The following is a 177162-nucleotide window of genomic DNA, read 5'->3' as shown; positions in this document are numbered from 1 at the left end:
CGAATCTTTTAATGCAAAAATAAAAGCATTTAGAAGCCAATTTAGAGGTGTAAGAAATATTGATTTCTTCTTGTTCAGATTATCTAATCTTTTTGCTTAATCCCCAACTTTTGAACCTGATCCAAAATTTTTCTCAAAAAATTAAACATACAAAAAAAGCCTTGAATTTCTTCAAGGCTTTAAATTTCTGGGTGGATGACCGGGTTCGAACCGGCGACCCTCGGTACCACAAACCGATGCTCTAACCAGCTGAGCTACAACCACCATTTCTGCTTAGCGAGTGCAAATATAGAGCAAAACTTTACTTCTACAAAGAAAAAAATGAAAAATTTTCATCTTTTTTACATCAAATTCCCTAAACTATTGACGGCCAAACACCTTTCAACAGTAAAACCTTCGGCAAAATCTACACCAACTAATCTTCCTAAGTCTTGTGCACGATAATTTAAACTTTCAAGAAAATTTTTACTCGTTATCGGGGTAGCAGGTTCTTTAGAATTCACATCATAAAACTGCGATCCATACGCTAAAATCGATTCTATTTTCTTTTCAGTAAATCCTGTGATGTCCACAACAAAGTCTGGCTCGATATTTTTCCACTGAATATAATGGTATACAACCTTAGGGCGCCATGCTGTTTGTTGCTCTCCATTAAGAGTTGTTTCTATCTTCATCAAACCAGATAAGAAACAAGCATCAGAAACTAATTTACTGCCTTTTCCGTGATCAATATGGCGATCATCGATTGCATTACACAAAACAATCTCAGGTTTGTACTTACGGATCATTTTTATAACCTCTAATTGATGCGCTTCGTCATTTACAAAAAAACCATCACGCATCGCTAAATTTTCACGTACAGAAACTCCTAATATGTTTGCCGCAGCTGCAGCTTCCTGATCTCTTAATTCGGCAGAACCACGCGTCCCTAACTCTCCTCGGGTCAAATCGACAATGCCAACTTTCTTCCCTAGAGAAACTTCTTTTAAAATTGTCCCTGCACAACCTAATTCTACATCATCTGGATGTGCTCCAAAAGCTAATATATCTAATTTCATGTTTTTATTTCAAATTTAATTTGAGCCTTAGTTTTTAATCCTTACTAATTACTACACCCCTATTCTCTTTCTTCTTTAATCTTGCTTCTATTCTCTTGCTTCTATATTTAAAACCCTTTTCATCGTCATTGACTTATTCACACTTTCCTCCCACTCGTTTTCAGGAATACTTTCTTTTGTGATTCCGCATCCCATATACAAAACGGCTTCAGAATTACGTATTTGCATACTTCGTAAATTTACAAATAAATCAGAGCTTATCGAGTCAGATGCGAAACTGCTATTTAATTCGCCTAAAAAACCAGTATAAAAAGTTCTATCGTAATTTTCATTTTCCAGAATAAATGCTCTGGATTTCTTTTTAGGATAACCACAAACTGCAGGTGTTGGATGCAATAAATCTATCACTTCATCTAAACTAGAATCAGTATTTAAAGCCCCCGAAATATCGGTTTTTATATGCCAGATACTTCCAGCATTAGCACTATAAGGTTCAGTAACTTCTACCGAAGAAGCTACGTCCTGCAATCTTTTTACAATAAAGTCGGTAACATATTGTTGCTCATCTTTCTCTTTCTGATGCCAGATAACATCAGATGCCAAAGCAGCCTTTTGAGTTCCCGCCAAAGCAGTTGTTTCAAAAATATTCCCATTTGCTTTAAGCAATTGCTCAGGCGTTGCTCCCATCCAGAAACCAACTTCGGGATGATAAAAACAATACGCTAATGTTGTTAGATATAAATTTGCTAAATTTTGAAAAGTCTCAATAAAATCAAAATCATTCAAAGGAACAATTTCACTACGAGATAAAACTACTTTTTTAAACTCATCATTCACAATGGCCTGAACACCATTAACAACTAATGTTTCAAATTGTTTTTTAGCTTCAGCATCAAAACCAGAATCAGCAATATCAACTAAATTTATCGATTTTCGCTCTAACTGAGTTGTACAAATTTCAGATTCCTTTTCGGGAATAAGGACAATTTGTTTTTTATCAAAAGAAGCAAATACAAAACCCTTTTCTTTATAATCAACAACCTTATGCAACGTATTATTTTGTTGTAGTAAAGCTATGACTGTATCCGATTTTGGTTTCTTATAAAGTACAAAGGGCAAAAGCTGCTCTTTGTGTTTTTTAATTTTAGAAAAAAATTCATTCATGATTTCCAGATTACTTTTTTTGTCTGTCCAAAACCATGTTCGTCAATTTGCATAAAGAAACCAGATTCCCTTCTTCATCAGTAATTTTGATTTCCCAAAGATGCAAACTTCTTCCTTTATGAATAATTCGTGCTGTTCCGTAAACATAACCTTCACGAATACTTTTTAAATGATTTGCCGAAATTTCTATTCCGCGTACTTCTTGTAATTCAGGATTTATAAAAAAAAATGATGCTGCACTACCCACACTTTCTGCAAGTGCTACCGATGCACCTCCGTGTAATAATCCCATTGGTTGGTGAACTGCTGGATTTACTGGCATTCTGGCTACTAAAAAATCTGCTCCAGCATCAATATATTCAATTTGTAGAGTTTGCATTAACGTGTTTTGAGAAAACTGATTGCAACGCTCCAATATTTGTTCTTTACTAAAATTCATTTGTTTGGCTTTAAAATGTAAAATTAAATAAAAGATGAGTCACAAAACAGAAAATGCAATTCTAAATTGAAAATCATATGTTAATCGAATTAGTTTTTTGCTATTTTTACATAAATTCTATTCAAATGCGTACTTTTTTTTTACTATTTACTATCGGAATACTTTTAGCAACAAGCTCATGTCGAAGTGATTTTGAAACCGTTGCCAGTACTGGAGATTTAGTTTTCTCAAAAGACACCGTTTATCTAGATACTGTTTTTACGAATATTGGTTCGAGTACATACCAACTCAAAGTATTTAATCAAGGTAAAAAAGACATTACAATCCCGTCTATCAAACTAGGAAAAGGATTAAGCTCTAAATACAGAATGACTGTTGATGGAATGCATGGAACCGAAGGTAAAGTCTTTAGCGATGTAACGCTTTTGGCCAAAGACAGTATGTATATTTTTATAGAAACAACTGCAGCAATTACCGATGCAAACCCAACCGATTTTTTATACACCGACCAAATCCAGTTTGATAGTGGTGCAAATCTTCAAAACGTAGAATTGGTAACACTTATTCAGGATGCTACTTTTTTATATCCAAAAAAACTCTCTGACGGAACTATCGAAACATTACCAATTGATGGCAAGGAAGTAGCAGGTTTTTATCTGGAAGAAAACGAATTACAATTTACAAACCAAAAACCGTATGTAATATATGGCTATGCAGCCGTTCCCGAAGGAAAAACCGCTACGTTTGATGCTGGCTCAAGAGTTTATTTTCATTCAAATTCAGGGCTTTTAGTTAGCAAAAAAGCAAGTATTAATGTAAATGGAGCTCTTTCATCAACAGAAAAATTAGAGAAAGAAGTAATTTTTGAAGGAGATCGTTTAGAACCATTATACTCCGATGTTCCAGGACAATGGGGAACAATCTGGCTTGCTGACGGAAGTACAAATAACATCATCAATCATCTTACGATTAAAAATGCAACCACTGGTTTACTAATAGAAAATAGCGACCAAACAACTGTTAGCATTAAAAACACACAAATTTACAACTCTGTAAATCATGGTATTCTGGCACAAAACGCAAAAATAAAAGGCGAAAACATTGTAATAAATCGTGCAGGATTATCGAGTCTAGCTTGTTTATATGGCGGAAATTATGAATTTACACATTGTACATTCAATAACAATTGGCAAAGTTCTCAACAAGCTGCGGTTTCCCTTAGCAATACTCTCGCAGGCGCAACTCCCGAAACCAAAGATTTAACACAGGCAACTTTCAACAATTGTATTGTTTACGGATCAAATACAAACGAATTATCTTTAAACAAAAAAGCAAATTCAGCCTTTGTATATCAGTTTAATAATTGCCTAATCAAGTTTAGTAGCACAAGCACTAATCCCGATTTTCAGTTTAACACCGATACCCAACATTATAATGCAATTATATTAAATCAGGATCCTAAGTTTTATAATGCTTCAGAAAACAAATTTAATATCGACACCAATTCTGGCGCTTTCGCAAAAGGAAATCAGGCGTATAACATTCCGATTGATATTATAGGAAACACAAGGACTTCACCTCCCGATTTAGGCGCTTATCAAAGCATGCCATTTCCTAAATAATCTTTATTAAGAGATACTAAGATACAACGTTTTTCCTTTTACTTAAAACTTAATGCCAGGTCACAAAACTTCTCCTATTATAGACAATCCAACCACAAACTTGTCTTTCTGACGAAGGAAGAATCCTCGCGAGAAACTCGGCATAGTTTGATTATAGCTCACAGTTTCAACTGTGTGATGCAGATCATAATAATCCATTGCGCTCCAACGGTTGAAACCGTTGGCAATATCTATAATATATTATTTAAACATGTAATTCATTGCCGAGCTATTAATTTAATTTATATCTCTGCTCACTATCGTTTAAATTTCTCCTTCCTCGAAAAGACAATATTGAGGAAAACACGAGTAAGAAAAATGCTGCATAAATTAAACATCTCTTAACACAAGGTATCGCCAAAAGATGTAGATTTGTTTCATTGTAAAACTAACCAACTTAAAATCAATTTTTTGAAAAGTTTCACAAGCCCTATTTTTTAACTTTAAACTATTAAATTAATTATGAAGAAAATCTACTCTTCCATTTTATTACTGCTTTTTAGTTTTGTGACTTTTGCTCAAATTCCTTCGGGATATTACAACACTGCAACAGGTACAGGTTACGCCCTTAAAACACAATTGTACAATATCATAAAAGATCATACAGACAATGGTTATGCTGGTTTGTACGTCACTTATCAAGCATCTGACATTGATAATTTTTATGAAAATGATGGAACAGTTCTAGACATGTATTCTGAAAATCCGTCAGGAACAGATCCTTATAATTATAGCATAGGAACTACACAACGATGTGGTAGTTATGTCGTAGAAGGAGATTGTTATAACCGCGAACATATAATCCCACAATCAGTATTTAGTGAAAAATCACCTATGGTTTCTGATGCTCATTTTATCACACCAACCGATGGAAAAGTAAATGGCATAAGATCAAATTACCCTCATGGAGTTGTAAACACGCCAACTTACATTTCTAAAAACGGAGGGAAACTTGGAGCAAATTCAACTTCCGGATATTCGGGAACTGTTTTTGAGCCAATCAACGAATTTAAAGGAGATATTGCCCGAATGTATTTTTATTTTGCAACGCGTTATGAAAATACCGTTGCAGGCTACAACTACCCTATGTTTGAGGGAACAAGTAATAAAGTATTTACAGCTGCATTCTTAAATATTCTTTTGGCATGGAACGCGCAAGATCCAGTAAGCGCAAGAGAAATTGCAAGAAATAATGCTATTTACGCACGTCAGAACAATAGAAATCCTTATATCGATCATCCCGAATATGTAAATCAGGTTTGGAGCCCATCTAGCGATACACAAGCACCAACTGCGCCAACAAGTTTGGCAAGTACCTCAAAAACGTCCAGCACTATTTCTGTAAGTTGGACAGCATCTACAGATAATGTAGGAGTTACAGGTTATAATGTATATGCTAATGGAGTTTTAAAAACTACAGTTGCAGGTTTAACCGCTACTATAACTGGCTTAACAGCTTCTACCAGCTACAACCTTACTGTAAAAGCTAATGATGCTGCAGGAAATATTTCGGCTACAAGCAATACAATTACCGAGACAACAGATGCCGGTGGCGGAACTGGCGGCGGAACAACAACCGATTTATTATTCTCAGAATATATAGAAGGTTCTGGAAATAACAAAGCTTTAGAAATTCTGAATGCAACAGGTAGCCCAATTAGCTTATCTGGATACACTATAAAAAGACAAACAAACGGAGGCGGAACATGGAGTTCTGGTCTTGCCTTAAGCGGAACTTTAAATAGCGGAACCAAATTTACTATTGTAAATAGTTCTATTGCTTCTACATGTTATCCTAAAGCTTCAGCCAATATTTCGACAACAGCTTCAGAGATTACTTTTAATGGAAATGACCCTATGGGTTTATTTAAAAATGGAGTACTTATCGACATCATCGGAACTTTTAATGGTGGAGCAGCTGACTTTGCAGCTAATATAACTTTAAGAAGAAAATCGACTGTAACTTCTCCAAGCACAACATTTAATTTAAGTTCACAATGGGATTCATTTGCTGTAGATTCTTGTGAAAATTTAGGAAATAGTACACTGAAAGTAACAAACCCTGAATTAATGCCAGATTCAGATGAAATTCACTTATATCCAAACCCTTCAGATGGTAACTTTTTTATTAATTTCGATAATTCAAATACTCCTTATACGATAGAAATAATTTCGGTATCTGGACAAAAAGTATTCGAAAAAGCAAACACAACTCAGCAATCTATAGCTGTAAGTAATCTACCTAAAGGATTGTATATAGTTAAAGCTACAAAAGAGGAAAAAACTTTCATTAAAAAGATAATAATCAATTAATTAAAAATTAGATCTCTAATAATTAAAAAGCAGCAAATTGTCGCTTTTTTTTTTGATCTTAATTAACTAAATTTGCAGCTAAATACAACAAACTACACAACACAATGATTCATTTCTTTGAAAACCAAAGCAAAACTGTTTTTGCAGTACAAACGCAAAACGAAATTTCGGCTCAAGACATTTCAAAATTAAACTGGCTTTTTGCCAACTCCAATAAAATAGAAAAATCCGTACTGACGGATTTTTTTGTTGGTCCTCGTGCCACTATGATTACCCCTTGGAGTACAAATGCTGTAGAGATTACTCAGAATATGGGTATTCCTGGCATCATCAGAATTGAAGAATTTTATCCGGCAACAGCTGATTTTTCAGATTTTGACCCGATGCTTTCGCAAAAATATACTGAACTGAATCAAGAAATCTTTACTATCAACGTGCAACCAGAAGCAATTTTGGACATTGATGATATTGCTGCTTACAACAAAACCGAAGGGTTGGCTTTGAGCCAGGAAGAAGTAGATTATCTAGACAATCTAGCTGTAAAACTAGGACGTAAATTAACCGACTCTGAGATTTTTGCTTTCTCACAAGCAAATTCAGAACACTGTCGTCACAAAATTTTCAACGGAACTTTTGTAATTGACGGAGAAGAAAAAGAAACGTCTTTATTTAAATTAATCAAGAAAACATCTCAGGAAAACCCTAACGATATCGTTTCGGCTTACAAAGATAATGTGGCTTTTGTAAAAGGACCACGCGTACAACAGTTTTCTCCAAAAACAGCAGACAAACCAGACTTTTACGAAATAAAAGAATTTGATTCGGTTATTTCATTAAAAGCCGAAACACACAATTTCCCAACAACTGTAGAGCCTTTTAACGGTGCTGCAACAGGATCAGGAGGAGAAATTCGTGACCGTCTTGCAGGAGGACAAGGTTCTTTACCACTTGCAGGAACAGCCGTTTACATGACTTCATATTCTCGTTTAAAATCTGAATCTGCACAGGATGACAGAACATGGGAAAACGCAATGGACGAAAGAAAATGGTTATACCAAACTCCAATGGATATCTTGATCAAAGCTTCTAACGGAGCATCAGATTTCGGAAATAAATTTGGTCAGCCACTTATTACAGGTTCAGTTTTAACTTTTGAACATTCAGAAAACGACCGCAAAATTGGTTACGATAAAGTAATCATGCAAGCGGGTGGAATCGGTTACGGAAAATTAGATCAAGCCATTAAAAAGAAACCACAAGAAGGAGATAAAATCGTTATTCTTGGTGGAGAAAATTATAGAATCGGAATGGGTGGAGCTGCGGTTTCATCTGCAGATACAGGAGCTTTTGGTTCAGGAATTGAATTAAATGCTATCCAACGTTCTAATCCAGAAATGCAAAAACGTGCTGCCAATGCCATTCGTGGTTTGGTAGAAAGCGATAACAACCCAATTGTATCTATCCATGATCACGGAGCTGGAGGACACTTAAACTGTCTTTCTGAACTAGTAGAAGAAACTGGAGGTTTAATAGATTTAGATAAATTACCTGTTGGTGATCCAACCCTTTCTGCTAAAGAAATTATCGGAAACGAATCTCAGGAAAGAATGGGATTAGTAATTGGTCAAAAAGATATTGATATCTTACAAAGAATCGCCGACAGAGAGCGTTCGCCAATGTACCAAGTTGGAGATGTAACGGGAGATCACCGTTTTACCTTTGAATCTAAATCGACTGGAGCTAAACCTATGGATTATGCACTAGAAGATTTCTTTGGAAGTTCTCCAAAAACGATTATGAATGACAAAACTATCGATAGAAAATATGCTGATGTTTCTTATACAGCAAATGACTTCGAAAGTTATTTACAAGATGTTTTACGTTTAGAAGCAGTTGCATCTAAAGACTGGCTAACAAATAAGGTTGACCGTTGTGTAGGTGGAAAAGTTGCAAAGCAACAATGTGCAGGACCATTACAATTACCATTGAATAATGTTGGTGTAATGGCTTTAGATTATTTAGGTAAAGAAGGAATTGCAACTTCTATTGGGCATGCTCCTATCGCTGCTTTAATTGATCCTGTAGCAGGAAGCAGAAATGCTATTGCCGAATCATTATCAAACATTGTTTGGGCTCCGATTAAAGACGGTTTAAAAGGAATTTCACTTTCTGCAAACTGGATGTGGGCTTGTAAAAACGAAGGCGAAGATGCTCGTTTATACGCTGCTGTAGAAGGTTGTTCTGAATTTGCAATTGAGCTAGGAATCAATATCCCAACAGGAAAAGATTCACTATCAATGAAACAAAAATATCCAAATGATGAAGTAATCGCACCGGGAACGGTTATTATTTCGGCTGGTGGAAATTGTACAGACATTAAAAAAGTAGTAGAGCCTGTTTTACAGAAAAATGGAGATTCTATTTATTATATCAATTTATCTCAGGATGCGTACAAATTAGGAGGTTCTTCTTTTGCACAAATCAGAAATACTATCGGAAACGAAACTTCTACTATTAAAGACGCTTCTTTCTTTAAAAATGCATTTAATACGATTCAGGAATTAATTGGCGAAGACCAAATTCTTGCTGGACACGATATCGGAAGTGGTGGTTTAATCACAACTTTATTAGAATTATGTTTTGCTGATATAAACCTTGGAGCTAAAATTGATTTTAGTGCTTTCGCAGAAAAAGATTTGTTGAAAATTCTTTTCGCTGAAAACATCGGAATCGTTTTCCAGGCAAAATCTGATGCTGCTGTTGAAGCTAAACTAAGCGCCAACAATATCGAATTCTTCAAAATTGGTTCAGTTCAAAACAAACCAAGTTTGGAATTTGGAATTTATAATTTGGATATTACGAAGTACAGAGATATCTGGTTTGAAACTTCTTATTTATTAGATCAAAAACAATCTAAAAACGGAAGAGCGCAAGCCCGTTTCGAGAATTATAAAAATCAAGTTTTAAACTATACTTTCCCAGCACATTTTACAGGAAAAAAACCAGTAATCGATGCTTCGAAACCAAGACCAAAAGCAGCTATTATTCGTGAAAAAGGAAGTAATTCTGAGCGCGAAATGGCAAATGCAATGTACTTGGCCGGATTTGATGTAAAAGATGTTCACATGACCGATTTAATCTCTGGTCGTGAAACACTTGAAGATATTCAGTTTATTGGTGCTGTTGGAGGATTCTCTAACTCGGATGTTTTAGGTTCTGCCAAAGGTTGGGCTGGAGCATTCTTATACAATGAAAAAGCAAAAACAGCTTTGGATAAATTCTTCAAAAGAGAAGATACATTATCTGTAGGAATCTGTAATGGTTGCCAATTATTTATGGAACTAGAGGTAATTAATCCAGAACATGAAGTACACGGTAAATTATTGCATAACGAAAGTAACAAACACGAAAGTATCTTTACTTCTGTAAAAGTACAAGAAAACAACTCGGTGATGTTATCATCTCTAGCAGGAAGTACTCTTGGAGTTTGGGTTTCTCATGGAGAAGGAAAATTCAATTTACCACTAGCAGAAGAAAATTACAATATCGTATCTAAATATGCTTACGAAGGATATCCTGCAAACCCAAATGGTTCTGATTATAACACTGCAATGATGTGTGATAAAACAGGAAGACATTTAGTAATGATGCCACACATTGAGCGTTCTACTTTCCAATGGAACTGGGCGCACTATCCAAAAGACAGAAACGACGAAGTTTCTCCTTGGCATGAAGCGTTTGTAAATGCTAGAAAATGGATTGAAAAAATCTAATTTTTATACTCATACTAAAAAAACTCATTCGTAACTGAATGAGTTTTTTTTATTAAGTAAGACTACTCTCATACACAAAATTGAGCACTAAAAACACAACGAGTTAATTCTCAATACATCCCATTTTTGGTATAAAAAAGATAAAATTAGTGCGCTGGTTTTGTCTTTTTTTTTGACCTGATTTTATTAGTTTTGCCCTCCCGCATAAAAAATAGACTTATTTATTGTGCCCCAAAAACAAATAAAATTAATCCCTAAATACCATATTAATGAAAGTTAAAAACCTACTTTTTATCACACTTTTTCTTTGTTTAACAAACGTATATTCTCAAATTAAAACTGAAAAAATTACAGCTAAAAATCAAGAACGTTTCATTACTACTACAATCTCTTATCCTGTAAACGGAATTTATTTATATGATGGAAAAACTGAACCAATAGTTCAGTTAAATGCAAATGGAACCGGAATTTATCAATATGAAGATCTTACCAAGAAAAACATTACTTGGGGATTTGAATGTTCTGAAATTGGAATCCCTATATTTAAAGAAGGATTTGATAGTGCTTCATATTCTCTTTGGTACAAAACAAATGATAAAGAAGACAGCGAATGGATTTACGCGCAATTCTCTATTCATTTTAAGAAAAAGAAAATGTATATTTCTGGAGAGAGAGTAAAAGAATATGCTGAAGAAGTAAAGAAATAAAAAATTCTGAATCATTAAAAAAAACAAGAAAGATTAAGCGATTTTAGATTGTAGATTTACGATTGTAGGTTTATGATTTATGATTTGGTGTTGGTAAAAAAGATTGTCATTTTTTGGAGGCTTCATATAACCGCAATCAAAAATCGTTACCCGAACCTGATCCTGAAATTTTGGAACAAAATAGGCGAAGCAATCTAAAATCCGTAATCTTTTTTTCTTAATTTAATTGCATTATTCTAAAAACAAGAAGCAATCCGGAAAAAACTCTAGTCATAACTAACACAAAGGCGGTACTTTAAATCTGATACCTAAATTTAGTTTTTCAAACAAATAATATCATTATCCTATTGTTAATTAGCAATATAAATAAAATAAAATATATCGCATAAAGAAATCGATTTCGTAATTTATATTAATTAGAATTAAAGTTTTCATATTTAATTTATTAAAAATAAAAATTAACGATAAATTTTATTAATTTGCGGTAAAATTCAATCTAAACGCCATGGTTACAATTACGAGACTTTTTGATTTTCCTTATTATCAGAAAGAAAAATATAATAAAAAAGATGCTTTAGTAACCAAACGTAATGGTGTTTGGGAAAAAACCTCTACTGAAGAATATATTGCAAAAGCCAATGCCGTTTCTCGCGCGTTATTACGTATGGGAGTTCAAAAAAATGATAAAATTGCTTTAATCACTTCTACAAATAGAACGGAATGGCATATCATGGACATTGGAGTTTTACAAACTGGAGCGCAAACCGTTCCTATTTACCCTACTATATCTGAGGAAGATTACGAATATGTTTTAAACCATAGTGGTAGTAGTTATTGTTTTGTATCTGATAAAGAAGTATTAGACAAAGTATTAGCTATTAAACAAAATGTACCTACATTAAAAGATGTATTTACTTTTGATGAAATCGCTGGAGCCAAAAACTGGACTATTGTATTAGGCGAAGGTGCAGATGAAAGCAATCAGAATGAAGTTGAAGCAAGAAAAGACAGTATCGATACTGAAGATCTTGCTACGATAATATATACATCTGGAACAACTGGACGTCCTAAAGGTGTTATGCTTTCGCATAAAAACATCGTTTCGAATGTTCTGGACAGTGCTCCAAGAATCCCGTTTGACCCAGGAAATAGTGTAGCATTAAGCTTCCTTCCTATTTGTCATATTTTTGAAAGAATGATATTGTACATTTATCAATATTATGGTATTTCGGTATACTTTGGAGAATCAATTGATAAATTAAGCGATAACTTAAAAGAAGTTAGACCAAATGTAATTACGGCTGTTCCTAGACTTCTAGAAAAAGTATATGATAAAATTTATGCTAAAGGAGCTGAATTAACGGGAATCAAAAAGAAATTATTTTTCTGGGCTATCGATTTAGGTTTAAGATATGAGCCTTACGGAGCAAATGGTTTTTGGTATGAATTTCAATTAAAAATAGCACGTAAATTAATTTTCAGTAAATGGAAAGAAGGTTTAGGTGGTAATATAGATTTAATGGTTTCTGGAAGTGCCGCTTTACAAACAAGATTAACTCGCGTTTTTGCAGCAGCAGGAATACCTGTTATGGAAGGTTACGGTTTATCTGAAACTTCTCCTGTAATATCTGTAAACGATACTAGAAACAGAGGTTTTAAAATTGGAACTGTTGGAAAAGTAATTCGTAATGTAGAAGTTAAAATTGCCGAAGATGGAGAAATCCTTTGTAAAGGACCAAACGTTATGATGGGATACTACAAAGATAAAGAAAAAACTGCCGAAGCACTACAAAATGGATATTTCCATACAGGAGATATTGGTGAAATTGACAGCGAAGGTTTCCTTAAAATCACTGATCGTAAGAAAGAAATGTTCAAAACTTCGGGAGGAAAATATATTGCTCCTCAAATGATTGAGAACATGATGAAACAATCTCGTTTTATCGAACAAATAATGGTTATTGGTGAAGGCGAAAAAATGCCAGCTGCTTTCATCCAACCAAACTTTGAATTTGTAAAAGAATGGGCTAAAATTCACAAAATAGTTTTAGGAGATTCTAATAACGATATCATTACAAATGTTCAAGTAATTAAACGTATTGATGAAGAAGTTGAAGCTGTAAATGAAAAATTTGGTCATTGGGAAAAAATCAAACGTTTTGAGCTTACTCCAGATGTTTGGTCTATCGATGGCGGACAATTAACTCCAACTTTAAAACTAAAACGTAAAATAATCAAAGAAATTTACGCGCCACTTTATAAGAAAATCTACGGCGAATAAAATATATTACCTAAAGAAGTAACGTGGATTACGCTGATTTACTAAAGTAAAGACGCTGATAAAAACGGATTTTTAAAACTTGTAAAAAGAAAAAATCCGTTTTTATCAGCGTTTTCGCGTTAGCGAATCCGTATCATCCGCGTTCTATTTTTTAGACAATGCTAGCAATTTCAATAAATTTATCTATTTTTAAGATTCCGAATAATCCTAAAGATAAAATCATGAGAATAAAATTTATTATTTGTTTTTTAAGCATTATATTATTTTCTAGTTGTAAAGAAGAAACCAAAGTTGATCCTGTTAAAGCAAATTATTTAGATTTTTCTAAACGTGATGACCAACTTACCGGTGGAATTAAGATGATTCCGATTACTACTCCCAAAGGAAAATTTAAAGTATGGACAAAAACTGTTGGTAACAATCCTACGATAAAGGTTTTATTATTACATGGTGGCCCAGGACTTACACATGAATTATACGAATGTTTTGATGGTTATTTCCCTAACGAAAGTATCGAATATATATATTATGACCAATTGGGTTCTTATTATAGCGACCAGCCTACCGATAGTACTTTATGGACAAATGAGCGTTTTGTAGAAGAGGTAGAACAAGTACGCATTGCTTTAGGTTTAGACAATTCTAACTTTTATATTTTGGGTCAATCTTGGGGCGGAATTCTTGCTATGGAATATGCGCTAAAGTATCAAAAAAACTTAAAAGGTCTTATTATCTCTAACATGATGGCAAGTGTTCCTGAATATAATAAATATGCCAAAGATGTTCTGGCTCCGCAAATGGATCCAAAAGTATTAAAAGAGTTACAGGATATTGAAGCAAAGAATGATTTTGAAAATCCTAAATACAGCGAACTGCTTTTTAAAAATTATTACACACAACATATTTTAAGAATGCCTCTAGAGGAATGGCCAGAATCTATAAACAGATGTTTCAAACACATAAACCCAAGCGTATATGTGTATATGCAAGGTCCGAGTGAATTTGGGATAACTGGAAATGCTACATTAAAAAACTGGGATATAAAATCAAGATTAAAAACGATTACAGTTCCTACTTTATCTATTGGCTCCAAATTCGATACTATGGATCCGGAGCATATGAAATGGATTGCTAGCGAAGTACAAAACGGACGCTTTTTATTTTGCCCTAACGGAAGTCATCTTTCTCAATATGATGACCCTAAACATTACTTTCCTGGTGTAATCCAGTTCCTTAAAGATGTGGATAACGGGAGTTTTAAAAGATCATAAAATCAGTACAATTTTACAGACTCTTTTCAACTAAATTTTTACTACTCTATATAATTAATTCTCATATATACTATTGAATGCAAGAAGTGACAGATTTAAAAAATTCTAAGCCACATTATGAAATACTTGACGGTTTAAGAGGTGTTGCAGCTATTTTGGTTGTTATATTTCATGTTTTCGAAGTCCATTCTCATGGTGATTCTACAAAACTAATTATTAATCATGCCTATTTAGCCGTTGATTTTTTCTTTTTGCTATCTGGTTTTGTACTCGGATATGCATATGACGACCGTTGGGGCACAATGACATTAAAAGATTTCTATAAACGTCGTGTGCTTCGTTTGCAACCAATGATTATAGCAGGAATGCTAATTGGAGGATTATTATTTTATTTTCAGGATTCACCCGGTATGGGCTGGGGAGGAATACACGATGTCCCTTTATGGAAAATGCTATTAGTTATGTTAATTGGCTTTACAGTGATACCAGTAGGCAAAGGATTGGATATAAGGGGATGGAGCGAAATGCACCCATTAAATGGTCCTGCATGGTCTTTATTCTTTGAGTATATTGCTAATATTGTGTATGCTCTTGTGTTGCGCAAAACATCTAAAATTGTCTTAACAATTCTAACTATAATAGCTGCAGGAATAACAATTCAATACGCTTTAACCAATCCTGCGGGAAATATTATAGGAGGCTGGACAATTGATGATCCTACACAATTAAGAATTGGGTTTACCCGTTTAACATTTCCATTTTTAGCTGGATTGCTATTAGCCAGAATCGGAAAATTACGTTACACTAAAAATGCTTTCCTATCTGCGAGCTTATTATTAGTAGTATTTTTATCTGTACCGCATTTAGGAGGAGATAATAATATCTGGAATCGTCTATTTGAATGCTTTTGCATAATAATACTCTTTCCTTTTGTTATATGGCTCGGAGCAGGAGGAAAAGTAAAAGGAAAGAAAACATCCAAAGTTTGTAAGTTTTTAGGAGATATATCTTATCCTATTTACATAACCCATTACCCTATTGCTTATACATATATGGCTTGGGTAACAAATAACAAACTTTCATTAGCACAATCATGGCCTTATATTTTCCTAACTGTTATCACTTCTATAGTAGTTGCATATCTTACAATGAAGTTTTATGATTTACCAATTAGGAATTGGCTACGAAAAAAAGTTTTATAATGTTCTGATAACGATATATCGCAAATATTCAACTAATTAATTTCTTAAAAGATGCTGATAACGGGAGTTTTAAAAAAGGATAATCTATTTTAATTTTATTAGTATTCAATTAAAAGTTTTTTAGTATGTTTGTTTTGAGTTTAAGAAATACCTTGCTTTTCTTGTATAAAGAAAATGATGATGTTTCGTCATCGATGTAAGATTATTTAACATTCAGCACTACTTCTATCTTATGGATGAGAAAGGGTACTATACGTACAGTTTCGGTTCCACCTCCTCGAGATTAACTGTACGTATAGTACCCTTTCTCGGGAGTTGATAGACATAGTCCTTAGAAAATACGAAGGTTTTAAACTTTAAGCCCTATTGCTACAATAGGGCTTTTTAATGTAAAATAGCGATTGTAATATGTCTGAACAGCTTAGTAAACAACAAATTTATGATAGAATAAAAGCTACCTCAAAGGATAGCTACATATTAGAAGAAATGCAACGTTTAGGATTTTGGCAATCAGGATCTGAACCTACTCTATCTGAAATTCTAATTAATCAGGAAGCAAAGATTGAGAAGGAATTAAATGATCTTTTAGCACAAGACAGAAAGTTTAGCAATAAAGAAGCTATGGTTCTTGAAATGCGTAAAGCACGTATGAAAATTGCTAAAGAAAAAAGAGCAGAAACCAAATTAAACCAAGAGAAGAAAAGACTGGATAAAGCTGAAAATTGGAAATTATTGCAACAGCAACAAATTTTATATTTAGGTGAATCCGTATCTAGAGGTTTAAATGCTAAAGAAACCGATTCTACACTTTTAGAAAAATATAGTCTGCCTATTTATGAAGATGCATTGGCATTGGCAAAAAGCATGCAGATAGATTTAAAAGCATTACAATATCTTGCTTATAACAGAAAAGTTTCTAAAATTAATCATTATCATACATTTGAACTTGAAAAAAAATCAGGTGGTAAGCGCAAGATATCTGCTCCAAAACCAAAGCTAAAAGAAGTTCAAACCTGGATTTTAGAAAACATACTCCACAAAATACCTTATACTATAGAGGCACATGGTTTTATAAAAGAACGCTCTATTGTTACCAATGCAGAACCACACATTAACAAAGACATTGTTGTTAATGTAGATTTAAAAGATTTTTTCCCTACTGTAACTTATAAACGAGTAAAAGGATTGTTCCATAAAATGGGCTACTCTGAAGAACTCGCTACAATTTTAGGTTTATTATGCACCTACTCCGAGATTAATGAAACTACACTAGACGGAGTTACTTATTATGTACAATCTGGCGAACGCAAATTACCTCAGGGTTCTCCTGCAAGTCCAGCAATAAGTAATATGATTGTTTATAAAATGGATAAAAAAATTAATGGGTTAGCCAAAAAATTAAATTTTAGCTATACCCGTTATGCAGACGATATGAGTTTTTCGACTACTGAAGAAAACAGTCAAAATGTTTCCCGATTATTATATTATACTAAAAAAATTATTGAATCTGAAGGTTTTATAATTCATCCCGATAAAGTGCACGTAATGCGAAAAGGGATGCAACAAAAGGTTACTGGAGTTGTTGTAAATAAAAAACTAAATATAGATAGAATTCAATTACGAAAATTTCGTGCCTTACTACATAATATTGAAAAAAATGGATGGAAAGACCAACAATGGGGAAAAGCTATTCATCTGATTAACGCCATAGAAGGTTATATTAATTATGTGTACATGGTGAATCCTGAAAAAGGAACGGCATTTAAACAAAATTTAAAAACCATTATAAAGAAACACGGTCAACCCAATATAGCAAAAACAAGTATTCCTGAAAAAGTAACCCCAATAGCTGCTCCTGTTCTTGATGAAATAGAAGAAACAGTAACGGATCAAAAGCCAGAAAACTGGTGGAATATTTTTTAATTAATACCCTTTTCAATTATGAAATTAATTAAGCAGATTAAACTTTTCTATAAAGAAGGGAATTCAGATAAAGTATACGAAATAGACTTGTGTAGTATTGATGATACTAATTATGTAGTCAATTTTAGATATGGAAGAAGAGGTAGCGTTTTAAAAGATGGGACTAAAACTCCCGAATATGTTTCGGCCGATAAAGCACAAATCATTTTTGATAAACTTGAAAATGAGAAAAAAGTTAAAGGATACGCTTCAGAAATAGAAAAATTAATAGATCTTCCTTCGTTAGAAAGTGTAGAACCTGATTCTATAAGCGGAGTTATTCTTCAACGTTTAGAAGATGCTGTAATGGGAAAACAAACTTTTAGTACAACTTGGAAAACCAGTCGCGTAATTTGGAAAGCGGGTTTATTAGATACTAAAGAAGCGATTCCTTATATCATTAAATTAGCCTCAAAAGGGGATGATTTACAAACCTATTCGGCTATTTGGGCTTTAATAAAGCTTAAATCAGATACTGCAGAAGAAGTTTTTAAATCCTATGCTTTACAAAACAAACAAAAAGAATATATAAGAAACCTGGCTCATGAGGGATTACTAGGAATCTTAAAAGAGGAGGAATTACAAAAACATATCTCAACAATTCTAGAGGCGATACCTCAAGAAGCAAGATATCATATTGATAAAAAAGATTTCGATTCGTTAATAATTTTCCTAAAAGAGGAACTAGAGAATAATTCTATCAATTATCTAACAGCTTTATACTTAGTTGCAAAATTTGATAGCAAATTACATGAAATTGTTGTTTTCTTACTAGAAGCAGTTTCATTTAGACCTCCTTATTTTAAGCACATTAGAGCTATTTATAAACTAGCTCATATAAGAAACGATGCAGATGCAATTGCTGTTCTTGCTTATCGTTTTGAGAATGAAAATCCTATGTTCACAAGAACAGTTTCTCTAGAAAGTGAATATGACAACTCTCAATTTATTAGTGCTATAAATGAAAGAGTAAACATTGGGAAAGAACTTCGAGGGAAAAACAGTAAAATTGCATTCTCTAATTTTACCAAATTCTATTTTCAGAAAAATAGTCTTCGATTTTTAAAAGAAATGGATTCAGAAATGGATTCAAAAAAATACCTCAAGTTTGCAGTATCCATTTTATTAAAATATTCTGAGGATGATTATAGCAAAGCCGAAAAATCGCCTATAAACATCTATGGACAATACAATTATAATGATCAGAAATATTATTACACAGTAGTAGATTACCCTGAGTGTTCTAACTTGGCATTGTTGTCTACAATCTTATTTGGGAATGATGAAAAGCGAATTTTAACTTCAAAGATGAAATTCATTTTAAATCAGGAAGTATTCTCAAGCAAAAACTATTATTACGATTCAAATCAAGTAACTAAAGTAAGTAGTAAAGTAACTACTGAAAATAAAAATACTGCTGCAGACCAAAGTTCTAGCTCAGTATTAGATGTTGCCAAAAAAGCATTTTCAACTTTTTTTGGAAAGAAAGAAGTAGAGAAAAAAACTCAAAGTCTTATCGTTCCTGAAGAACAAAAAACTATTGTAGAAAGTTCTACAAGCCGTTTAGAATTATTTCCGGAACATTGGGATGCTTTTCCTGAAGCTTATATTCAGCTTATAATGGAAGGGCAAATGAATATTATTCATGAGTTTGCTTATCATAATTTAAAGGCAAGAAATGACTATAATACTTTAATCAATCGTTTTAACGAAACAAGTATTTTAAATTTATTAAATAGAGATTTTACTATACCAAACAATTTAGGATTTGAAACAATTGTTCTAAAAAATGATGTTCTTTCTACTCAGGTTAGTTTTATTGCTGATGTGCTGAACTCTAAAACCGAATCTGCAAGAAATTGGTCTAAAAACCATATTTCATCAAACACGGCACTATTTATTAATGATATTGAATGTGTTGTAAAACTAATTTTTAATGAAGTTTCTGATTTAAAAACATGGATAACTAGCACTTTAGAGAACTTTACATTTACGGAAGATAAAGCCAAAGTAATTACTGGAAAAGTAATCGTTGAACTACTTACGTTTGAAGAATCTGAAGCTAACAATACCCTAGCAACACTAGCCATCGATAGGCTTAAAAAAATTGCTACACCTCAACTCGAACAATTGAGTTGGGATATTGTAGCTCGCTTAATTTCATCGGATTTAAAAACTAATAATTTACTTGCCAGCAATATTTTAATTCTAAAATCCAAAAAAGTAGATTCTAAGGAAATTCCATTTTCATTAATTGCTCTCTTTTTAGAAGATGAAAGTGCTGAAATTAGAAAAAATGGTATTCAGTTATTAAACAACTATCAGGAAGATTACTTATTAGCAAATAGTGACTCTTTGTTAGATTTATTTCATAATGAATACTCAGATGTTATTGAGTCAGTTCTAGAGCGTATTACACAATTAGGAAAATCAAATTCAGGTATAATCGGGGTTGCTCTTCCTAATGCGGTTTATGCAATGATTCGAAAAGAAAAGTTTGAAGGTGCTCATTTAATCTTCAAAAAATTCATTCTTGAAGAAACAACCAATCATTGGGATACAGCATTACAACCACGAGATGTTATAAAATTGATTCATGCTAATTATAGAGAAAGTCAATTAACTGGTTATGAAATTTTGAAGAAATATTCCCGTAAAGATGATTTTACAATCCGCCAGATTATCTCTTTAGGAAACCATGAAATCTTAGCTATAAGACAATGGTGTTGGAATTATTTTGTGGATAAAAAAGAACGAATTCGAGCCGAAAGAAATAATGCTTTAGTAATACTAGATACAACTTGGGATGATACCAGAGCATTTGCATTTAATTTTTTCAAAACTGAATTTGATGAAACTGATTGGGATTTAGAATGTCTGATAAGTATTGTCGATTCTGTATTGCCAGCTGTTGAACAATTTGGAAAAGAAATAATTACCCGATATTTTAATCCAGATGATGGTGTAACTTATCTAACCAAATTAAGCCAGCATCCTAGCGTAAATATTCAGTTTTTTGTAACAAATTATCTAAACACGTATGCCACAGATAATCTTCCAAAGTTAAAAGAACTCGATTTCTATTTCCGTTCCGTATTAACCCGAGTACATAAAGCCAGAATTGCTAAACAGCGTATTTTTCAGTTTTTACATCAGGAAGGGAAAAAAAGCGAAGAAGCTGCAGTTTTTGTAACAGAAATTATCGACGAAGTTTCGGCTACAGTTGCCATACAAGATAAAGCAAATTGTATCTCTATTTTGACCGATTTAAAAACGCTTTACCCGCAATTGCATACCCATTTAATCCTTAAAAACTAAGTTATGTTATTTGATTATAAATATAGCGGAAGCACCATTGTAAATAACACCTCTACTAGTACTGGCATGAGTTTTTCGCCAGATACTTTGCGAGAACCTACTTTTTTTGTTGGAAAACTAAACCAAAAAATAGCTTTTAGAGAAGCTATTTCTGCGTTGCATGACGTAGTCATTTCTGATTTACGCTTTTTTCCAAAGGATAAAGAAGAATACAAATTATGGGCAGCAGAGCAAGAAAAGATATGGTTAAGTGAGTATATGGCCGATTTTCAGATTGAAAATGTCCGTGCCCGTATTCAGGAATTAAAAGAAGAATTGAGTGTTGTTCAAAAAGAGAAAAGAACAATTCTAGGGCCTTTTAACAAAGCTAAAACTGCCTATTTTGATTATTTATATAAAAATGATAAAGATGCCTGGTACGTATTAGATCCAGTAATCACGGTACATCCTGATGAAGTTTTTTTTGAATGTTTTAGTAAAGATGAATCATCTTATGGAAAATTAAGCTGTAATTATAATATATTCACAGAGATTAGTGACTTTAAATGTGGTACAACAAATATTGATTATTCAGAAGGATTATATAATGAATTCCAAAAAATAAGAAATTATAAAGAAACCGAGTTTAAGATTGACCCTTCTGGTTTTGAAGCTAAAACAACAAATGAACAAGTCTATAAAGAGGTAAAAATAGATTTGCCTGATTCATGGGTTAGAGGATTTTTACAAGTAAGTTCAGCAATGACTTTACCTGCAACTGTACTCGATTTACATCCTATGGATATTTTTAGCTTGTGCCAATATTTACGACGCTTCAAAGAAAAGAAAGGACCTAGAGCTTTACGATTTGTACTAGAACCAGACAAACCTATTAAAGCTATATTTGAACCTACCCATGACGAAATTATATTTCATCGCTCTATTTATCAAGGAAACGAATCTAAAACAATCCGTATATGGGGAAGACGTCGATTACTAATTTTAGAAAGACTAATTCCTGTAGCCCGAAACTTTAAAGTAGTTTTATTAGGATCTGGTTTGCCTTCTTTTTTTATTGCCGACTTAGGCGATATGTCTTATACTTTAGGATTATCTGGTTGGACAAAAAATGATTGGAGTACCGCAGGTAACTTTGATTTAATGGCACCAAGAAGCAATGTAGATTTATTTACACAAGAAAAAGTCTTCAATGCATTAAAAGAAAACTGGCTTGATACGTCTGATAATTTAGCTAAAAAACTAAATCTTGATCCGTCTGTAGTTTCGGCATCATTAACCGCGTATACTCAGGCTGGACGGGTAATTTATGATTTAAACTTAGGAGTATATCGCGTGAGGGAATTGACTCAAGAACCTCTAAATATGAAGTCATTACGTTTTGCAAGTCCACAAGAAGAGATTGCCAATAATTACATAACCGAAAATAGAGTAAAAATAACTTCGGCTGCAAGTGCTGATCAATTACAAATTAAAGGAAAAGTAAGCGATAAAAACTTTACTTACAGTACTCTTGCAGTATTAGACAAAGATAACCGTCTTATCGAGGGTTATTGCGAATGCTCTTTTTACAAATCAAATCAATTACGAAAAGGACCTTGTGAACATATTCTAGCAACCCGAATGGCATTACAAACTAAAAAAGCTATATAATGTAAAAACCACGAATGTAATGTTCGTGGTTTTCTGTTTTAGATACAATAGATATAAATCTATCTAGTCTTTTTCTTTGCTTTAAGTTTATACTTCATTATATCTTTTAGCATCAATTTATTATTTTTATTAAAATGTACTAATTCTGAAGCAACATCTGGATTTTTATCAATTCTATCTGCAACAATCTCATAGGCTATATTTTTTATCATTCCTTGATTTTCCTCGTGTTTTGTAAATTCATGTTTTAACAAATGAAGAAATACAGGCGCATTTTCTGGAATAACTGTGTTTTTATAAACATCATTTATTGCAATTGATAAGTCTTCAGCCGAATCAATGTTTACAAAATAATTATTTAGACATTTTCCGGCATCTTTATTCGTCTTCCAGCCCTCCAAAAGGATTTCCTGAGCTTCTGTTACATCACCAATCTTATTTTTATAAACCAGCGAAGCTTTTACATATTGAAAATTCGTTTTGTAATTTTCTATTACTCTATTAAAATATTTATCGGCTTCTTTTTTGTCTTTTAAAATCAGATACAAATCACCGACTTTCTCATCGTCGTTTAATTCTTTATAGATTTCTATTGCTTCTTTGTAGGCATGACCTTTTTCATAACATGCCGATGCTTTTTGTTTGTTCTTGCAATACTTTAAATAGATTCCCGCAGCTTCACTATACAACTCCCCTTTTTCGAGAACTTCGGCTGCTTTTGGATAATTCTTTAATAATTTTAGATAAATGTGAGCCGCTTTCTGATACTCTCCTTTCTCAATAAATTCCTCAGCCAGTTTTTCATATTTACTTTGCAAAGTGCTGAATCGTTGAGAATCGACCATAAAAGATCCACCTGAAGCTGAACCTGAACCGCTTCCACTGGATGTTCCTTTTGACAAAAGTGCAATAATCAAAACGATTATAATTATGACAACTACACAGACAAAAAAAGTCTGAGCACTAAAACTCGATTTTCCAGAGCTGCAACTGCGAATACTAGATAGAAAGAACAAAAGAAAAATCAATCTAAAGATCATAGTTAAACCGTGACTTTGATTTGAGCTACCACTCTTTCTATCAAAAAAATCTCCAATTTTAGCAAAACCAGTCTGAAAAACATTTCCACCGGAACCAAACGAAAACTTCCCGTAATTATCGCCTCTCGAAGTTCCTAATGTATCAAGCGGAATCGCATATTGTAAAGCTAATTTTGGGTTCTTATCCAGAAAAGCCATAAACTTATCCATTTCTTTTTGGTTTCCTTTCATTACTTTTTGCATATCAAAAGGCATTTTCCCAATTATTTCTTCTTCTGAAGGTGGATTTTCAATAGTCTCTAAAATCTTTTCCTGATCTATCTCGATACGCATCGAAGTTATGAATTGCGGAATCGAAACCGTTTTTGACGGTTCTGTTATTTCGATTTCTTTTTGCATTGGCAACTGAAGTAAATTTGCCCAGTTTACTTCTTCTTTTAATTCGACCAAACCAATTTCAGGATGTAAAAAATGGTATTCTTCTGAAAACAAATTAGACCATTCATCTTCTGTTAATTCAGGTGTGATTAAAGTGTTTTCTGGAATAAATAACTTGTTTGCTGCCAATTGGTAAAAGTTATTTTTTCCAATCTCAGTAATTTTTATATTACTCTGATTAAAAACTAATAAGCAACCCAGTAATTCATTTGCGCGTATACTTGGAACCGGAAAAACAGCAATAGAATCAAGCGATAACCCGATATTTTGAATTTCGTGAAGCCATACTTCCGCTGAGGCACTTTTAATAAAAATGCCCCCTTTCGGAAAGGTGTTTTTTGTATTTATTCTTAATTTAAGCTCCATGAAGTGTGATATTCAAAATAAAAGGTTGAAAATATATTTCCAAAAACTGGTCAATTGCTATATTCTTTTGTTTAAATTCATTTGAAATAAAATATGGATTTCCTGTACATTCGTCCATCGAAACAATAGCAGTCTGTGTATTTAAAATAAAAGGAATATAAAACTTCTCGAGTCGCGTAGCGCTGCTATCAAAAATCAAAATTCCATCTTGATTGGTAATTTTACTACCATCCTTAGACTGAAAATATTGGGTTTCTATATAGCAAATTGCTCCATTACTTTCAATTTCTATTTTCAATTTTTCTGCAGTATCTCTCGTTACATTATTCAAAATAACACCAAAATCTCCATCGATAATATCTTTAGCTTCTTTTAACGTTTTATCACTATTCGTTTTAATTATCTGTACAACAGTCAAAGGGGATGTTCCTTTGTTTTTTAAAATAAGATTAACTTTTTCTTCAAATTTTATAGATAAATTTTCTAACTCTCTATATGAAAATCTATGCTCTTTTTTGAACTGCAAATCCTCAATACTATACCCATTAATTATCAAGCAATTACCATAAACTACAACACTTTCTACTTTTTTAATTACACTATATTTAACTCTACTATTTTTATAATTATTAATGAAAGAAGAATTTTCTTCAAGATTATTCCTAAAAGCTTGTCTTAGTTTTTCATCTCTCAATGCTGCTGAACGAAAATCGTTAGCAATCTGGTAAAAAACTGGCAAAAGGTCTATAACACCTCCTGCTAAATAAAAATCCTGATTATATTCAAATACTTTGAGAGATGTATCATTAATTTTTTTATCAAAATCTTTATAACTTTTTAATTCTTTAGTATTAAGATTTATGGTGCTAGCATAATGCATTAAATCATAATAATGATACCAAAGTATTTTCTCTCCTTCACTATTTGTTTTCATCGCAAAATTGCCATTCTTAAACGGAAGGTTAGAAGCTATTTTCACAAATCCCTTATCAAATCTATCATTAGAAAACATAAATAAATTACCATTTATGTACATATAAAACTCATTGTTATGAGTAAATATATTTTGGTAAGATCGCTCAACAGGATAAAGCAACGGCATACTTCCATCTACTATTTCTCTAACTCTTTGCTTTTTGTTTGTATTATCTTTTTGCCATAACTCCTCCAACGGCATAATAATATGCTGCAACAGTTTCTTGCCTTTATTCTGATTTTTAAAAACATTAATATCCTGTATACCTATTGCAAAAACATATTTTATATCATCAAAATACGTACTCATAGCATTTTGCATCGGAGCAAGCTTTAAACTTTCTTCTGATGAAAAAAGAAATACTTCCTGGTTTTTACTATTAATTTTATTTTCTGCAAAAAAAGAATCTAATCCTGCTGAACAGCTTAATTTACTACTAAGTTCAGTTAGAGAATTAATGACTTCGCTAACATTTTCAACTGAAACTTCCTTGTAATCTTCTCCAACTACATAAACCTGACATTCAATATCAGTTTTAGTATGTCTGGCAATTGCGATAGCCGAAGCAAAAGCTAAAACTTTAGGATTTCCCCAGTTTTTTAAGGTATTATCTATTAATAAAATACGTCTGAATTTATCTGCTTCAGGCGGCACTTCTCGCTGAATATACAACGCTTCATTGTTAGCAATTCTTGACATAAAAACATCATCATCATACGCAAATTCAGAAATTACGAGTTTATCAAAATCTCCTTTATTGGTTAAATCAGAAATTCCTCCCAACGGTTGCTCACTCGGATGATTATGATGTAGCGGAATATTTAATCCTGACCAAAGTCGTTTAATAAGGCTTCCTACATGAAATGTTTTGTCTTCCTCAATAAGTTGGTCTACATAATCAGTTACGTTATCAGATAGATTTTTTTCTTCTAAAATTCCCTCATTCAACGCATCATTTAAATCGTCATGAGGAATATTTTCCATCGCATCTAATATAGATTGAACTGTTGGAAACTTAACTTTTAACAAAGCCAATGCCCTGAAATCTTTTCTAAAATTAGCCTCGTTGAATGGGATCTTTTCAGCTGTTTTTAATAAATAATGTTTATGATTATTATATTCTTCTAGAAGATTTTTTGCTTTTTCTGATGAAACTCTGTTATGGCATTCATGAAAAATAGTCTGAAATAACCTCATCCTTTTTTCGCCAACTTTATATTCATTTGGTAAACTAGACAGTATTTTTAAAAAATCTATACTGGCACCCATTCTAAAGGATTGAGACTGCGGAAAAGCAGTTACTATATTCTTACTTTTTACCAAATTATGAATCATCTCAATTGCTTGCTCATTTTCTGGATTTGTAGCTACAATGGCCAACAGTAAAGTGCCAAATGGTGGAATACTATCATCTGAAAGGTATTCTAAAATTTCAAAAACAAATTTCTCGTAACCAATAGTTTGTCCATTAGGGATTGTTATTGTTTCAAAGACACTATCTTCAGATAATATTTCATTCTCCCATTCCCAGAAATAGTCTTCGTATGATTGAAAGTAGTTTAGAAATTCCATTTTTAATTTATGAAAAAGTTAAGCGAAATGAACTTATTGAAAGTTGTTTTATCGTTTTTTTTGGAATAATAGAATAGCTATTATCGGTATTCCAGAATATTATATTTTCTTCTGACGGATTTAATTTTTCCTGAAGTATTTTGACCAAAGCAAACCATTCAAAATTATACCCAGTTGGAATTAAAAAATTATTATCGATCCAATACGTAGTGCCTTTTATAGGCAATAAAGGACTCCCTATAATTAAGGCGCTTTTATCTATAACTACCCATTGCAAAGGTTCTAATCTATATTTTGGAGCCGACTCTATATACAGCTTCAACTCCTCGTAATCTACAAGCAAAGCAATAGCCTCTTTTATATCTACAGAATGTTTTAAAACTATTTTGAGCTTTTGGTCTACGCCAAAAAAATTATGATTGAACTTAGGCAAAGAAACTGGTAATGCTCGCAAAATTGGAGTCCACAATAATCCTGAAGGCAATTTTCTTGTAGGCAAAAGCTTTCCTTTTTCAAACAACAAATTGTCCTTTAATTCATATATCGTTTTATATGGAATTTGCTGGATTTCGGTTGCATCTATTTGCTCCAAAGAAAAGTCTTTAATCCAGATAGTATCTGTTCCAAAAGCCACTTTTAGATTATCCCAATGCCTAATTGATCCCAAAAAATCTTTGTGTTCTTTTTTAATTTCTAAAAAATACATATTAAATAGTTTGAAGTATTTTTTGCCACAACGATTCTATATGATCCTGAATATATTTTTTCTTTTCTGTATCTTTAATCCAATCGCAACGCGTTTGAATATATCGTAGTTTATCTTTAATTACATTTTGCTCTTCAAAAGAAAGATTCTCATCTTGCCACTTTTCAGTCAAGTAATTAACTTCTTTCATCACACTTTCGGCATCTGGAGTTTTATTATACAAAGCTTGGGGATGTGACGAATCTGAATTATCTTTTTCGATAATCTGATTGATTATTCCTTCTAGAATTTCAATCTGTTCTTCGTTATCCCAAATGTATTTTAAAACCCATAAATCAGATAAAACTGCCTCACTTCTACCACACATTAAAGCACTTGCGGCAATAAGATTCTGAAGTTTCACCGCACGTCTGTCTGATACTTTTATACCTGTATTTCTAAGGCTATGAATAATATCTACGTATTCATTTCTAATTGGGGTTAAATCTACCTTGCGGCAAAGTTGCTGCAACTCTCTAATTTCGTCGGCTGAAATTGTTGGTACTTCTCTAGTAGCATCACCTTCTAATTTCCATCCTGCCAATAATACTTCGTGCAATAAATCTGGGGCAACGTAATCACATTTTATACGAATTAAAAAACGGTCTAATAACGCATTTAATGACTCATCTTCTGGCAAAACATTACTTGCACCCACAAACATAAGGGCTGGAAGCTTTTTAGTTTCTTTACCACGACGAAATATCTTTTCATTCAACGCCATTAATAAACTATTCAGAATTGCCGAGTTTGCATTAAAAATCTCATCGAGAAATACCATCGAAGCCTCTGGCATCATACCTTCGGTATTTGTAATCAATTCTCCCTCTTTAAGTTTACGAATATCAAAAGGTCCAAAAATTTCATTCGGTTCTGTAAAACGAGTCAAAAGATATTCGAAGTTTTTCCCGCCTTCAATCCCGTTAGACAATGCCCTGATGATAGCACTTTTTGCCGTTCCCGGAGGTCCTAACAAAAAGGCATTTTCTCTTGCCAATAATCCAATTCCTAACAAATCTATAATTTCATTCTTTCCAACAAAAGTGTCTTTAATATGCTTTAAAACAATATTTAATTTATCGGTAGTTTTCATTTACTTACTTCTATTTTTATTTTATTCGTATAATTTTATAATTGTGCCCAAAAGATTTTTCTATAATCTCCAAACCCTATTTCTAATTGTTTTTTTATAAAGTCAGATTCGGTAAATTTTATTGCTTTTCGTTGTGCAATTCGGTCAATATAAAGCTGATGTAAACAGTCATTAGTATCAAGAATCTCAAAATCTATTTTTTGTATATCAACTTCAAATCCTATAGCCGAATAATGAAATCGAAATAAATGTTTTTCAAGAATAGGAATAACCAAATCCTCTGGATCAATCCTTTGCATTTCCATGATAATCTGGGGCAAAAAACGCAAACAAATATCTGCTGAAAGTATTGCTGATGCATCTAGTTTCCCGTTATAATCAGGTAAAAGCACTACCAAATCATTACTATTATGTTCTCTATATAATAATAGTTGCGCTGCTAAATATACCGTTTTGGCTGCCCATAAAGCTGCTGCAGAATTAAACCTTGGAGCAATACCCGGATAATCTAAAATTTCCCTCTCATATTCGGTTTCCAAAAATGAAATAACATCTATCTCTTCTTCTTTGGAAATGGTAATTACTTTATCATACAAAATAACCTGTTCAATTGTTCTGAGATGATAAATCGTATCTAAAAAAGGTGTTTTCGTAGTATTCATTCTATTAAGTTAGTTTCTTTCTTTTTAAACTAATTATGACGTAAAATCTTAAGTCGGTAAATATATAATTAAATCCTCTCACTTATAAAAACAAAAGTAAAAACCACGAATATTACATTCGTGGTTTTTGTTTTTTAATCTATTAATAATTGGGTAACTGCAGCCGAATTAATCGCCCAATTTGTATCGTAAACCTCATCGGCATCTCGTGTTTCTACAATTTCCAAACCTTGCGCTTCGGCTTTAAGAACTAACAAACTTCCTATGTTCAATTTACTGTTCAGCTTAGATAATAGTGCTTTCACACCTTTATAATCTAATCCTTGTACTACCTGACCTCCAAAAGTCATCTCTAACCAAATGATTTCTCTTTTGGCTACATCCAAAACTCCAAAAACTAAACCTTTCGCAACATTTTGTGTCACTCGTACCTGATGATCTACACAAGATGGATCATAAGCTACTCCAGTTCTCTCGGATATTTTCATCGGGTGTTTACTATTCATCCAACCCACAATTAAATTTGGAGTAATACTTCCGTTACTATATGCATTACAAGTAAAGGTTACATATTTAGCTTTGGCTTTAGCCAATTCATCGATATTAATGTTGATATATTCTGCCGTACCTATTTTATTCGGAATACTTCTTATATCTCCACTATGCTTACAACCTGTAGTTTCTAATCGGCTAAAAGAACAAATATCGGCACTATCTGCATAAGCAATATGACAGCTTAAATCCATATCCAGATGTTGCGCTGGTAAATCTTGACCCCATTGCATAAACAATCGTACTTCGTTACCTTCAATCGGGAAACGTGTCCCCATTAAAGCAACTGGTAAATCCTGAACGTTTTCACTTCTATCACCTATCGAAACAGGTATATTAAACAATTGTGGATCTATATACATTGTCTTATTCTCATTTGCTACAGCAGCAAATCTCTTCTTCATTGCCAAGATACAAACATCCTCTATTTGTTTTTTCATCGCATTTAATTGTTCATCGGTATACAATGACAACAAGCGATTTGGCTCAATTCTTTTAGTAGTTCCACCCAATGGTTTCACACTTCTTTGAATCATTTTATCAAAATAATTTTGAGCATACATATTCAAAGTAAAAACCAAACGTGCTGGTACTTTATCTATAATTTCATTAAAATGTGCAATCGTTTCATCGGCTCCAAACCAAAGCATATTCGAAAATAACGAACGAGCAAATAATCCTGGTCGTTGTTTTAGCAAAGCAAAAGTTTTATCTGCATCTAATTTCAATCGAAAATGATTCAGATTCCCTTGCCAAACTTCATAAGTCTGGTTATAGAAAGTATCCAATAAAACAGATAATTTCTCAAACCCTTTTCTTTTGCTATATTCTGGTAAACGCAATGCTCGTATAAAACGAACCCACATTCCTCTTTTTGGATGCATGATTTCGCAAGCAGCATCGGCACTCATTTCAAGATTATTCAACCAATTGGCAACCATCAAACATTCTTTTCTGGAATATTTAAGTTTTAAATTCTCTTTGGCAGTTAGCTTAGACTGGGCACTATTATCCAAAAAATGAACCAAATGTTGGTTGTTTTTCTCCACTCTTTGTACAATAGTTTTTGGATCAATAATTTGCAATAAATTAGTTTTCTTGTACCATAAATATCTCAAAATATCTGTCGGCGTTTTAAAATATTGTGTTGCTTTTTCGGCTTGGTTTTGTTCAATTAATGCGTCTATAACAAGCATCAAAGTTTCTTTCATTGCAATAGCAACTTCTGGCAATGGTAAATACGTAATCGAAGTTTTTAAGCTTTCAACCTGAGTAGCGTCCAAAGCTGTTTTTGATGTTAATAACGAAGTAAAGAAATCATTCAGTTCTTTTTCCGACCATAATTCTAAAACTTTTAATTTACTCCCTTGCCCGTAATTTTCAATTTTTCCAAATTCAAATGGAGTTCCACAAAATGGACAACCATTATATCTCTCTAAAGGAAAAGTACCATTAGGAATAATATGTCCGCATTGCAAAGTGATTCCGTTACTAGATTTAAAAAGATTAGCAAACAAAGTCGCAACATGATCCATAACTGATTCTCCGGTAGGAATATTCCATTCTTTAACCAAAGGAGTCCAATTTTTATTGGTTCCTAAAATATCTTTTAAAATATCTAAAACTTCAATTTTATAATTCGGATTTACATTATTTAAAGCATGTAATAACGATTCAGAAAAAGTGAATCCGAGTTTTGAAACATTAGCTACTAAAGCCAATGTAGTTCCTGATATTTTTTTAACATCATTCGCAATTAATTCTGTTGGAATAAAAATTACGTTTTGACGTAAACTGATTTTTAATAATTCTTGTGTTTTCATTTTTTTAATTTTTAAAAATTTAGATAATTGTGTTTCTAGTTCTACCTAAAAGATTTTTGAAGTAAGAAACACTTGACCTTAAATTCGAGGATAATGGATTAACTATACAAAGCCTTAATTTGGTGGGGATTCCCCAGAAGTAAGTTAATCTTGACCCTCAGTTTTATTAATGATAATTTTAAAACTTGTTCGGATTCGAGCCGAAATCGGCTGTCTTCTGAAGTAAGTTTTTATTAACCATAATTGTGGAGCAGGTGGGATTCGAACCCACGACACGGGCGTTAACAATGCGAGAAGTAAGTTATAATTGACCTTTTAAGGATAATTTCAAAACTACCTGCTCTACCGCTGAGCTACTGCCCCATATTTTTATAAATGTATTAATCGATAATTGCCAAAGTATATCTTAAATGGTTATTGAAGTAACTTTAGACTTGACCTGATTAATGTATTTGTTTTATTTAAAAGAACGTGTTTTTATTTGTTGAGCAAATATTCAAATTGTAGTACGCAATTATTCTGCGTAGCTAAAATATTTTTTTCAAATATGTATTAATTTCTTATTCCTGATAAGATATTTTATCTCATAAATCTGATTTTTATTTGCGGAAGCATCTTTTTATTTATTGAAAAACTAGTAAAATTCCTCATTCAATTACTTTATTACATTTCTTATTAAAAATTCACACTTACTTAAAAATCAAGTATTTATACCTGATTATTTTTTAATTAAATTAACTATTTTTATTCGCTTTAAAAAAAAACTTCTGTAAATAAATGGTATACCCAAAAAAACAGAAAGCTGAATTATTAAAGTAAGTCTATTTAATAACCTTTTAAAACTAGAAAATTATGAAAATGAAACTAATCTTATTTTATGAGTTCATGGGAATGATTAATGACAAAAGTCCCCCCTATTCTGTTCTTAAATATAATAGAATATAAAAAAGTGATTAACCCCCAAATCAAACTATATGAAAAATTTATACAAAATTGCTCTATTTTGTGTATGCGGAATTACCTACTCGCAAACGCAAAAAGACATAGAAGTAATTCGAGCGAACTCGAATGTAACTGAATTAGAATCGTTAAGTCAAAAATTTAGATCTGAAGCTGAGCAAAAAAAACAAAGAATCTTAAGCACAGCAAGAACCAATGGTTGGAGCACCTCTTTTACCAACAAAGACGGAACTACCAGCGAATTGATAGATATTAGTCCGGATGGAAAATCTCCAATTTATTATACTCCCGACAACGTAAATGCTGCCAAATCTACCCGAGCAAACTTTTTGAACACGGGAGGTGGTTTAGGACTCAATCTTAACGGACAAACCATGACTGCTTATGTTTGGGATGGTGGAGCTACGCTTCCTACGCACAATGAGTTTGGAGGAAGAGTTACTATTGCCGATGGCGTTACAGTTATTGGCGCAGGCAACAATAGCCAACATGCAAATCACGTTACAGGTACTATTGTCGCTGCTGGATCTGTCGCTGCTGCAAAAGGAATGGCAAATCAGGCAAATGCAAGAACCAATGAATGGAATAGTGATTTACCCGAAGCAACTACAGCTTCAACAAACGGAATGTTATTATCCAATCATTCTTATGGATGGGGCACAAGAAACCCATCAACAGGAGCCGTTTTAATAGCTCCATGGCAATTTGGATCTTACCAAACTGTTGCAAGGGATTGGGATAATGTAATGTTTAATGCTCCATATTACTTACAGGTAAAATCTGCCGGTAATGATGGGACTGATAATACTGCAAATCCAAGCCCTTTGGGAGGTGCAGGTTATGATAAACTTACAGGGTTTTCGACCGCTAAAAATAATCTGGTAATTGCTAATGCAAATGATGCCGTTATAAGCACAACAGGAGTATTAACGAGTGTAACTATTAATACCTCAAGCAGTCAAGGTCCTACAGATGATTTAAGAATAAAGCCTGACATAACAGGAAACGGAACTTCCGTATATTCTACAGCTACACTTACTGCGACACCTACACCATTAACAAACAGTAGTTATGGTAATGCTACGGGAACTTCTATGGCGGCTCCAAACGTTACAGGAACTTTACTCTTGTTGCAGCAACATTACAAAAACATTACAAACAATTTTATGCGTGCAGCAACATTAAAAGGTTTGGCGCTACATACGGCTGATGATGCCGGAACTACAGGTCCTGATGCTATTTTTGGTTGGGGTTTACTAAACGCAAAGTTTGCTGCCGAGACAATTACCAAAAACGGAACTAACTCTATTATTCAGGAGCATACTTTACCTTCAGGATCTAGTTATAGTTTTAAAGTAGTTTCTGATGGTATAAATCCTCTTGTAGCTTCTATATCATGGACAGATCCTGCGGGTATAGCCTACTCAGGTAGCACGCCAAATATTGCTACAGCAAGATTAGTTAATGACTTAGATATACGAGTTACTAATGGATCTGGTACTTTTTTTCCTTACAGACTTACATCGGCTACAACAAATGGATTAGGTGATAATACCAAAGATCCTTTTGAGCGCATTAGTATTAATGGAGCGGCTGGTATTTATACTGTTACTATTACGCATAAAGGAACATTGGTAAACGCGCTGCAAAAATATTCGGTAATCGTAACCGGAATTGCATTGCCTACTACCGATTTATACATAAAAGACAGACCTTACGACACTGGTGTACAACCAAACCCTGATTTAGGCCCTATGTGGATAAGCGATGATATCTGGGTAAGACAAAACATCGATGCCGGACTTGTACATCAAAATCCAGAATTTAAATTGTCTTCTCCAAACGGAGTTTATATAAGAGTCTATAATAGAAGTACAAATACAAGTGCTTCTGCAAAAGTAAGATTGTATTTTGCCAAAGCTTCTTCAGGATTAACGTGGCCTACTAATTTTGTGAACTTTAATATTGGCCCTATTAAATATGGAGATGAAATAGGAGAAGTAAGTATTCCGTCTATTCCTGCCGGAGGTAATACTATTGTAATGATTCCTTGGTATCCGCCAAATCCAGCAATATATCCTACTGACCAACATCATTTTTGTCTGGCTGCAAGAATAGAATCTCCAAATGATCCTATGGTTGGTGAATTAACAGGCGTAGGTATAGGTGTGAATACCAAAAGTAACAATAATATAGCTTGGAAAAATTTAAGTGTTTACAACTTAAATACAACCGATATTGTTCCTCCAACAACCGTATTTGTTAGAGGTATAAGATCTAAAACTGTAAATCTGAGATTTGTAGATAAAGGCTATAATGAGCAATTAAAAAATAATTTCTTTGATTTAGGCGGAGTAATAGAAGCTACTCTAGATGATAAACTATTTGAAAGAGCTCAGGCAAATGGATCTTTAAAAGGTGTTGAGATTATTGGCAAAAATAAAATTCTGATAAGATCCAGAGAATCAGCAATTGCAAATTTACCTATTGATTTAGAAGAAACATTTGCAATATCATTCGATTTTAGAGTCGCAACTGTCTTGCCTGCCGATGAACAAATCACAGTTGATTTTATTCAGGAAGATGCTCTAAAAGGGGAACTTGAAGGAGGAGAACGTTTTGCACTTGTAAGAGAAGGCAAACCAAACACTAAAGCAAATACCGCTCTTGCAACTGAAACTGCCGAATCCCGACTAATTACAATTTATCCTAATCCTACTAACGGAATATTTAAAATAAGTATTACTAGTGAGGAACAAGGAACTTTAAGAATAACTAACATTCATAACGTTACTGTTTTTCAAGAAAAAACTAGCAAGAAAAAAGAATTTAGTGTGAATATAGCCAATCAGATTCCTGGAATATATGTTGTTCAGTTTATATCGAATAACGGAACAGTTACTACCAAGAAAATAATTAAAAATTAATTTCATATTAATTCATAATCCTAGATTAACTCAATTAAACGGAAAAACCACGAATGTACTATTCGTGGTTTTTCTTATTTAATGCATAGTATAGAGTCTTTTTAATTACGTAAACACCAATGCAGAATTTTGGCGATATTCTTTGCATCATCAACACCTCGGTGATGTGTTCCTTCTAACGGAATATTTAATAACTGCAAAGCACCATTCATTCCGGTTGGCTTTTGTAAACCGAATTTCTCCGCAAAATGAACCTTTACATTAATATGCTCCTCTCCCATAGGATATGAAATACCAAAGGATTTACATTGTTTCATAAGCATATTTAAATCGTACTGACCGTAACTTGCCCAAGTATATAAATCGGGTTGATATTCGTTTGCTAATTTTTCAATAGCTTCTTCAAAGCTTACTCCATTTTTATCTAGTAAATCCTGAGTAATAGTGGTTAATTCTGTACAAAACGGACTCACGCTGGAGCGTTGTGGTTTTATTAAAATACCTTGATTTTTAGTAATAGTTCCCGTTTGAGAATCCAAGACTGCTAATCCAATTTCAATAATTTCATTTTGCTGTCCTTTCGGGACATCGCCTTGCCAACACGTGGCTTCTAAATCTATGATAATAATTTTATCTGTAGTTTTCATTTTTCTGTTTTTTTAATTGTTGCGTATAATTTTTCTAACACATAGAAACATAGCTTTGGTTTGCCCACAAAATAGACGTTTCACTTATTTTAAATAAACATAGTTACTATGCGAAAGAAATGTATTTATCTTTGACTCTCTTCTTTTAGAATAAAAATCTATGTTTCTATGTGTTATGAAAAAATTATCTGCTTTTTATCTTAATTAGATTTCTCTTTCATTTAAAAGAGTCTTTATTTCACGAAGATTTCCTTCAATTGACCAATGACGTTTCCGCTGCCAGAAATGGTAATTTCTCCAATCTTATCAGCGATTTTTTCAACATATTCCATTTCTTTCAATTTCCACAACATCTCGTTTTCCTCCATCAACTTTGCTGTGTTTAACAAACTTCTTGTTGCGGCAGTTTCTTCTCTTCGCATAATGCTATTAGCTTGCGCTTTTTTCTCGGCAACCAAAACCTGATTCATGATTTCTTTCATATCTCCTGGTAAGATTACATCTCGTATTCCAGCATCAGAAATTACCAATCCTAACTCATTTATTTTAGTCGTTACTTCGCCCAAAATAGCATCAGCAATTGTATCTTTTTTAGCTAACAATTCGTCTAAGGTTAAACCACCTACAAATGCTCTCAAAGCAAGTTGCATGGCAACATACAATTGTTTTTCAAAGTCTTTGTTATCGACCAAAGCTTTCATGATATCAACAACCTGGTATCTTACAAAGAAATTAATTCTCAATCCTGCTTTGTCTTTCGTTAATAATTCCTGTCCAGAAATTTCTACATGTTGTTGTCTTGCGTCAACCGTTTTTACTTCGATAGTAATTGCATTATTCCAAAAATAATGAGTTCCTGCTCTTAATTCAGTTGTAAAAGTTCCGTTTACAAACAACAATGCTTTATCATTGCTGGCAACAATAAATTTTCTTGCGTACAACCTCAATTTAGCGTTCTCCAATAAATTCATTGGAATATTTTCGGTGATATAAATTTTAGATAAATCTACTTTAGTAAATTCATTTTTTACAACACCTTTCCAGAAAGCATATCTACCAGCGGTTAAAACTTCTTTAAAGTTACCGTTTACAAATTGCAATACAATTTCATTATCGGCAACCTCAACTATTTCTAACATTGAAGCTAATGCTTCATTTTGCAACAATATATTCAACTCGTATGGCGCTTGAAACATCAATCCCATATCATAAATCATAACATTTTTATTACCCAAAATCCAGTGAGAACCATCTGCTAATACCTTAACCAATTTTCTGTTCTCGAATACCAATCCTACTTGGTATGCATTAATTTTAATTCTATTTATCATTTTTATTTTTGTTTAAAGTTTTTTTGGTTTCATGTTTTCTAACCGGTAAAAAACTTAGTTATATTTTCTATTTTCTTGCTTCTAAAATCTTGCTTCTATATTCTAATCTCAGCTATCTTACTTCTATTCTCTTGCATCTATTTTCTCTAATCTTTAAATAAAAAAACTTCATTGTCTCTCTCCTCCGAGAAAAACGGACGAATAGTTTGTAGTTTGTTTACTCCAATTGTTTTGCGATTCTGTTTTGTGAAAGTGATTCAAAATTCTAAAAAAATCACTCAAACAATCAAACCGAAAAGAAAACGAGTATTTCAAAATACATTTCTGTTCGCACTGGTTTTATCGTGAGTGTAAAATTTTGGACTTTACAATCCTAGTTTCACAGACAAAGACAAATCAGTTTTCTTTGGCTATGCATCTTTTTAAGAGTGATGCGCTCTAAACACAGATAAAAGTCTGTTGACTTACCAATCGTCCAACCGAATCTGAATTCGGCGCAGGATTCGAACCTGCAGCTTTCTATTGTTCTAACCAACTGAACTATCACATTTCTGTGAGTAGGAATCGAACCCACGACTTATAGAGTGAGATAGTTTTTTGGAAAACCATCAAAACCTCCAAATCAAGTTGCATAGAAAAACATAATACGCTTCCGCGAAAAGTTCTCTACAATGGTGCTATACAGAAACACGCAACAAGACTCGTTTGATATTTTTTAAAACCATCAACAATTATGTCTATGGTTTTCTTTATTTATTTTATTTAAAAGAACGTGTTTTATTTCTTGAGCAAATATTCAAATCATACTACGCATTTATTCTGCGTAGTATAAAATTCTTATTTTATCCATTCAATTATAGTCGATAAATAGACTTCTCTTACTTCCTCAAATCGTGTTATATTAGGAATATGATTTACTTCTAACAAATATTTAGAACCATCTTTTGCAACGATATAATCATTCCCAATCATATCCATTTGCAAAGTATTTTTAATATGCAAAGTATCTGCAAGCAAATCCGGATCTACAGTCATAAAACCAGCATGATCAGGATGAATAGATTTTAACCAAGTATCACCTTCTAATTTAATTTGCCAATACGTATCACCTATCATCATTATACGAACAGCTTCTCCATCATAATAAGGTTCAATAGTTGCTGTGAACTCACTTATCCATTCTCCTGTAAAACGATGTTTGTTTTCGCCACAATGCCAATTTCCCCATTTAGCAATAGTATCTTCTGTTACATTTATAGAAGCTCCTGCACTTATAAATCCTCGAGGTGCGCTAAATCTTGAAAGAGATAAAGCTTTAACCAAACAAGGAATTTTAAATCGACAGTCGAGCATGGCAGCAGCATTAGGATAACAAGCACCTTTCCAGATAGCTAAACCGGAAATAAAATCAAAATCATTATCATAAATACCATAATAGACTACTTTATCTACTGGCAACATTCCTATACCATTTGCCTTTTCCATATAAAGGACTTCCTCTTTTACTATAATTTTTGGTATAGACTGATGCCAGATAATATGTCCTGAGTAACTTGCTTTTATAGTATCATATTCTTCTTGTTCAATACCTACTAAAGCAATTCTATTGTAATCTTGTTTCATGATTTTAATAATTTAATGTTGTTTCTAATTTATTTTTTTACCTGCCACGAAGACTCAAAGACACTAAGTCTATTCTATTTTCTCTTGGCGACTTCGCGTCTTTGTGTGAAACTCATTTCTTATTTCTAGTTTTTATATTCTTTGTCAATCTCTCGCAAAGTCGCAAAGCCGCAAAGTTTTAAACTCTTTGAACCTTTGAACCTTTGAACCTCTGCTCCTTTGAGAACCTTTGTCCCTTCGTGACAAAACTCTTTAAGCTTCTTCTAATTTTAATCGTTTAATTCCAAAGTCAGATTTTCTTAATTTGCACATTCTGTCATCTGAAATATGATGAAAGACAATACCTTCGATATCATTCTCTGATAAGAATTCTCTTAAATCATCAAATGCTAAACTTGAAAAGTCAAATACTTCACTACCATGTTTTATTAAAGTATGTCTCTCTAAATTTTCAGGGTTACCTTGAACTTTGGGTCCACATAATTCGTAAGTTCCATCTGTTTTAGTTTCCAAATTATCAAAACCTTCAAAGAAAAATTTATCTTCAGATTTTGAGCGATTGCATTTTAACCAATGCGGGTGATGTCCAGAAATTAAATCTGCATCTTGACAAGGAATGGCATCTACAGGAATTGCTCTACCTTTTTTTGCATCAAATCTTTTAAACAATTCTCCATTTATAATGGCGACCGCTGTACCGTCAAATTTTCTGGTTGCAATGGCATCACCATTTATAACCCATTTATTTTCTGCATTAATTTTATCAATTACCCGTCCTAAATCATTTGGGTCTTTTGTAAATAGTGTACTTATCTTTTTCATCTTATATTATTTTAATTTGCCCTAAAGGCATTTAGTTTATTCTATTTTTTACTTTGTGTCTTTACGAGAAACTCATTTCTTATTTCTACTTTTTTATATCCTTTTTCAATCACTTGCAAAATCGCAAAGTTTTAAACCAAGGGGCTAGGAACTTTAGTTTTACATAAAACAATCTCAAATTTGTCATTTCGAAGGAGAAATCTTCGCATGAAACTCCATTATCTTTGTCGAGCTACTCGTGGAGATTTCTCCTTCGTCGAAATGACAAAAATGCGCAGACCATCTTTAAACTTGAGCTTTTATAAAAATCTCACACCTTTGGTTTTAAACCCTTTGTACCTCTATACCTTTGCACCTTTGCACCTCTGAACCTCTGAACCTTTGAGAACCTTTGAACCTTTGTAACTTAGAACCTTAGCAACTTCAAAAAAGCGGCTCATACGGGAGTCGAACCCGTTTCTCCCGAGAGACAGTCGGGAAGGTTAGCCAGTAACCCCAATGAGCCAGTTCCTTCTAGAGAACACTTGTGATTTTGGAAGGACTCGAACCTTCATTCAAGGTTAATTAACCTCCCTTCTACCAATTGAAATACAAAATCATTTAATTTTTGGGCATAAAAAAAGCACCCGATTAAAGGTGCTTCATAAGATTCAATAAGATATACCTATCCTATTGCCAGTATCTATGCACCTGTATTGTAATAAATCCAAGATCGAATCTCGGGTTTAGCAGTTCTACGTTATATGTGTGATGTTTGAAATCCATTTTGTGTATTTTATTATATATTGAAATCATTGTTATTATTAGAAATCCGTTTTCCAAATTTTCTTCGGCAAAGATAAAGTCTAAAAAATCAATTATCCAAATCATTTTTTAATTTATTTTACTGATAATCAAATAGTTAAACATTAAAATAATCCATAAAAATCCCTGTCCGCTTACTTAAGCAGATCCTTAATTGTATCAAATGACTGTCTCTCATTAGATTACTTCTCAAGATTATATTTCGCTATTAGGTTTAATCATTAAACATTTGATGCTTTATTTTTTTATTTTTTTTTAGTTAACGTTTATTTTTTATCCTTTTATGTCACTCTAGGTCATTCAAATTTTCATATTGGGCATCCTGATTCCGAATTTTCGATACAGGAGAAATGCCTATAAAACAAAAAAAGCGCCCCAATTAGGACGCTTTTATATTTTTATGTTGAATTTGAAACTACAATTTACACTTCAATTCTATAAAATACATACCACACCCATAGCCTTTAGCAGGGTAAAATCCCTCTAAACGGTCGCTATTTTGTTTTAAAGACAGGTTGATATGTAGATTCTTTATTTTCATTTCGAGGGCAAATGTAGGTCTTTTATTAATATAATTAAATAAATCTATATAATTAGTCCTGAAATATTTATCATTCACCTAACAATTTTAACCAAAATTTTCACTTAAAAACACCTTTTATGCTCTATTAATTTTATATTTTTGAGAGAATACAAATACAAGAATCTATAAATACAAGTCAATAAAATAGCATGAAAAAACACCTAAAATACATAGATGGAAATTCCGATAAGTTTTGGCAAATAGAAGTTACAGGATTTGAATTTGCAGTAACTTATGGTAAAAACGGAACTTCCGGAACATCCCAAACAAAAAGTTTTGCTACTGATGAAGAATGCCTGAGAGTTGCAAATAAATTATTAGATGAAAAAATAAAAAAAGGATATTCAGAAAATGGCGACGTTACTGTCGCTCCAAAACCAAAAACGGCTAAAAGTTCCAATTCTGATGCTATTTTAGAAGAATATGACACTATTATAAAATCTAAAAACATTGATCTATTATTGCCTTTTCTTCAGGAGAAATCAAAAGGTTATATCGAAGCGATAAAAAAGCACATCAAGAAAAGTAAGCGTTATTGGATGACTTATACTGATTTATCTAATGATCCTGAATTCCTTAAGAAAAATAAAACCAATAACAATTGGGGTTCTAATTGGGGAACTCGTGGAGATCAGAAACAAAAAGAGATTATCACGCTAAGTGCTATTGCTTTATTTGACAAAGCTGATATAAATTCCTGGGATGAAGCTTTAAATTTACTAGACGAAACAGACGAAAAGAAACAGGTTCTGGATGTTTTATTATGGGCAAAACCCAACTGGCTGGAAACTTTTATTCTAGACAAGATAAAAAGACAAGACTGGGTTAATTTTAATTATCATACGCTGCGCAAACTAGAAGATCACGATTTATTGCCATTTAATCCTGAATTATACGCTTTAACTCTGGCGGCAACTAATGAATGGCGTGCAAAGATGAAGACTCGAGAATTCATTGATAATTCATTAAATGATAAAATAACTTATCAAAGGGATATTCCGGAATTGTTTAATTATGAAACGACTCTTCATAATAGTTTCTTTAGAGATAATGATTCTCAAAGTTATGATGAATTCCAGACATGGGCAGTTATTTACAAATCTTTATTAGATGATAAAAAGATGGATCGCGCTTTCTTTATCGAAAATGCCATCCTGATTCAAACTAAAGAATGGAATAATAACCTAAAATCTTTTTTCAGAAAAAGGATAGAAGAATTTAATGTTACTGCAGATGAACTTATTATTTATCAAGAAAATATTTTCTCTTTTTTACATAATGCCTATCCGCCGATAACAAGTTACGGAATCGAGCTTGTTAAGAAAATGTACGAACATCCAAAATTTAAAACCAAATCTTTTTTTGAATGGTTAGAGCCTTTAATGATGCGAAGCGATTGCAAAGCTGCCATTAAAAGTGTGTTACCTATTTTAGAAAAAATAAATAAATCGAATCCTAAGCTTAACAAAACTATTACGCCAATTATTGCCGATGTTTTTGTAATCGCTGATTTGGCTTTGCAAGAACGAGCGAGCAAGATTATTGTAAAAATTGCTACCGAAAAAGATACTATTCTTAAAGAAAAATTATCTTCTTACGTGACATTAATGCAAGGTAATATTAAATCAGGATTGAGTAAATTTCTAGACGATGATGCCTTAATTATTGACGACGCAGATCAGGAAGAATATAAATTTGAACCAAAAAAAGAAACTTTACTTATCGAGGAAGTTCAGCTGCCTAATGATTGGAATGATATTCTATTTCAGTTTGGAAATTTCATCGGTTCTGAAGAAATTATCGACACCGAAATTTTATTGAACGTATATATCATGCAAAGGGATTTATTCCCATCTGATTATTCGGCACAATTGCAACCTTACTTTAAACAGCTACAAAAAAGCTATTTTGAAAGTGTGCACAAGGATTTTATAAAGTCCTTTTTGATGGAGAAAATTTTAAACATCGAAACTAAATTCAATGGTAAGCATAAACATTATTCCAAAATAAATACGCTGTTATTAATGCAATCGTTGCTGAATAAAGTACAACGAAAAATTGATGAAAATTCGGCTTTGCCACTACTCTCTTTCCCAACTCATAAACCATATTGGGTTGCTCCAAATGTTTTATTAGAAAGAGTTATTGCATACCAAAACACCAATGAAGAAATAGATTTACTGGATTTAAGTATTGCAATCTCTAGAATGCCCAGAGAAAATATCGAAAGTGCCATTCCGTTATTAGATAAAATAGAAGGAGAACTTAAAGAGTTGTTATCTTTTTGTTTGGGAGTAAATGAAAAAATAAATTTAAGTTCTGAATCTTTATTTTCAAAAGCATTGGCTGCAATGGGTAAAACTACCAAAGAAACGGGATTTTTATCTCTTTGGGCAGTTGCGGCAAGAACTCATTATCCTAATGATACTTTTACCGAATTTGAAAACACGTATTTAAAAGAAGTACCATTTGTGGTTTCTCCATTTATACCAAAAGTGGCGTTTAAAGAAAAATGGAATGAATGGGTTGATTACAAAACCAAAGAAAAAGTAAGAACCCCATCTTGGTACGAACTACGATTTGACTTACCTAATTACTCAAAAATTCCAAATTATTTATTGTACAGTTTAGATATATATCAGCGTCCAAATAGTTGGGATTATTTACTCAATTCGGCAGGAAACACGTATTATTGGCATAGCCTAACGCCACAAAACGCATATGCACTCGCTATAACATTATTGCATAATTGTGCCACTGGCGATGGATCGAAACCAGACTTAAAAGGTTTTCTGGATATTATAAATCGTCCTGAATTTCAGCTTTCAGATACTACATTACTTTTATATGCTTGTAGTTTCTTTCAGGAAAAGAAAGACATCCGATTAATGGCTTCTGAGGTTTTGATTAATCTGGTTGATAAACAAACTATAGATATCGAATTATTTGCTCAAAAACTAGCTTTCTTAGCATCTGGAAAATATGGCGTGTTCTTACGATTGGTAGATGGTTTAATTGCCATAAAAGATGTTTCGCCATTGCATAATAGTGCATTACTGAAGTTGTTTAATTCCTTTTTTGATAATCTGGATCTAAACGATAAATTGCCTACAAGCTTCAAGAAAATAGTTGAAAACTATCTGGATGTTTTAACCAAAACAAACCAAAAACCATCGCCAAAAGCAATTATTTTCTTTGAACAATGGAAAGATAATGCTTCGCTTAAATCATTGATTAAGCAAATTTTAAAATAAAGAAAAATGACAGATTTAGAATATAATTATAAAGGAATTTCGACGTATAGTAAAACCAAAGGAATCAATAATTTGGTTTTGGCACATCAAACCGAAATTGAAGAGGTAAATAATATACCATGCTTTTTTTGGGGAAGCTTGACAGATCCTTATGTTACCGCAAAATGCTGGAGTACGATTGCCAAAGTCGTTCGCTCTAGTTTTGGTCCAGTTCCGCCAAGTCTTCGTGATCCTATTGTATCGGCAGGAGCAGAACGATTGCGTTTTGAAGGTTTCTCGTCCTGCAATGGAGTTTATGTAAGACTAGATATGAAACCCGAAGCTATAGATGGAGAGTTTATTGCCAACGGAACTACCAATGTCGACTTTAATGATCCGATGCTGAATGCGCTGAACGCCATCCAAAAAAACGAAAAAGTCACTCTTGCCGTTGGTCAGCAGGAAGTACAGGTTATTACTACCAAAGCAAAAGTTACCGAAAAGAAAGTAACCTTACCTATGCGATGGATAAAAGGCTTAACGAGTGTACAGCTTTATCTTGCCGATATGGATGTAAAATATGAATTGAATAAAATCCAGACCATTCAGTTATTCCAAAGTTTACCAAAAGGAAGTGTAAAAGGAGATTTTTTTATTACCAAAAGAGCAGGGAAATTTATGTTCTCGACTCTCGCTACAAATGATAGTGTACGAATTGGCGGAGTGCAACGACTACGCTTATTAGAAGGTATTCTGGCTATTGTAGATAAAATTTATATCTATGAATCCTCAGATAAACAAACTTGTGCGATAGTTTCAGAATTTGGAAAAATGCAGTTATTAATGGCATTCTCTCCTGATTCTTACCGCGGATTTTCGGGTGAAGGAAATGTATTAGAAACCATGACCGAAAACTTACCTATAGAATGGGTTTATGGTTTAAATAGTTTACTAAAATCGAATGAAACTTTTGACCCAACTATGCTTTCTATCGAAAATGATATCGATTTTGGTACTATGGACAATCTTACTTCTAATTTATCGTCGATGGGATTATTGGGTTATGATTTAAGCGAAAAAGCGCATTTTTACCGACGTCTTCCTTTTAAAACCGAGCGTATTTTATCTTTAAATCCAAGGCTAAAAAATGCCAAAAAATTAATTGATAATGAGGATATCGAAATTGTAGAACGCAGAGCCGATTATATCGAAGCCAAAGTAAAAGGTTCGGGCGTAATACACAAAGTAATTATCGAAGGAGCTAACCAAAGATGTACCTGCGATTGGTTTACTGCCTACCAAGGAAAAAGAGGAATTTGCAAACACATTTTGGGTGTAAAAATGACTATTTCTTAAGAAATTAGATTTTACTTTTATAAAAAAATCGCCCTTATAAAACTACTGTTTGGACACAAATATTAGTAAACAATTTTGAACACGAATTTCACGAATTTGCACAAATCTTAATAGATTGATTTAGTTTTTGAAATTCGTGTTTGTTTTGTACTTGTGTCCATACGATAGCTGATGCGGGCGATTTTTTATTTTTTAGCTTCTGTCTTAGTTTGCTTTTACTACACTAATTTTTTCTAGTGTTACTTTAGCATCTCCGCCTCCACTCTTTTTTATAATAACTTCAAAATCTTTATCAGAATCTAATAAATTGTCTGAAATATAATAGGCGAAATTAAGTTTTATCCCGCTTTCTGCTGTCGCATGATTCTTATTCATTCCGTGATCATGAGCAACTCCAAAGAAAGTCATTGTCCCAACATATATATCCGGCTTTCCGGCATAACGAAGATAAACGGTGTAATAATCTTTAGGTTCTTTGTAAACTACTACATCCAGATTTAATAGTATCTTAGAATTAATACTTTTAAAAGCTTTATTTGTGCTTTTTGCTAATGTACTGGTTACTTTCTGAGTAAAACCAGTTGCTCCAAGTACCTTCCCTACTTTCTGTTCCCAAATAACTTCTTCTTTAGCATCCTGAAATGCAATTTTATTTTTTCCTTTTGTCTCATTGGCGGCTAGAACTGGAGTTTTAGATCCGTAAAGCAAATTATCATATTTATAATCCAGATTAAAAACGATATCGTAAACTTCCTTCATCGTATAGGTAATGCGATCTCCATTGGGAGCTATAAACTCATAAGGCCAAGAATTAGCTTCTAACTGTTCTAATGTCGGGCGTTGACCATATTCTGAAACATCCCAAGATTCCCAAACGCGATCAACCATACTATGATGTAGCCAAAAAACTGGATCAAACCCTGCTGATTCTACATTTGCCATTAAACCTGAAGTATTTGTCTGGAATATTTCATTATAATAGGTTTCACTATTAGGTATTGCATATACCCCTCCTATAAGATTGTGCATATAGCCATGCGGAGCACGTTCCATATTTTTACTAAATCCACCCGTTCCGCTAAAAGAAGGATTCTTTTGTAATTCCGCAAGTGCCAATTGAATATCCTTAAGCTGATTAGGAAGTATTGGTTTACCACTGTTAAGAATAGTATACCTTGCTTTTGCATACAAAGAAGTCGATGGATCTCTTACTTCTTCCGCCAGAATGTTATCTACCGTTTGTGTACTTCCGTAATTCCAATATGGGAGCGCAAAATCAGCTTTTCCGGATAATTCGCGAACAATTTTTTCTAAATACCAAATGTACATTCTATGCCATAACAGAAAATTTAAAGCAGCACTTTCAGATCCATTATGTGTGCAATCTGCCCATGCCCATAATTTATTTTCAATAGTTTGATACTCTGGGCAAAGTTTGTTTTTTCCATTAATTGTATCTGGAACATTATGTATCGCTCCCTGATAATACCAGGAAATACCTTTCTCACAACCCATTTCCCTCATTTTTTTGAAGGCTACATTCATTGCTTCAAGATTTGCTTTTCCATTGGGCGTATTAACATTCCAACGCGTATATTTCGCATTGGCTTTGCTCTGACCATAGGATAAACCTGTAATCAGGATAATTAAAAATAAGTTAGTAATTTTTTTCATTTTATTAGATTTAGGGTTAATTATTCAATTGTTTATTTACATTAAAGTACTTCGACTTCAAAAGTTAAAATCTTAGAATAGGCAGGATTTGCTTTGTCATAAATTTTAAATTTCACAGTCCCATTTCCTATTTTGTTCACTGGAATTACATGAATAGCAATAAATCCTTGCTGATCTGGGTTTAGCTTACTAAAAACCGATCCTTTTGGTATTCCTATCTGGCAAGCTCCATGCTGACACATCGAGCAATCCCATTCTTTAGGAAATGTATTAGAGACGGTTTCCCAAACAAGGAAAATGGGTTTATTAGAAATATTTTCGACTTTAATTTTTGAAACATCTAATCGTTTATTTTTCAATAAACTTTCCTTATTTATTGCATTACCAACCACAGAAAAAGTGGGTTTGTTTTGCGCAAACGTGAAGGAAAAAGAAAGAAGAATAAGATAGCAGCATATTTTTTTCATAACTAGCTTTTTTAAATTTTAATAGAAAACTGGAACAGTAGCCTTGTAATATTCCTTTTTAGAAATCGGATCTATAAAATGATACATAATAGATTCCTTCTCCCCTACGTTTTCCAATGAAATGAGTAATTCAAGACATTCACCCGGCTGAAGCTGCACTTTATATCCATCAGAAAACACCTTTACATTAGTCTCATTTCCATATGCTAACTGAATTTTTGTATTGGATGGAAACACTATTTCATGAAGGTATAATCCAGCATTAACCAAACGAAGGAGTACTGGTTCTTTTTTATTTATAACCAATTGTAATCCTTTATTTTTAAGAACTGTTTCACCATTAATAAAAAAGTAATTGGGCTTATAAATGGGAAGAATTATTGGCTTATTTGTATAATCGTATTCTGTTCCCATAATAGCATCAGTATGCCATTTTGTATCTATTTCGTAACTGCACCAGAGTACTTCGCTCGATGGTTTAACCGCTGCGACATCATTTTCTTTTGAACGTATAACTACAACTCCAAACATTCCTGCCTGAAGATTAAAAGGGTAATTCTCGGGACTATAATAAAGATAGGTTCCTGCTTTTTTAGCCTGAAAAGAATAAAAACCATGTTCCATATGATGAACTGGTTCTTTTATCTTCATTATTTCCTTTTCCTTATTCCGTTGCAAGAATTCAATTTCCTTACAATACAAAGAGACAGGGTTTCCTTGAGAAATATTCCAAAAATCAATATTTACACTATCCCCTACCTTCACATCAATATAAGATCCTGGTAAAGTAACTTGCCCAGAAAGCGAGTTAGCAAAGCCAAAGGTTCTTATTTTTAAATTGCTATTAATAGTCAATTTCCCCGTTGTTCTCCCAATAATTAATCTTTCATCTTGAGAAAACAAAAATGTACTAACGAACAAAAAAGAAAATACTAATATGATTTTATTGCGTCTTTCCATTTCTAAACTCAAATTAGTACCTAACATCAATTATTTGATATTATAATCAAATTTAGAGCTATTTGAAAGTAAAAAACAGCGTATAAACACCTGATTTTGTAGTTAAAATCAAGTTAATTCAAACTAAGTTTAGGAAAGAAAAAGAAGGATTTAGATTCTTTATTATAAAACAAAATCGCCCTGATGTTGGGCGATTTTTGTTTTTATTTGTAAAGTTCTTCTCGAATATAGATTAAAGTTTTTATTACTTTTTCTTCATCTGGTTTTTCAGGTAAAGTTGATGTTCTATAATGATTTTCGATAGAAATAATTAAATTATCTGTCATTTCTGGTAAAATCACCATGTTCCTTTTTACTTTTTAAAAATATATCAAACCTAGAAGTAAATTCTGCTATTATGGCTATTTCTTCTTTATCTAATATGATGTCGCTAATTCCGAAATCAATATCATCAATAGAAAATCCAATATCATCATGTTGGAATGAATTGCTTTTTTCAAGTAATTTTTTCTTAATGCCCGCAATGCTATCGGTCAAATCCCGTGTAGTTTGTTTTTTAATTTCATTAATAATTAAAGGTTTGAAGAGTGTTGATATAGTGGGATAAAATTTATTATCCACCGTCATACTAAAATCCAGGTCCTGGAGTTCAAATTTCTTATTACCCGTCATAACTGGTTTACCTGTTAAATAAACCCATCCTGACACTGGTAACAGGTTACCTGCCAGTTTAGCTTTTAGCTTAACTCCTACAACAATTTCGTCTCCATTTGGATAAAAGGTCATTTCAATTAACTTTAGTTTGGCTTTCTGTTTAAGAATAATATCTGGTTTTAAAACCACATCATTATCTTTTAAATATTGATTAGCAGCATGTTCAATATCATTATATTTAATAACTAATGGAAGAAAAGCCTTAACTTCACTTATTGCTTCAGTCTGTTCTTCTAATAAAGGAAGTGAACTTGTCGTGTTGACAATATTATCATTAAAACTAATGTTTCCTTTTATTCCAACATATAAAGCTAAAGTATCTTTATAAACTTTTAGACCAGACAGCGCTACTTTTGAAGGATTTATATTCAATTGATATTGTTTACCATTTGCGAGTGCTGGTAGGCTAACTCCATAGTATTTCCATCTTTCTTTAACAATGTCTTTAAACATATCACATTTAACTTGTTGACTTACAAGATTACTTACATCTTTTTCAATTTCTTTTAAATATTTATCTGTCAATCCAGTCAAGGAGATATAAACATTATCCATAATCTCAATCTGCGGATTTGATATCCAGGAATGTGTTACATTTAATCCAATCTTGGGGCACCAATCTGGTGTAATGGAAAAACTTGTATTGACGAAAAATTGAATTTCTCCGTCAAAATTCTTTTTATTTAAAGTTAAAGTCTTAGGTACACTCCCTTGTAGACCTACGTTTCCTTTGAACGAAATAGGAATAGATATCCTTAAGGTATTATCATCAACATACGATAGTGTTATTTTTTCTTCTTCCTTCAGTTTCAAATCAACATCATATTTATAACCTATTGCTACTGCTGGGCCTTTTGTTTCTATCCACTCATTTGGATGATACAATGGATTATTTGTCTCTATCCATTCGTTTGGATTATACAATGGATCTTTGGTTTTAAACCATTCATTTGGGTGATAAAAAGGGTTTTTCGTTTTTCCAAAGGGTATTTTAATCCATTTTTTTGGATTGTATAGAGGATCTTTTGTCTTAAACCATTCATTTGGATGATATAAAGGATTTTTAGTTTTTATTAACTTATTCGGATTATAAAGCGGATCTTCTATTTTTATCCAGGATCTATATTGAAATGTGCCTTCATCAGAATTGCTGTATCCGTTTTTTAATGCATCGTTTAATTTGCTCTCCAAACTGGATAAATCAACCTTTAAAGCAAGTGCAAAACTACTTTCATAGCTAGGTAATTCTACATCTTCAGATAAACGCTCAGGTTTTTTTGTTATCTCGTCATAACTTTTGCAACTTGAAAATGTAATTGCAATTACAAGTATTGGATAAATAAATGTTGTTTTCATAAAATTGATTTTAATGATTATAAATTGGTAAAGATTATTTACCAGTACTTAATTTTCTTCGATTCCTTTATCCAAACTTATTTTCTTAACTTTAGATAAATTGTATGTTATCCCGAAAAAACTACCGAATTTGAACTGGCTTTGTGTAGGTATAGTTCCAGAATCTCCCAAGTTATAGGAACTACCAACTTGATAATCATCTGCAATTCGATCTACTTTTCCCATAGAAACACCTGCTGAAAAAATAATACGTTCCTGTTTTCCTAATATAGCTCCAACACCTAAAAGCACTTGCAGCTTTTCATCTTGAGTTATTACCGCACCAAAATTAAGAGTTGGGACAATCCAGGAATTCATGCGGATATACGTATTTATAGTAGAGCCAAAAGCCATATCATAATCTCCACTATTCTTTAAAGTGATGATTTTATTACCCGCAGTTGCAGGATCGTCTCTTTTATCATACTCTTCATCATAAAGTGACGTAAAAAATATTCCGGCACTGACATCTATTTTTAGACCACCTTTAATCCAGATATTGTATGGTGTTGATGCGAAACTAAGATCTTCGCTTTTCGTTTCTTTATCAAAACGGCGTAGTTTAAATTCTAAAGCATCAATGTTTTTACCTTGAAGATCGATGGGAAAAGTGTAAATATCTAAATTGATGCTGTATAATTTCTGTATAACTGATTCGATATTTTTTTCAGATTTCTTTTTGGTTTCAAGTAAGTTTTTTTGTGTATCTGAGTAACTAGGAGTATCATCTTCAATATTTTGCAAATTCTTTAATAAACTGTAACTCTTGCTTAATTGTATTTTTGAAGTATTTAGGAATTCTTTCCTTTTGATATTGTAATCATCTTCAACAAGCTTACTTTTTTGTATTAAAATTTCATAAAATCTTTCTAATTCAAAGTTTAAACTATCGATACTTTGATTCAAATTTTCATTTTCTTTGATAATTCTTTTTATAGAATCATTCAGAAAAATGCCTCCTGTAATTTCGCTCTTTGCCCCTTTTTTTGTTTTGTCAATGAGGCTATCTAGTGTTTTTTTTTCATTAAAAAAAGAAACCTCTTTCGTGTCAATTTTATAAGAGTGCTTTAAAGGATTCCAATTTATTAATCTAATAGAGACTACATCTCTAGATCTTACAGAAAGCCATTTACTGTTATCTAAAGCGGTAAATAATGAATCTGTATAAATTGTAATACTTTTTTTGTGTGGCTTACCTAAATCGACTTCTATAATTTTGGTAGTGACCTGACCATAGCCTATTATTCCGAAGAATAAAAAGCAAAGGATAAATAATGTTGTTTTCATGATTCGGAGTGTTTTTAGTTATGTTTCAAATATATTTAGATAACAGTATACCAATCAATTACCCTTTAGGGTGATATTTTTATTTTATTACTTTCTTATGTTTTTTTTGTAAGTTTATTAGATATTTACATTTGTCTTTCCATGTTAATTTCAAATATCACCCGAATGGGTAATTGCGCTCAATGGGCTTATATCCCAACTTTGTAAAAGAAAATGTAACGCCATGAAAATAAGAGTAGCCATAGTAGAAGATGATAAAAATTACAATCAGGCATTGAAGAATATCATCGATTTTCAGGAAGACATGGAGTGTGTAGCTCAATTTTTTAATGGTAAAAATGCTTTGCAAAAATTAGAAGCCTCAGAGCCAGACGTGGTTTTAATGGACATACAATTGCAGGATTTATCAGGTATCGATATTGTTTTTAAACTAACAGAATTAATGCCAGGTACCACTTTCGTAATGTGTACAAGTTTTGAAAATGACGAAAAAATATTTTCAGCCTTGCGTGCAGGTGCAAGTGGTTATCTTGTAAAAGGAGACCCGTTGGATAAAATTATCCAAGCAATTCTCGAAGCCCATAAAGGAGGTGCCCCAATGAGTTTTACCATTGCAAAGCGTGTTTTACAACATTTTCAGGAATCGAAAGTACAAGTACAAAGTTTAGCATTACTTACCGCAACCGAAAAAGAAGTCCTTGAATTGCTAGCACAAGGATTACTCTATAAAGAAATTGCTGATAAAAAAAATGTCACAATTGATACCATCAAAAAGCACATTGGTAATATGTATAGAAAGTTACAAGTAAGTAATAAAATTGAAGCAATTAATAAATTTAACAACAAAAACTAAGAAATCATGGAATTAGAAGAATTACAAAGAAAAGGAATTGAAGATTTTATCTTTAAAAAAAAGATTAACCATCAAGAAGAAAAACTTTTTATCATGAGGTATCAAGTTTTAACTAGAAGCATTAGTGGATTAACTGAAAGTTTTCTAATTGATGCAAAAAGGTTAAAAGAATTACTTTTAATAAATTACAGCAAAAGCTACTGTAAATTTTATTACATACAAAAAAATGGTTCTTTGAACTTAGGTTTGTCTTTTTCAGATAATGAAGAAGAGCTTATTCAAGAAAATGACGATATTTTATATGCCTTAGATAACGAGCTCTTTATTAAAACAGATTTCAAAAGTTTTAACAGTATGATTATTGATTTTAAAGAAGGCATAGGAGATAAATTAGTAAGTCAAACAGGTACTGAAAGCAATATGATTTCATATGATTTTGAAATTGTTGATTCTTACATAAAGAGTTTGGAATTGCACTTCACTTTTAATCATTTAAAATTTAATATGTTTCAATATCGTTCTACCGATTTAAATGGTACAAGCTTACCCAATTTTGAAAATAAAAACGATAGAATTTCTTTCTGTGTCCATGCTCTAGTCAATGATTCAGAAAACAACAAAATATTTGCTGAAAGTTCTGGTTATGACTTAGGTAATCTAAGACCTTAAATGAATAATATTTATGAAATAGTATTATTAATCACACTATTAAAATCAATGGTTTTGGTTAGAAAATTTAATCTTTCTAGCCAAAACTATTTATTTATTTATCTCCTTGTTACTTTTCTTGTAGAATTATTTTCAGAGGTAATTATTTTATTAGAAAAAAAATGGAGTTTTCAATATACTTTATATTGTATATTCTGCATACTGTTTTTTTGGTTTTATTATTCCAGACAATTCAATAGAAATTTAAAAAAGAAAGTCAATTTACTGTCTGTTATTCTTATGATTTCTATTTTGATATTCCCTAACTTTTTGGGAGAAAGTTTAAATTCAAAATTAATTAGTGTTTTACCCTTTTTTTATATTTTGTACAGTATGTTATGGTTTTACCAAAAAATAGCTTTTCCATCCAAAGACAAAATTACAGACGACCCTAATTTTTGGATTTCATCTGCCTTACTTTTCTGGAGTTGTTTCTTTATTTTTAGAGAAATTCCAAGAGATTTTTTTAATAAGACAGATAAAGATTTTTTAAATTTATTATGGCAATTCTTATATTTTATTAGTAGTATTATGTATATCTTATTTTTTAAGGGCTTAATGAAATATGAAGCAATAGCAAAAGATCTAAATAAATGAACGAACTACCACACGAAATAAAACTTACCTACATTATTGCCATTATCATAATGCTATTATTTGTGTGTTTTATAATTATGATGGTGTTCATTTACAATAAAAAACAATTGATTCAGCAGCAAGAAGATCAAATAAAAGAAAGTGAATTCAAAAATCAATTATTGCAGAAAGAATTAGAACGTCAAAAAGCGATTCAGTTAGAAAGAGAACGTATTTCGCAAGATATGCATGATGATTTAGGTGCCGGAATTTCGGCTATAAAACTTCAAGCTGAGTTTTTAAAGTATAAAATGCCTGAGGAAAGTTATTCTGAAGATTTAGAAGCAATCATAAATACTTCTGAAGATATGAATTTGGCCATGCGAGAAATCCTTTGGAGTTTGAATTCTCAAAATGATACTATCGACAATTTTATAGAATACACCAGTATATATGTCAAACGCTTTTTGGATAAAACCTCAATTTCTTTACAATTGGATTTGAACATTCTTGAAAAAGAAACTGACTTATCGGTAAAAGCAAGACGAAACCTTTTTTTAGTGATTAAAGAAGCTGTTCATAATGTTTATAAACACAGTCAGGCAAATAACATCCACATTCAATTTGAGCAAACCGATACTTCTTTTAAAATTACCGTCATTGATGATGGTATTGGATTATCAGAAACTATCCTAAAAGGAAATGGTTTGACCAATATGTCTTTGCGAATGGAAGCTATAAATGGAACTTTTCAGATCGTTCCTGTACAAAAAGGTGTTTCTTTGTTGTTTGTTTATCCATTACAAGATTCTAATTTCCCACTTTCTAGCTGAGAAAACCTTAAATACTAAAAACTCTATAGCATTTCTAGTAGTCTTTTCAACAACTTTAACTCTTGAAATTCTTTTAAATTGTGTAATAGTTACTTCTAAAAAGGTAGAGAATCTAATCCTTAATTATATTAGTTTCTTTATACCTAAAAAAAAGGTGTGCAGGGACTCGAACCCGCAACCACTTGCTTGCAGGGCAAGAGCTCTTCCAATTGAGCTAACACCTTTGTATGATTTGCCATGAAGACATTATCTCGGAGCGTCAGAAGCAAAAAATTTTAAATCTTTAAACCTTTTTTCTCTGTATCTCTCAACCTCTAAGTAAGCCTTTGAATCTAAAAAAGTAAAGGTGTGCGAGGACTCGAACCTGCATCCATCTGTTTAGCAAACAGACGCTCTTCCAATTGAGCTAACACCTTTGTGGGACAGTCGGGACTCGAACCCAAAACTACTACAGTGGCAGCAATTGTTTTTCCAGTTAAACTACCATCCCATATTTTACCATTGAGAAACTTTGTAATTTTTCAATAAGACCCCAAATATACTTTTTCCTTTGATACCTTGAACCATTGGATCAAAAATTCTGCTTGCGCCATCAACAGAATCTAATGGCGGAATATACCCTTCTTCAAATTGTTTTTTTCGCAGACTTTCTTTGGCTCCTGTCGAAATCCACCCAACATCAACACTTGTCATCAAAATCGAATCGGCAGCAAATTCTTTGGCAGAAGTTAGCGTCATCATATTCAGCGCTGCCTTTGTCATATTGGTATGCGGATGAAAAATAGTTTTGTTGGTATAACTAAAAATCCCTTCTGATGATGTCACGTTTACAATAAAACGTTCCTTAAAATCTGAATTTAAAAATAATGGTTTTAATTCTTTTATTAAAAGGTAAGGAGCAATCTGATTAATCAAATTGACCTCAACCAATTCATACATACTAATTTCTTCCAAAGTCGAATTCCAACTTGTTTTTTCGCGATTGTCAACAGGTTGTCCAAAGCGTGTGAGTGTTATTTCGGTTTTTTCTTCCAAACCATACTCTAAAGCTTTTATCTCTTTGCCAATCGCAGTTTGATTTGAAATTAAATTTAGATTTGATTTAAACTCCCCAAGCAGTTTGCCTTCTTTTTTAATTAAAGGCAAATAATATTCATCTGGGTATTTTATCGTTTGTGCTGCGTTGTTTATCAAAATATCTAAACTTTTAAATTTAGATTTATAAAAATATACAAACTCATTTATAGCATTGAGGTTTCTTAGATCTAAACCATAGATAATCAGATTTTCTTTCCATTGTTCGAAATCATTTTCCTGACTAAATTGTTCTAACGCCAAAGCAGGAAAACGTGTTGTAAGCACCACATTGGCATTGTTACGCAATAATCTTAAAGCCGTTGCAAATCCAACTTTTACCCGACCACCTGTTAAAATTGCATTTCGACCTTTTAAATCTATATTCTGAAAACGCTTTTCATAATTTTCTTCTGCACATTCTGGACAAAGTCTTGTGTAAAAACTATGTGCTAATTTATACGATTGGTTACAACAGTAACAATTTTTAGGCAGGTTTAATGCTTTAAACTGCTGCTCGTTTGGTTTTTCTTTTTCCGAAAATAATGTTTCTCCATTTAAAGCTTTTGATACCAATTCTGCATTTAAACTTGTTAGAAGATCTTCTTGTTTTTTAGAACTATAACTCGTGCTACGGATATTCTTTTTTGCATTTTTATGAATTTTCGTAATCAAACCAGCAAACAAATCGTTATCAGGATTTTCAAACGGAGCTTCTTTCAAAGTCTTTAAAACCTTAATACAGGCTTTCCATTCTTCATTACTAAAAGCATAATCTCTATTTTCTTCCATTTTATTTGCTATCTATTATAGTTTCATGAATATTTAATTGGGCCAAAACATATTTTATCAAATTAAAATTGGCTAAACTATTATCTAAAATCCATGCATCAGAAGTTATGGCAATTAAATCACTTTCTGCAATTACTCTATCCGGATTATTGACCAATGACGCAGAGCCTCAAAGTTTCTGTGTATTTTTTGACTTTACAACTCTTAATCTTTTTATTTTAAAGGATTGTTTTTTAACCACCATTTAGCCTTTTCTATAACTTTTTGTTCAATATTACTAATATTAACTCCTCTATACCAATAATCTGCATCATATTTCATATCAAGCCAAATTTCACTAAGAACACTAAAATTAAGTTCTTCGTCTGGGTGTGTTTTTCGACCATCTCCATCACAGAATATTGCAGCAAGAAATAAATTTGTTTTCACATCTTCTCCTTTTACAACTTTATTGAAATGATATCGTGCATAGCATATCTCAGCTTCATCATTATACTTTTCTTTTAAATTCAGTTCTAAAAAAGTACGCTTTAGGTAAGGCATAATTTCATCAGGATTGATGGGTTTATAAAAAGTAGCTAAGGTATAAAGAGGTTCATTCTCACATCCCAAATTAATAAATTGTATTGCCCAATCTTCAATTAAATCAAAGTCAAAAGCAAAAGCAAAATCGTCACATAGATTCATTGACAATATATAATCTGTAAGTATCTTGAAATCGTTATTTTCTTGCTCCATATTAGGTTTTTACTGTAAATCTATATAAAACTTTTTACAATTTTAAATCCCAAAAAAGGTCTTTGCATTCCTAGTAGTTTCTTCTGCAACTATAATCCCCGAAATTCCTTTAAACTGTGCAACTGTTGCTGCAACAAAAGGCAGAAAAGCAGGTTCGCAACGGCGTTCGTGGTATTTTTTCAAAAGAGAAACAGGCGTATTTTTTGGCAGCATAAATGGCGCATCGGTTTCTATCATCATTCTATCCAGCGGAACGTATTGTATCACTTCTTTTAAATGATTAAAACGTTTACTGTCTGATATTGCTCCTGTAAAACCAAGATACAATCCGTTATCGAGATAGATTTTGGCTTCTTGCAAACTCCCTGTAAAGCAGTGTACCACTGCTTTTGGTAATTGTGGTAAATACTCATTTGTAATACTCATAAATCGAGCAAAAGCCGCTCTTTCATGTAAAAACAAAGGTTTCTGAACTTCGATTGCCAATTCTAATTGGGCTTTATAGCATAATTCCTGTACATTTCTTGGCGAAAAATCACGGTCAAAATCGAGTCCGCACTCGCCTACCGAAACTACATGTTTCTGCTTTAATAAATTTCTTAGCCTTGAAATGCTTTGCGCATCAAAACTCTTCGCATCATGCGGGTGAATTCCTGCTGTTGTGTATAATATTCCTGGATATTCTTTTGCTATTTCAGCCGAAGCTTCACTATTTTTTACGCTTGTGCCTGTAAGTATCATTAGCGATACATCGGCATCTAATGCATTTTGTACGACATCGTCTATGTCGTTATGGAATTGTTTATTGGTTAAATTAATTCCGATATCTATATATGTATTCATTTTTTTTAAGTTGTAAAGGCACAAAGGCTCAGAAGTACAAAGGTTTTCTCTCTTTGTGTCTTTATATTTTTTTTCTTTTTTATTTTTTTGTCGCGAAGGGGCTAAGTTTTTTTATTCCTTAGTCTGTTTTAATCTCGCAAAGACGCGAAGTCGCAAAGTTTTTAACCTTTGAACCTTAAAAAAAACCAACTGTTTTCCCATACTAAACTACCGCGACTTATTAGCTGCGCAGGAAGGATTTGAACCTCCGTCTGTTGATTGTTTTTTTATTATTTTGTACAAAGTTTATTTGTTTCGTTTTGTATCTCATGTTACGTTAGACGCACTGCTGTGCGTCTCTACACAGCTACACAGGAAGAACTTGAACCTTTTGGATTATCATTTATCGACAGAGCGAAACCTCTGAACCTTTGCATCTTTGAACCTTTGCACCTTTAGAAATCCCCATAATATACCTGGAAGCATGGTAATTTCAGGTCGTTTCTCCAGGTATCTACTACTTGGTTTCTATCATCGAGAGCAAACTCTACAAAGTATTTATCTTTTATAAAATCATTATAGATTTCTGTTTTTATAATAGAATCTTTTCGGTTGTCTTGACTTTTTCGCATGATTAAATCATCAAATTCTATGGCATGTTTTTCAAGGAAACGCAAAGTCGGTTCTTTGTATCTATCTTCTCTTCCTGAAACCAAAAGTATTTTATAACCCAATTTCTTATAATTCCTTAACACGTTTGCAACTGGTTCATTTAATAAATCCTGATCACACTTACTTGCATCAAAAGGATTTCTCCCGTTCATCAATGCCAATGTTCCATCTAGATCACAGATAATTGCTTTTGGTAATTCTGGATTTTGGATTGCGTATTCGGGTGAGTCTTTAAAAAATTGTCGATGCATTTTTTTAATTACTTTTTCACCAACTGGTTTTTCTCTTAAAGCATCTCTCTCAATACAAACTGCAACATCTGTATTTACTTCGAGAACCTCAACAATTACCTTTTCGCTAAATTTTGCATTGTATTCCTGAACCAATTGTGTAACTCGTCTCAAATTGGTCTCTGATAAATTAGTATCATCTACCACAACACTTTTTCCTTCTTCCAAGCATTTTACGATTAATAAATCACGAACTTTTTTTACAAACTTTTCGTTATTTTGGCTCGTTGTTCCGTTATCGAACATTGCTCGTAAATCGTCTCTATTGATTCTTTTATATGTTTCTGGATTTTCTGAGATTATCTTTTTTGCCAAAGTCGATTTTCCACTTCCTGGCAATCCTTTCATTAAAATTACTTTTCTCATTTTATTTTTCTCCTTTATTAAATGGTTTTTCGAATGTTGGCTTAATCATTCTCCAAATTATTTCTGAATAATCTCTGTTTTTAAACATTGCAAATAATACTCCCTGATGTTTACATGTCTGGAAATACAAGGCTGTTTCCTTTACCGTTTCGAATACTTTAAAATCCTTTTTACATTGATTTTCGATTACTGCATATTGATTCTCTAAATCGGCTTTAGTTTCTTTCACCCAATCAAAGAATTCATCAGGAACTCGTTCTAAAACTTCTTCTATAGATTGGTTAGTTTTTAAATATTCCCAAATGTTCAAATTAGAAACTTGTGTAAGGATTCGGTGCAAACGAAGGTATTCTTCAAATTTAATTTTTAATCTAAAGTTATTCGAATATTTGATAATAAAACCTTCTTTGTTAGCGATATCCATTTCTTTTAAAGTCTGAATATTTTTGATTCCGTTATATCTTTCAACTATAGGAAATCCAATATCCACCAGCGGAAATTCATCTCCCGATTGTGTATCGATAATTGCCAGTAAAACCAATTCTTCGGTAGCGCCATAATCTAAAACAATTCGGTTTTCGGGATAAATAATCTCGAATAAATAGGTTTTGCTTTTATCCAATAATGTCCACGAATCTTTATATTTCCCATGCAACATTTCGTTTGCTTTATCGGATTGATCGCTTGCAAATGAACCTCTGCTTGCTATAAACGGAATCTCATCTATCCAATATAAAATCCCCATCGAACCATCTGCTTTATCATACACTTCAAAAGTTGTATTAGGGATTTCTTGATTTTCCATTTCTCCTAAATTAAAAAACTTAGGAAATGGTCTTGCAACAACTTCAAAGTTTTCATCTAGAATCAATCCTCTACAACTTAATGTAATCTCATTCCATATTCTTTCAAATTGAGCACTTTGAGTATAATTATAAATATATAAATCATAATCAGGGTGTTTATTCACTCTAATATAATTTTTGGATATCATCTCTTTTAAAAGTACTGTATTCATTTCTTCTTTTATTTAAACAAAGATTCAAAAGTTAGTGCGCAGTTATTTTGCGCAATAAAAAAATCTTATTTTGAGTAATATAAATTGTTCCTAAACATTGATTTATATTTTAAGTTGATGAGTGCAATTTATGAAAGCATTAATTAACATCTAAAAACATAAAGTTTTTCTAAGATGAGTTGTCTTTTTTATTATTTGTTTTTTCACTTACCTTTCTGTAACAACAAAAGCAACCTATTTACAGGTTGCTTTTGTTGTTAAACTATGTTTGTAGCTAATTGTAATGAGTACTAAATCAGGGGAAGTTTGCTAGTGCGTAACAAGATGGATCAATTTATTTATAAGAACTCTCTAAAAGTGTGTTCAAAAATCAAGATTCAAATTTATTACAAAATGATTATTACTTTTTTTTAAATAATTAGCATTTACTAGTTTAAGAAATTCAACTAAAAAACTTGCATCATCATCGCTTTTTACTTCTATATCATAAATTTCAGGCGGCTTTTTACTATAAATATCAAAAGTATCAATAGATAAATTATTATGTTCTAATAATAAAATAAAGTCATCAACATTTATATGTTTTCGATTTTTAATATTAGATAACACTTTATCCCAATCAACAACTGTTTTGTTTTCTTTTGGACAAATTAGTTCATTATCTCCATATTCAGAATAAAATTCATACACATTTGTGAATTCATATTCTTTTGTTTTTTTATTAATTTTTAATGGTCCTCGACCTGAAATTAAATTTAATCTTTCATCATTATAAGGATTTGAATATCCTCTTTCCTGAAAAAAAATAAATATTAAATCATTAAAATCAACTCTTCTTAATATCTCAAAGTCTTCACCTAAAATTTTTTCTATTAAATCGTCCATAGTTATTTTACTTCGATATTTTTATATGTTGAAAATATTTTACTCGTTCCAGCTTTAGTATGTTCAACACCATTTTGAATGTCTACAAACTTACAATTACTATCATAGTGAGAAGTTAAGAGATATTCGTCAGTGCGTACATACGACAATATTTTCATTCATAAGAACAAATTGAAGAGCTCCTTTACTAAAACTAAACTTCGAACTGTAACTATAAATTACCATACAACATTTGTATTAGTACTTATCCCTAATGGAAAATAAAGGTCAAGAAATTTTTCATTTAAAAAAATTCCGAGTTTATTGCTATAAGTCATAGATTTTTCAAAATTAATTTTACTAAGTAAAGAACCTCCTTTTTCTAAATTATTTATATTAACACATTCGATAATTTGTTTTTTATAAGAATCTTCAATATCAAATATAAAATCATCCAAAAATTGCTTTTTCTCTTGATCGCTGATTGCTTTTAATTTAAAAATTGATGAATCATTTTGAGTGAATCTAGAATAAACATGGTCAAAATTTTCAACTACATTATTTCTATAAACACTGTTAATTTGTTTAAGTTCCTCATTTTTATAATATGGAATTGCGTTATTATTTTTAAATAAATAACTTAGTATCAAATCATTTGGCCTATCATATAGATAAATCATATCTTCATTCTTGTTGAGTATTGCTTTCGTTAAAATATACCAAAATTCGTCTATTTTATTCATAATTATTAAAATTGAAATTAAGGATTAACCAATGTTAGATGCAGAATTAGTTTAATTTTCTTACTATATAACTGTTTCACTCCTACTTGCCTATCTAAATCTACTGTAGAATGTAGTGCTTTATTTTTTTTAGTTAATGTAAATTCTTCAAATTGTCAATCTGATGCTCTTGGAAATAAAGAACTTTGAAGACCTGCTTCAGATTAAAATAATATTAAACTGCTTTTTAATGTTTATGCCATCCTAAATGGAAAGATTTAAAAATAGAGCTATCTTAGAATTGCTTATTGTAGTGGCTACGAAGTCAGCAGACATTCGCATGATACATACTACAAATTTATTTATTCATTAGAACTCTTCGATGAAGTGATACCATCTAGTTTTTGTAAACTAAAAATTTTTATACTTAGTTCATTTATATCATTTATTGACAAGTCAACAAGTTCTTCAAACTTTTCTTTTGTGTACTTTTTTGAATAATAATCTCTATTATTATAAGACAAATTATTAACATCGCTAAAAACCTTTGGAATAATTATAAAATTAGAAGTGTTTTCATGTGTAATCATATCCCATTTTAAATTACCCTCAAAAGAGTTTATGACCAATTTTATTTTACTATAAATAGAGTCATTTTTCTCAATTTTTTTAAATCTAAATCTTAAAAAAGGAGAATATGAATATCTATTTTCTATTGAATACATATTAATTCTAGAAGTTTCAATTTCATATCCTATTGAATTTAAAGATATATATAACATTCTATTCGTTTCGCTATTTTTCATCTAATTTTTCTGTAGACTATTTGTTATGTTTTCAACTTTTAATCCATTAGGATTCATCTTTTTTAGCATATCCATATATACACCTTTTTTTATAGGAGAACCACTAAACATAGAAGACATTCGCAGCACATACAACAAATTTATTCATTAGAACTCTTCGAAGAGGTAGGATTTTTTTTCTAAAAACCCATTTAAAAGAAGTTCTTCAAATTTAAAATCTTCTAATTCATCTGTAAAATCTATAAGAGTATAAATATTCCCTTCATTTTTATCTATAATAAGAGGTAAATTACCCGCCAATGCGAAAGAATTGTTACCATTTACTAAATATTCATATGAGTCATATATAAAAAACATAAAGTCATAAAAATCATAAAAATAATTATCATTTATTTTTAATTTTAAGCCTACTTCTTTTTCCATTTCTAATAAAACAGTATTTATTCTATTATATGCAGTTCCTTTATCAATCATATTTTTTAATTTATTGGCAAAAATTTTAAACTCTTATAGATATTAATATTTGCTGCTTTCTCTGTTTGTCCATCTAAGTATCTTATTGTTCCTTTTTGGTTAACAACATTAAAAACGTGCCTACCATCTTTACCTTCTCCATATATAATACCACTCTTAACAATAGGCAATTGTTCTATTTTTACAATTGTAGTATTTACAAACTTTTCCTCATAGACTTCTTCTAGAACTGTTATTGGTACAGGATCTCCAGTATATACTCTATCAAGAGCATTAGGCATAGCAGAGCTCAGTTCTCTTTACGGCACTGATTAATCAGCACTATCGTTGCGTCAACATATCTAAGCTATCTGGTTCTCTTTCTTATATCCATTCGCTATCTTTTAATTTCTATCCTATTTTCATAAGAATTTAACATTGTTATAAAATCTTTTTCATTTAATAAAATAATCTCATCCCAACCAAAACAAAAACCAAAAATAAATTCATTTTCAGCATTTAGAAATTTTGAACCAAAATGGTATGTTGATTGTGAATAATCGTATATAGCCATTATCTTTTGGCTGTCAACCACTTCACTTATTTCCACTAATTCAATTTCAATATTTTTTAAGTCATAATCTCCTAATATTACAAGTTTTTCTATTGAAGACAATGGATACACTTTTATATCGTAATCAACTACGATTTGAAAAAATGAACCATCAACTAATTTTAATAATAATGTATCAGAAGGATTATATGAGGAATTGTTTTCATTAATAGAAATCTTGCAAATTTTTATTACTGTTTTATTTTTTAAAAGATCTAAATTAGAACTTTTCATAAATTTTTGATTATTTAATTAATAGAATTGGTTGATTGAGAAATTTGTTATCTAAGCCATCTAGATTAGATTAAGCTAATCAACTTAAAAACTTCGTCTTCTTGTTCTTTATAAAGTAATTGAACATCTTCAATATATTCCCATTTTATATTTCGCATATAGCTAATTAAATCTCGTATATTCAAATAATTATATGCTCCAATCAGAACTGAAGCTTCAAAACCTTTAGTACCACCATACCAATAGTTTGGAAGAATTTTATCTTCAATGGATTTAATGATAAAAAAACTATCTTTCTTATATTCAAATAGGCTCAATTCATTAATTATTCTACTTTCGTCTTCTGAACAAGACAATAAAATAATAACATTAGTTACTTTACTCATTTTTTTTGCTTATTAATTATCCTATTGTCAAAACCATCTTCATTACCGATACCACCATTATCTATTTGTTCAAAATTAGGTGTTTCTTGTAATTATCACAACCTAAATTTTCGAGTTTATCTCCATTGTATCTACCATCCTCGTTTTGGGTTAAAATGTATCTGATTCAAATTTTGTGACCTTGATGAGATTCGAACTCATATTCCCTCTCGGGCATTGCGGCTCTAAATACGCTTCCCTACTTTCCCTAACGATTTCGGTGCTTCTGTAAATTCTACCCATTAGTCCGCGCGGGTCTAACCGGAATATCCGCAAACTCTACAGCTAGTAATTTTTCTGTAGGCTTTTCCTTTTAAGCTACAAGGCCTTTCTTTTTTTGATGATACAAAGGTTTATAGTTGGTGCGCAATTATTTTGCGTACTAACAAAGATTTCTATTTTTATGTAAATTAGCCCTATGAATCTAAAAGAAAAATATACTGAGCTGCTTATAAATATTGGTTTTGAAGAAAAACAGATTCAGCGTAATTGGTTGGATTTAGAAAAGACATATTCCAATAAATCCAGATATTACCATAATCTTACTCATATTGCTGATATGGTTAAATGTTATGATACTTACTTGCAGAAATTAGAATTCCCTAATGAAGTTTTGTTCGCTATCTTTTATCATGATTATATCTATAAAAGCTCTAAAAAAGATAATGAACTCAAAAGTGCCGAATACGCGTTGTCTATTTTACCTGAAAATATATCATTTGATAAACAATTAGTTTTTGATGCTATTTGTGCGACTCAACAACATCAGCACAATATAATTGAGGATATTAATTGGCTAATAGATTTTGATTTAAAAATTCTAGCCCGAGATTGGGATGAATATCAAATATACTTTGAGCAAATAAGAAAGGAATATAGTATTTATCCTGATTTTCTATATAAACCCGGACGTGCAAAAGCGTTGAAACATTTTCTGGAGAATGAATTTATCTACCAGACAGAGGAATTCAGAAATTTATATGAGGAGAAAGCGAGAATTAATATTGAAAAAGAAATTGCATTATTATCGTAATGCGTGAGGGATGGGAGCGGCATCCTTTTTGGGGCTTTTCGCCCAAAAAAGATACAGCGTACAGCCCGACCCGCCTTTTTCGGCGGGACACGCCCATATTAGGCTAAAACTGTTGATTAGATAATAACTTCTGTTTATCTTCCTGTATAATTAGGACAGCCAAAGCATTTTACACTTAAGTTAAATTGGTACGTTAGTAAAACTTCATAAACGCCTCCTGTTCTACCCATACTTGATGTATTTAAATCGTAGGAAAGCCCTAATTTTAGGTTTTGATATTGCAATCCTGTAAAAAGGTTTATTGAGGTAAGTAACTCTCTGTTTATTCCGTTTTTTGATGGATTGGTAACTGCTGTTGCTCCAAAAAATATTTTTTCGAACTGGATTGATGTTCCTAAATCAAATCGATTGTAGTGTCCTTGTTGCATATAATTTGAGGTTATAAGCAATTTGGTTTCATACGGTAAGAATAACACATCGACATAATCTGCCAGAAGGAATTCGTAACCTGAACTTAGTGAGAAAAAGGTATCCAAAGGCACATTTCCGTTTGCTGCAAAGGAAATATTAGGTCTGTTAAGGTGTTTCATCGATAAACCAATCCAAAGGCTTTCGGTATTAAAAACCATTCCTGCCGAGAAATCGAAAAAACTGACTTTGTCATTTTTTAACATCGGATCTATCGAACTTGAATTTATAACTCCTGTTCTTATATTAATTTGATCTTCGAGCAATAAGTTTTGAAATGCAAATGACTTTAATCCGAAACCAGCTTCGATGGCTGGTCTAAAATACCAAGTATCATTTAGCTTTACTCTATAAGCATAATTGGCATTTATTTGCGTGTAATTATACTTGGTTAGATTCTCTCTTTGGTTTAAAACACTTATACCATAACCGCTATTAATATTTTCGTTCCAAGTATTTACAAACGCATAATCGGTATCTATTTTTAAATCCAGATCTGGCCATTGTTCGCGGTGAACGATTCCTGCATATGTTGTTTCCATAAATCCAGAAAAACCTGGATTTAATGTTTCTGGAATTAAAAAGTATTGTGTAAAAATTGGGTCTTGTGCTCTCGTTTCTGAAAAAAAGCAACAGGTAATAATTATTGTAATATATAGTTTTAATCTCATTGTAATCTGTTGCTTTTATTTAAGTAATGTGAATGCTCCTTTTTCGGTTACGGTATGATTGTAAAAGGTTTTTGCAGTGATTTTAAAATAATAGTTTCCGTTTTCGGCTGGATGATTTTTAATTTGTCCGTTCCATCCACTAATATTTTTTCCTGTTTCGGAATATACAATTCCTCCCCAGGTATCATAAACATCGAGTGTGATGTTTTCAAGACCTAAAAATACGGGTGCAAACGTGTCGTTATAACCGTCATTATTTGGTGTAAAAGCATTTGGCATTACTAAACTATATCCTTTTTCGACTACTATTGTAGATGTGTAACTATATTGGCAACCAAACGGATATGTTACAGTTTGTTTTATGGTATAGGTTCCTTCTCTGGTATAGATATGTTTTGGATTTTCTTCGTTTGAAAAATTTCCATCACCAAAATCCCAAGATATGTTTGTAAAATCGCCTGTTGCTAAGTTTGTAAATAAAATTGGATCGTAAATAGAATATAAATCATAAACATCTTTAGCAAATGAACCTGTAGAATAATTGGCTATTCCTAAAACTGGTTTATTAACATTATATGGGAAATTTGCTGTACAACCAAAACTATCGGTGACACTAAATATAATTAAACCATTATTTTCGGTATTCATAATCTCATTATTAGGTCCAGAAACAACTCCATCGGACCAGCTTAAAGTATAAGGTGGAATCCCTCCTTTTACGTGTCCTACATAAGTTTGATGTACATATTTAGTATTACAATCAAAATCTGTTAGGACTTCTATTGTTGGCGTAAGTTGGTCGAATCGGGTAATTTTCCATTCTTCAGATTTTTTACAACCATTAGCATCTGTAACAGTAACTGCATAAGTACCTGGTGGAAGTTTTGTCAGGTCTTCCGTTTTTGCTCCATTAGACCAAGTGTAGGTAAATGGTGGTAGTCCTCCTGTTACAACTAAGTTGATTTCTCCCGTGTTTGCATCAACACAATCTAATGGGTTCGAAACATCGGCTCTTATTTCTAACAACAATGGCTCTATTATAATAAAGGTTTCTTTTATTACACAGGCTTTACCATCAGTAATTGTTACGCTATATTTTCCTGGGCCTATGTTATTACGTTCAATTCCTGCTGTAGAGTTATCATCCCAAACTAAAGAAACTGGTGCTTTTCCTCCTACAAGGTTTAGTCGGATATGACCATCATTTGCACCAAAACAAGAAACGTTCTTTACATCTGGGTTTATAGTAAATACTGGTGCATTATCTATAACTATAGGAAACACTTTTGGACAACCTAATGCATCTGTAATTGTAATGATATAGGTTCCTGCTGACAAGTTATTTTGTACTAAACCTGTTCCTAAATTGCTCCATTTTATGATATATGGATCTCCTGTTGTAAACGGAACTCCTCCTGTAATACTATTAATGGTAATAGATGCATTAGCATAATTATAACATGCAATTTCAGTTTTACTATAATTTAAACGTATTTCGTCGTTCTGAAGTAATACTACTTGCAATTTATCGATACAATTAGAATTATCTGTAACGGTCAAATCATAAGTACCTGCTGCAAGATTTTTTAAATTCTGAAGATTACTTCTAAATCCGTTTGGTCCTGTCCAGCTATATCGGTAATTAAAAACTCCTGGAGATGTTTCGGTAAATCGACCTCCTGTTGTACTTACATTAATTTCACCTGTATAATATCCGTAACATAAAATATCAACTTGACTCTCCAATTTTACCTTTAATAATGGCGGTTCGATGATTTCATAACTTCCTGTAAGTATATTACAATTATTAACTTCAGTTATTGTAACTCCATAAACTCCAGGTCCTAGATTATTAGGGCTTCCTGTAGTTGCTGTGTAAGGATTTCCGTCTTTTGTCCATACATATGTATATGGCTGTGTTCCTCCTGATGTTGATAGATAAATACTTCCGTTATTAGATCCGAAACAAGTTATATCGTTTTTACTTCCTGAAAATTGAAATAATCCTGGCTCACTAACATAATACGTCTTTGTAAATGGGCAATTGCCATTATCAATAACTCTTAAAGTATACCCTCCGGGTTTTAAATTAGCAATATCTTTATCGGTACTTGCAAATCCATTAGGACCTGTCCATGAAAAAGTATAAGGGGTTGCTGTTACAAAAGGAATTCCTCCTGTTACATTTATTGTAATAGAAGCATCATTTGCTCCAAAACAAGTACTGTTTTTTGTTGTTTCGATTACCTTTATTAATGGATCTACTGTTACTGTAATCGTAAAATTAGGTCCAGGACACACCTTTGATATTGGCGATACAGTGTAGGTTACTGTAGCAGGATTGGCGGTATTATTTATTAAATACTGACTAATATTTGTTCTTGGAGAAAATTCTGCACTTGCACCTGTTACTGCTCCTGCAGGAGAAACTACTGGCGTTGACCATACATAAGTTGTTCCTGCTGGCACATTATCTATTCCGTTAGTAACTGGCGTAACCTGAAAATTATTACCGCTACATATTTTTACTGTTTTATCTTTTATAACTGGTGAAAGAACCAGATCTACAGAAAAAGGGGCTGTTTTTGTTGTAGTTCCACAACTATTACTAACACTAAAAGTAGCTACATAGTTACCACTAACTGTATAATTTATTGGTCCTGGATTGAGTAATGTAGATGTGGAAGGTGTTCCTCCTGGAAAGCTCCATAGATACGTAATTTCCGAACTTGGTGAGCAAGTTTCTTCTACTGTTCCTACTGGGTTAATTGTTGCAGAATTACAAAAATCTGAAATTGGTTTTAGGGTTGTAACTGGCGGCTTTTTTACTGGAATTGCTTTTATAATCTCTCGCACTATTCCGCAAGAATTTCTAGTTGTTAACCTTACGTAATAAGTTCCCGGCATTGTAAAGTTAAAAACAGGATCCTTTGATGAGGAATAAGTTCCATTCGCAAAATTCCATTGTCCTCTTCCTAATCCTGGTACTGATTCTTTACCACAATATCCTTCGTAATAATTAGTAACATCCCAATAATAACTTTCGGTTCCGCAGCTAAAACTTGTGTCTGTGGTATTCGTCATCTGAATATTGGTTGAAGCACACGCATTACCAAAAGTAAAGTCTGGCTGCAATACAGGCTCAACACATATTGTTCTTGTTGTCTCCATGCCAACTCCGCAAGGCGTTGTTGCATTCAGCTTGATTGTGTAGGTTCCTGGTGTTGAATATACATGATAAGGATTAACTTCTCTAGAAGTAGTTCCGTCTCCAAAATCCCATGTGTAAACATTAACTGTGCTACAATTATTGGTATATCCCGCATAAGTATAATTGCTAAAACTAACAGCTGAATTAACACATGCTATGCTTTGTACGCTAAAATTTGGTTGGGGTACGTCTAATATTTTTATTGGCCCTGCCTTAAGATCTGTGGTTCCACAAGATGTCATTATTGTTAAGCTAACTGTGCTTCCGTTTGTATCACAATTTGCTCTTGTATATTTATGTGGTATAGGAAAATTTCGAGAAGCCTCTGGATTTGCTGCATTATAATATGGAGAACTTTCTAATTGTCCTTGCGAATAAGTATCGTTTGTTCCGTCGCCATAGTTAACATAATATTGAGTATCTGAAGGATTGAGTCCCCATGAACCAATTGCAAATGGCATTGGATCAACAGGAATACATAAATTGATTGTATTACCCGGAGCTATAAGTGCTCCGATTGGGTTATTGGAATTTTTAACTACGTAGGTAATAGAATTGCTACAACTATTATTACCTATTGCAGTTATTACCATATTAAAAGAACCTAATTTCTGGTACTCATGTGTTTTAGGAAAAACAACGTTAGTTTCGGAGTTACCATCACCCCAATCTACGTTATAAGATGTAATACATCCTATAGAAGCCGAATTATTTGCAACGCTAATACTATATTTAGGATTTGAGTTATTGTCTCCACATCGTTCAAAAGGTTTTAGTGAACCTGGTGCATTTGCATTCCCAAATTTTAAATCTGGTTTTTGCTTTACCGAAATAACTTTTGTTACTGTATTAGAGTCTCCATTAGCATCTGTAACGGTTAAGCTTACGCTAAAGTTCTGAAATGCACAACCAACTGCATTAAATAAGTGACTTGGATTACTAATGGTAGAAGTGCTTCCGTCTCCAAAATCCCATTTATAGGTATAAGGAGCATTACCGCTTACAACTGGATTAAATGTTACTGGAGTTCCTGAACAAGTTCCGTCATTGGTAAAATTAAAATCGACATTGGGTGGTAAAACTAGACTTTTGTAATCTTTATTGGTGGAAAAATTACTTTTATCGGTTGTACTAAAACCATAAACTGAACTTGTGATTATAAAAAAAAAATGTAGGTGTAATAAGTAAAGTTTCCCCATATGGTGTAAATCAAATTTTTAAGGTCGCAAAAGTAGGTGCGTTTTTCTTGGAATCAAAATTAACACTAGTAATAATCTCTTCTTTTTTTAATTTTTAAAATGAAAAATATTCAAAATATTAGCATTATTTCTTATAATTCTGAACATCAATAGGATTTCTTTTTTTAAAGTATAATTTCATTTTATTATAAAAACTATCTTTTTTGTACGCAAACCACTTGCGCAGTAAAATCATTAAGCTTATTTTTATCACAAAAGTTGATTTGCGTGAGGGATAGAGGCGATATCCTTTTGTGAAGTGGAACGGAACAAAAGATAAAGCCGAAAGCCCGACCCGCTTTTTCAGCGGGACACGCCCAAATAATTATTGACCAAATTAATCTCACAAAGAAGCAAGGACACAAAGTTTTATATTTAAAGCCACAGATTAAAATGATCAAAAAAAATCTGCTTAAATCTGTAAAATCTGCGTGAAACAAAAAAAACTTTGCGCCTTCGCGACAAAAAAACACATAGTATGTCACAAAACAAAAATGCGTTAATTCGCTATAAAACAATCGATAAGTGTCTGCAGAATCAATACAGAACCTGGACTCTTGATGATTTAATCGAAGCGTGTTCGGATGCTTTATTTGAATATGAAGGCCGCGAAAACCGTATAAGTAAGCGTACGATACAAATGGATATTCAGCTTATGCGAAGTGAGAAATTAGGATACAATGCTCCTATTGTCGTTTATGATAAGAAGTTTTATAAGTATGATGAGGAAGATTTCTCGATTACTGATATTCCGCTAACGGAAACGGATATGAATGTTTTGACTGAAACGGTATCGATGCTAAAACAGTTTAAGGATTTTTCTTTGTTTAGCGATGTCTCGGATATTTTGCAGCGTTTGGAAGATAAAATCTATTCGGAGAAATCGCATACTAATTCGGTTATTTATCTGGATAAAAACGAGAACTTGAAAGGTTTGCATTATCTGGACGAAATTTATCAGGCTATTGTCAAGAAGATTGTTCTGGTTATTACTTATAAATCTTTTAAATCGAAAGAGGAACAAAAATTCAATTTCCATCCTTTTATTTTAAAGGAGTTTAATAATCGTTGGTTTTTAATTGGGAAGAAAAAAGATTCTCAGCCTATTACCAATTTGGCTCTTGACAGAATCACCAATATCGATTTTGATTTTAACCTACCTTATATAGAGGAAAATTTTGATGCCGAAGAATTTTATAAAGATGTGGTTGGGGTTACTGTAAACCAAGGTATGAATGCAAGAAAAATAGAACTTTGGATTGATAAAGAAAATGCGCCTTATGTTTTGACAAAGCCTTTTCATGCTTCGCAAAAACTAGAAAAAGAAAATGAAGACGGAAGTATTATTATTACGCTAAAACTTAAAACTAATTATGAATTTGAGCGTTTGCTTTTAGGTTTTGGTGACGGATTGGAAGTTATTAGCCCCAATGGATTGCGATTGAGAATAAAAGATAAACTTAGGAAAGCTTTACTTAAATATGAGGATTGATTATTCTTGTTTTTAAATCGAAGAATTATCTTTCAATAGCAATAATCTAAATTCCTAATTTACTGGCCTGATGTGGTTTTTAGAATATTGGAATAATAAAAATTTCAAAAAAAACATTATATTTCATTCAAAAAAGAACTTAACAGACTCTATTTCAGAGCAAATTTTTAATTAACAAAAAAATATTTTTAGAAATACTATGCGTGCATAATATTTTTTTATTATATTTGAAATCGATATAGTTGCCAACAAGACGAATTCGATTTTAATTAATGTATAAGATATTATCTAAGTATTTCACATTAAAATTAAATAATCAAATACAATCTACCAAATGAAAGAAAAAACTATAGATTATATTTTACGAGCAACATGGCAAGCTGTATCAAGGATGTACAATGAGGAGGCTGCAAAATATGATGCGACAATGGCAACTGGTTTTGCGTTATTGAGTATCGATAAAGAGGAAGGCACTCCATCGACGGCATTGGGTCCCAGAATGGGAATGGAAGCTACTAGCTTAACCAGAACGCTTAAATCTATGGAAGACAAAGGATTGATTGTTCGCAAGAAAAATCCAACCGATGGACGAGGGGTTTTGATTTATCTAACTGATTTTGGAAAAGAAAAAAGAGACTTATCTAAAAATACTGTCTTGAAGTTTAATGAAACAGTTAGAAATCACGTTTCTGAAGAAAAATTAAAACATTTTATTGAGGTGGCAGAAATCATAAATGAATTAATACAAGATAAAAATATATTTAATCAAACAGAAAAAATAGAAAATGAAACGCACAATTAAAAAAGTTGCCGTAATTGGATCCGGAATTATGGGTTCAGGAATAGCTTGTCATTTTGCTAACATTGGTGTGGAAGTTTTACTCCTAGACATCATTCCCCGTGAGTTAACAGAGGCCGAAACTAAAAAAGGCTTAACTCTGGAAAGCAAAGTAGTAAGAAATAGAGTTGTAAACGAACATCTTGCTAACTCATTAAAATCTAAACCCTCTCCTATTTACAGTCAGAAATTCGCAAACAGAATTACGACTGGAAATACGACTGATGATATGGCAAAAATTGCCAATGTTGATTGGATTATAGAAGTTGTTGTAGAACGTCTTGATATTAAAAAACTAGTTTTTGAACAAATCGAGAAATTCCGTAAACCAGGAACTTTAGTAACATCTAACACATCTGGTATTCCGATTCATTTTATGAGCGAAGGAAGAAGCGAAGATTTCCAACAACACTTCTGCGGAACTCACTTTTTTAACCCTGCGCGTTACTTAAAATTATTTGAAATTATTCCTGGTCCAAAAACCTCAACTGAAGTATTGGATTTCTTAAACGAATACGGATCTAAATTTTTAGGAAAAACTTCGGTTGTTGCTAAAGATACTCCAGCATTTATAGGAAACAGAATTGGTATTTACGGTATCCAAAGTTTATTCCACTTAGTTAAAGAAATGGGATTAACTATCGAAGAAGTTGATAAATTGACTGGTCCAGTAATTGGTCGTCCAAAATCGGCTACTTTCCGTACTGTCGATGTAGTTGGTTTGGATACTTTGGTGCACGTTGCCAACGGTATTTATGAAAACTGCCCAACAGATGAGCAACACGAATTGTTTAAACTTCCTGATTTCATCACAAAAATGATGGAGAATAATTGGTTAGGAAGCAAAACAGGACAAGGTTTCTACAAAAAAGAAGGTAGAGATATCCTTACTCTTGACTTAGATACTCTGGAATATCGTGCTGCTAAAAAAGCAAATTTTGCTACGCTTGAGCTAACTAAAACTATCGATAAACCTATCAACCGTTTTAAAGTTCTTGTAAAAGGAAAAGACAAAGCTGGAGAATTTTACCGTAAGAGTTTCGCTGGAATGTTTGCTTATGTATCAAACAGAATTCCTGAAATCTCAGACGAATTATATAAAATTGACGATGCTATGAAAGCTGGTTTCGGATGGGAAAATGGTCCTTTCGAAATTTGGGATGCTATTGGTGTCGAAAACGGAATCGAAATCATGAAAGCAGAAGGTTTAGCTCCTGCTGCATGGGTAAACGATATGTTGGCATCAGGAAGCAAAAGCTTCTACTCTGTAAAAGAAGGTGCTACTTATTTTTACAATATTCCAACAAAATCACAAACTAAAGTTCCTGGACAAGATTCATTTATTATCCTGAACAACATTCGCGAAAGCAAAAAAGTTTGGAGCAATAGTGGAGCAATTATCCAAGATCTTGGAGATGGAATTTTAAACTTAGAATTCCAATCTAAAATGAATACTATTGGTGGCGATGTACTTCAGGCTATCAATAAAGCAATCGACTTATCTGAAAAAGAATATCAAGGTTTAGTTATTGGTAACCAAGCAGCGAATTTCTCTGTTGGAGCTAATATCGGAATGATCTTCATGATGGCTGTTGAGCAAGAATATGATGAGTTAAACATGGCTATCAAAATGTTCCAGGACACTATGATGCGTGTTCGTTACTCAGGAATTCCTGTTGTTGTAGCACCTCACGGAATGACTTTTGGTGGTGGATGCGAAATGAGCTTACATGCTGATAAAGTTGTAGCTGCTGCAGAAACGTATATGGGATTGGTTGAGTTTGGTGTTGGTGTACTTCCTGGTGGTGGTGGATCTAAAGAAATGGCTTTAAGAGCTTCTGATTTATTCCGTAAAAACGATGTGGAATTAAATGTTCTTCAAGAATATTTCTTAACTATTGCTATGGCAAAAGTATCGACTTCTGGTTATGAAGCTTTTGACACTGGACTTTTACAACATGGTAAAGATATTATTGTAGTAAACAAAGACCGTCAGATTGCTGAAGCTAAAAAACATGCGTTGTTAATGGCTGAAGCTGGTTATACACAACCTCTCAGAAGAACTGATGTTAAGGTTCTTGGTAAACAAGCATTAGGAATGTTCTTAGTAGGAACAGATCAAATGGAAGCTGGTAAATACATCTCTGAGCACGATAAGAAAATTGCTAACAAACTTGCTTACGTAATGGCTGGTGGTGATTTATCTGAAGCTACTTTAGTATCTGAGCAATATTTATTAGATATCGAACGTGAAGCTTTCTTATCTCTTTGTACTGAGAGAAAAACATTAGAAAGAATTCAATATATGTTAACTAAAGGAAAACCACTTCGTAATTAGAGAATAGATACAAGAAACAAGAAGCAAGATTTCAAAACAGAGTTTTGTCTTTTTTCTTGCCTCTAGCCTCTTTCTTCTATACTCTTAAAAAAACAAAAACAAATGAAAACAGCATATATAGTAAAAGCATACCGTACTGCGGTAGGAAAAGCACCAAAAGGAGTTTTTAGATTTAAAAGACCTGATGAATTAGCAGCAGAAACCATTCAGTATATGATGGCTGAACTACCTGATTTTGACAAAAAACGTATTGATGATGTTATGGTAGGAAATGCCATGCCAGAAGCTGAACAAGGTTTGAACGTTGGTCGTTTAATCTCTCTTATGGGATTAAAAGTAGAAGATGTTCCTGGTGTAACTGTAAACCGTTACTGTGCATCTGGACTTGAAACTATCGGAATGGCAACTGCTAAAATCCAATCGGGAATGGCAGATTGTATCATCGCTGGTGGTGCCGAAAGTATGAGTTTTATTCCGATGGGAGGTTACAAACCAACTCCGGATTATAAACTTGCTGCCGAAGGTCATGAAGATTATTACTGGGGAATGGGTTTAACTGCTGAAGCGGTTGCCAACCAATACAAAATCTCTAGAGAAGACCAAGATGAGTTTGCTTATAACTCTCACATTAAAGCATTGAAAGCGCAAGCTGAAGGTAAATTTGACAAACAAATCGTTCCGATTACTGTTGAGCAAACTTTTATCAATGAAAATGGTAAAAAAGAAACTAAATCATACGTTGTAAATAAAGATGAAGGTCCACGTGCTGGAACGTCTAAAGAAGCTTTAGCTGGTTTAAGACCTGTTTTTGCTGCTGACGGAAGTGTAACTGCAGGTAACTCTTCTCAAATGAGTGATGGTGCTGCTTTTGTTTTAATCATGAGCGAGGATATGGTTAAAGAATTAAACCTTGAGCCAATTGCAAGATTAGTAAACTTTGCTTCATCTGGTGTTGAGCCAAGAATTATGGGTATCGGACCTGTAAAAGCAATTCCGAAAGCCTTAAAACAAGCAGGATTACAATTAAAAGATATTGATTTAGTAGAGCTAAACGAGGCTTTCGCTTCTCAATCATTAGCAGTTGTTCGCGAATTAGGTTTAAACCCTGATATCGTAAACGTAAACGGTGGTGCAATTGCTTTAGGTCACCCTCTGGGTTGTACTGGTGCAAAACTTTCTGTTCAATTATTCGACGAAATGAAACGCAGAGGTAGTAAATACGGAATCGTTTCTATGTGTGTAGGAACTGGACAAGGTAGCGCTGGGATTTACGAGGTTCTTTAAGAAGAGAATAGAGCAAAGAAGCAAGAGGAAAGAAGTTTTTTTGAGAAGTAAGAAGTAAGAGTGAAGATTCTTTAAAGTAATAAAAAACCTACTTTTTAAATTCATAGTTTCTTATCTTGGCTCAAAAAACATGAGACATAATTTTAAGAATTTGAAAATTTGGATTTTAGCAATGAATATTACAAATGATATTTATAAACTAACATTAACTTTTCCAAAATTCGAGATCTATAGCTTGACAAGTCAGATGAATAGATGCTCCGTTTCAATGCCATCTAATATTGCAGAAGGCTCAAACAGAGGAAATAAACATTTTCAACATTATTTGAATATTAGTTTAGGATCTTCATTTGAATTACAAACACAATTATTGATAGCATGTCAAAACGACTATTTATCAAAAGAAAAAACTGAAGAAATAGAAAACAAAATAATTGAATTTCAAAAGATGACCACAGGTTTCATCAATAAGTTAGACAACAATCTTTCTTCTTGACTCTTGCATCTTAATTTTAAAAAAAATATATATATAGCCATGTCAGACAAAACAAGAGGAGGTCAATTCCTAGTAAAAGAAACAAAGTGCGAAGACATCTTTACACCAGAAGATTTTTCGGAAGAGCAATTAATGATGCGTGACTCTGTAAAAGAGTTTGTAGACAAAGAAATTTGGCCTAACAAAAATCGTTTCGAGAAAAAAGATTACGCATTTACAGAAGAAAGTATGCGTAAAGCTGGTGAACTTGGACTTTTAGGAGTTGCAGTTCCAGAAGAATACGGTGGATTAGGAATGGGATTTGTATCGACTATGTTAGTATGTGATTACATTTCGGGAGCTACAGGTTCATTCTCGACTGCTTTTGGTGCTCATACAGGTATCGGAACTATGCCTATTACTTTATATGGTACTGAAGAACAAAAGAAAAAATACGTTCCTAAATTAGCGTCAGGCGAATGGTTTGGAGCTTATTGCTTAACTGAGCCAGGAGCTGGATCTGATGCAAACTCAGGAAAAACTAAAGCAGTTTTATCTGAAGATGGAAAATACTACTCTATTACAGGACAAAAAATGTGGATTTCGAATGCAGGTTTCTGTAGCGTTTTCATCGTTTTTGCTCGTATTGGTGATGATAAAAATATTACAGGTTTCATCGTAGAAAATGATCCATCTAATGGAATTTCTATGAATGAAGAAGAGCATAAATTAGGAATCCGTGCTTCATCTACTCGTCAGGTTTTCTTCAACGATACTAAAGTTCCTGTTGAAAACATGCTATCTGAAAGAGGAAATGGTTTCAAGATTGCAATGAACGCATTAAACGTTGGTCGTATTAAACTTGCTGCTGCTTGTCTTGATGCTCAAAGAAGAGTAACTACTGGAGCTGTAAAATATGCTAACGAAAGAATCCAATTTAACACTGCGATTTCAAGTTTTGGTGCTATACGTTATAAATTAGCTGAAATGGCAACTAGTGCTTACGCTGGAGAAAGTGCTTCTTACCGTGCAGCAAAAGATATCGAAGATAGAATTATTGCTCGTGAAGCAGAAGGTTCTACACATCAAGAAGCTGAATTAAAAGGTGTTGAAGAATACGCTATTGAGTGTTCTATCCTTAAAGTTGCAGTTTCTGAAGATGTTCAGAATTGTGCTGACGAGGGAATTCAGATTTTTGGTGGAATGGGATTCTCTGAAGACACTCCAATGGAAAGTGCTTGGAGAGATGCTCGTATCGCTCGTATTTACGAAGGAACAAACGAAATCAACAGAATGCTTTCTGTAGGTATGTTAATCAAAAAAGCGATGAAAGGTCATGTTGATTTATTAGGACCTGCTATGAAGGTATCTGAAGAATTAATGGGTATTCCATCTTTTGACACTCCTGATTTCTCTGAATTATTTGCTGAAGAAAAAGGAATCGTTGCAAACCTGAAAAAAGTTTTCTTAATGGTTGCAGGAAGTGCTGTACAAAAATATGGCCCAGACTTAGATGCTCACCAACAATTATTAATGGCTGCATCTGATATCTTAATCGAAATCTATATGGCAGAAAGTACTATTCTTAGAACTGAGAAATTAGCCAAAAAAGAAGGAGAAGCTAAAGTACAAGAGCAAATCGCTATGGCAAAATTATACTTGTATAAAGCTGTAGATATTGTAACTCAAAAAGGAAAAGAAGGTATTATTTCTTTTGCTGAAGGAGATGAGCAACGTATGATGTTAATGGGATTACGTCGTTTTACAAAATACACTAATATGCCAAATGTAGTAGCACTTAGAGAAACGATTACTTCAAAATTAGTTGCAGAAAACGAATACTGCTTCTAAAATCAAAATAGTTTTTAGTCAATTTTAATTTGTTTAAACCGCACCTGTCCCGAAAACAGTGCGGTTTTTTTTATCATCACAAACAGTAGAAGCTCACAGTAGTGTCTACGTAAAAAAAGAGACGCACTGCTGTACGTCTCTACATTATCAACCTAATAACTCCTTAATTATTTTTTGCTACAGATTACAGGATTAAAATGATTAAAAAAATCAAGTACAGATTTTTCACAACTAACGATTAACCATTCACAATTAACTATTTGGTTTCATAATCAAATCATGGTCTCCTTCTGAACTTAGATTTAAAAAGCGTTCATATTCCCTCAAAACATCGGAGATGATTCCATCTTTACTCAAATATTGAATATCATATCCTTTACGATGATCTCCAAAATAAGTAATTGGCTGAAAAATGATTTCTAAATCCATATCCGGAGTATTTTTTTCTTTTAGTAATGTTTCAGAAACAGTTTGCCCCTGAGCCATAACACCATATTTAAAGTTTCGCAATTCATCATATTCTATTTCTAACTCAATAGCTTGTTGGGGCGAAGAAAAATAATTTATATGTGCTTCAATATTGTTTTTAGCCAATTCAATTACTAATTCTTCAAAAGCTTTTTTTACAGTTTCATTCAAAAACTTATGAATATCCTTCTTTTTAGAGACTGTCACAATCTTTTCTAGATGTTCCTTCCAGTTAGTATTGTTCCAATTTAAACTTCCATGTGAGTATTTTTTGGCGCTGTATTCACTATCTACAACTAATGCTTTCCACAAATTATAACATAATAGCAACATAATAATTCCGAAGGGTAAAGCGGTAATTAATGTCATTGTCTGAAGAGAAGCCAAACCACCAGAATGCAATAAACTCAAGGACAGTAGTGATAATAAAACGCCCCAAAAGATACTTTGCCATTTTGGTGAACTTACAGCTCCTTTTGATGCTATACCATTCATTATAAAAATCCCCGAATCTGCAGACGTGATAAAAAACACGCAAATAATCAGAATTGATAAAATATTCAAAAAGGTAGTGAACGGGAAATAAGTAAAGAAACTAAACAAAAGCGTGTCTGGATTTTTAGCAAATTCACTTAAAGCGCCATGTGCAATATGCTCATCGATCCATACGGCACTGCTCCCGAAAACAGTCATCCACAGAAAATTAAAAAAGGCCGGAATAAATAATACTGCCAAAATAAACTCTCGTATAGTTCTTCCTTTAGAGATTTTGGCAATAAACAATCCTACATAAGGTGCCCAGGAAATCCACCATGCCCAATACAAAATTGTCCACTTAGAAAACCATTCCTGACTTCCTTTCTCGTAAGCATAAGTATTAAAAGTTAACGATATAAAATGACTGATATAATGTCCTAAACCTTCAGTAAACGTACTTAGAATATAAATAGTTGGCCCGAAAACAAGTATAAACAACATTAATAAAACAGCCATAAGAATATTTAGTTCACTAAGTTTTTTAACGCCTTTCCCTAAACCTGAAATAGCCGAAGAAACAGCAATTATCATCACAACCAAAACAATAATGATTTGATAATTAAAACTAGATTCTGGAATTATATGAAGACTTACTAATCCAGCACTTAACTGCACTACACCGAAACCTAGAGTTGTCGCAATCCCGAAAAAAGTACTGCACAGACCAAAAACATCAACAATATTTCCAAACTTTCCGTGAATTCTACTTTTTAAAATCGGATAAAATCCACTACGGATTGCAAGAGGTAAATTGTGTCTATAAGCAAAATAAGCTAATGAGAGTCCTACTACACCATATATAGACCATGCGTGAAAACCCCAATGGAAAAAAGTATATAATTGTGCTTCTTTCGCTCTTAAATTTTCCGCCAAATTAGCATTGGCTGGCGTTGCGTAATGTGCCATAGTTTCACCTACTCCAAAATACATCAACCCAATTCCCATTCCGGCGGCAAAAAGCATTGCTATCCAGGAAAAGAAAGAATATTCAGGCTCAGAATCATCTGCTCCTAATTTGATTTTACCAAATTTACTAATGGCTAATGTCACTAAAAACAAAACAAAAATGGTTACCAACAATACATAAAGCCAACTTAGATTTTTAAATATTATGTCTTTTACAAAATTAAGTGCCTGCTCCGCATCTTTTGAAAAGAAAATGCAAAACAATGAAATTGCAATAATTATGGTTAAACTTGGTAATGCAACTGATTTTGTAAAATTGGTTTTAAAGACACTTGAGCTTGTAGATTTATTCATGGTAATTTTTTTTTTCACTGTTATTATCTAAAGTAAATCCAAATTTTAAATTCGGATTGAGGAAGTTTTTATAAGTATAACTTTGATAATTTGTATACAGAAGAATTGTAAATTTAAGGAAAAAGAAATAATTTCTCCCTTAAAACACTATAAAACTTCCTTTGCAAAGCAAAAACTGTAACAAATAAGCCTAATACTGTGTATCTATTTGATTAATATTTTGTTTGAAATGTTCTATATTTAGCATTCAAAAACCTATTAAAAACTAAAAATTCTTAAAAAATGAAAAGATTAAAACCGATTATTTTCTTTTTCTTGTGCTGTTTTACCACAAACTCTTTTGCACAATCAGGAAAAAAAATTGACGTTATTGCTTATTATACAGGTGATAACAAACTTATTGATCAATATGATGTAAGCAAACTTACTCACATAATCTTTAGTTTCTGTCACCTAAAAGACGGAAAACTAAGCGTAGATACTCCCAAAGATTCTCTTTCAATAAAACACTTAGTTGGATTAAAAAAAACTCATCCTAAACTTAAAATCATGCTTTCATTAGGAGGTTGGGCAGGATGCGAGCCTTGTTCTGAAGTTTTCTCGACTGCACAAGGGAGAAATGTTTTTGCTAAATCGGTAAAAGAAATAAATGATTATTTTAAAACTGATGGTTTAGATTTAGACTGGGAATATCCAGCGATTGAAGGTCTTCCTGGACATTTATATCAGGCTGCAGACAAACCAAACTTTACTGAACTTGTAAAAGCATTACGTACAAGTTTAGGTAAAAAACATGAACTTAGTTTTGCTGCCGGAGGTTTCCAAAAATTCTTAGATGAATCTATAGAGTGGAAAATTGTTATGCCATTAGTAGATCGCGTAAACATAATGAGTTATGATTTAGTAAACGGATATGCAACTGTAACTGGTCATCATGCTCCTTTATATGGCGGAACTCCAGACGCTCAATCTACAGATAGAGCCGTGTCTTATTTATTAAAACTAGGAATTCCAGCTAATAAATTAGTAATTGGTGGTGCTTTTTATACTAGAATATGGAAAGATGTTGCTAATGTAAATAATGGTTTATACCAACCGGGAGTACATATCGAAGGCGTACCTTTTAGAAACTATGCAACTACTTTTACAGAAGCTAATGGATGGAAATATTTCTGGGACAATAAAGCAAAAGCAGGTTATTGGTATAATGAAAAGGAACAAAAATTTGCAACTGGAGATGATATTCCTTCAATAAAAGAAAAAACAGAATATGCTGTATCTAAGAAATTAGGCGGAATCATGTTTTGGGAATTACCTTTAGATACTTTCAAAGACGGAATGGTTGATGCCATTTATGAAGTAAAAACTAAAAAGTAAGAATACTATAAAATAAAAATGCGTTAACAATTTCATGAATTGTTAACGCACTTTTTTTGGACTAAAATTACCCTTTTTAGTTCACTTTAGATTTTTCAATTTCTCCAATGAAAGGAATAGAATCCAAAATTTGGCTACGAATCGCAGTTTGTAAATAAACCTCTAATTGTATAAATTTAGCTGCATTAATAGCTCCTATTGCCTTTTTGGCCTTAGTATATGTTTTATCATATAATTTTTCATACCCAAGATTACTTTTTAATGTTCCTTTTGCTAATTCATCCGCTTTTGCATCAGTAAGAGTAGCATAATTTGTAGCATAATCATCAACTACCTTAATTATATTTTGCCCCAAAACTTTACGTTCTACTTCATAATCATCATATATTTTTTGAAAGGCTGCAGTTTGTTCATCCGACAAATTCATATATTGCTTTACAAGATCTGATTTTGATTTTCCGTAAATACTCTGAATAACATCTACATCTTCTTTTGCCAAAGACTGAGCAAAAGAATTTGCTGAAACTACCAATAACAATGCGATAAGGAACTTTTTCATAATTTAAGATTTAAAATTTATAATAATTATTTGATTTATTGCGAATTAGCTTTATTACATCACAAGGTTTTAGGTTCAAAAAAATATTGAATGCAAAAATAAAAGCATGATTAATTTATTTTTTCACGAAACGCATCATTGCAATATCACCTGAAATAAAATTCAACGTTTTACCATCATCGGTAACATCGTAAGAAGTTATTTTTTGCAAAGTGGTCATAAAAACCTGCTCTCCTTGATTATCCTGACACATCATTTTGGTAGTAGCTAATCCATCTCTAAAATTAATACTATAACCATCTACATTTAATTTTCCTGTAAAAGAGTTGCAGCTATTATTTCCAGATACTCTATTTTCTTTTGTATCAAAAGTTATCGTTGGTTTTTTATTAGGATACAAACCATCAAAGGCAATTCTAGGTCCTGTTACGTAATTTAACTCCCAAGTACCATTAAGTTTTGATGTAGAATCTGTTGTTGTAGTTTTATTTTGAGCAGAATTACATGAAAATAAAACAATCCCAAATGCAGCGAACATTGCTATTTTTTTTATCATAATTTAAAGTTTTAAGTTTTATAAACAATTATCAATGAATAAGTTTAGCATTATTTACTATTAAATACACATACACGAATTTAAGCAATATTTCATCTCCTTTTGTAAATTTAAACTTATTTTTCATTTAATACAGAAACGTATTTTAACTTTCAGATCATTTTCATTCAATAATTTTAAACTAACTTTACTTTAGATTTAAACAAAAACACATAATTATGAAAAAAATAATTCTATCTCTTGTAGTAATTGCTGCAGTTATTATTGGATGTAAAACCAAAAATAATACTGATGATTCTAAGAAATTAACCATCGCACTAGAACCTAAAAGTAACAGTTCGGTATCTGGTACAGCAACTTTCGTAGAGAAAAAAGGAGAAGTAACTTTCGTAGCAAAAATCAGTGGTTTAAAACCAGGAGTTCATGCAATACACATTCATGAAAAATCAGATTGTTCGGCTGCCGATGGAACTTCTGCTGGAGGACACTGGAACCCAACATTTAAAAAACATGGAAAATGGGGTGTTGGAGAATATCACAAAGGAGATATCGGAAACTTTACTGCAGATGATAAAGGAAACGGTACAATTACACTAACAACAAACGAATGGTGTATTGGTTGTGGAGATCCAAGTAAAGATATTTTAGGAAAAGGATTAATTGTACACCAAGATCCAGACGATTTTACAACTCAACCTACAGGAAATGCAGGGGCGAGAGTAGCTTGCTCAGCAATTATAAAATAATTATATAGATTTTAAAAAACCATTTTATTCACAAAGTTAAATGGTTTTTTTATTTTAATCAATCACCAAATCATAAAAAAAAGATAGCTTTGTAGCTTCAAATTAAAGTAATGATTAACCCTTCGGCAACAGGTTGGATAGATAAATTTTTTAGTGAACAAAAGTTCCCAGAACAAGTAGTAACTGAAACTAGCAATTCCTTTTATCAAAAAGTCAGAGCGACAGGATTTATTTATGGACACATAATAACAATAGAAACTCCTGTTCCTATTAAAATAAAAGGCTGGTTTAAAACCGAAATTTCCAAAGTAGCTTTATTAAATACTTTATACGGGATTTATTCTCTTACCAAAAACGACAATAATTCGGAACGTTTTATTAAAGAAGCATTAGCTTTCTATAATCAGATGAATCCTGAAGGTTTTAACCTCTTCAAGATATTACTCCCAAAAAGTAGTGATTCTCTAACATTAGAGAATATAATCGATGAACGAGTTCAGACTAATGATAGTATTATTAGCAAAAACTTCTCTCATTTAGTTACAAATGCGCTCCTATTCATAGATGTTTTAGCATTTCGCCAATATTTAATTCATGGATCAATTCCAGAAAAATATCTCAAGAAAATAGAAGAAACTGTAATGAGTATTGTAGCATTGGCTTTAAAAACCAAAACCAATAAATCTCAATACGATGATTTATTGATTAAACTTTTTGAGGCATCAATACGCTACAGCAAATTTTCGAAGGTTACGGTTGGAACTTTAGAAACATTACAATTACATCATTTTTCCAACGAATTAGAAAGATATTATTTAATAGATATGGCCGGAATGGCTCTGTGGAGCGATGGCGTTGTAGAAAATGAAGAAGCTTATTTTTTACATACATTAGCCCATATTTTAAATGTATCTGATGATTTTGTTTCCGAAAGTATCAAAAGTACCGATGCTTTTATCAACGAGCATAAAAAAGAAATTCCATATTTTAATTACTCCAATCCTGTCAAACATTTTTATGATCAAATGACTATGGGAGTTATTACACTTATAAAGCGTAATAAAAACAGGTTAATTAAGGAAATTATCCAAAGTAAAGAATTAATGCTTCTTCTGGCCTATTCTACCCGTAGAGATTTAGATGCTAGTGAAAAGAAGAAAGTAAAAAAACAATTATTGGATATTTGTAAAACGATTCCATCACTAACAATATTCTTACTCCCGGGCGGAAGTTTGTTATTACCAATATTAATTAAGTTCATCCCTACTCTATTGCCATCGGCATTTAATGAGAACTTAGATGAAAACGAATAAAAAAAATCGCCCTTTTGAGGCGATTTTTTTATTTTATAGATTACTCAGTTGATAAACTTCATCAAGCTCATCATTTGAACTAATATTCACATTTAGATCTGTTACAAATCCTGAGTTTAAACCGTAAACCCAACCGTGTAACATTAAGTCTTGTCCATTTTTCCAAGCTCCTTGTACAATCGAAGTTTTTGCTAAATTATAAACTTGCTCTTTAGCATTTACCTCAACAAAGGCATTAAAACGCTCCGTTTCATTTTCAATTGAGTTTAAGTATTTGTCATGTAAACGGTACTCATCTTTAATATGACGAATCCAGTTATCAATAATCCCTACAGATTGGTTACCCATTGCAGCTTTTACACCACCACAACCATAATGTCCACAAACAATTACGTGCTTAACTTTTAAAACATTTACTGCATAATCTAAAACACTTAACATGTTCATATCTGAGTGAACAACCATGTTAGCAATGTTTCTGTGTACAAAAACTTCTCCTGGTTTTGCACCAATAATTTCGTTTGCTGGAACACGACTATCAGAACAACCTATCCACAATAATGGTGGAGTTTGCCCTTTCGCTAAATCTGCGAAAAAATTAGGATCTTTAGCTAACGAATCTTCAACCCACTTTTTATTATTATCTAATATTTGTTTATAAAACTCTTTCATTTTTTTTTTAATTTTTGTTGCTGAGTAATTAAGCATTTAGAGGACTCCAAAAAGCCTCTCGTAAAGTTACTTATTTTTAATCCTCAATAAACACTTCACTACAGCTTTATTTAACCAACTTATTTAAAACTTCTCTTTTTCTGTTCTTTTAACCATAGCTCTTTTTGCAACATCATAATAATGTTCTATAGATACATGGTTCGGTAAATCTGGAGTATTTTCTAGCTCGTAAGCTTTCTTAAATCCTTTAAGTTTTACCTTAATGTTTTGATCAACTGCTCTGGTTTCTTTAAACTCTTTTATCAGATCTAGAATATCATGTGCAATATACACCGTGTCATGTGCATTGATAATTACTTTTGAATTTTCTGGAACAGAGTTTAAAGTAAGCTTGATAGCCGCTTTATTCAAGAAAGAAACTTCCTGAGCAAGATCGATATGGATTACATCTCCATCTTCATATTCTTCTTTTTTGAAACTGTAAGCTCTTTTTAAGTTTCCTCTTAAAACGAAAATTACACTAATTACAATTCCAATTGCAACACCTTTAAGTAAATCTGTCGCTACAACAAATACTAAAGTTGCAACAAATGGTACGAATTGATATTTTCCTTTTTCCCAGAAATGAATAAAAGTTGCAGGCTTAGCTAGTTTATAACCTACTAATATTAATATAGTAGCCAAAGTAGCCAATGGAATTTTATTTAATATTACCGGAATTGCCAATACACTTATCAATAATAAAACACCATGGATAATTGCAGACATTTTTGATTTTGCTCCAGCATTATTATTTGCCGAAGATCTTACAACAACTGATGTCATTGGTAAACCTCCTAAAAGAGAACTTACAATGTTTCCAATTCCTTGTGCTTTAAGCTCAACATTGGTATTTGTATATCTTTTTTGTGCATCCATTCTGTCTGCAGCTTCGATACACAATAATGTCTCGATAGAAGCTACAATTGCAATTGTTAAACCTACAACCCAAACCTGAGGATTTGTTATTCCTGCAAAATTAGGAGTTACAATAATTGCTTTAAATTCATCAAATGAAGTTGGGATTGGCAATGACACTAAGTGTTCGCTACCAATAGCCAATGAACTTCCTGTAGAAACAAAAATTTCATTTATAATTATTCCCGAAATTACAGCTATAAGCGCACCAGGAATTAATTTAAGTTTTTTCAAGAAAGGAACTTTATCCCAAGCAATTAATATAACAAAAGAGATTAGAGTAATAATAACTGCACCCATATGAATATGGTTGAAGATTTCAAACAAAGATGAAATTGAGTTATTTCCATCACTTTGAACAAACGCCTGATCTCCCTCAAAATCAGCATCATATCCAAATGCATGCGGCAATTGTTTCAGAATAATAATAATTCCGATACCTGCTAGCATACCTTCGATAACATTGGTAGGAAAGTAATTAGATATACTTCCTGCTTTTAAGAAACCTAACCCCAACTGGATCAATCCAGCAATAAAAACTGCGGTTAAGAAGACATCAAAAGCTCCTAAATCGGTAATTGCTGTAAGGATAATTGCTGTTAAACCAGCTGCTGGTCCAGATACACTAATGTGTGACTGACTCAAATATCCTACAACTATTCCTCCAATAATTCCTGAAATAATTCCAGAAAACAATGGTGCTCCTGAAGCCATTGCAATACCTAAACACAACGGGAGAGCCACCAAAAAAACTACTAACCCTGAAGCAAAATCTGACTTAAGGTTAGCAAAAAGATTTACTTTTCTTTTCATAATACAATAGTAAAAAGTTCATAAAAGGCCTACTGCATTACTTAAAACACAGCAAACGTTTAAAAAATTAACCGGATGTACTATACGAAGTTAGGTGGAGGGGCAAAAATGCTAGCAGAAATCTTATCATGTTTAGATAATTTTTCTGACAATATAGGATTTGACTTATCAAACATTGGTAAAACAAACTCACCTTGAAATACAGGATGATATACATAAACTTTAATTTCTTTATGCGAATGCTCTTCTTCTGATAAGCTATAAAATGCAGACACATCGCTCTTTTTCTCGATCATCGTCACTATAGGTGGCGTCGATAAGAAAGCGATAAATACAATTAATAATATGTATGCAATTTTTTTCATTAGTGCAAAAATAGAGCTAAACTGATAAAATCAAAACTGTAAGTCCAAAATTTTAAACAAATTTAACATTAACCAAAAAAAAACCAGACTAGCTATTTAATGCTACTCTGGTTTTTATAGTTATACTATTTTTCTAAATCCTCTTCTAACCACGCTTTCATCATCCAAATCGTTTTTTCTTGTTCTGAGATAAAATCACTCATCATAGAGTTTGTTCCTTCATCACTGATTTCATCCGATTGTTTTAAAATTTCTCTTTCAATCTTCAGTAAATCAGTTAATGAACTTACAATTAAATGAACCGCTTTCTCATCATTCGAGATATTTTTTCCAACTACAATTTTATTATTTTTAATATAATCTTCGAAAGTGTGTAGTGGTGTACCTCCTATTGTGAGAACTCTTTCGGCGATTAAATCTATTTTTAATTGAGCGTCTGTATATAATTCTTCAAATTTTACATGCAAATCAAAAAAACGTTTTCCACGAATGTTCCAGTGAATTCCTCGCAAGTTTTGGTAATAAACCTGAAAATTTGATAGTAAGACATTCAATTCTTTTACAATTAATTCTGACTCTTTTACTGGTAATCCTAAAATATTAGTTTTCATACTTATTAATTTTTAATTCTATTAATTGTAAATTTAAAATAAGTTTTTCGAAAAAGCCATAAAAAAAAATTATATTTTATTATTTTTGTATCAGAAAATACTATTAAAAAAATGACGATAACTCAACTCCAATATGTTCTTGCTGTAGCTGAACACAAAAACTTTACCCTTGCTGCCGAAAAATGTTTTGTAACGCAGCCTACTCTTAGTATGCAAATACAAAAGATAGAAGAAGAACTTAGCATCTTGATATTCGACAGAAGCAAGAAACCAATACAACTAACAGAAATTGGTCAGAAAATTGTAAATCAGGCAAAGAACATTGTAAACGAAGCAGATAGAATAAAAGACATTGTAGAACAACAAAAAGGTTTTATTGGTGGCGAATTCAAACTAGGAATCATCCCAACGGTTATGCCTACTCTTTTGCCTATGTTCTTAAATAACTTCATCAAGAAATACCCAAAGGTTAAACTATTAATCGAGGAGCTTAATACAGATGAAATTATTACCAAATTAAAAAACGGACATCTTGATGCTGCAATTGCCGTGACACCATTAGAAGACGAAAAAATAAAAGAAATCGTTTTATACTTTGAGCCTTTTGTAGCTTATATACCAGAACAACATTCTATTTTCCAGAAAGAAGAAATCGAAGTATCAGATTTAAACATTAATGAAATTTTGCTTTTGCAAGATGGACATTGTTTTAGAGATGGTATTTTAAACCTTTGTAAAAATGGTAGTGATATAGAGAATAATGCTTTCCAGATACAAAGCGGAAGTTTTGAAACACTTATAAAATTAGCCGACGAAGGCTTGGGCACAACTTTGTTGCCTTATTTACATACATTAGATTTAAAAGAAACAGACAAATTAAAGCTTCGTCACTTTAAGGAACCTAAACCTGCCAGAGAGGTAAGCTTAATTTACCCAAAAAGCGAATTAAAAATTCAAATCATCGATGCCTTACGAAACACAATTGCTGGTGTTGTAAAAGGAGCTATTGTTTTTCAAAACGTTCAGATAATAAGTCCAATTCAAAAGAAATAAAAAAAGGAACCAATTGGTTCCTTTTTTGTTTATCTATACTTTAGCTATTAGTAGACATTCTTTTAATTCGGGTTTTCCGATTGTAAAATTCAATAACCACTCTTGCAATTGTTCCATTTCGTATGGTAATAGTGTTTTGATAGCTTTCTCTAATTCTTTTAAGAAAAGTACCGGGTCGAAACTTACTCTTTCGAGTATTGATTTCGTGTAATCAAACATCATTTTAGACATAATAATTTAAGATTATGGGGTTATCTCATTATTTTTTAACTCGACGTAAAAATAAGCATTTTACATACAACTACTCAGCTTTTAACTTATTTTTTTGTTTTATTTAGCACGAAAACGTTTTTTTAAATACAGATATAGCAATTTAAAATTAATCTAAATAGCGTGATTTACATCACTTTACGCGCTCTAAACATCTCTCTTTTTCCTGGAGGTCCAGCAAGTTTTTCAACAGTAAATCCTACCTCAATCATACTCCTTTTAACGACTCCTCTAGCGGCATAAGTTACAAGAACTCCATTAGGTTTTAAAGAATCATACATTCTTTTGAATATTTCGGTACTCCAAAGCTCTGGTTGCACCCGATATCCAAAAGCATCAAAATAAATCAAATCAAAAGTTTCGACATCATCAATTTCCTGAAAGAACTGTTTTCTCTTAGTTAATGTAAACGCATCACTAAGTTCGATTATTTCATCCCAATTGCTTTCATGCATTTTTTTGAATATCTCTTTATAATTATCTGCTCCCAATTCGGCAACATAATTCATCATAAGCACTTCATTTGCAGCAACAGGATAAGCTTCTACTCCAACATAATTTATGCTCTGTTTTTTTTCATTGGATTGTAAAAAAGTAATAAAAGCATTCAGCCCAGTTCCAAAACCAATTTCTAATATCGAAATAGGTTTATCCTCAAATAAAGAAAACCCATTTTGTATAAATACATGTTTAGCTTCCTGGATTGCTCCATGTTTAGAATGATAACACTCATCCCATTCTTCCAAATGAATTGTAGTTGAACCATCTAGGGTTTGAATTATTTCTCTTTTCACAATTTATAAATCAGATTAATGCTGTTTTTGTCTTATTTAGAAGTCAAATTTAATCAAAACAAATGCGTAAAGCCTTAAAAAACCATAGTTTTTTCATAAATTCTATATAAAAAGAAGCTCTTTATTTAACTTTTTTATAAAATAAATAAATCACAGCAAAACCCTATAATTAATATCTTTTTAGCATCCAAATTATATATTTTTACTTAATTTTGCAATTGTTAAAATTTATTTCACATCTATTCAGGGTTTTAGATTACAGTCTTAAAACAATGAATTTTAGTTCATAAAAACCATACTTTATCATGAGTACAACTCAAACAAACAAAATTGAAATCATCAAAGCAACTTCGTCAAAAATAAACGATGTAGACTTTGATAACTTAAGCTTTGGTGCTGTATTTACAGACCATTTATTCGAATGTGATTTTAAAAATGGAGAATGGCAAACATCGGTCATTAAGCCTTACGCTCCAATTTTAATGGATCCATCTTCAAAAGTCTTCCATTACGGACAAGCTATTTTTGAAGGAATGAAAGCTTACAAAGATGATAAAGACGCTATTTGGCTTTTTAGACCTGAAGAAAACCACAAACGTTTTAATGCTTCTGCAGTAAGAATGGCAATGCCAGAAATACCTGAAGCTATTTTTCTAGATGGATTAAATGAATTATTAAAATTAGACGCAGAATGGGTTAAAAGAGGAAACGGAAGCAGTATGTATATCCGTCCTTTTATGATTGCAACTGGCGCTGGAGTTGTTGCAAATCCTTCTGATGAATATAAATTCATGATTTTACTTTCACCTGCAAAATCATACTATGCTGGAGAAGTAAAAGTTATTATTGCTGAGCACTATAGTAGAGCTGCAAATGGTGGAATCGGAGCTGCAAAAGCTGCTGGTAACTACGGAGCACAGTTTTACCCAACAAATTTGGCAAATAAAGACGGATTCCAACAAGTAATCTGGACTGATGATGCAACACATACCAAACTTGAAGAAGCAGGTACAATGAACGTATTTTTCAGAATAAACGATACTTTATTAACTGCACCAACAAGTGAAAGAATCCTAGACGGAATTACTCGTAAAAGTTTATTAGCAATTGCAGAAAAAGAAGGCTTAAAAATTGAAGTTCGTTCTGTATTAGCTTCTGAATTAGTTGAAGCTGCTAAAGACGGATCATTAAAAGAAATTTTTGGTGCTGGAACTGCTGCAGTAATAAGCGTTATTAAAGGATTCTCATACAAAGATGAATATTTCGAATTACCTAAAGCAAATGATTCTTATGCTTCTCTTTTAAAAGAAAAATTAACTGGTATACAAAACAAACTAGCTGAAGATACTTTTGGCTGGACTGTTCAAGTAAAATAATTCCTTACATTATATAATTAAAGGCGATTTTCTTAACGAAAATCGCCTTTTTTATATCTTTTTTTGTTAAACACCTGTAAACTGAGACTGAGACTAAAAACTATTTTAAAATCTTAGAGAAATCTGGTTTAAAATAATTTGGACCTTTCATTACTTTTCCATCTTCACGATAAATCGGTTGTCCATCTTCACCAAGTTTACTCATATTACTTTGCTGGATTTCATCAAAAACTGCTTCAATTTTATCCTGCAAACCGTGCTCGATAATTGTCCCGCACAAAATATACATCATATCTCCCAGCGCATCAGCAATCTCTACTAAATCATTATTTTTTACTGCCTCAAGATATTCTTCATTTTCCTCTTTCATCAAGTTGTAACGAAGTATATTTTTTATTTCTCCCAAATCGGCAATTGGCGATTCGCTATGTCCAATTTTAAAAGCAGTATGAAATTCTTTCACTGCATCAATTTGTTTTTGCATAATTATATTTGATTAAATGATATACCAAATTAACAACTATTCTTAAACTATTGTCTAAATTTGCCACAAAAAATTTAAACATATGTTTAGTCAGGGTCAATTAATATTTGCATTGTGTTTTTTTATCGCTTTTGTTATCGCAATGATATTTGCCTACAGAAAAGATGTGGGACTTCACAAAATATTCTACAAAGGAAATTATAAGGTTTTATTAGTTTTTATAGCTTTTATAGTCATTTTATTTCTGATAAAAATATTCTTCAAACGATAATTTATTTCATAAAAAATGCCCGCTAAACTAGCGGGCATTTTCATTATTAGTATCTATTACTTATTAGTTTTCTAAAGGTAGGAAACCAAAGTTTTTAGAATAATCCAGCATTTGTTCTGCAAATGTTTTAGGTTGTTTTACTTCTATCAAAATAATTTTTCCTTTAGCATCTACTTTTGGCTCAAGAATAGGATTTACAAATCCGCTGTAAGGCGCAGATGGAAATTGCTTGTTACGCTCTAAAACCTCAGCATGTAATTTCTGATCTACTTTTACACCATAATTTTCTACCAAAGCTTTTCCAGCATTGTAATCTCCTTCAGATTTTATACGTTGTACTTCACGTAATAACTGTCCGAATAAATCATGTAATTTATCATAATCAGTAATATTAAAATACGTTTTACCGTTACGAGTAATTTTCTCGATTACATTATCTTTCTTTCCTTTTTCAAAAACCCAAGCACTCACCCACTGACGGTTTCTCATGTGCGCTTCTTCGATATTAGCTCCTAAGTCTAAACGAACCAATTGTGTCATTAATCCGTTACGGATATAACTATCGTATGATTCCATTCCCACTTTTTTCCAATCATCAACCAATCCAAGTTCTTGTAATTTAGGATTGTATAAATAGTATAAACCAACTAAATCAGCTCTACCTTCTTCAAGAGTCGAAGCATAACTTTTTAAAGTTTCTTTTGGAGTACCAACACCTTCATTAATTTGTCCTGAAGCGTGACCTACAACTTCATGTAAAGCAGTATGTAATTTATCTCCTATTTCACCATATTGTTTTGCCAAAGCAATTTCTTCTTCGTCATTAGCAAATTCTTTTAACTTACCACTTCCTGACGATTTAGAATATGCATCGATAATATTACCTAATGAAACCGATTTAGAACCGTGTTCTGCACGAATCCAGTCAGCATTAGGAAGATTCACTCCAATTGGTGTACTTGGTGAAGCATCTCCAGACTCTCCTGCTACGATAACAGTTTTGTATGAAACCCCAACAACATTTTTCTTTTTGTGTTCTGGCATTAACGGAGAATTATCTTCAAACCATTGTGCGCTTTTTGATACTACTTCCATTTTAGCCGACATATCAAAATCTTTAATTTGCACAACACCTTCATAAGAACCTCTGTATCCTAATGGATCATTATATACTTCGATAAAACCACTTATGTAGTCAATATTTCCTTCGGTAGCATGCAACCAGGCAATATTATAATCATCCCAGGTTTTTAAACTTCCTGTTCTATAATACTCAATCAATAATCCTATTGCATCACCTTGTTTTTTATTTTCGGCAACCGTTTTGGCTTTTTCTAACCAAAAGATAATTTTGTCAATTGCAGCTCCATACATTCCACCGCTTTTCCAAACTTTTTCTTCTAATTGTCCTTTGGCATTTTTAACCAACTTAGAATTTAAACCATAAGAAACAGGTTTCTTAGGATCTGGGCTTGTTTGTTTTTTATAAAAATCTTCTGCTTCTTGTAATGTAATCCCTTTGTCATAAAAATTAATTGCAGAACCCGCTAACAATCCTTTAGACTCATCAAGATTTACTTTTTTACTATCTTCATTATTAAATAAAATAGCTGTAACCTCTGGAGATAATTTAGTTTTTGTAGCTTTTAACAAACCTGCAAAATATTCTTTTGAGAAATCAGGTTTAATTTTTTCATTAGAATAATGATGATGAATACCATTAGAGAACCAAACACGTTTAAGGTAAATTTCGAAATTTTTCCAATCTGTGCTTTTTTTATCTCCTTTATAACTTACATAAATCTGCTCAAGAGCTTTTCTGATTTTTAAATTATTCTTGTAGTTCTGGTCCCACATTATATCACGACCAGCAGTTCCTGCCTGTGTAAGATAATATACTAATTCTTGTTCTTTGAGCGTTAAATTCTCCCAACCAGGTATTTGATAGCGCAATACTTTAATGTCGGCAAATTGCTCTACTGTAAAATCAAAAGTTTTCTCATTATTTGTTTTCGATACAGTTGTGTTAGCAACCTGAGCGTTGCAAAGAACTGAAACTCCAACAGTCATAAAAAATCCTGCAGCTTTGAGTAATTTCATTATTAATGATATTTAGTTTATAAAAAAATTATTATCTACCAAAGATACGTTTTCTTTAAAAAAAACATAAAAAACAACGTTAATATTACCTCAGGGCTATTTTTAAAAGCCAAATTTCTTTATCTTGCTCTTACCATTTTTCTTGCAAAACTTTTTTTATAAAACTACACGAAAAGTGGAAAAATTAACAAAAAAGGCCTAGTTTTGACTTTTTATTATCTCCTGTCGGATATTAATAAAATTTATAACTTTACATCAGAAAACAACCGAGATACTATGAGAATTTTAAAATATATATTCCTTTTATTACTATTAAGTTTTGTCTCATTAACTGTATTTGTTGCCACTCAAAAAGGTGATTTTACGGTAGAGAGAAGCAAGGTTATAAAGACACAACGTGTTTCTTTGTTCAACTTTGTAAACGATTATAGAAACTGGGAAGATTTTAGTTCTTGGGTTACTGAAGACCCTAGTATTCATGTTGTTTTCCCTGCAAAAACATCTGGTTTAAACGCTTCTTTTTCCTGGACAGGAAATGATGGCAATGGAGATGTGAGAACTACTGCTGTAACTGATGCACAAAATATTACTCAAAAAATGAATTTTGATGGAACTCTGACGGATGTTTCATGGGTTTTTAAAGATACTCTTGGAGGAACAAAAGTTACCTGGAAATCTAAAGGAACAATGAGTTTTCTTTTCAAAATATATTCGGCGCTTAATGGCGGAGCCGACAAAGTTATCGGTACTATGTACGAGAAAAGTTTGGCTAACTTAGATAAGATATTAGTTTATGAAACTAACACATTTGACGTAAAAGTAGATGGTGTAGTAAAAAAATTAGAGACATTTTATATCAACCAATCGTTTACTAGCGAAATAGGGAAAATTGCCAAAAATGTTCGAGTTGTTGTCCCTCAGTTAACTTCTTTTTGTGAAGCCAACGGCATAGAGACCAACGGAAAGCCTTTTGTAATATACCATACTTATGACACCACAAGCGGATTAGCAAAAATATCTATTTGTGTACCTATCAAAAAAGAAATCTTTACAAGCTCAGGAAGTGACATCTTAACTGGTAAACTAGAACCATTTGAAGCTGTAAAAACAACTTTAAAAGGAGACTACTCACATACTAAACAAGCGATAGAAAAATCGACAGCTTATATTAATAGCCAAAAAATATTCCCTGATCTTACTTGGTCACATCTTGAAATTTATACGATAAGTAAAGCTGAAATTGCAAATCCATCTAAATGGGTAACAGAGCTTTATTATCCTATAAAACCAAAGGTAGTTCCTGTAGAGAGAACTGTTATTAGTACTCCGAAAGCAGAAGTAACTCCAACACATACTCCTGTACATACCCCTCCTCCTGCAAAAGAAGAGGAATCAGAATTTTAAAAAATCTGAAATGCAGATTAAACCTTTTCGGATAATGCTATTCTAACTTATATAAAAAGTAAAGTTGACAGACGAAAAGGTATTTATACAAGAGTTATTAAACCCGAAGACGCAAAATATTGCGTTTCAAAAACTTGTATCTACTTACCAAAAACCGTTGTACAATCATATTCGGAACATTGTTTTGAATCATGATGATGCACACGATGTTTTGCAAAATACTTTTGTGAAAGTATTTCGATATCTCAATAAATTTAAAGGAGATAGCAAACTATTTTCATGGGTATATCGCATTGCAACCAATGAAGCTTTGACTTTTTTAAGTCAGAAAGCAAAACTAAGCGGAATAACCTCTGAAGCTTTACAAAATAAAACCATTGAGAATCTTGAAGCCGATGCTTTTTTTGACGGAAACGAAATTCAGTTGAAACTACAAAAAGCTATTGTTACGCTCCCGGAGAAACAACAGCTGGTTTTTAAAATGAAATATTTTGAAGAATTAAAATATGAAGAAATAGCCGAGATATTAGGCACTTCTGTTGGTGCATTAAAAGCATCGTATCATCATGCCGTAAAAAAAATCGAAGCTCATGTTACATCCAATTAAACCTTTTACAACTAATAAAGTCTTACATACATCATGAAAGCATTTAAATTAGATAACGAACCGAAAATTGAAACTGGATTTAAAACTCCAGAAGATTATTTTGAAAATTTCTCCGCAAGTTTACAGGAGAAGTTGCTACAAAATGAGCCTAAAACAATTTCTTTATTTGCAAGAAATAGAAAAACATTCATGGCTGTTGCTGCCGTACTTGTAATTGCATTAACGGTTCCTATAGTATATAAGTACACAACAAAATCTAAGGAACTTGACGAAGCTACTCTAGAAACGTACTTATCTTATCAATCAAATTTAAATCAGTACGATTTAATTCATGAGTTAGATACAAACGACATTAACAATTTAGATAAAAATATTGCTTTAGGTGATGATGCTATAGAAGATGTTCTGGCTTCGAATCCTAATATCGAACATCTTATTTTAGAATAAAAGAACAATTACATAAAAATGATGCAGATGAAAATCAAAAACATACTTCCGATATTACTATTCCTGATTACATTCCCTTTTTACGCTCAAAGCGAGAAAATGGACGAAAAAAGGGAGAAAATAAAAGCATATAAAGTTTCTTTCCTAACAACCGAATTAGAGTTAACTTCAGCTGAATCAGAAAAATTCTGGCCTATATATAACACTTATGATGATAAGCAATATGAATTAAGACATCAGAAGATGAAATCATATACCAGAAAATTAAGCGAAGAAACGTTAAAGAATATGTCTGAAAAGGAAGCTGCAGCTCTTCTTTCTCAAATGGAAAGTACCGATGAAGAATTATATCTTTTGCGCAAAAAATATATTGCAAGTTTAAAGAAAATACTTCCTGCAAAAAAAATCATAATCCTTCGAAAATCCGAAGATGATTTTAATCGCAAACTATTACACCAATATCGAGACAAAGCAGGTAAAAACTAAATCCTGTTTAAAAATAACAACAGCCGAGAGCCCTTATAATAATTACTTTATTATCTAGGGCTCTTTTATTTTTTAAAGCGAATTTGAACCATTTTATTATGACCAGCAGCAATTGCAGTTGTTGAATTCACGAAACGAATCGTAAAAAAGCTTGAATCTGTCGATAATTGTTTCCATGTAGCGCCACCATCTGCCGAATAATGCAATCCTAAAGTCCCAACTACAACTATTTCTTTCCCTCCGCTTTTAGGTACATATTGCACACAAGATGCATAACCAAAACCTGAATTCTGAGCTATTAAATTCCAGGTTTTCCCACCATCTGTAGTAATTGCTTTATTATCTGAATTTTGTTCTGGAAATTCGTAATCACCACCAGCAATAATTCCGTTTTTAGAATCATAAAAGTCAGCCGTAAAAATTCCAGTCATTGTTTTTCCTTGTACAATAGGCGTTTCATAAACTTTCCATGTTTTCCCTTTATCAGATGAATGAAAAACCCTTGCCCTTTTCCCGCCAGAAACCAACCAGGCATCTTTACCTTTTATAACAATATTAGTATTGCTTGCTGCAAATGCTGCCTCTCCTTTTCCCATTGTTGGCAATTGATCCGAAAGTAATTTTACCCACGTATTACCTCCATCACGAGTTATTAATATCGAAAAACTATCTTCGGTAGGATCACCTACCGCAATTCCCTCGCTATCATTCCAGAATTGCATACTATCATAAAATACTTTATCATTAATTTCTTTATAAACCAATTTTGTTTTTTTGGTTGCTTTAGAAACTTGATAAAGCAAAGCTGGATTTGCTACACTTAATAAATAAATATTTTTTGAAGTTTCAGCAATACTTCTAAACTCTAACTTTAAGGTATCCTTATAAATATGCTCTACATATTTTTCTTTATCCTTTAAATCGTAATATCCAAATCGCGAATTATCAGCTCCAAACCATATCTTATTTTTATCAATTACTAGCGCTCTAATACTTATTTTATCTTTAAACAGTGTATCGACTTCTATAGACTGAAAACCTTTACCGTTTATTTTGTAATCTACTGTTTGACAATACATAGCGAAACTAAAAAAACTTAAAAAGAGTGCTAATTTTTTCATGGTATTTTAAATTATTTTATGCTAAAATACAATTATTTACATAAAATCAAAACGCAATATATTTTTTATGGCACAGTAATTGGATAATTCAAAATAACAATCTTAATACGATACGTCATGAGAACGAAAATACTTTTAATAAGTCTACTAACTTTAGGGTTTGCTACAATGCAAGCTCAAGCTGGAGCTACAGTATATGCTAAAAATTCTGATATTAGTGATAATTTAGATTTAAGAGCCGTAGCTTCTATTTTTGGGGAATCTGCAAATCTTCAGGATTTTGAAAGAAGATTAAATGAACCAAAATATCAAATATCAAATCTAGATTTAAACGATGATAATCAAGTTGATTATTTACGTGTAATCGAAAGCGTAGAAAACAGAACTCACGTAGTTATCATACAAGCTGTACTAGATCGTGATGTTTACCAAGATGTTGCAACAATTGATTTAGAGAGAGATTCTTTTAACAAAGTTCACATACAAGTTGTTGGAAACGATTTTATTTACGGTCCAAATTACATCTATGAGCCAGTTTATACTATTGCTCCTGTAATATATACATCATTTTGGGTAACTAACTATCGTCCTTATTATTCAAGCTGGACATGGAACTACTATCCAACTTATTATACTGCATGGAGACCTTACCCAGTTTATAGATATAGAAACAATGTTAATATTTGCATTAATGTAAACAATCATTACAACTATGTAAGTTCTAGAAGAAGTAATACAGCTGTTGTAATATATAACTCTAATCGTTCTTACGGATATGAAAGACGTAATCCTAACAATGGTTTTGCACAACGTAATAGTAATGTAAGCAACAGATACGAGCTAGATCAAAGACGTGTTGCTAGTAGAGAAACAAACAGAAGAGGAAACACCTATTCTAATACTAACAGAACTACTGATAGAACTGCAACACCTAATAGAGATTATTCTCAAAACAGAACAAGTACATCTAGAGACAACAGTACTACAGCAAGACCAAGTCGTGATTATTCTCAAAACAGAACAAACTCAACAGGAACAACTGTAGATAGAACAAATACTACTAGAGATTACAATAGAGCTAATTCTACTCAAAGAACAGAAACTACAAGAGATTATTCTCAAAACAGAACGAGTTCTAACGCAGTAACGCCAACCCCTAGAACACAAACTACGAGAGATTATACTCAAAACAGACCAAGTTCTACTACGGTAACGCCTACGCAAAGAACAGAAACGGCAAGAGATTATACTCAAAATAGAGGAAGTGCTACAAGAGATTACTCCTCTCAAAGAACGGAATCATCAAGAGGGAATTCTGAAAGCAGAACTAGTTCAGCTAGGCAATCAAGTCCTCAAAGTTCTGGAAACGAAAGATCAAGTTCCGTTTCCAGAGGTGATTCAAGCCCAAGACAAAGTGGCTCTTCTGAAAGAAGTAGCAATCGAAGAGGCTAATTTTAATACACTTATCAGACGAAAATAAAAACACGATTTAACGATCGTGTTTTTTTTATCTTTATTCTTCATAATTTGATGTTAATTTGTTTTAAAACAGTAAATTTGACGCGACTTTTATAAAATTAAAAAATTAAATGAGCGCATCACACAAGAACTTACATAGTAAGTTAACGTTAGGAGGTTTGTTAATCACATTAGGTATTATTTATGGTGATATAGGAACCTCTCCTTTATATGTAATGAAAGCCATTCTTGGCAAACATATAATCGAAGCTGATATTGTTTTGGGTGGTATTTCATGTGTATTCTGGACATTAACGCTCCAAACAACCATCAAATATGTGCTTATTACACTCAGTGCCGATAATCATGGCGAAGGAGGAATCTTTGCTTTATACGCACTGGTTAAAAAAACAAAGATTAAATGGTTGATTGTTCCCGCCATTATAGGGGGAAGTGCCTTACTCGCAGATGGTATTATTACACCGCCAATATCCGTTTCTTCGGCAATTGAAGGTATTAAAACCTATTATCCTAGTATAAATACTGTTCCTATTGTTATTGCAATCTTATTTGTTTTATTTGCGATTCAGCAATTCGGGACAAAATTAGTAGGTAAGTTTTTTGCTCCAATGATGCTTATCTGGTTTACCATGTTAGGTACTTTGGGTGTCATACAAATTGCACATCATCCAGAAGTTTTTAAAGCGATAAACCCTTACTACGCTTATCACTTATTATCAATCCATCCTGATGGCTTCTTCGTTTTAGGCTTTGTATTTTTATGTACAACCGGAGCCGAAGCTTTATACTCGGACATGGGACACTGCGGAAGAAAAAACATTCGCATAAGCTGGATATTTGTTAAGTCAACATTAGTATTAAACTATTTTGGACAAGCAGCTTATCTTATTCATCATGAAGGACGTACTTTACAAGAATTAGGAGGTAACGGAAATCCTTTTTATTTAATCATGGCAAGTTGGTTCCAACCAATTGGTATTGTTATCGCAACACTTGCAGCAGTAATTGCATCGCAAGCACTTATTAGTGGTTCATTTACATTGATAAATGAAGCCATGCGATTAAATTTCTGGCCAAAAGTAAAAATAAAATATCCTACTGAATTAAAAGGTCAACTATACATCCCATCTATAAACTGGTTATTATTTTTTGGTTGTGTAGGTATCGTATTGCACTTTGAAGAATCAGGAAAAATGGAACATGCTTATGGTCTTGCAATTATTTTATGCATGATTATGACCACTATTTTACTTAATTTCTACTTGATTATGAAACGAGTAAAATTATATTTCATGGTTCCATTAATCACTATATATCTAGCAATCGAGATTAGTTTTTTAATTGCCAACGTAACTAAGTTTGCCGAAGGTGGTTATGTAACATTAATTATTGCTGCAGTTCTTATCTCTATTATGACGATTTGGTTCCTGGCTAAGAAAATTAATAAAAACTACACCAAGGTTATCAAGATTGAAGATTATAAAAAAGTGTTGATGGAATTGAGCGAAGATTTATCTATTCCTAAATATGCAACGCATTTAGTTTATATGACCAATGCTAGCCGTGTAGATGAATTGGAGGAAAAAGTAATTTATTCCATTTTGCAAAAGCGTCCGAAAAGAGCCGATATATATTGGTTTGTACACGTAAACATTTTAACTGAGCCTTATAAAACTCAATATAAAGTAACCGAAATTGCAAAAGACGATATTTATAGAGTCGATTTTAATTTAGGATTTAGAGAACCTACCAAGATCAACTTAATGTTTAGAGAAGTTATTCGTGATATGGTAAAAAAAGGAGAAGTTGATATTACAAGCCGATACGAATCATTGAATAAAAATAATATTATTGGAGATTTCAAATTTGTGTTATCTGAGAAATTCCTTTCTAACGATAATGACTTGAGATGGCATGAAAATATTATCATGAACTCTTATTTCTTTATAAAGAAACTAAGTTTATCCGAAGAACGCGCTTTTGGTTTAGACAGCAGTTCTGTAAAAATAGAAAAATTCCCAATGGTGCTTCATGCTCCAGAAAACATAGGTTTAACAAGAGTTCATTAAGCCTTGATAAACATTTACAAAACACTCTTTTAATTCTTAAAAGAGTGTTTTTTTTTGGTTGGAAAATATAAAAAGAACATTCAAAATTAAAAATTTAACTTTCAACCAATTAATAGTACCTTTGCAGCTCAATTATTTAAAATGAGATTACACAGAAATTTAGTTTATACGACCATCGATTCTTTAAACGCCATATTCAATGAAGGTGAATATGCTGATAAAGTGGTTGCAAGAGCATTAAAAAAAGACAAACGTTGGGGAAGTTCTGACAGGAAATTTGTCGCAGAAACGATATACGAAATAGTTCGTTGGAAAAGATTATACAGTGAAATTGCTGAAGTTAAAGAACCGTTTGACAGAGATAACCTTTGGAGAATGTTCTCAGTATGGGCAGTTTTAAGAGGTTACCCAATCCCTGATTGGCGCCAGCTGGAAGGAGTTCCTGAAAGAAAAATAAAAGGTCGTTTTGACGAGCTTTCTAAAACTAGAGCTATTAAAGAATCTATTCCTGATTGGATGGATGAATTAGGAGTTAAAGAATTAGGCGAAAAACTTTGGGCTACAGAAATTGCTGCTCAAAACCAACCGGCTAAAGTTATACTTAGAGTAAATACGCTAAAAACTACCAAAGAACAGTTAAGAGCAATCTTAATGGATTTGAATATCGAAACCGAATTCTTAAAAAATCAGCCAGATGCTTTGGTCTTAAAAGAAAGAGCAAATGTATTCTTAACAGATGCATTTAAGCAAGGTTTCTTTGAGGTTCAAGATGCTAACTCGCAACTTGTAGCTGCATTTCTTGATGTAAAACCAGGAATGCGTGTAGTTGATACTTGTGCTGGTGCTGGAGGAAAAACATTGCATATTGCTTCTTTGATGGAAAACAAAGGACAATTAATTGCAATGGATTTATACGAAAGTAAACTAAAGCAATTAAAATTAAGAGCGAAACGTAATGGTGCTTTTAATATCGAATACCGTATTATCGACACTACTAAGGTAATTAAGAAATTACACGAAAAAGCCGATAGAGTTTTAATCGATGCTCCATGTAGTGGTTTAGGTGTTTTAAAAAGAAACCCTGATGCTAAATGGAAATTAAAGCCTGAATTTATCGATAACATTCGTAAAGTTCAAGCCGAAGTTTTAGAGAACTATTCTAAGATTGTAAAACCAGGAGGAAAACTAGTTTACGCTACGTGTTCTATATTACCTTCTGAAAATCAAGAGCAAGTAGAGAAATTCTTAAAAACAGAAATTGGAAAACAGTTTACTTTTGTAAAAGACCAAAAAATATTGGCTTCTGAGTCTGGATTTGATGGTTTTTATATGGCATTATTAGAGCGTAAAGATGCTCCAGTAGTAGCTTCATAAAACTACATTATACTTATATATTAAAAAAGGTTTAACATTGAATTCAATGTTAAACCTTTTTTTTATTCTGGTTTAAGAGAATCCAAAATATTACTTCCTCTAATAAGCATTTTAGGTTCAGTATTCTCTTTGATTTTTGTTAGAATACTAATAATATCTAAATCTGTGCCTTTCAAATTTTCAATTGTATCAGAACTAACAACATCTGTTTTAAATATATATTTTTCGTCAATTTTATAAGTTCCTACATCTTTAAGAATAACTACCCCGTTTAATACAAACAAAAACTTTTTACTTTTACTTTTCGTGAATTTATTTTTAATATCATTCAGAGTCATCAAATTAACCTCTTTTGGATTTTTTGAAGTAATCATTATTCTCCCTATATAATTAACTGCTTCAATCGTGATTGTATCTTTTATCACATTAATATCTTTAATTTCGTTTACATCAAAATTTGCAATGGCGTTTTTGTGTACAAAATTTCCATCTAAAAAAAAGGCAGGTTCATTCGTTTGTGAATACATCCCTATAAACATAAATAGTGAGAACAAAACAAATAGTGCTTTCATAATTATAATAGGTCGAGAATTAATTATTTAAATATACTATTATTTCTCTTACCCCAACCAACCATCACGATCTAAACTGCGATATTGAATTGCTTCGGCAATATGAGAAGAAACAATATCTGGAGCCGCCTCTAAATCGGCTATAGTTCTGGCTACTTTCAAAATTCTATCGTAAGCCCTAGCTGAAAGATTAAGTCGTTCCATTGCGGTTTTTAATAATAACTTTGATTGTTCGTCAAGTGCACAAAACTCTCTGATTTGTTTCGTATTCATTTGCGCATTATAATTTATATTCTCGAATGTTTCAAATCTTTTAGCTTGAATTTCGCGTCCAGCCGTAACACGTTCGCGAATATGCACACTACTTTCGGCTTTATTATCATCAGCTAATTTTTCAAAAGGAACTGGCGTAACTTCTATATGAATATCTATTCTGTCTAATAAAGGCCCTGAAATCTTGCTTAAATAACGTTGCATCTCGTGTGGAGATGATTTTTGTGGTGCATCAGGATCATTAAAGAATCCGCTTGGACTCGGGTTCATACTCGCCACAAGCATAAAAGAAGATGGATAGGTTACGGTAAACTTGGCTCGCGAAATTGTTACTTCTCTATCTTCCAGAGGTTGACGCATTACTTCGAGTACATCTCTTTTAAACTCAGGTAATTCATCTAGAAATAAAACCCCATTATGTGCCATCGAAATTTCTCCTGGTTGCGGATAACTGCCTCCTCCTACTAATGCTACATTCGAAATGGTGTGATGCGGACTTCTAAAAGGCCTTTGATTCATTAACCCAACTTCTTTTAATTTTCCTGCAACACTATGAATTTTGGTCGTTTCTAATGCTTCTTTTAATGTCATTGGTGGCAGAATACTTGGTAATCGTTTGGCTAGCATTGTTTTTCCTGCTCCTGGAGGTCCAACCAAAATTATATTGTGTCCGCCCGCAGCAGCAATTTCCATACAACGCTTTATACTCTCCTGCCCTCTTACATCTGAGAAATCAAATTCAGGGAAATCTAACGTTTTATAAAACTCAGCCCTAGTATCTATAACAGTCGTTTCTAAAGTTCCTTTTCCTTCCAGAAAATCAATTACTTCCTGTACATTCTCAACTCCATATACATCTAAACCTGCTACAATTGCAGCTTCTTTTACATTTTGCTTTGGCAGAAAAAATCCTTTATATCCTTCTTCCTTTGCTTTTATAGCAATAGGCAAAGCGCCACGAATGGGTTGTAAGCTTCCGTCAAGCGAAAGTTCTCCCATAATAATATACTTATCTAGTTCGGGTGCTTTTATTTGATCTGAAGCCACTAAAATACCAATTGCCAAAGTTAGGTCGTAAGCCGAACCTTCTTTACGCAAATCGGCTGGCGCCATATTTATAGTTATTTTTTTTCCAGGCATTTTATACCCGTTATTTTTTAGTGCTGCTGCAATCCTGAAACAACTTTCTTTGATGGCACTATCAGGTAAACCTACCAAATGATACCCAATTCCTGTATCCATATTTACCTCAACAGTAATAGTTGTAGCTTCTACACCAAAAACTGCACTTCCGTATACTTTAACTAACATAATCCCTTTTATTTATGAAAGTAAAAGTATTTAATTATAAATTGAAAAAGTAGTATTTTGTAGTAAAAAATTTACTTTTTATTTAATCGCATAAATAGATGAATTAATTCAAAATAATTTGAACTTTTTGAAAAAGCTACTTAGATTTTAATTCTATGAATTCTAATTCTACCATATCATCTCAATACAATTAATCCTATTTTCTAATGCATCATAAAGGTTTTCTTGAATTACCATTAACTCTTGGTAACCTGCATTACTATTATAATCTACCGTACGGCTACTAGCTTTAAGTAATTTCCTCAAAGCTTTTCTTTCCATCGCATTAAAATCATAAGCAGCTTTTAAATCTGCGATGCTTAAATCTTCCATTTTTACTATATTCATCTTGATTTTTTATTTATGGTTACGTAAATGTAAAATGAAATTATTCTTGTAGCATTCAACTTATTTTTTTTAACAGTATAATTTGTTGAATAATCCGTTCATAAAAAACTTTAACTTGTGAAAATTAAACCCATCAAAAATTATAATAGCGACTTCTTTGTAACATAAACAACTTTAGTATGACTACTATAAAAAGACAAAAGATGAATCGGTTATATAAAATACTTTTACTAATACTTGTTTCCATAAATATATGTTCTGCTCAAACAATTGAAAAAGCTTCTGATAATACTCCAAAAGTTATTGAATGTCCGCTTTTAAAACAAGATTTTGTAATTTTCAGGACTCAACTACAAAAATCATATCCTTCATTATATCGCTTTAACAGCAAAAAAAATATAGATCGATTATTTGATAATTATTTTTTATCTATAAATAAAAATACCACTCAAATTGATTTTTTAGCAGAGATAAAACTCGTATTGAGTTATTTGCAAGACGGTCACTTTTATGCAGGAGCATCGCCAGAGTTAAAACAATATTTTGATGAAAATGCGAAAGTCTTTCCGCTACAAATCAGGTTTATAAACGATAATGCTTATGTTGTTTGTAGCAAAAAAGGAAGTCTATTACCCGAAACTGAAATTCTAAGCATAAACGGTATTCAAATAAACGAAATCAAGGAAAAACTTTTCCAATATATTGTTTCTGATGGTAAAATCGAAACCAAAAAATATGTGATACTAAATAATAATTTCTGGTTTTATTATCGATTAGTTTATGGCGAACAATCTGATTTTAAAATTGAATATAAGTCTAAGGATAACAAAATTAAAACGATTAATCTCAGTTCTGAACTATATAAAAATACCGAATGCAAAAATCAGAAACCTGATCCAGATAAATATTTATCGATCGATTATAAAAAAGATGGTATTGCTCTTCTCACCATCAAAACTTTTAATGGAGAAATATTCGACCAAACAAAAGAAAATTATATTCCGTTTTTAGAGCAAACATTCAAAGAAATAAAAGATAAGAAAATAGATAAACTAATAATCGATTTAAGAGGAAACGGTGGAGGAAGAGATACTTATGGTTCATTATTATATTCTTACCTTACAAATACTCCATTTGAATATTATACTTCTCTAGAAAGTACTTCGCAAAAATTAACCAAAAACGACCTAAGTAGTTATAAACCGAAAGAAAACCCATCTGAAGATTACTTTAGAGGTAGAAATAATTTGGCCACCCAAAAACCAAGTCTGAATAATTTCGCAGGTAAAGTTTATGTTTTAATTGATGGAATGAGTTTTTCGACAACTGCTGAGTTCTGTGCTATTGCAAAAAGTAACAATAGGGCCTTATTTATCGGGGAAGAAACTGGCGGTGGATATTTCGGAAATACTTCTGGTAATGCTGTGGAATTGGTTTTGCCAAACACTCAAATTTATGTTTCGATACCTACAACCAAATATATTTTATCAGTCAAAAAAGACAAATATAGTAACCGAGGCATTTTACCCGATTATAAAATAACTCCAACTATTAGTGAGTACATTCAGGACAAAGATGTTCAGCTAGAATTTGCATTAAAACTTGCAAACCAAAAAACAAAAAAATAATTCAATCTAATTCCAAAACAAAAAAAAATGTCGAAGAAAATCCTTGTTCTTTTACTGCTCTCCATTCTTTCTGTAAGTTCAACTTTTGCTCAGAAAGTCAAAAAATTAAAAAAGAATACTCCTGAATTGAAAAGTGAATTATATTACGAAATTAAAAAAGCCGATAGCACTTTATTTGCTGCCTTTAATAGATGCGATACTGTAGCTTACAAAAAGTTTTTTCTAGATGATTTAGAATTTTACCATGACCTTGGAGGCTTAACAACTTCTTTTAAAAGCGAATTAGCCTCATTTAAGGAAATGTGTGCTAGAGGAAGTAATATTTAGAAGAGAACTTGTAGAAAGTAGCTTAGAAGTTTATCCAATTAAAAATTATGGTGCAGTCGAAATAGCCGTTCATAATTTTTATCATACAAATAAAGGTGAAAAAGAAAAACCAAGCGGAACTTATAAATTTATTCATGTTTGGCAGCAAAAAGATGGAGAATGGAGAATCTCGAGGATCATTAGTTACGGACATGATAGCATGAAAAATGACTAGACCTAAATAGTTAACACGGTCCTATCGCTGATTTTAATAACTTTGTTATCATTACACAACTTAAAAAAACACCGAGATGCAAACTGATAGTTTATTAAAACAAATAGATTTCATTAAAGAGATTGATAAGGTAAAATACATTCAGCGCAAAACTAAATTATTCAACAGCGACAGAAATGAAAATGATGCTGAGCATAGCTGGCATTTGGCTATGATGACAATTGTACTAGCTGAGCATTCGAATGTACCTATAGATGTTCTTAAAGTCCTTAAAATGGTTTTAATACACGACATTGTAGAGATTGATGCTGGTGATACTTTTATTTATGACACCACAAAAAGTCACGATAATACCGATGAGGAACGTATTGCTGCTGAACGAATTTTTGGGCTTTTGCCAAAAGAACAAGCTCAGGAGTTTATTGCAATTTGGGAAGAATTTGAGGCTGGTTTAACCAATGAAGCAAAATTTGCAAAATCGATGGACAGACTTGAACCTCTTTTGCAAAACACATCTAATAATGGAGGAACCTGGAGAGAATTTAATGTAGATTACGAGAAAGTTCACGAAAAGAAAAAAGTGATTCAAGAAGGCTCTGATACAATCTGGAATTATGCCGAAAATTTAATTAACGAAAGTGTCCAAAAAGGAATTCTCACGAAGAAAAATAACTAAATAAACTTTATTTTATTTCTCGGATTTAAAAAAATTAAAAGGATTTCTTACCATTAAGAGATTAAGAAAAATTAAGTATTGTTTTGATAAAGTTTAATGTTTTTTTAGCCACATATTAAAAAGATTAAAAGGATTCAAACTTTGCGAACTCTGCGGTTAATTTACTGCTACAGATTAAAAGGATTAAGTCTTTGCGAACTCTGCGGTTAATATACTGCCACAGATTAAAAGATTAAAAAGATTCCAAAAGTTTTGCGGTTATTTTACCACAACCCGAGCGAGATCGAACTGGCGAAGCAATTGCACAAATTTACACAAATAAAAAATCTGCTGAATCTGCTAAATCTGCGAGCTACTTTTTTTTGCAACAGATAAAAAGGGTTCTTAAACTTTACGGTCTTTGCGCAATCCTTTGCCAACTCTGCGGTTAATTTACTGCCACTGATTAAAAGGATTAAAAAGATTTCAAACTTTGCGCCCTTTGCGAAAATCTTTGCTTGCTTTGCGGTTAATTTTTACAAACTCAGCGGTTAATTCCCTCTTACAGATTATATTTTTCACCCTCCAAAATCAACAAAATCGACCCGCTTACTATTTGTCCAAAACAAAATAAGCGGCTTCTTTTTGCCTATTTTCGGTTATTTTTCCTTAAATTGCGAAAATATCTATCACGTTTTCAGTCAAAAAATGCATTTTCACATTTTATTAAATGCGATTTTACCAATCCGGAATCTGACTAAAAAACATACCAATTTGCAATTTATATTGCATCTTTTGCCTATCGAAAAAATTTCATAATCGGGCACAATAATCTAAAAAGAATAACAAAATGGAATTCAAAATAATTACTCCTGAACAAGGAGAGGATAAAACATTTACTAATGAAATAATTGCTAAATTTCTTCATACTCATCTGGAACAATATGGCGATACAATCGAAGATATATTAAAAGCTATCGCATATGTAATGAACCCTGCAAAAGGCGGAAAAATTGTTCTTGCAATAGAAGAAGAAAACATTGTGGGAGCTTGTGTCCTAAACCATACAGGAATGAAAGATTATATTCCCGAAAATATATTGGTATATATAGCAGTCGACAAAAGCCAAAGAGGAAAAGGCTACGGAAAGAAATTAATGCAAAAAGTAATTGATACTGCCGAAGGAAATATTGCATTGCATGTTGAGCCAGATAATCCAGCTAAAATTCTATACGAGAAACTAGGCTTTACAAATAAATACCTAGAAATGCGTTTAATTAAATAAACCTCAACTAGTATTTCAATTTAAAAAAAGAAAAGAACGCAATGGCATTCATCAAATTATACCGCAAAAAACTAGAGGAGAATTATACTTTTCTGAACAACATTTTTATTTCCAAAAATATTAAGTGGGGTGTTGTATCTAAGCTTTTATGCGGTAATAAAATATATCTTAAAGAAATAATTGCTTTGGGTGTTACCGAAATTCATGATTCGAGGGTTAGTAACCTAAGAAAAATTAAATCATTAGACCCAAATATTCAAACCGTATATATTAAACCACCTGCAAAGCGAAGTATTGCAAGCATTGTAAAATATGCCGATGTTAGTTTTAACACTGAGATTTATACGATACAAATGCTTTCTAGCGAAGCGCAGAAACAAAATAAAATCCATAAAATCATTATTATGATTGAAATGGGTGATTTACGCGAGGGCGTAATGGGCGAAGATTTAGTTGAATTTTACGGGCAGGTTTTTAGTCTGCCTAATATTGAAGTTCTTGGTATCGGTACAAACCTTAATTGCTTGAGTGGCGTAATGCCAACTCAGGACAAACTGATTCAGCTAAGTTTATACAAACAACTTATCGAAGCTAAATTTGATATTAGCATTCCGTGGGTTTCTGGCGGAACTTCAGTTGCATTGCCTTTAATCATAAAGAATGCAAGACCTATGGAGGTTAACCATTTCAGGATTGGTGAAGCATTGTTCTTTGGGAAAGATTTGTTTACTGGAGAAACTATCGAAGGAATGCACAACGATGTTTTCAAGCTTTATACAGAGATTATCGAAATAACCGAAAAACCAGATATCCCAACAGGTGAATTAGGCGAAAATGTAGCAGGAAATACTTTTTCTATGAATGATACCGAAGATTTTGGCGGCACTTCTTTACGTGCAATTCTGGATATTGGTTTACTCGATATGCAACCTCAATATTTAGAATCTGATGATGCCGAAATAAGCATTGTCGATGCCAGCTCGGATATGTTAGTAATTGATATTTCTAAGTCTAAAAAGAAATATAAAGTAGGCGACTTAGTATCGTTTAACATTAGATACATGGGCGCACTATATCTTTTAAACTCCGATTATATCGAAAAAACTATAGAATAAATAATTCTTTGTAAAATAATTATCTATAAAATTATATAATAGCAATCGCAATTTAATAATATTATAATGCTATCCCTAAATAACTCGATTCTATCAAATGGTGCAAAATATTCGTTAGTAAATACTTTTATTTACAATCTTATATAAAATATAATTTTAGCACAACAATATGAAAAACTTTGATACTGAAACAATCGATTTTATTGAGAACAACAATCTTATTGGAATAAAAGCGGGAAATGAAAGACCAAACTTCCTTAATATTTGGATGGTTACTGTTGATAATAGAATCTTTGCAAGATCATGGGGTTTTGCTGAAAGAAGTTGGTACAATACATTCCTAAAAGATGCTGATGGAGAAATAAAATGTGGAGAAAGAGTTATTAAAATATCTGCTGTTATACCAAAAGATATCGCCTTACTCAACAAAAAAATAAACGAAGCCTACTTAAAAAAGTACGATTCAGGTGATAATTCTTTTTACGCTCACGGAATAATTAAAGAGGAACATATTGCAAAAACTATGGAATTTATAGTTTTGTAAATATCAATTATGAGTATAATAATGAATACTATCTAATTAAAATAAATAAAAAACGAGATGATTATCATCTCGTTTTTTATTTATTTCTGCCTCAGTATCTCTATTTTGCAGCCCAGATTTCGATTTCTAATTTAATCTCTGGTAATCCCAAAGCAGTAATATATCCAACAGTCATTGACGGATATACTTCTCCAAAAAATGCATTCCATACAGCATAAAAAGCATCCCAATCTATTTCTTGAGTTGCCCAGATATTTACCTTGATAACATCATCGGCTACCAATTCCTGACTTTCCAGAACAGCTTTTATATTCTGAAAAGTATTAACAACTTGTTCGTTAAAATTATCTGGCAAATCTCCTTCTTTACTTGTACCTATCTGACCAGAAAAAGTATAAATATCTGCATTACCTGATATCTTCGTAACATGAGAATAATTACCAACTGGAGCTGATAATGTACTTGGATTTGACCTTGTTACTGCTTTTATCTTATTGTTTTCACTCATTTTTGCTTCTAATAATGATTAAATTTTGACAACTTTTGTTTCTCAAATAATTTCGAGCTTAACAAATTTAAAAGATGCAATTATAAATCTACTTCCCATTTTGAAATATTTAACTTGTGACATTGCCATAAAAATCAATACTTCGCATTGATTCATCACTAATAAAAAAGTCCTATTCTTTATTATAACTTCAATTATATTAAAAAAACAGAGTAATTTATTATTTATAAATGATTTACAATAAAATTATATATTAGCATGTATATTTCCGTAACCACTTATTATTTAAGCATCAAAGTATTTCAATCAATCAAACCTAACTAATCATGAAAAACAAATTCCCCCCTTCAAAAAGCAAGATTTCCTATTTTAATCACAGACATATTTCTCTTCTAATACTGTTCTTTGTTTTCACAATAAATACAAGCGCTCAACAAAAAACAATTACGGAGAAATTCAAGAAAGAAACTGTTTTAAAAATTGATTCTTTATTACAAGTAAATTATATATTTCCTGATAAAGCCAAATTAATTGGTAATCATTTAAAAGCCGCATATAAAGAAGGTAAATTTAAAAAGTATGACTTATTAGACTCTTTTGCAGTAGCATTAACAAAAGAAGTACGATTTATTAATAATGATAAGCATCTTGGAATTTGGACTAAATTTATTCCTCCTGTTGAGGAGAAAAAAGATTTAAATAAAGATTCTTATGAAATTTACCTGCACAATTACACCGACAATCGCAAACTAGCAAATGGCTTTAGAGAAGCTAAACTAATTGATAGCAATGTAGGATATATTAAATATAATAATTTCATACACGAAACCGATCAAACCATCGATTCTTATATGCGCTTACTAGAAAATGCCGATGCTATTATTATTGATTTAAGAAATAATGGAGGTGGTAGTCCAAAAACTGTTCAGTATTTATGTAGTTATTTTTTCAAAGATCCTATATTACTAAACACCTTATATTTTAGAAAAGATAATTTTACTGAGGAATTTTGGGTAAAAGAAGTAAACGGAAAAAAATTGATTGATGTTCCTTTGTTCATTATTACTAGTCCAAAAACTTTTTCGGGAGCCGAAGAATTCAGCTATAATATGCAAACCCAAAAAAGAGCAACACTAGTTGGAGAAACAACTGGTGGAGGAGCTAATCCTGGCGAACCCTATGAAATTAACAGTCGATTAGAAATATTCGTTCCTACCGGAACTGGAATAAACCCAATTACAAAAACAAACTGGGAAGGTGTTGGTGTAATTCCAGAATATAAAACTACTCCAGATATGGCTTATGATAAAGCTGTAGAATTAGCACAAAAAACTGCTTTTGATTACAGAAATAAAAAGGCAGCTGAATCTAAAAATCTTTATCTGGAACTACAAAAAACTGTTGATCAACAAACGAAACCAATTAACGAAGGTGACTCTGCTAAAATGGATCAGCAAATATTTAATGTAGTAAAAAAATTAACTGAATCGAACTTATACAAAGAAGATGATATTGATGCATTAGCTTCACAATACACAAAGACAAAGCCTTTTATTACCGAATCCATCTTAAAGAGCAATACCGAGTTGTATCCAAAATCGCCTATTGCCTTTTTAAAATACGGTGATCTTCTGGAACAAAACGGAAAGAAAAGTAACGCCATAATAGCTTTAAAAAAATCTGTAGAAATTGCTACAGAAATTAAAGCTCCTTATCTGGAAGGATTAACAAAACGCTATGAAAGTGTTTTAAAAGGAAAATAGTTTTTATACCGTAATACAAAGGGACTAAATGTACACTGCATTTAGTCCCTTTTTTATTTAGAATACCTTACATAAAATAATAAACTCTTAGAATCAGATAATGTTTTTTGATGTCATAAAACAAAACTGACAATTTTAATTAAAACTTAATCTTCAAACTCAGCATTCATAAAATTCGCCATTCATAAAATTCAATTTTAGCATGTTTTTTAATTACTACCATCAAAATTAAGGGGGTTAAAATTAAAATTTAACAAAAATTAAACAGTAAATACTATTTTTTAATGGGGTGTTAAATCATTTTATACTTTTATCGAAATTTAAAACTAACCAACTATGCGAAAAATTATTTTAACTGTGATTCTAATCACGATTTTGGTACTAACCTTTCTCTCTAATTTTATCCTGTCCGATAGCCCTACCCCAACCGAAGCTGTAAAGTTTGATACTGGTGATACTGCCTGGATGATTGTTGCAACTGCATTTGTATTATTAATGACTCCTGGATTAGGTTTCTTTTACGGAGGTATGGTTGGCAAGAAAAACGTAATTAGCACCATGCTGCAAAGTTTTATGGCAATGGTAATTGTAACCATTTTATGGGTTGTTGTTGCCTTCGGGTTAGCCTTTGGTCCAACAATAGGGGGAATTATAGGTGATCCAACTTCTAATTTATTTTTTCAAGGTGTAGGTACCAATACTGCATGGAGTCTTGCCCCTACTATTCCGTTTATGCTATTTGCATTATTTCAGGCAAAATTTGCCATTATAACTCCTGCATTAATAACAGGTGCATTTGCAGAACGTGTTCGTTTTTGGGCATACTTATTATTCATGGTTTTATTTATACTAGTTATATACTCTCCTTTGGCACATATGACATGGCATCCTGAAGGTATTTTCTTTAAGATGGGTGTACTTGACTTTGCAGGAGGAACAGTTGTACATATGAGCGCTGGTTGGGCTGCATTGGCAGGAGCTATATTTTTAGGAAAAAGAAAAGTACAAAAAGTAAATCCTGCTCGTATTACATATGTGTTACTAGGAACTGCATTATTATGGTTTGGATGGTTTGGCTTTAATGCAGGTTCAGCGTTAGGAGCAAATGGTCTAGCTGTTCAGGCATTAGGTACAACTACAGTTGCAGCCGCAGCCGCAGCAATGGCTTGGGTATTTCTTGATAAAATTTTAGGACATAAACTATCAGCACTTGGAGCTTGTATTGGTGCAGTTGTAGGTCTTGTTGCCATTACTCCTGCTGCAGGTTTCGTAAGTATTCCTCATGCAATCTTTATTGGAGCATTTGCTGCCATTGTAAGTAATCTTGTAGTAGCTAAATTTCCTAAAGGAGAAATTGATGATGCGCTAGATGTTTTTGCTTGTCACGGTGTGGGTGGTATGGTAGGAATGTTATTAACTGGTGTTTTTGCTTCTAAAGCCATAAACCCGCTTGTTGGAGATAATCAAGGTCTTATTTTTGGAACCTCAACATTATTCACAAACCAATTAATAGCAATGGTAATTGTATCCATTTTTGCTTTTGTAGGTTCTTATATCCTTTTCTTTATTGTAAATAAAATTACGCCTCTAAGAGTTACTGAAGAAAAAGAAGAACTAGGATTAGACATTTCTCAACACGGAGAATTTTTATAAAAAAAATGCCTTAAAAATTATTTTAAAGCATCTTTATATACCAAGTAACATAAAAACAAAAAGACCAATCTAAGATTGGTCTTTTTTATTACTTAAATTTTGAAATTCCTTCTTTTAACCATTTCAAATATTCATCTGCACCAACATAACTAATTGTTGGTTTAGAACTATTTAAATTCTTACCCTCTAAATCGGTTATGATATATAAAGGTTGTGTATTGGTTTTATATTTAGAAATCATAAAATCAGTCCATTTATCACCAACTGTAATAATCTTATCTCCTGTAGCCGTTACGTATTGTTCTTCTGCAGGCAATTCCCGTTTATCATCAACATATAAAGAAATAAGCACTACATCATTTTTTAAGATTGGTAATATTCTTTCGTCAGACCAAACATTGTTTTCCATTTTTCTACAATTCACACAAGCATAACCTGTAAAATCGAGCATAATTGGTTTATTGATTGATTTAGCAAAAGCTACTCCATCTTCATAATCATGAAAAACCATGATTCCGTGTGGGCCTAATTCTGCTCCATCAGGTAATCCTTTATCCGAACCAAGACCTGAATTACTTGACCCTCCTACTCCAAACGGACTTTCACTATATTGTGGTGGTGGTGGGAAAGCACTAATTAATTTTAATGGCGCTCCCCAAAGTCCAGGAATTAAATACACCGTAAATACAAGTGTAAGTAATCCTAAATATAAACGTCCAACTGATATATGTGCCAAAGGGCTATCGTGTGGCAATGTAATTTTGCCGAATAAGTATAATGTTAAAGCTCCAAAAATCGCAATCCATATTGCTATAAAAACTTCTCTTTCAAGAAAATGCAATTGTAAAACTAAATCGGCATTTGATAAAAATTTGAATGCTAAAGCCAATTCCAGGAATCCTAAAACAACTTTTACAGTGTTTAACCATCCACCCGATTTTGGTAATGAATTTAGCCATCCCGGGAACATTGCAAATAACATAAATGGTAAGGCTAAAGCCAATGAGAAACCAAACATTCCAATAACAGGAGCAATTCCACCGTTTGAAGCAGCTTCTACTAATAAAGTTCCAACAATTGGTCCTGTACAAGAAAATGATACAATTGCCAAAGCCAAAGCCATAAATAATATTCCAATTATCCCACCTCTATCCGCTTGTTGATCGGCTTTATTTGCCCATGAATTTGGTAACATAATTTCAAAAGCTCCCAAAAATGAAGTTGCAAAAACGACTAATATAACAAAGAATATTAAGTTAAACCAGACATCTGTAGACAAAGCATTTAGTGCATCTGCACCAAAAACCCAAGTTACCAACCAACCTAATGCAACATAAATTACGATAATAGAAATTCCATAAATAACAGCATTTCTAATTCCTTTTGCCCTGCTTTTGCTTTGTTTTGTAAAAAAACTAACTGTCATAGGAATCATTGGGAACACACATGGCGTAAGCAATGCTGCAAAACCAGATAAAAATGCAATAAAGAATATTGACCATAAACTTCTTTGTGGAGCTGGTGCAGATGGATCTGAAGTAGAAGAATCTACATCAACATTATCTTTTGCTGTTTCTAAAGCTTTAGTTCCTACAATAGCCTTTGTAGTATCAACCGCCAGAGCATCTACAGGATCTGCCACAACCTCATCTGCTTTTACAATAGCAGTCGCTGCTGCATCGGCATCCATTTTAAAATTAGCTGGAAGCGCGATAGAAAATTTCTTATTTAAATTGATACAAACTTCTTTACAAACCTGAAAATCGAATTCAATCTCGATTGTTTTTACTTTAGCATTTGTAATTGTTATTTCTTGTTCGATATGTGCTTTCCCTTCAAAGAAAGTTTCGTTAACACCAAAAACATCATTAAATGCTGTTCTGGTTTTTCCTTCTTTGGCTTTACCAACTAAGTTATAGTTTCCTTTTTGATTTTTAAATGAAATTTCTAGCGGAAGCGGCCCTCCATCTGGAGTAAATTGCGAATACAAATGCCAGTCTTTTTCAATAACTCCATCAAAAATCAATACAAAATTGTTTCCAGATTTCTTTTCAATTTTAGAAGTCCATTTTACTGGCTCTAAGATTTGCGCATTTCCTTTTGCAAAAGCAAAAAAGAAAAGCAACAAAAACACAATCGAATTATTCCAGATTTTTTTTGATAGTAAAGCTTGCGGGTAATAGTTTGATTTCATTATTGTAATTCTATTTTAAGTATCTTATTTGTAGTATTTTCTATTTTAAAACGTTCATCTTGTCTGATTCCTACAACCCAAACAATTTGATTATCCGAACACAAAATCCATGTGTTTTCTTTTTCAATCAAGGATAATTTTTCATCTTTAAAAAGCTTACTAACTTTTTTAGATTTTCCATTCATTCCAAATGGATGAAAAACATCACCTTCATTCCACTTTCGTAAAAGCAAAGGAAACTTTATTTTATCGGCGTCCACAAATATAGCTTTATTTGAATCTATTGTTATGTGACCTACGTTACAAAGCCTCAATTTTAAGGGAAAATTAACTTCTTTATCGTTGATTTCTATATAAAATTCTTCTTGCTGAATTTCAGGAATTGGGCTTAAAATTAATGTTGTTCTGTCTTTCAACAATCTATATTCTGAAGAAAAAATCTGCTTTCCAGACTGACTTTCAACCAATTCATAAATATCATCCCAAGCCGAAAATTCATATTCCTTAAGCCATTGATACAAATACGATTTATAATTAGTTAATCGCTTTAACTGTTCTAAATCGAAATGAATTTCTTCGCCAATTTCTTTTGCAACTTGCTGATAAATCATAATCGAAGCATCTTCGACCATAATTTGTGCTTCTTGCAAAAACTCTTGTGTTTTCTGGAAAGCAGCTAAAAAATTAGGATTTATTTCTTTTAAAACTGGAACTAGATCATGACGTATTTTATTCCGTAAATATTTGTTAGATGCATTGCTACTATCCTCTCTCCACTCGATAACATTATCCTCTGCATATTGTTTAATTTCTTCTCTCGAAAATGGCAATAATGGACGAATAAGAGATTCATTTTGCTCTGGAATTCCAATTAATCCATCCAATCCTGTTCCTCTACTTAAATTAATTATAAAGGTTTCGAGATTATCATCGGCATGATGAGCCGTTAGAATATAATCATAACCTTCGGTTTCTAAAAGCTCGTAAAACCAATTATACCTTAGTTCTCGCGCTGCAACCTGTGTTGATAGCTTATAATCTTTTGCGAAAGCTTCAGTATCAAACTGTGTGATAAAAAATTGACGTTTTAAATTATCGGCAGCTGTGCTAACAAATTCCTGATCGCCAAAACTTTCTAAACCTCGTAACTGAAAATTGCAATGCGCAATTGCAAAATCATAATCTAACTGAGCAAATAAATGTGCCATAACCATACTATCCAAACCTCCGCTTGTAGCTAGTAACAATTTCTTTTTTGCAAGAAAAGGAAATGTTTGTGTGATATGATTTTTAAATTTTTGGAACATATTTTAATTTACGTCTTTTATTGTGATTTGGTTTTGCAAATCAACTGGTTAAAAATACAAAAAATAGATTTGTATATTATTGTAATACTTGTTGCATGGCTTTTGCCTTGAGCAAACATTCTTCATATTCTTTTTCGGGAACCGATTGTGATGTAATGGCGCTACCAACTGAAAAGGAAACATATTCTTTTTCCTGATTGTATAAGATGCTTCGAATAACAACATTAAAATCAAAATCTCCCTCGGGCGTAAAATAACCTACTGCCCCGCTATACAATCCTCGTTTGGTTTCTTCTAGTTTGTCGATGATATTCATTACCGAAATCTTTGGCGCTCCAGTCATACTTCCCATCGGGAAAGTTGTTTTTAAAACATCGATTGGCGAATATTGAGCATCAAGCCTTGAAGTAATTGTCGAAATCATTTGGTGTACTTGCAAAAAAGAATAAATCTTGCATAGCTCCACCACTTCTACCGAACCTTTCTGGGCAGTATGTGATAAATCATTTCGAACCAAATCGGTTATCATGATATTTTCTGCACGTTCTTTTGGATCTGCTTCTAACTGATTTTTAGATTTTTCGTCTTCTACTTTATCTTCAAAACGTTTTGAAGTTCCTTTGATAGGTTGCGAAATTATCTGATCTCCTATCTTACGAATATATCTTTCTGGTGAAGCCGATAACAAAAACTGTTTGTGATTTTTAAAAAAGACAGTTAGTGGCGCTTGCGATATTTCATTCAGTTTTTCGAACTTATCTAATGGGTTTATCGTTGCATTTTCTGCGTAAAACTCCATGCAAAAATTAGCTTCGTAAATATCTCCACGATGAATATGTTCTAGAACCGAATTAACTTTAGAGATATAATCTTGTTTAGAAATTCTTTGATTGATATGAAGTTCCGTTTGACTTTTCTCATCTGACTTTCGGCTTTCTACAATCTCATTATAATCTTCTTCGACCTCATCATCACACATCGATAAATATTGAATTTCGAGTTGATCGCCTTTTAACAAAAATATTTTTTTAGGCTGAAAGAAAAATAAATCAGGAAATTCTAATCCATCAAAATTAGTCGATTGTAGTTCTTCGATATCATTTTTTAGATCGTAGGTAAGATAACCAAAAAGCCAATCTCTGGTCGTTTGTTGGTATTGTTTTAAATCTTCGAATGCGTTATGGAAATCAGTTTTTATTGATGTAAAGGCATCGACAGCCAGCAAACAATCGAAACTTGAATATTCTTGTGGATACAAATTACTATCCATAAAAACAACTTCTCGGTGTTGTTGTGCCCAAACTAAAAGTTGCTGTTTAAAGGCCGCAGGATTTGAAATATGCTTGTGAATTGAAACTCTCAAAAAATTATTTTTTTTATCCGTCAAAATTACGACAAAAAAATTCCTTCGATAATGTAATCTCAAAAAATATTGGCACGCTTTTTATTACACCAGTTTATATCCATTTTATAAAATTGATACGATTATTGAGACAAAACTACTTTTACCCTTTAAAAAAAATATCCTATTAAGTAACCCATTTATTAATCTATAATTATATCATTTACCCATGAAAACAATTGCAAAATTTGGCATGACTACAGTAGTAATCATCGCACTATTATTCTCCTGTAAAAAAGCAGATACGTACCAAGAAGACTCTGCTGCAGAATCATCGACTAGTACATCCGATATCGTTTCTTCATCGGCAGCTGTCGAAAAGAAAGATAGTAATCATAAATTTATACGAACCGCCGATATAAAATTTAAGGTAAAAAATGTAGCAAAATCAACTTACGCAATTGAAAACGCAACGGTAAAATTTGGAGGTTTTGTTACTTACACTAATTTACAAAGTACAGTTCATGACGAAATTCAAACCAAAATAAGTCAAGATAGTACTCTACAAACCACTAAATATTCGGTAATAAACGACATTACTATTCGTGTTCCCAACACTCAACTTGATACGGTTATAAAGACTATTGCTAAGCAAATAGATTTTCTGGATTACCGTGTTATCAAAGCCGATGATGTTTCTTTAAAATTGCTTTCGAACCAGCTTGCTCAAAACAGAAATGCAGAAAATAACAAAAGAATCGAAAATGCTATCGATACTAAAGGCAAGAAAATAAACGATGTTATGGAAGCAGAGAATACTCTTGCTGCTCAAAAAGAACAAAATGACTCTAGTAAAATCGAAAAACTATCTTTAAATGATCAGATAAATTTTAGTACCATTACTTTACAATTGTACCAAAACCAATCTTTAAAACAAGAAGTAGTTCCTAGTAAAGATAATAACACTTACAAACCTAATATTGGTATTGAAATTATTGATGCTTTAAAAAGTGGTTGGTATATACTACAAGGTATAATTGTCTTTTTTATAAATCTTTGGCCATTTATTTTAATTGGAACTGGTGGATTTTTCCTTTATAGAAAATATGTTAAAAATCAGTCTAAAATATAAGAATTCATGTATTTATTTATAGCGTAAAAATCATTATATTTGATATAGCATTAAACAAAAACCAAAACACTCAAGAATAGTTTATATAATTCATAATAAATTAATAATTAAACCCGTTTTTTAATTATTTAAAAGAAGATTATTTTATATCAGAAATTTTAATTTTTTAACCTATAAAAATCATCTATATCATGAAAATCGCCACTATTATTATCCGAACTTTAATTGGTCTTTTATTGCTTTTTGCATCAATCAGCTTTTTCTTCCACCTTATGCCGGCAGAACCTGCAGCAAACGATAACTTTAAAGCTTTTAATTCGGGGCTGGTTGCTTCAACCTATTTAATGCCACTAGCTAAATCAATAGAGTTAATTTGTGGGATTGCTTTTGTAACTGGTCGTTTTGTAACGCTTGCTAACATTTTAATCCTGCCTATTACCATAAACATCTTATTTATTAATTATTTTATGTCTCCAGAAAACTTACCTATTGCAGCTTTGTTATTTTTAGGTAATATATTTTTGATTTATAGATATTGGGATAATTATAAAACTGTTTTTACAGCGTAATAAAAACGTACTTTATTAGACGCACTGCGTGTATCTCTACAGAACGGTGTGTTTCTACAGAACGACTGTGCGTTACCGAAAATTCATAAAAAAACCCGACAATTAATTGTCGGGTTTTTATTTTTGGTATAATTTGTTATGCTAAAAACGCATTGTAGTGCGTCTCTACAACTTTTTTATACGTGTAATGCTCTGTTATCTGTTGCTGCTAATGCTGCTTCTTTTATTGCTTCTGCAAATGTTGGATGTGCATGACTCATTCTTGAAATATCTTCAGCAGATGCTTTAAATTCCATTGCTGTTACAGCTTCTGCGATTAAATCGGCAGTACGTGCTCCAATCATGTGTACTCCAAGAACCTCATCAGTTTTAGCATCGGCAAGAATTTTAACGAATCCGTCTAAATCTCCACTTGCTCTTGCACGTCCTAATGCTTTAAAAGGAAAACTTCCTACTTTGTACTCTACTCCCGAAGCTTTTAATTGCTCTTCTGTTTGTCCAACAGCTGCAACTTCTGGCCAAGTATAAACTACTCCTGGGATTAGGTTATAATCGATATGTGGTTTTTGTCCTGCTAAGATTTCAGCAACCATTGTTCCTTCTTCTTCCGCTTTGTGAGCTAACATTGCTCCACGAACTACATCTCCAATTGCATAGATATTTGGAACGTTTGTTTGTAAATGATCATTTACTTCAACTTGTCCTCTGTCTGAAATTTTTACTCCAGCTTTATCAGCATTCAATCCGTCTGTGTATGGACGACGCCCTACAGAAACTAATGAATAATCTCCTTCTAGAGTGATTGTTTCTCCTTTTGCATTTTCAGCCTGAACTACAACAACATCGCCGTTTCTTTCTACTGATTTTACTTTATGAGAAACGTAGAATTTCATTCCTTGTTTTTTCAATACTTTAGTTAATTCTTTAGATAATGAACCATCCATTCCTGGAATAATTCTGTCCATGAATTCTACTACTGAAACTTGTGCTCCTAAACGTAGGTAAACTTGCCCAAGCTCGATTCCGATAACTCCACCACCAATAATAACAAGGTGTTTAGGAACTTCTTTTAATGCTAATGCTTCTGTAGAAGTAATAATTCTTTCTTTATCGATTTTGATAAATGGTAAAGATGAAGGTTTAGAACCTGTTGCAATAACAGTATATTTAGCTTCGATTGTTTCTGATGTTCCATCTTCTTTTGCAACTGCAATATGTGTAGCATCTACAAATGAACCTAAACCATTAAAAACGGTAATTTTATTTTTATCCATTAAATAATTAATCCCACCAACAGTTTGGTCTACAACCGCTTGTTTGCGAGCAATCATTTTCTCTAAATTGATTTTTACATCACCAGAAACTTCAATTCCGTGATCTGCAAAATGTTTAATTTCAGCATAATGATGTGAAGATGACAATAATGCTTTTGAAGGGATACATCCTACATTTAAGCATGTTCCTCCAAGCGAATTGTACTTTTCGATTATAGCTGTTTTGAAACCTAATTGTGCGCAACGAATTGCCGAAACATATCCGCCGGGACCTGAACCTATAATGACTACGTCAAATGAACTCATAGTATTTTGATTTTTTATTTTTTAGCGATACAAAATTAAGGAATTAAGTTTTGTTTGAAGTTTAAAGTTTGAGTTTTTTCTCAGGATTTCTTGGACTATGGAAAACTTATTGTAATAAATACATAAAAATGTTAAATTTTATCTCGGTTTTAGCAGAAAATGCAGTTTGTTGATTTAAGATTTTTTGATTTGAAAAATCTCTTGCAAAGACGCGATAACACAAAGTGTAGAGTAAATACTCTTAATCATCTTTTTTTCTCAAAACCTTTTCTCCCAATCTTGTCACTCTGAGGAACGAAGAGTCTCCGCGAGTAGCTCGCCAATTTATGACAAGTTTGTGTTAGTCTTTTATGGAAACCCTTCGTTCCTCAGAGTGACAAGATTGGTGTTATATTATGGATAAACCCATATTGCGGAGACGCACAGCGGTGCGCCTCTACAGTGCGTGTCTACAATGCATCTACCATGAACCTGTCCTTTTTGCGGGGTTTGGACTCCGCTCAACCTTACAGTTTTTTTTGGTATTTCTCGCGAAGACGCTAAGTCGCAAAGCTAAACCTTTGATTCTTTGTACCTCTGAATCTATGTAACTTCAAAAAACCTTTGAACCTTTATTGCTCTGAACCTTTGAACCTAAAAAAACTTAGAGCCTCAAAAAGAAATCACTGTTGTATTTTTTACTTCGCTAATCATAAAGGTGCTTTGTGTACTGCCTATATGCTGTAGGTTTGTGAGTTTAGTTACTAGAAATTCCCGATAGGCTTCCATGTCTTTTACGAGTACTTTTAGAATGTAATCATAATCTCCACTTACGTGATGGCATTCGAGTACTTCTTTTAGCTGTATTACTTCGTTTTCAAATTTGGTTAAGAATTCTTTGGTATGCTGAATGAGTTTGAGGTGACAGAAGACTACAAATCCTTTTTCTATTTTGGATTTATCGACTAGCGCTACATATTTATGAATGATTCCTTCTCGCTCTAGTTTCTTGATTCGCTCATAAACTGCTGTTACGGATAGGTCTAGTTTTAAGGATAACTCTTTGGTTGTTTTTTTACTATCGGTTTGGAGTAATAATAGTAGTTTTTTATCGGTGGAATCTAATATCATAGTTGGTTGGTTTTTTAGTCTGAAAAATAATCTGTTTTGATCTTATTTCAAAAGTAAATTTAGACAATAAATCTAACTAAACATCTATTTATAGTTTAATAATCTAAATATAACAACTATGATTGATTGTTATTCTGATATACTTTTATTTTGAATAAGATTTATGGTGTACTCGGGTTTCATAGCCCCGATAGTAGCGACATCCTTTTTCTTGATATCCTGACGGAGGAAGGGTTTCAAGAAAAAGATATAGCGGATAGCGGGAATAGCTTCTTAAATACAGGTAAAAACTAAAGCTCTTGTTTTTTTTTTTAATTTATTGATTTTTAATTATTTATATAATTTTAACTAGATTAAATGTATCTTTATATATGTTTAAACCTACACAAAACATACTAATTATTAATCGCAAAGAAAAACTGCTCACAAGTTTTTATTGTTTCAATTCCCTAAATCTATTATTTAAAACTTAAAACAAAAACCTATGGAAAATTTCAGCCCAGCAAACTGTATTCAGGATTTACAATATTTCGGAGAATTCGGAGGTGTAAACCCGTCTATTTCGGATTCTTCTACCTATACTTTTCTTTCGGCCAAAACAATGTCGGATACTTTTGAAGGAAATATAGAAGGATGTTATTTATATTCCCGCCATTCATCGCCTAGTAATTTATACTTAGACCAAGCTCTTGCTGCTATGGAGGGGACTGAAACTGCAAATGTTTCGGCTTCGGGAATGGGTGCAATTACACCTACATTAATGCAATTGTGCAGCGCGGGAGATCATATTGTTTCGAGTCGTACTATATACGGTGGAACGTATGCTTTCTTAAAAAATTTAATTCCGAGATTTGGAGTAAAAACGACTTTTGTGGATATAACAAAGTTAGACGTTGTAGAAGCTGCAATTACTCCTGCAACTAAGGTTATTTACTGCGAAACGGTAAGTAATCCTTTATTAGAAGTTGCGGATATTAGAGGTTTGTCTCGCCTTGCAAAAAAATACAACCTGAAATTAGTTGTCGATAATACGTTTTCGCCTTTGTCGGTTTCGCCTGCCAAACTAGGTGCTGATATTGTGATTCATAGTTTGACAAAATATATAAATGGTAGCAGTGATACTGTTGGTGGGGTAACTTGTGCCTCTAAAGAATTCATTAACAGTTTGAAAAATGTAAATAGTGGTGCAAGCATGCTTTTAGGCCCTACGATGGATAGTTTACGTTCGGCTAGTGTGATGAAAAACCTAAGAACTTTGCACATTCGAATCAAACAACACAGTCATAACGCACATGTTCTAGCCGATAAATTTGAACAAGACGGCCTTAAAACGGTTTACCCTGGTTTAAGAAGTCACCCTAGCCACGAATTATACAAAACGATGATTAATCCTGAATATGGTTACGGTGGTATGCTTACAATAGATGTTGGTTCTCTGGCTAAAGCCAATGAATTAATGGAGTTGATGCAGCAACGTAATCTGGGATATTTGGCGGTAAGTTTAGGTTTTTACAAAACTTTATTTAGCGCTCCAGGAACCTCAACTTCTAGTGAAATTCCGCTATATGAACAAGCTACGATGGGTTTAACAGATGGCTTAATTCGTTTCTCGATTGGATTGGATAACGACATCGAGAGAACTTACCAAATGATGAAAGCCTGTATGATAGAGCTTGAGGTTTTAGAAACACAAAACATTTCTTTATAAATAAATTTGCTTAATTTTTAAATTTTGTTTGGATCCGCTGGAGAAATTCTCTTAGCGGATTTTTTTATTTATTAGTTTTATTAGACTTACTTAGACTTCTTAGATTATTAGACTTACTTAGACATCTTGGATTATTGGGTTGTTGTTACTTTTTACTGGTACTGAAAACTGGTACTGAAAATAAAAATCCGTTCTGAATTATACTCAGAACGGATTTTTATTTTAGACTTCTTAGATTGTATTGACTTTATTTGAATAGAACAAAATGTAAAAGCCATTCTGAAAGTATCAGAACGGCTTTTACATTTAACTTTTAACTTTTTACTAAAAGTAGAACTTACTGTTTCTCAACAAAATTCAGTTTACTATTTTTTCGGCTAAAGCCAAAGTATATGCAAAGTCCTATTAGCAACCAAACTGTAAAATAAATCCAGTTCCAAACGCTTAATTCGGCCATCATGTATAAGCAGCAAATTAATCCTAATAACGGAATTAAAGATAAATTTTGTTTAAAAGCCCAAACGGTTAATCCAACCAAAACAATTAAGAAAATCCACATTGGAATTTTATGTTTGAATAAACTTAAACCACTTTCGTATTTTATAGAATCTGCAACTGGTAATCCTGCAATTACACTTGCATACTTAGTTTCATCTTTTTGATATTGATTTAATATTTGCTCTAAATCTGGTTTTCCAGTTGTAGCATTTTTAGCATCAACGGTCACTAAATAATCATATACTTGTTTTGTATGGCTTTTATCTAATGATGTGATAATATCTGCCGATTCATTAATTTGAGTTTCATTGGTAATAAAACTCATTGTTGCTTTTTTGTTGTATCCAAAAGAAAAAACCAATCCGATTATTAATAAAACTGGCATTATGAATTTTGAATTTACATAAGGCGTTTTGAATTTTCCTCTTGGAATATTTGGTTTATTCTGCAATACCAAAACTCCTGCGCAAACTAATACAAAGGCAAATAATGTTCCGATACTACATAAATCGGTTACCATAGTAAGGTTTAGGAATAAAGCTGGAACCGCTACAACAAAACCTGTTACAATGGTTGCGTAAGACGGTGTTTTAAATTTAGGATGCACTTTAGAGAATCGTTTTGGCAATAATCCGTCACGGCTCATGCTCATCCAGATACGAGGTTGTCCCATCTGAAAAACCAATAAAACACTTGCCATAGCCACTACTGCACTTACAGCAATAATTCCTGACATCCATTTTAAATCTAATTTATCGAATACAAAAGCAAGTGGATCTCCTACATTAAGTTGGTTATAACTTACCATTCCGGTAAGTACCAATGCAATTGCGATATACAAAATGGTACATATTATAATTGCCCACATCATTCCTCGTGGTAAATCACGTTGTGGGTCTTTACATTCTTCGGCAGTTGTTGAGATGGCATCAAAACCAATATAAGCAAAGAATACTGCTGAAACTCCTTTAAGAACTCCTGTTACTCCATTTGGTGCAAACGGATCCCAATTGGCAGTATCTACGTAAAAAACTCCTACTGCAATTACTAAAAGTACAACACATAATTTTACAACAACCATGATATTACTCGCATTACGAGATTCTTTCATTCCGCGATAAATTAAAGCGGTAATCAAGATAATAATCAATAAGGCTGGAAGATCGGCAACAAAATGGAATGAACCTATTAAAGGTGATGTTGTCCATGCTGTATATGCTGATTGTAAGGCTGGTTCTAGATTCTCGAATGATTTCCCACCGTGCATTAACGCTGTGGCATCTTTAAATCCGTTAGAAGCTGTTAGATAATCCATTTGAACCCATTGGGGCAAATGTATTCCTCCGCTGGCGAGTAATCCTGTAAAATAATCACTCCATGATATGGCGACGGTTATGTTCCCGACCGAATATTCCATTATCAATGCCCAACCGATAACCCAGGCTATAATCTCGCCAAAGGCAACGTATGAATAGGTATAAGCACTTCCTGAAACTGGAACCATCGAAGCAAATTCGGCATACGCAAAAGCAGCAAAACTACAAGCAATGGCTGTAAAAAGAAACAGAAAAATAACAGCAGGACCTCCATCGGCACTGGCTTTACCTATTGTGCTAAAAATACCTGCTCCTACAATTGCAGCAATTCCAAAAGCGGTTAAATCACGCGCCGTCAAATGTTTTCCCAATGTATTATGACCATCGGCATTATTTTTTTCGACTTGACTTAAAATATCTTGTACAGTTTTTTTTCGAAATAGACTTGAAAACGACATAGGTGTATTTGCTATTAATAATTAATTTCTTTCTGGCTTTTTGCTTTTATTTTACAAATAATGCAAAAATTATCGTGATTTCAAATATATAAAACGATTTTGTTTTGCAACACTTTTGATTGACTTTTATTATTAACTATATAGTTAAAAAAATACATTGTAGTAAAAATCTACTTTTTCAATTTTATAGATTAAGATATGCTTTTTTTATTCCTGAATAAAAGTCATTTTTTTTGCCATCTTTTTTTGCCATCCATAAGGCAAAATCGAATGTCCGTTTTCGACCATAGAATTCATCTGTCCTATGATTTTATCTTGTATTTTCTTTGGAATCGTATAAAATTCAGCATCTAAACTAAAATTCCTTTCATCATCCAAAATCCCATTCTGGATTCGAATCCCAATCTTTTTACCTTTATAATATAATAAGATTTTTATTCTCCCATCATCATATCCATTATATCCGTTTGTACCATAAATTACTATTGGTTCGATAATTCCATCATTATCAAAATCTTCTACATAGACATACTTTGTCCAAAACCAAATACTCTCTTCTTCTTTCTGTTTGAAATCGTTGGTCTCGAAAGTTTTTATCCAACGGTTATTTTCAATTTTAAAATTGAATGCTTTAACGGCATTATTAAAATTATTACCATCAACTGGTTCTTTAAATTTATCTTCTGTCAGGACTAAATAATATTCACCGGTTTTATCTTTATAGTTGTAAACTTTCCAAATATTAAAGTTTATTCCTAATTCTTTTCTTTTTTCTTTTGTGAAAATTTCATTTATTTTTTCTTTCGAAAGGGTTTTGTATTTACTGTTTTGCTCATTCATAAGAAATTCTGAAATCTCACCAATTCGTTGTGTCAGAATTGCGATATTTTTTATTTCGGTATCCGAATAAACAATACTGCTATTATTGGTCACTGGTTTATACCAACTATACTTTTTGAAAATATTGGCATATTCTGGACTCGAAAACACATATCCTTTTCTTGCGTAAATTTCGTTCTTTAATAATTTTAGAGAATAAATATCTTCGTTTTTCAGCTTACTTTCATCAATAAGCTCTAACGAACATTTAGAACAATCTATCTTATTTTGTGCTTTTACAGTAATAGTAATTAGTAAAATTATAAAGAGGTAAAACTTCATTTATATATGATTTGGTTGATTATTGCTTTTTGCCAGCAATTACACAAACTTACATGAATTATTATAAGGTTACAAATTTCATGAAAATGGTTTTTAAGTTACTAATTTAAATTGTCTATAGAGGAACGCGGATGACACAGATTTACTAAAGTAAAGACGCGGATTAATAACGGATTTTTAAAACAATTGAAAAAAAATCCGTCCCGACTCTTCGGGATGGTGTTTTCGCCTTAGCGAATCCGTATCATCCGCATATCATTTTCGCAAAGAGTTAGCCACAGATTTAAAGGATTAAAATGATTTTAATATATAAACAAAAAATAAGTCTTGGATTTAAAAACATTGCGTATCCCTTTGCGCCCTTTGCGGTTAATCCCACATATAAACGCTAAATCAAAATTTCCATTTTCTTAAATCAAAATTTCCATTTTAAAATAAAAATTAGGATTATTAGAACAAAAAAACACCCAAGACTATCGAGAGCAATTAAGCTTTCAATAATCTTGGGTATATGAATTAAAAATTAATGTAAAAATTTATTCTCGTGCTTTATCCTGGATTTTATACATAAAGGCAATTACTTTCGGTAATGTCCAACCAATCCCGAGCGCATAAAACATCGTAACCTCAACGCCAAAATATTCTACTGAAAAACGTAGTGTTAAAAAAATAGCCAGGATTGAGAATACAAGTTCAACTAAATTATCCTGCGTAAAAAACGATAATGAAAAATAATACGGTGTATTACCCGAAGCTTTATCACGTTTGGCAATTTTACCTTTGTAATAAAAAGCCAATCCTATTAAAGCAAAAAATAATCCTGCTAAATAGGTCGGTACATCGGTTGTACCGAGAATGAGGTTTAAAAATTTGTTCATTTTTTTTATTTTAAATTATTTAAAAACCTTTACTTTAAATGTGCCTGATGCAGGATCTTTAGCTGTAGATAAGTCTAAATTACCACATCTAATAGTTACTGTATTAGTTGCCGATACCCACGCAGTGAATTGAATACCTGCTAAAACAGAGGCGTTATCTACGCCCAGAGCTACGCTATCACTAACAGCCGCCCCTGTTACAGTAATTGTCAAATCAGAAGTGCCTCCCGCTGCTATGTTCGGGAAGTTTAAAACAGCCGATCCTGATAATACGGTGTTAGTACTTCCGTCCGCCATTAATAATTGAGTTGGCGAACCTCCTGTTCGTATAAATGAATTAGCTGTTACATTGCCGAATTTATCAACAATGTAGGTAGGGGTAGTATCATTCAGGCCTACAAAGACTTTACCTGAAGAGGTAGCACCCACACTTGATTCTATCGAGTTCCCAGTACCGCTAGTTACAGAGTATAAACCAACCCCCGTACCAGTATTAATTACAGTAATGCCATAATTTCCTGAGTTTTGAACATCCATACCTCGGCCTAGGGAGTTAATTACTTCTATACCCGAGCCCCCCGCGGTGTTAGTAACCTCTAACACTCCAAACGCACTACTACCATTGTTAGTCAACTTTATGCCGTTATTAACGGGGCTATTGGAATTAGTTGCAGATTTTACGCCAGTAAAAGCCTCATTACCTGTTTTATGAATAGCGGTAGGCGTGGTAGGCAAATCTGCTGTACCTCCTATATCTCCAGCTAGTTTAAGTTTTCCTTTTACAGTTGTAGTTGCATCAGGGGTTACTAGACTATTTGCTAAAACAAAAGCAGTTGTAGCAAGTTGCTCAGTATTTGTTCCAACTGTAGCAGTAGCAGCTGTGGGAATACCAGCAAAATTTGGACTTGATAAAGGAGCATAGATTTTAGAATCTACACTTCCATCTGCTTTTAAAAATTGCGATGCACTTCCTCCAGTCTTTATAAATGAATTTCCCGTAACATCGGCTATACTAGAGACTTTAAAAATGGTGGTCCCATTAGTATCAGCCCCTGCATATAAACTACCAGATGCTGCCCCTGTTACTTGTGAAAGAATTACAGGATTAGTATTTACTGCAGGGCCATTTATAACAGTAACACCTCGCCCTGTACCTCTATTTGAGAAATGTCCAGCATTACCAAAACTGTCATTATCTCCATACAAAGCAGCATTTCCTGCACTAGACACTACATATAAGCTACCTGTTTTAGTTTCGTTTCCTGTTTTATGTAATGCACTTGGAGTTGTAGGTGAATCCGCTGTACCTCCTAAGTCTCCTGCTAATTTAAGTTTTCCCTTTTCGGATGTCGTAGCATCAGGCGTTATCGTAAAGCCTTCTAGCTTTACTTTTTCTTCTGGAGATAATAAACCTGCATTTACTGTAGTTGCTAATGGAACTATGGCATCATTTCCTGAACTTGAAAATATAGTACCTCCAGTTGGAGTTGCAGAATAATCTAAATCAACAATTCCTCCTCCAAACTCACTCCTAGGAATAGATTTTACTTCATTATCCGAGCCATGAACTAAAACGTTATCTGTTGGTTCTCCTTCATTTACTGTATTTAACTTTAAATTTTTATTTATTTTATATGTATCTCTTGATGATTCTATTTTTGTAATCTCTTTCATTTATTAAAATTGTTCAGAGTTAAGCTCTTTTGTCTTAACTCTTTATTGATGGATGGTTGATATTTATTTTAATTATGTATGTACAACAAAATATAATACCAAGAAACGTAGTGTAAAAAAAACAGCTAGGATTGAAAGTACAAGCTCTACCAAATTATGCTATGTAAAAAACGATAATGAAAATAATATGGTGTATTACTTGAAGCTTTATCTTGTTTCGCTATTATACCTTTATAATAAAAAATCAATCCAATTAAAGCAAAAGAATAATCCTGCTAGATATATCGGTACATCAGTTGTGCCAAGTATGAGGTTTAAAGATTTGTTTATGAATTTTATTTTAAATTTAAGGTACTATACTAGTATCATAAGATATCCAGCCTGTAGTTGTTTTTTCATAAATTTGTCCACCAGATGCAATTTGAGCCGCAATAACTCTAAAGCTATTTGATGCTGTTGGGTAAGAGGTGTTTAAATCCGATGCTGTCAAAGCTGTCGTAGAAGTATTTTCCACAGTCTTGGATGCCAAATATTCTTTTGTTACCAGAGATCTATCCCCTCCTGATTCAATTAAAGCATTGGTTAAATTAGGTGACGTTATCTCGCCAAATCTACTTTTGCGCATGGCTACATTTCCTACTCCGTCAGCTAGGTTAAGGGTGTTTTCCGCATCAGTTGGCAACCCGCTTACTGCTCCAATTACTACATTTCCTGAACCTGTCTTGATTCCAGAACTTGCTGCGGTGTTACCGCTAATAATAATATTACCTATTCCTGTAGTAAGTCCACCTCCAACAAGTCTGATATTCTCTATCAATATATTTCTTTGACCAGTAGTTAATTCAGATCCTGCCAGATACCCAATAGTAATATTAGTCTTTCCTGTTGTATTTTTGGCTAAAGCTCCTTTTCCTAATACTGTATTCATCGAATCTCCTGTACCAGTATAAGAGCCTTGACCTATTCTAACCCCATTTATCAATTTATCGGCACCACCTAATTCTTGCAGTGATACATTATTAACAATACCTGAAACTGTTGCAGATGTAGGAATATCTACATAATCTTTTACAACTTGAACATTAGGAACCGCATTCACATTTCCAGCACTAGTAATTATCGGTGCAGTTTGAACATTATACATTGTTTGTGTACCATTACCTCTAGCGGCATATACTCTAGGATAACCTACTGGATCTGAATTTATAGACAACTTAGTATCCGCATACGTTTTAACAGCAAACGAAGAGGGTAAAGAAGTAGTAAGAGAACTTAATGTATCTTCTACTGTAAACATTGTGGTATCACCAAGTGTGTCTGTACCATATACTTCATGTGAAGACTGGGAAAATCTCTTAGGCAAATATTTTGAATCCGCGTCGTTACTAGTCAATAAATCTAATTGACCCTCTCCGTCTGTGATTCTTGGTAATACAAAACCACTTCCGTCTTTAGCTGTAGTTAAGCCATGTACTGATAAAGTAGAAAAACCATGCTCCCCTACAAAATTAATAGGTAAATTTGTAGAATTATCCGTTTCTATAGCTTTCTGAAGAGTGATATCATCCTTTGTTGCTAAAGTATAACTCCCACTACTTTTAGCAGGAATTAAAATTTCGCTTTGTTTTGCAATAGGGTCTTCAAATAAAAGAGTTGTTCCATCTTCTCCCTCAAAATCTGTGTCTAACATTTGAGATAATAATATCCTACCATTTAATGCTCCAAATATAGCTTTACGATCACCAAATTTTGATTCAAATTTAACTATTGAAGAATCATCTTTTGCACTAATATACATACCCACATTATTCTGAGTGTTAGGACTTGTATATAAACCCTCCGCAACATTTACAGTAGTATCAAAAACTTGCTGTAAATTTTGCGAACCTCCTCCAAACTCACTCCTAGGCACAGATTTCACTTCATTATCTACCCCATGAACCAAAACATTATCTGTTGGTTCACCTTCGTTTATTGTATTTAACTTTAAAGATTTGTTTACTTTATATGTACCTGATGCAGATTGTACTTCTTCTGATTGTTTTTTTGTAATCTCTTTCATTTTTAAATTGTTTGAAGTTAAGCTATTGTACAGTTGTTACTGAATGTTGTGCCCATCCTGTTAAAGTTTTTTCATAAATTAACGCACCTGCTGTAATAGACATACATTGCACTTTACTACCAATACTAAAAGTTGAATAAGTTGAATTTAAAGTAGCTAAAGACAATACTGAAATAGTTGTATTATCAACCACTTGAACTTTACTTTCTAAATATTTCTTTGTAATAAGAGATTGATCTCCCCCAGAAGTAATAAGAGCATTTGTTAAATTAGGAGCAAGTATTTCACCGTTAGTATTTTTTCTTAAAACTAATCCTCCTATACCATCAGCTATAACTACTGTATTAGATGATGTGGCAGATAAACCTGAAATTTTACCTACGACTACATTTCCACTACCTGTGGTAATACCTGTAGTATTTCCATTATTTGGGGCTATTATTAAATTATTATTTCCTGTTGTAATTCCCCCTCCTTTACCTACAAATCCAGTTCCTGCTATAATAGTATTACCTTGTCCTGTTGTAATTCCACTACCAGCTTGCCACCCCATAACTACATTATACATTCCTGTAGTTTGGCTAGATAGTGCAAACTCCCCAATAGCAATCCCATTTCCTGTTGTATTTTGATACATAGCCCATCCACCAATAGCTACACACCTAACACCATCTATGTTAGAGCCTGCATTTCCTATATTCGATGATAAGGCACCAACTCCAATAGCAATATTATATGATCCAAATTGATTTTTACTTAAAGCACTAGAACCTATTGCTATATTTTGCGTTCCTGTTATATTCAATTCTAAAGCGCTAGATCCAATTGCAGTATTAAAACCACCTGTTGTATTTGTTTTTAATGCCCAATTACCTATTGCTGTATTGCTTTCTGCTGTGGTATTAGCTGCTAGAGTTTCGAATCCTACAGCAGTATTATAAGATGATGTATTTACAGTAAGGGCATTTTCACCTAAAACAGTATTTTCTTCTCCCGTACCTGATCCCTTACCTATCCTTATATTATTTATTAATTTATCAGTACCTCCTAGTTCTTGTAATGGAACATTATTCACTACACCTATAACAGTCGCAGATGCAGGAATATCGATATAATCCTTAACTACTTGAACATTAGGAACCGCATTTACATTATTAGGAGAAGTAATTATCGGAGAGGTTTGTAAATTATACATCGTTTGTGTACCATTACCTCTAGCAGCATATACCCTGGGATAACCTACAGTCGCATCATTTCGATCTAGCTTTGCAGCTATGTCAGTTGTAGTCGCTAATGTGTAAATCCCATCTACAGATGGTGCAGGTAAATTTAAAGTTGTATTAACCAAAGGATTTTCAAAACCAACCGTTGTTGTTGCTAAAGAGACTCCATCACCAACAGAACCTTGCGTCAAAGTTGTTTTTCCATCTAATATTCCGATAGTACCACTGTATGTACCGTATTTAGAGTCAAATAATGCATGAGACTCTCTATCATTTGCCGCAACTGATAATACACTTTCGTTTGTAGCATCAGGACTTGTATAACTTCCTTGTGCAGCTGTTGGTGTATTGTCAAATAGCTGCTGTAATGTCTGTGAACCTCCTCCAAACTCACTTCTTGGAACAGATTTTACTTCATTATCGACCCCATGAACTAAAACATTATCTATCGATTCACCTTTGTTTACTACATTTAACTTTAAAGCTTTGTTAACTTTATAAGTATCTACCGATGATTGTATTTCTTCCTTTTGTATCTCTTTCATTTGTTCAATTTATTTAGAGTTAAGGAGTTCAGTCTTGACTCTTTTTATTATTTGTAATCAATATTTACTCTGAATACTTTCTAAAATGGATGTCTGTATATGTGTTTGAAAAAACAAAGTATCGCAGAAAACCAATTATACCTGAAACTTCATTCAACTCTAATGTTTATTTAATCAATAAATTAAGAATATACTCTTATTTCGATAGTCGCACCTCTTAGCAATCCGTCAGTTGGCATGAAATTAGAACCTCTGGTAATTATTTGAATATCTTTAGTGGCTATTCTTTGAGCATATACTGTACCTCCAAATCCAGCACCTGAAAGCATAATCATACAATAGGTTTTAGATTCGGGGAATCCACCCTCCATTTTTACATAAAAATTACCTATTGACCCATATTCAAAAGTTACCGCTTGCCCTAGGGAATCCTCAAGAACATTTATAACTATTGGTGGTGCTTCTGTTATTTGGGTTATTTGCGCTACATAAGTTTTGTAAGGTACTACAGCTTCATCTAATTGCACTTTTGTAACAAATTGATTATCTAATTTCGCTGCACTTCCTGAAACCGTTCCTTTTACAGATACAGTTCCTTCTACTTGTAATCTGTCAATTCTATTATCAATAGAGTTTCCAATAACGACATTTCCTCTAACGACATTTGTTGTACTTACACCTAGAAATATAGTACCATTGTAAAGACTATTATCTGCAGTGCTATCATTACCCCAACCTGCAATTAAGTGTATATTGCCTCCTAAAGCCCCTAATTTATCATTATTTCCAGCACTAAATTCAGTAGTCCCCGCTATCCCACCTTGAGTATTTCCGGCTTTAACAATTATATTTCCTCCAGAGCCTGGAAACAATGTACCCGACCCAGATGTCACTCCTCCATCTCCTGCTACAACTGTAATATTTCCACCTGTACCAGAAATACCTGTACCAACAACTCCTACCGCAGCACCTCCACCTCCTGATTGTATGTAAATGTTTGCTGCATTTCCAGCTACAACAGTTCCTGTAGTATTAGTATTGTCTCCTCCATTTCCTCCCCTTACTAGTAAGGGGGTTTGAGCATTTAAGTTTGCAATACCAGGCATAACATCCGGAGTTATCAACCTAAGAGTACCTGTTTTTACTTCATTACCTGTAGTATGAATTAAAGTATTACTAGTGGGAATATCACCAATATGAGCTATAATACCATTTTTTGCTTGTAATGTATGTGTAAAATCTTCTGAAAATTGTTCACTAACAATTTTATTTTTAATGTCTTGACCAAAATTTGAAAAAGAGAAGCTATCACTTTCTACTAATACAGATTTACCTGTATTTGCATTTACTACGGTAACGCCCTTCTGTCTTAAACTAGCTGTTTCACCTGTTGATGGGGTTAGAACCGTAACTTCTTGAGGAGATAGTGATGTGCTTCTAACGACAAAACCACTCTCTCCTAATTGTTGAAGCTCTATCGTTTTATTAGATACATTTCCATTACCTAATGTTTCATCTAATGCTTGAGGACCTCCTCCGAACTCACTTCTAGGAACAGATTTCACTTCATTATCTACTCCATGAACTAAAACATTATCTGTAGATTCACCTTTGTTTATCTTATTTAACTCTAAAGTTTTATTTATTTTATAACTATTTATAGGTACTTGCATTTTATCCGATTATTGTTTTTTATAACCTCTTTCATTTACTTGGAGTTAAGCTATTACACAGTTATCATTATATGTTCTCCCCATCTCTCCAAAGGTTTTTCTCTAAATAACATGTTTTTTTAGTGTTAATAATAAATGATATTACTAACAAGAAAAAAAATAGATTTTTAAATTAAATTATTGTGTACACATCAAAGCTTTCTATTTGGCTAATGTCTCTTCGCAAATAATTCCCAGTTATCCAACTCACACCAACATAGCCAATAACCATATAATTAACTTCTAGTTCAGAAGCTTTTACTGGATTAAAATTATCAGGGTGCTTAAATACAAAGAGTTTACCTGTTGGAATGAATCCCATTTTTCCAAATAATTCAGTATGTGCGTTTAGGTCGGTTTTATGTTCTTCAAATAAGGATTTATCTAATTTTGCATTAAATAAACTTACGTATGACTGAGAATCAACTACATGTACATAAAGCTGTGATTTCTCAGCTTTAGTGTTTAGCGTTGTCGACAAGTTTGTAATATTACTTTGGAGTATTTGCTCGTCTTTATACCAAAACGATTGCCATGATGCCCAAAATTGGGCTTGTGTAGGTTTTAAACCTGTTTTAAATCAATTAAAGCAAATAAAAGTCCAGCCCCAGCCAAATAGGTTGCACATCGGTTGTACCAAGAATGAGATTTAAAAATTTATTCTTTTTATTTTTGTTTAAAATTATTTAAAAACCTTCACTTTAAATGTGCCAGATGCCGGATCTCTAGCAGTAACTAAATCTAAATTACCACATCTAATAGTTACAGTATCTATTGCTGAAACCCATGCAGTGTACTGTATTCCTGCTAATACCGAGGCATAATCTACACCTATTGAAACTACATCGCCAATACTTGCGCCTGTTACCGCAATTGCTAAATCAGAAGTTGCACCAGCTGCTACACTTGGAAAGTTTAAAACGGCTCTCCCTGATAAAATTGTACTTACGCTACCGTCTGCCATTAATGATTGAGTTGGTAAACCTCCCGTTTTGATAAAAGAATTTCCTGTTATATTGCCTAAATAATCTATTTTAGATGCAATACCTAGTGTTCCAAATTCCGCAAGACTAGACGTATTACCATTTGCATTTTGCACTCGTAACCCAATTCCACTACTGCTTATTGCTCGAAGCCCGTCACCAGTCAAACTATTGCCAAGTACGCCTATACCGTTTCCACTATGGTAGCCGCTTACAGCTGGAAGTCCTGAACTGGTTATTGTTAAACTTCCTGCTTTAGTTTCATCACCAGTATTATGAATAACATTAGCACCTAAAGCATCTAACTGACTTTTAACAACAACTTGATTGGCTGTAGTAGCAGCATCTGCTGTTATATTGCCATTTACTTGAAATCTGCTACCGTTATCAGTGTAAGTACCCCCATTTTGCACTTTTACATTTCCCGAATTTGAAAAAAATCTCATATTAGCCGTTAAACCATTACCCGCATTAGTCGGGTTTGTAGAAATCTCCAAATCCGATAAAGTCGCTTGCGTGGCAATACTTGCTGTTCTAATCGCATCACGACCAAAATATAAACCTGCAGCCCAGCCATTACCAATGATGTTTACCCTCATTGGTTCGCCTACAACAGGATTTTTAAATGTAACCTGATGCGCTAATGAAATACTGAAAGGATCTGTTATAAGTGACCCAAAAGAAAAAGCACCCCCAAAAGGATTTAGATTTACTGTATTATCAGTATTGAAGATTAATTGATTTGGATTGCCTAATAATTGACTTCCTGTATAATCACCGCCAATAATCATTTTTTGTCTTGCTGCACCTGACACACCTCTATTAGGGCCGATATTAATTTCATTAGATGTGTTATTCATCAATATGTTAAAACCTTGGTAAGTCATATAATTATCAAAATAATCACAATTAAACATTTCGAATTTACTTGTAGTGCCTGTAGGATTCCCGTTAGGCATTATATAAAAGCGTGAAGAAATGTTTGTTCCTGAAGGTCTAAAAACATTATAACCTTGATCCGATGCATAAAATGGCTGGCTGAAAAAAGCAGAAAATTGATTTCTAATCGGCATCAACGATAAACTGTAACTATTTAATGATTCAATAAAAGTAATGTCTGGACGTGAACCAGTAAGAGTCATTTTAGTATTTGTGTTGTCCCAAAGTAGCTTGTTGCTATCTGCCAAACTTTTTACTCCTGTGGTATACGGGATCCTACCCGAGGTAAAGTTTTCTGCATTTTTTACATTAGTAGCATCTGAAACAACTAGTACATCATGCTTTATCTTGTCTTCTGGAGATTGTAAACCAGCATTTGTTGCTGTTACTAAAGGAACAATAGCATCATTCCCAGAACTTGAGAATACAGTACCTCCTGATGGGGTAGCTAAGTAATCAAGATTTGTAGTACTTTTAATTGTAGATATCGGAACATACTTAACAATTTTATCAGCACCTCTTACCAATATACTATCTGATTTAACCCCTTCATTAACAGTATTTAACTGCAAAGGTTTTTCTATCGTATATGTTTTTTGAGCTACAACAGTAAATGATACTGCCAACAGTAAAAACAAAAATATTTTTTTCATCTTTTAAATTAAATTATTGTGTACACATCAAAGCTTTCTATTTGGCTAATATCTCCACCCAAATAATTTCCAGTTATCCAACTAGTTCCAACATACCCAATAACCATATCGTTAACTTCTAGTACAGAAGCATTTACTGGATTAGAATTTCTAGGATACTTAAATACAAAGAGTTTACCCGCAGGAACAAAACCCATTCTACCAAAAAGTTCAGCATGTGCATTTGGATCTGTTTTATGTTCCTCAAATTCAGTTTTATGTTCTTCAAATAAGGTCTTATCTAATTTTGCATTAAATAAACTTGCGTGTGACTGAGAATCGACCATGTGAGCATCAAGTTGTGATTTCTCAGCTTTTGCATTTAGCGTTGTCGACAGGTTTGCAATACTACTTTGTGGTATTTGCTCGTCTTTATGCCAAAACGATTGCCATGATGCCCAAAATTGGGCTTGTGTAGGTTTTAAACCTGTTTTAAACCAGCTTAAAATGGTATTTATATCTGTTGCCATATTTTTTTATTCTTTTTAATAAATATTTTTTGAGGTGTTGTGATGGAATAAAATGTTCAAACAGCTTTTATCCGTTAAAACAATTTCTTTTATTGCAAATTCTTTAAAACAAATTCTTTGATTGTACCACTTTTTTCATGAGGACTAATTTTGTTCAAAGCTGCATTTATCTCAGGATTAATTTCTGAATTCATTGCTTCTATCAGACTATTTTTGGCTCCTGTTTTTAAATAATAATTATATTCTGAATTGTAAATCGAGTATAACATTGCATATAATTCTGGAATATTTTCTTGTAAATAATCATCTGTATTATAACGTTCTGATTTTAAAATCTGGCGTTGTTTTTTACTTGAAAAACCAATTATAGTTTTATTATCATTAGCTGCAAAAACAGGTTTTAAATCAAATTCATAGAACTGTTTCTTTTTTGAGTAAACGATTTCTCCTGCCCAATCTAAATAATGCACCGTTTTTTGGATACCAATAAACACATCCGTAAATTCTCTTCCTTGATAAAGATAATTTTCAACAATTCTTTTGTAAACAATCCGAATTGCTTCTTTACCATTTTTATCATAATAGGATTTTAACACCTTTTGACCTTTTTCATTATAAACTGCTTCTCTTTCCTGCAAAAAAGAGAGATTTTCAAACGGAATATCAGTCAAAGTGTTGGCTAATGTTTGATACTTCTCTAAATAATAGCCTAATACTATTTGTGCATTCATATTTGTATTAATTTGCTAATTCTATATACTTTATTTTTATTAAATCAAATCTTGCGACTCTTAATACTACCTTAGCATTTGTAGTCATATTGTTATGATAAATTGACGTATAAATCAGAATATTATTTTTATAGAAATACCAAATTCCATCAATATAATCTATCCTAATTTCATTAAAAATTTCTCCTCTAATCCCAAAATAACCTAAAGTATCTTTTCCTTGGGTCCTAAGTATCAAATTCTCATTGTTATAATTATAACACCAAAACAATAGATTTCCTTGAGTATCATATATTTCAAATGTATTAGGAGTTCCGCTGCCCCTTAATGGAGTTGGGTCAAATGGACTAAGAGTTGGTGTGAAATTAAATCTAATTTTTTTGGATGTATCTAACTCTTTTATGTATTCAGCTTTTCCTGCAGCTCCAATAGTTTTAACTAATAATGAACCATCCATAAAGTCAATAGGCTGAATTATATTTACCCAATCTGATGGAGTTGGAACATAAATTGTTCCTAGTACAATCAATAAAACTTTAGGGAACGTTTTTGAGATTCCGTTATCTAATGTAACATCAAACATACCTTCAGCAAAACCTGTTGTCAAGTTAACATGTAACTCATTATCACTAATAAAAGTAATATAGTTTAGAGTTTGTCCCTGAACAACAACCGTCATAGTTGGTGTAAAAAATGATCCTTTTAATATAAAATTACCTGTTGCATTTGGCAAATGACTATCTGGAATTAACTCTTCCAAAAATGGTGCTGGCGCAGTTGCGATAGTGTACATCTTTAAATTTCCATTTACATCTGTACTTAATACTTTATTTGTTGGTAATTGTCCATCATTTCTAGTCGATGGGTAATTACTTAATTGTATATCCTTATTCAGAAATTCTGTTATTTCCAAAACATCGGATGCAACTATCGGAGACTCTCCTACTCCAAAATTTCTATCATTCAAAAGCAATTCAAAAATGCGACCTGTATCGGTTTTAAACTTTACTGTTTCATTAACTCCAACATTCAAAACAGGATTTAAGGCATTTATGTACGTAACAAATCCAGCTACATTTTGAGTTATTAATGCCGTTGACGAAATTGATTTAATGGTTGTTGTCGCATTTTCTAATTCTGCCAATTTAGCAATTTCGACTGTCTTAATTAAGCGTTCGCCGACTACCTTATCTACTTTTGATTGTAACAAATCAGCATGTGCATTTGGATCTACTATATGTCCATCAAACTGCGATTTCTCAACCTTAGCATTTAGTGTTGTCGACAGGTTTGCAATACTACTTTGTGGTATTTGTTCGTCTTTATGCCAAAACGACTGCCATGATGCCCAAAACTGAGCTTGAGTAGGTTTTAAACCTGTTTTAAACCAGCTCAAAATAGTATTTATATCTGTCATTATCCTATATACTCAATAAATAATACTACCCTGTATGGGTTCATAATTGAGAAAGGTTGGTTCCCTCCAAAAGGTTTAATAAATTCTCCAGCGCCATAAAGCCCATTCGAATAATCACCTTGAGTTAAAGCTGCATTCCCTCCAAATTTCCCTCCTTTATTCAATCTAATTGTTTCAGGTTTCACTTCTGGTAATTCAGCAATGGTTAGCTGCTTGATTTTATCACCACCTATTTTACCCATGGTATTAAATTCAGATTGAGAAGCATCAAAACCAATTGGCATACGTCCGCGCCAATTAATTACTTCTGCCCAACCTACTGGAATTTGGTTTGCAGGTTTATTCCACAATACCATACCTCCTCCTGATTGAAAAACGGCATTTTTCTTTTCTAGAATTTCAAGTCTAGAAACTAAATCGGCAGGAATTGCTTTGGTCTCAATTGGCTTTTTAAAACTTGCCCACGGCCATGATGTGGCTGCTGTACCAAAAGTAGCATAGCGAACAGTGTGAATCTTTTTTATAGAACCATCTTCAAATTCTTTATCGATAGCTTCTTCTATAATAATAACATTTGCTGCTACATACCCTCCTTTAAAGACTATAACTTCATTATCTATTACAACAACTCCATCCGTTACACTAGATCCCGTAACTGCGCAGCCAGAAAGTATCGATAAGTTTCCTGCTATATTGCCCAAATGATTGAAGATTTCGTAAGCCGTTTGTAACTCTTGAAGTCTTTCTGTTTTTAGTGGAAACCCACCCGCCTGGTTAAAATTTGTTTTATTCATTACTTACTAATTACTTTACAGCGTATGCCGCCTGCTTTATAAAATTTTACATGAGCTTCTATGCTCTCTAATCGTGTTTTGAAGATTTCTTCTGGGACTAGAACTATAAAATCTAATCCCGTATCTGCAGTTTCTACTTCAGTTCTTAACCAAATTGTCTCTGGGGCAGTCTCAAGATGTACATATTTTCTAATTCCTTCATCTTCAGTATATATATAGGTTGTATCATACAGATCACCTTTCTCTATTTCAATCCGATCTTTTTCTTCATCAAATTTATAATTCAATGATTTACGTAAATGGCAAACTTGTCCAGTATGATAAAGCCTAAATATGTTCTCATTTCGAGCTATAATCCAATCATCATAAATCGAAATTATAGGTTTCATCAATATCTGAACAAAAGCCATAAAAGCTGGTTTTCGCAAAAAAGTGGGCAATAACTGTATTGCCAACACATTAAAATTCACTTTATACCACATCGTATGTTATATTTTCAAAATCAGTAATTTTAAAATAACCGCTAAAAGGTATTTTCGAAATAAAAAAATCTCTTTCTTCACCATATTTTCCAGTCACTGGGTCGATGCCCGCACTTCTTGCTCCTACAATTGTTGCGTCTAGAACCCCTTCTACAGATTGCAATTTATCTACCAAAGCTGACAAACGTAAATCACCATCAAATGGAAGCTCTTTCATAAATTCTTCAATTGCAATATTTACAGGGAACTTACCCTCTTTCATTCCTTTTTCATTGAGTATCATTGCATTTCGCTTAATACGGATTACCAAAGACAAAAGGTCTGCTTTATAATTAAGTACGGTAACTTTAACTCCTGCCACTTTTATCTTGTTTATATAAGCTTCAAAACCTTCACTCTGTTCATCGCTTATAGGAGCTAAAACACCACTACTGTCTTCACCAGCAATTTTTATAATCACACGACTGCTTTCAGTGGTTTCATTTACCGCTGCATATTTTACAATCTTTGAAGCTTCAATTTTTGTAATTTCAATTTCATTTCCATCTTTATCTTTATTATCAAAATAATCTTCATCTTTCACTAAATCAAATCCATATTGAAAGCGTAATGCCATAGTACGATACCAAGGCAGCGTTCCTGATTTTTGATTTGCGAGTTTTTCATCGACTTCTTTTTTATGTTGATCAAAGAAAACTTCCAACATCCATATAGCTGTAGCTACAATAAAAGTGAATAATCTGGTTATAGATGTTTTACTTGTTGATGTAAGTTGTCCTGAAAGAATTTGATTGGCACTAACCGACTCAATCATTCTTGCTTGTATTTCTGATATACTTCTTGCCATTTTTTTATCTTACTATAAATGTTTCTTCTATTATCATTTCGCCAATACCTTCGTCATTTGCAGAACTAGGTCCTGAATAATTAAAGGCTGGAACGTGATTTTTATTTGTATAAAAACCTACAATGTCTGAGTCCTTCATAATATTAGCAGGAACTTCTAAAACTCTTTTAGGTTGTAATTCTTCGGTTATACTCGAATCGTTTGCAACAGCCATTGCAACAAGACTTTCGATTGTACCACAATGATGCAGGGTAAAATCTATTAACGATTGGTTATGTAATACTGTTTCTTGCATGGGTTCGTAATGTTCTGTTTTCTTTCTTTAATTCGGTAATTTCCTGTTGTTGCAGCTTAATTTTTCTATCCTTAAGCTTAAGTTCTTCTTCCAGGAGCAAAACTTTTCTGTTCATCATATCTTCAAACTCTTTATACCGAGTTTCATATCGGTCTTTTAAGTCGTGCAGAATTTCTTTATAATGCCCAGAGAGTTTAATATCATTTTCAATAGCGGTTGTATCGGCATATTGTTTGGCATGCAAAACCTCAACTTTTAGCTTTTCTACTTCTTGTTTATACTTGCTCTTGGCTAATAAAAAAGTAAAATAACCGGTTCCTCCAGCTGTTAATAATCCGGTTAAAGCAATTGTGAGTTCATTCATTTATTAACTAATTGTATGAATTATTGTTCCAGTAACGCTTCCATTTGGGGCTACAAGCCCTGCCTGATATTGGATTTTGGCATTTTTAATTTCCTCAACAATTGCAGTGGCCAACTTTAATGAAATCCTTTCTAAACTAGCATTATGACTTACTTTTTCATTTTGCTCGGCTTCAAATGCTTCAAGAATATCTGCTTTTAGTCTATCTATACTTAACATTATTTATCTTTTAAAAATTGATTGAATCTATCCTCGAGAGCCGTAAAATCAGCTAAATTTATTAATTGTATCGTTGGCCCGTTATTGGTTGTGAATTTTAAATCTTTGATTGCCTTTATCAAATCTGCCATCAATTTCTTTAAATTTTCATTTTCTTTTTTAAACAAAAAACCATCTTTATCCACCTGAAATTGAACTTTATCTATTACAAGACTTAAGCTTTCTATCTCCGAATAAACTTCAACATACAAACGATTTAAATCTTCGTTAATAGGGCTTACAATAACCCAACTCTTTTCTTTTGGGAAAAGGTAAAATTTTTGATTACTATCGTTTACAATCGAAGCAAGTTGCACATCAATATATTGAAGCTTACCGTCTGAAATTACACATGTTCCATTTACTTTATCTACCGAAACAATACTTGCAATAAAGGTATCGACATCTCGTTTTTTTATTCTCCTAAAAGCGTCTTGCAGATCTTTATCCATTATATTTTATTTCTAATACTTACTTTTCTTCTTGCTCCGTTCATCCCGAAAGTGGTTACTACTTTATTTATAAAATAACTTCCCTCCCGAAAAAAATGTCCATAACTATCAACATACTCTTTATCTAGTATTATTGCCTTCATACCACGCGTTGCATAAGGAATTAAAAAACTGGTTATATCACCTGTGTAGCCAAAAAATTGTAATTTCTCCAATTCCGCTTTTGCAAGTTTATCAAGTTCTTCTTGATTCGAAACTGTCGAAGTTCTGTAGGTTCTTTGTTCTCCACCTTCATCTCCCGCCTGGCCTACTATAGGTATATTTGTTTTAGGATCTATATAAGTAAACTTCACATTGAAATCTTGTCCTTCTTTCGTTTTATATTCTAAATTGTTTTCGACCAGATTATAATTTAAATCATAAGAAGCCGATTGATTAATATTCGTTAATTGTTGTAAACCACAATACAGCATACCGTCATCGGTTATAAAAGCTGTGAAACCAAAATCTTTTTTCAGTCTCTCTAGAGCCTGTGCTCCATTTTCACTTATCATCCATTTATCCAACTTAAAATCTGCAATAGAATCGCTAACTTTTATACCTGTGTCTTTTACAATTTCCTGCAAAACGGTTTTAAGGTCAATTTTTTCTTTCCAACTTTTGCTTATGTTTTTTCTTCGAAGCAACCACATAGCATCTTCACAGTGAATTTCTAGAGGCGTTTTTGGACTAATTTTTTTTATATATCCCACAAATTCCACCTTTGAACTTTTTCCTTCGTAGCCCAAAGTAATTTTTACTTTATCTCCAACTTGTAATGCTTTTTCAACAAACATTTGTCCACTGGTTTCTTTACCGTTTTGTTTTATTTTAAAACGTGTTGGCAATTTTATTACGGCTGTATCCCCTAATTCATCAACCGATTTGGTTATTTCGATTTCATGAACCGATTTAAAAGTATAACTAGATTCTTCTACACCTTTATTCATTCGGGTAAACACAACATTACTTTCCAATAGAAACATTTTCTGGTGTATTTATTAGTTCATTTTTCGCCTTATTCTTTTCTTCTAAATCAGCATAGAAATCTTGGTCGCTAATTGCCGAAATCGTATATTTTTGCATTCCTCCTTGCCCCATCATATCATCAAACTGAATGTCTTTGATTACAATTTTACTAATACCAAAAAGTGTGAAAAAAGGGTTGCTTTCTATATCAAGCGCTTCGTTAATTTCAACCATGGTTCTTAACATACTCACTTGCTCTGAAGGATACGAATTTGGATTTTCTTCATCAAAACAAATTCCTTTTATCGAAATGGTATAATCTTCGGTATTGATATACTCTTTTACGGTTCCTCTACGTTCTTTTCCTACTGTAGCCGTTTCAACAATTGTTTTACTTAACCCCAATGATATTAGGGGTTCATTTGGCAATTTATAAGGAGTCTTACCATGTTTAAGTGTAAGTGTTAAAAAATATTTTCCTCCCGAAAAACTAGATATATTAATAGAATTTAAATCTATTTTCCTTCCATTCTTTTTTATTTTGAGTTTACCATCTTTAGTGCTAACATCAAACAAAAAGCCTGGATAAGCTGGACCAACATAGTCTAGAAAAGCTCTTGCTGTTATTTCTTTTAAATTAAATTCTGCCATTATCCTGCTGTTTGCATTTGGTTTACACTATTCACGGCTCTTAAAAGCATTTCTTGTACTTTATCGCCCAAATTACTTATCCCTTTCTCAGACGAGTCTACATAAATTTTAGTATCGTCTTGTAGTTTTTGTATATTGATTATAATATTGGTTGCTTTTGAACCTCCTGAAACGATTGTATCAGATGGATTTATATTATTCGTTTTAGTAGGTTTTGGAGTTTTTACCATCCTTGCATTTACGCCAGGTGAATTTGATTCGCCTAAAAGAGTTTGCTGTTGAATTTTAACCTGACTAGTTGGATTGTTTTTGGCAATTTTACTCTTTGTGGTTATCTCCGGCGTATCCATTTTTACTCCATTTTCGTACCCTTTATTAAAGCTATCTCCAAGTCCCTTACCTTCATCATAAAATTGCTTTGCTGAATTGTCTCCCATTAAATCACCAACTGCTTTTTTTCCTATTTCCCAAGCCTTTTTAAAATCGCCACTAAAGAATGCAAGCAAAGCTTGACCAATTCCTGTAATCCCCGATAATAATTCCTGAAAACGGTTAATGACATAATTTTTTATCATTGTCCCAAGACCTTTCATAACCTCCCAAAGCCCCATTATACCACCACGAATCCAATCAACTCTTTCCCATAAAAGCCAAAGACTACCAATAAATGCACCTATAATAATAATTATCAATGAAATAGGATTCATTGCCATAACAAAGTTCCATGCTGCTGTAGCAGTCTCGACTAACCAAATCACTCCTTCTAATATTCCAAGAGCTACACTAAAAGCATATGTTTGAATATTAGCAAGTAAAAAATTAACTCCTAAGGCTAGAAGAATTCCTCCGAACGCAATCATATCAGGTGTAGATTCTGTTATCCCGATAATGAAATCAAGTATACCAGTAGCTAAACTTTGCACCAAGTTTACAACAGGCCCTATAAAAGTCCATAAAACACTAAATGCCGCCGAAAGAGTAGGAAGCAATCCTGTTAAAAAAGATAATCCTTTATTTAAAAATGAAATAAATCCCTTAAATGAGTCGGTAGCATCACCTCCTAGTGAAACCAGGAATGTATTCCATGCTGTAGAAAACTCACTCTGACTGGTTTTTAGTTTTTCAAATTCGTCGCTTACGCCTCCTTTTATCCCGTGAAGTTTTTCGTATTCTACTCGGGCATTAAAAACTTCTTTTCCAAACGCAATAATAGATTCTACAGAAAAAATGCCTTTAATTTTACCTCCAATCTCCATTAACTTGGATTTAAAAAATCCCATTGAAGCGGCACTTTCTTTGACTCCTTCACTAAAATTATGCACAGAGTTATCTATCCGATTAAACGAATTGTTCATGACATTTATCTGATTTATCGTAATTCCAAGGGATTGCGACACGTTCAAAATCGGGCCGTTTGCGTTTTGTATGGCTGTAATATAGTCGAAGGCGTTCATGATGCTGTTTGTGAGGTTTCTTTTTCTTTGGTTCTGATAAAATGTAAATTCTGAATTTCTTCTGCCCAATCTTCATCACTCAATTTATGAGGTTTTGGAATGTGCATATAGAATTTTAGATACGCATCAAATAATCGTATGTTGATATTCTCTGCAATTGTAAAGGAAGAGGCATCATCGGTATCGATGATGGCCCCTTTTAAAGCTTTTTTAGCGTTGCCACTTTTTTGTTTTGTAGTTTCTCAATTGCTTGGTAAAGAGGGAATCTAATCGAAGCATTTTCTCTATCATTAAAAACATCATCTTTTTTGATGCAAATCATTTCGAATAATTTTTCCTGCGTAACAAATGGCTTTGAAGCTGGATTTTTCTTTTCGGCAGTTTTAATATCCTGGCGTGTAATTACTCTAACAGTGCATTTTTCTTCACCGATTACAATAACCGAGTTGTTTCCTTCTGAAGTTATTTCGGCGTCATCAAAATTGAAAAAATTGGCAAGCTCTTTACGTGCTGCAAAGAAGTAATCATCATTTGTCTTGATTTCTTCGTCGCCGCCAATAAATAATTCGTTTAACATGACCTCTCCAAAGGTCATTTCTCCATCTTTTTGCATAGCACTAAAGGCATGCTTAAAAGTTGTCATTTTCGGTTCGCGTAAATAAGCTACTTTATCCTCTACAGGAAGCTCATAAATTTGACCGTATTTTTCTTTCCACTCATTAATTTGTTCTTGTTTTATTTGCTGTTTCATTGTTTGTTTTATTTAACCAACCAAGACAAGCTAAACTGTTTTGGTTGGTTGATTTTGATTAAGATTATTGTTGTGCTTTTACTCCTAAAAAGACAATTGGCAATTCGACTACCATGTTTTTGTCACCTTGTTTCATGCTTTTCTTAGTTTCGGTAAATTCGCAACCAGATAAAACATCAATTATCGTTTTTCCTCCATCAGATGGAACGTAAGAAACGATAACATCAAAAGTCAAGTCAAGGATATCAAAATTTGGAGCGCTTAAAACCATAGCTTCAAGCTCACTTTGCCAAATAGTAATTTTTCCTTCGTAAGATTTATTACCACGTGTTACTTTATGAGGATTGTTACCGCGACCTCTTAAAGTTTCCTTTTCCTGTTTTACAGTGTATTCCACTTCTGTAATTCCTTCTATAATTCTGCCTCCAATTGAGATGGAAACATCTGACCAAGCGTATTGCTTGCTGCTAAATGTGCTCATATTTATTCTAAATTTGTTGTAAATCCGATGTTTACAGTTATATAATCGCTATAACCTACTGGCAATAATTGTAAAGCAATATCAAGGTTGTTTGTAACCAATACATTTTGGTTTTCGTCGATAAATGCTTTAACACCAGATAATTTTCCGTTTTGTACCATTAAAGCATCGATTTGTCTTTCGATAGCATTTTGCCATGATTTAATAGTAACTGGGTGAATTTTTCCAGCATCTGTAACCGGAATTTCGTCTGATAATTCATCAACCAAAGTATCGTAAGCAATAAGTACTGCTTCGTCCATTACTAAACCTCTTGACAACGTATTGAAATCATCTGTAGGTCCAGTTAAGGTTGTATCACTTGTAAAATAATAACCAGAACGGTTAGCAAAACTGCGTAAAAAGATATATCCTTTGTTATGGATAGCATTCCAGGAAGTATCAAGGGTTTCTGCTTTTGATCCATCAGTAAAATAAGCGGTAAAATCTTCTACCGGACCATCTTTTACACGAGAGATTTTTCTTTGAGAAGGAATACTTGCAATTCTTCCTAAAGCCAAACCTACAGAAGCTTCTTTAGAACCATCTGTGTTTGCTAACAAAATAGATACTTTGTTGAAACTTGCAGTGGTGTAATCTTTTAAGTCAGCAACAACTCCAGAGAATTTATTTCCTGAGATAATTGTACGAACCGGGAAATACCTGTCTGCATAATCCTGATTTAACACTTGCGCTTTTGCAACAGCAAGAGCAACATCGGCGTCTAATCCGTTTGTGATTGTTTCGGCAGTTCCTGATTTTTTAAGAAGTCCTAAAACTCTAATTTTTCCAGATGCATCAGCCAAAAGCTTTTTTGCATAAGGTTTTGTCAAATCGGCCATATCTTCCATTGTAATGGTCGATAAAACAAGCATAAACCAAAGTTCTGCTCCTTTTTTGGCTTCGTCGTAAAATGCTTTGATATGCTTGTAAGCAAAAGCATTTGCACCTGTCTCTTCGATACCAAGATTTACTGCTTCATCAAGCGAGAAAATCTGATACGAACTACCTACAGCAACTTTTCCAGTTCCTGTAACTGTAACTCCAGTTAATACCAATCCTGGTACTTTTTGAATGTCTGATTGTAACAACCCTAGACCCTTGCTAGAGATGTTGAATTTTATATTTGGTAAACTCATACTATTTTAAAAAATTTAATTATATAACAAAATGCAAATCCGAGTAAAAAAGCAATACCGATATGAATAAAAGAATATCCAGTTTTTTGCTTGCTTTCTATATTGTTGTTTTTAATAACATTTGAACTCTCTTTTTTGAACTCATTTTTTATCTTGGCCACTATAGCAAGACTATCACAGGTAGCAGATATCGAAATTGTATCGTGTACAATTTTTAATTTAACCTTTGCCTGAGCGTTTTTCTGAACGTAAAAAATGGGTTGTGAATCTGTTTTCAATTGGCTCTTTGCAACCAATTCAGATAAAGGGATTCTTAGTTCCGTTTCTGCTCTCGGAGCATAAACTGTAGTATCTTTATAGATGACTACTTTTTCAGATGTTATTTGAGTCTGATTTTCGGTTTTTTGAGTTTCCTGTCGCGTCGTACGACAGGAAATCAACAAACAACTAAAAATAAACACTGATAACAAAAGTGTTTTTTTATACATGTTGATATTCTTTTTTAGCGTCAAAACTTGGGCATGCTTTCTTTACATTCGGAAAATCTCTGTGTCCCTGAATAATAGCTTTCGGAAATTTTTGTTTCAATTCCGTAAGCAATTTTAACAAAGAAGCTTTCTGGGCAAGCGTTCGATTATCTTTAGGAACAACCTTTTCGTCGATTCCACCTACATAAGATATGTTGATGCTTTCATGGTTAAATCCTTGTACACCATTCGAAACCTGTTCTATTGGCAATAAAGAAACTACTTCCCCATCTGGCTTTATAATAAAGTGGTAACCTGGCATTCTCCAACCCAATTGATTTTTCCAGTAGTTCTGTATGCTACTTATTGATGTGTTTTGAGAGGTTGCTGTGCAATGCACGGCTAAGTACTTTATTAGTCTCACTTTGTTTTTTTTATTCTCGTTTCGTTACCCTTCTTTTGGTTTTACTTAAACAAGTAACTCGTATTAAAAAGTAATTTTCCGATTGATTTCTGAGGCAAAGTTGTGGGCTTTTCTGCTGCAAAAAAAATAGTCTTCCAATCCTTGTATATGATAAATACAAAGTTTGGAGAGATTTTATACAAACATTGGAACGTAAATTTTATGGTACGTATCTAAAGCCGAATTTTGCTTTATGAATGATATAATAGTAGACACAAACGGGGATTTAGGCTTCCAGAACGGAGACCTATTGATTGGTTTTTCAGAAAACCTGCATCAAGAACATATCTTGATTGCCAACAAAGGCGAGTATCGTGAATTTCCTGAACTGGGAGTAGGTATTTTGCAAATGTTAAACGACGACAATTACATGAACGTTTTAATTGAAGCCAAAAAAAATCTGGAATACGATGGTATGAAGATCAATAATATTGAGCTCGATGACGATGGGAACTTAAATGTCGATGGACAATATAAATAGACTTTAAAGAAAAGTCTGTTTTAATGAAAATAATAAAAGCTGTTATACATCAGCTTCAAATTGTTATGCTTATACTTCAAGTGTAATGGGCAAACTAATCACGTAAAAACAAAATTTTAAATGACACCACGCAACGAATTATTTGTAAAAATAAAACAAGCCTTAAAGACAATTCCAGAATTGGGATTGGTCGATTTGCAACGCAAACAAATTTCTAATCCTGTCTCTGGCGATCCTGTATATTGGACCGCTGCTCTCATCGAAATAAATAGTATTGCCTGGCAAAATATGCCCGAAAGCAATCAGGAAGGAGATTGTGTTGTAGAAGTACTTTTGTATTGCAAAAATGGCTGGATCGACCATCTTAATATAACAGTCGAAAATCCGGATGAATTAGCCGAGTTTAATTTAATCCATAAACTATCCGAAAAACTTCAGCATTTAAAAGGAAGTTTATTTGCTCCATTATTACAAGTTAATGAAGAAGTTGATAATGCTGTAGATGGTTTTATGAGTTATAAACTATCGTTTAACACTACTATTTGCAGAGAAATAAATCCGTTATTTTCAAACAAAAAACTAAGCATTATTTCTTAGGCATAAAAAAACCTCCTGAAAAGGAGGTTCTTTGGGGATAGTACAAAAGTTAAACACTAATTACACTAATTTGCACTAATCTTAATGGTTAACTTAGTTTGTGTAATTAATTCCACAAACCAATTAGTGACAATTCGTGCAATTTGTGTTTAATATCTTTTTTTGTGTTTAAATGCTGTTTAAAACATTTTTAATTGGCTGTTTTTATTTGAATCTTTGAGGTTGTCGTTGTAAATACCTTCGTAGTTTACAATAGCATCAACGGTTCTTGTAGATAAAAAATATTTTTTCGCAACTTCCTCAACTACAGCATCAATCCTCCATTTAGGATTCTTTGCCATTAATGAATAAAAGTGCTTACGTACTAAATTATTTCTTTCGAGAAGTCTTTCCTTGCGTGTCATATTACAAAGATAAACAGACAATTTTAATTCTGCAAGGCGATTTTTTTGACTCTCTAAACAGCTTTATTAGCCTATTTATTACATATTTTTGTAATATTGAAGTCTATTACTTATTTATGTAATTATCAAAAACATTGCTTTTATTCTTCCTGTAATTGCTTAATCATAAAGAGTAATCCTGCCAGAACTAAATAAGTTAGGATTAATCCAAACGGAATTAAAATTGGTGACGAAACCAACCACCAACTCCAAGTAATTACATTGGTTATTTTTAAGACGGTGAAAATAATTGTTATTATTGTTAAAAAACCGATGGTGTCTAATTTTGCTTTTCTGCTCATACTATTTTTATTTAATCGTTATACGTTGCTTTAGTGTGTTTTTTAAATCGGGGATTCTGGATGACAATTTTGGTATATTGGCTAAAAGCCAATCGTTCTTTTTCCGATAAATCAGATTTGGATATCCAGTTATTTAAGGTGTCTTTATAAACCAAATGCCCATTTACCTCATACGATTCGTGATCGGTTATTGGTTTGATTGTTACGCTCATATTTTCTTTGTTTATACATTGTTTTAATTCTAAATCTTAGCCACTCGATATAGGTTTTAATCGGCTTTAGGTTTGTACCGATAAGCAATATCACTAATAAGATTATTGTATTATTCATAGATTTTGGTTTGTTAAAGGCGCTGAAAAATCTTCTTGCTATTTTCTCTTTATGATAACCTGACCTGTTCAAAAGCCAGCCAGTTGGTATCTTTTATTTTCTGAAGTGTAAATTGAATTTTAGCTTCAATCTCTGGAGGACATTTATAATCTCTAACTTCATCTTCGGATATTTCATCCAATAAAAAAGAGAATCTACTTAATAAAGCACCTCGTTCCTGGTTGATACAAATACGCTGAAACTTGCTAAAAGTCGCGTGTTTTTCGGAACAATAAAGAAGGACATTGTACAAAATGTCTAAACGGTTTGTGATTTCGTTTGCTGTCATATTAATTTAAATTTTGTGTAATTATTATTTTTGAATTTTATTTTTAATGTCACTTCCGTGATATAGCATGGCTGTTTTTTCATTTATCGCCATTATTCCTCCTGGACATCTTCCGGCAACAAAAGCGGTTAATCCTTCTATTCGGATATAAATTTTAGCCAACTTTTTGGCTAGTTTTGCTGTAGCAGTATAAGGCTCTTTTTTCTCTTCGTGCGCCAGAAATATCATTGTTGTGTTTGGAAACTCCGAAGTAAAACGCCTGAAAGCACCATTTTTCAGTTCATCATTATAAATCGTCATATTATCAAACAATACAATTTTTGGTGCTTGGCGTTTAGATAATCTTTCTTTCACCACTTCTATTTCGGTATACTCAGAGAATTTTATTTTTCTCGAAGCAGGATCTATTTTGGCACGTTGTGCATTGGCTTGGAATTCTTTTCCTGTGCCCTCTTCTGCAGATATGTACCAAACATTTTCATATTTGGTTAAAAATTCGGCCAGTTTAAGTGCAAAGAGTGTTTTTCCGTTTTTTTCAGCTCCATATATAATCCAAACACCGCCTTTTTCGGGTTTGCCAAATACGTCGCCCCAGATTCCTTCAAAATCAAACTCGTCGAACTTCTTTTCAAATAATGTTTTGGGAGATATTGCTCGTGCCATTTATGCGCCTATTTTTATGAGAGTTTCTAAATATCTAAGTGTAGTTTCTTTTCCGATGCATTTATTAACCAATGTTTTGGTTTTGCTACGATCTTCTATATTGGCATTGGCAACATCACCTATTAATTGGGTATAAAAAATAGTTCTGTCTACTTTTCCATTAGGAACCAACTTGATAAATTCGTCTGAGAATCGACTGAATATTTCGGCAAAACCTACTTTCTTATTGCTGATTCCTTTCTGAATCTTGGCTCTCAAACCATCGGCGCCAATCATGTACCAGCCACATGCTCCATCAGTTCCATTCCATAATTCTTTAAGTTCCAGGAATGCGTTATATTCTAAATCTCCAGCTTCATCAAGAACAATCAAGGGCTTTTCAAGTGTTGTGACGTAATATTTTAAATTGGCCTTTACATCTACATATTTCCCTTGGTTGTCTATACCAACAGTTTTGGCAAGAAGCCTGATAAATTGTTGTTTGCTTTTGGCTTGAGAGCAATCGACATAGAAAGTATTCTTCATTTTTTTGATAATATGCTTGGTACAAAATGTTTTACCAATCCCGCAATCATCAACCAATACCATCGATTTGCTTAAAGCCGCACAAAAATTGAGATTATCTTCTATTTCAGTATAAACCGATGTTCTAGCTACTTTCCAATTATCTTCAAATACTTTTACCTGAAGTTCCCTTCCTAAAGTAATCCAGATTGTATCGGATAAAATTCTTTCGATTTCTCCGTTTTTTAATCGGGAATAAATGGAAGGTTTAATTCCTTTCGACTTAGAAAAATCAGCATCAGATCCTCCATAATTTTGGCGAACTTCAATAAGTGCCAATCTTACTTTTTGTTTAAATTCGTTTGTTAGGTTCATTTTTTTACTTTTTATTATTACATAAAATTTCTTTTCCAGCTTGGTATTGCATTTCCTTGTGGCACAATTGCAAAATCATCTTCGGATTCATCATCAAATATTTCAACTGGCTGTTCTTCTTTCGCTTCAAAGCGTTTAATATTCGAAAACTTAAAATTGGAATTAATCGTTCTGGGCGTATTATCAATAATGTTGATTCTTTCTATTTTATCTCTTTGGCGTTTAGCAAAAGCTTCTACCGAAGCCACATAAGAACTTTGTAAAGCTCTAGCCATATTATCGGCTTCAGTTCTTTCTATAGATGCTCGATTGTAGCGTGGCATTTCCATTATTTCGCAAATCAATCGGTCATTTAAATACACAAAAGCTTTCATAACCTGCCCATCATTACCATCAAGCCAATAGACATTAACCTCTTTGCTTTCGATAACTTTCATGATATCGACTAAAGCTTCTCCTGTCAAAATCTTTCCATCCTCGGCAATTGCTCTTCTTTTTCCCTGGAGCGTTACATAACCCAACTTGCACGAGGTTTCGGTTTTATAACCAATAATTGGTAAAATTGCTTCCCAGTTCGTCGGTTTTAAATCAGGATGTTGTTTGTTCAGGAAATAATCAAAACGACTCATCGTAGCATGTTCAGGATGTGGCATATTATTCCATTGTTCGATTTCCAGCATTCTTTCATTAATCAATTGGTTGTACGGAATAATTTTATTTTCTCCCGGACCAGCCTGATTGGATTCTTTTTTAGCATGCGGACGTCCAATCCATCCAAAAGCTTCTTTCTCGACATCATATCGTACTTTCCCAAACATCCTTTCTATATATTTCCCACTTGCTTTGTTGGCAATAATTCGAGTACTCTGAAACATGGCGCCAGGACGAAGCAGCGTATTCCTGAAACTACTATTTAATGAACTCTCGCATTCCAGTTCATTCGGCAAAGGCAAATTCCACTCCGTATAATTCCGAACCATTTGTCGGTAAAAATCAACGATAATACCCTCTTTCGTTTTCCCGTAAACCACTGTAGTAAAGCATTGAGAAGCAATATCACAACCAATATAAAACCAGGCTCTCTTACCTTTTTCATACCAAAATGGTGGGTTCCTGTCATCAATAGATAAAATTGAACCCGAATAAACTGGCAAATCCATTTGGTGCGGAGTCGTATATTGACTCATATATTTTTGTCTGTCACCACTTCTGGATAAATGCGTCGCAATTCTGTTTTCCCATTTATTGATGTAATTAATAATCGTGGTATTCGATAGTTTTTTATAGTCTTTCGGGTCAAACATTTCTCCCGTTTCTTCATTAAAAACTTCGGCATAACCATTTAAAAAAGCTTCATAATTCCGTGCTATTTCTGTTGGCGTTGGTTTATGCATCTGATTTTTAAACAAACCATTAAAAATCATTTCCGTTTTGTCATCCACTTTACGCGCATTGTTTGTTTTTCCGCCATTAGGATCTTTTATAATCGGATAATACAAATCGTCTTTACAGGCTTTCAAAAGTTTTTTAAATTGCTTTTCGCTCGCTGGCAAATTGTGATTTACTTCGTGTTTAATCTTTAATGTATTATTGAAGTTCTCCACATCTTTTACCAATATTGCAATGATTCCTCGTATCGAACCTCTTAGCTTTATCCTTTCCTGTATGCGAGCCTGCTCTAGCTTTATTGCAGCGTTCATGACACTTGCATTAATAATGTATCGCTCCTGTTCTTCAGCCTCTAATGCATTTCCTGCTCTTTTAAACTTGGCATAATATCGAACGGCTGCAGCATCAAAATCAAAAAAAACTTCCAACGGATTATCAATTCTTCGCGGATCTCCTAATGCATCCTGAATTGTTGTTTTTAAACTATCAAAGTCTATCAATAACTTTCGGCCATTTCCTCCTACTTGTAAACGCTTTATGCCAAAAGGTTTCTGCTTGTAACGATTAAGTTCTGATTGCAAACTTTTTAAACAATTCCAATACTCCGGAACCAATTCTTCGTGTTCTACTGCAACCTTGTTATTTGTCCACAGATATGGCATAATTGCATTTTTTAGAAAATTTTACTTTGTTTACTCCTAATCCTCGAAGCTGAATCGATTTGTGAATTCTTATTTTGTATTGAATTGCTCGATGGTTTCTTTCAGTTCTTTTTCGAGCATTTTATAATCAACCCTAATTTTATCTGCTGTAATACTATTACGATGACCGGATAAACATTGTCGGATAAAAAAAGGTGTAAAACCGTGTTTATCAACCAATGCCTTAATTATTTGCTGGTTGTAAGTGTACCTTTTGTTTTTTTTAGTTTCTTTGTCCATTGCGCTGTTTGTTTTTTATGATGTAGCAAAGATAAAGCAAAACAAAAGTATTATGCAAGTAATTTGAAATAAATAATTTCATTTTACTTTCATACAAAACAAAACATACTGTAAATTATAGGCTTAAGAATTAAATCCTTATAAAACATCAAAAAATAGAAAGATGTATAATCAGCATAATAAAGAGCACCACGCACCTTAAATAAGCAGAAACAATACAAGTTTTTATTTATAAAGAACAGAACACAGCAACAAACATTTAAAAATCAACCAATTAGACACAATTCAGCAATTATAAAAGATGTTATTAAACGTCTTGAGTTTGATAATTTTCAGCAAAAAACTGCGCAAACTAGCAATTAAAACCTCATAAAAGCATTCAAGAAAACACTGTTTTGAATACCCAAATGCAGACCCAGCCTAAAAATCAGAAGAATTAAATCAAAATCAAATCTGACTTTATTCCATAAAAAAAAGCCGTAAATAAACTCGCATGAGCTTTATTTACGGCTTTTATACCTTTTTAAATCTATATATCTTTAAGCGGAACAAACTGCCATTTAAGAACCAATCTCAGCAATTAATAAGGAAGTTTTGCTTTTTACTCAAAAAATAACTTTACCCTTATAACTAACTCATTTTAAAGACTTTTATACTTTTTTTTTATTTTAATAAATTTGAAATATTGTTTTATTGGGGATATTAAAAAGTTCTTTTTATTACTTTAAAAATTTGCTTAACATCGTTTAATTCAATAGTAAAATCTTGATATTCTGGACTTTGATTCCTAGAATGACACGTTATTGTACCATTTTCTAAATCCTGAGCAATAATATCTTTACACACTATTGTATCCTTATGCACGATTATCCAGCCATATTGAGAACCTCTAAATCCGTCTTTCCAATGCTGACGATTTAATTCTCTGCAAAGCGTAATAGAACCTTCCGGATTATCATACAATCCTCCGTTATCCATACTATCCCCTTTTATTTCAAAAGCTACATAATTACCTCTTGCAAATTGATCTACGTAAAAATTTACATCATTAAATCCATCTACAAAATCACCTTCACAACATTCGCTTATATAAGTAGCATAAGCCTTTACAGGTACAAGTGGCACAGTCATAATAAATTTTCCGTTCTCTAATTCTTTAAATTTATTACCATTTTTATTTTCCAAATATTCCTCTTCTTCAACTACTACTTCCTGTTCGCTTTCAGGTAAGAAGTAATTTCCTGGAACATTAAAATAATCCGCAAGTATTTTACGGTTTTTAATATTTGGCTTAGAATCCTTATTTATGATTCTACTTAAAGTCGATTGCGAAATACCCGTATTCTCAGAGAGCTCATAAGGCGTTATACCTTTATTTCTGATAAGGGTTTTTAATCTAGACCCAACTGTATCCATTTTGTGTTTTATTTATAATCATTACAAATAAAAGTAAATCACATTAATTTTATTCAAATTACTTGCGTTATACTTTCATTTTACTTTATATTTGCACTATACAAAAATAACTAATCAAAAGTAGGCAATTAAAATGGAACTAACAAAAACCGCAAAAGAAAAACTAGGAACTGATGAAGTCAAGATGCAAATAGCATTAGCGTTAGGCAAGTCATATTTAACCATGAGAAGATGGATAAACACAAACCACGACAACCTGACCAAAACCAAATCTATCGAAGCAATTACAAAATTTACAGGACTTAAAGAGAATGAAATTTTCGAATAATAAAAACCCACACCAAAACACAAACACCTATTAAACAAGACACTAAAGCTTAAAATTAGGCAAATAAAAAAACCGCTCACGGGAATGAACGGTTTTTAATCCAGATTTTAATAACGCCCAGACTAGGGGCATTAATACTAAATAGAATGGCAAAGTTAGAAGAAATTTCAGAAGAAATACAACGTATTAAAAAAAACATTTCGACTTATGAAAAATTAAGAAATACTTGCTTAAAGCTTTCAGTTTACTATTATCGAGAAGGAAATACGGTAATGAATGACTGCATGAAACTACGATTGTCCAAAATAAAATCAAGGTTATACAATTTGCACAGTGAGTTGATTCCGATAGAAAAAGAAAGACTACAACTTCTTAATCAGCAACCTAAAATTATAATTCGTGAAACTATCACTTTAAAAATCAAAAATTACGAATCATGGATGCATTAACAGCCAAAGAAAAAAACGTCCTGGCTACTGCATTAAGAATACTTTTTGATAAAGAAGAAAGTAATTACGAAACCTGCTCCACAATCTCAGATTTAGCAATTAAGCTACAAACAAAGAATGCAGAAGAGATAAAGAACGACTTACTATTTGTAACCCAAAACCCTTTTTGATCATGAATATAGATGCTCAGATACGTACAGTTTTCGACACCAGTAAAAAAATGGCCAAAAACAAACCCGATTATCTATTTATATCATTTTCAAAAAAAGACGAAGAAATAAACGGTACTATTTTCAAGGTTTATAACAATGACAAAGTACCACTTTACAGTCTTGCGGTTTCAAATAAAAAAGCACTTATCGACTTCTTAAAAGAATTTTTATCATCCGAAAAGATTTCGTTTAGGTTTGAAACTACGACCGATACTTCAATTCTGGATATAGAAATAGAAATCAGGCGATTATTCTTTCTAGACTGGTTAATAAAAACAAAGAATATATACCGAAATCATCCCTCACACCTACAAATAGCATTAAACAAGATTAAATAATTATGAAACAATTAGAGCAAGAAAAACCAAACAGAACTTTCCATTTTTACATTATAAGCATATTAATTGCTTTTTGGATTGGGCTAGGAATAGGCGCGCTAATCGTCTTTTTAATTTAAGAAACAATAACAATGGCAATCGAAAAAAACCAAACATATAAAACAGCAACAGGATCATTACTAAAAGTCAAAACCGTCAGAAGGTCAGGCATGCATACTTTAGAATTGGTCGACGAAAAAGGAAATCCTTTTCCGGAAAGAAGAAACACTGCTGGTCACGTAATCAAGAAATCCGAAAGAATATGCTCTGAAGAAACAATTAAAAGCTATAAAAAAGTAAATAACTAACCCATAACAACTAAAAATCACTATGACAAATTTAAACTCTCCAGTTGCAACCGAAAAAGAAATAGTAAACAACACAATCGACTTTACACGCCCGTTAAACGAATATCCAACAGCTCAATTTATAGCCGAATTTATTCAATCGGAAGTAAAACCAAAACACATTTATACTGAAACATTAAATGCCAATGGATTAGTTATTCAGGACGGAAAAGAAAAATTCCTAAACAACGATGCTTTAAGTTCATCTATGCTAAAAGCAGCTTTAAAAACTCCATTGCATTTTGAGTTTGCTAAAAGCGAAGATAAAGAAGAACTCAAAAAACTACAGGAAACTGCCGACCACTTTAATTTAAGTACCTTTTTGCATCAGGCAATTCTGGAACCAACCAAATTTAGCCGAGTTATAATCGAACCAAATATTCCGCTTAACACAAATGAAGGCGTTACAAAAGCGGTTGAATATTGGGAACAGTTAATAACCGAAAGAGGATATGGTATAATCGAGATGCAGGAAACACCATTTGATATCGTTCTGGAACATTGCCACAAAACTGTTGTCGAAACATTGGGATTGAGCTTAGATAAAATTGATGGAAAACGCGCTTACATCAAAACTTTAAAAAACTGCTCGGATGTTGAACCTGTTTCTGAAGAAAATATGGTTAAAATCAAAATTCTAAAAAAACATTACGAACAATACGGCAACGGAATTCTAAGAAGACTCATTCTCCACTCCAAAAGAGAAGCTTCGGTATATTATACCGACACAAAAACAGGATTAAAACTAAAAGTAAGACCCGATGCGATCCAATTTAAAGAAAACATTGGCGTAGATGCTATCATATCGGTAAAAAGCTCAGGAATCGAAGATCTGCAAGCATTTTATTATCAAGCTGCAAGATTGCATTATGATTTATCCGAAGGAATGTGTCAGGAAGTAGTTTCTGAGGTTACCGGGCGTGATTTTAATACCACCATTATGGTAATGCTACAAACAGTTGCACCATTTGCAATTGCAATTTTGGTTTGGTCCGCCGAAGATATCGAAACAGGAAAATACAAATATCATCTTGCCTTAAATAATGCCAAAGGAATAATCGAAAACCAATTGGTAAAAGGATATGACGTTTTTTCGCACGAAAACAACTTTGGATTAATCCAAATGTCTTTGCCTACTTGGAACCAAAACCAATTCTTAACTAGAAACATATAACTTTGAAACAATTATTTATAGATGTCGAAACAACGGGATTAAATCATTGGCAGCACGCCATACATCAAATTTCCGGAGCGATATACATTGATAACGTATTAACCGAGACATTCGATTATAAAGTAAAACCGCATGAGACTAGCAAAGTCGATCAAGCCGCTTTAGATATGGGAGGTTTAAAACTTGAAACCATCTATTCTTATCCTGACCAAACAATTGTATATCCCGAGCTAATAGCCTTGCTAAAAAAGAATTGCAGTAAAAAAGACCCTAAAGACAACTATTTCTTTTGTGCCTACAATGCGCATTTCGACAATGCGTTTCTCAAAGCATTTTTTAAACAATGCAACGATACGAGTTTCGATTCTTGGTTTTGGTCCAATATCATCGATGTGATGGTATTGGCTGCAGAATATCTGAAGGATGTTAGGCACGAAATGCCAAATTTTAAACTTAAAACTGTTGCCAATAAATTAGGAATTACTGTCGACGAAAAAAAACTACACGACAGTCTATACGATATCCAATTGACCAAAAAAGTTTATGATATAATAACCAAAACAAAGTAAACAATAACCAAATGACCTTAGCAACCCAACCCTATTTCCCTCTATATATCGATGACTGGATGAACAACTCCCAATTAAAAATATGTTCACCAGCTGCACATGGAATCTTAATTTCCATATTATGTCTTTTGCATAAAGAAAATAATTGTGGAACACTTATGCTTAAGCAAAAGTTCAAACAAAGCGAAAATCAAACTACAAATTTTGCTTTGCAAATTGCAAAACTAACCACTTTTGATTTGCATGAAATAGAAACCCCTTTAATAGAGTTGGTTGCTGAGGGCATTTTAATTATCCAAGACAATTACCTGATTTACGAACCTATGTTTCGGGAAGAACATATCCAGAAAAAAGAAGCTAAAAAAGAGCTTGTAATTGCAACTAAAAAAGAAATTACGGTTAAAGAACCTGAGAAAATTGATTTCGATAAAATAGTTTCGATTTTCAATTCTGTTTGCAACAAATTGCCAGCTGTTCAGAAACTAACGATTCAGCGAAAATCTGCCATAAAAAATAGAATCACAGAATCGGGATTGTCAGGATTAGGCGATGCCTTCCAGAAAGTGGCACAAAGCCGATTTTTAAACGGTGAAAATGACCGTGGTTGGACTGCAGATTTTGACTGGATATTAAAACCCGCAAACTTTATTAAAATTATCGAAGGCAAGTATAAAAATACCGAAAATGGAAATAACAAATCAAGCGAACAAATCTTTACAGCTGCCATGGACAGCGAGGTTGGAAGAGACTTTAAATTTAAGTAAATCAATAATTTCGGGCAATGCACAAATGGCACTTGTCGAGATGAACCTCTCGATAGATCAAACTTTTTCTAAACCCAATATAAGAACGGTTTTTAAAAACGAAAACGGAACAATTGGTTTCAGCGTTGTAAATGTTCTCGTAAACCGATTCATAAACTCCTTTGGTTTTAGCACCAAACTATCCAATGACCAAATCGAGATTTTAACCGTAGATACGCTGGAAAATTTTAAATACGAAAGCCTGGAAGATATCATCGTCTTTTTTAAAATGGCACGCACCGGGAAATTTGGCAGCACCAAGAAAGGAGTCGATTCTAATTTAATCTACGGAGAGTGGTATCCTGCCTATTTAGAACTAAAAGCCGATATAAGAGAACAGAACTACACCAAAGAAAAAAACGTCTTAAACAGCAACAAAATAACTCTTGAAGATGTAAAAAAAACCTATTCAAAACATCAGCAAAAAAACTTCGAGAAAAGAGTTACTGCTTTTGTAGAAAAAATAACCAAAAACATCGACCGCCAAATGCTAGAAGATTTAATCACCGATTGGGAAAAAGACCCCGCCAGAAAACCATATCTGAATATCCTGAAGAAGAAAAGAATTACGATTAAGTAACTACAAAACAAAATCTAAAATTGTGAGATATAATAAAATTAAGGAGCTATTTCCTGCTGCCCGCTATATCTTTTATGCCAAACCCTGGCATAAAAGGATGTCGCTCCCATCAGGGCTAGGGATCTGGTTTTTATGATGAGGTTTTGTTTTTACATTGATTTAATCCAACCTAAATGATTGTTTTCTCTAATACTAACCTTGATTATAAAACTCATTTAATATTAAATTCAAGCGTCGTATTAGGATATTTTTTTGAGTTGATTATTTCAATATACATTTTTTTGGGTCTTTTGGGTAATGGTCCAATTATCACTTCATCAATGTTTCTATCTCTAGAAATATCTAAAGTTCTATGTCCTGCAAATTTTTCAGTTTCTATGATTGTATCTCCATCTATTGAAACGAAACCCCAACGATTTTTATATTTACCATAAAGAAAAAAATTATTATTACTTAACAAACCTTTTACTGAAAAAGCTTCCGACTCTGTTAGTTTTGCTAAAAGAATATTTTCAATATTCATCTTTACAAAATATGCATCTTCTTTTTATACTCTACACCGTCTCTCCAATTTTTGGGATAATAAAAACAACAATATTCTAATTTTTCTTTTTGAGAACGATCTAAATCGCTAAAACATAAAATTTCTGCATTTTTGATTACATCATTAAGTTCAATTTTTTCTTTTTCTGATTTTGTGCAACTAATGAATAGAATAACTAGTATGATATTAACTTTTACTTTCATAATCTACTCGCTAACTATGATTTTCAAATTAATACCTGCTACTTCTTTTAAATAATTTTCAGTAACTCCCAATAAAGTCAATATACTTTCTGATGTTTTTTTCTTAGATAGAGATGGTTGGACAATAAAAATTTCAAAATTCATAGGCTTGCTGTTTTTTGCAATTGTAAGTAATCGCTCTAACTCTAGTTTTGTTCCCTTTTCAAGTCGGCTTCTTTCGTTTGCACCGCGAACTTTAGTTTCTCTTCTTAAGAGATGCTCAAAAAATTCTTTTCCTTTTTTATGTTTCCAATGAATAGATTTTTGTGCTTGACCACAAACTTCATAAAAATTATCGACACGGGTATTAACATTACCATCTTTTGCAAATTTCAAATGATAAAATTGAATATTAATTTGATCCTGGTGTTCTTTAACAGTGATAATATCTGCAATTTCTCCTGAATAATCATCGTCGTAAATAATATCAAAATCAAGTTTCTTTAATTCCATAATTACTTTGTATTGAATTGAATCCAAAACTAAAGGATAAACGTGTTGTGATTCTTTAGACAAATCAACTCCATCCCATTTCCAACCAATTAAGTTACTAGCAGGGTATGGATTTATTAATTGTTTTAAAACAATATAATAATTTCCTTGTAGTGCAGAACCATCAGCAAACCATACAGTAGGAATATTATTTTTAAAATATTCTAATATATCATACTCTCTAGTACCAATTTTAATTATGACCTTATTCCTACTCAGTTTCTTAATTCTAAAATCAGAAAAATTTGGTTCTCTACTTGAATTTATAAATAACTCTTTTTGGAAATTAATTGCACTAAAGGGTGTCACAATTTCAAAAAAGATCTCTCTATTATTTGATGGATTAACAATATTCAAAGAGCAATTAGCTAAATTGAATTCACAACTATCAACAATGATTGAAATTTTTGATTCTGAATAATCATAAACATGCTCATCCCAATCAATGTGAGTTGGATGAATATCAGGTATTTCAGCTATGATTTCGGGTATTAATGTTTCTCTTAAAATTTGATTTGGGTCAATATTTTCATCAATGAGTTTATTACCTATTTTACTACACCAATTTATAAACTCTTTTAAATCTCCTTTTAAATAACTCCATATTCTGCCTTTATATGAACATCCTAGTGTTATTTTATTTCCTTCTTCGTATCCAGAGCCAAAAACAAAAGCTTTTTGACCACCTTGCTGTTCCGAAATTGACAAAGCTTCTTCTATATCTGTACCAACACGCATTGTAAATCTTATTTTTCTATTTAAAAATTCTTTTAAACCTACATTTTGCAGAGATACTCTTTTAATATCATAAAATGTTCTAAAAACATTCAATTGATGTATTAATACAGCATTTCCCTCTAAAACAGAGTTTGCTAATTTTTCATATAAACTTGATTTATCCGAACTGTGCACAAAAAGTAAATTAGTTTCTGAATCATAATACAAAACAGTAAGTTTCCAATCTAATCCATAAACTTCTTTGTAATTAACCCATTCTAATTCGCTTTTATTTGCTGTAATTATTACAACAGTTTTAGATTCAGGATTATAATCCGAAAACTTATATTCTAAATCTTCATAATTTTGTATACCATTTATAAACTTCTTTAAATCATAAGTGTCTTCTATCTCTAATTCTTCATTTGAGCTGTCAAAATTATTTTTAAAAACAACTGCACTCATTGCAAAACGAATATTCTGAAATGGAATTTTTGAATTTGCCATATGTTGAAATCCGTTTATAAAATCATCAAAATTAATTCCATCAGCAATTTCATCAGAACTTAATTTTGATAGCAGTAAATTCCAATCTGAATCTTGCGCATATAATTCACTTAATTCTTCTGATACTGTGGCATCAGCTAAGTTTGCTATAAAAGTAGCATCTCCTAGATTTGTACCTGAAGTTCTAGTAAAACGTCCAGCAAATTGTAAAGTAATAGGAAGACTTTTTCTAATATCATGAAAGGCTGCAATTTTTAGTTGTGGTAAATCAAAGCCCTCTCCAAGCATGTTTACAGCAACAATAATTTTATGTTCGCCTTGTATTATCCTATTAATAATTTCTTTTTTTCCATTAACTCCAGAATATACAACAACGGGATTTAAATCTGTATATGTTTTATAAATTTCAAAAATTTCTTCTGCTCTCCGTTTTGTCTCACATCTTGCCATTAAAATGTGATCAAAGTCATTTGCAATATCAGCTTGTAATTGCTCTACAGCTTTTTCTGCTATTAATATATCAGCTTTTTTAAAATCATATTCTCTAATAGGCAAGAACTTTATTGGCTTGAAATAACCTTGCTCTTGTGCTTTTTTCAAAGAAAAATTAAATATAACTTTGCCCTCTAATCTTTTACGATCATTCCTAAATGGTGTTGCTGTAAACTGAAGTATTTTATTATTTGAAAATGATTTTCTTACTCTATTCCAAGATTCAGCCTCAATGTGATGAGCTTCATCAATGAACAAATGCGAAAATAAACTCGAATATTCTTCCAATATTAGATTTGAATTCCTTGTTAATAGCCCCATAGTTGTCACAACAACATTACATTCATGTAGAAATTCTTTAATTTCTTCTATACTACTAAAATTCTCATTAATAATACCAACTTTAGGATATTTTGAATTTGCACCAACAACACCAAATTGTTTTAATAATCCTAAAGAATAAAATTTCTTATATATCTGATTTCTCAAAGCTTCAGATGGTACGGTTATTAGAACCTTTTGACATTTGTTAGCAATTAGTGTAGCCAACATTGTTTCTGTTTTTCCTGTTCCTGTAGGCATCACAACGGTGCCAATTTCATCTGATATTTTCAAATGACTTAAAATTGCATATAACGCTGCAATTTGAGGCTCACGTAATCCTAATTGATTTTCGCTTAGATTTTCTTCAATGAAATTAAAATCATTATTCCATGAATATATTGTCTCATCAGTAGTAAAATTTAGCAACATTGGATGCTTTAGCCATTTTGTTAATGTTACCTCATTTGACAATAAACTTTCTTCTGTAACTTTTTGTTTTGAAAAAATTACATATTCAAATTCATCAGGAATAATATTCTTATTTGAACTTAAGCAATATTTTACTCCATTTTTTTCAATTATTGAATATCCTCTGTGAATCGAAATAAAATTAAAACTATCCTCATAAGACGGAATCAATAATTGTTTTACATAATTTTTACTTCCTGTTTTGCTCCAGCATAAATTTTCTAACACGGGAATCTGAATCTTTATCATATTAAAATAATTTTAAATTATAAATACAAGAAATATCTTTTGATAAATATGAATAAATTTCTTAAATCAAATATTAACTTTATAACTAGTGTTATTTTACGGAAAACCTTTTTTCATAAATATTAAATCAATATTTCTCAAAAATATCAATTAAACCATCTAAACTACTAGGTATTTATACCCTTTGTTTAAGACAAAAACTCTCTCTCTTGTAAATATTACAGTCTCATAAAAATCTTTGTTATATTCTCTAAGCATATAACCCTTCTTCACATCTATTCATTATTATCACAGATTAAAAATCTATGCTATCATCTTCCTTTTTTAACACTACAGAAAACAAAGTCAAAACCAACCCTCAAATCAAAACACAAACCCACCTATAACATTTTCATATTTTTCTCTGAAATCAATTACAAAAAAAACTAATTTTACTCATACGCATTGATAACCAATTAAATACACACATGAAACGCAACGTAATTTTGATTTTTTATCCTGATAAATAAACGTTTTGTTATTTAGAAATACTTGCCCCAACATCTAAAAAACAATAATTTAACTGAACTTAATTACTATGAAAAAAATTACTCTAATTCTCGTTCTAGCAATTTGTTTTACCCCAACCTACTCCCAATCCAACGCTACTATCGACATCTTATTTAGAAATAGCTATAAGGTTTTTGAACTTCAGAGACTTCCTAACGGAATGTACCGAGATTCAAAACTATTTAACGGAAATGATTACCACCCAATATCATCTGCAAATACAGGTATGGGATTGGTCGCTATATGTATTGCCGATGCCATGGGATGGATTACTAACGGTCAAGATTTGGCTTTGGCTACGCTTAAAACTGCAACTGGACATACTCAGGGTTTTACGCCCGATAGAACATCTAATGGCTATTACAGACATTTTATGGATATTGATACAGGGCAGCAAGCTTGGGGTTCGGAATACAGTACTATCGATACAGATATTCTAGTATCGGGAGCATTGTTTGCGATGAAATATTTTAAAAATGATGAAATCACAAAGTATACCTTAGAAATGTGGAATTCTATAGTATTTGAAGCTGCCATTTCTGATCCTATTGGAGGCGGTATTTATTTATCAATGAATGCAAATGGAACAGGTATTCCTGGTTCCGCAGGCCCTTATAACGAATATATGATTGCAGCTTGGTTGGCAAAAAATGCTTCACAATCTCCTAATGACCCCGGAAATGCATTATGGAATAATCATTATATTTCACCAACCCTATTGCCTAAAGTAAATTATAATTCTATTCCTGTTTTATCAGACAATGATACGCGCTTTATGCCTTCATTTACACATCAATTTAATTATTATCTATGTAATTATTTTACGACTTCTAATGATTATATGGTGTATTTTAAAAATGCTCAACAAGCCGATTTAGGATGGTGGAATAATCAGGGAGGAAATTCCTATCAATGGGGATGCGGTGCAGGTTCTGCAATCTCTTCCTCCTATCACGCAGATGCCATAAACGATAATCATGATCAGATAGTATCTCCACATATCATTGCGGGATTTATTCCTGTAAACCCAAATAGCAAAAATGATTTAATTGCTTTATGGGATAACAACAAAGGCAAGTATCTTTTACCGAATTCAACCGATCCAATTCTATGGAGACATAGTGTAAGCAATACAACTTGGGTACCTAATGAAATTATTGGTGTCGATTTTTCTACTATGCTTTTTGGGATTGCTACTTTACCAGAATATTTAGGAGCTAGTTTTTTCTCTACCAATAATGCCTTTTTTCCCTTTACCAACACCATCTCTAAGCGTATCTGACTTCAATTCTAATACTATAAAACTTTATCCAAATCCGTTTGTAAATACCTTTAAATTAGAATTAGAAGAAATGAACGAGAATGTTTCAATAAACATAAATGATTTAACAGGAAAATCAGTTTACAATAAAACTTTTTCGGAATTAAAAGATCTTGATATTCAGCTAAACATGAGTAGTGGTTTATACGTTATCGATGTAAAACAAAATGGAGAATCGAGAAAGTTTAAAATACTCAAAAAATAATATTGAATTATATATTTCGTAAAGTTCAACTTTTGCACCTGATCCTTTTTTGCTCTTAGTCATAAAAACAAGAAAAATCATAAAAATAAAAAACCCCGAAACTTTCGTTTTGGGGTTTAACTTTTATGGAGAAAAACTCTAAAGTCTTTACTCTTAATCCTAGAAAAAATAAGGATTACAAAATATAATTTAAACGAAGATTGCACCATTTTCAGCTTCGTAAATCATCATGGGATAAAAAATTGTTTAGCAATTTCTGATACAAGAATCAACTCCCCCTATCCAATCACTGCTAAACCTAAAACTACATTTTATTATTTAAAACTTCGAAACTATTCTACTTCTCATTAATGGCATATCCTAAATATACATTTAAGGTTTCAATAATAAATTAATACACAATAAATACATTTCAAAAAGAAACAGGTAATTATACTTATTGGAATGTGCAGCATTTCTTCTAATTTTAAATACACTATAAACAACTCAAATACAGTATTTTAAAATCCGAAATCATCTATTTTAAGCAGAGACGGTAAAAATAATTCTAAAGGTAGACTAAGTAAAATTTATGTTCTAAAATTTAAAAAGTAATCTCCTGCTGTTATTTCGGTTTCCCATGGATAAAAATTCGGCATTCATACCATTTTTTTCTTTTAAACTACTGTGTACTAGTAACTTTATTATAAAATAAACCCCAACTGGATTTATTTTCAAAATATGTTTTTTTAATTAATACTTCATAAGTATCAGCCTCACTGTTTTCTCGTAGCTATAAAGTTATGCGTGTTATACTATATCAATAAGAAATAAAAAGTGGAATTCAGAAACCACTTTAATAAACGAGGCGTAACCTGAAAAGCCATATGAGTAGGGAACAAAAAAATAAAAAAAAATGGAAAATTCAATCGACTTAGAACAAAAAACATGCCCTTATCAAGCTCAAAATGCTCTACAAGCTCAACAAGCAAGTACAGTAGCGTTAATTCCAGACATTACAACGCCACTTGTATCAACAACTAATCAGCCACCAGTTGTGGGGCCTATTAATCTCGGGCTTTTAAATAATCTTATTGGTACCTGGAACAGCCCTACCGGAGATGCTGCAACGGGCTATAATGTTATGCCTTTGCCACAGACAGATGCTCCAAATGGATACATTACTAAAAACTTCCCTTATTTTGAAGAAATTACATTTACGCCTATAGCAGGTGGAGCACCAAATCGCGCGGGAAATTTTACACAAACAAGTGGAGTGTTGTTTTATGAACAACGAGTATACATTGCAAACAATGCTCAGCCAACTGGAAGCCAGCCAATTGAAAACACTTTAATTCATGCCGAAAATGGCACTTGGTTATATCATTTTATACGACAACAAATGGAAGGTCCTTATGGTCCTGGCAATGTTCAAAACCCTTCAATTCCTGCACAAGATCCAAAAGTTCAGTACAACAAACAAATTTCGGTACCTCATGGAGTTTCCGTTTTAATGGTAGGAGGTCCAGTTGTTACCGGAACAGGAAATCCGACTTTCCCAACCGCAAATAGAACTCAATTACCGTTTACAGATCCTAATATTATTGACCCATCAACCTATTTAACGAACCAATTAAAATCATTGAACGACAAAGGCATCACAGTTGTTAGCTATTCTAGCATTAATGTTAGCTCAAATGAAATATTAGGAGGCGGAATAAATAATATCCATTTTGAGGCTTCTTTTGGGAAAGTAGTTTCAATGGATACTACCTGGTATATTGAAACGTTGAGTAACGGAACTGTTCAATTACAATACATTCAAAATATTATTTTACAGTTTGAGATTAATGGTTATCCAAAACAGTTTTCACATATTGATGCTAACACTTTACAACTTGTGGAAACGTATGTACAGGTCGATGCAAAATTACCATGGCAAAATACAGGAATTACTGTACAACCGGGGAAACCAATAAGTATAAATTACGATTCAGGCCTATGGACTGCTGATCCTGCTACAAACAATGGTAATTTATATGACGCAAATGGATATTCAGGCTATAAGATAGATCTACCCTTCTATCCACTTCAAGGTGTAAATATGGGATCGCTTATAGGTCAAGTTGGTACAAATCCTCCATTCTTGATAGGAAACGGCCCTGTTACAACTCCTGCAGGACAAACTGGACTATTAAGTTTATGTATTGACGATGATTTAAATGCTAAAGGCGGAGCTGGATTAGCCGATAACGTTGGTAGTTTACAGGTACGCATAAAAGTTTAAAATACTAAAAAAGGCACTTTAAAATGAAGTATTTATAACCCAAAGATAAATACGTCTCCAAATCTACAATATCAGAAAAATGAAACCTACAAAAGAATTTACAGTGGCAGATTATCTGCTC

At 32.5% G+C, this 177162-nt stretch carries 159 protein-coding genes and 7 tRNA genes (1 of these 166 cut by a window edge); 64 read left to right on the top strand and 102 right to left on the bottom strand.

Annotated features, from left to right (window positions below; all coding sequences use genetic code 11):
- Positions 1 to 190: 190 nt before the first annotated feature.
- The 4 genes from SHI72_RS16360 to SHI72_RS16345 form a co-directional block, all read right to left on the bottom strand.
- Positions 191 to 264 (bottom strand) — tRNA-His (locus SHI72_RS16360).
- A 77-nt stretch (positions 265 to 341) separates the two neighbouring features.
- Positions 342 to 1058, bottom strand: a complete 717-nt coding sequence (gene bshB1 / locus SHI72_RS16355) for a bacillithiol biosynthesis deacetylase BshB1 (protein ID WP_323490709.1) — start codon at positions 1056 to 1058, stop codon at positions 342 to 344.
- An 87-nt stretch (positions 1059 to 1145) separates the two neighbouring features.
- Complete coding sequence (locus SHI72_RS16350; RefSeq protein ID WP_323490708.1) at positions 1146 to 2222, bottom strand: chorismate-binding protein; 1077 nt, start codon at positions 2220 to 2222, stop codon at positions 1146 to 1148.
- A gap of 10 nt (positions 2223 to 2232) precedes the next feature.
- Positions 2233 to 2661, bottom strand: coding sequence for a PaaI family thioesterase (locus SHI72_RS16345; RefSeq protein WP_039113986.1), 429 nt, complete (start codon positions 2659 to 2661; stop codon positions 2233 to 2235).
- A gap of 125 nt (positions 2662 to 2786) precedes the next feature.
- Between SHI72_RS16345 and SHI72_RS16340 the strand changes: the two genes are divergently transcribed.
- The 10 genes from SHI72_RS16340 (at position 2787) to SHI72_RS16295 (ending at position 22799) form a co-directional block, all read left to right on the top strand.
- Positions 2787 to 4283, top strand: a complete 1497-nt coding sequence (locus SHI72_RS16340; RefSeq protein WP_323490707.1) for a hypothetical protein — start codon at positions 2787 to 2789, stop codon at positions 4281 to 4283.
- Between the two features lie 501 nt (positions 4284 to 4784).
- Entirely contained in the window at positions 4785 to 6635 is a 1851-nt protein-coding gene (locus SHI72_RS16335) for an endonuclease (protein ID WP_323490706.1), read from the top strand.
- Between the two features lie 104 nt (positions 6636 to 6739).
- Positions 6740 to 10408, top strand: coding sequence for a phosphoribosylformylglycinamidine synthase (gene purL, locus SHI72_RS16330; protein ID WP_416348480.1), 3669 nt, complete (start codon positions 6740 to 6742; stop codon positions 10406 to 10408).
- A gap of 269 nt (positions 10409 to 10677) precedes the next feature.
- A complete protein-coding gene (locus SHI72_RS16325; protein ID WP_039113981.1) occupies positions 10678 to 11115 on the top strand; it encodes a hypothetical protein in 438 nt (145 codons plus the stop codon).
- A gap of 505 nt (positions 11116 to 11620) precedes the next feature.
- Entirely contained in the window at positions 11621 to 13396 is a 1776-nt protein-coding gene (locus tag SHI72_RS16320; protein WP_323490705.1) for a long-chain fatty acid--CoA ligase, read from the top strand.
- 221 nt (positions 13397 to 13617) lie between these two features.
- The gene (locus SHI72_RS16315; RefSeq protein ID WP_323490704.1) at positions 13618 to 14667 is read left to right on the top strand and encodes a proline iminopeptidase-family hydrolase; all 1050 of its coding nucleotides are present in this window, start codon (positions 13618 to 13620) and stop codon (positions 14665 to 14667) included.
- Between the two features lie 77 nt (positions 14668 to 14744).
- Positions 14745 to 15869 carry an acyltransferase gene (locus SHI72_RS16310; RefSeq protein WP_323490703.1) on the top strand — a complete coding sequence of 375 codons (1125 nt, stop codon included), beginning with the start codon at positions 14745 to 14747 and terminating at the stop codon, positions 15867 to 15869.
- Between the two features lie 408 nt (positions 15870 to 16277).
- Positions 16278 to 17792: a reverse transcriptase family protein gene (locus SHI72_RS16305; protein WP_323490702.1), complete on the top strand. Its 1515-nt coding sequence runs from the start codon at positions 16278 to 16280 to the stop codon at positions 17790 to 17792.
- Between the two features lie 18 nt (positions 17793 to 17810).
- The gene (locus tag SHI72_RS16300) at positions 17811 to 21149 is read left to right on the top strand and encodes a WGR domain-containing protein (RefSeq protein ID WP_323490701.1); all 3339 of its coding nucleotides are present in this window, start codon (positions 17811 to 17813) and stop codon (positions 21147 to 21149) included.
- Positions 21150 to 21152: 3 nt separating this feature from the next.
- Complete coding sequence (locus SHI72_RS16295; RefSeq protein ID WP_323490700.1) at positions 21153 to 22799, top strand: SWIM zinc finger family protein; 1647 nt, start codon at positions 21153 to 21155, stop codon at positions 22797 to 22799.
- Positions 22800 to 22858: 59 nt separating this feature from the next.
- Here the strand turns inward: SHI72_RS16295 and SHI72_RS16290 are convergent, their stop codons facing one another.
- The 7 genes from SHI72_RS16290 to SHI72_RS16260 form a co-directional block, all read right to left on the bottom strand.
- Positions 22859 to 24643: a tetratricopeptide repeat protein gene (locus SHI72_RS16290; RefSeq protein ID WP_323490699.1), complete on the bottom strand. Its 1785-nt coding sequence runs from the start codon at positions 24641 to 24643 to the stop codon at positions 22859 to 22861.
- On the bottom strand, positions 24633 to 27191 hold the full coding sequence (locus SHI72_RS16285) for a ribosomal protein L7/L12 (RefSeq protein ID WP_323490698.1): 2559 nt from the start codon (positions 27189 to 27191) through the stop codon (positions 24633 to 24635). The genes SHI72_RS16290 and SHI72_RS16285 overlap by 11 nt, the downstream gene beginning before the upstream one ends.
- A gap of 7 nt (positions 27192 to 27198) precedes the next feature.
- Positions 27199 to 27897, bottom strand: a complete 699-nt coding sequence (locus SHI72_RS16280) for a hypothetical protein (RefSeq protein WP_323490697.1) — start codon at positions 27895 to 27897, stop codon at positions 27199 to 27201.
- Between the two features lies 1 nt (position 27898).
- Positions 27899 to 29029, bottom strand: a complete 1131-nt coding sequence (locus SHI72_RS16275; RefSeq protein ID WP_323490696.1) for an AAA family ATPase — start codon at positions 29027 to 29029, stop codon at positions 27899 to 27901.
- A 35-nt stretch (positions 29030 to 29064) separates the two neighbouring features.
- Entirely contained in the window at positions 29065 to 29691 is a 627-nt protein-coding gene (locus SHI72_RS16270) for a hypothetical protein (RefSeq protein WP_323490695.1), read from the bottom strand.
- 134 nt (positions 29692 to 29825) lie between these two features.
- Positions 29826 to 32066, bottom strand: a complete 2241-nt coding sequence (locus SHI72_RS16265) for a hypothetical protein (RefSeq protein ID WP_323490694.1) — start codon at positions 32064 to 32066, stop codon at positions 29826 to 29828.
- A gap of 246 nt (positions 32067 to 32312) precedes the next feature.
- Positions 32313 to 32429 (bottom strand) — tRNA-OTHER (locus tag SHI72_RS16260).
- Between the two features lie 611 nt (positions 32430 to 33040).
- Between SHI72_RS16260 and SHI72_RS16255 the strand changes: the two genes are divergently transcribed.
- Positions 33041 to 35953, top strand: coding sequence for a S8 family serine peptidase (locus SHI72_RS16255; RefSeq protein WP_323490693.1), 2913 nt, complete (start codon positions 33041 to 33043; stop codon positions 35951 to 35953).
- Positions 35954 to 36054: 101 nt separating this feature from the next.
- On the opposite strand, the gene SHI72_RS16250 is transcribed toward SHI72_RS16255, so the two are convergent.
- From SHI72_RS16250 to SHI72_RS16225, 6 genes are all read right to left on the bottom strand, one after another.
- On the bottom strand, positions 36055 to 36600 hold the full coding sequence (locus SHI72_RS16250; protein ID WP_323490692.1) for a 3'-5' exonuclease: 546 nt from the start codon (positions 36598 to 36600) through the stop codon (positions 36055 to 36057).
- A gap of 233 nt (positions 36601 to 36833) precedes the next feature.
- Positions 36834 to 37931: a slipin family protein gene (locus SHI72_RS16245; protein ID WP_323490691.1), complete on the bottom strand. Its 1098-nt coding sequence runs from the start codon at positions 37929 to 37931 to the stop codon at positions 36834 to 36836.
- 837 nt (positions 37932 to 38768) lie between these two features.
- Positions 38769 to 39554, bottom strand: a complete 786-nt coding sequence (locus tag SHI72_RS16240) for a hypothetical protein (protein WP_323490690.1) — start codon at positions 39552 to 39554, stop codon at positions 38769 to 38771.
- 252 nt (positions 39555 to 39806) lie between these two features.
- Positions 39807 to 40376 carry a hypothetical protein gene (locus SHI72_RS16235; protein WP_323490689.1) on the bottom strand — a complete coding sequence of 190 codons (570 nt, stop codon included), beginning with the start codon at positions 40374 to 40376 and terminating at the stop codon, positions 39807 to 39809.
- Between the two features lie 432 nt (positions 40377 to 40808).
- Positions 40809 to 40881 (bottom strand) — tRNA-Asp (locus SHI72_RS16230).
- Between the two features lie 22 nt (positions 40882 to 40903).
- Positions 40904 to 40974: transfer RNA gene (locus tag SHI72_RS16225), tRNA-OTHER, on the bottom strand.
- 938 nt (positions 40975 to 41912) lie between these two features.
- Between SHI72_RS16225 and SHI72_RS16220 the strand changes: the two genes are divergently transcribed.
- Both SHI72_RS16220 and SHI72_RS16215 read left to right on the top strand, forming a co-directional pair.
- Positions 41913 to 45017, top strand: coding sequence for a DUF6493 family protein (locus SHI72_RS16220; RefSeq protein WP_323490688.1), 3105 nt, complete (start codon positions 41913 to 41915; stop codon positions 45015 to 45017).
- A gap of 6 nt (positions 45018 to 45023) precedes the next feature.
- Positions 45024 to 46352: a hypothetical protein gene (locus tag SHI72_RS16215; RefSeq protein ID WP_039113968.1), complete on the top strand. Its 1329-nt coding sequence runs from the start codon at positions 45024 to 45026 to the stop codon at positions 46350 to 46352.
- Between the two features lie 204 nt (positions 46353 to 46556).
- On the opposite strand, the gene SHI72_RS16210 is transcribed toward SHI72_RS16215, so the two are convergent.
- The 6 genes from SHI72_RS16210 to SHI72_RS16185 form a co-directional block, all read right to left on the bottom strand.
- Positions 46557 to 48026 carry a tyrosinase family protein gene (locus SHI72_RS16210; protein WP_323490687.1) on the bottom strand — a complete coding sequence of 490 codons (1470 nt, stop codon included), beginning with the start codon at positions 48024 to 48026 and terminating at the stop codon, positions 46557 to 46559.
- 41 nt (positions 48027 to 48067) lie between these two features.
- Positions 48068 to 48493, bottom strand: coding sequence for a hypothetical protein (locus tag SHI72_RS16205; protein WP_039113998.1), 426 nt, complete (start codon positions 48491 to 48493; stop codon positions 48068 to 48070).
- Between the two features lie 18 nt (positions 48494 to 48511).
- Positions 48512 to 49453 (bottom strand): multicopper oxidase domain-containing protein, encoded by a 942-nt coding sequence (locus SHI72_RS16200; protein ID WP_323490686.1) that lies wholly within the window; start codon positions 49451 to 49453, stop codon positions 48512 to 48514.
- Positions 49454 to 49656: 203 nt separating this feature from the next.
- Entirely contained in the window at positions 49657 to 49797 is a 141-nt protein-coding gene (locus tag SHI72_RS16195; protein ID WP_323490685.1) for a hypothetical protein, read from the bottom strand.
- Positions 49769 to 51523 (bottom strand): DUF4403 family protein, encoded by a 1755-nt coding sequence (locus tag SHI72_RS16190; protein ID WP_323490684.1) that lies wholly within the window; start codon positions 51521 to 51523, stop codon positions 49769 to 49771. Before SHI72_RS16190 ends, SHI72_RS16195 begins: the two co-directional genes overlap by 29 nt.
- A 48-nt stretch (positions 51524 to 51571) precedes the next feature.
- Complete coding sequence (locus SHI72_RS16185) at positions 51572 to 52849, bottom strand: hypothetical protein (protein WP_323490683.1); 1278 nt, start codon at positions 52847 to 52849, stop codon at positions 51572 to 51574.
- 223 nt (positions 52850 to 53072) lie between these two features.
- Between SHI72_RS16185 and SHI72_RS16180 the strand changes: the two genes are divergently transcribed.
- Genes SHI72_RS16180 through SHI72_RS16165 form a run of 4 tightly spaced genes read left to right on the top strand, consistent with a single transcriptional unit; the run spans position 53073 to position 55819 of the window.
- Positions 53073 to 53702: a response regulator transcription factor gene (locus SHI72_RS16180; RefSeq protein WP_323490682.1), complete on the top strand. Its 630-nt coding sequence runs from the start codon at positions 53073 to 53075 to the stop codon at positions 53700 to 53702.
- Positions 53703 to 53708: 6 nt separating this feature from the next.
- Positions 53709 to 54371 (top strand): hypothetical protein, encoded by a 663-nt coding sequence (locus tag SHI72_RS16175; RefSeq protein ID WP_323490681.1) that lies wholly within the window; start codon positions 53709 to 53711, stop codon positions 54369 to 54371.
- Complete coding sequence (locus SHI72_RS16170; protein ID WP_323490680.1) at positions 54372 to 55007, top strand: hypothetical protein; 636 nt, start codon at positions 54372 to 54374, stop codon at positions 55005 to 55007.
- Positions 55004 to 55819, top strand: coding sequence for a sensor histidine kinase (locus SHI72_RS16165; RefSeq protein ID WP_323490679.1), 816 nt, complete (start codon positions 55004 to 55006; stop codon positions 55817 to 55819). Before SHI72_RS16170 ends, SHI72_RS16165 begins: the two co-directional genes overlap by 4 nt.
- Positions 55820 to 55969: 150 nt before the next feature.
- Here SHI72_RS16165 and SHI72_RS16160 read toward each other — a convergent pair.
- The 17 genes from SHI72_RS16160 to SHI72_RS16085 all read right to left on the bottom strand — a co-directional run bounded on the left by SHI72_RS16160 (position 55970) and on the right by SHI72_RS16085 (position 65669).
- A tRNA-Ala gene (locus SHI72_RS16160) sits at positions 55970 to 56043 on the bottom strand.
- 118 nt (positions 56044 to 56161) lie between these two features.
- Positions 56162 to 56235: transfer RNA gene (locus SHI72_RS16155), tRNA-Ser, on the bottom strand.
- A gap of 2 nt (positions 56236 to 56237) precedes the next feature.
- Positions 56238 to 56309 (bottom strand) — tRNA-Trp (locus SHI72_RS16150).
- Between the two features lie 5 nt (positions 56310 to 56314).
- Positions 56315 to 57685 (bottom strand): SDR family oxidoreductase, encoded by a 1371-nt coding sequence (locus SHI72_RS16145; protein WP_323490678.1) that lies wholly within the window; start codon positions 57683 to 57685, stop codon positions 56315 to 56317.
- A 1-nt stretch (position 57686) separates the two neighbouring features.
- Positions 57687 to 57842: a hypothetical protein gene (locus SHI72_RS23615; RefSeq protein ID WP_416348479.1), complete on the bottom strand. Its 156-nt coding sequence runs from the start codon at positions 57840 to 57842 to the stop codon at positions 57687 to 57689.
- A gap of 56 nt (positions 57843 to 57898) precedes the next feature.
- A complete protein-coding gene (locus SHI72_RS16140; protein ID WP_323490677.1) occupies positions 57899 to 58423 on the bottom strand; it encodes a hypothetical protein in 525 nt (174 codons plus the stop codon).
- Positions 58424 to 58465: 42 nt separating this feature from the next.
- Complete coding sequence (locus SHI72_RS16135; RefSeq protein ID WP_323490676.1) at positions 58466 to 59266, bottom strand: TatD family hydrolase; 801 nt, start codon at positions 59264 to 59266, stop codon at positions 58466 to 58468.
- Positions 59267 to 59700: 434 nt separating this feature from the next.
- A complete protein-coding gene (locus SHI72_RS16130) occupies positions 59701 to 60573 on the bottom strand; it encodes an AAA family ATPase (protein WP_323490675.1) in 873 nt (290 codons plus the stop codon).
- A 1-nt stretch (position 60574) separates the two neighbouring features.
- A complete protein-coding gene (locus SHI72_RS16125) occupies positions 60575 to 61591 on the bottom strand; it encodes a T4 RnlA family RNA ligase (RefSeq protein WP_323490674.1) in 1017 nt (338 codons plus the stop codon).
- Between the two features lie 363 nt (positions 61592 to 61954).
- On the bottom strand, positions 61955 to 62476 hold the full coding sequence (locus SHI72_RS16120; protein WP_323490673.1) for a hypothetical protein: 522 nt from the start codon (positions 62474 to 62476) through the stop codon (positions 61955 to 61957).
- A gap of 2 nt (positions 62477 to 62478) precedes the next feature.
- A complete protein-coding gene (locus SHI72_RS16115; RefSeq protein WP_323490672.1) occupies positions 62479 to 62634 on the bottom strand; it encodes a hypothetical protein in 156 nt (51 codons plus the stop codon).
- A 60-nt stretch (positions 62635 to 62694) separates the two neighbouring features.
- The gene (locus SHI72_RS16110; protein ID WP_323490671.1) at positions 62695 to 63198 is read right to left on the bottom strand and encodes a hypothetical protein; all 504 of its coding nucleotides are present in this window, start codon (positions 63196 to 63198) and stop codon (positions 62695 to 62697) included.
- Between the two features lie 341 nt (positions 63199 to 63539).
- Positions 63540 to 63983 carry a hypothetical protein gene (locus SHI72_RS16105; protein ID WP_323490670.1) on the bottom strand — a complete coding sequence of 148 codons (444 nt, stop codon included), beginning with the start codon at positions 63981 to 63983 and terminating at the stop codon, positions 63540 to 63542.
- A 147-nt stretch (positions 63984 to 64130) separates the two neighbouring features.
- The gene (locus SHI72_RS16100; protein WP_323490669.1) at positions 64131 to 64457 is read right to left on the bottom strand and encodes a hypothetical protein; all 327 of its coding nucleotides are present in this window, start codon (positions 64455 to 64457) and stop codon (positions 64131 to 64133) included.
- A gap of 5 nt (positions 64458 to 64462) precedes the next feature.
- A complete protein-coding gene (locus tag SHI72_RS16095) occupies positions 64463 to 64738 on the bottom strand; it encodes a hypothetical protein (RefSeq protein WP_323490668.1) in 276 nt (91 codons plus the stop codon).
- Positions 64739 to 64833: 95 nt separating this feature from the next.
- Positions 64834 to 65283 (bottom strand): hypothetical protein, encoded by a 450-nt coding sequence (locus SHI72_RS16090; protein ID WP_323490667.1) that lies wholly within the window; start codon positions 65281 to 65283, stop codon positions 64834 to 64836.
- 65 nt (positions 65284 to 65348) lie between these two features.
- Positions 65349 to 65669, bottom strand: a complete 321-nt coding sequence (locus tag SHI72_RS16085) for a hypothetical protein (RefSeq protein WP_323490666.1) — start codon at positions 65667 to 65669, stop codon at positions 65349 to 65351.
- Between the two features lie 457 nt (positions 65670 to 66126).
- On the opposite strand from SHI72_RS16085, the gene SHI72_RS16080 reads away from it, so the two are divergent.
- Positions 66127 to 66741 (top strand): hypothetical protein, encoded by a 615-nt coding sequence (locus SHI72_RS16080; protein WP_323490665.1) that lies wholly within the window; start codon positions 66127 to 66129, stop codon positions 66739 to 66741.
- 134 nt (positions 66742 to 66875) lie between these two features.
- On the opposite strand, the gene SHI72_RS16075 is transcribed toward SHI72_RS16080, so the two are convergent.
- Entirely contained in the window at positions 66876 to 67880 is a 1005-nt protein-coding gene (locus SHI72_RS16075; RefSeq protein ID WP_039113949.1) for a PorP/SprF family type IX secretion system membrane protein, read from the bottom strand.
- Positions 67881 to 67895: 15 nt separating this feature from the next.
- Positions 67896 to 72290 carry a PKD domain-containing protein gene (locus tag SHI72_RS16070; RefSeq protein WP_323490664.1) on the bottom strand — a complete coding sequence of 1465 codons (4395 nt, stop codon included), beginning with the start codon at positions 72288 to 72290 and terminating at the stop codon, positions 67896 to 67898.
- A gap of 517 nt (positions 72291 to 72807) precedes the next feature.
- Between SHI72_RS16070 and SHI72_RS16065 the strand changes: the two genes are divergently transcribed.
- From SHI72_RS16065 to SHI72_RS16040, 6 genes are all read left to right on the top strand, one after another.
- Positions 72808 to 73821, top strand: a complete 1014-nt coding sequence (locus SHI72_RS16065) for a helix-turn-helix transcriptional regulator (protein WP_086894815.1) — start codon at positions 72808 to 72810, stop codon at positions 73819 to 73821.
- Positions 73822 to 74155: 334 nt separating this feature from the next.
- The gene (locus tag SHI72_RS16060) at positions 74156 to 74623 is read left to right on the top strand and encodes a MarR family winged helix-turn-helix transcriptional regulator (protein ID WP_039113946.1); all 468 of its coding nucleotides are present in this window, start codon (positions 74156 to 74158) and stop codon (positions 74621 to 74623) included.
- A complete protein-coding gene (locus tag SHI72_RS16055) occupies positions 74607 to 76997 on the top strand; it encodes a 3-hydroxyacyl-CoA dehydrogenase/enoyl-CoA hydratase family protein (protein ID WP_323490663.1) in 2391 nt (796 codons plus the stop codon). The genes SHI72_RS16060 and SHI72_RS16055 overlap by 17 nt, the downstream gene beginning before the upstream one ends.
- Positions 76998 to 77099: 102 nt before the next feature.
- Complete coding sequence (locus SHI72_RS16050) at positions 77100 to 78281, top strand: acetyl-CoA C-acyltransferase (protein ID WP_039118976.1); 1182 nt, start codon at positions 77100 to 77102, stop codon at positions 78279 to 78281.
- Between the two features lie 130 nt (positions 78282 to 78411).
- Positions 78412 to 78777 (top strand): four helix bundle protein, encoded by a 366-nt coding sequence (locus tag SHI72_RS16045; protein WP_039113942.1) that lies wholly within the window; start codon positions 78412 to 78414, stop codon positions 78775 to 78777.
- A gap of 39 nt (positions 78778 to 78816) precedes the next feature.
- A complete protein-coding gene (locus SHI72_RS16040; RefSeq protein WP_039113940.1) occupies positions 78817 to 80607 on the top strand; it encodes an acyl-CoA dehydrogenase family protein in 1791 nt (596 codons plus the stop codon).
- Positions 80608 to 80859: 252 nt separating this feature from the next.
- Here SHI72_RS16040 and SHI72_RS16035 read toward each other — a convergent pair whose 3' ends face one another.
- Positions 80860 to 82872 (bottom strand): BCCT family transporter, encoded by a 2013-nt coding sequence (locus SHI72_RS16035; protein ID WP_323490662.1) that lies wholly within the window; start codon positions 82870 to 82872, stop codon positions 80860 to 80862.
- Positions 82873 to 83154: 282 nt separating this feature from the next.
- On the opposite strand from SHI72_RS16035, the gene SHI72_RS16030 reads away from it, so the two are divergent.
- Complete coding sequence (locus SHI72_RS16030) at positions 83155 to 84249, top strand: glycoside hydrolase family 18 protein (protein WP_323490661.1); 1095 nt, start codon at positions 83155 to 83157, stop codon at positions 84247 to 84249.
- 76 nt (positions 84250 to 84325) lie between these two features.
- Here the strand turns inward: SHI72_RS16030 and SHI72_RS16025 are convergent, their stop codons facing one another.
- Together SHI72_RS16025 and SHI72_RS16020 are read right to left on the bottom strand one after the other, a co-directional pair.
- Positions 84326 to 84808 (bottom strand): hypothetical protein, encoded by a 483-nt coding sequence (locus tag SHI72_RS16025; RefSeq protein ID WP_039113937.1) that lies wholly within the window; start codon positions 84806 to 84808, stop codon positions 84326 to 84328.
- Positions 84809 to 84923: 115 nt separating this feature from the next.
- Entirely contained in the window at positions 84924 to 85364 is a 441-nt protein-coding gene (locus SHI72_RS16020; protein ID WP_039113936.1) for an META domain-containing protein, read from the bottom strand.
- A 218-nt stretch (positions 85365 to 85582) separates the two neighbouring features.
- Here SHI72_RS16020 and SHI72_RS16015 point away from each other — a divergent pair, with 218 nt between their 5' ends.
- Both SHI72_RS16015 and SHI72_RS16010 read left to right on the top strand, forming a co-directional pair.
- Entirely contained in the window at positions 85583 to 86110 is a 528-nt protein-coding gene (locus SHI72_RS16015; RefSeq protein ID WP_086894821.1) for a superoxide dismutase family protein, read from the top strand.
- A 110-nt stretch (positions 86111 to 86220) separates the two neighbouring features.
- Positions 86221 to 87423: an LETM1-related biofilm-associated protein gene (locus SHI72_RS16010; protein ID WP_039113934.1), complete on the top strand. Its 1203-nt coding sequence runs from the start codon at positions 86221 to 86223 to the stop codon at positions 87421 to 87423.
- A 33-nt stretch (positions 87424 to 87456) separates the two neighbouring features.
- Here the strand turns inward: SHI72_RS16010 and can are convergent, their stop codons facing one another.
- The 4 genes from can to SHI72_RS15990 form a co-directional block, all read right to left on the bottom strand.
- Positions 87457 to 88095: a carbonate dehydratase gene (gene can, locus SHI72_RS16005; protein ID WP_039113994.1), complete on the bottom strand. Its 639-nt coding sequence runs from the start codon at positions 88093 to 88095 to the stop codon at positions 87457 to 87459.
- A 123-nt stretch (positions 88096 to 88218) separates the two neighbouring features.
- Complete coding sequence (locus SHI72_RS16000) at positions 88219 to 89865, bottom strand: SulP family inorganic anion transporter (RefSeq protein WP_039113932.1); 1647 nt, start codon at positions 89863 to 89865, stop codon at positions 88219 to 88221.
- An 80-nt stretch (positions 89866 to 89945) separates the two neighbouring features.
- The gene (locus tag SHI72_RS15995) at positions 89946 to 90230 is read right to left on the bottom strand and encodes a hypothetical protein (RefSeq protein ID WP_039113931.1); all 285 of its coding nucleotides are present in this window, start codon (positions 90228 to 90230) and stop codon (positions 89946 to 89948) included.
- Positions 90231 to 90355: 125 nt separating this feature from the next.
- The gene (locus tag SHI72_RS15990) at positions 90356 to 90841 is read right to left on the bottom strand and encodes a Dps family protein (RefSeq protein ID WP_039113930.1); all 486 of its coding nucleotides are present in this window, start codon (positions 90839 to 90841) and stop codon (positions 90356 to 90358) included.
- A 111-nt stretch (positions 90842 to 90952) separates the two neighbouring features.
- Here SHI72_RS15990 and SHI72_RS15985 point away from each other — a divergent pair, with 111 nt between their 5' ends.
- Positions 90953 to 91894: a LysR substrate-binding domain-containing protein gene (locus tag SHI72_RS15985; RefSeq protein WP_039113929.1), complete on the top strand. Its 942-nt coding sequence runs from the start codon at positions 90953 to 90955 to the stop codon at positions 91892 to 91894.
- 33 nt (positions 91895 to 91927) lie between these two features.
- Here SHI72_RS15985 and SHI72_RS15980 read toward each other — a convergent pair whose 3' ends face one another.
- Both SHI72_RS15980 and mnmD read right to left on the bottom strand, forming a co-directional pair.
- A complete protein-coding gene (locus SHI72_RS15980) occupies positions 91928 to 92125 on the bottom strand; it encodes a hypothetical protein (protein ID WP_039113928.1) in 198 nt (65 codons plus the stop codon).
- Between the two features lie 167 nt (positions 92126 to 92292).
- Positions 92293 to 92958, bottom strand: coding sequence for a tRNA (5-methylaminomethyl-2-thiouridine)(34)-methyltransferase MnmD (mnmD, locus tag SHI72_RS15975; protein ID WP_323490660.1), 666 nt, complete (start codon positions 92956 to 92958; stop codon positions 92293 to 92295).
- A 305-nt stretch (positions 92959 to 93263) separates the two neighbouring features.
- Here mnmD and SHI72_RS15970 point away from each other — a divergent pair, with 305 nt between their 5' ends.
- Positions 93264 to 94334, top strand: coding sequence for a branched-chain amino acid aminotransferase (locus tag SHI72_RS15970; RefSeq protein ID WP_323490659.1), 1071 nt, complete (start codon positions 93264 to 93266; stop codon positions 94332 to 94334).
- A 100-nt stretch (positions 94335 to 94434) separates the two neighbouring features.
- On the opposite strand, the gene SHI72_RS15965 is transcribed toward SHI72_RS15970, so the two are convergent.
- Positions 94435 to 94818 (bottom strand): nucleoside triphosphate pyrophosphohydrolase family protein, encoded by a 384-nt coding sequence (locus SHI72_RS15965; RefSeq protein WP_323490658.1) that lies wholly within the window; start codon positions 94816 to 94818, stop codon positions 94435 to 94437.
- A gap of 82 nt (positions 94819 to 94900) precedes the next feature.
- On the opposite strand from SHI72_RS15965, the gene SHI72_RS15960 reads away from it, so the two are divergent.
- Entirely contained in the window at positions 94901 to 95089 is a 189-nt protein-coding gene (locus SHI72_RS15960) for a hypothetical protein (RefSeq protein WP_229987789.1), read from the top strand.
- A gap of 63 nt (positions 95090 to 95152) precedes the next feature.
- On the opposite strand, the gene SHI72_RS15955 is transcribed toward SHI72_RS15960, so the two are convergent.
- Positions 95153 to 97189: a dipeptidyl-peptidase 3 family protein gene (locus tag SHI72_RS15955; RefSeq protein WP_323490657.1), complete on the bottom strand. Its 2037-nt coding sequence runs from the start codon at positions 97187 to 97189 to the stop codon at positions 95153 to 95155.
- Between the two features lie 276 nt (positions 97190 to 97465).
- Between SHI72_RS15955 and SHI72_RS15950 the strand changes: the two genes are divergently transcribed.
- From SHI72_RS15950 to SHI72_RS15935, 4 genes are all read left to right on the top strand, one after another.
- Positions 97466 to 98593, top strand: coding sequence for a transcriptional regulator (locus SHI72_RS15950; protein ID WP_323490656.1), 1128 nt, complete (start codon positions 97466 to 97468; stop codon positions 98591 to 98593).
- A gap of 64 nt (positions 98594 to 98657) precedes the next feature.
- On the top strand, positions 98658 to 99200 hold the full coding sequence (locus SHI72_RS15945; protein ID WP_039118962.1) for an RNA polymerase sigma factor: 543 nt from the start codon (positions 98658 to 98660) through the stop codon (positions 99198 to 99200).
- 33 nt (positions 99201 to 99233) lie between these two features.
- Entirely contained in the window at positions 99234 to 99647 is a 414-nt protein-coding gene (locus SHI72_RS15940; RefSeq protein WP_039118960.1) for a hypothetical protein, read from the top strand.
- A gap of 27 nt (positions 99648 to 99674) precedes the next feature.
- Positions 99675 to 100133: a hypothetical protein gene (locus SHI72_RS15935; protein WP_039113993.1), complete on the top strand. Its 459-nt coding sequence runs from the start codon at positions 99675 to 99677 to the stop codon at positions 100131 to 100133.
- 65 nt (positions 100134 to 100198) lie between these two features.
- On the opposite strand, the gene SHI72_RS15930 is transcribed toward SHI72_RS15935, so the two are convergent.
- On the bottom strand, positions 100199 to 101254 hold the full coding sequence (locus SHI72_RS15930) for an oxidoreductase (protein WP_323490655.1): 1056 nt from the start codon (positions 101252 to 101254) through the stop codon (positions 100199 to 100201).
- A gap of 117 nt (positions 101255 to 101371) precedes the next feature.
- Here SHI72_RS15930 and SHI72_RS15925 point away from each other — a divergent pair, with 117 nt between their 5' ends.
- The 3 genes from SHI72_RS15925 (at position 101372) to SHI72_RS15915 (ending at position 106176) form a co-directional block, all read left to right on the top strand.
- Positions 101372 to 102706, top strand: coding sequence for a hypothetical protein (locus tag SHI72_RS15925; RefSeq protein WP_323490654.1), 1335 nt, complete (start codon positions 101372 to 101374; stop codon positions 102704 to 102706).
- Positions 102707 to 102843: 137 nt separating this feature from the next.
- Positions 102844 to 104802, top strand: a complete 1959-nt coding sequence (locus tag SHI72_RS15920) for a KUP/HAK/KT family potassium transporter (RefSeq protein ID WP_323490653.1) — start codon at positions 102844 to 102846, stop codon at positions 104800 to 104802.
- Between the two features lie 141 nt (positions 104803 to 104943).
- Positions 104944 to 106176 (top strand): RsmB/NOP family class I SAM-dependent RNA methyltransferase, encoded by a 1233-nt coding sequence (locus SHI72_RS15915; RefSeq protein WP_039113916.1) that lies wholly within the window; start codon positions 104944 to 104946, stop codon positions 106174 to 106176.
- A gap of 62 nt (positions 106177 to 106238) precedes the next feature.
- Here the strand turns inward: SHI72_RS15915 and SHI72_RS15910 are convergent, their stop codons facing one another.
- The 3 genes from SHI72_RS15910 to SHI72_RS15900 form a co-directional block, all read right to left on the bottom strand.
- The gene (locus tag SHI72_RS15910) at positions 106239 to 106748 is read right to left on the bottom strand and encodes a hypothetical protein (RefSeq protein WP_323490652.1); all 510 of its coding nucleotides are present in this window, start codon (positions 106746 to 106748) and stop codon (positions 106239 to 106241) included.
- A gap of 48 nt (positions 106749 to 106796) precedes the next feature.
- Positions 106797 to 108332: a YifB family Mg chelatase-like AAA ATPase gene (locus SHI72_RS15905; protein ID WP_323490651.1), complete on the bottom strand. Its 1536-nt coding sequence runs from the start codon at positions 108330 to 108332 to the stop codon at positions 106797 to 106799.
- A 168-nt stretch (positions 108333 to 108500) separates the two neighbouring features.
- Positions 108501 to 108704 (bottom strand): hypothetical protein, encoded by a 204-nt coding sequence (locus SHI72_RS15900; RefSeq protein ID WP_323490650.1) that lies wholly within the window; start codon positions 108702 to 108704, stop codon positions 108501 to 108503.
- Positions 108705 to 108898: 194 nt separating this feature from the next.
- On the opposite strand from SHI72_RS15900, the gene SHI72_RS15895 reads away from it, so the two are divergent.
- The 7 genes from SHI72_RS15895 (at position 108899) to SHI72_RS15865 (ending at position 114487) form a co-directional block, all read left to right on the top strand.
- Positions 108899 to 110347, top strand: a complete 1449-nt coding sequence (locus SHI72_RS15895) for a S41 family peptidase (protein WP_323490649.1) — start codon at positions 108899 to 108901, stop codon at positions 110345 to 110347.
- Between the two features lie 27 nt (positions 110348 to 110374).
- Positions 110375 to 110674 carry a hypothetical protein gene (locus SHI72_RS15890; RefSeq protein WP_323490648.1) on the top strand — a complete coding sequence of 100 codons (300 nt, stop codon included), beginning with the start codon at positions 110375 to 110377 and terminating at the stop codon, positions 110672 to 110674.
- A complete protein-coding gene (locus SHI72_RS15885) occupies positions 110652 to 110888 on the top strand; it encodes a DUF4440 domain-containing protein (RefSeq protein WP_323490647.1) in 237 nt (78 codons plus the stop codon). The genes SHI72_RS15890 and SHI72_RS15885 overlap by 23 nt, the downstream gene beginning before the upstream one ends.
- A gap of 76 nt (positions 110889 to 110964) precedes the next feature.
- The gene (locus tag SHI72_RS15880) at positions 110965 to 111564 is read left to right on the top strand and encodes an HD domain-containing protein (protein WP_323490646.1); all 600 of its coding nucleotides are present in this window, start codon (positions 110965 to 110967) and stop codon (positions 111562 to 111564) included.
- A gap of 829 nt (positions 111565 to 112393) precedes the next feature.
- Positions 112394 to 112828, top strand: a complete 435-nt coding sequence (locus SHI72_RS15875; RefSeq protein WP_323490645.1) for a GNAT family N-acetyltransferase — start codon at positions 112394 to 112396, stop codon at positions 112826 to 112828.
- Positions 112829 to 112869: 41 nt separating this feature from the next.
- A complete protein-coding gene (locus SHI72_RS15870) occupies positions 112870 to 113943 on the top strand; it encodes an alanine/ornithine racemase family PLP-dependent enzyme (protein ID WP_323490644.1) in 1074 nt (357 codons plus the stop codon).
- Positions 113944 to 114112: 169 nt separating this feature from the next.
- Complete coding sequence (locus tag SHI72_RS15865) at positions 114113 to 114487, top strand: DUF2255 family protein (RefSeq protein WP_039113907.1); 375 nt, start codon at positions 114113 to 114115, stop codon at positions 114485 to 114487.
- A gap of 100 nt (positions 114488 to 114587) precedes the next feature.
- Here SHI72_RS15865 and SHI72_RS15860 read toward each other — a convergent pair whose 3' ends face one another.
- The gene (locus SHI72_RS15860; RefSeq protein ID WP_039113906.1) at positions 114588 to 114995 is read right to left on the bottom strand and encodes a RidA family protein; all 408 of its coding nucleotides are present in this window, start codon (positions 114993 to 114995) and stop codon (positions 114588 to 114590) included.
- A 326-nt stretch (positions 114996 to 115321) separates the two neighbouring features.
- Here SHI72_RS15860 and SHI72_RS15855 point away from each other — a divergent pair, with 326 nt between their 5' ends.
- Entirely contained in the window at positions 115322 to 116758 is a 1437-nt protein-coding gene (locus SHI72_RS15855) for a S41 family peptidase (RefSeq protein WP_323490643.1), read from the top strand.
- Between the two features lie 336 nt (positions 116759 to 117094).
- A complete protein-coding gene (locus SHI72_RS15850) occupies positions 117095 to 118411 on the top strand; it encodes an ammonium transporter (protein WP_039118927.1) in 1317 nt (438 codons plus the stop codon).
- 88 nt (positions 118412 to 118499) lie between these two features.
- Here SHI72_RS15850 and SHI72_RS15845 read toward each other — a convergent pair whose 3' ends face one another.
- From SHI72_RS15845 to SHI72_RS15835, 3 genes are all read right to left on the bottom strand, one after another.
- The gene (locus SHI72_RS15845; RefSeq protein WP_323490642.1) at positions 118500 to 120605 is read right to left on the bottom strand and encodes a protein-disulfide reductase DsbD family protein; all 2106 of its coding nucleotides are present in this window, start codon (positions 120603 to 120605) and stop codon (positions 118500 to 118502) included.
- Complete coding sequence (gene tilS / locus SHI72_RS15840) at positions 120605 to 121912, bottom strand: tRNA lysidine(34) synthetase TilS (RefSeq protein WP_323490641.1); 1308 nt, start codon at positions 121910 to 121912, stop codon at positions 120605 to 120607. The genes SHI72_RS15845 and tilS overlap by 1 nt, the downstream gene beginning before the upstream one ends.
- 76 nt (positions 121913 to 121988) lie before the next feature.
- Entirely contained in the window at positions 121989 to 123275 is a 1287-nt protein-coding gene (locus tag SHI72_RS15835; RefSeq protein ID WP_323490640.1) for an anthranilate synthase component I family protein, read from the bottom strand.
- Between the two features lie 208 nt (positions 123276 to 123483).
- Between SHI72_RS15835 and SHI72_RS15830 the strand changes: the two genes are divergently transcribed.
- Positions 123484 to 124386 carry a DUF4349 domain-containing protein gene (locus SHI72_RS15830; RefSeq protein ID WP_323490639.1) on the top strand — a complete coding sequence of 301 codons (903 nt, stop codon included), beginning with the start codon at positions 123484 to 123486 and terminating at the stop codon, positions 124384 to 124386.
- A gap of 191 nt (positions 124387 to 124577) precedes the next feature.
- Complete coding sequence (locus tag SHI72_RS15825; RefSeq protein WP_039113901.1) at positions 124578 to 124955, top strand: DoxX family membrane protein; 378 nt, start codon at positions 124578 to 124580, stop codon at positions 124953 to 124955.
- A gap of 176 nt (positions 124956 to 125131) precedes the next feature.
- Here SHI72_RS15825 and lpdA read toward each other — a convergent pair whose 3' ends face one another.
- Both lpdA and SHI72_RS15815 read right to left on the bottom strand, forming a co-directional pair.
- Positions 125132 to 126535 (bottom strand): dihydrolipoyl dehydrogenase, encoded by a 1404-nt coding sequence (gene lpdA / locus SHI72_RS15820; RefSeq protein ID WP_086894349.1) that lies wholly within the window; start codon positions 126533 to 126535, stop codon positions 125132 to 125134.
- A gap of 651 nt (positions 126536 to 127186) precedes the next feature.
- The gene (locus SHI72_RS15815; RefSeq protein WP_039113898.1) at positions 127187 to 127645 is read right to left on the bottom strand and encodes an Lrp/AsnC family transcriptional regulator; all 459 of its coding nucleotides are present in this window, start codon (positions 127643 to 127645) and stop codon (positions 127187 to 127189) included.
- Between the two features lie 484 nt (positions 127646 to 128129).
- Here SHI72_RS15815 and SHI72_RS15810 point away from each other — a divergent pair, with 484 nt between their 5' ends.
- Positions 128130 to 129353 carry an aminotransferase class I/II-fold pyridoxal phosphate-dependent enzyme gene (locus tag SHI72_RS15810; RefSeq protein ID WP_323490638.1) on the top strand — a complete coding sequence of 408 codons (1224 nt, stop codon included), beginning with the start codon at positions 128130 to 128132 and terminating at the stop codon, positions 129351 to 129353.
- Positions 129354 to 129690: 337 nt separating this feature from the next.
- Here SHI72_RS15810 and SHI72_RS15805 read toward each other — a convergent pair whose 3' ends face one another.
- From SHI72_RS15805 to SHI72_RS15675, 27 genes are all read right to left on the bottom strand, one after another.
- Positions 129691 to 131625, bottom strand: coding sequence for an amino acid permease (locus SHI72_RS15805; protein ID WP_039118921.1), 1935 nt, complete (start codon positions 131623 to 131625; stop codon positions 129691 to 129693).
- Between the two features lie 207 nt (positions 131626 to 131832).
- A complete protein-coding gene (locus SHI72_RS15800) occupies positions 131833 to 132786 on the bottom strand; it encodes a YARHG domain-containing protein (protein WP_323490637.1) in 954 nt (317 codons plus the stop codon).
- A 536-nt stretch (positions 132787 to 133322) separates the two neighbouring features.
- Positions 133323 to 133664 carry a hypothetical protein gene (locus SHI72_RS15795; protein WP_323490636.1) on the bottom strand — a complete coding sequence of 114 codons (342 nt, stop codon included), beginning with the start codon at positions 133662 to 133664 and terminating at the stop codon, positions 133323 to 133325.
- A gap of 15 nt (positions 133665 to 133679) precedes the next feature.
- The gene (locus SHI72_RS15790; RefSeq protein WP_323490635.1) at positions 133680 to 135338 is read right to left on the bottom strand and encodes a hypothetical protein; all 1659 of its coding nucleotides are present in this window, start codon (positions 135336 to 135338) and stop codon (positions 133680 to 133682) included.
- A gap of 346 nt (positions 135339 to 135684) precedes the next feature.
- Positions 135685 to 137400 (bottom strand): hypothetical protein, encoded by a 1716-nt coding sequence (locus tag SHI72_RS15785; protein ID WP_323490634.1) that lies wholly within the window; start codon positions 137398 to 137400, stop codon positions 135685 to 135687.
- A gap of 22 nt (positions 137401 to 137422) precedes the next feature.
- Positions 137423 to 139168 carry a hypothetical protein gene (locus SHI72_RS15780; protein WP_323490633.1) on the bottom strand — a complete coding sequence of 582 codons (1746 nt, stop codon included), beginning with the start codon at positions 139166 to 139168 and terminating at the stop codon, positions 137423 to 137425.
- Positions 139169 to 139350: 182 nt separating this feature from the next.
- On the bottom strand, positions 139351 to 140841 hold the full coding sequence (locus SHI72_RS15775; protein WP_323490632.1) for a hypothetical protein: 1491 nt from the start codon (positions 140839 to 140841) through the stop codon (positions 139351 to 139353).
- A gap of 172 nt (positions 140842 to 141013) precedes the next feature.
- Positions 141014 to 141361: a hypothetical protein gene (locus SHI72_RS15770; RefSeq protein WP_323490631.1), complete on the bottom strand. Its 348-nt coding sequence runs from the start codon at positions 141359 to 141361 to the stop codon at positions 141014 to 141016.
- Between the two features lie 201 nt (positions 141362 to 141562).
- A complete protein-coding gene (locus SHI72_RS15765; protein WP_323490630.1) occupies positions 141563 to 143455 on the bottom strand; it encodes a hypothetical protein in 1893 nt (630 codons plus the stop codon).
- An 8-nt stretch (positions 143456 to 143463) separates the two neighbouring features.
- Entirely contained in the window at positions 143464 to 143964 is a 501-nt protein-coding gene (locus tag SHI72_RS15760; RefSeq protein WP_323490629.1) for a hypothetical protein, read from the bottom strand.
- 89 nt (positions 143965 to 144053) lie between these two features.
- A complete protein-coding gene (locus tag SHI72_RS15755) occupies positions 144054 to 144695 on the bottom strand; it encodes a hypothetical protein (protein WP_323490628.1) in 642 nt (213 codons plus the stop codon).
- Between the two features lie 7 nt (positions 144696 to 144702).
- Positions 144703 to 146112: a hypothetical protein gene (locus SHI72_RS15750; protein WP_323490627.1), complete on the bottom strand. Its 1410-nt coding sequence runs from the start codon at positions 146110 to 146112 to the stop codon at positions 144703 to 144705.
- Complete coding sequence (locus SHI72_RS15745) at positions 146112 to 146906, bottom strand: hypothetical protein (RefSeq protein ID WP_323490626.1); 795 nt, start codon at positions 146904 to 146906, stop codon at positions 146112 to 146114. The genes SHI72_RS15750 and SHI72_RS15745 overlap by 1 nt, the downstream gene beginning before the upstream one ends.
- Positions 146906 to 147316: a hypothetical protein gene (locus SHI72_RS15740; RefSeq protein ID WP_323490625.1), complete on the bottom strand. Its 411-nt coding sequence runs from the start codon at positions 147314 to 147316 to the stop codon at positions 146906 to 146908. Before SHI72_RS15740 ends, SHI72_RS15745 begins: the two co-directional genes overlap by 1 nt.
- Before the next feature lie 61 nt (positions 147317 to 147377).
- Entirely contained in the window at positions 147378 to 148235 is an 858-nt protein-coding gene (locus SHI72_RS15735) for a nucleotidyltransferase (RefSeq protein ID WP_323490624.1), read from the bottom strand.
- A 4-nt stretch (positions 148236 to 148239) separates the two neighbouring features.
- Entirely contained in the window at positions 148240 to 148530 is a 291-nt protein-coding gene (locus SHI72_RS15730; protein WP_323490623.1) for a hypothetical protein, read from the bottom strand.
- Complete coding sequence (locus tag SHI72_RS15725; RefSeq protein ID WP_323490622.1) at positions 148508 to 148894, bottom strand: hypothetical protein; 387 nt, start codon at positions 148892 to 148894, stop codon at positions 148508 to 148510. Before SHI72_RS15725 ends, SHI72_RS15730 begins: the two co-directional genes overlap by 23 nt.
- 3 nt (positions 148895 to 148897) lie before the next feature.
- Entirely contained in the window at positions 148898 to 149113 is a 216-nt protein-coding gene (locus tag SHI72_RS15720) for a hypothetical protein (protein ID WP_323490621.1), read from the bottom strand.
- Entirely contained in the window at positions 149113 to 149604 is a 492-nt protein-coding gene (locus SHI72_RS15715; RefSeq protein ID WP_323490620.1) for a hypothetical protein, read from the bottom strand. Before SHI72_RS15715 ends, SHI72_RS15720 begins: the two co-directional genes overlap by 1 nt.
- On the bottom strand, positions 149604 to 150629 hold the full coding sequence (locus SHI72_RS15710) for a late control protein (RefSeq protein ID WP_323490619.1): 1026 nt from the start codon (positions 150627 to 150629) through the stop codon (positions 149604 to 149606). The genes SHI72_RS15715 and SHI72_RS15710 overlap by 1 nt, the downstream gene beginning before the upstream one ends.
- Positions 150610 to 151263, bottom strand: coding sequence for a DUF6046 domain-containing protein (locus SHI72_RS15705; RefSeq protein ID WP_323490618.1), 654 nt, complete (start codon positions 151261 to 151263; stop codon positions 150610 to 150612). The genes SHI72_RS15710 and SHI72_RS15705 overlap by 20 nt, the downstream gene beginning before the upstream one ends.
- On the bottom strand, positions 151263 to 152717 hold the full coding sequence (locus SHI72_RS15700; RefSeq protein ID WP_323490617.1) for a hypothetical protein: 1455 nt from the start codon (positions 152715 to 152717) through the stop codon (positions 151263 to 151265). Before SHI72_RS15700 ends, SHI72_RS15705 begins: the two co-directional genes overlap by 1 nt.
- Before the next feature lie 199 nt (positions 152718 to 152916).
- Entirely contained in the window at positions 152917 to 153468 is a 552-nt protein-coding gene (locus SHI72_RS15695; RefSeq protein WP_323490616.1) for a hypothetical protein, read from the bottom strand.
- A gap of 64 nt (positions 153469 to 153532) precedes the next feature.
- The gene (locus SHI72_RS15690) at positions 153533 to 153949 is read right to left on the bottom strand and encodes a hypothetical protein (RefSeq protein WP_323490615.1); all 417 of its coding nucleotides are present in this window, start codon (positions 153947 to 153949) and stop codon (positions 153533 to 153535) included.
- A gap of 2 nt (positions 153950 to 153951) precedes the next feature.
- A complete protein-coding gene (locus SHI72_RS15685; RefSeq protein WP_323490614.1) occupies positions 153952 to 155127 on the bottom strand; it encodes a DUF2586 family protein in 1176 nt (391 codons plus the stop codon).
- The gene (locus SHI72_RS15680) at positions 155124 to 155615 is read right to left on the bottom strand and encodes a hypothetical protein (protein WP_323490613.1); all 492 of its coding nucleotides are present in this window, start codon (positions 155613 to 155615) and stop codon (positions 155124 to 155126) included. Before SHI72_RS15680 ends, SHI72_RS15685 begins: the two co-directional genes overlap by 4 nt.
- The gene (locus SHI72_RS15675) at positions 155608 to 156018 is read right to left on the bottom strand and encodes an N-acetylmuramoyl-L-alanine amidase (RefSeq protein WP_086894375.1); all 411 of its coding nucleotides are present in this window, start codon (positions 156016 to 156018) and stop codon (positions 155608 to 155610) included. Before SHI72_RS15675 ends, SHI72_RS15680 begins: the two co-directional genes overlap by 8 nt.
- A gap of 232 nt (positions 156019 to 156250) precedes the next feature.
- Here SHI72_RS15675 and SHI72_RS15670 point away from each other — a divergent pair, with 232 nt between their 5' ends.
- Together SHI72_RS15670 and SHI72_RS15665 are read left to right on the top strand one after the other, a co-directional pair.
- A complete protein-coding gene (locus SHI72_RS15670; protein ID WP_035626322.1) occupies positions 156251 to 156538 on the top strand; it encodes a hypothetical protein in 288 nt (95 codons plus the stop codon).
- Positions 156539 to 156658: 120 nt separating this feature from the next.
- Complete coding sequence (locus SHI72_RS15665; RefSeq protein ID WP_323490612.1) at positions 156659 to 157135, top strand: hypothetical protein; 477 nt, start codon at positions 156659 to 156661, stop codon at positions 157133 to 157135.
- A gap of 179 nt (positions 157136 to 157314) precedes the next feature.
- Here the strand turns inward: SHI72_RS15665 and SHI72_RS15660 are convergent, their stop codons facing one another.
- The 9 genes from SHI72_RS15660 to SHI72_RS15620 all read right to left on the bottom strand — a co-directional run bounded on the left by SHI72_RS15660 (position 157315) and on the right by SHI72_RS15620 (position 163826).
- Positions 157315 to 157539: a hypothetical protein gene (locus SHI72_RS15660; RefSeq protein ID WP_086894378.1), complete on the bottom strand. Its 225-nt coding sequence runs from the start codon at positions 157537 to 157539 to the stop codon at positions 157315 to 157317.
- Positions 157540 to 157679: 140 nt separating this feature from the next.
- A complete protein-coding gene (locus SHI72_RS15655) occupies positions 157680 to 157880 on the bottom strand; it encodes a hypothetical protein (RefSeq protein WP_323490611.1) in 201 nt (66 codons plus the stop codon).
- Positions 157881 to 157891: 11 nt separating this feature from the next.
- The gene (locus SHI72_RS15650) at positions 157892 to 158092 is read right to left on the bottom strand and encodes a hypothetical protein (protein WP_035626314.1); all 201 of its coding nucleotides are present in this window, start codon (positions 158090 to 158092) and stop codon (positions 157892 to 157894) included.
- 167 nt (positions 158093 to 158259) lie between these two features.
- Complete coding sequence (locus SHI72_RS15645; protein ID WP_323490610.1) at positions 158260 to 158538, bottom strand: hypothetical protein; 279 nt, start codon at positions 158536 to 158538, stop codon at positions 158260 to 158262.
- Between the two features lie 24 nt (positions 158539 to 158562).
- Complete coding sequence (locus SHI72_RS15640; RefSeq protein ID WP_323490609.1) at positions 158563 to 159201, bottom strand: hypothetical protein; 639 nt, start codon at positions 159199 to 159201, stop codon at positions 158563 to 158565.
- The gene (locus SHI72_RS15635) at positions 159202 to 160080 is read right to left on the bottom strand and encodes an ATP-binding protein (RefSeq protein ID WP_323490608.1); all 879 of its coding nucleotides are present in this window, start codon (positions 160078 to 160080) and stop codon (positions 159202 to 159204) included.
- Positions 160081 to 160097: 17 nt separating this feature from the next.
- Positions 160098 to 162131: a hypothetical protein gene (locus SHI72_RS15630; protein WP_323490607.1), complete on the bottom strand. Its 2034-nt coding sequence runs from the start codon at positions 162129 to 162131 to the stop codon at positions 160098 to 160100.
- A 69-nt stretch (positions 162132 to 162200) separates the two neighbouring features.
- Positions 162201 to 162410, bottom strand: coding sequence for a hypothetical protein (locus SHI72_RS15625; RefSeq protein WP_035626295.1), 210 nt, complete (start codon positions 162408 to 162410; stop codon positions 162201 to 162203).
- A 702-nt stretch (positions 162411 to 163112) separates the two neighbouring features.
- On the bottom strand, positions 163113 to 163826 hold the full coding sequence (locus SHI72_RS15620) for a helix-turn-helix transcriptional regulator (RefSeq protein WP_323490606.1): 714 nt from the start codon (positions 163824 to 163826) through the stop codon (positions 163113 to 163115).
- A 133-nt stretch (positions 163827 to 163959) separates the two neighbouring features.
- Between SHI72_RS15620 and SHI72_RS15615 the strand changes: the two genes are divergently transcribed.
- The 9 genes from SHI72_RS15615 to SHI72_RS15575 all read left to right on the top strand — a co-directional run bounded on the left by SHI72_RS15615 (position 163960) and on the right by SHI72_RS15575 (position 168665).
- Entirely contained in the window at positions 163960 to 164154 is a 195-nt protein-coding gene (locus SHI72_RS15615; RefSeq protein ID WP_086896328.1) for a hypothetical protein, read from the top strand.
- A gap of 146 nt (positions 164155 to 164300) precedes the next feature.
- Positions 164301 to 164603 (top strand): hypothetical protein, encoded by a 303-nt coding sequence (locus SHI72_RS15610; protein ID WP_323490605.1) that lies wholly within the window; start codon positions 164301 to 164303, stop codon positions 164601 to 164603.
- Positions 164591 to 164773 carry a hypothetical protein gene (locus tag SHI72_RS15605; protein WP_323490604.1) on the top strand — a complete coding sequence of 61 codons (183 nt, stop codon included), beginning with the start codon at positions 164591 to 164593 and terminating at the stop codon, positions 164771 to 164773. The genes SHI72_RS15610 and SHI72_RS15605 overlap by 13 nt, the downstream gene beginning before the upstream one ends.
- 2 nt (positions 164774 to 164775) lie before the next feature.
- Positions 164776 to 165153, top strand: coding sequence for a hypothetical protein (locus SHI72_RS15600; protein ID WP_323490603.1), 378 nt, complete (start codon positions 164776 to 164778; stop codon positions 165151 to 165153).
- 131 nt (positions 165154 to 165284) lie between these two features.
- Positions 165285 to 165500: a hypothetical protein gene (locus tag SHI72_RS15595; RefSeq protein WP_323490602.1), complete on the top strand. Its 216-nt coding sequence runs from the start codon at positions 165285 to 165287 to the stop codon at positions 165498 to 165500.
- A 22-nt stretch (positions 165501 to 165522) separates the two neighbouring features.
- Complete coding sequence (locus SHI72_RS15590; protein ID WP_323490601.1) at positions 165523 to 166713, top strand: hypothetical protein; 1191 nt, start codon at positions 165523 to 165525, stop codon at positions 166711 to 166713.
- Positions 166714 to 166715: 2 nt separating this feature from the next.
- Positions 166716 to 167282: a 3'-5' exonuclease gene (locus SHI72_RS15585; RefSeq protein ID WP_323490600.1), complete on the top strand. Its 567-nt coding sequence runs from the start codon at positions 166716 to 166718 to the stop codon at positions 167280 to 167282.
- Positions 167283 to 167293: 11 nt separating this feature from the next.
- On the top strand, positions 167294 to 168046 hold the full coding sequence (locus SHI72_RS15580) for a hypothetical protein (RefSeq protein WP_323490599.1): 753 nt from the start codon (positions 167294 to 167296) through the stop codon (positions 168044 to 168046).
- Positions 167967 to 168665 carry a hypothetical protein gene (locus SHI72_RS15575; RefSeq protein WP_323490598.1) on the top strand — a complete coding sequence of 233 codons (699 nt, stop codon included), beginning with the start codon at positions 167967 to 167969 and terminating at the stop codon, positions 168663 to 168665. Before SHI72_RS15580 ends, SHI72_RS15575 begins: the two co-directional genes overlap by 80 nt.
- Positions 168666 to 168876: 211 nt before the next feature.
- On the opposite strand, the gene SHI72_RS15570 is transcribed toward SHI72_RS15575, so the two are convergent.
- The 3 genes from SHI72_RS15570 to SHI72_RS15560 are packed head-to-tail and all read right to left on the bottom strand — an operon-like array spanning position 168877 to position 172700.
- Positions 168877 to 169188 carry a hypothetical protein gene (locus tag SHI72_RS15570; RefSeq protein WP_323490597.1) on the bottom strand — a complete coding sequence of 104 codons (312 nt, stop codon included), beginning with the start codon at positions 169186 to 169188 and terminating at the stop codon, positions 168877 to 168879.
- A 2-nt stretch (positions 169189 to 169190) separates the two neighbouring features.
- A complete protein-coding gene (locus SHI72_RS15565) occupies positions 169191 to 169412 on the bottom strand; it encodes a hypothetical protein (protein WP_323490596.1) in 222 nt (73 codons plus the stop codon).
- A gap of 3 nt (positions 169413 to 169415) precedes the next feature.
- Positions 169416 to 172700 carry a DEAD/DEAH box helicase gene (locus SHI72_RS15560; protein WP_323490595.1) on the bottom strand — a complete coding sequence of 1095 codons (3285 nt, stop codon included), beginning with the start codon at positions 172698 to 172700 and terminating at the stop codon, positions 169416 to 169418.
- 577 nt (positions 172701 to 173277) lie between these two features.
- Between SHI72_RS15560 and SHI72_RS15555 the strand changes: the two genes are divergently transcribed.
- The 4 genes from SHI72_RS15555 to SHI72_RS15540 form a co-directional block, all read left to right on the top strand.
- Positions 173278 to 174531 (top strand): hypothetical protein, encoded by a 1254-nt coding sequence (locus SHI72_RS15555; RefSeq protein ID WP_323490594.1) that lies wholly within the window; start codon positions 173278 to 173280, stop codon positions 174529 to 174531.
- On the top strand, positions 174488 to 174775 hold the full coding sequence (locus tag SHI72_RS15550; RefSeq protein WP_323490593.1) for a T9SS type A sorting domain-containing protein: 288 nt from the start codon (positions 174488 to 174490) through the stop codon (positions 174773 to 174775). The genes SHI72_RS15555 and SHI72_RS15550 overlap by 44 nt, the downstream gene beginning before the upstream one ends.
- Positions 174776 to 175670: 895 nt before the next feature.
- A complete protein-coding gene (locus tag SHI72_RS15545; RefSeq protein WP_323490592.1) occupies positions 175671 to 177041 on the top strand; it encodes a heme-binding protein in 1371 nt (456 codons plus the stop codon).
- Positions 177042 to 177120: 79 nt separating this feature from the next.
- On the top strand, positions 177121 to 177162 hold the 5' portion of the coding sequence (locus SHI72_RS15540; protein ID WP_323490591.1) for an alpha-keto acid decarboxylase family protein. Its footprint extends 1677 nt past the window's final position; the window shows 42 of its 1719 coding nt (coding positions 1-42); it begins with the start codon at positions 177121 to 177123; its stop codon lies beyond the right edge, outside the window.

The sequence above is a fragment of the Flavobacterium sp. PL02 genome (genome assembly GCF_035013205.1).
Lineage (GTDB): Bacteria > Bacteroidota > Bacteroidia > Flavobacteriales > Flavobacteriaceae > Flavobacterium.
This window is presented reverse-complemented; position numbering and strand designations above follow the sequence as displayed.

Coding starts and splice junctions, on each gene's coding strand:
- SHI72_RS15965 (WP_323490658.1), bottom strand. CDS start 94,818: ATGCAAAAACAAATTGATGCAGTGAAAGAATTTCATACTGCTTTTAAA.
- SHI72_RS15950 (WP_323490656.1), top strand. CDS start 97,466: ATGAGAATTTTAAAATATATATTCCTTTTATTACTATTAAGTTTTGTC.
- SHI72_RS15700 (WP_323490617.1), bottom strand. CDS start 152,717: ATGAACGCCTTCGACTATATTACAGCCATACAAAACGCAAACGGCCCG.
- SHI72_RS15935 (WP_039113993.1), top strand. CDS start 99,675: ATGAAAATCAAAAACATACTTCCGATATTACTATTCCTGATTACATTC.
- SHI72_RS15860 (WP_039113906.1), bottom strand. CDS start 114,995: ATGAGTGAAAACAATAAGATAAAAGCAGTAACAAGGTCAAATCCAAGT.
- SHI72_RS16125 (WP_323490674.1), bottom strand. CDS start 61,591: ATGAATACAGTACTTTTAAAAGAGATGATATCCAAAAATTATATTAGA.
- SHI72_RS15930 (WP_323490655.1), bottom strand. CDS start 101,254: ATGAAAAAATTAGCACTCTTTTTAAGTTTTTTTAGTTTCGCTATGTAT.
- SHI72_RS16165 (WP_323490679.1), top strand. CDS start 55,004: ATGAACGAACTACCACACGAAATAAAACTTACCTACATTATTGCCATT.
- SHI72_RS16015 (WP_086894821.1), top strand. CDS start 85,583: ATGAAAAAAATAATTCTATCTCTTGTAGTAATTGCTGCAGTTATTATT.
- SHI72_RS15780 (WP_323490633.1), bottom strand. CDS start 139,168: ATGAAAGAGATACAAAAGGAAGAAATACAATCATCGGTAGATACTTAT.
- SHI72_RS16110 (WP_323490671.1), bottom strand. CDS start 63,198: ATGAATAAAATAGACGAATTTTGGTATATTTTAACGAAAGCAATACTC.
- SHI72_RS15565 (WP_323490596.1), bottom strand. CDS start 169,412: ATGAAAGTAAAAGTTAATATCATACTAGTTATTCTATTCATTAGTTGC.
- SHI72_RS15765 (WP_323490630.1), bottom strand. CDS start 143,455: ATGAAAAAAATATTTTTGTTTTTACTGTTGGCAGTATCATTTACTGTT.
- SHI72_RS15955 (WP_323490657.1), bottom strand. CDS start 97,189: ATGAAATTACTCAAAGCTGCAGGATTTTTTATGACTGTTGGAGTTTCA.
- SHI72_RS15850 (WP_039118927.1), top strand. CDS start 117,095: ATGCGAAAAATTATTTTAACTGTGATTCTAATCACGATTTTGGTACTA.
- SHI72_RS16295 (WP_323490700.1), top strand. CDS start 21,153: ATGTTATTTGATTATAAATATAGCGGAAGCACCATTGTAAATAACACC.
- SHI72_RS15745 (WP_323490626.1), bottom strand. CDS start 146,906: ATGAATAAAACAAATTTTAACCAGGCGGGTGGGTTTCCACTAAAAACA.
- SHI72_RS15570 (WP_323490597.1), bottom strand. CDS start 169,188: ATGAATATTGAAAATATTCTTTTAGCAAAACTAACAGAGTCGGAAGCT.
- SHI72_RS15830 (WP_323490639.1), top strand. CDS start 123,484: ATGAAAACAATTGCAAAATTTGGCATGACTACAGTAGTAATCATCGCA.
- SHI72_RS15960 (WP_229987789.1), top strand. CDS start 94,901: ATGTTTAGTCAGGGTCAATTAATATTTGCATTGTGTTTTTTTATCGCT.
- SHI72_RS15630 (WP_323490607.1), bottom strand. CDS start 162,131: ATGCCATATCTGTGGACAAATAACAAGGTTGCAGTAGAACACGAAGAA.
- SHI72_RS16335 (WP_323490706.1), top strand. CDS start 4,785: ATGAAGAAAATCTACTCTTCCATTTTATTACTGCTTTTTAGTTTTGTG.
- SHI72_RS16210 (WP_323490687.1), bottom strand. CDS start 48,026: ATGAAAAAAATTACTAACTTATTTTTAATTATCCTGATTACAGGTTTA.
- SHI72_RS16350 (WP_323490708.1), bottom strand. CDS start 2,222: ATGAATGAATTTTTTTCTAAAATTAAAAAACACAAAGAGCAGCTTTTG.
- SHI72_RS16245 (WP_323490691.1), bottom strand. CDS start 37,931: ATGATAAATAGAATTAAAATTAATGCATACCAAGTAGGATTGGTATTC.
- SHI72_RS15685 (WP_323490614.1), bottom strand. CDS start 155,127: ATGAGTTTACCAAATATAAAATTCAACATCTCTAGCAAGGGTCTAGGG.
- SHI72_RS16345 (WP_039113986.1), bottom strand. CDS start 2,661: ATGAATTTTAGTAAAGAACAAATATTGGAGCGTTGCAATCAGTTTTCT.
- SHI72_RS16090 (WP_323490667.1), bottom strand. CDS start 65,283: ATGAAAAGTTCTAATTTAGATCTTTTAAAAAATAAAACAGTAATAAAA.
- SHI72_RS16035 (WP_323490662.1), bottom strand. CDS start 82,872: ATGAATAAATCTACAAGCTCAAGTGTCTTTAAAACCAATTTTACAAAA.
- SHI72_RS15755 (WP_323490628.1), bottom strand. CDS start 144,695: ATGAATGCACAAATAGTATTAGGCTATTATTTAGAGAAGTATCAAACA.
- SHI72_RS15625 (WP_035626295.1), bottom strand. CDS start 162,410: ATGGACAAAGAAACTAAAAAAAACAAAAGGTACACTTACAACCAGCAA.
- SHI72_RS16075 (WP_039113949.1), bottom strand. CDS start 67,880: ATGAGATTAAAACTATATATTACAATAATTATTACCTGTTGCTTTTTT.
- SHI72_RS16065 (WP_086894815.1), top strand. CDS start 72,808: ATGTCACAAAACAAAAATGCGTTAATTCGCTATAAAACAATCGATAAG.
- SHI72_RS15615 (WP_086896328.1), top strand. CDS start 163,960: ATGGAACTAACAAAAACCGCAAAAGAAAAACTAGGAACTGATGAAGTC.
- SHI72_RS16280 (WP_323490697.1), bottom strand. CDS start 27,897: ATGTATTTTTTAGAAATTAAAAAAGAACACAAAGATTTTTTGGGATCA.
- SHI72_RS15645 (WP_323490610.1), bottom strand. CDS start 158,538: ATGACAGCAAACGAAATCACAAACCGTTTAGACATTTTGTACAATGTC.
- SHI72_RS16000 (WP_039113932.1), bottom strand. CDS start 89,865: ATGAAAAGAAAAGTAAATCTTTTTGCTAACCTTAAGTCAGATTTTGCT.
- SHI72_RS15550 (WP_323490593.1), top strand. CDS start 174,488: ATGCCTTTTTTCCCTTTACCAACACCATCTCTAAGCGTATCTGACTTC.
- SHI72_RS15595 (WP_323490602.1), top strand. CDS start 165,285: ATGGCAATCGAAAAAAACCAAACATATAAAACAGCAACAGGATCATTA.
- SHI72_RS15855 (WP_323490643.1), top strand. CDS start 115,322: ATGAAAAACAAATTCCCCCCTTCAAAAAGCAAGATTTCCTATTTTAAT.
- SHI72_RS16055 (WP_323490663.1), top strand. CDS start 74,607: ATGAAACGCACAATTAAAAAAGTTGCCGTAATTGGATCCGGAATTATG.
- SHI72_RS15900 (WP_323490650.1), bottom strand. CDS start 108,704: ATGGAAGATTTAAGCATCGCAGATTTAAAAGCTGCTTATGATTTTAAT.
- SHI72_RS16145 (WP_323490678.1), bottom strand. CDS start 57,685: ATGGAAGAAAATAGAGATTATGCTTTTAGTAATGAAGAATGGAAAGCC.
- purL (WP_416348480.1), top strand. CDS start 6,740: ATGATTCATTTCTTTGAAAACCAAAGCAAAACTGTTTTTGCAGTACAA.
- SHI72_RS16200 (WP_323490686.1), bottom strand. CDS start 49,453: ATGGAAAGACGCAATAAAATCATATTAGTATTTTCTTTTTTGTTCGTT.
- SHI72_RS15915 (WP_039113916.1), top strand. CDS start 104,944: ATGAGATTACACAGAAATTTAGTTTATACGACCATCGATTCTTTAAAC.
- SHI72_RS16325 (WP_039113981.1), top strand. CDS start 10,678: ATGAAAGTTAAAAACCTACTTTTTATCACACTTTTTCTTTGTTTAACA.
- SHI72_RS16095 (WP_323490668.1), bottom strand. CDS start 64,738: ATGCCTAATGCTCTTGATAGAGTATATACTGGAGATCCTGTACCAATA.
- SHI72_RS16220 (WP_323490688.1), top strand. CDS start 41,913: ATGAAAAAACACCTAAAATACATAGATGGAAATTCCGATAAGTTTTGG.
- SHI72_RS16310 (WP_323490703.1), top strand. CDS start 14,745: ATGCAAGAAGTGACAGATTTAAAAAATTCTAAGCCACATTATGAAATA.
- SHI72_RS16050 (WP_039118976.1), top strand. CDS start 77,100: ATGAAAACAGCATATATAGTAAAAGCATACCGTACTGCGGTAGGAAAA.
- SHI72_RS16340 (WP_323490707.1), top strand. CDS start 2,787: ATGCGTACTTTTTTTTTACTATTTACTATCGGAATACTTTTAGCAACA.
- SHI72_RS16315 (WP_323490704.1), top strand. CDS start 13,618: ATGAGAATAAAATTTATTATTTGTTTTTTAAGCATTATATTATTTTCT.
- SHI72_RS15905 (WP_323490651.1), bottom strand. CDS start 108,332: ATGTTAGTTAAAGTATACGGAAGTGCAGTTTTTGGTGTAGAAGCTACA.
- SHI72_RS16080 (WP_323490665.1), top strand. CDS start 66,127: ATGAATCTAAAAGAAAAATATACTGAGCTGCTTATAAATATTGGTTTT.
- SHI72_RS16045 (WP_039113942.1), top strand. CDS start 78,412: ATGAGACATAATTTTAAGAATTTGAAAATTTGGATTTTAGCAATGAAT.
- SHI72_RS16270 (WP_323490695.1), bottom strand. CDS start 29,691: ATGAATACTACGAAAACACCTTTTTTAGATACGATTTATCATCTCAGA.
- SHI72_RS16255 (WP_323490693.1), top strand. CDS start 33,041: ATGAAAAATTTATACAAAATTGCTCTATTTTGTGTATGCGGAATTACC.
- SHI72_RS15775 (WP_323490632.1), bottom strand. CDS start 140,841: ATGCAAGTACCTATAAATAGTTATAAAATAAATAAAACTTTAGAGTTA.
- SHI72_RS15670 (WP_035626322.1), top strand. CDS start 156,251: ATGAATGATATAATAGTAGACACAAACGGGGATTTAGGCTTCCAGAAC.
- SHI72_RS15605 (WP_323490604.1), top strand. CDS start 164,591: ATGGATGCATTAACAGCCAAAGAAAAAAACGTCCTGGCTACTGCATTA.
- SHI72_RS15735 (WP_323490624.1), bottom strand. CDS start 148,235: ATGGCAAGAAGTATATCAGAAATACAAGCAAGAATGATTGAGTCGGTT.
- SHI72_RS15555 (WP_323490594.1), top strand. CDS start 173,278: ATGAAAAAAATTACTCTAATTCTCGTTCTAGCAATTTGTTTTACCCCA.
- SHI72_RS15795 (WP_323490636.1), bottom strand. CDS start 133,664: ATGAACAAATTTTTAAACCTCATTCTCGGTACAACCGATGTACCGACC.
- SHI72_RS15560 (WP_323490595.1), bottom strand. CDS start 172,700: ATGATAAAGATTCAGATTCCCGTGTTAGAAAATTTATGCTGGAGCAAA.
- SHI72_RS15970 (WP_323490659.1), top strand. CDS start 93,264: ATGAGTACAACTCAAACAAACAAAATTGAAATCATCAAAGCAACTTCG.
- SHI72_RS16105 (WP_323490670.1), bottom strand. CDS start 63,983: ATGAAAAATAGCGAAACGAATAGAATGTTATATATATCTTTAAATTCA.
- SHI72_RS15710 (WP_323490619.1), bottom strand. CDS start 150,629: ATGTTTCTATTGGAAAGTAATGTTGTGTTTACCCGAATGAATAAAGGT.
- SHI72_RS15600 (WP_323490603.1), top strand. CDS start 164,776: ATGAATATAGATGCTCAGATACGTACAGTTTTCGACACCAGTAAAAAA.
- SHI72_RS16070 (WP_323490664.1), bottom strand. CDS start 72,290: ATGGGGAAACTTTACTTATTACACCTACATTTTTTTTTTATAATCACA.
- SHI72_RS15815 (WP_039113898.1), bottom strand. CDS start 127,645: ATGATATTAGATTCCACCGATAAAAAACTACTATTATTACTCCAAACC.
- SHI72_RS16030 (WP_323490661.1), top strand. CDS start 83,155: ATGAAAAGATTAAAACCGATTATTTTCTTTTTCTTGTGCTGTTTTACC.
- SHI72_RS15940 (WP_039118960.1), top strand. CDS start 99,234: ATGAAAGCATTTAAATTAGATAACGAACCGAAAATTGAAACTGGATTT.
- SHI72_RS15825 (WP_039113901.1), top strand. CDS start 124,578: ATGAAAATCGCCACTATTATTATCCGAACTTTAATTGGTCTTTTATTG.
- SHI72_RS15805 (WP_039118921.1), bottom strand. CDS start 131,625: ATGTCGTTTTCAAGTCTATTTCGAAAAAAAACTGTACAAGATATTTTA.
- SHI72_RS15895 (WP_323490649.1), top strand. CDS start 108,899: ATGACTACTATAAAAAGACAAAAGATGAATCGGTTATATAAAATACTT.
- SHI72_RS15545 (WP_323490592.1), top strand. CDS start 175,671: ATGGAAAATTCAATCGACTTAGAACAAAAAACATGCCCTTATCAAGCT.
- SHI72_RS15660 (WP_086894378.1), bottom strand. CDS start 157,539: ATGACACGCAAGGAAAGACTTCTCGAAAGAAATAATTTAGTACGTAAG.
- SHI72_RS15980 (WP_039113928.1), bottom strand. CDS start 92,125: ATGTCTAAAATGATGTTTGATTACACGAAATCAATACTCGAAAGAGTA.
- SHI72_RS16175 (WP_323490681.1), top strand. CDS start 53,709: ATGGAATTAGAAGAATTACAAAGAAAAGGAATTGAAGATTTTATCTTT.
- SHI72_RS16020 (WP_039113936.1), bottom strand. CDS start 85,364: ATGATAAAAAAAATAGCAATGTTCGCTGCATTTGGGATTGTTTTATTT.
- SHI72_RS16305 (WP_323490702.1), top strand. CDS start 16,278: ATGTCTGAACAGCTTAGTAAACAACAAATTTATGATAGAATAAAAGCT.
- SHI72_RS15725 (WP_323490622.1), bottom strand. CDS start 148,894: ATGAATGAACTCACAATTGCTTTAACCGGATTATTAACAGCTGGAGGA.
- SHI72_RS16115 (WP_323490672.1), bottom strand. CDS start 62,634: ATGAAAATATTGTCGTATGTACGCACTGACGAATATCTCTTAACTTCT.
- SHI72_RS16010 (WP_039113934.1), top strand. CDS start 86,221: ATGATTAACCCTTCGGCAACAGGTTGGATAGATAAATTTTTTAGTGAA.
- SHI72_RS16195 (WP_323490685.1), bottom strand. CDS start 49,797: ATGGTGATTTTACCAGAAATGACAGATAATTTAATTATTTCTATCGAA.
- SHI72_RS15620 (WP_323490606.1), bottom strand. CDS start 163,826: ATGGATACAGTTGGGTCTAGATTAAAAACCCTTATCAGAAATAAAGGT.
- SHI72_RS16025 (WP_039113937.1), bottom strand. CDS start 84,808: ATGAAAAAGTTCCTTATCGCATTGTTATTGGTAGTTTCAGCAAATTCT.
- SHI72_RS16180 (WP_323490682.1), top strand. CDS start 53,073: ATGAAAATAAGAGTAGCCATAGTAGAAGATGATAAAAATTACAATCAG.
- SHI72_RS15730 (WP_323490623.1), bottom strand. CDS start 148,530: ATGCAAGAAACAGTATTACATAACCAATCGTTAATAGATTTTACCCTG.
- SHI72_RS15680 (WP_323490613.1), bottom strand. CDS start 155,615: ATGTATAAAAAAACACTTTTGTTATCAGTGTTTATTTTTAGTTGTTTG.
- SHI72_RS15875 (WP_323490645.1), top strand. CDS start 112,394: ATGGAATTCAAAATAATTACTCCTGAACAAGGAGAGGATAAAACATTT.
- SHI72_RS15665 (WP_323490612.1), top strand. CDS start 156,659: ATGACACCACGCAACGAATTATTTGTAAAAATAAAACAAGCCTTAAAG.
- SHI72_RS15590 (WP_323490601.1), top strand. CDS start 165,523: ATGACAAATTTAAACTCTCCAGTTGCAACCGAAAAAGAAATAGTAAAC.
- SHI72_RS15750 (WP_323490627.1), bottom strand. CDS start 146,112: ATGACAGATATAAATACTATTTTGAGCTGGTTTAAAACAGGTTTAAAA.
- SHI72_RS16085 (WP_323490666.1), bottom strand. CDS start 65,669: ATGAGTAAAGTAACTAATGTTATTATTTTATTGTCTTGTTCAGAAGAC.
- SHI72_RS16320 (WP_323490705.1), top strand. CDS start 11,621: ATGGTTACAATTACGAGACTTTTTGATTTTCCTTATTATCAGAAAGAA.
- lpdA (WP_086894349.1), bottom strand. CDS start 126,535: ATGAGTTCATTTGACGTAGTCATTATAGGTTCAGGTCCCGGCGGATAT.
- tilS (WP_323490641.1), bottom strand. CDS start 121,912: ATGTTCCAAAAATTTAAAAATCATATCACACAAACATTTCCTTTTCTT.
- SHI72_RS16205 (WP_039113998.1), bottom strand. CDS start 48,493: ATGAAAAAAATATGCTGCTATCTTATTCTTCTTTCTTTTTCCTTCACG.
- SHI72_RS15910 (WP_323490652.1), bottom strand. CDS start 106,748: ATGAAAGCACTATTTGTTTTGTTCTCACTATTTATGTTTATAGGGATG.
- SHI72_RS16290 (WP_323490699.1), bottom strand. CDS start 24,643: ATGGAGCTTAAATTAAGAATAAATACAAAAAACACCTTTCCGAAAGGG.
- SHI72_RS16170 (WP_323490680.1), top strand. CDS start 54,372: ATGAATAATATTTATGAAATAGTATTATTAATCACACTATTAAAATCA.
- SHI72_RS15790 (WP_323490635.1), bottom strand. CDS start 135,338: ATGAAAGAGATTACAAAAATAGAATCATCAAGAGATACATATAAAATA.
- SHI72_RS16250 (WP_323490692.1), bottom strand. CDS start 36,600: ATGAAAACTACAGATAAAATTATTATCATAGATTTAGAAGCCACGTGT.
- SHI72_RS15715 (WP_323490620.1), bottom strand. CDS start 149,604: ATGGATAAAGATCTGCAAGACGCTTTTAGGAGAATAAAAAAACGAGAT.
- SHI72_RS15785 (WP_323490634.1), bottom strand. CDS start 137,400: ATGAAAGAGATTACAAAAAAACAATCAGAAGAAGTACAATCTGCATCA.
- SHI72_RS16100 (WP_323490669.1), bottom strand. CDS start 64,457: ATGATTGATAAAGGAACTGCATATAATAGAATAAATACTGTTTTATTA.
- SHI72_RS15610 (WP_323490605.1), top strand. CDS start 164,301: ATGGCAAAGTTAGAAGAAATTTCAGAAGAAATACAACGTATTAAAAAA.
- SHI72_RS15810 (WP_323490638.1), top strand. CDS start 128,130: ATGGAAAATTTCAGCCCAGCAAACTGTATTCAGGATTTACAATATTTC.
- SHI72_RS16190 (WP_323490684.1), bottom strand. CDS start 51,523: ATGAAAACAACATTTATTTATCCAATACTTGTAATTGCAATTACATTT.
- SHI72_RS15720 (WP_323490621.1), bottom strand. CDS start 149,113: ATGTTAAGTATAGATAGACTAAAAGCAGATATTCTTGAAGCATTTGAA.
- SHI72_RS15865 (WP_039113907.1), top strand. CDS start 114,113: ATGAAAAACTTTGATACTGAAACAATCGATTTTATTGAGAACAACAAT.
- SHI72_RS15575 (WP_323490598.1), top strand. CDS start 167,967: ATGGAAATAACAAATCAAGCGAACAAATCTTTACAGCTGCCATGGACA.
- SHI72_RS15635 (WP_323490608.1), bottom strand. CDS start 160,080: ATGAACCTAACAAACGAATTTAAACAAAAAGTAAGATTGGCACTTATT.
- SHI72_RS15690 (WP_323490615.1), bottom strand. CDS start 153,949: ATGAGCACATTTAGCAGCAAGCAATACGCTTGGTCAGATGTTTCCATC.
- SHI72_RS15650 (WP_035626314.1), bottom strand. CDS start 158,092: ATGAGCGTAACAATCAAACCAATAACCGATCACGAATCGTATGAGGTA.
- SHI72_RS15925 (WP_323490654.1), top strand. CDS start 101,372: ATGAGAACGAAAATACTTTTAATAAGTCTACTAACTTTAGGGTTTGCT.
- SHI72_RS15880 (WP_323490646.1), top strand. CDS start 110,965: ATGCAAACTGATAGTTTATTAAAACAAATAGATTTCATTAAAGAGATT.
- SHI72_RS16265 (WP_323490694.1), bottom strand. CDS start 32,066: ATGAAAACACAAGAATTATTAAAAATCAGTTTACGTCAAAACGTAATT.
- SHI72_RS16235 (WP_323490689.1), bottom strand. CDS start 40,376: ATGAAAAAGATAAGTACACTATTTACAAAAGACCCAAATGATTTAGGA.
- SHI72_RS15920 (WP_323490653.1), top strand. CDS start 102,844: ATGAGCGCATCACACAAGAACTTACATAGTAAGTTAACGTTAGGAGGT.
- SHI72_RS15740 (WP_323490625.1), bottom strand. CDS start 147,316: ATGGCTTTTGTTCAGATATTGATGAAACCTATAATTTCGATTTATGAT.
- SHI72_RS15705 (WP_323490618.1), bottom strand. CDS start 151,263: ATGGCAGAATTTAATTTAAAAGAAATAACAGCAAGAGCTTTTCTAGAC.
- SHI72_RS15995 (WP_039113931.1), bottom strand. CDS start 90,230: ATGAAAAAAATTGCATACATATTATTAATTGTATTTATCGCTTTCTTA.
- SHI72_RS15870 (WP_323490644.1), top strand. CDS start 112,870: ATGGCATTCATCAAATTATACCGCAAAAAACTAGAGGAGAATTATACT.
- SHI72_RS16060 (WP_039113946.1), top strand. CDS start 74,156: ATGAAAGAAAAAACTATAGATTATATTTTACGAGCAACATGGCAAGCT.
- SHI72_RS15695 (WP_323490616.1), bottom strand. CDS start 153,468: ATGAAACAGCAAATAAAACAAGAACAAATTAATGAGTGGAAAGAAAAA.
- bshB1 (WP_323490709.1), bottom strand. CDS start 1,058: ATGAAATTAGATATATTAGCTTTTGGAGCACATCCAGATGATGTAGAA.
- SHI72_RS16275 (WP_323490696.1), bottom strand. CDS start 29,029: ATGAAAACTACCGATAAATTAAATATTGTTTTAAAGCATATTAAAGAC.
- SHI72_RS16140 (WP_323490677.1), bottom strand. CDS start 58,423: ATGGAGCAAGAAAATAACGATTTCAAGATACTTACAGATTATATATTG.
- SHI72_RS16215 (WP_039113968.1), top strand. CDS start 45,024: ATGACAGATTTAGAATATAATTATAAAGGAATTTCGACGTATAGTAAA.
- SHI72_RS16130 (WP_323490675.1), bottom strand. CDS start 60,573: ATGAGAAAAGTAATTTTAATGAAAGGATTGCCAGGAAGTGGAAAATCG.
- SHI72_RS15640 (WP_323490609.1), bottom strand. CDS start 159,201: ATGGCACGAGCAATATCTCCCAAAACATTATTTGAAAAGAAGTTCGAC.
- SHI72_RS16135 (WP_323490676.1), bottom strand. CDS start 59,266: ATGAATACATATATAGATATCGGAATTAATTTAACCAATAAACAATTC.
- SHI72_RS15985 (WP_039113929.1), top strand. CDS start 90,953: ATGACGATAACTCAACTCCAATATGTTCTTGCTGTAGCTGAACACAAA.
- SHI72_RS16185 (WP_323490683.1), bottom strand. CDS start 52,849: ATGAAAACAACATTATTTATCCTTTGCTTTTTATTCTTCGGAATAATA.
- SHI72_RS15580 (WP_323490599.1), top strand. CDS start 167,294: ATGACCTTAGCAACCCAACCCTATTTCCCTCTATATATCGATGACTGG.
- SHI72_RS15655 (WP_323490611.1), bottom strand. CDS start 157,880: ATGAGCAGAAAAGCAAAATTAGACACCATCGGTTTTTTAACAATAATA.
- SHI72_RS15845 (WP_323490642.1), bottom strand. CDS start 120,605: ATGAAATCAAACTATTACCCGCAAGCTTTACTATCAAAAAAAATCTGG.
- can (WP_039113994.1), bottom strand. CDS start 88,095: ATGAAAGAGTTTTATAAACAAATATTAGATAATAATAAAAAGTGGGTT.
- SHI72_RS16285 (WP_323490698.1), bottom strand. CDS start 27,191: ATGGAATTTCTAAACTACTTTCAATCATACGAAGACTATTTCTGGGAA.
- SHI72_RS16300 (WP_323490701.1), top strand. CDS start 17,811: ATGAAATTAATTAAGCAGATTAAACTTTTCTATAAAGAAGGGAATTCA.
- SHI72_RS15990 (WP_039113930.1), bottom strand. CDS start 90,841: ATGAAAACTAATATTTTAGGATTACCAGTAAAAGAGTCAGAATTAATT.
- SHI72_RS16240 (WP_323490690.1), bottom strand. CDS start 39,554: ATGAAACAAGATTACAATAGAATTGCTTTAGTAGGTATTGAACAAGAA.
- SHI72_RS15760 (WP_323490629.1), bottom strand. CDS start 143,964: ATGGCAACAGATATAAATACCATTTTAAGCTGGTTTAAAACAGGTTTA.
- SHI72_RS16120 (WP_323490673.1), bottom strand. CDS start 62,476: ATGGACGATTTAATAGAAAAAATTTTAGGTGAAGACTTTGAGATATTA.
- SHI72_RS15890 (WP_323490648.1), top strand. CDS start 110,375: ATGTCGAAGAAAATCCTTGTTCTTTTACTGCTCTCCATTCTTTCTGTA.
- SHI72_RS16040 (WP_039113940.1), top strand. CDS start 78,817: ATGTCAGACAAAACAAGAGGAGGTCAATTCCTAGTAAAAGAAACAAAG.
- SHI72_RS15800 (WP_323490637.1), bottom strand. CDS start 132,786: ATGAAGTTTTACCTCTTTATAATTTTACTAATTACTATTACTGTAAAA.